The sequence below is a fragment of the Paracoccus angustae genome (assembly GCF_042648745.1).
GTDB classification, from domain to species: Bacteria; Pseudomonadota; Alphaproteobacteria; order Rhodobacterales; family Rhodobacteraceae; genus Paracoccus; species Paracoccus angustae.
This window is the reverse complement of the sequence record NZ_JBHRXY010000003.1, coordinates 111,719-310,841: the sequence shown is the minus strand read 5'-3', so window position 1 is coordinate 310,841 and position 199,123 is coordinate 111,719. Positions and strand designations below refer to the sequence as shown.

Annotated in this window: 200 protein-coding genes, 1 tRNA gene and 4 pseudogenes (1 of these 205 only partly in view); 123 read left to right on the top strand and 82 right to left on the bottom strand. The window is 68.4% G+C overall.

Annotated features, from left to right (window positions below):
* Positions 1 to 55 precede the first annotated feature (55 nt).
* From ACFOM8_RS07090 to ACFOM8_RS07040, 11 genes and pseudogenes are all read left to right on the top strand, one after another.
* Positions 56 to 646, top strand: a pseudogene (locus ACFOM8_RS07090) (aminotransferase class III-fold pyridoxal phosphate-dependent enzyme); the annotation flags it as partial.
* Between the two features lie 296 nt (positions 647 to 942).
* Positions 943 to 1,524: an NADPH-dependent FMN reductase gene (locus ACFOM8_RS07085; RefSeq protein WP_377760602.1), complete on the top strand. Its 582-nt coding sequence runs from the start codon at positions 943 to 945 to the stop codon at positions 1,522 to 1,524.
* A gap of 11 nt (positions 1,525 to 1,535) precedes the next feature.
* Entirely contained in the window at positions 1,536 to 2,477 is a 942-nt protein-coding gene (locus ACFOM8_RS07080; protein ID WP_377760601.1) for an ABC transporter ATP-binding protein, read from the top strand.
* A gap of 5 nt (positions 2,478 to 2,482) precedes the next feature.
* Positions 2,483 to 3,244: an ABC transporter permease gene (locus ACFOM8_RS07075; RefSeq protein ID WP_377760628.1), complete on the top strand. Its 762-nt coding sequence runs from the start codon at positions 2,483 to 2,485 to the stop codon at positions 3,242 to 3,244.
* A 559-nt stretch (positions 3,245 to 3,803) separates the two neighbouring features.
* Positions 3,804 to 5,168, top strand: coding sequence for a 30S ribosomal protein S12 methylthiotransferase RimO (rimO, locus tag ACFOM8_RS07070; protein ID WP_377760599.1), 1,365 nt, complete (start codon positions 3,804 to 3,806; stop codon positions 5,166 to 5,168).
* Between the two features lie 84 nt (positions 5,169 to 5,252).
* Positions 5,253 to 5,765 carry a BglII/BstYI family type II restriction endonuclease gene (locus ACFOM8_RS07065; RefSeq protein ID WP_377760597.1) on the top strand — a complete coding sequence of 171 codons (513 nt, stop codon included), beginning with the start codon at positions 5,253 to 5,255 and terminating at the stop codon, positions 5,763 to 5,765.
* On the top strand, positions 5,749 to 6,384 hold the full coding sequence (locus ACFOM8_RS07060; RefSeq protein ID WP_377760595.1) for an MT-A70 family methyltransferase: 636 nt from the start codon (positions 5,749 to 5,751) through the stop codon (positions 6,382 to 6,384). Before ACFOM8_RS07065 ends, ACFOM8_RS07060 begins: the two co-directional genes overlap by 17 nt.
* On the top strand, positions 6,381 to 7,235 hold the full coding sequence (locus ACFOM8_RS07055) for a sulfotransferase family protein (RefSeq protein ID WP_377760593.1): 855 nt from the start codon (positions 6,381 to 6,383) through the stop codon (positions 7,233 to 7,235). The genes ACFOM8_RS07060 and ACFOM8_RS07055 overlap by 4 nt, the downstream gene beginning before the upstream one ends.
* 124 nt (positions 7,236 to 7,359) lie before the next feature.
* Entirely contained in the window at positions 7,360 to 7,566 is a 207-nt protein-coding gene (locus tag ACFOM8_RS07050) for a hypothetical protein (protein ID WP_377760591.1), read from the top strand.
* Positions 7,567 to 7,594: 28 nt separating this feature from the next.
* Positions 7,595 to 9,250 (top strand): energy-dependent translational throttle protein EttA, encoded by a 1,656-nt coding sequence (ettA, locus tag ACFOM8_RS07045; protein WP_377760589.1) that lies wholly within the window; start codon positions 7,595 to 7,597, stop codon positions 9,248 to 9,250.
* 12 nt (positions 9,251 to 9,262) lie between these two features.
* Positions 9,263 to 10,237, top strand: coding sequence for a hypothetical protein (locus ACFOM8_RS07040; protein ID WP_377760587.1), 975 nt, complete (start codon positions 9,263 to 9,265; stop codon positions 10,235 to 10,237).
* An 84-nt stretch (positions 10,238 to 10,321) separates the two neighbouring features.
* On the opposite strand, the gene ACFOM8_RS07035 is transcribed toward ACFOM8_RS07040, so the two are convergent.
* The 5 genes from ACFOM8_RS07035 to lysM all read right to left on the bottom strand — a co-directional run bounded on the left by ACFOM8_RS07035 (position 10,322) and on the right by lysM (position 15,189).
* Complete coding sequence (locus tag ACFOM8_RS07035) at positions 10,322 to 10,471, bottom strand: hypothetical protein (RefSeq protein WP_377760585.1); 150 nt, start codon at positions 10,469 to 10,471, stop codon at positions 10,322 to 10,324.
* A 117-nt stretch (positions 10,472 to 10,588) separates the two neighbouring features.
* On the bottom strand, positions 10,589 to 11,437 hold the full coding sequence (locus ACFOM8_RS07030; protein WP_377760583.1) for a glycosyltransferase: 849 nt from the start codon (positions 11,435 to 11,437) through the stop codon (positions 10,589 to 10,591).
* A gap of 24 nt (positions 11,438 to 11,461) precedes the next feature.
* Entirely contained in the window at positions 11,462 to 12,544 is a 1,083-nt protein-coding gene (locus ACFOM8_RS07025; RefSeq protein WP_377760582.1) for a glycosyltransferase family 61 protein, read from the bottom strand.
* A 108-nt stretch (positions 12,545 to 12,652) separates the two neighbouring features.
* Complete coding sequence (locus tag ACFOM8_RS07020) at positions 12,653 to 14,536, bottom strand: acyl-CoA synthetase (RefSeq protein ID WP_377760580.1); 1,884 nt, start codon at positions 14,534 to 14,536, stop codon at positions 12,653 to 12,655.
* Positions 14,537 to 14,673: 137 nt separating this feature from the next.
* Positions 14,674 to 15,189, bottom strand: a complete 516-nt coding sequence (lysM, locus tag ACFOM8_RS07015) for a peptidoglycan-binding protein LysM (protein ID WP_377760578.1) — start codon at positions 15,187 to 15,189, stop codon at positions 14,674 to 14,676.
* Positions 15,190 to 15,356: 167 nt separating this feature from the next.
* On the opposite strand from lysM, the gene ACFOM8_RS07010 reads away from it, so the two are divergent.
* Positions 15,357 to 15,902, top strand: a complete 546-nt coding sequence (locus ACFOM8_RS07010) for a CAP domain-containing protein (RefSeq protein WP_377760576.1) — start codon at positions 15,357 to 15,359, stop codon at positions 15,900 to 15,902.
* Here ACFOM8_RS07010 and ACFOM8_RS07005 read toward each other — a convergent pair whose 3' ends face one another.
* Both ACFOM8_RS07005 and ACFOM8_RS07000 read right to left on the bottom strand, forming a co-directional pair.
* A complete protein-coding gene (locus ACFOM8_RS07005) occupies positions 15,903 to 17,699 on the bottom strand; it encodes an ABC transporter transmembrane domain-containing protein (RefSeq protein ID WP_377760574.1) in 1,797 nt (598 codons plus the stop codon).
* Between the two features lie 51 nt (positions 17,700 to 17,750).
* Positions 17,751 to 18,398 carry a 5'-methylthioadenosine/S-adenosylhomocysteine nucleosidase gene (locus ACFOM8_RS07000; protein ID WP_377760572.1) on the bottom strand — a complete coding sequence of 216 codons (648 nt, stop codon included), beginning with the start codon at positions 18,396 to 18,398 and terminating at the stop codon, positions 17,751 to 17,753.
* 100 nt (positions 18,399 to 18,498) lie between these two features.
* Between ACFOM8_RS07000 and zapE the strand changes: the two genes are divergently transcribed.
* The gene (zapE, locus tag ACFOM8_RS06995; RefSeq protein ID WP_377760570.1) at positions 18,499 to 19,602 is read left to right on the top strand and encodes a cell division protein ZapE; all 1,104 of its coding nucleotides are present in this window, start codon (positions 18,499 to 18,501) and stop codon (positions 19,600 to 19,602) included.
* 276 nt (positions 19,603 to 19,878) lie between these two features.
* Here zapE and ACFOM8_RS06990 read toward each other — a convergent pair whose 3' ends face one another.
* Positions 19,879 to 21,150, bottom strand: a complete 1,272-nt coding sequence (locus ACFOM8_RS06990; protein WP_377760568.1) for a bifunctional folylpolyglutamate synthase/dihydrofolate synthase — start codon at positions 21,148 to 21,150, stop codon at positions 19,879 to 19,881.
* A gap of 58 nt (positions 21,151 to 21,208) precedes the next feature.
* Positions 21,209 to 22,129 (bottom strand): acetyl-CoA carboxylase, carboxyltransferase subunit beta, encoded by a 921-nt coding sequence (gene accD / locus ACFOM8_RS06985; protein ID WP_377760566.1) that lies wholly within the window; start codon positions 22,127 to 22,129, stop codon positions 21,209 to 21,211.
* Between the two features lie 112 nt (positions 22,130 to 22,241).
* Between accD and cls the strand changes: the two genes are divergently transcribed.
* The 8 genes from cls to ACFOM8_RS06945 all read left to right on the top strand — a co-directional run bounded on the left by cls (position 22,242) and on the right by ACFOM8_RS06945 (position 31,210).
* On the top strand, positions 22,242 to 23,648 hold the full coding sequence (gene cls / locus ACFOM8_RS06980; protein WP_377760565.1) for a cardiolipin synthase: 1,407 nt from the start codon (positions 22,242 to 22,244) through the stop codon (positions 23,646 to 23,648).
* A 12-nt stretch (positions 23,649 to 23,660) separates the two neighbouring features.
* The gene (locus ACFOM8_RS06975; RefSeq protein WP_377760564.1) at positions 23,661 to 23,939 is read left to right on the top strand and encodes a 4a-hydroxytetrahydrobiopterin dehydratase; all 279 of its coding nucleotides are present in this window, start codon (positions 23,661 to 23,663) and stop codon (positions 23,937 to 23,939) included.
* Between the two features lie 58 nt (positions 23,940 to 23,997).
* On the top strand, positions 23,998 to 24,771 hold the full coding sequence (locus tag ACFOM8_RS06970) for a DUF6478 family protein (protein WP_377760563.1): 774 nt from the start codon (positions 23,998 to 24,000) through the stop codon (positions 24,769 to 24,771).
* An 11-nt stretch (positions 24,772 to 24,782) separates the two neighbouring features.
* Positions 24,783 to 25,148, top strand: a complete 366-nt coding sequence (locus ACFOM8_RS06965; protein WP_377760561.1) for a hypothetical protein — start codon at positions 24,783 to 24,785, stop codon at positions 25,146 to 25,148.
* A gap of 92 nt (positions 25,149 to 25,240) precedes the next feature.
* Positions 25,241 to 26,341, top strand: coding sequence for a carboxynorspermidine decarboxylase (locus ACFOM8_RS06960; protein WP_377760559.1), 1,101 nt, complete (start codon positions 25,241 to 25,243; stop codon positions 26,339 to 26,341).
* 35 nt (positions 26,342 to 26,376) lie between these two features.
* Positions 26,377 to 27,603: a saccharopine dehydrogenase family protein gene (locus tag ACFOM8_RS06955; protein WP_377760557.1), complete on the top strand. Its 1,227-nt coding sequence runs from the start codon at positions 26,377 to 26,379 to the stop codon at positions 27,601 to 27,603.
* Positions 27,604 to 27,686: 83 nt separating this feature from the next.
* Positions 27,687 to 28,925 (top strand): AI-2E family transporter, encoded by a 1,239-nt coding sequence (locus tag ACFOM8_RS06950; RefSeq protein WP_377760555.1) that lies wholly within the window; start codon positions 27,687 to 27,689, stop codon positions 28,923 to 28,925.
* Between the two features lie 122 nt (positions 28,926 to 29,047).
* The gene (locus ACFOM8_RS06945) at positions 29,048 to 31,210 is read left to right on the top strand and encodes a malate synthase G (RefSeq protein WP_377760554.1); all 2,163 of its coding nucleotides are present in this window, start codon (positions 29,048 to 29,050) and stop codon (positions 31,208 to 31,210) included.
* Between the two features lie 335 nt (positions 31,211 to 31,545).
* Here the strand turns inward: ACFOM8_RS06945 and ACFOM8_RS06940 are convergent, their stop codons facing one another.
* Positions 31,546 to 32,859: an MFS transporter gene (locus tag ACFOM8_RS06940; RefSeq protein ID WP_377760552.1), complete on the bottom strand. Its 1,314-nt coding sequence runs from the start codon at positions 32,857 to 32,859 to the stop codon at positions 31,546 to 31,548.
* A gap of 239 nt (positions 32,860 to 33,098) precedes the next feature.
* On the opposite strand from ACFOM8_RS06940, the gene cyoA reads away from it, so the two are divergent.
* From cyoA to ACFOM8_RS06855, 17 genes and pseudogenes are all read left to right on the top strand, one after another.
* Positions 33,099 to 34,277, top strand: a complete 1,179-nt coding sequence (cyoA, locus tag ACFOM8_RS06935) for a ubiquinol oxidase subunit II (protein WP_377760550.1) — start codon at positions 33,099 to 33,101, stop codon at positions 34,275 to 34,277.
* 12 nt (positions 34,278 to 34,289) lie between these two features.
* The gene (cyoB, locus tag ACFOM8_RS06930) at positions 34,290 to 36,296 is read left to right on the top strand and encodes a cytochrome o ubiquinol oxidase subunit I (protein WP_377760548.1); all 2,007 of its coding nucleotides are present in this window, start codon (positions 34,290 to 34,292) and stop codon (positions 36,294 to 36,296) included.
* A 3-nt stretch (positions 36,297 to 36,299) separates the two neighbouring features.
* Complete coding sequence (gene cyoC, locus ACFOM8_RS06925; RefSeq protein WP_377760546.1) at positions 36,300 to 36,917, top strand: cytochrome o ubiquinol oxidase subunit III; 618 nt, start codon at positions 36,300 to 36,302, stop codon at positions 36,915 to 36,917.
* Positions 36,917 to 37,333 carry a cytochrome o ubiquinol oxidase subunit IV gene (gene cyoD, locus ACFOM8_RS06920; protein WP_377760544.1) on the top strand — a complete coding sequence of 139 codons (417 nt, stop codon included), beginning with the start codon at positions 36,917 to 36,919 and terminating at the stop codon, positions 37,331 to 37,333. The genes cyoC and cyoD overlap by 1 nt, the downstream gene beginning before the upstream one ends.
* The gene (locus tag ACFOM8_RS06915; protein WP_377760542.1) at positions 37,330 to 38,013 is read left to right on the top strand and encodes an SURF1 family protein; all 684 of its coding nucleotides are present in this window, start codon (positions 37,330 to 37,332) and stop codon (positions 38,011 to 38,013) included. Before cyoD ends, ACFOM8_RS06915 begins: the two co-directional genes overlap by 4 nt.
* 269 nt (positions 38,014 to 38,282) lie before the next feature.
* Entirely contained in the window at positions 38,283 to 39,254 is a 972-nt protein-coding gene (locus ACFOM8_RS06910) for an AAA family ATPase (protein WP_377760541.1), read from the top strand.
* On the top strand, positions 39,248 to 40,105 hold the full coding sequence (locus ACFOM8_RS06905; RefSeq protein ID WP_377760540.1) for a DUF58 domain-containing protein: 858 nt from the start codon (positions 39,248 to 39,250) through the stop codon (positions 40,103 to 40,105). Before ACFOM8_RS06910 ends, ACFOM8_RS06905 begins: the two co-directional genes overlap by 7 nt.
* Entirely contained in the window at positions 40,102 to 40,437 is a 336-nt protein-coding gene (locus tag ACFOM8_RS06900; protein WP_377760539.1) for a hypothetical protein, read from the top strand. The genes ACFOM8_RS06905 and ACFOM8_RS06900 overlap by 4 nt, the downstream gene beginning before the upstream one ends.
* Positions 40,434 to 41,381 carry a VWA domain-containing protein gene (locus ACFOM8_RS06895; RefSeq protein ID WP_377760537.1) on the top strand — a complete coding sequence of 316 codons (948 nt, stop codon included), beginning with the start codon at positions 40,434 to 40,436 and terminating at the stop codon, positions 41,379 to 41,381. Before ACFOM8_RS06900 ends, ACFOM8_RS06895 begins: the two co-directional genes overlap by 4 nt.
* Positions 41,369 to 42,268: a VWA domain-containing protein gene (locus ACFOM8_RS06890; RefSeq protein WP_377760535.1), complete on the top strand. Its 900-nt coding sequence runs from the start codon at positions 41,369 to 41,371 to the stop codon at positions 42,266 to 42,268. The genes ACFOM8_RS06895 and ACFOM8_RS06890 overlap by 13 nt, the downstream gene beginning before the upstream one ends.
* On the top strand, positions 42,265 to 42,879 hold the full coding sequence (locus ACFOM8_RS06885) for a hypothetical protein (RefSeq protein WP_377760533.1): 615 nt from the start codon (positions 42,265 to 42,267) through the stop codon (positions 42,877 to 42,879). The genes ACFOM8_RS06890 and ACFOM8_RS06885 overlap by 4 nt, the downstream gene beginning before the upstream one ends.
* The gene (locus tag ACFOM8_RS06880; RefSeq protein ID WP_377760531.1) at positions 42,873 to 44,033 is read left to right on the top strand and encodes a hypothetical protein; all 1,161 of its coding nucleotides are present in this window, start codon (positions 42,873 to 42,875) and stop codon (positions 44,031 to 44,033) included. Before ACFOM8_RS06885 ends, ACFOM8_RS06880 begins: the two co-directional genes overlap by 7 nt.
* Positions 43,957 to 45,720: pseudogene (locus tag ACFOM8_RS06875) on the top strand (ABC transporter substrate-binding protein). The gene ACFOM8_RS06880 and the pseudogene ACFOM8_RS06875 overlap by 77 nt, the downstream one beginning before the upstream one ends.
* A 90-nt stretch (positions 45,721 to 45,810) precedes the next feature.
* Positions 45,811 to 46,803, top strand: a complete 993-nt coding sequence (locus ACFOM8_RS06870) for an ABC transporter permease (protein WP_377760626.1) — start codon at positions 45,811 to 45,813, stop codon at positions 46,801 to 46,803.
* On the top strand, positions 46,800 to 47,705 hold the full coding sequence (nikC, locus tag ACFOM8_RS06865; RefSeq protein ID WP_377760529.1) for a nickel transporter permease: 906 nt from the start codon (positions 46,800 to 46,802) through the stop codon (positions 47,703 to 47,705). The genes ACFOM8_RS06870 and nikC overlap by 4 nt, the downstream gene beginning before the upstream one ends.
* Complete coding sequence (locus tag ACFOM8_RS06860; RefSeq protein ID WP_377760527.1) at positions 47,702 to 48,580, top strand: ABC transporter ATP-binding protein; 879 nt, start codon at positions 47,702 to 47,704, stop codon at positions 48,578 to 48,580. Before nikC ends, ACFOM8_RS06860 begins: the two co-directional genes overlap by 4 nt.
* A gap of 48 nt (positions 48,581 to 48,628) precedes the next feature.
* Positions 48,629 to 49,381, top strand: a complete 753-nt coding sequence (locus ACFOM8_RS06855) for an ABC transporter ATP-binding protein (protein WP_377760525.1) — start codon at positions 48,629 to 48,631, stop codon at positions 49,379 to 49,381.
* On the opposite strand, the gene ACFOM8_RS06850 is transcribed toward ACFOM8_RS06855, so the two are convergent.
* Positions 49,382 to 49,798, bottom strand: coding sequence for a DUF1801 domain-containing protein (locus ACFOM8_RS06850; RefSeq protein WP_377760523.1), 417 nt, complete (start codon positions 49,796 to 49,798; stop codon positions 49,382 to 49,384).
* 109 nt (positions 49,799 to 49,907) lie between these two features.
* On the opposite strand from ACFOM8_RS06850, the gene ACFOM8_RS06845 reads away from it, so the two are divergent.
* The 6 genes from ACFOM8_RS06845 to ACFOM8_RS06820 all read left to right on the top strand — a co-directional run bounded on the left by ACFOM8_RS06845 (position 49,908) and on the right by ACFOM8_RS06820 (position 55,400).
* Positions 49,908 to 50,966, top strand: coding sequence for an aldo/keto reductase (locus ACFOM8_RS06845; RefSeq protein ID WP_377760521.1), 1,059 nt, complete (start codon positions 49,908 to 49,910; stop codon positions 50,964 to 50,966).
* A gap of 56 nt (positions 50,967 to 51,022) precedes the next feature.
* On the top strand, positions 51,023 to 51,949 hold the full coding sequence (locus ACFOM8_RS06840) for a DnaJ C-terminal domain-containing protein (RefSeq protein WP_377760519.1): 927 nt from the start codon (positions 51,023 to 51,025) through the stop codon (positions 51,947 to 51,949).
* Between the two features lie 4 nt (positions 51,950 to 51,953).
* Positions 51,954 to 52,307, top strand: a complete 354-nt coding sequence (locus ACFOM8_RS06835) for a hypothetical protein (RefSeq protein WP_377760518.1) — start codon at positions 51,954 to 51,956, stop codon at positions 52,305 to 52,307.
* Between the two features lie 362 nt (positions 52,308 to 52,669).
* A complete protein-coding gene (locus ACFOM8_RS06830) occupies positions 52,670 to 54,040 on the top strand; it encodes an MATE family efflux transporter (RefSeq protein WP_377760516.1) in 1,371 nt (456 codons plus the stop codon).
* Between the two features lie 29 nt (positions 54,041 to 54,069).
* Positions 54,070 to 54,306 (top strand): Lrp/AsnC ligand binding domain-containing protein, encoded by a 237-nt coding sequence (locus ACFOM8_RS06825; RefSeq protein WP_207102089.1) that lies wholly within the window; start codon positions 54,070 to 54,072, stop codon positions 54,304 to 54,306.
* Entirely contained in the window at positions 54,306 to 55,400 is a 1,095-nt protein-coding gene (locus ACFOM8_RS06820) for a pyridoxal phosphate-dependent aminotransferase (protein ID WP_377760514.1), read from the top strand. Before ACFOM8_RS06825 ends, ACFOM8_RS06820 begins: the two co-directional genes overlap by 1 nt.
* 73 nt (positions 55,401 to 55,473) lie before the next feature.
* On the opposite strand, the gene ACFOM8_RS06815 is transcribed toward ACFOM8_RS06820, so the two are convergent.
* From ACFOM8_RS06815 to ACFOM8_RS06795, 5 genes are all read right to left on the bottom strand, one after another.
* A complete protein-coding gene (locus ACFOM8_RS06815) occupies positions 55,474 to 58,563 on the bottom strand; it encodes a valine--tRNA ligase (RefSeq protein ID WP_377760513.1) in 3,090 nt (1,029 codons plus the stop codon).
* A 111-nt stretch (positions 58,564 to 58,674) separates the two neighbouring features.
* Entirely contained in the window at positions 58,675 to 59,022 is a 348-nt protein-coding gene (locus tag ACFOM8_RS06810) for a hypothetical protein (protein WP_377760511.1), read from the bottom strand.
* Positions 59,019 to 59,660 (bottom strand): glutathione S-transferase family protein, encoded by a 642-nt coding sequence (locus tag ACFOM8_RS06805; RefSeq protein ID WP_377760509.1) that lies wholly within the window; start codon positions 59,658 to 59,660, stop codon positions 59,019 to 59,021. Before ACFOM8_RS06805 ends, ACFOM8_RS06810 begins: the two co-directional genes overlap by 4 nt.
* Entirely contained in the window at positions 59,657 to 60,445 is a 789-nt protein-coding gene (locus ACFOM8_RS06800) for a VOC family protein (RefSeq protein WP_377760508.1), read from the bottom strand. Before ACFOM8_RS06800 ends, ACFOM8_RS06805 begins: the two co-directional genes overlap by 4 nt.
* 9 nt (positions 60,446 to 60,454) lie before the next feature.
* On the bottom strand, positions 60,455 to 61,177 hold the full coding sequence (locus ACFOM8_RS06795; RefSeq protein WP_377760506.1) for a DUF1428 domain-containing protein: 723 nt from the start codon (positions 61,175 to 61,177) through the stop codon (positions 60,455 to 60,457).
* Between the two features lie 75 nt (positions 61,178 to 61,252).
* Here ACFOM8_RS06795 and ACFOM8_RS06790 point away from each other — a divergent pair, with 75 nt between their 5' ends.
* Positions 61,253 to 61,891 (top strand): winged helix-turn-helix transcriptional regulator, encoded by a 639-nt coding sequence (locus ACFOM8_RS06790; protein ID WP_377760504.1) that lies wholly within the window; start codon positions 61,253 to 61,255, stop codon positions 61,889 to 61,891.
* A gap of 13 nt (positions 61,892 to 61,904) precedes the next feature.
* Here ACFOM8_RS06790 and ACFOM8_RS06785 read toward each other — a convergent pair.
* Positions 61,905 to 62,333 (bottom strand): annotated as a pseudogene (locus ACFOM8_RS06785) (Lrp/AsnC family transcriptional regulator); the annotation flags it as partial.
* Between the two features lie 154 nt (positions 62,334 to 62,487).
* Here ACFOM8_RS06785 and ACFOM8_RS06780 point away from each other — a divergent pair.
* A complete protein-coding gene (locus tag ACFOM8_RS06780) occupies positions 62,488 to 63,642 on the top strand; it encodes a type III PLP-dependent enzyme (protein WP_377760503.1) in 1,155 nt (384 codons plus the stop codon).
* A 57-nt stretch (positions 63,643 to 63,699) separates the two neighbouring features.
* Here ACFOM8_RS06780 and metF read toward each other — a convergent pair whose 3' ends face one another.
* Positions 63,700 to 64,572 (bottom strand): methylenetetrahydrofolate reductase [NAD(P)H], encoded by an 873-nt coding sequence (gene metF / locus ACFOM8_RS06775; protein WP_377760501.1) that lies wholly within the window; start codon positions 64,570 to 64,572, stop codon positions 63,700 to 63,702.
* 90 nt (positions 64,573 to 64,662) lie between these two features.
* Here metF and ACFOM8_RS06770 point away from each other — a divergent pair, with 90 nt between their 5' ends.
* The 3 genes from ACFOM8_RS06770 (at position 64,663) to ACFOM8_RS06760 (ending at position 67,584) form a co-directional block, all read left to right on the top strand.
* Positions 64,663 to 65,577 carry a LysR family transcriptional regulator gene (locus ACFOM8_RS06770; RefSeq protein WP_377760499.1) on the top strand — a complete coding sequence of 305 codons (915 nt, stop codon included), beginning with the start codon at positions 64,663 to 64,665 and terminating at the stop codon, positions 65,575 to 65,577.
* Positions 65,578 to 65,762: 185 nt separating this feature from the next.
* Positions 65,763 to 66,551, top strand: coding sequence for an inositol monophosphatase family protein (locus ACFOM8_RS06765; protein ID WP_377760497.1), 789 nt, complete (start codon positions 65,763 to 65,765; stop codon positions 66,549 to 66,551).
* 79 nt (positions 66,552 to 66,630) lie between these two features.
* Positions 66,631 to 67,584 carry a DMT family transporter gene (locus ACFOM8_RS06760; RefSeq protein ID WP_377760496.1) on the top strand — a complete coding sequence of 318 codons (954 nt, stop codon included), beginning with the start codon at positions 66,631 to 66,633 and terminating at the stop codon, positions 67,582 to 67,584.
* 30 nt (positions 67,585 to 67,614) lie between these two features.
* On the opposite strand, the gene ACFOM8_RS06755 is transcribed toward ACFOM8_RS06760, so the two are convergent.
* On the bottom strand, positions 67,615 to 68,115 hold the full coding sequence (locus ACFOM8_RS06755; RefSeq protein ID WP_377760494.1) for a GNAT family N-acetyltransferase: 501 nt from the start codon (positions 68,113 to 68,115) through the stop codon (positions 67,615 to 67,617).
* 60 nt (positions 68,116 to 68,175) lie between these two features.
* Positions 68,176 to 70,239, bottom strand: coding sequence for a lytic transglycosylase domain-containing protein (locus ACFOM8_RS06750; RefSeq protein ID WP_377760492.1), 2,064 nt, complete (start codon positions 70,237 to 70,239; stop codon positions 68,176 to 68,178).
* A gap of 111 nt (positions 70,240 to 70,350) precedes the next feature.
* Here ACFOM8_RS06750 and dapA point away from each other — a divergent pair, with 111 nt between their 5' ends.
* Positions 70,351 to 71,226 carry a 4-hydroxy-tetrahydrodipicolinate synthase gene (dapA, locus tag ACFOM8_RS06745; protein WP_377760490.1) on the top strand — a complete coding sequence of 292 codons (876 nt, stop codon included), beginning with the start codon at positions 70,351 to 70,353 and terminating at the stop codon, positions 71,224 to 71,226.
* Between the two features lie 112 nt (positions 71,227 to 71,338).
* The gene (locus tag ACFOM8_RS06740; protein ID WP_377760489.1) at positions 71,339 to 71,512 is read left to right on the top strand and encodes a hypothetical protein; all 174 of its coding nucleotides are present in this window, start codon (positions 71,339 to 71,341) and stop codon (positions 71,510 to 71,512) included.
* 5 nt (positions 71,513 to 71,517) lie between these two features.
* Here the strand turns inward: ACFOM8_RS06740 and ACFOM8_RS06735 are convergent, their stop codons facing one another.
* Positions 71,518 to 72,117, bottom strand: a complete 600-nt coding sequence (locus ACFOM8_RS06735; RefSeq protein ID WP_377760487.1) for an HNH endonuclease — start codon at positions 72,115 to 72,117, stop codon at positions 71,518 to 71,520.
* Between the two features lie 187 nt (positions 72,118 to 72,304).
* On the opposite strand from ACFOM8_RS06735, the gene ACFOM8_RS06730 reads away from it, so the two are divergent.
* A complete protein-coding gene (locus tag ACFOM8_RS06730; RefSeq protein ID WP_377760485.1) occupies positions 72,305 to 72,730 on the top strand; it encodes a VOC family protein in 426 nt (141 codons plus the stop codon).
* Positions 72,731 to 72,782: 52 nt separating this feature from the next.
* On the opposite strand, the gene ACFOM8_RS06725 is transcribed toward ACFOM8_RS06730, so the two are convergent.
* Genes ACFOM8_RS06725 through ACFOM8_RS06715 form a run of 3 tightly spaced genes read right to left on the bottom strand, consistent with a single transcriptional unit; the run spans position 72,783 to position 74,687 of the window.
* Positions 72,783 to 73,436, bottom strand: coding sequence for an alpha/beta hydrolase (locus tag ACFOM8_RS06725; RefSeq protein ID WP_377760483.1), 654 nt, complete (start codon positions 73,434 to 73,436; stop codon positions 72,783 to 72,785).
* On the bottom strand, positions 73,433 to 74,068 hold the full coding sequence (locus ACFOM8_RS06720) for a DNA-3-methyladenine glycosylase family protein (RefSeq protein ID WP_377760481.1): 636 nt from the start codon (positions 74,066 to 74,068) through the stop codon (positions 73,433 to 73,435). The genes ACFOM8_RS06725 and ACFOM8_RS06720 overlap by 4 nt, the downstream gene beginning before the upstream one ends.
* On the bottom strand, positions 74,061 to 74,687 hold the full coding sequence (locus ACFOM8_RS06715) for a GntR family transcriptional regulator (protein ID WP_377760479.1): 627 nt from the start codon (positions 74,685 to 74,687) through the stop codon (positions 74,061 to 74,063). Before ACFOM8_RS06715 ends, ACFOM8_RS06720 begins: the two co-directional genes overlap by 8 nt.
* A gap of 66 nt (positions 74,688 to 74,753) precedes the next feature.
* Here ACFOM8_RS06715 and ACFOM8_RS06710 point away from each other — a divergent pair, with 66 nt between their 5' ends.
* The 6 genes from ACFOM8_RS06710 to ilvD all read left to right on the top strand — a co-directional run bounded on the left by ACFOM8_RS06710 (position 74,754) and on the right by ilvD (position 79,933).
* The gene (locus ACFOM8_RS06710) at positions 74,754 to 75,446 is read left to right on the top strand and encodes a pyrimidine 5'-nucleotidase (protein ID WP_377760477.1); all 693 of its coding nucleotides are present in this window, start codon (positions 74,754 to 74,756) and stop codon (positions 75,444 to 75,446) included.
* Positions 75,447 to 75,492: 46 nt separating this feature from the next.
* The gene (locus ACFOM8_RS06705; protein WP_377760476.1) at positions 75,493 to 75,678 is read left to right on the top strand and encodes a hypothetical protein; all 186 of its coding nucleotides are present in this window, start codon (positions 75,493 to 75,495) and stop codon (positions 75,676 to 75,678) included.
* Positions 75,679 to 75,688: 10 nt separating this feature from the next.
* Positions 75,689 to 76,888 carry a UbiH/UbiF family hydroxylase gene (locus ACFOM8_RS06700; RefSeq protein WP_377760474.1) on the top strand — a complete coding sequence of 400 codons (1,200 nt, stop codon included), beginning with the start codon at positions 75,689 to 75,691 and terminating at the stop codon, positions 76,886 to 76,888.
* Positions 76,889 to 77,109: 221 nt separating this feature from the next.
* Positions 77,110 to 77,595, top strand: coding sequence for a pyridoxamine 5'-phosphate oxidase family protein (locus ACFOM8_RS06695; RefSeq protein ID WP_377760473.1), 486 nt, complete (start codon positions 77,110 to 77,112; stop codon positions 77,593 to 77,595).
* A gap of 92 nt (positions 77,596 to 77,687) precedes the next feature.
* On the top strand, positions 77,688 to 78,002 hold the full coding sequence (locus ACFOM8_RS06690; RefSeq protein ID WP_377760471.1) for a DMT family transporter: 315 nt from the start codon (positions 77,688 to 77,690) through the stop codon (positions 78,000 to 78,002).
* 92 nt (positions 78,003 to 78,094) lie between these two features.
* Positions 78,095 to 79,933, top strand: coding sequence for a dihydroxy-acid dehydratase (gene ilvD, locus ACFOM8_RS06685; protein ID WP_377760469.1), 1,839 nt, complete (start codon positions 78,095 to 78,097; stop codon positions 79,931 to 79,933).
* Here ilvD and nagA read toward each other — a convergent pair.
* Genes nagA through ACFOM8_RS06665 form a run of 4 tightly spaced genes read right to left on the bottom strand, consistent with a single transcriptional unit; the run spans position 79,920 to position 84,322 of the window.
* Complete coding sequence (nagA, locus tag ACFOM8_RS06680) at positions 79,920 to 81,044, bottom strand: N-acetylglucosamine-6-phosphate deacetylase (RefSeq protein WP_377760467.1); 1,125 nt, start codon at positions 81,042 to 81,044, stop codon at positions 79,920 to 79,922. The genes ilvD and nagA overlap by 14 nt on opposite strands.
* Entirely contained in the window at positions 81,041 to 81,877 is an 837-nt protein-coding gene (locus ACFOM8_RS06675) for a BadF/BadG/BcrA/BcrD ATPase family protein (protein ID WP_377760465.1), read from the bottom strand. The genes nagA and ACFOM8_RS06675 overlap by 4 nt, the downstream gene beginning before the upstream one ends.
* A gap of 25 nt (positions 81,878 to 81,902) precedes the next feature.
* Positions 81,903 to 82,958, bottom strand: a complete 1,056-nt coding sequence (locus ACFOM8_RS06670) for a YcjF family protein (protein WP_377760463.1) — start codon at positions 82,956 to 82,958, stop codon at positions 81,903 to 81,905.
* Positions 82,955 to 84,322, bottom strand: coding sequence for a YcjX family GTP-binding protein (locus ACFOM8_RS06665; RefSeq protein WP_377760461.1), 1,368 nt, complete (start codon positions 84,320 to 84,322; stop codon positions 82,955 to 82,957). Before ACFOM8_RS06665 ends, ACFOM8_RS06670 begins: the two co-directional genes overlap by 4 nt.
* A gap of 111 nt (positions 84,323 to 84,433) precedes the next feature.
* Here ACFOM8_RS06665 and hrpB point away from each other — a divergent pair, with 111 nt between their 5' ends.
* Complete coding sequence (hrpB, locus tag ACFOM8_RS06660; RefSeq protein ID WP_377760459.1) at positions 84,434 to 86,893, top strand: ATP-dependent helicase HrpB; 2,460 nt, start codon at positions 84,434 to 84,436, stop codon at positions 86,891 to 86,893.
* A gap of 10 nt (positions 86,894 to 86,903) precedes the next feature.
* On the opposite strand, the gene ACFOM8_RS06655 is transcribed toward hrpB, so the two are convergent.
* The 4 genes from ACFOM8_RS06655 to ACFOM8_RS06640 all read right to left on the bottom strand — a co-directional run bounded on the left by ACFOM8_RS06655 (position 86,904) and on the right by ACFOM8_RS06640 (position 88,707).
* Positions 86,904 to 87,236, bottom strand: a complete 333-nt coding sequence (locus tag ACFOM8_RS06655; RefSeq protein ID WP_377760624.1) for a DUF2794 domain-containing protein — start codon at positions 87,234 to 87,236, stop codon at positions 86,904 to 86,906.
* A 65-nt stretch (positions 87,237 to 87,301) separates the two neighbouring features.
* Entirely contained in the window at positions 87,302 to 87,586 is a 285-nt protein-coding gene (locus ACFOM8_RS06650; RefSeq protein WP_377760457.1) for an I78 family peptidase inhibitor, read from the bottom strand.
* 5 nt (positions 87,587 to 87,591) lie between these two features.
* Entirely contained in the window at positions 87,592 to 87,954 is a 363-nt protein-coding gene (locus ACFOM8_RS06645) for a hypothetical protein (RefSeq protein WP_377760456.1), read from the bottom strand.
* 102 nt (positions 87,955 to 88,056) lie between these two features.
* Entirely contained in the window at positions 88,057 to 88,707 is a 651-nt protein-coding gene (locus tag ACFOM8_RS06640) for a TetR/AcrR family transcriptional regulator (RefSeq protein WP_377760454.1), read from the bottom strand.
* 228 nt (positions 88,708 to 88,935) lie between these two features.
* Here ACFOM8_RS06640 and ACFOM8_RS06635 point away from each other — a divergent pair, with 228 nt between their 5' ends.
* Entirely contained in the window at positions 88,936 to 90,363 is a 1,428-nt protein-coding gene (locus ACFOM8_RS06635) for a Glu/Leu/Phe/Val family dehydrogenase (protein ID WP_377760452.1), read from the top strand.
* On the opposite strand, the gene ACFOM8_RS06630 is transcribed toward ACFOM8_RS06635, so the two are convergent.
* Positions 90,342 to 91,379 (bottom strand): L-threonylcarbamoyladenylate synthase, encoded by a 1,038-nt coding sequence (locus ACFOM8_RS06630; RefSeq protein ID WP_377760451.1) that lies wholly within the window; start codon positions 91,377 to 91,379, stop codon positions 90,342 to 90,344. The two genes, ACFOM8_RS06635 and ACFOM8_RS06630, sit on opposite strands and share 22 nt — an antisense overlap.
* Positions 91,380 to 91,491: 112 nt before the next feature.
* Between ACFOM8_RS06630 and ACFOM8_RS06625 the strand changes: the two genes are divergently transcribed.
* The 4 genes from ACFOM8_RS06625 to ACFOM8_RS06610 are packed head-to-tail and all read left to right on the top strand — an operon-like array spanning position 91,492 to position 95,059.
* Entirely contained in the window at positions 91,492 to 93,189 is a 1,698-nt protein-coding gene (locus ACFOM8_RS06625; protein WP_377760449.1) for an acyl-CoA dehydrogenase, read from the top strand.
* A complete protein-coding gene (locus tag ACFOM8_RS06620; protein ID WP_377760447.1) occupies positions 93,186 to 94,208 on the top strand; it encodes an MBL fold metallo-hydrolase in 1,023 nt (340 codons plus the stop codon). The genes ACFOM8_RS06625 and ACFOM8_RS06620 overlap by 4 nt, the downstream gene beginning before the upstream one ends.
* Before the next feature lie 55 nt (positions 94,209 to 94,263).
* On the top strand, positions 94,264 to 94,419 hold the full coding sequence (locus tag ACFOM8_RS06615; RefSeq protein ID WP_377760446.1) for an aa3-type cytochrome c oxidase subunit IV: 156 nt from the start codon (positions 94,264 to 94,266) through the stop codon (positions 94,417 to 94,419).
* A gap of 19 nt (positions 94,420 to 94,438) precedes the next feature.
* Positions 94,439 to 95,059: a hypothetical protein gene (locus ACFOM8_RS06610; RefSeq protein WP_377760444.1), complete on the top strand. Its 621-nt coding sequence runs from the start codon at positions 94,439 to 94,441 to the stop codon at positions 95,057 to 95,059.
* On the opposite strand, the gene ACFOM8_RS06605 is transcribed toward ACFOM8_RS06610, so the two are convergent.
* Both ACFOM8_RS06605 and ACFOM8_RS06600 read right to left on the bottom strand, forming a co-directional pair.
* Positions 95,047 to 95,379, bottom strand: coding sequence for an AzlD domain-containing protein (locus ACFOM8_RS06605; RefSeq protein WP_377760442.1), 333 nt, complete (start codon positions 95,377 to 95,379; stop codon positions 95,047 to 95,049). The genes ACFOM8_RS06610 and ACFOM8_RS06605 overlap by 13 nt on opposite strands.
* Positions 95,376 to 96,143, bottom strand: a complete 768-nt coding sequence (locus tag ACFOM8_RS06600) for an AzlC family ABC transporter permease (protein WP_377760441.1) — start codon at positions 96,141 to 96,143, stop codon at positions 95,376 to 95,378. The genes ACFOM8_RS06605 and ACFOM8_RS06600 overlap by 4 nt, the downstream gene beginning before the upstream one ends.
* 68 nt (positions 96,144 to 96,211) lie before the next feature.
* Between ACFOM8_RS06600 and ACFOM8_RS06595 the strand changes: the two genes are divergently transcribed.
* Complete coding sequence (locus ACFOM8_RS06595; RefSeq protein ID WP_377760439.1) at positions 96,212 to 96,694, top strand: GNAT family N-acetyltransferase; 483 nt, start codon at positions 96,212 to 96,214, stop codon at positions 96,692 to 96,694.
* 14 nt (positions 96,695 to 96,708) lie between these two features.
* Here the strand turns inward: ACFOM8_RS06595 and ACFOM8_RS06590 are convergent, their stop codons facing one another.
* Both ACFOM8_RS06590 and greA read right to left on the bottom strand, forming a co-directional pair.
* Positions 96,709 to 97,617 carry a hypothetical protein gene (locus tag ACFOM8_RS06590; protein WP_377760437.1) on the bottom strand — a complete coding sequence of 303 codons (909 nt, stop codon included), beginning with the start codon at positions 97,615 to 97,617 and terminating at the stop codon, positions 96,709 to 96,711.
* 4 nt (positions 97,618 to 97,621) lie between these two features.
* On the bottom strand, positions 97,622 to 98,092 hold the full coding sequence (greA, locus tag ACFOM8_RS06585) for a transcription elongation factor GreA (protein ID WP_377760436.1): 471 nt from the start codon (positions 98,090 to 98,092) through the stop codon (positions 97,622 to 97,624).
* A gap of 231 nt (positions 98,093 to 98,323) precedes the next feature.
* Between greA and ACFOM8_RS06580 the strand changes: the two genes are divergently transcribed.
* The 12 genes from ACFOM8_RS06580 (at position 98,324) to recO (ending at position 108,909) form a co-directional block, all read left to right on the top strand.
* A complete protein-coding gene (locus ACFOM8_RS06580; RefSeq protein ID WP_377760434.1) occupies positions 98,324 to 99,979 on the top strand; it encodes an electron transfer flavoprotein-ubiquinone oxidoreductase in 1,656 nt (551 codons plus the stop codon).
* Between the two features lie 87 nt (positions 99,980 to 100,066).
* Positions 100,067 to 101,890 (top strand): tetratricopeptide repeat protein, encoded by a 1,824-nt coding sequence (locus tag ACFOM8_RS06575; RefSeq protein WP_377760432.1) that lies wholly within the window; start codon positions 100,067 to 100,069, stop codon positions 101,888 to 101,890.
* Between the two features lie 3 nt (positions 101,891 to 101,893).
* On the top strand, positions 101,894 to 102,718 hold the full coding sequence (locus ACFOM8_RS06570) for a 4-(cytidine 5'-diphospho)-2-C-methyl-D-erythritol kinase (protein WP_377760430.1): 825 nt from the start codon (positions 101,894 to 101,896) through the stop codon (positions 102,716 to 102,718).
* Positions 102,719 to 102,747: 29 nt separating this feature from the next.
* Entirely contained in the window at positions 102,748 to 103,485 is a 738-nt protein-coding gene (locus ACFOM8_RS06565; RefSeq protein ID WP_377760428.1) for a pyridoxine 5'-phosphate synthase, read from the top strand.
* 46 nt (positions 103,486 to 103,531) lie between these two features.
* Positions 103,532 to 103,942 carry a holo-ACP synthase gene (acpS, locus tag ACFOM8_RS06560; protein ID WP_377760426.1) on the top strand — a complete coding sequence of 137 codons (411 nt, stop codon included), beginning with the start codon at positions 103,532 to 103,534 and terminating at the stop codon, positions 103,940 to 103,942.
* 86 nt (positions 103,943 to 104,028) lie between these two features.
* Positions 104,029 to 104,811 carry a signal peptidase I gene (lepB, locus tag ACFOM8_RS06555; protein WP_377760622.1) on the top strand — a complete coding sequence of 261 codons (783 nt, stop codon included), beginning with the start codon at positions 104,029 to 104,031 and terminating at the stop codon, positions 104,809 to 104,811.
* Complete coding sequence (rnc, locus tag ACFOM8_RS06550) at positions 104,808 to 105,497, top strand: ribonuclease III (RefSeq protein ID WP_377760424.1); 690 nt, start codon at positions 104,808 to 104,810, stop codon at positions 105,495 to 105,497. Before lepB ends, rnc begins: the two co-directional genes overlap by 4 nt.
* Complete coding sequence (era, locus tag ACFOM8_RS06545; RefSeq protein WP_377760422.1) at positions 105,494 to 106,414, top strand: GTPase Era; 921 nt, start codon at positions 105,494 to 105,496, stop codon at positions 106,412 to 106,414. Before rnc ends, era begins: the two co-directional genes overlap by 4 nt.
* Positions 106,407 to 106,742 carry a DUF1491 family protein gene (locus tag ACFOM8_RS06540; protein ID WP_377760420.1) on the top strand — a complete coding sequence of 112 codons (336 nt, stop codon included), beginning with the start codon at positions 106,407 to 106,409 and terminating at the stop codon, positions 106,740 to 106,742. Before era ends, ACFOM8_RS06540 begins: the two co-directional genes overlap by 8 nt.
* 27 nt (positions 106,743 to 106,769) lie before the next feature.
* On the top strand, positions 106,770 to 107,681 hold the full coding sequence (rarD, locus tag ACFOM8_RS06535; RefSeq protein WP_377760418.1) for an EamA family transporter RarD: 912 nt from the start codon (positions 106,770 to 106,772) through the stop codon (positions 107,679 to 107,681).
* A 58-nt stretch (positions 107,682 to 107,739) separates the two neighbouring features.
* Positions 107,740 to 108,171 carry a VOC family protein gene (locus ACFOM8_RS06530; protein ID WP_377760620.1) on the top strand — a complete coding sequence of 144 codons (432 nt, stop codon included), beginning with the start codon at positions 107,740 to 107,742 and terminating at the stop codon, positions 108,169 to 108,171.
* Positions 108,172 to 108,909 carry a DNA repair protein RecO gene (recO, locus tag ACFOM8_RS06525; protein WP_377760417.1) on the top strand — a complete coding sequence of 246 codons (738 nt, stop codon included), beginning with the start codon at positions 108,172 to 108,174 and terminating at the stop codon, positions 108,907 to 108,909.
* Here the strand turns inward: recO and ACFOM8_RS06520 are convergent.
* Together ACFOM8_RS06520 and ACFOM8_RS06515 are read right to left on the bottom strand one after the other, a co-directional pair.
* Complete coding sequence (locus ACFOM8_RS06520) at positions 108,903 to 109,376, bottom strand: META domain-containing protein (protein ID WP_377760415.1); 474 nt, start codon at positions 109,374 to 109,376, stop codon at positions 108,903 to 108,905. The two genes, recO and ACFOM8_RS06520, sit on opposite strands and share 7 nt — an antisense overlap.
* 80 nt (positions 109,377 to 109,456) lie before the next feature.
* Positions 109,457 to 111,064 carry an acyl-CoA dehydrogenase family protein gene (locus ACFOM8_RS06515; RefSeq protein WP_377760413.1) on the bottom strand — a complete coding sequence of 536 codons (1,608 nt, stop codon included), beginning with the start codon at positions 111,062 to 111,064 and terminating at the stop codon, positions 109,457 to 109,459.
* 145 nt (positions 111,065 to 111,209) lie between these two features.
* On the opposite strand from ACFOM8_RS06515, the gene ACFOM8_RS06510 reads away from it, so the two are divergent.
* From ACFOM8_RS06510 to rnr, 4 genes are read left to right on the top strand one after another with little or no spacing between them, the layout of a single operon-like run.
* Entirely contained in the window at positions 111,210 to 111,974 is a 765-nt protein-coding gene (locus ACFOM8_RS06510; RefSeq protein WP_377760411.1) for a sulfite exporter TauE/SafE family protein, read from the top strand.
* A gap of 1 nt (position 111,975) precedes the next feature.
* Positions 111,976 to 113,112: a succinyl-diaminopimelate desuccinylase gene (gene dapE / locus ACFOM8_RS06505; protein WP_377760409.1), complete on the top strand. Its 1,137-nt coding sequence runs from the start codon at positions 111,976 to 111,978 to the stop codon at positions 113,110 to 113,112.
* Entirely contained in the window at positions 113,109 to 113,525 is a 417-nt protein-coding gene (locus tag ACFOM8_RS06500; protein WP_377760407.1) for a GNAT family N-acetyltransferase, read from the top strand. The genes dapE and ACFOM8_RS06500 overlap by 4 nt, the downstream gene beginning before the upstream one ends.
* 12 nt (positions 113,526 to 113,537) lie before the next feature.
* A complete protein-coding gene (rnr, locus tag ACFOM8_RS06495) occupies positions 113,538 to 115,781 on the top strand; it encodes a ribonuclease R (protein ID WP_377760405.1) in 2,244 nt (747 codons plus the stop codon).
* A gap of 72 nt (positions 115,782 to 115,853) precedes the next feature.
* Here rnr and ACFOM8_RS06490 read toward each other — a convergent pair whose 3' ends face one another.
* Both ACFOM8_RS06490 and ACFOM8_RS06485 read right to left on the bottom strand, forming a co-directional pair.
* Complete coding sequence (locus ACFOM8_RS06490) at positions 115,854 to 117,359, bottom strand: HlyD family type I secretion periplasmic adaptor subunit (protein ID WP_377760404.1); 1,506 nt, start codon at positions 117,357 to 117,359, stop codon at positions 115,854 to 115,856.
* Positions 117,356 to 119,107 carry a type I secretion system permease/ATPase gene (locus ACFOM8_RS06485; protein ID WP_377760402.1) on the bottom strand — a complete coding sequence of 584 codons (1,752 nt, stop codon included), beginning with the start codon at positions 119,105 to 119,107 and terminating at the stop codon, positions 117,356 to 117,358. The genes ACFOM8_RS06490 and ACFOM8_RS06485 overlap by 4 nt, the downstream gene beginning before the upstream one ends.
* A 142-nt stretch (positions 119,108 to 119,249) precedes the next feature.
* On the opposite strand from ACFOM8_RS06485, the gene ACFOM8_RS06480 reads away from it, so the two are divergent.
* Positions 119,250 to 120,020, top strand: coding sequence for an MlaA family lipoprotein (locus tag ACFOM8_RS06480; RefSeq protein ID WP_377760400.1), 771 nt, complete (start codon positions 119,250 to 119,252; stop codon positions 120,018 to 120,020).
* Positions 120,010 to 120,612, top strand: coding sequence for an MlaC/ttg2D family ABC transporter substrate-binding protein (locus tag ACFOM8_RS06475; RefSeq protein WP_377760398.1), 603 nt, complete (start codon positions 120,010 to 120,012; stop codon positions 120,610 to 120,612). The genes ACFOM8_RS06480 and ACFOM8_RS06475 overlap by 11 nt, the downstream gene beginning before the upstream one ends.
* A gap of 82 nt (positions 120,613 to 120,694) precedes the next feature.
* Here the strand turns inward: ACFOM8_RS06475 and ACFOM8_RS06470 are convergent, their stop codons facing one another.
* From ACFOM8_RS06470 to ACFOM8_RS06455, 4 genes are all read right to left on the bottom strand, one after another.
* The gene (locus tag ACFOM8_RS06470; RefSeq protein ID WP_377760396.1) at positions 120,695 to 121,474 is read right to left on the bottom strand and encodes an ATP-grasp domain-containing protein; all 780 of its coding nucleotides are present in this window, start codon (positions 121,472 to 121,474) and stop codon (positions 120,695 to 120,697) included.
* 106 nt (positions 121,475 to 121,580) lie between these two features.
* A complete protein-coding gene (locus tag ACFOM8_RS06465) occupies positions 121,581 to 123,830 on the bottom strand; it encodes a transglycosylase domain-containing protein (protein WP_377760395.1) in 2,250 nt (749 codons plus the stop codon).
* A gap of 156 nt (positions 123,831 to 123,986) precedes the next feature.
* Positions 123,987 to 125,390: an ammonium transporter gene (locus tag ACFOM8_RS06460; protein WP_377760393.1), complete on the bottom strand. Its 1,404-nt coding sequence runs from the start codon at positions 125,388 to 125,390 to the stop codon at positions 123,987 to 123,989.
* 336 nt (positions 125,391 to 125,726) lie between these two features.
* A complete protein-coding gene (locus tag ACFOM8_RS06455; protein WP_377760391.1) occupies positions 125,727 to 126,728 on the bottom strand; it encodes a polyprenyl synthetase family protein in 1,002 nt (333 codons plus the stop codon).
* Positions 126,729 to 126,805: 77 nt separating this feature from the next.
* Between ACFOM8_RS06455 and ACFOM8_RS06450 the strand changes: the two genes are divergently transcribed.
* From ACFOM8_RS06450 to ACFOM8_RS06440, 3 genes are all read left to right on the top strand, one after another.
* Positions 126,806 to 127,015 (top strand): putative signal transducing protein, encoded by a 210-nt coding sequence (locus ACFOM8_RS06450; RefSeq protein WP_154765863.1) that lies wholly within the window; start codon positions 126,806 to 126,808, stop codon positions 127,013 to 127,015.
* A complete protein-coding gene (locus ACFOM8_RS06445; RefSeq protein ID WP_377760389.1) occupies positions 127,008 to 127,763 on the top strand; it encodes a tRNA1(Val) (adenine(37)-N6)-methyltransferase in 756 nt (251 codons plus the stop codon). The genes ACFOM8_RS06450 and ACFOM8_RS06445 overlap by 8 nt, the downstream gene beginning before the upstream one ends.
* 63 nt (positions 127,764 to 127,826) lie before the next feature.
* The gene (locus tag ACFOM8_RS06440) at positions 127,827 to 127,991 is read left to right on the top strand and encodes a YdcH family protein (protein WP_377760388.1); all 165 of its coding nucleotides are present in this window, start codon (positions 127,827 to 127,829) and stop codon (positions 127,989 to 127,991) included.
* 72 nt (positions 127,992 to 128,063) lie between these two features.
* On the opposite strand, the gene phbB is transcribed toward ACFOM8_RS06440, so the two are convergent.
* The 3 genes from phbB to ACFOM8_RS06425 all read right to left on the bottom strand — a co-directional run bounded on the left by phbB (position 128,064) and on the right by ACFOM8_RS06425 (position 130,978).
* A complete protein-coding gene (phbB, locus tag ACFOM8_RS06435) occupies positions 128,064 to 128,789 on the bottom strand; it encodes a beta-ketoacyl-ACP reductase (protein WP_377760386.1) in 726 nt (241 codons plus the stop codon).
* Positions 128,790 to 128,875: 86 nt separating this feature from the next.
* Positions 128,876 to 130,048: an acetyl-CoA C-acetyltransferase gene (locus ACFOM8_RS06430; protein ID WP_377760384.1), complete on the bottom strand. Its 1,173-nt coding sequence runs from the start codon at positions 130,046 to 130,048 to the stop codon at positions 128,876 to 128,878.
* A 99-nt stretch (positions 130,049 to 130,147) separates the two neighbouring features.
* Positions 130,148 to 130,978 (bottom strand): EAL domain-containing protein, encoded by an 831-nt coding sequence (locus ACFOM8_RS06425; RefSeq protein WP_377760382.1) that lies wholly within the window; start codon positions 130,976 to 130,978, stop codon positions 130,148 to 130,150.
* A gap of 88 nt (positions 130,979 to 131,066) precedes the next feature.
* Here ACFOM8_RS06425 and ACFOM8_RS06420 point away from each other — a divergent pair, with 88 nt between their 5' ends.
* Complete coding sequence (locus ACFOM8_RS06420) at positions 131,067 to 131,645, top strand: DNA-3-methyladenine glycosylase I (protein WP_377760381.1); 579 nt, start codon at positions 131,067 to 131,069, stop codon at positions 131,643 to 131,645.
* Here the strand turns inward: ACFOM8_RS06420 and ACFOM8_RS06415 are convergent.
* The gene (locus ACFOM8_RS06415) at positions 131,620 to 132,168 is read right to left on the bottom strand and encodes a TlpA family protein disulfide reductase (RefSeq protein ID WP_377760379.1); all 549 of its coding nucleotides are present in this window, start codon (positions 132,166 to 132,168) and stop codon (positions 131,620 to 131,622) included. The two genes, ACFOM8_RS06420 and ACFOM8_RS06415, sit on opposite strands and share 26 nt — an antisense overlap.
* A gap of 23 nt (positions 132,169 to 132,191) precedes the next feature.
* On the opposite strand from ACFOM8_RS06415, the gene argH reads away from it, so the two are divergent.
* The 4 genes from argH to ACFOM8_RS06395 are packed head-to-tail and all read left to right on the top strand — an operon-like array spanning position 132,192 to position 137,540.
* Positions 132,192 to 133,595, top strand: coding sequence for an argininosuccinate lyase (gene argH / locus ACFOM8_RS06410; protein WP_377760377.1), 1,404 nt, complete (start codon positions 132,192 to 132,194; stop codon positions 133,593 to 133,595).
* Positions 133,592 to 133,741 (top strand): hypothetical protein, encoded by a 150-nt coding sequence (locus ACFOM8_RS06405; RefSeq protein WP_377760375.1) that lies wholly within the window; start codon positions 133,592 to 133,594, stop codon positions 133,739 to 133,741. Before argH ends, ACFOM8_RS06405 begins: the two co-directional genes overlap by 4 nt.
* Positions 133,741 to 135,006: a diaminopimelate decarboxylase gene (gene lysA, locus ACFOM8_RS06400; RefSeq protein WP_377760373.1), complete on the top strand. Its 1,266-nt coding sequence runs from the start codon at positions 133,741 to 133,743 to the stop codon at positions 135,004 to 135,006. Before ACFOM8_RS06405 ends, lysA begins: the two co-directional genes overlap by 1 nt.
* The gene (locus ACFOM8_RS06395) at positions 134,997 to 137,540 is read left to right on the top strand and encodes a DUF4175 domain-containing protein (RefSeq protein ID WP_377760371.1); all 2,544 of its coding nucleotides are present in this window, start codon (positions 134,997 to 134,999) and stop codon (positions 137,538 to 137,540) included. The genes lysA and ACFOM8_RS06395 overlap by 10 nt, the downstream gene beginning before the upstream one ends.
* Here ACFOM8_RS06395 and ACFOM8_RS06390 read toward each other — a convergent pair whose 3' ends face one another.
* Positions 137,541 to 138,320: a zinc-ribbon domain-containing protein gene (locus ACFOM8_RS06390; RefSeq protein WP_377760369.1), complete on the bottom strand. Its 780-nt coding sequence runs from the start codon at positions 138,318 to 138,320 to the stop codon at positions 137,541 to 137,543.
* A 106-nt stretch (positions 138,321 to 138,426) separates the two neighbouring features.
* On the opposite strand from ACFOM8_RS06390, the gene ACFOM8_RS06385 reads away from it, so the two are divergent.
* Genes ACFOM8_RS06385 through ACFOM8_RS06375 form a run of 3 tightly spaced genes read left to right on the top strand, consistent with a single transcriptional unit; the run spans position 138,427 to position 140,818 of the window.
* On the top strand, positions 138,427 to 139,098 hold the full coding sequence (locus ACFOM8_RS06385; RefSeq protein ID WP_377760367.1) for a cell division ATP-binding protein FtsE: 672 nt from the start codon (positions 138,427 to 138,429) through the stop codon (positions 139,096 to 139,098).
* Positions 139,098 to 140,021, top strand: coding sequence for a cell division protein FtsX (locus ACFOM8_RS06380; RefSeq protein WP_377760366.1), 924 nt, complete (start codon positions 139,098 to 139,100; stop codon positions 140,019 to 140,021). Before ACFOM8_RS06385 ends, ACFOM8_RS06380 begins: the two co-directional genes overlap by 1 nt.
* The gene (locus ACFOM8_RS06375) at positions 140,018 to 140,818 is read left to right on the top strand and encodes a lysophospholipid acyltransferase family protein (protein WP_377760364.1); all 801 of its coding nucleotides are present in this window, start codon (positions 140,018 to 140,020) and stop codon (positions 140,816 to 140,818) included. The genes ACFOM8_RS06380 and ACFOM8_RS06375 overlap by 4 nt, the downstream gene beginning before the upstream one ends.
* A gap of 7 nt (positions 140,819 to 140,825) precedes the next feature.
* Here the strand turns inward: ACFOM8_RS06375 and ACFOM8_RS06370 are convergent, their stop codons facing one another.
* The 3 genes from ACFOM8_RS06370 to ACFOM8_RS06360 form a co-directional block, all read right to left on the bottom strand.
* The gene (locus tag ACFOM8_RS06370) at positions 140,826 to 141,788 is read right to left on the bottom strand and encodes an acetyl-CoA carboxylase carboxyltransferase subunit alpha (RefSeq protein ID WP_377760362.1); all 963 of its coding nucleotides are present in this window, start codon (positions 141,786 to 141,788) and stop codon (positions 140,826 to 140,828) included.
* Positions 141,789 to 141,917: 129 nt separating this feature from the next.
* A complete protein-coding gene (locus ACFOM8_RS06365; protein ID WP_377760360.1) occupies positions 141,918 to 142,457 on the bottom strand; it encodes a L,D-transpeptidase family protein in 540 nt (179 codons plus the stop codon).
* Entirely contained in the window at positions 142,454 to 143,635 is a 1,182-nt protein-coding gene (locus ACFOM8_RS06360) for a MalY/PatB family protein (protein WP_377760358.1), read from the bottom strand. The genes ACFOM8_RS06365 and ACFOM8_RS06360 overlap by 4 nt, the downstream gene beginning before the upstream one ends.
* A gap of 75 nt (positions 143,636 to 143,710) precedes the next feature.
* On the opposite strand from ACFOM8_RS06360, the gene def (ACFOM8_RS06355) reads away from it, so the two are divergent.
* From def (ACFOM8_RS06355) to fmt, 3 genes are all read left to right on the top strand, one after another.
* Complete coding sequence (gene def, locus ACFOM8_RS06355) at positions 143,711 to 144,235, top strand: peptide deformylase (RefSeq protein WP_377760356.1); 525 nt, start codon at positions 143,711 to 143,713, stop codon at positions 144,233 to 144,235.
* Positions 144,232 to 144,732: a peptide deformylase gene (gene def / locus ACFOM8_RS06350; RefSeq protein ID WP_377760355.1), complete on the top strand. Its 501-nt coding sequence runs from the start codon at positions 144,232 to 144,234 to the stop codon at positions 144,730 to 144,732. Before def (ACFOM8_RS06355) ends, def (ACFOM8_RS06350) begins: the two co-directional genes overlap by 4 nt.
* A gap of 66 nt (positions 144,733 to 144,798) precedes the next feature.
* Positions 144,799 to 145,692: a methionyl-tRNA formyltransferase gene (gene fmt, locus ACFOM8_RS06345; RefSeq protein WP_377760353.1), complete on the top strand. Its 894-nt coding sequence runs from the start codon at positions 144,799 to 144,801 to the stop codon at positions 145,690 to 145,692.
* Positions 145,693 to 145,749: 57 nt separating this feature from the next.
* On the opposite strand, the gene secA is transcribed toward fmt, so the two are convergent.
* Entirely contained in the window at positions 145,750 to 148,467 is a 2,718-nt protein-coding gene (gene secA, locus ACFOM8_RS06340) for a preprotein translocase subunit SecA (RefSeq protein WP_377760351.1), read from the bottom strand.
* Positions 148,468 to 148,665: 198 nt separating this feature from the next.
* On the opposite strand from secA, the gene ACFOM8_RS06335 reads away from it, so the two are divergent.
* The 4 genes from ACFOM8_RS06335 to ACFOM8_RS06320 all read left to right on the top strand — a co-directional run bounded on the left by ACFOM8_RS06335 (position 148,666) and on the right by ACFOM8_RS06320 (position 151,403).
* Positions 148,666 to 149,505 (top strand): peptidylprolyl isomerase, encoded by an 840-nt coding sequence (locus ACFOM8_RS06335; protein ID WP_377760349.1) that lies wholly within the window; start codon positions 148,666 to 148,668, stop codon positions 149,503 to 149,505.
* Positions 149,505 to 150,758, top strand: a complete 1,254-nt coding sequence (gene argJ / locus ACFOM8_RS06330) for a bifunctional glutamate N-acetyltransferase/amino-acid acetyltransferase ArgJ (RefSeq protein WP_377760348.1) — start codon at positions 149,505 to 149,507, stop codon at positions 150,756 to 150,758. Before ACFOM8_RS06335 ends, argJ begins: the two co-directional genes overlap by 1 nt.
* Complete coding sequence (mutT, locus tag ACFOM8_RS06325; protein WP_377760346.1) at positions 150,755 to 151,153, top strand: 8-oxo-dGTP diphosphatase MutT; 399 nt, start codon at positions 150,755 to 150,757, stop codon at positions 151,151 to 151,153. The genes argJ and mutT overlap by 4 nt, the downstream gene beginning before the upstream one ends.
* A gap of 121 nt (positions 151,154 to 151,274) precedes the next feature.
* Positions 151,275 to 151,403 (top strand): hypothetical protein, encoded by a 129-nt coding sequence (locus tag ACFOM8_RS06320; RefSeq protein ID WP_268866570.1) that lies wholly within the window; start codon positions 151,275 to 151,277, stop codon positions 151,401 to 151,403.
* Between the two features lie 86 nt (positions 151,404 to 151,489).
* On the opposite strand, the gene infB is transcribed toward ACFOM8_RS06320, so the two are convergent.
* The 5 genes from infB to pip form a co-directional block, all read right to left on the bottom strand.
* Positions 151,490 to 154,078: a translation initiation factor IF-2 gene (gene infB, locus ACFOM8_RS06315; protein ID WP_377760344.1), complete on the bottom strand. Its 2,589-nt coding sequence runs from the start codon at positions 154,076 to 154,078 to the stop codon at positions 151,490 to 151,492.
* An 8-nt stretch (positions 154,079 to 154,086) separates the two neighbouring features.
* Complete coding sequence (locus ACFOM8_RS06310; RefSeq protein ID WP_377760342.1) at positions 154,087 to 154,707, bottom strand: RNA-binding protein; 621 nt, start codon at positions 154,705 to 154,707, stop codon at positions 154,087 to 154,089.
* An 18-nt stretch (positions 154,708 to 154,725) separates the two neighbouring features.
* The gene (gene nusA / locus ACFOM8_RS06305; protein WP_377760341.1) at positions 154,726 to 156,342 is read right to left on the bottom strand and encodes a transcription termination factor NusA; all 1,617 of its coding nucleotides are present in this window, start codon (positions 156,340 to 156,342) and stop codon (positions 154,726 to 154,728) included.
* A 3-nt stretch (positions 156,343 to 156,345) separates the two neighbouring features.
* Positions 156,346 to 156,960, bottom strand: coding sequence for a ribosome maturation factor RimP (rimP, locus tag ACFOM8_RS06300; protein WP_377760339.1), 615 nt, complete (start codon positions 156,958 to 156,960; stop codon positions 156,346 to 156,348).
* A gap of 124 nt (positions 156,961 to 157,084) precedes the next feature.
* Entirely contained in the window at positions 157,085 to 158,071 is a 987-nt protein-coding gene (pip, locus tag ACFOM8_RS06295; RefSeq protein WP_377760337.1) for a prolyl aminopeptidase, read from the bottom strand.
* Positions 158,072 to 158,119: 48 nt separating this feature from the next.
* Here pip and ubiG point away from each other — a divergent pair, with 48 nt between their 5' ends.
* Positions 158,120 to 158,866, top strand: coding sequence for a bifunctional 2-polyprenyl-6-hydroxyphenol methylase/3-demethylubiquinol 3-O-methyltransferase UbiG (ubiG, locus tag ACFOM8_RS06290; RefSeq protein WP_377760335.1), 747 nt, complete (start codon positions 158,120 to 158,122; stop codon positions 158,864 to 158,866).
* A 195-nt stretch (positions 158,867 to 159,061) separates the two neighbouring features.
* Here the strand turns inward: ubiG and ACFOM8_RS06285 are convergent, their stop codons facing one another.
* The 3 genes from ACFOM8_RS06285 to ACFOM8_RS06275 form a co-directional block, all read right to left on the bottom strand.
* Positions 159,062 to 159,520, bottom strand: a complete 459-nt coding sequence (locus ACFOM8_RS06285; RefSeq protein WP_377760333.1) for a MarR family winged helix-turn-helix transcriptional regulator — start codon at positions 159,518 to 159,520, stop codon at positions 159,062 to 159,064.
* 126 nt (positions 159,521 to 159,646) lie between these two features.
* Positions 159,647 to 159,919: a glutaredoxin 3 gene (gene grxC / locus ACFOM8_RS06280; RefSeq protein ID WP_377760331.1), complete on the bottom strand. Its 273-nt coding sequence runs from the start codon at positions 159,917 to 159,919 to the stop codon at positions 159,647 to 159,649.
* A 29-nt stretch (positions 159,920 to 159,948) separates the two neighbouring features.
* Entirely contained in the window at positions 159,949 to 160,680 is a 732-nt protein-coding gene (locus ACFOM8_RS06275; RefSeq protein WP_377760330.1) for a double zinc ribbon domain-containing protein, read from the bottom strand.
* A gap of 31 nt (positions 160,681 to 160,711) precedes the next feature.
* Here ACFOM8_RS06275 and ACFOM8_RS06270 point away from each other — a divergent pair, with 31 nt between their 5' ends.
* On the top strand, positions 160,712 to 161,551 hold the full coding sequence (locus ACFOM8_RS06270; RefSeq protein WP_377760328.1) for an SAM-dependent methyltransferase: 840 nt from the start codon (positions 160,712 to 160,714) through the stop codon (positions 161,549 to 161,551).
* Positions 161,548 to 162,576 carry a ferrochelatase gene (gene hemH / locus ACFOM8_RS06265; RefSeq protein ID WP_377760326.1) on the top strand — a complete coding sequence of 343 codons (1,029 nt, stop codon included), beginning with the start codon at positions 161,548 to 161,550 and terminating at the stop codon, positions 162,574 to 162,576. The genes ACFOM8_RS06270 and hemH overlap by 4 nt, the downstream gene beginning before the upstream one ends.
* A 43-nt stretch (positions 162,577 to 162,619) precedes the next feature.
* Here hemH and ACFOM8_RS06260 read toward each other — a convergent pair whose 3' ends face one another.
* Both ACFOM8_RS06260 and ACFOM8_RS06255 read right to left on the bottom strand, forming a co-directional pair.
* The gene (locus tag ACFOM8_RS06260) at positions 162,620 to 162,901 is read right to left on the bottom strand and encodes a hypothetical protein (protein WP_377760325.1); all 282 of its coding nucleotides are present in this window, start codon (positions 162,899 to 162,901) and stop codon (positions 162,620 to 162,622) included.
* Between the two features lie 25 nt (positions 162,902 to 162,926).
* The gene (locus tag ACFOM8_RS06255; RefSeq protein ID WP_377760323.1) at positions 162,927 to 163,589 is read right to left on the bottom strand and encodes a L,D-transpeptidase; all 663 of its coding nucleotides are present in this window, start codon (positions 163,587 to 163,589) and stop codon (positions 162,927 to 162,929) included.
* Between the two features lie 220 nt (positions 163,590 to 163,809).
* On the opposite strand from ACFOM8_RS06255, the gene ACFOM8_RS06250 reads away from it, so the two are divergent.
* Complete coding sequence (locus ACFOM8_RS06250; RefSeq protein ID WP_377760321.1) at positions 163,810 to 164,322, top strand: CAP domain-containing protein; 513 nt, start codon at positions 163,810 to 163,812, stop codon at positions 164,320 to 164,322.
* Positions 164,323 to 164,371: 49 nt separating this feature from the next.
* Here the strand turns inward: ACFOM8_RS06250 and ACFOM8_RS06245 are convergent, their stop codons facing one another.
* The 6 genes from ACFOM8_RS06245 to hslO form a co-directional block, all read right to left on the bottom strand.
* On the bottom strand, positions 164,372 to 164,887 hold the full coding sequence (locus tag ACFOM8_RS06245) for a L,D-transpeptidase family protein (RefSeq protein ID WP_377760320.1): 516 nt from the start codon (positions 164,885 to 164,887) through the stop codon (positions 164,372 to 164,374).
* Positions 164,888 to 164,948: 61 nt separating this feature from the next.
* Positions 164,949 to 166,187, bottom strand: a complete 1,239-nt coding sequence (locus ACFOM8_RS06240; protein ID WP_377760318.1) for a class I SAM-dependent RNA methyltransferase — start codon at positions 166,185 to 166,187, stop codon at positions 164,949 to 164,951.
* Entirely contained in the window at positions 166,184 to 168,028 is a 1,845-nt protein-coding gene (locus tag ACFOM8_RS06235) for an ABC transporter ATP-binding protein (RefSeq protein ID WP_377760316.1), read from the bottom strand. Before ACFOM8_RS06235 ends, ACFOM8_RS06240 begins: the two co-directional genes overlap by 4 nt.
* Complete coding sequence (locus ACFOM8_RS06230) at positions 168,025 to 169,158, bottom strand: CCA tRNA nucleotidyltransferase (RefSeq protein WP_377760314.1); 1,134 nt, start codon at positions 169,156 to 169,158, stop codon at positions 168,025 to 168,027. Before ACFOM8_RS06230 ends, ACFOM8_RS06235 begins: the two co-directional genes overlap by 4 nt.
* A complete protein-coding gene (locus ACFOM8_RS06225; protein WP_377760313.1) occupies positions 169,155 to 169,748 on the bottom strand; it encodes an NUDIX hydrolase in 594 nt (197 codons plus the stop codon). Before ACFOM8_RS06225 ends, ACFOM8_RS06230 begins: the two co-directional genes overlap by 4 nt.
* Positions 169,745 to 170,758: an Hsp33 family molecular chaperone HslO gene (gene hslO / locus ACFOM8_RS06220; RefSeq protein ID WP_377760311.1), complete on the bottom strand. Its 1,014-nt coding sequence runs from the start codon at positions 170,756 to 170,758 to the stop codon at positions 169,745 to 169,747. Before hslO ends, ACFOM8_RS06225 begins: the two co-directional genes overlap by 4 nt.
* A 144-nt stretch (positions 170,759 to 170,902) precedes the next feature.
* Between hslO and ACFOM8_RS06215 the strand changes: the two genes are divergently transcribed.
* Entirely contained in the window at positions 170,903 to 171,346 is a 444-nt protein-coding gene (locus ACFOM8_RS06215; RefSeq protein WP_377760310.1) for an NUDIX domain-containing protein, read from the top strand.
* A gap of 108 nt (positions 171,347 to 171,454) precedes the next feature.
* Here the strand turns inward: ACFOM8_RS06215 and ACFOM8_RS06210 are convergent, their stop codons facing one another.
* From ACFOM8_RS06210 to ACFOM8_RS06200, 3 genes are read right to left on the bottom strand one after another with little or no spacing between them, the layout of a single operon-like run.
* Positions 171,455 to 172,756 carry a PP2C family protein-serine/threonine phosphatase gene (locus ACFOM8_RS06210; RefSeq protein ID WP_377760308.1) on the bottom strand — a complete coding sequence of 434 codons (1,302 nt, stop codon included), beginning with the start codon at positions 172,754 to 172,756 and terminating at the stop codon, positions 171,455 to 171,457.
* 49 nt (positions 172,757 to 172,805) lie between these two features.
* Positions 172,806 to 174,065, bottom strand: coding sequence for a threonine ammonia-lyase IlvA (gene ilvA / locus ACFOM8_RS06205; RefSeq protein WP_377760306.1), 1,260 nt, complete (start codon positions 174,063 to 174,065; stop codon positions 172,806 to 172,808).
* 39 nt (positions 174,066 to 174,104) lie between these two features.
* Positions 174,105 to 174,839: a hypothetical protein gene (locus ACFOM8_RS06200; protein WP_377760304.1), complete on the bottom strand. Its 735-nt coding sequence runs from the start codon at positions 174,837 to 174,839 to the stop codon at positions 174,105 to 174,107.
* 104 nt (positions 174,840 to 174,943) lie between these two features.
* On the opposite strand from ACFOM8_RS06200, the gene ACFOM8_RS06195 reads away from it, so the two are divergent.
* From ACFOM8_RS06195 to ACFOM8_RS06185, 3 genes are all read left to right on the top strand, one after another.
* Complete coding sequence (locus tag ACFOM8_RS06195; protein ID WP_377760302.1) at positions 174,944 to 176,170, top strand: argininosuccinate synthase; 1,227 nt, start codon at positions 174,944 to 174,946, stop codon at positions 176,168 to 176,170.
* Positions 176,171 to 176,272: 102 nt separating this feature from the next.
* Positions 176,273 to 176,806 (top strand): molybdopterin adenylyltransferase, encoded by a 534-nt coding sequence (mog, locus tag ACFOM8_RS06190; protein ID WP_377760301.1) that lies wholly within the window; start codon positions 176,273 to 176,275, stop codon positions 176,804 to 176,806.
* A gap of 56 nt (positions 176,807 to 176,862) precedes the next feature.
* Positions 176,863 to 177,519 carry an HNH endonuclease gene (locus tag ACFOM8_RS06185; RefSeq protein ID WP_377760299.1) on the top strand — a complete coding sequence of 219 codons (657 nt, stop codon included), beginning with the start codon at positions 176,863 to 176,865 and terminating at the stop codon, positions 177,517 to 177,519.
* 173 nt (positions 177,520 to 177,692) lie between these two features.
* On the opposite strand, the gene ACFOM8_RS06180 is transcribed toward ACFOM8_RS06185, so the two are convergent.
* Both ACFOM8_RS06180 and ACFOM8_RS06175 read right to left on the bottom strand, forming a co-directional pair.
* On the bottom strand, positions 177,693 to 178,412 hold the full coding sequence (locus ACFOM8_RS06180) for an LrgB family protein (RefSeq protein WP_377760297.1): 720 nt from the start codon (positions 178,410 to 178,412) through the stop codon (positions 177,693 to 177,695).
* Positions 178,405 to 178,785 carry a CidA/LrgA family protein gene (locus ACFOM8_RS06175; protein ID WP_377760295.1) on the bottom strand — a complete coding sequence of 127 codons (381 nt, stop codon included), beginning with the start codon at positions 178,783 to 178,785 and terminating at the stop codon, positions 178,405 to 178,407. The genes ACFOM8_RS06180 and ACFOM8_RS06175 overlap by 8 nt, the downstream gene beginning before the upstream one ends.
* Before the next feature lie 142 nt (positions 178,786 to 178,927).
* Between ACFOM8_RS06175 and ACFOM8_RS06170 the strand changes: the two genes are divergently transcribed.
* The 4 genes from ACFOM8_RS06170 (at position 178,928) to ACFOM8_RS06155 (ending at position 184,962) form a co-directional block, all read left to right on the top strand.
* Complete coding sequence (locus tag ACFOM8_RS06170; RefSeq protein WP_377760293.1) at positions 178,928 to 182,380, top strand: chromosome segregation SMC family protein; 3,453 nt, start codon at positions 178,928 to 178,930, stop codon at positions 182,378 to 182,380.
* Positions 182,381 to 182,444: 64 nt separating this feature from the next.
* A complete protein-coding gene (locus ACFOM8_RS06165; protein WP_377760291.1) occupies positions 182,445 to 182,900 on the top strand; it encodes a RidA family protein in 456 nt (151 codons plus the stop codon).
* Positions 182,900 to 183,652: a glycerophosphodiester phosphodiesterase family protein gene (locus tag ACFOM8_RS06160; RefSeq protein WP_377760289.1), complete on the top strand. Its 753-nt coding sequence runs from the start codon at positions 182,900 to 182,902 to the stop codon at positions 183,650 to 183,652. The genes ACFOM8_RS06165 and ACFOM8_RS06160 overlap by 1 nt, the downstream gene beginning before the upstream one ends.
* Positions 183,653 to 183,831: 179 nt before the next feature.
* Positions 183,832 to 184,962: a GNAT family N-acetyltransferase gene (locus tag ACFOM8_RS06155; RefSeq protein ID WP_377760287.1), complete on the top strand. Its 1,131-nt coding sequence runs from the start codon at positions 183,832 to 183,834 to the stop codon at positions 184,960 to 184,962.
* A gap of 27 nt (positions 184,963 to 184,989) precedes the next feature.
* Here the strand turns inward: ACFOM8_RS06155 and ACFOM8_RS06150 are convergent, their stop codons facing one another.
* Positions 184,990 to 185,475, bottom strand: a complete 486-nt coding sequence (locus tag ACFOM8_RS06150; protein WP_377760285.1) for a peroxiredoxin — start codon at positions 185,473 to 185,475, stop codon at positions 184,990 to 184,992.
* Positions 185,476 to 185,565: 90 nt separating this feature from the next.
* Here ACFOM8_RS06150 and ACFOM8_RS06145 point away from each other — a divergent pair, with 90 nt between their 5' ends.
* The 3 genes from ACFOM8_RS06145 (at position 185,566) to copM (ending at position 187,883) form a co-directional block, all read left to right on the top strand.
* Complete coding sequence (locus ACFOM8_RS06145; RefSeq protein WP_377760283.1) at positions 185,566 to 186,792, top strand: NAD(P)/FAD-dependent oxidoreductase; 1,227 nt, start codon at positions 185,566 to 185,568, stop codon at positions 186,790 to 186,792.
* Between the two features lie 70 nt (positions 186,793 to 186,862).
* Positions 186,863 to 187,429, top strand: a complete 567-nt coding sequence (rsmD, locus tag ACFOM8_RS06140) for a 16S rRNA (guanine(966)-N(2))-methyltransferase RsmD (RefSeq protein WP_377760281.1) — start codon at positions 186,863 to 186,865, stop codon at positions 187,427 to 187,429.
* Positions 187,430 to 187,520: 91 nt separating this feature from the next.
* The gene (gene copM / locus ACFOM8_RS06135; protein ID WP_377760279.1) at positions 187,521 to 187,883 is read left to right on the top strand and encodes a CopM family metallochaperone; all 363 of its coding nucleotides are present in this window, start codon (positions 187,521 to 187,523) and stop codon (positions 187,881 to 187,883) included.
* A 303-nt stretch (positions 187,884 to 188,186) separates the two neighbouring features.
* On the opposite strand, the gene ACFOM8_RS06130 is transcribed toward copM, so the two are convergent.
* Entirely contained in the window at positions 188,187 to 189,359 is a 1,173-nt protein-coding gene (locus tag ACFOM8_RS06130) for a pyridoxal-phosphate-dependent aminotransferase family protein (protein WP_377760278.1), read from the bottom strand.
* 221 nt (positions 189,360 to 189,580) lie between these two features.
* On the opposite strand from ACFOM8_RS06130, the gene ACFOM8_RS06125 reads away from it, so the two are divergent.
* Positions 189,581 to 191,248: an ABC transporter ATP-binding protein gene (locus tag ACFOM8_RS06125; protein ID WP_377760618.1), complete on the top strand. Its 1,668-nt coding sequence runs from the start codon at positions 189,581 to 189,583 to the stop codon at positions 191,246 to 191,248.
* On the top strand, positions 191,245 to 191,964 hold the full coding sequence (ygfZ, locus tag ACFOM8_RS06120) for a CAF17-like 4Fe-4S cluster assembly/insertion protein YgfZ (RefSeq protein WP_377760276.1): 720 nt from the start codon (positions 191,245 to 191,247) through the stop codon (positions 191,962 to 191,964). The genes ACFOM8_RS06125 and ygfZ overlap by 4 nt, the downstream gene beginning before the upstream one ends.
* 41 nt (positions 191,965 to 192,005) lie before the next feature.
* Here ygfZ and ACFOM8_RS06115 read toward each other — a convergent pair whose 3' ends face one another.
* Both ACFOM8_RS06115 and efp read right to left on the bottom strand, forming a co-directional pair.
* Positions 192,006 to 192,566, bottom strand: coding sequence for a hypothetical protein (locus tag ACFOM8_RS06115; RefSeq protein WP_377760274.1), 561 nt, complete (start codon positions 192,564 to 192,566; stop codon positions 192,006 to 192,008).
* 68 nt (positions 192,567 to 192,634) lie between these two features.
* Positions 192,635 to 193,198 carry an elongation factor P gene (gene efp / locus ACFOM8_RS06110; protein ID WP_347139476.1) on the bottom strand — a complete coding sequence of 188 codons (564 nt, stop codon included), beginning with the start codon at positions 193,196 to 193,198 and terminating at the stop codon, positions 192,635 to 192,637.
* A 362-nt stretch (positions 193,199 to 193,560) separates the two neighbouring features.
* On the opposite strand from efp, the gene ACFOM8_RS06105 reads away from it, so the two are divergent.
* Positions 193,561 to 193,887: a DUF6280 family protein gene (locus ACFOM8_RS06105; protein ID WP_042251710.1), complete on the top strand. Its 327-nt coding sequence runs from the start codon at positions 193,561 to 193,563 to the stop codon at positions 193,885 to 193,887.
* 53 nt (positions 193,888 to 193,940) lie between these two features.
* Here the strand turns inward: ACFOM8_RS06105 and ACFOM8_RS06100 are convergent, their stop codons facing one another.
* Complete coding sequence (locus ACFOM8_RS06100; RefSeq protein ID WP_377760273.1) at positions 193,941 to 194,894, bottom strand: 1-phosphofructokinase family hexose kinase; 954 nt, start codon at positions 194,892 to 194,894, stop codon at positions 193,941 to 193,943.
* Positions 194,891 to 195,298 carry a metallopeptidase family protein gene (locus tag ACFOM8_RS06095; RefSeq protein WP_377760271.1) on the bottom strand — a complete coding sequence of 136 codons (408 nt, stop codon included), beginning with the start codon at positions 195,296 to 195,298 and terminating at the stop codon, positions 194,891 to 194,893. The genes ACFOM8_RS06100 and ACFOM8_RS06095 overlap by 4 nt, the downstream gene beginning before the upstream one ends.
* Before the next feature lie 78 nt (positions 195,299 to 195,376).
* Here ACFOM8_RS06095 and gltX point away from each other — a divergent pair, with 78 nt between their 5' ends.
* The 3 genes from gltX to ACFOM8_RS06080 all read left to right on the top strand — a co-directional run bounded on the left by gltX (position 195,377) and on the right by ACFOM8_RS06080 (position 197,335).
* On the top strand, positions 195,377 to 196,702 hold the full coding sequence (gene gltX / locus ACFOM8_RS06090; protein WP_377760269.1) for a glutamate--tRNA ligase: 1,326 nt from the start codon (positions 195,377 to 195,379) through the stop codon (positions 196,700 to 196,702).
* 114 nt (positions 196,703 to 196,816) lie between these two features.
* Positions 196,817 to 196,893, top strand: a tRNA-Met gene (locus ACFOM8_RS06085).
* Positions 196,894 to 197,101: 208 nt separating this feature from the next.
* A complete protein-coding gene (locus tag ACFOM8_RS06080; protein ID WP_377760267.1) occupies positions 197,102 to 197,335 on the top strand; it encodes a hypothetical protein in 234 nt (77 codons plus the stop codon).
* A 45-nt stretch (positions 197,336 to 197,380) separates the two neighbouring features.
* Here ACFOM8_RS06080 and ACFOM8_RS06075 read toward each other — a convergent pair.
* Positions 197,381 to 198,436, bottom strand: a pseudogene (locus tag ACFOM8_RS06075) (recombinase family protein); the annotation flags it as partial.
* A 458-nt stretch (positions 198,437 to 198,894) separates the two neighbouring features.
* Between ACFOM8_RS06075 and hsdR the strand changes: the two are divergent.
* Positions 198,895 to 199,123, top strand: partial view of an EcoAI/FtnUII family type I restriction enzme subunit R gene (gene hsdR, locus ACFOM8_RS06070; protein WP_377760265.1) — the start only. It continues 2,150 nt past the right edge of the window; only the first 229 of its 2,379 coding nucleotides appear in the window; the start codon lies at positions 198,895 to 198,897; its stop codon lies off the right edge, out of view.

Sequence of the window (199,123 nt, the reverse complement as noted above, 5' to 3'; positions counted from 1 at the left end):
GTCCTTGCCAACGCCCTGATCCGGGACGACCGAAAATGGGCACAAACCGCCCCTTGACCAAGACGGATATCTTCTGATCGCGGACGAGGTGCAGACCGGCTTCGCCCGCACCGGCAAGCTGTTCGCGATGGAGCATCACGGCGTCGCCGCCGACCTGGTGACAATGGCCAAGGGGCTGGGCGGCGGCTTGCCGATCAGCGCCGTCACGGGCCGGGCCGACGTGATGGACAGCCCCAACCCCGGCGGGTTGGGCGGTACCTACGCGGGCAACCCCCTGGGCGTCGCCGCCGCCCATGCCGTCTTGGACGTGATCGAGGAGGAAGGGTTGTGCGACCGCGCCACCGGCCTGGGCCAGCGCCTGAAGCAGCGGCTGGCCGCGGCGCGCGACCACATCCCTCAGATCGCCGACATCCGCGGCCCCGGCTTCATGAACGCGGTCGAGTTCACCCTGCCCGGGACCGACAGCCCCAACCCCGACTTCACCAACCGCGTCCGCGAGGAGGCCCTGAAACGCGGCCTGATCCTGCTGACCTGCGGCGTTTACGGCAACGTGGTCCGGTTCCTCGCGCCGCTGACCATCCCCGACACGGTGTTCGCCGAGGCGCTGGACATCCTGGACGAAAGTTTGCTGGCCGCGCGGGGGTAGGGCAGGGAACGTCGGCCTGCTGGGCCGGGCGGGATCGGCTTTCCTCAAGGACGGTGCCGCCCACGCCCCGGCGGGCGCCGGCCGGGCCTTTGCGGACCGGCGGTGTTGATGGCACCCGCAGCGCGTGGCGAAGGCGGTGGCCTGCGCCGGTCTGCGGGCCTGCAAATCCTCCACGGCGCCCTTGCTGGCCCGGCAGGGCCGATTACATGCAGGGGGCCGATGGATTTTCGCCTTGTTCTTGACCAAGGACGATTGTCATTAGGGGCGCAGCCCGATCAGGAACGCAAGGAACGACCATGGCGGAACGCAAGTGCATCGGGGTGATCCTGGGGTCGATCCGGGAAGGCCGGATCAACGACCGGGTCGCCTTCTGGGTCATCCGCCAGTTGGAAGGCCACGGCTTCGCCACGCGCACCATCGACCCGGCCGACCCCGACCTGATGCCCGTGCAGATGGGCGACGCTGCGGCCATCAAGACGCTGCGGCAGCGGATGGCGGACCTCGACGGCTTTGTCATCGTGACGCCGGAATACAACCACGCCGAACCGGGGCACCTGAAGACGCTGATCGACAACGTAACAGCCGAATGGTGGGCGCGGCCCGTGGGGCTGATCGGCTATGGCGGCATCTCGGGCGGGTTGCGCGCGCTGGAAGCCCTCCGCATCATCCTGGCCGAACTGCACACCGTCACGCTGCGCGACACCGTCAGCTTCGTCTCGCCCTGGCGCAAGTTCGACGAGGTGGGCCACCTGACCGACCCCCATGACGCGGCGGCGGCCGAGGCGGCGATGGCGGTCTTCGCGCACCGGCTGGACTGGTGGGTCGAGGCCCTGGCCCATGCCCGCCACGCCCGCCCTTATCACCCCGAGAACGAGTGAAAGGACAAGCCATGACCGCGATCATCCAGATCGAGAACCTGTCCAAGCAATACGACAGCGGCACCCGCGCGCTGAGCGAGGTGACCCTGGACATCCACGAAGGCGAGATCATCGCCCTGCTGGGTCCGAACGGGGCGGGCAAGACGACGCTCATTTCCATCATCTGCGGGCTGGTGGTGCCCACCGGCGGCACGGTCCGCGTGGGCGGCCACGACATCCGCACCGACTGGCGCGCGGCCCGCAAGCTGATCGGCCTGGTGCCGCAGGAAATCGCGCTGGAGCCTTTCGAAACGGTGATCAGCAGCGTCCGCTTCACCCGCGGCCTTTACGGCGAAGGCCCGGACGACGCCTATATAGAGCAGGTGCTGCGCAGCCTGGCCTTGTGGGACAAGCGCGACGCCATGACGCGCGAGCTCTCGGGCGGGATGAAGCGGCGCGTGCTGATCGCCAAGGCCCTGGCCCACCGCCCAAAGGTTCTGTTTCTGGACGAGCCCACGGCGGGCGTGGACGTGGCCCTGCGCCGCGAGATGTGGGAGGTCGTGGACGGGCTGCGCCGGGACGGCGTGACGATCATCCTGACCACCCATTACCTGGAGGAAGCCGAGGAAATGGCCGACCGGATCGGCGTGATCAACAAGGGCCGGCTGCTGCTGGTCCGGCCGACCGCCGAGCTGATGGGCGAATTCGGCAAGAAGACCCTGACCGTCGAACTGATCGAGCCGCTGACGGCGATCCCCGACGAGTTGGGGGGCCGGGGCCTGCGCCTGTCGCCCGACGGGCGCGCGCTGACCTATGACTACGACACCCGCGCCGACCGGACCGGCATCGCGCATCTGCTGGGCGATCTGGCGCGGCAGGGGATCATGGTGCGCGACGTGTCCACCCGGCAGTCCAGCCTTGAGGAGGTGTTCATGACGCTTGTCGCCGAACCGCGCCAGGAGGTGACGGCATGAGCGCGATCAACTGGCCCGGCGTGGGGGCGATCTTTCGCCACGAGATGATGCGGTTCTTCCGCACCGTTATGCAGTCGCTGCTGTCGCCGGTTCTGTCCACGGTGCTGTATTTCGTGGTTTTCGGCGCCGCCATCGGCGGGCGCATCCAGTCGGTCGAGGGCGTGGAATACGGCGCCTTCATCGTGCCGGGCCTGATGATGCTGACGATCCTTCAGCAATCGGTCAGCAACGCCAGCTTCGGCATCTATTTCCCTAAGTTCAGCGGCACGATCTATGAATACCTAGTCTCCCCCGTGGGCTGGATCGAGGTCACGCTGGGCTTTGTGGGCGCCGCCGCGGCCAAGGCCGTGCTGATCGCCCTGGTGATCCTGCTGACCAGCTTCTTCTTCGTGGGGGTCCATGTCCTGCACCCGTTCTGGATGCTGGCCTTTCTGGTGCTGACCGCCACGGGCTTCAGCCTGCTGGGCTTCATCATCGGCCTATGGGCGAAAAGCTTCGAGCAGTTGCAGATCGTTCCGATGATGGTCATCACGCCCTTGGTGTTTCTGGGCGGCGCGTTCTATTCGGCGGACATGCTGCCGCCATTCTGGGAAGGCGTCGCCAAGCTGAACCCGGTCCTTTACCTCGTGTCGGGCTTTCGCTGGTCGTTTTTCGGCCTTGCGGACGTGCCGGTCGGCGTGTCGCTGGTCGCGGTCGGGCTGATGATCGCGGTCTGCTGCGCGAGCATCCGCTGGATTTTCGCGACGGGCTGGCGGCTGCGCGAGTGAGGACTGCCGCGGCGGGGGGCAGATGCGGGCCTGGGGGTCCATGCGCACGTATTGCCGGGCGGTGATCACCTGCATCTCCAGCGAGCGGTTCCAGCCGCCGAACCAGCGGTCCCGGATGCCGCCGCGGTAATAGTTGCCCATGATCTGATCGACAAGGGGCGGGATGATCCGCGTGTTGGGAATCCGGGGGGCATGAAAGCCGATCCGCGCCTTGCCGCCGATGCAGGCATTGGGCAGCGTCGTCAGGATCGTGCAGGCCGACCGGCAATAGCCGCGGATCCGCACCGTCTTGCCCGACCGGGCCAGCCGTTCGCGCAACTGCACCATTTGCAGCACATTGCCGCCGCGATGGTTTTGCACGTCGATGAAGCGCCCACGTTCCACGATGTCGGCGTGGCCTGCGGCGGGAACCGCGGCCGTCAGAACGGCGGCAAGGGTCAGGATCAGGCGAAACCGGGTCATGCCGCCATCTTGCCGATCGGAACGGGCGAAGGAAATCACGTTCCAGAGAAGCCGCATCCCCCTTTTCCGGCGCGCCCGAATCACCTATTTGCGGCGGATGCACACAAACCCGCCCGATCTGCGCCCCGATCTCGCGCGCGCCCAAATCCCGGATGTCCGCCGCGACGGCCAGCCGACCATCGGCATGGTCAGCCTCGGCTGCCCCAAGGCGCTTGTGGACAGCGAACGCATCCTGACCCGCCTGCGGGCCGAGGGTTACGCGATCAGCCCCGACTACAAGGGCGCGGACGCGGTGATCGTGAACACCTGCGGCTTTTTGGATTCGGCCAAGGCCGAATCGCTGGACGCGATCGGCGAGGCGCTGCGCGAGAACGGCAAGGTTCTGGTCACGGGCTGCCTTGGGGCGGAGCCCGAATACATCACCGGTGCCCACCCGAAGGTGCTGGCCGTCACCGGGCCGCATCAGTACGAGGCGGTGCTGGACGCCGTTCACGCCGCCGTGCCGCCGCAGCCCGACCCCTTCATCGACCTGCTGCCCGCCTCCGGCGTCAGCCTGACGCCGCGCCATTACAGCTATTTGAAGATTTCCGAGGGCTGCAACCACAAGTGCAGGTTCTGCATCATCCCCGACATGCGCGGGAAGCTGGTCAGCCGTCCCGCCCATGCCGTGGTCCGCGAGGCCGAGAAGCTGGTGCAGGCAGGGGTCAGGGAACTGCTGGTGATCAGCCAGGACACCTCGGCCTATGGCCTCGACCGCAGGTTCGAAACCGAACGGGGCCACCGCGCCCATATCACCGACCTGGCCCGCGACCTGGGATCCTTGGGGGCCTGGGTGCGGCTGCACTACGTTTATCCCTATCCGCATGTGCGCGACCTGATCCCGCTGATGGCCGAGGGGCTGGTGCTGCCCTATCTGGACATCCCCTTCCAGCACGCCCACCCGGACGTTTTGCGCCGCATGGCCCGGCCCGCCGCCGCCGCCCGCACCCTGGACGAGATCGCCGCCTGGCGCGCGATCTGCCCCGAGATCACGCTGCGCTCGACCTTCATCGTGGGCTACCCCGGCGAGACCGAGGCCGAGTTCCAGACCCTTCTGGACTGGCTGGACGAGGCGCGGCTGGACCGCGTGGGGGCGTTCCAATACGAGAACGTCAAGGGTGCGCGAGCCAATGATCTGCCCGACCATGTGCCCCCCGAGGTGAAGCAGGACCGCTTCGACCGCTTCATGGAAAAGGCCCAGGCCATTTCCGAAGCCAAGCTGGCCGCCAAGGTCGGCCAGCTGATCGAGGTGATCGTGGACAGCGTGGACGAAGACGGCGCCACCTGCCGCACCAAGGCCGACGCTCCCGAAATCGACGGCAACCTGTTCCTCGACAAGGGCTTCGAGACCCTGACCCCCGGCGACATCGTGACGGTGACGGTGGACGAGGCGGGCGAATACGACCTTTGGGGCCGCATGTGAGCCACGGCAACCGGCTGCGCGCCGTCACTGCCGACCGCCACGAAGTCCATGAAGCGCCATCCTGGCCCACGACTTTCCCGTCCGGTGCGCGACATCATCGACGTGCTGACCTCGTTCCGGCTCAAGCGCGAGCGGATAGAGGTCGCGGGCGGCAACAAGTCGCGCGGCTCGGCCTTCATTGGCGGGTTCCTTGCCACACGCGGCTGGCGCGCGCGGCGGTTCCGCACCGCCATCGCGGTCGATGACCTGAGAAAGGAAAGCCCCACCCGCAAGGCCGATTGCTTCAAGCACGGCATCGGGCCGGAGATCGAGTGGAGCAACAAGGGCCCGTTCTATGACCGCGATCTCGAGAACTTCCGGCTGCTGATCGACCTGGGCGCGCTGTCCGCGGGCGTGATCGCGATCCGCGCGGACGAACTCGGGCAGAGCTTCCGCCTGCTGTGGCGCGGCTGGTCCCATGACGAACCCGCAACATCCATGCCGAAGCTTCTGCCGCGAATTGCAGGTGGCGGCGGGGCGGGGTGTCCGCTATCGGTGTTCGGGATCACCAAGGCCCTTTGCCTGGATACCGGAGGCCCCGTTGAGCAGCGCGTCTGACGATCTTCTGGCCACCGCGTACGGCGTCAGGTTCGGCACCATCCTGGCCGACCCGCCCTGGCAGTTCCAGAACCGCACCGGCAAGATGGCCCCCGAACACAAGCGCCTGTCGCGATACCCGACGATGGGCCTGGACGAGATCTGCGACCTGCCGGTCGAGGCCGTCGCCGACGCCCGGTCGCACCTGTATCTTTGGGTGCCGAACGCCCTTCTGCCCGAAGGGCTGAAGGTCATGGAGCATTGGGGCTTCAAGTACAAGTCGAACCTGATCTGGTACAAGGTCCGCAAGGACGGCGGTCCCGACCGGCGCGGCGTGGGCTTCTACTTCCGCAACGTGACCGAGATCCTGCTGTTCGGCGTGCGCGGCCGCGACGTGCGCACCCTGGACCCGGGACGGTCCCAGGAAAACGTCATCGCCACGCAGAAACGCGAACACTCGCGCAAGCCCGATGAACAGTATGACCTGATCGAGGCGTGCAGCTGGGGACCGCGGCTGGAAATGTTCGCGCGCGGCCCGCGCAAGGGCTGGACCGTCTGGGGCAACCAGGCCGACGATTACCGGCCCGACTGGCCCACCTATTCCAACCACTCGCAAAGCAATGTGGTGAAGCTGCGTTGAGCAGCCTGGACCCGGCGGGCCAGCCGCGAAAGCCCGCGGCCTTGTGCATCGGCGCGCAGAAGGCGGGCACAAGCTGGCTGGCGCAGATGCTGGGCCAGCACCCGCAGGTCTGGATCCCTCCGTTCAAGGAGGTGCAGTATTTCAACCACCTGTTCATTCCCGGACACCGGAAATGGATCGGCTGGCATTACCGCCAGAAACCCCAGGAAATCCGCGACCGCCACGCCCGGCGCGGCCTGCCCATGCCGCCCGACCTGGACGCCTATCTGGACGGCATCACGCGCGGCAAGATGTTCCACAACCAGTGGTACAAGCGCGTCTTCGCCCCTGCGCCCGCCGGGGCGATGCCGATGGATTTCACGCCCGAATATTCGACCCTGCCGGACGAGGGCGTCGATTACGTCGCGAAGTTCCTGCCCCGGGCCAAGGTCATCTACCTGATCCGCCACCCGGTCGATCGCGCCGTGTCGCAACTGCGCATGAACCTGGCCCGCGAGAAACGCCGCCCCGGGACGCTGGCCGACTGGATGGCGGAGATCGGCAACCCGGTCCTTTACGACCGGGGCGACTATGCGGCCTACCTGCCGCGCTGGCAGGCGCGATACCCCGACATGCTGGTGCTGCCCTTCGGCCGCGTCAGTCGCGATCCGCGGGCGGTGATGGATCAGGTCGAGGCGCATCTGGGCATCGGGTCATGGACCTATGCCGCCATGACGGAAAAGGTCTTCGCCAACCGCGATGCCTTGGCCATCCCGCCGCAGGCTATCGCCGCGCTGGAAACGCGCATGGCCCCGCAACTGGATTTCCTGGCCCGGCACCTCGGCCCCGATTTCTTGAAAGAGACTCGATGAACGTTTGGACACTGGCTCAGGCTTTCAGCGTCGCCTGTGTCCTGGTCATGCTGTCGGGGGCACTGGTGGCACGCTTTCTTTACTGGGATGACAGCTATCGGTGGGCTGTTACTGGACGGACGCGATGTTCGTCTTTGTTGAATGCGGGCCGGATGCTTTTCCGGGATCTCTCCGCGGCTTGGGGCACGACCTTTACTTGGTCACCCTGCTGGGCATCGCGTTCCTGACGGGGCCGCTTCGTCCTCTTTCTGCCGTTTCTCTTGCTGCTGACGACCGTTCTTGGTGTCGTGACGATCTTGCGCTTCTTTCTATCGCGCTTGCTTTCCCCTAAATAGCTCCAAACTTTGCAGGAGATTCCGATGGCGTCCTATCAGTTCGTGTATCACATGGACGGCGTGTCCAAGACCTATCCCGGCGGCAAGAAGGTGTTCGAGAACATCCACCTGAACTTCCTTCCGGGCGTCAAGATCGGTGTCGTCGGCGTGAACGGCGCAGGGAAATCCACCCTTCTCAAGGTGATGGCGGGCATCGACAAGGATTTCCAGGGCGAGGCCTGGGCCGCCAAGGGCGCCCGCGTCGGCTATCTGTCGCAGGAACCCTGGCTGGATCCGCAATTGAACGTGCGCGGCAACGTCATGGAGGGCGTCAAGGCCAAGCAGGCCAAGCTGGACCGCTACAACGAACTGGCGATGAACTATTCCGACGAGACCGCCGACGAGATGGCGCGCCTCCAGGACGAGATCGACGCCGAGAACCTGTGGGATCTGGACAACCAGGTCGACATCGCGATGGAGGCGCTGCGCTGCCCGCCGGACGATGCCGACGTGGAAACCCTGTCGGGCGGGGAACGCCGCCGCGTGGCGCTGTGCAAGCTGCTGCTGGAAGCGCCGGACATGCTGCTGCTGGACGAGCCGACCAACCACCTGGACGCGGAAACCATCGCCTGGCTGCAAAAGCACCTAATCGAATACAAGGGCACGATCCTGACCGTGACCCACGACCGCTATTTCCTGGACGACATCACCAGCTGGATCCTGGAGCTGGAGCGCGGCCGCGGTATCCCGCATGAAGGCAACTACTCGTCCTGGCTGGAAGCCAAGGCCAAGCGCGTGGCCCAAGAAGCGCGCGAGGACAAGGCCAAGCAGAAGGCCATGGAAAAGGAACTGGAATGGATCCGCGCCGGCGCCAAGGCCCGCCAGGCGAAATCCAAGGCCCGGATTTCCGCCTACAACAAGATGGCCGACGAATCGATCAAGGAACTGGTCGGCAAGGCGCAGATCGTGATCCCCCACGGCCCGCGCCTCGGCGGCAAGGTGCTGGAGGTCGAGGGCCTGAAAAAGCACATGGGCGACAAGCTTCTGATCGAGGATCTGTCCTTCAGCCTGCCGCCCGGCGGCATCATCGGCGTGATCGGCCCCAACGGCGCGGGCAAGTCCACGCTGTTCAAGATGATCACCGGCCAGGAGGCCCCCGACGAGGGCACCATCACTCTGGGCGACACGGTGAAGATGTCCTATGTGGACCAGTCCCGCGACAGCCTGGATCCCGACAAGACCGTGTGGGAGGAAATCTCGGGCGGGGCCGAGGTGATCGAACTGGGCGACGCGCAGGTCAACAGCCGCAATTATGTGGGCTCGTTCAACTTCAAGGGCGGCGACCAGCAGAAAAAGGTGGGCCTGCTGTCGGGCGGCGAACGCAACCGCGTCCACATGGCCAAGCTGCTGAAATCGGGCGGCAACCTGCTGCTGCTGGACGAACCGACCAACGACCTGGACGTGGAGACGCTGCAAGCCCTCGAGGCGGCGATTGAAAACTTCGCTGGCTGTGCGATCATCATCTCGCACGACCGCTTCTTTCTCGACCGGCTGTGCACCCACATCCTGGCCTTCGAGGGGGATGCCCATGTGGAGTTCTTCGAGGGCAACTTCGAGGATTACGAGAAGGACAAGGTGCGGCGGTTGGGACCGGACAGCATCGAGCCGAAGCGGGTGAAGTACAAGAAATTCACGAGGTGACAGGAGGGCGGAGTGAGCGTCAGGGAATATCTGAGAACCCACGATTTTGCCAGGAACTTCTTTACCAAGCTCAGCAACAACGAAGTGCTGTTCCTTGGTCTCCTGCTCACTCTGCCGGGAATATCCCTCGCGATCGCGGTGGATTCGCCGAAGCTGATAACGAAGCTCATCATCGCGTTCATCACCGAAATGGGCTTCGCCTTCATCATTGCCTGGGTGATAATATGCACCGTCGACGAAAGAGAGAAAAAGAAGCACAACGAGCAGGTGGAGCTGGACAAAAGACGCATGGCTTCACGTCTTTACTTGAACACGGTTCTTGATCTTGATTTGCCGTCTTCGGTGACGGAAGAGCTGCAAATGTATATCGCCGGCTCGAAGCTACTGAAGAAATATCAGAAAGTCATATTGATCCTCGAGAAGTGCGGAAGTTATTGCAAGATGACCCAGATATTCGAGGTCGTCTACGTGAACGTAGGACGGGCAACGGTGCAATGGTGCCCGACCTTCGACAGCTACGACAACAGGGTGTCGGAAATCGAGGAAAAGAACCCCGGCCATCCCTGGGGCTTCAACGAAGTGAAGATCGAAAAGCGGAAATCTGGAACCGACATCTGGGTCGACATCTCGCCAGAGGACATCAACAAGTTGGCGCCCGAGGCGGAAATAAAGCTGTCGAGGGAAGTAGACATCGGTCCCCAGGACGAGATCCGCGTGTTCATCGAGCAGACATGTTCGAAATTCGCTTCCGACAACGAACTGTTCACCAACAAGGCGCTGACGGATTCCTTGAGCCTTGAGGTTTCATACGACCGATCCGAATTCGAAGTGTCCTACAGAGCGGTTCACCCGCGTGAGGATTTTTCGGAACTGAAGCGGTCCGGAGGCTCGGACAGGATCCAGTTCAGCCATCCGTTTCTGCCCAGTCACGGATTTGTCGTCTGGTGGAGACCGAAACATTCAGATGGCAAGGCGGAAAGCAGGTAAGCTGCCGTTCCGCTTGTCCTGCTTGGCCGTCCGGCAGCCTCGTTTCCGGAAAAATGCGCAACGCCCAGGGGCGTTGCGCGGGCTTCAGGCATTCACCGGCGGCTTGCCGGGGCAATTCGCCACGATCAGCGTGGGCGTCGGGCCTGCCGAGTCCGCCGCGGCCGGGGCTTGGGACGCCATAACCGGGGCGGCCAGCAGGCAGGCGGCAAGGGTGGCAAGGGAAAGTCGGGTCATGAAAGCTCCTGTCTCCTGTTGCGATGCTCCAGCGTGACCCGAATCAGGCGGGTCGCCCAAGACACAGGCGCGTTACCGGACCCATGATGCCCGGCGGGCGGGGCGGATCGTCGCTGGTCAGGCCGCCGCCAGGATGCGGTCGAAGCTGCAAAGCTCCATTCCTTCGGCCGTCAGATAATCGAAATGCCGCTCGATCGCGCGCCGCACGTCGTCCCGGCTGGCCGGGCGCATCCCGCGCTTGCGCAGGATCTCGGGGGCATGGCGGGGGGTGTCGTTGTCGCCGCGATGCGTCACGATGTTGGGAAAATGCGGATCCGTGACCGCGACCAGGCGCGTGGGGATCGCGTAATGGCCGTAATCGAAGATGGTGCGCGACGAATGGCGGATCGCCGCGCCCGCACTGAAGAAGGGGCTGTACCAGTCATAGATCCCTTCGGTCGGGCCGTCCGTGATGCAATAAAAGATCGACGGAAAGCTGACGGCAAAATGGGCGTTGCGCCACATGCTGGCCGCATGGCGGCGCAGGCGGCGGATATAGTCCCTGGACACGCAATCGTCGTCGTCCAGGCGGAACTGGACCGTGTCGGGAAGATCCAGCCCGGCTTCGGGCGCGATCTGCTGGATCGCATCCGAGATGTGGGTCGGGGGAAGAAAGCGCAGAATGACCTGTTCGACGTCCCCGCAGATGGTTTCCAGACGCTTCCGGTACGTGTCGGGCATCTGGTCCGACGAGGCGACCAGCAGGCGGAAATCCCCGTCCGACTGGTTCGCCAGCGACCGCAGCGTCAGATGTTCGAACGTGGCCAGGCGGGCTTCGAGGCGTTCCGGCGCGAACAGATCCTGCGCCTGCTTCAGATAGATCGCCTCCAGCGCCTCGTCCGGCTGGTTGCGATAGGCCTTCCAGTCGCCCCGGCCCAGCATGGAAAAGCGGCAGACGCCCAGGATCCTGATGTCGCGGTCATTCATGAAGCGTTCCCATATTCGGGCGGATCAACCGGCGACCGCGACCCGGACCAGACTGTTGTCGTGTTTCGATTGAACCCGGGCCAGGCTGTCGGACATGTCCTGCCGGTCCGGGCCGTGCCAGGGGATGTTCTTGTCGATGAAGCCGTTCCGGGCCAACTGCCTTCCCAGGATCTCGAAATCGAGTTCGCCCCAGCTCAGGTGGTTGGAAGCGGCTGCCTCTTTCTCCATCCAGTTCGCGACCAGCGCATCGATGACGATCGGATCCCGGCCCGTCATGCCCCTGATCTGGGCGGCGATGGATTCGTGGGCATTGTTGTCGCGGCGCAGGATAAAGCCGATGCGCTTGCCGGGGTCGGCGACCATCCCGGCGATATGAAAGGCGGAGCTGTCGATCCCCAGGATATGCGTGGCCGACTTGTAGAAGCGCAGCTGATCCGGCAGCTCCATCTTCTCGGGATGCATGATCGTGTAGCCTTGGGCGATCATGTTCCGTTCGATCGCCTTTTCGGCCAGAACGCCGCCGCGGCCGTTGAACTTCGTCCGCGAGATGTAGATCCTGCGGGCCGGGTCGGTGGGAACCCGCGCGGCCAGCCTGCGCATGGCCGCATGAAACTCGGGGGTGCCCTCGGCGATCCTGCCCAGGCCGAAGCCCTGCCCGGGAACCAGCAGTTCCTCGACCACCAGCGGCTCGCGCAGGATCCGTTCCGGCGCGGTTATGCCCAGCAGGGTCCAGAAATGGGACTGGTATTTCTGAAATTCCGAAAGCTTCTCGTGCTTGGGCATGAACAGCACGCTTTCCACGCCATCCCGATCGAAGGCCCAGCAGCGGGCCATGGTTTCGGTCATGAAATGGCCGAAATGGCCATAGTAGAGGCCGCCCCAGACATGGCGGCCTTGCAGGAAACGCCCGGGCTTTTCGGCGCCGGCGACCTTGCGGGTCATGCGGATGCCCCCGCGCCAGGTCGAGGCGTGCAGGCAATCCTGCCCTTCCGCCGTCACGACCCCGCAGCAAGGACGGCCCGTCATGGCCGCGGGCGGAAAGATCCAGGCGTTCCTGAGGGACACGATCTCGCGTGACCAGCCTGCCTCCGGGAGTGGTTCGCCCATCGCTCGATCCTTGTCTGCGGCCGGAAACCGCTTTCGCCTTGGACGGTATTAATCAAAGCGCGGCCACACTTAAAGCGCGATCCTGATGAACGGCGCCCTGCCGGGGTTCTATTCCCATTCCCACGGGCGGGTGAACTCTCCCAGCTTGGCCGCCACCGCCGCCTCGTCCACCGTGCCGTCGCGCGCAAGGCGGGCGACCAGGCCGCGCTTGTTGTCCTCGAACACCTCGGACACGCGGGCGCCGGTGCCGGCCAGCGCCTTGTCATAGACGCGCTTGATCGCCAGGCGGCGCAGGTCGGGCTTGAAGATCTTGCCGACGGCGGTCTTGGGCAGCTCGGGCAGGATCTCGACATGCTTGGGAATGGCGGCGCGCTCGTGGATATGGGCCTTGGCATGGGCCAGAAGCTCGGCTTCGGTGGCCTGGGCGCCGGCGACCAGTTCCACGTAGACGCAGGGCAGTTCGCCCGCGAAGCTGTCGGGCTGGCCGATGGCGCCGGCAAAGGCCACGGCGGGGTGGGACAGCATCGCCTCCTCGATCTCGGCGGGGTCGATGTTGTGGCCGCCGCGGATGATCAGATCCTTGGCGCGGCCCGTGATCCACAGGTATCCGTCCGCGTCCAGCCGCCCCAGGTCGCCGGTGCGCAGATAGATGTCGTCGGCGAACAGCCTGTGGTTCTTGTCGGCCTCGGTATAGGTCGAGCCGGGAAAGACGCCGGGATTGGCCAGGCAGATTTCGCCCACCGTGTCGGTGGGGCATTCATGGGCACGTCCCGCATCGTCGTGGTTCAGGATGCGGACATGAGTGTAGGGCAGGGGAATGCCCACGGATCCGACCTTCTTCACGCCGTCCACAGGGTTGCAGCTGACCAGGCAGGTGGCCTCGGTCAAGCCGTATCCTTCGGCGATCTCGACCCCGGTGGCGGACTTGAAGCGGTTGTAAAGCTCGATCGGCAGCGGGGCCGAACCCGAGATCGCGGTTTTCAGGGATGACACATCGGCATTCACGGGCCGCTGCATCAGCGCGGAAATGGCGGTCGGCACGGTGATCAGGAAGGTCGCCTGCCAGCGTTCGATCAGCTTCCAGAAATTGTCGAACACGCCTTCGCCCCGGTATCCGGCGGGGGTGGGCATGACGACATGGGCGCCGGACGCGATGCAGGACATCAGCACCGGATAGGCGGCAAAGACGTGGAACATCGGCAGCGGGCACATCAGCACGTCGGTTTCGTCAAACAGCAGCGTGCCGCCCAGCCAGCCGTTGTAGATCATGCCGGAATACTTGTGCTGCGCGACCTTGGGCGTGCCGGTTGTGCCGCCCGTGTGGAAATAGGCCGCGACCCGGTCCTGCCGCACGTCCTCGAAGTCCAGGCGGGTGTGGCGCTGCCCGCTGGTCGCGGCTTCGAAATTCAGCACCTTGGCCTTGCCGCGGCGTTTCACGCGCGGGCGGATCAGCGGCACGATGAAACGCTTGAGCCCGCGCAGGTGGCGGTTCAGGTCCACCTCGACCACATGGGTGACGCCGGGGGCCAGGGCCACCGCCTCGGCGGCCTTCTGGGCCACGTCGGTTTTCGGGAAGGCGCGCAGCGTGACCAGCACCTTGGCGCGGGTTTCGCGCAGGATGCCCGCGATCTGCTGGGCGTCCAGCAGGGGATTGATCGGGTTCACGATCCCCGCCGTCGCGCCCGCCAGCAGCACCACGGGCGTTTCGATGCTGTTGGGCAGCAGATAGGCCACGGTGTCGGCGGGGCCGACGCCCAGCTTGCGGAACAGGTTGGCGGTTTCCGTGACGCGTTCCAGAAGATCCTGCCAGGTCAGGGTGGCCGCATGGCTTTTGGGATCGGACAGAAGCTGGAAGCTGATCGCGGGCCGGTCGGGGAACCGTTCGGCCGTGCGGGCCAGAAAGCCGTAAAGCGTGACCGGAAGATCGCGCGCCTCGTAGGGCATCTCGGCTTCCAGGGCGTTGCGGTCATCGTAGCTGATGAAGCGGTTCATCCATCCTCCCACGGGACCATCCTCCTGATCCCTTTCGGGAAACACAATGGGCCATTGGCGGGAAGGGGGGCAAGGGGCTTGGCGGCGCGCCCGGGCGGGGACGCGGCGTCAGGTCGCGCGGACGCCGCGTCGGCCGGTCACGCCTGCGGGATGCGCAGGGTCTGGCCGGGATAGATCTTGTCGGGATCGGACAGCATCGGGCGGTTCGCCTCGAAGATGGCGTTGTATTTGCCGGCGCTGCCCAGATAGGCCTTGGCGATGGCCGACAGCGTCTCGCCCTTCTTCACGGTATGGAAGACCGGGGCCTTGCCGCCCTCGGCTCCGGCTCCGGTTTCGGGCAGGTCGGCCTCGACCTTGGCGATGCCTTCGATGTTGCCCAGGGCCAGGATCAGCTTTTCCAGCGTTTCGCGGTCGGCGCCCTTGCTGTCGACCTTGACCGTGTCGCCGCGCAGCGTCAGATGGACATCGTCCTTGTCCAGGTTCAGCGCCTTGAGTTCCGCCTTGAGCGCCGCGACCTTTCGGGCGGTGTCGGGGTCTTGGGCGGGTTTTGCCGCCGCCGGGGCCGCCTGGGCTTGCGGCTTGGCGGGTTCCGCAGCCTCGGCCTTGCCGAAAACCGACTTGCCGGCGTCCTTCACGAAATCCCAGATGGCCATGATGCCTCCTTTCGGCTGTGTTTCCGGGTGATTTGATGAAAAACGCGGGGTTGAAGCAAGCGTTCCCTCTGGTTACTGCACGTTTCCCGGCCCACATGACAATCGTGCATTGTTCATTCATTCATTCTTTCACCCGTAGGATGCACTTGGCTTCGAAAGGTGAAACCATGACACATCGCAGGCGACTGCCGGCCGCCGCTGTTCTTCTTTGCGCCCTTCTGGCGGGCTGCGCCCAGATCGCGCCGGATCCCGGGGTCCGAAGGGATGATCCCAACGACATGCAGCTGATGGCTGCGGGCAGGGCCACCTGCCTGGCCACCAGCGCCAGCCAGAACGGCCAGGGCGCGGCGGCCACCAATGCCGTGCGCCGCGATGCGGGCCTGCCGCCCGTGCGGCCCGATCCGGTGCTGGCCCGGGTCGCGGCGCAGCATGCCTGCGACATGGCGAACCGCGGGCGCATGACCCATGCCGGCAGCAAAACCAGCGGCCCCGGCCCGCGCGTGAAGGCCGCAGGCTATGCGCCCGCCGTTACGGCGGAAAACATCGCCGCCGGGCCGTTCTCGCAAGAGCGGGTTCTGGCGGAATGGAACGCCTCGGGCGGGCACCGGGCCAACATGCTAATCCCGCAGCTGCGCGATTACGGCATCGGCCAGGCGATCGGGCCGGACGGCAAGACGCGGTTCTGGGCGGCGGTTTATGCCGCGCCGAAATGATCAGGCGGGTTCGGGCAGCGGCGGCATGTCGGTGAACTGCATCCGCGCCAGCCGGGCGTAAAGCCCGCCCTCGGCGACCAGGGCATCATGCGTGCCCTGGGCGACGATGCGGCCCGCGTCGAAAACGACGATCCGGTCGGCCTTCTTCACCGTCGCCAGGCGGTGGGCGACCACAACCGTGGTGCGGCCTTCGGAAAGGCGCTGCACCGCCGCCTGGACCAGGGATTCGGATTCCGCGTCCAGCGCGCTTGTCGCCTCGTCCAGCAGCAGAACGGGGGCGTCGCGCAGGATCGCGCGGGCGATGGCGATGCGCTGGCGCTGGCCGCCCGACAGCATCACCCCGCGTTCCCCCAGTGGGGTGTCGTAACCCTGCGGCAGCCCCGAGATGAAGTCATGGGCGTGGGCGGCGCGGGCGGCCGCCTCGACCTCGGAGGCCGGGGCATCGGGGCGGCCCAGGCGGATGTTGTCCAGCGCCGTCGCCGCGAAGATCACCGGATCCTGCGGCACCAGCGCCATGGCCTGCCGGAAATCGGCCCGCGCCATGTCGCGCAGGTCGATGCCGTCCAGCATGACCCGGCCCCCCGCCGGATCCCAGAACCGCTCGATCAGCTGGATCACCGTGGTCTTGCCCGCGCCCGAAGGACCGACCAGGGCCACCGTCTCGCCCGGCCGGATCGTCAGGCTGACGCCTTCCAGCGCCGAGACATCGGGCCGGGTGGGGTAATGGAAGCTCACGTCGCGCAGCTCGATATGGCCGCGCACCGGGCGAGGCAGGGGAACGGGCCGGGCGGGGTCGGTCAGCGCGTCCTCGGCCGCCAGCAATTCGCCCAGGCGTTCGGTGGCGCCCGCCGCGCGCTGCAACTCGCCCCAGATTTCCGACAGCGCGCCGGTCGATCCCGCAACCAGGATCGCATAGATCACGAACTGCACCAGCTGGCCCGCCGTCATCACGCCCGTGCGCACGTCCCGCGCGCCGATCCACAAGACGCCGATCACGCCCGCGAAGATCAGGAAGATCACGATGGCCGTCATCAGCGCCCGCGTGCGGATGCGCGCCAGGGCCACGTCGAAGGACCGCTCGGTCACCTCGTCGAAGCGGGCGATGCTGCGGGTCTCGTGGGTGTAGGCCTGCACCGTCTGCGCGGCCAGCAGCGTTTCCGACGCCGTCCCGGACGATGCCGCGATCCAGTCCTGGTTGGCGCGCGACAGTCCCCTCAGCCTGCGGCCCAGAACGATGATCGGCACCAGGATCACCGGGATGATCAGCAGAACCAGCCCCATCAGCTTCAGGGACGTGAAGGCCAGCATCGCCAGCCCGCCCGCCAGGATGATCATGTTGCGCAAGGCGATGGACAGCGACGAGCCGATCACCGACTGGATCAGCGTCGTGTCCGTGGTGATGCGCGACAGGATTTCCCCGGTCATCACGCGTTCGAAAAAGGCGGGGGACAGGGTGACGACGCGGGCGAAGACCGCCTTGCGGATGTCGGCCACGACCCGTTCTCCCAGGCGGGTGACGAAGAAATAGCGCGCCGCCGTGCCCAGGGCCAGAAGCGTTACGATGATCAGCGCGGCGCCGAAATATTCGTCCAGCAGGCCCGCGCCGTCGTCGAAATTGTCCACCACCCGGCGCGCGGCCAGGGGCAGGACCAGGCTGATGGCCGATGTCGCGGCCAGCGCGATCAGCGCCAGCACGACCTGCCCGCGATAAGGCCGCAGGAACGGTCCCAACGCGCGCAGCGCGCCCACGCGCCTGCTGGTGGGCCGGTCGGAGATGATCGTCGTGCCGCGTGCCATGTCTGCCTTGTCCGGTCGATATGCCCCAGGGGGTTTAGGGGCTGGCGTCCCTCAGGACAAGCGCGGGACGCCGGGGATCAGCCTTCCGTCGGCAAGCTGCTCCGCGATCCCGTCCACGGCCCATGCCAGCTTTTCGTCGATGATGTGCAGATACTGCGTCCAGTCCGACAAGTGCTGCAAGTCCGCCGCGCCGTCCGAGATGCCGCGAAGCCCGATCAGCGGAACGCCGAAATGCTGGGCCGCGCGCAGATGGGCGAAGGTTTCCATGTCCACCATGTCCTCGGCGATCGCGGCATAGGCCGGGCCGCTGACGATGTCGGCCCCGGTGGAAAGCGTCGCCTCGGGGATCCCTTCGACCCGGTGGGGCAGATCGACCCGCACGGGCAGGTCCAAAAGCGGCGTGCGCCCTTTTTCGAAGCCCAGGGCCGAGGCGTCCATGTCGCGATAGGCCACCGCCGCGACCTGATACACCTCGGCCTGTTCCAGCCGCGCGGACCCGGCCGATCCCAGCGAAACGATCAGGCGCGGAAGCCCGGGCATTCCGGCAAGGGCGGCGGTCAGCTGCACCGCGCCCTCGACCGGGCCGATGCCGGTGATCAGCGGGTCGATGCGGGCGCGCAGGGCGGGGCCGTATTCGGCTTCGGCCGCCATGACGAACAGGACGGGAATGTCCGCGATGAGGGTGGGGGACTTGGGCATGGAACCTCGCGCGTTGCCGCGGCAGGGGTCGCACGGGGCGGGGCCGCGGGTCAAGCATTGGCCCTTGCGGGGCGCGCGGCATCCGTGGCAAGGGCGCGCCATGGGCAAGGTCAGCGATCTTTATCGGCAGCGCGTGGCGGACGGGCGGATCCGGCCTGATGACGCGCAGCAATCCGTGCTGCCGCATCTGGACCGCGTGCTGGACGACATCGCCGCCGCCCCGGCACCGGAAAAGCGGTCGGCCTGGCGCGCCTTTCTGGGCGTGGGCAGCCCGCCGCCCCCTGCGCCCGCGGCCAAGGGGCTTTACCTTTGGGGCGGGGTCGGGCGCGGCAAGTCCATGCTGATGGACCTGCTGGCCGAGGCCGCCACCGTTCCGGTGCGCCGCGTCCATTTCCACGAATTCATGCAGGAAATCCAGGCCGGGCTGAACCGCGCCCGGCAGCGGGGCGATCAGGACACCGTGCGGCCCGTGGCGCTGGAGGTCGCGGCCCGGGTCCGCCTGCTGTGCTTCGACGAGATGCAGATCACCGACATCGCCGACGCGATGATCGTGGGGCGGCTGTTCCAGGTCTTGCTGGAACAGGGGGTGGTGATCGTCACCACCTCGAACCGGGTGCCCGAGGATTTGTACAAGCACGGCCTGAACCGGCAACTGTTCCTGCCTTTCATCGACCTGATCCGCCGGCGGCTGGAGGTCGTGTGCCTGGACAGCGCCGTCGATCACCGGCAGGGGCGGGCGACGGGCGGCCCCGTATGGTTCTGCCCGGCGGATGCGGCGGCCAAGGCGGCGATGGATGGGATCTGGGACGATCTGACGGCGGGTGCCGAGGGCGAGCCGCGCCGGATCGAAGTGGGCGGGCGCCATTTCGATCTGCCGCAGTTTGCGGATGGCGTGGGCCGGTCGGGATTCTGGGATCTCTGCGGCAAGCCCCTGGGTCCGGCGGATTACCTGGCCTTGTCGCGCGCGGTCGAGGTGCTGATGATCGACGGCATCCCCAGGCTTTCGGCTTCGAACTACAACGAGGCCAAGCGGTTCGTGACCCTGATCGACGCGCTTTACGAGGCCAAGGTGCGGCTGATCGCCAGCGGGGCGGACCAGCCGGAACAGCTCTACAACGAAGGCGAAGGCAGCTTCGAATTCGAGCGCACCGCCAGCCGCCTGCGCGAGATGCAGGACGCGGATTGGGGGCGAGCGGCGGATTGAGGAAATTTGCCGGATTTGTCCCGCGACAAGTCCGGTCTCGCCTGTCCGGTCGCGCCTGTCTGCCCCTTGGCAAGCGCGACACCGCGCGCGCCCGGGCAGCCGTGACCGGATTGCCCGCTCGAATTGCCAGGGTCGGATTGCCAGGGTCGGATTGCCCGGCCGGATTGCCAGGGTCGGAATGGATGGCGCTTCTTTATCCTCTTTGCCCTGCGTTTTCGTGGGGCCGGTCCGGGCATCCGTGCGCCGGACGGCTGCCTGCCGGATTTCCGGCACCGTTCAGCCGTTCTCGCGCAGAACCCGCCCCGCCAGATACAGCGACCCGCAGATCAGGATCCGCGCCTTGGCATCCCGCTCCACGATCCCCGCGACGGCCGCCGCCGCGTCCGGCGCGGTGGTTGCGGTCATGCCCACGCCGCTTGCGGCCCCCGCCGTGGTCTCGGCGGGCAGGGTGTTCGCCTCGCCCGGAATGTCGATGGCGGTCAGGGACCGGGCCTGCGCCACCAGCGGCCGCAGATAACCCGCGATGTCCTTGGTGTTCAGCATCCCGCAGACCAGATGCGTGGGGCGCGGCGGCAGGGCGGCCAGCGTCGCGGCCACGGCCTCGCCCCCTGCCGGGTTGTGGCCGCCGTCCAGCCACAACTCGGCCTGCGGTCCGGCCAGATCGACCAGGGGACCGTAGCGCAGGCGCTGCATCCGGGCGGGCCATTCGGCCTGCGTCACCGCCGCGCGGGCCTGGGCCTCGGTGGCGCCAAGGTGGCGCAGGGCGGCAAGCGCGGTTCCCGCGTTCCGGATCTGGTGCGGGCCGAGAAGGTTCGGCAGCGGCAGATCCCACAAGCCGTGGTCGTCCTGGTAGACCATGCCGCCCCGGTCGCGCGCGATCATCCAGTGCTGGCCATGGGCGAAGACCGGCGCGGTCAGCCCCGAGGCCCTGGCTTCGATCACGCGCAGGGCTTCGTCGTCCTGCGGGCCGACGATCACCGGCACGCCGCGCTTGATGATCCCGGCCTTTTCAGCGGCGATCAGGGGAAGGGTCTCGCCCAGATATTGCGTGTGGTCGATGCTGACCGGGGTTATGACGGTCAGGCGCGGGTTGTCGATCACGTTGGTCGCGTCCAGCCTGCCGCCCAAGCCGACCTCCAGCAAGGTGTAGTCGGCAGGGGTGCGCGAAAAGGCCAGGAACGCCGCCGCCGTGGTGATCTCGAAAAAGGTGATGGGCTGGCCGGCGTTGGCGGCCTCGCATTCCTCCAGCGTCGCCGCCAGGTCGGCTTCCGCGATCAGATCGCCCGCCAGCCGGATGCGTTCGTGGAAGCGCGCCAAATGGGGCGAGGTATAGGCATGGACGCGCGCGCCCCCCGCCTGCAAGCCCGCGCGGATCATCGCCTGGGTGCTGCCCTTGCCGTTGGTGCCCGCGATGTGGATCGCCGGAGGGATGCGGCGTTCGGGGTTGCCAAGCGCGGCCAGCAGACGGCGCATCCGGTCCAGCGACAGGTCGATGACCTTTGGATGCAGCGACATCAAGCGGTCGAGAACAGCGTCAGAGTGGCTCATGCCTTCACCGCCGGGGGCCAGCCCCCGGACCCCCGGGGTATTTCGACAAAGAAGAAATCTAGTCCGCCTGCGCGGGTTCGGGCTGGACGGGTTCAACGGCGGGCGCGGGCAGGTCGGCGCGGGTGGGCGCGGACAGCCCGCCCATCATGCGCAGGATCGAGACCAGTTCGTCGCGCAGCCGCTTGCGGTGCGTCACGCGGTCCAGCATGCCGTGTTCCAGCAGGTATTCGGCGCGCTGGAAGCCTTCGGGCAGCTTCTCGCGGATGGTCTGCTCGATGACACGGGGACCGGCGAAGCAGATCAGGGCGTTGGGTTCGGCGATCTGGATGTCGCCCAGCATGGCATAGCTGGCGGTGACGCCGCCCGTGGTGGGATGGGTCAGAACGACGACATAGGGCAGGCCGGCCTCGCGCAGCATTTCCACGGCGACGGTGGTGCGGGGCATCTGCATCAGCGACAGGATGCCTTCCTGCATCCGCGCGCCGCCCGCGGCGGAAAACAGCACCAGCGGGCGCTTCGTCCTGACCGCGCGCTCGGCGGCGGCGATGACGGCGTTGCCCACATACATGCCCATCGACCCGCCCATGAAGCTGAAGTCCTGGGCGGCGGCGATCACGGGGGTGCGGCCGATCTCGCCCTCGGCCACCAGCATCGCCTCCTTCTCGCCGGTGGCCTTTTGCGCGGCCTTCATGCGGTCGGGGTATTTCTTCTGGTCGCGGAAGCCCAGGGGGTCGGCGATGGGTTCGGGCACCTTCACCTCGACAAAGGCGCCGCCGTCGAACAGCGCGGCGAAACGGTCGCGGGGGCTGATCGCCAGGTGGTGGTCGCAGTTCGTGCAGACGTTCAGGTTGTCCGACAGTTCGCGGTGAAACAGCATCGTGCCGCATTCGGGGCATTTGGTCCACAGGTTCTCGGGCACCTCGCGGCGCGAGAACAGCGAATTGATGCGCGGACGGACGTAGTTGGTGATCCAGTTCATTCGCGGGCGGCCCCTGCTGTTTTCAAGCCCCCGAGATAGGCCGCGACGGGGGGAATTGCAATTGCCGCGGCGGGCGGGAATGATGCGCGCCATGTGGGCCTCATTCCTCGTCATGCTGCATACGGCGGTCACGCTGGCCCTGATCGCGCGCGTTCTGATCCGGCCGCGGCTGGACCCTTCCGTCCGGCTGGCCTGGATCATGGTGATCGAGGCGCTGCCGCTGGTGGGCATCCTGGCCTATGTCCTGTTCGGCGAGGTGCGGCTGAACCAGGCCGAGGTGCAGCGCATGGCGGACGTGCGCGACCGGCTGACCAACCTGCGCGTCCCGAACCCGGGCGTGATCGCCGAACCCCCGCATTACACGCTGCCGGTGGTGGCGGCCAACGCGGCGGTGGGCGGCATGCCCGCGCTGTCCGGGAACCGCATCCGCCTGCTTGAGGAAGGCGACGAGGCCATCGACCGCATGATCGACGCCATCGACGCCGCACGGGATCACGTCCATGTCCTGTTCTATATCTGGCTGGCCGACCGGTCCGGCCAGAAGGTGGCCGAGGCCGTGGCCCGCGCCGCCAGCCGGGGCGTCGAATGCCGGGTGATCGTCGATGCCCTGGGATCGCGCGGGCTGGTGCGCTCGGCGCTGTGGACGCACATGCAGGAGGCGGGGGCCGAATGCGTCACGGCGTTCCCCTGGGGCCTGCCCTTTATCAGCGTCCTGTTCCGCAGGCTGGATCTGCGCAACCACCGCAAGATCCTGGTTGTGGACAACCGCGTGGCCTTTTCCGGCAGCCGCAACTGCGCCGACATGGCCTTTGCCATCAAGCCGCGCTTCGCCCCCTGGGTGGACATCCTGATGTCGGTCGAAGGCCCGGTGGTGCGGCAGTTCCAGTCGGTCTTCCTGGGCGACTGGATGAGCTATACGGGCAAGGATCTGGGCGACATGCTGCAACCCGTGGCCCCCGTCGCCGACCCGGGCGAGATCGCGCAGGTCATTCCCACCGGACCCGACCGGCGGCAGGGCTCGATCTCGGACTGCCTGGCGGGGATGCTGCATGCGGCGCGCGACCGGGTGGCGATCACCACCCCCTATTACGTGCCCGACACCGCGCTGGACGCCGCCGTGCGCGCCGCCGCCCGGCGCGGGGTCGAGGTGACGATGATCCTGCCCGCCCGCAACGATTCCCTTGTGGTGGGCGCGACCAGTCAGGGCTTCTATTACGGGCTTTTGTCGGCGGGGGCGCGGATCCTGCTGTTCGAGGACGGTCTTCTGCATTCCAAGATCATGACCGTGGACGGCCGGATGGGCATGGTCGGCAGCGCCAACCTGGACCGCCGCAGCTTCGAACTGAACTACGAGGTCAACATGGCGGTCTTCGACCATGAATTCGTGGCCGAACTGGACGCACGCCAGGACAGCTATGCCGAGCGGTCGCGCGAGATCACGCTGGAGGAGGTCCGCGGCTGGTCCATCCTGCGCCGGCTGCGCAACAACCTGCTGGCGCTGGCCTCGCCGCTGTTGTGAGGGAGAAAGGACATGGAAGCCACCGAGATAGAAGCCCGGCTGGAAGCCCTGGACGGCTGGCGGCTATCGCCGGACGGCCAAGCGATCACCCGCCGCTTCGCCTTCAAGGGCTTTGCCAGGGCGGTCGAGATGGCGAACCTGGCGGCCTGGCTGGGCAACCGGCGGAACCATCATCCCGATGTGCGCTTTGGCTGGGGCTATTGCGAGGTGTCCTTCACCACCCATGACGCGGGCGGCCTGACGGATGCGGATTTCGCCTGTGCCGCCCGTTTGAACGACCTGGTCGCGTGACGCTTGTCCGCGTCAGGGCCGCCGTCTATCCAGACAAGGAACGCACAAGGCTTCTTGAATGGTCAAGACTATGCTGCAATTCTTGGGGTTGGGTCGGGACCGCGCCGATTGGGCCCGCCTGGCCGACAAGCAGGAGCGCAACCCCCGACCCGTCGATCCCGGGCTGCGGGAACGGGCGCAAATCCTGCATCGCCAGCTGTCGCGGTTCCTGCAAGCCTCGGATCCCTGGATGCTGCGCAAGAACGGGGTGTCCGATGCCGACCTGCCGCCCGGGACGGACTGGCATTGGCGCCCGCATCTGCTTGCGGGGCGGATCAGCCCGCAGGCCATCGCCTCGCCCGGGAACGGACAGCGGCTGGGCGAGGATGCGGCCTTGTGGCACGACTGCCCGCACCGGGCGCTGATCCTGCGCCAGTCGATCCGGCCGCAGCCGGGGCGGGGCGCAAGCTACGGCCTGCGGATCGAGATGCTGGGAACCACGTGCAGCTTTCTGTCGCTGACGCTGGACTTGCCGGGCGGTGCGCTGGACGGCCTGGGTTCCGACCGGGTGCTGCTGCTGGACACGGTGATGGACGCGGAACGCCCGATCACGATCTATGCCCGCGTCAACCTGGTGCAGGGGCCGAACACCGAAACCATGCTGCGCCAGCTTGGCCATCCGGTCGAAGGGCAGGGCGCCGCGCGCCGGGTCGAATTCGACCTGGCCTATGCCGATCTGGCGAACCGCCCGGTCGAAATGGCCTGGCTGGATCTGATCTTCGAATCGCCGCGCATGAACGCGGTCAGCATCAACGACGCGGTGGTGTCGCACCATCCGCGCGCGCAGACATGAAGGGGGCCGCGATGAGGTTCGAAAGCCACGGCGTCGTGGCCGGCTGCTGGACCGGCGCGCTGCAAGGGACCGGCACGCTGCCCGAACTGTCGGTGGTCCATCGCGGCCAGGTTGTCGCAAAGGCGGCCTTGCGCGATGCGGGGCCGGGCGTCTGGTCGGTCACGGCCGATCTTCCCGCCACGGTCATCGGCAGCGGGGTGAATGGCCTGGTGCTGGTGGCGGGCGATCCCGACAGCGCCGGGTCGCGGGTTCTGGGCAGCCTGACCCTTGTCGCAGGAACGGTCGCGGGCGACGACCTGCTGGCCGAGGTCGCGCAACTGCGCGCCGAGCTGGAACTGGTGAAGCGCGAGTTCCGCCGTTTCGCCGCGGGCGGCTGAGCCGCTGTCATTCGCCCGTCACGCTTTCTTGCGAAAAGCCTGGGCCGTGGCTATATCGGCCCTTTCGCTTTGACCCCCCACAAAGGTTTCGCATGGCCGCGATGCAGACGCCCTTCTATCTGATCGACAAGCCGGCGCTGCGGCGCAACATGGAACAGGTCGCCCGCCTGCGCCGGGCCTCGGGCGCCAAGGCGCTGCTGGCGCTGAAATGCTTTGCCACCTGGTCGGTTTTCGATCTGATGCGCGACTGCATGGACGGCACCACCTCGTCCTCGCTGTTCGAGCTGCGGCTTGGGCACGAGGAGTTCGGCAAGGAAACCCACGCTTATTCCGTCGCCTGGGCCGATCACGAGATCGACGAGGCGGTGGGTTATGCCGACAAGATCATCTTCAACAGCCTGTCGCAGCTTGACCGCTTCGGCGACAAGGCGGCGGGGATCGCGCGCGGATTGCGCCTGAACCCGCGCTTTTCCACCAGCGGCTTCGATCTGGCCGACCCCGCGCGGCCTTTCAGCCGCCTGGGCGAATGGGACATGTCGCGCCTGGACGCCGCGATGGACCGGATCAGCGGCGTGATGATCCATTACAACTGCGAGAACCGCGACTTCGACCTGTTCGACAGCCAGCTGACCCGGATCGAGACCGAGTTCGGCGACATCCTGAAGCGCCTGGACTGGGTGTCGCTGGGCGGCGGCATCCATTTCACGGGCGAGGGCTATCCGCTGGACCGCCTGGCCGACCGGCTGAAGGCCTTCCAGGACCGCTGGGGCGTCCAGGCCTATCTGGAACCGGGCGAGGCCAGCATCACCGGCGCCGCCACGCTGGAGGTCAGCGTGCTGGACATCATCGACAACGGCAGGCGGATCGCCGTGGTGGACAGCAGCACCGAGGCGCATATGCTGGACCTGCTGATCTATCGCGAAACGGCCAAGCTGCCGCGGGCGGGCGATCACGAATATCAGATCGCGGGCAAGACCTGCCTTGCGGGCGACATCTTCGGGGACGCGCGGTTTGCGCAGCCCCTGGCGGTGGGCGACCGGATCAGCATCGCGGATGCGGCGGGCTATACCATGGTCAAGAAGAACTGGTTCAACGGCGTGGCCATGCCCGCCATCGCCATCCGGGAAGACGACGGGACCATTCGCACCGTCCGCAGCTTCCCTTATGAAGACTACAAGTCCAGCCTTTCGTAAGGCGCCCTCTCCCCAACCCCGGAAAGGATCCGTAATTGGCCAAGAAGAACGTCCTCATCATCGGCGCGGGTGGCGTCGCGCAAGTCGTGGCGCACAAGGCGGCGCAATGGGCCGCGGAATTCGGCGATCTGCACATCGCCAACCGCACGCAGGCACGGGCGGACGCGATCATCCAGACCCTGCGCGACAAGGGCCACGACATGCCCTTCGCCAGCCACGCCCTGGACGCGATGAACCCCGATGAGGTCGAGGCGCTGATCCGCAAGGTCGGTGCGGGCATCGTGATCAACGTGGGCACCGCCTTTATCAACATGACGGTGCTGGAAGGCTGCATCCGCGCGGGCGCCGCCTATATCGACACGGCCATCCACGAGGATCCGGCGAAGATCTGCGAAACGCCGCCCTGGTACGGCAACTACGAATGGAAGCGGCGCGAGGACGTGGCGGCCGCAGGCATCACCGCGATCCTGGGCGCGGGCTTCGATCCGGGCGTGGTCAACGCTTATGCCCGCCTGGCCGAGGACGAGTATTTCGACACCATCGACAGCATCGACATCGTGGACATCAACGCCGGGTCGCATGGCCGGTATTTCGCCACGAACTTCGACCCCGAGATCAACTTCCGCGAATTCACCGGCGTGGTTTATTCCTGGCAGGGCGGCGAGTGGAAAACGAACAAGATGTTCGAGGTGGGCCGCGAATGGGACCTGCCCGTCGTGGGCAAGCAGAAGGCCTATCTGTCCGGCCATGACGAGGTTCACAGCCTGTCCGCCCGCTACAAGAACGCCGACGTGCGCTTCTGGATGGGCTTTGGCGATCACTACATCAACGTCTTCACGGTGTTGCAGAACCTGGGCCTTTTGTCCGAACAGCCCGTGAAAACCGCCGAAGGGCAGGAGGTCGTGCCTTTGAAGGTCGTCAAGGCGGTGCTGCCGGATCCTGCCAGCCTCGCGCCCGATTACCAGGGCAAGACCTGCATCGGCGATCTGGTCAAGGGCAGCCGGGACGGCAAGCCCGGCGAGGTCTTCATCTACAACGTCGCCGACCACAAGGAAGCCTTTAACGAGGTCGGCAGCCAGGGCATCAGCTACACGGCGGGCGTGCCCCCGGTCGCGGCGGCGATCCTGATCGCCCGCGGCACCTGGGACGTGCGGAAGATGGCCAATGTCGAGGATCTGCCCGCCCGGCCCTTTCTGGAACTGCTGGGACAGATGGGCCTGCCCACCCGCGTGATCGACAGCGCGGGCGATCACCCGATCTGACGCGGCCCGGCCCGGCCCGGAACGACCGGGCCGCCCTTCGCGTTCGGACCCCGGGGCAGTGACGCAGGAAGGGCGCGAAGGCCGTGGCCGACAAGCAATTCAGCTTTCCGCGTTTCCGCCCGGACGGCAGCGGCGCCAGCGGGCGCGCCGCCAACTGGGCCATTGTCGGCATCTTCCTGATCATGGCCTTTGCGGCCATTGCCGCCGGGCGCGACTTCCTGATGCCGGTGACGCTGGCGGTGCTGCTGTTCTTCGTCTTCACGCCCCTGCGCCGTCTGGCCCGCCGCCGCGGCATCCCCGACGGGATGACCGCCACCGCCGTGACCATGGGACTGGTGGTGGCGGTGGCGCTGATCGGCCTGGGCGCCAGCGGCCCGGTCAACCAGGCGACCCGGAACCTGCCCACGATCAAGGTCCGGCTGGAACAGAAGTTCGGCGAGCTGCGCGAGTCCTTCAAGGAATTGCAGCAGGCCGCCCAGCAGATCGAGGACGTCCAGAACACCGGCGTCCCCGGCGAGGCCGCCCCCACCCTCAGGGTCGAGGAGGTGGGCGAAAGTCCCCTGACCGCGCTGATGAAGTTCACCCCCGCCATCGCGGGCCAGGTGGTCTTCACGCTGATCCTGCTGTTCTTCATGCTGGCCTCGGGCGATCTTCTGTATCTCAAGATCGTGCAAAGCTTCGATTCCCTGCAAAAAAAGCGCAGCGCCTATCTGGCCCTGCGCCAGATCGAGGATTCGCTGGGCAATTACCTGGGCGCGATCACGATCATCAACGCGGGGCTTGGCCTGGCCATCGGGCTTGCGATGTTCGCCTGGGGCATGCCGGGGGCGCTCCTGTTCGGCCTGGGCGCCTTTGTGCTGAACTACATCCCCTATCTGGGCGCGATCACGGGCGTGGCTGTGTCGGGCACGGTGGCGCTGGTGGTCATGCCGGGCGTCTTCTGGCCGATGATGGTGGCGGGCACCTATATGATGCTGACCGCGCTGGAAGGGCAGGTGATCACGCCCTATTTCGTGTCGCGGCGGTTGCAGATGAACACCGTCGTGGTGTTTCTGGCCGTCGCGCTGTGGGCCTGGCTGTGGTCGGTGATCGGCATGATCATCGCCGTGCCGGTGCTGGTCGTGCTGCGTGTCCTGGCCGATTATGTCCCCGGATGGGAAAAGTTCGGCAACTTCCTGGCGGGCGAGGAACCCCCCGCCATCGAGGACGAGGACGAGGAGGAAGCCCGCGAGATCGTCGAGGCCGGCTCCGGGGCCGAGGATCAAAGCGCCGCGCGGCGGGTCACGGCGGCGGTGGTGACCGAGGAAAAGGCCGGGGATTAGGTATCTTTTCCAGGTGGCAGAAAAACTTTTCATCCCCGGCTTGGAAAGGCGCGAACCGTGACGTAAGGCATGCCAAAGTGCGCAATGGTATACCGCCGCCCGAATCGCAAAGGAGCAGCACCATGACCCCCACCCGTTACACCCAGCGGCATGGCCTGGACGTGGCCGAGGAACTGGCGGCCTTCGTGGAAGGCCAGGTGCTGCCCGGCACCGGCGTCGACGCGGACCGCTTCTGGTCGGGCTATGCCGAACTGCTGACCGGCTTTGCCGCCGAGAACCGCGCCCTGCTGGACCGCCGCGCGGCGTTGCAGGACCGCATCGACGCCTGGCACAAGGCGCGCGGCAACCAGCCTTGGGACGTGTCGGCCTATCGCGCCTTTCTGGCCGAGATCGGCTATCTCGTGCCCGAACCCGCCCCCTTCGCCATCGACAACGGCCGCATCGACCCCGAGATCGCCCTTGTCGCCGGGCCGCAGCTGGTGGTGCCGGTCAGCAATGCCCGCTTCGCGCTGAACGCCGCCAATGCCCGCTGGGGCTCGCTCTACGATGCGCTCTACGGGTCCGACGTGATGGGCCCGCCGCCCGCCGGGGGCGGCATCGACCCCGCGCGCCGGGACGTCGTTGTCGCCCGCGCCGCGCAATTCCTGGACGAGACCTTTCCGCTGGCCCAGGGCAGCCATGCCGCCGTGGCGGGCTACCGGGCCGATGCGGACGGGCTGATGGCGACCCTGGACGGGGCCGAGGTGCCGCTGCGCGATCCCTCGGCCTTTGTCGGCACGCATGTCTCGGGCCAGGACACCGGCTATGTCCTGCGCCACAACGGCCTGCATGTCGAACTGGTCGTCAACCCCGGCCATCCGATCGGCGCGGCTTTTCTGTCGGGGTTGCGCGACGTGGTTCTGGAAGCCGCGCTGACCGCCATCCAGGATTGCGAGGACAGCGTCGCGGCGGTGGATGCCGCCGACAAGGTCGGCGTTTACGCCAACTGGCTGGGCCTGATGAAGGGCGACCTGACGGACAGCTTCGAAAAGAACGGCAAGCCCATGACCCGCCGCCTGGCCGCCGACCGCACGGTGACGCGCCCCGACGGCGGCACGATCACCCTGCCGGGCCGCGCGCTGCTGCTGGTGCGCAACGTGGGCCTGCTGATGACCACCGACGCCGTGCGCCTGAACGGGCAGGACACGCCCGAGGGGCTGATGGACGCAATGGTCACGACCGCCTGCGCCATCCACGACCTGAAGAAGGCCGAAGGCCCCCGCAACAGCCGCGTGGGCGCGATCTATGTCGTGAAACCCAAGATGCACGGCCCCGACGAGGCCGGTTTCGCCGACCGCACCTTCGCAAAGGTCGAGCAGATCCTGGGCCTGCCCGCCAACACCGTCAAGCTGGGCCTGATGGACGAGGAGCGCCGCACCAGCGCCAACCTGGCCGCCACGATCCACGCGCTGCGCAACCGCGTGTTCTTTATCAACACGGGCTTTCTGGACCGCACCGGGGACGAGATCCACACGTCCATGCAGGCGGGGGCCTTTGCCGGGCGCGACGCCACGCGCCGCTCGGACTGGCTCAAGGCCTACGAGGACCGCAACGTGCTGATCGGCCTGGTTTGCGGGCTGCGCGGCAAGGCGCAGATCGGCAAGGGCATGTGGGCGAAACCCGATGCCCTGGCGGAAATGCTGCAAGCCAAGATCGCCCATCCGCGATCGGGCGCGAACACCGCCTGGGTGCCCAGTCCGACGGCCGCGACGCTTCACGCGCTGCATTATCACATGGTCGATGTCGCCGCGCGCCAGGACGAACTGGCGGGCCAGCCGATCCCCGACCTGGACGCCCTGCTGACCCCCGCGCTGATGGGCGACGCGCCCTTGCCGCAGGACGAGATCCTGCGCGAGGTGGACAACAGCGCGCAGGGGATCCTCGGCTATGTGGTCCGCTGGGTGGACCAGGGGGTCGGCTGTTCGAAGGTGCCCGACATCGACGACGTGCCGATGATGGAGGACCGCGCCACCTGCCGCATCAGCGCGCAGATTCTGGCGAACTGGCTGGAACAGCGGCTGATCACCCGCGAGCAGGTCGAGGACGCGCTGCGCCGCATGGCGGCAAAGGTGGACCAGCAGAACGCGGGCGATCCGAACTACATCCCGATGGCGCCCGGCTTCGACGGTCCCGCCTTCGAGGCGGCGCGCGATCTGGTGCTGACGGGAACGGCGCAGCCCTCGGGCTATACGGAACCGGTGCTGCACGCGCGGCGGCGCGAGGCCAAGGCGCTGCGGCGCGGATAGGATCGTCCGCGTATCCTGTTCCGTCCCGTTCTGCTAGCCTCGCGCCAGGCAACCCCCCGGATGCAGGTGGTGGCGGAACGCGCCTTCGATGAACACCAGATGGGCACCTCTGCCCCCGGGGGGGGGGCTGACATGCACCAGATCCACCGGCAGGCCGATTTCGCGGCGATACCGGCCGCCGGACATATCCCGTCGCCGGGTCGGTCCGCAGCGGCCGGTCCGCCCGCCGCGAAAGCTGCCCGCCCACCGCCCCGGCGTGCCAGCAGCGTGGACATGCCAAGGCCGGCTCGCCCCCGAAAGCTTTCCCAGCAGGCCGGCGGTGGGCCGGCGGCGGCTCAGCCCTGCTTCTGGAACTCCATCTGCCGCACCAGCCACAATGCGATCGCCGTCGCGACCGCCCCCGACAGAAGGTACAGGCCCGCCGCGAACAGGCCCAGGGTCGTGGACAGGAACAACGCCGTCAGCGGTGCCAGCCCCGCCCCGAACAGCCAGGCAAGGGCCGAGGCAAAGGCGGAATCGGTGTAACGGTTGCGGCTGTTGAACATCGAGGCGACCGCGCCCGACGACAAGCCGAAGCTGATCCCCAGGATCAGGAAGCCCCCGATCATGTATGCGGACACGCCGGTCTTGCCGCCTTGCAGCAGCAAGGGCGCCAGCAGGCTGAAGGCGCCGATGGCAAGCGCGCCCCACAGCAGCACGCGGCGGCGTCCGAACCAGTCCGACAGCCAGCCCGACAGCAGCACCGAGGCCAGGCCGAAAGCCGCGCTGACCGCCGTCAGGTTCAGGAAGAAGGTCAGCGGCTCGCTGGTGTAAAGATAAACCCAGGACAGCGGGAACACCGTGACCATGTGAAACATCGCAAAGCTGGCCAGCGGCACGAACGAGGCCAGCCAGATGGCCCGCCAGTCCGACCGGAAGGCGGTGCGGATGCGGGTGGGCTGCAACTCGCGCGTCTCGAAGGCCTCCTGGAACTCGGGCGAGGCGATGATGCGCAGCCGCGCGAACAACGCCACCACGTTGACCGAGAAGGCCACAAAGAACGGATAACGCCAGCCCCAGTCCAGAAAGTCCTGTTCGGACATGCTGGACACGAGAAAGGAAAACAGCAGCGCCGCCACGATCAGCCCGATGGGCGCGCCAAGCTGCGGCACCATCGCGTAGAAGCCGCGCTTCTTCCTGGGCGCGCTCAGCGCCAGAAGCGAGGCAAGCCCGTCCCAGCTGCCGCCGATGGCCAGGCCCTGGCCGATCCGCAGGGCCGCCATAACCACGATCGCCCATTCGCCCAGCACCGCATAGGACGGCACCAGACCCATCGCCACCGTCGAGGTGCCCAGCAGGAACAGCGCCAGCGTCAGCTTGGCGACGCGCCCGTGCTTGCGGTCGATGCGCATGAAGATCGCGGTGCCCACGGGCCGCGCGACAAAGGCCAGCAGCACCAGCAGAAAGGACAAAAGCGTCCCCTGCAAGGGATCCGCGAAGGGAAACAGCCGCGCCGGGAACACGATCACCGAGGCGATGGCGAAGACGAAGAAGTCGAAGAATTCCGAGGTGCGCCCGATCACCACGCCGACCGCGATGTCGGACGGCGAAACGTGGATGTCGTCGGCATCCTTGCCGGGGCTTCGGGAGGTTTCGGCAGATGTCGCCATTGCGTGGACCGCTCCGGGTTGGGCCAGAAGGCTTGAAGGGCAGATCGGGCGACATCCCGGGGGATTCGCGCAGTTCCGGCAATCCATGCACCAGAACGGCGCGGATGGATACGCGACAAATTGTCTTCTGTTTGACTTGGGTCATGGCGTTTATCTGAGCCGCAATCTCAGGGCGTCGTCGTCTGAACAGCCGCGCGATTCGCGCGGTCAAAGGGGTCATCACCGACATGACACATCTCTTGAAACGTCTTTTCTGGCTTGCGCCCCTTGTGTTGCTGGCGGCGTGCAAGCCCGTGGTGCTGTCGCCCTCGGGCGACATCGCGGCGCGGCAGGCGGAGCTGCTGGTGCAATCGACCCTGCTGATGCTGATCATCATCGTTCCGGTGATGGCGCTGACCGTGTTCTTCGCCTGGCGCTATCGCGCGGCCAACAGCAAGGCCAGCTATGATCCCGACTGGGACCATTCCACCAAGCTGGAACTGGTGATCTGGGCGATCCCGCTGCTGATCGTTGTGTCCCTGGGCGCGCTGACCTGGGTCGGCACGCATCTGCTGGACCCGTATCGTCCGCTGGACCGGATCAGCGCCGAAAAGCCGGTCGAGGAAGCGCCGTTGCAGGTCCAGGTCGTGGCCCTGGACTGGAAATGGCTGTTCATCTATCCCGAACAGGGCATGGCCAGCGTCAACCGGCTTGCCGTGCCGGTGGACCGGCCGGTGCAGTTCACGCTGACCTCGACCTCGGTCATGAACGCCTTCTACATCCCGGCCATGGCGGGGATGATCTATGCCATGCCGGGGATGCAGACGACGCTGCACGGCGTCTTCAACGAGGCGGGCGAATACCAGGGGCTTGCCTCTCACTATTCGGGGGCGGGCTTCTCGGGGATGCGCTTCAAGGCCCTGGCGCTGGACGCCGCGGGCTTCGACGGCTGGGTCGCGCAGGTCAAGGCCGGCGGCGGGACGCTGGACCGCGCCCGCTTTCTGGAGCTGGAAAAGCCCAGCGAGAACGTGCCGCCCATGGCCTTCGCCGCCGTCGATCCGCAGCTGTTCGGCCGGGTCGTGAACATGTGCGTCGAGGAAGGCCGGATGTGCATGGCCGAGATGATGGCCCTGGACGCGCAGGGCGGGATGGGCCTGCCCGGCATCGCCAACGTGGCGGCCCTGGCCGATGCCGAGGCCCCCGGCATCGCGCGCCCCGTGCTGGGCCTGCCGCCCTTCCAGGTCAGCGGCATCTGTTCGATCGAGGAGCAGGCCGCGATGCTGGCCGGCGCCGCGCCTTCGGACGCCGACGGACCCCGCGACCTGACGCCCCTGCGCGGGCGGGGACTGAACGCGCCCCAGGCCATCCTGGGCCTGCGCCTGAACCCCAACCGCCTGACCCAGTCCCTGCCGCAGGACGGCGCGGACCAGAACCTGTAAGCGGACCCGAGAATGGCCATTCCTTCCGAAATCCCGACCACCTTCCTGCTGGGCCGCCTGGACTGGAACGCGATCCCGCAGGACCCGATCGTCTGGGCGACCTTTGTCGTTGTCGCCATCGGCGGCCTTGGCCTGCTGTGGATGCTGCACAAGTACCGGCTGTGGTCGTACCTGTGGACCGAATGGTTCACGTCCGTCGATCACAAGAAGATTGGCATCATGTATGTCGTGCTGGCGCTGGTGATGTTCGTGCGCGGCTTTGCCGACGCGATCATGATGCGGCTCCAGCAGGCCATCGCCTTCAACGGGTCCGAGGGCTATCTGAACGCCCACCACTACGACCAGGTGTTTTCCGCCCATGGCGTGATCATGATCTTCTTCGTGGCGATGCCCTTCGTCACGGGACTGATGAACTATGTCGTGCCCTTGCAGATCGGCGCGCGGGACGTGTCCTTCCCGTTCCTGAACAACTTCTCGTTCTGGATGACGGTCGGCGGCGCGGTTCTGACCATGATGTCGCTGTTCGTGGGCGAGTTCGCGCAAACCGGCTGGCTGGCCTTTCCGCCGCTGTCGGGCATCGGCTACAGCCCCTATGTCGGCGTGGACTACTACATCTGGGGTCTTCAGGTCGCGGGGGTCGGCACCACGCTGTCGGGCATCAACCTGCTGGTCACGATCATCAAGATGCGCGCGCCCGGCATGACCATGATGCGGATGCCGATCTTCACCTGGACGGCGCTTTGCACCAACATCCTGATCGTGGCCTCGTTCCCGGTGCTGACCGCGACGCTGGTTCTGCTGACGCTTGACCGCTATGTCGGCACCAACTTCTTCACCAACGATCTTGGCGGCAACGCCATGATGTACGTGAACCTGATCTGGATCTGGGGCCACCCCGAGGTTTATATCCTGATCCTGCCCCTGTTCGGCGTCTATTCCGAGGTGGTGGCGACCTTCACCGGCAAGCGGCTGTTCGGCTATACGTCCATGGTCTATGCGACGGTCTGCATCACCATCCTGTCCTATCTGGTCTGGCTGCACCACTTCTTCACGATGGGGTCGGGCGCCTCGGTGAACTCGTTCTTCGGGATCACCACCATGATCATCTCGGTGCCCACGGGGGCCAAGATCTTCAACTGGCTGTTCACCATGTACCGCAGCCGCATCCGCTTCGAACTGCCGATGATGTGGACCATCGCCTTCATGCTGACCTTCGTGATCGGCGGCATGACGGGCGTTCTGCTGGCCGTGCCGCCCGCCGACTTCGTGCTGCACAACTCGCTGTTCCTGGTGGCGCATTTCCACAACGTCATTATCGGCGGCGTGCTGTTCGGCTTGTTCGCGGCCATCAACTACTGGTGGCCCAAGGCCTTCGGCTTCCGGCTGGACCCGTGGTGGGGCAAGGTGTCGTTCTGGTTCTGGGTTGTGGGCTTCTGGACCGCCTTCGCGCCGCTCTACATCCTGGGCCTGATGGGCGTGACGCGGCGGATGCGGGTCTTCGACGACCCCAGCCTGCAAATCTGGTTCGTCATCGCGGCCTTTGGCGCCGTGCTGATCGCCATCGGCATCGCCGCGATGTTCGTGCAGTTCGGCGTCTCGGTCATGCGCCGCGACCGGCTGCGCGACGAGACCGGCGATCCCTGGGACGGGCGCACGCTGGAATGGGCGACCTCCTCGCCGCCGCCGGCCTATAACTTCGCCTTCACGCCGGTCAGCCACGGGCTGGACGCCTGGTGGGACATGAAGCGGTTCGGCCAGACCCGGCCCCGGGCGGAGTATCTGCCGATCCACATGCCCAAAAACACCGGGGCAGGGGTGATCATCGCCGCTTTCGCGACCGTCTGCGGCTTTGCGCTGGTCTGGTACATCTGGTGGCTGGCCGCCCTGTCCTTCGCGGGCGTGGTGATCGCATCCATCCTCCATACCTTCAACTACGGGCGCGACTATCACATCCCGGCCGCCGAGGTCCGCGCCACCGAAGACGCGCGCGACCGCCAGCTGGCAAGCATGAGGGCCTGATCCATGAGCACCGTTTCCGACCAGGCCCCCGGCGATTTCTGGGAGGTCGAGCCGCACCACCATCACGAAGGCGCGTCCACCTCCATCGGCTTCTGGGTCTATCTGATGAGCGACTGCCTGATGTTCGCGATCCTTTTCGCGACATTCGGGGTGCTGGGGGGCAGCTTTGCCGCCGGACCAGGGCCGAAGGATCTGTTCGACCTGGAACTGGTGGCGCTGAACACGGCCTTTCTGCTGCTGTCGTCGATCACCTACGGCTTTGCCATGCTGGCCATGGCCAAGGGCAACAAGAACGGCACGCTGGGCTGGCTGGCCGTCACGCTGGTCTTCGGCTTGGCCTTCCTGGGGGTGGAGCTTTACGAGTTCAACCACCTGATCCACCTGGGCGCCGGGCCGCAGCGGTCGGCCTTCCTGTCGTCCTTCTTCGCGCTGGTCGGCACGCATGGCCTGCATGTGGCCTTTGGCTGCCTGTGGCTGGTCACGCTGATGATCCAGGTCGGCCAGCGCGGGCTGATCCCGGCCAACCGCCGCCGCCTGTCCTGCCTGTCCATGTTCTGGCACTTCCTGGACGTGGTCTGGATCGGCGTGTTCACCTTTGTCTATCTGCTGGGAATGATCTGATGCCCTCTATCCAGGCCGAAGGCGACAAGCACCACGCGGAACGCCGCGCCGAGGCGCATGGCGACCATCACGACGACGGCCACGACCACGGCAGCGTCCGGTCCTACGTGACCGGCTTCGTGCTGTCGGTGATCCTGACGGCGATCCCCTTTGCCGTGGTCATGGGCGGCGGCTTCGAAAGCCGGCTGCTGACGGCGGCGGTCGTGGTCGGGCTGGCGGTGGTGCAGATCCTGGTCCACATGGTCTTTTTCCTGCACATGAACACCCGCAGCGACGAAGGCTGGACCATGATGGCCCTGATCTTCACGGTTGTGATCCTGGTTATCGTGCTGTCCGGGTCGCTGTGGGTCATGTACAACATGAACACCAACATGATGCCGCAGATGGACCACGAGGCCCTGGGCCTGGGATCGTGACCGCCCGCCGCCGCCCCCTTGCGCTGCTGGCGGCGGTGGGGGCCGTTTTCCTGGTGCTGATGGCGCTTGGCATCTGGCAGGTCCAGCGCCTGGCCTGGAAGACCGACCTGATCGCCCGCACCGAGGCCCGCCTGGCCGCCGACCCGGTGCCCGCGCCGGGCCCTGCGGAATGGGCGGGGCTGACCGGGGAAGGCGCCGAATACCGCCGCGTCACGGCGACGGGCCGGTATGTGCCCGACAGCGACGTGCTGGTGCAGGCGGTGACGGAACGCGGAGCAGGCTTCTGGGTGATGACGCCCTTGGCCACGGACGAGGGCTGGACGGTGCTGGTCAACCGGGGCTTCGTGGCCTCGGGCCGCCGCGACGACCGGCCCTTGCCCGAGGGTTCGCAGACCGTCAGCGGCCTGTTGCGCATGTCCCAGCCGGACGGCGCCTTTCTGCGCGCCAACGATCCCGCCGCGGGCCGCTGGTATTCCCGCGACACGCGGGCCATCGCGGCAACGCTGGGCCTGCCCGAGGTCGCCCCCTATTTCATCGACGCCGACCGCGCGGCAGCGGGCCAGCCGATCGGCGGCCTGACCGTGGTCGCTTTCCGCAACAGCCACCTGTCCTATGCGCTGACCTGGTTCGCCATGGCGGGCGGGCTGGCCGTGCTGACGGTCTACGCGCTGCGCCGCTAGGCTGGCGAAGGTCCGGCGCCTCGGCCGCGTCGCGGCCGGCCAGCCGCACGCGCCGGGCGTCTCGTGGTCGCCGGACGGGGCTGTCTTCGACGGCGCCGCCGCAGGCGGGCGGGGCCACGCGGGCGTTGCCGTTCCCGCCCTTTCATGGGCGGCTTTCCCGCGCCCGCACGGGAATTTCCGACCAAAGTGGCAGGCGGAATCGCCGTTTAACGCTGGATCGCCCTCTTGCGCGGTTGCACACTGGGCATGTTCAACGCGAGGAGGAAGCGATGGACGATCACAGCGAACAGGCCACAGAACAGGCCCATGCCGTCCGCCGCCTGGGGGCCGAGATCGGCGCGACGCTGATCGGCCATGACGCGCTGGTCGAACGGTTGCTGATCGCCCTTCTGGCGGGCGGCCACGTCCTGATCGAAGGCCCGCCCGGGATCGCCAAGACCCGCGCCGTCAAGGCGCTGGCCGCGCATCTGCCGGGCAGCCATGCCCGCATCCAGTGCACGCCCGACCTGCTGCCCTCGGATCTGACGGGCACGCAGGTGTTCCGCCCCGAGACCGGGGGCTTCGACTTCATCCCCGGCCCGATCTTCCACAGCCTGGTGCTGGTGGACGAGATCAACCGCGCGCCCCCCAAGGTGCAGTCCGCGCTGCTGGAGGCCATGGCCGAAGGGCAGGTCACCACGGGCGGCACAACGCGGCCCTTGCCCGATCCCTTCATGGTCGTGGCGACCCAGAACCCCATCGAGCACGAGGGCACCTTTCCCTTGCCCGAGGCGCAGCTCGACCGCTTCCTTTTGCACCTGCGGCTGGATCTGCCGGGGGCCGAGGCCGAACGGGCGATCCTGGATCTGGTCGAGGCCGAGACGGTCGCCCCCCCGCCGCTGCGCGGCACGGCGGTGTCCGCCGCCGATCTGACCCGCGCCCGGGCCGAGGTGGCGCGGATCCACCTGGCCCCCGCGCTCAAGGACTTCATCGTCCGGCTGGTCATGGCGACCCGGTCCGGCGGGGCGGTGGCGCAATGGGTGGAACATCCCGTATCCCCGCGCGGCACGCTGGCCCTGGCGGCGGGGGTGCGGGCGCGGGCCTGGCTGCACGGCCGCGATCACGGCCTGCCCGAGGATGCCGAGGCGCTGGCCGCCGACGCCCTGTCGCACCGCCTGATCCCCGCCTGGTCGGCCAGCGGCGAAGGGCGCACGGGCCGCAGCCTGGTTGCCGACATCCTGGCCCAGGTGCGCCCGTGGTAGCCCTGCCCGCCGGCCTGCCGCCCGGTTTGCCGCCCGGTTTGCCGGACGCTCCCGGCATCCGCCTGACCGCCGCCGAGCTGCTGGCCCTGCGCGACGGGACGGCGGGCAAGGCGCGCCACCGGCCCCTGACCCGCCGGGCGGGGGCGGTTCCCGCGCGCACGCCCGGCGCGGGCATGGACCTGCGCGAAATCCGCGCCTATGTCGCGGGCGACGATCCCCGGCGGCTGGATCCGGCGGCGACGGCGCGCACCGGCCATCCCCATATCCGCAGCCTGCACGAGGACCGCGACGACACGATCCTGCTGCTGGCCGATTTCCGCGCGCCGATGCTGTGGGGCACCGGCGCGGCGCTGCGGTCCGTCCGCGCGGCCCGGCACCTGGCCGAGGCGGGCTGGCGGGTGGCGCTGCGGGGCGGATCGGTGGCGGCGCTGGTGGCGGCGGGCCCGCGTCCGGCCGAGATCGCGGTCGGCAGCGGCGACGGGCAGATGGCGGCGGTCTGCCAAGCCTTCGCCCGCCAGCACGACCAGGCCTTGTCGGCCCCCGGCCAGGCCCCCCTGGCCGAGGCGCTGGCGCGGGCCATGCGCCTGTCGCCCGGGGGCGGGCGGGTGCTGGTCGCGACCTGCCTCGACGGGGTGCGGGGGGCGGAGGACGCGCTGGCGATGCTGGCGCGGCGGCGCTCGCTCGCCCTGGCGCTGATGCTGGACGAGGCCGAGCTGCATCCCCCGCGCGGACCTCTGGGCGTCAGCGACGGACGGCACAGCCGCATCGCCCGGCTGTCGGCCCCCGACATGTCTGCCGACCTGACCCGGCTCCGCGCCCTTGGCGCCACGGTGACCGAGGTGCGCCCGTGACCCCCGACGAGCTTCTGGCCCAACTGGCCCCGCCCCGCCTTCCGCCGGAGATCGGCGCGCTTGGCTGGCGCGAGATCCTGGCCCTGGCCGGGATCGGCCTGCTTTTGGGGCTGCTGGCCGCGCTGGTGCTGCGCCCCTTGACGACACGCAAGCCGTCGCGCCGCGCGCTGGTGCGGGCCACGCGCGGAATGCCGCCCGAGGTGCGGATCCTCGCCATCGCGCGGATCCTGGGCCGCCTGCCGGACCCCTTGCGGCCCGCCGCCTACGGCGCGGCACCCGCCCCCGACGATGCCGCCATCGAACGCATCGCGCTGAAAGGCCGCCAGGGATGAGCCTCGCCTGGCCCTGGCTGCTGGCCTTGCTGCCCTTGCCCTTGCTGCTGCGCCGCCTGCTGCCGCCCCTGGCCGTGCCCCGGCCCGCGCTGATCCTGCCCGGGCATCTGCTGCGGGCCGCCCGGCCGGCCGGCGCCGCGCGCGGACAAGGGCCGTGGCTGGCGGCGCTGGCCTGGGCGGCCCTGGTCCTGGCGCTGGCCGGGCCGCGGATCGAGGTCGCCAGCGACGTGATCCCGGCCTCGGGCCGCGACATCGTGCTGGTGATGGATCTGTCGGGCAGCATGTTGAAGGAGGACTTCTTCCTGGACAACCAGCCCGTCACGCGGCTGGAGGCGGTAAAGCGCACCGCCGGAGCCTTTGTGGCGGCCCGCCGGGGCGACCGGATCGGCCTGGTGATCTTTGGCGAACGCGCCTATTTCGCCGCCCCCCTGACCTTCGACGTCGAGGCCGTGGCCCGCGCCGTGGGCGAAGCCCAGATCGGCATATCCGGGCGCGGCACCGCGATCTCGGACGGGCTTGGCCTTGCCGCCAAGCGGCTGTCGCGCAGCGACGCGCCCACGCGGGTGATCGTGCTGATGTCGGACGGCGTCGACACCTCGGGCACCGTGCCCGCCATCGAGGCCGCGCGCCTGGCCCATGACCACGGCATCCGCGTCCATTCCATCGCCCTTGGCCCCGAGGATCTGGAAAACCAGCCCCGATCGCGCGACGCGGTGGACGTGGCGACCCTGCGCGCCGTGGCCGAGGTGTCGAACGGCGAAAGCTTCCGCGTGCGCGACACCGCCGACCTGCAAGCGGTGGCGCAGAGCCTGGACCGGCTGGAGCCGAACCCCTCGGCCCGCCCGCCGATGCGGTTGTGGCAGCCGCTCTGGGTCTGGCCCGCCGGCGTGGCCGCCTTGTGCCTGTTCCTGATCGCCGGGCGGAGGCGCGGATGGACGGGCTGATCCTGCTGCGCCCCTTGTGGCTCTTGGCGCTGCTGCCGCTGGCGGGGCTGGTCGGGTTGCGCCTGACGCGGCTTCCCGACGCCGGGGGATGGGAACGGGTGATGGGTCGCGACATGCTGCGGGCGATGGCGGCGCTCGGGGCCTTGGGCGGGCGGCGGCCGCTGTGGATGCGGCTGCTGGCGCCCGTGGCGCTGGCGCTGCTGATCGCGGGCTTGGCGGGGCCTGCCCTGCCGCGCAGGGACGCGCCGGTGCTGGCGCAGGCCGATGCGGTGGTGCTGGCGGTGGATCTGTCGCCCTCGGTCGCGAAGGGGCCGGGACTGGATCAGGCGAAGCTCGCGGCGGCGGGGCTGGCGCAGGCCCTGTCCGGGCGCCCGGTCGGCCTGATCCTTTACGGGGGCGAGGCCTTCACCGCCTCGGCCCCGACGCTGGACATCGCCACCTTGCAGACCCAGGTCGGGGTGCTGGACGCGGACACGATGCCGGGCAAGGGTTCGCGTCCCGCCGCCGCCATCGGCATGGCCGCGCAGATGCTGGCCGGGCTGCCGCGCGCCGATCTGGTGCTGATCTCGGACGGGGGCGGGGTGGACCGGCAGGCCCTGGCCGAGGCCGACCGGCTGGAGGCGCGCGGCGCGCGGATTTCCGCGCTGCGGCTGGACGGGCGCGCGCCCGGCGCCCCCGCCGCGCCCGGCGATGCGCTGGACCGGCTGGTGCGCGGCGGGGCGGCGATGGCCTGGGACGACATGGACGCGCTGGCCGCCCGGCTGGCCCGCAGCGGCGGATCGGCCCGCGATCCCGTGCTGCGGGCGCTGCAATACCGCGACCTTGGTCCTTGGCTTGCGATGCTGGCGCTGCCGCCCCTGCTGGTCATGCTGCGGAGGCAGGAATGAGGCCCGCGCTGATCGCTCTGGCGGGCCTTGCCGCCCTGGCCGTCGCGGGCGCCGAGGCGCTTGGCCGGCTGGCCCTGCACGCGGGGCTGGACCGCGCGGCGGCGGCGCTGCTGGACGATCCGGCGGCGCGGGGCGTGGCGCTGTACCGGCTGGGCGACTTTCCCGCCGCCGACGCGGCCTTCGCCAGGGCGGGCCGGTCGCAAACCTACAACCGGGGCCTGTCGCTGGCCGCCACGGGGGATTACCCGCTGTCGGTCGCCTATTTCGACGCGATGCTGTTCGCCAATCCCGCCGACGAGCAGGCGCGCCGCAACCGCGACCTGGTGGCGTCGATGTATCCGCCGGAACGCGGCGACTCCACCGCGCCGGGCCGCATCAAGGGGGCGGGCGGGATGGAGGCGGGGGACGTGCCGATCTCGGAGCTGCTGGCCAATGCCTCGGGGCCGGAATGGGAACGGCGGCTGGACGCCAAGGGGCTGGCCGCGACCGATCAATGGCTGGACACCATTATCGACGACCCGGGCGAGTTCCTGAAGCTGCGCATCCGCGCCGAGTTCGACCGCCGCGCCCAGATGGGCCTGATCCGCCCCGAGGAGGGCGACCCATGGTGATCCGCGCGCTTCTGGCTTGGCTGCTGATGGCGGGCGCGGTTCTGGCGCAGGGCGACACGCGGCTGATGGTGCTGCACGACCACGGCAATCCGGTCGTGTCGGAAATGGTCAAGCTGACCATCCGCGGCGAATACGACCTGACCGTCTCGCTGGAGGACATGCAGTTCCCGAACTCGCCCGATTACGACTGGATCCAGATCGCGCGGGACGACTGGCGCAAGGAGCGCGTGCAGGGGCGGCTTTTGCAGATCTTCGAACGCAAGATCGCGCTGTTTCCGCGCCGTCCCGGCCCGCTGACGGTCGGTCCCGTCAGCCACAAGCTCACCTATGTCCAGGACAACGGCCAGCGGGCGGAAACCACCGTCGTCGCCGCGCCCATCGCCCTGGCGGTCAAGCCCTTTCCCGCCGATGCGCCCCCCTTGTCGGCCAGCCGGCTGATCCTGACGGACGAGCTGTCCGCCGAACCGGGCCGCCTGAAGAAGAACGAGATCCTGACCCGCCGCGTCACGGTCGAGGCGCTTGGCGCGCTGGCCCATCACCTGCCCGCCCGGCCCGACCTGTCCGAACCCTGGCTGATCCTGTTCAGCCAGCCCGAACACCGCGAAACCGTGCTGACCGAAGCGGGGCCGGTGGCGCGCGTGGTCTGGGAATGGCAGCTGCGCCCCCGGACCGGCGAACCCGCGATCCTGCACGCCGAGGCCTTTTCCTGGTTCGACACCGACAGCCGCCAGGTCGAGGTGGCGCCCTTGAAGCCCATCCCCTTCGGCTTTGCGGGCTTCGGGTCGAACTTCGGCGCGCCGGACCAGGCGGGCTGGCGCAACTGGCCGCTTGCCGCCCTGGCCTTGGGCGGGGGCATGGCGGTTTCGCTTGCGGGGATGCTGCGGGGGCAGGGGCTGCTGCCCGCAGGGGCGCTGCGGCACCGCCTGCGCCGCATGCGGCCCGGCCCCCATGCCCGGGCCATGCGCCGGGCCGCCGCGGCAGGGGACCTGCCCGCCTTGCGCGACGCCGCCGACCGGCACCTGCGCTGGCGGGGCCAGCCCGCGCCCGCCCTGATGGCCGACCTGGACCGCCAGCTTTATGCCGCGTCGCCCCCGCCGGACTTCGATGCGCCCCGCTGGCTGGCCGCCTTCCGCCGGACGTTGCGGCAGGGCTGATTTTCAAGGGCTTGTCACATCGCCCGCCTTGGGCCACCCTTTCCCTATCCAACCCCGCCCGGACGCGGGGACGACACAGGGAACCACCATGAAACACCTTTTGACCTCGCGCGCGATCCTGCTGGCATCGGCCCTTGCCATTGCGCCCGCGGCCTGGGCCGAAACGCCCGCCGACACGCTGGTCGTGGCCCACACGATCGACGACATCATCAGCCTGGACCCGGCGCAGAGCTTCGAGTTCTCGGGCAACGACGTGAACCAGAACACCTATGACCGCCTGGTCGATTTCGACCCGCTGGACATGGAGGCGGGCTTCAAGCCCTCGCTCGCCGAAAGCTGGCAGGTGGCCCCGGACGGCATGTCCATCACCTTCACCATGCGCGACGGCGTCGCCTTCCATTCCGGCAACCCCGTCCGGGCCGAGGATGCGGCCTGGTCCTTGCAGCGCGCGGTGATCCTGAACAAGACCCCCGCCTTTATCCTGACGCAGTTCGGCTTCACCCCCGAGAACGTCGAGGAAAAGATCGCCTTCGACGACTAGACCCTGACGCTGCACCTGGACAAGCCCTATGCGCCGACATTCGTGCTGAACTGCCTGACCGCCAGCGTGGCCAGCGTGGTGGACAAGGAAACCGTGATGGCCAATGTCCAGGGCGAGGATCTGGGCAACGCCTGGCTGACCACCAACGCAGCCGGATCCGGCCCCTATACCCTAGCCGCCTGGCGCCCGAACGAGGCCGTGCAGCTGGCCGCCTTCGAGGAATACTGGCAAGGCGCCCCCGCGATGAAGCGCGTGATCGTGCGCAACGTCGCCGAATCCAGCGCCCAGCGTCTGCTGCTGGAACAGGGCGACATCGACGTGGCCCGCAACCTGACGCCGACCGACGTGGAGGCCGTCCGCTCGGTCGAAGGCATCACCGTGCAGGACGAGCCGCGCGGCCGGATCCTCTACATGGGCCTGAACCAGAAGGATCCGGTGCTGTCGAACCCCGCCGTGGTCGAGGCGATGAAGCATCTGGTCGATTACGACGGCATCGCGGACAGCTTCCTCAAAGGCATGTTCGTGCCCCATCAGGCCTTCCTGCCCTCGGGCTATCTGGGCGCGCTGGACGAAAACCCCTGGACCTATGACGTGGCCAAGGCCAAGGCGCTGATCGACGAGGCGGGGATGTCCGGCAAGACCATCACCACCAAGGTCCGCGACCTGCGCGAATACGTGGACGTGGCGCAGGCCTTGCAGGCGTCGATGGCCGAGGCCGGGCTGACCCTGGAAATCCAGCAGATGACCGGCGCGCAGGTGCTGGACGCTTATCGCGCCCGCGACGTGCCGATCTTTCTGGGCGAATGGGGGCCGGATTATTCGGACCCGAACACCAACGCCGCGACCTTCGCCTATAACCCCGACAACAGCGACGAGGCGCAGGCGACCGGCCTTCTGGCCTGGCGCAACGCTTATGCCGTTCCGCAGGCGATGAACGAGGCGACGGTCGCGGCCACGCTGGAACAGGATGCCGACAAGCGCGCGCAGATGTATCTCGACCTCCAGAAGCAATACCAGGCCGAGGCGCCGATCGTGCCGCTGTTCCAGCGGATCGAGCCGACGGGGCTGCGCGACACCGTGGGCAACTGGAACTCGGGCCGGGCGGTCACCTCGGTCATGTACCGGCAGGTGACGAAGGGCCAATAGGCCGTGTCCGCGACCGATGCCGCAAGGCCGGGGGCGGCACCGCCCCCCGGTCCCAAGGCCCCTTCCGCCGCCCGCCGCCGCGCCCGCAGCATCGCGGGCACGGTCCTGTCTCTGGGCCTGACCCTGCTGGGCCTGCTGCTGGTCACCTTTGTCATCGGCCGGGTGATGCCCATCGACCCGGTGCTGAAGGTGGTGGGCGACCGCGCCACGCAGGCCCAATACGACGCGGCCTATGTCGCGATGGGGCTGGACCGGCCGCTTTACGTCCAGTTCGCGCGCTATCTGGGGGACGTGCTGACCGGCGATTTCGGGCGGTCCATCTCGACCGGGCAGCTGGTGGTGGACGACATCAAGCGCGTCTTCCCCGCCACGTTCGAACTGGCGACGCTGGGCACCCTGATCGGCGTGCTGATCGGCGTGCCGCTGGGCGTGATCGCCGCGGCGCGCCGGGGCGGGATCATCGACCAGGCGGCCCGCGTGGTGGCCCTGGTCGGCTATTCCATGCCGATCTTCTGGCTTGGGCTGATGGGGCTGCTGGTGTTCTACGGCATCCTCGGCTGGGTCGGGGGGCCGGGGCGGCAGGGGATCATCTATGACGGCATGGTGCCCGCCGTGACCGGGCTGATCCTGGTCGATTCCCTGATCGCGGGGGACTGGGGCGCCTTCAAGGACGCCTTTTCCCACATCATCCTGCCGGCGTCGCTGCTGGGCTATTTCAGCCTCGCCTATATCAGCCGCATGACCCGCAGCTTCATGCTGGAGCAGCTGTCCGCCGAATACATCACCACCGCCCGCGTCAAGGGCCTGTCCGAACGCGCGGTGATCTGGCGCCACGCCTTCCGCAACATCCAGATCCCGCTTGTGACGGTGATCGCCCTGTCCTTCGGATCGCTGCTGGAAGGGTCGGTGCTGACCGAGATCATCTTTTCCTGGCCCGGCCTCGGCCAGTACATCACCAAGGCGCTGTTGGCGGGCGACATGAACGCGGTCCTGGGCGGCACCGTGGTTGTCGGCGTCTGCTTCGTGGCGTTGAACCTGCTCAGCGACATCCTGTATCGCGTGCTGGACCCGAGGGCGACATGAACCCGTCCCGCCGCGAATGGCTGCTGTCGGACGCTCCGCAGACCCGCGGACAGGCGAGGCTTGGCGCGCTTTATCAGGGCTGGCTGACCTTTCGGGGCAACAAGCTGGCGATGCTGGGGCTGATCGTCCTGGTTCTGCTGATCGGCATGGCGGTCTTCGCGCCATGGCTTTCTCCGCAAAGCCCCTTCGCCCAGGATCTGGCCGGACGGCTGCAACCGCCATCGGCGGAACATTGGCTGGGCACCGACGCGCTTGGCCGGGACATCCTGTCGCGGCTGATCCACGGCTCGCGCGTCACGCTGTTCATCGTGGGCACCGTGGCCCTGATCGCCCCGGTGATCGGGCTGTTCATCGGCACGGTGGCGGGCTTCGCCGGTGGCTGGGCGGATCAGGTGCTGATGCGCGTCACCGACATCTTCCTGGCCTTTCCCAAGCTGATCCTGGCCCTGGCCTTCGTGGCGGCCCTGGGCGCCAGCATCGGCAACGCGGTGCTGGCGCTGGCCCTGACCGCCTGGCCGCCTTATGCCCGCCTGGCCCGGGCGGAAACGCTGACGATCCGCAACGCCGACTTCATCGCCGCCGCCCGCCTGCAAGGCGCGGGGCCGCTGCGGCTGCTGGTCCGGCACATCTGGCCGCTTTGCGTCAGTTCGCTGATCGTGCGCGTGGCGCTGGACATGGCGGGGATCATCCTGTCGGCGGCGGGCCTGGGCTTTCTGGGCCTCGGGGCGCAGCCGCCGATGCCCGAATGGGGGGCGATGATCTCGGACGGGCGGACCTATATCCTGGACTTCTGGTGGGTCGCAGCCATGCCGGGGATCGCGATCTTCGTTGTCTCGATGGCCTTCAACCTGCTGGGCGACGGGTTGCGCGACGTGTTGGATCCGAAGGGGGCCAAGGAATGACCCTGCTGTCCGTCCGCAACCTGCGCGTCGCCTTTCCGACCCGCCAGGGCAGCTTCGAGGCCGTGCGCGGCGTCAGCTTCGACCTGGGCCGGGAACGGCTGGGCGTGGTGGGCGAATCCGGGTCTGGCAAGTCGATGACCGGCCGCGCGATCCTGGGGCTTGTCCGCCCGCCCGGCCTTGTCACCGCCGACCGGATGGAGCTTGAGGGCCAGTCGATCCTGAACCTGTCCGAACGCCGGATGCGCAAAATCCGCGGCAGGCGGATCAGCATGGTCATGCAGGATCCCAAGTTCAGCCTGAACCCGGTGATGACGGTCGGCGATCAGATCGTCGAGGCCTACCGCCTCCACGCCGGGGGCGCGAAAGCCGCCGCCCGGCAAAAGGCGCTCGCCATGCTGGCCGCCGTGCAGATCCGCGACCCGGAGCGGGTGATGGGCGCCTATCCGCACGAGGTCTCGGGCGGCATGGGCCAGCGCATCATGATCGCCATGATGCTGGCCCCCGATCCCGGGATCCTGATCGCCGACGAACCCACCTCGGCGCTCGACGTGTCGGTCCGGACCGAGGTTCTGAACATCATGGACCGGCTGGTCCGCGACCGGGGCATGGGCCTGATCTTCATCAGCCACGACCTGAACCTTGTGGCGCAGTTCTGCGACCGGGTGCTGATCATGTATGCGGGCCGCATCGTGGAAACGCTGCCCGCGCGCGACCTGCACAAGGCGCGCCACCCCTACACGCAAGGGCTGCTGAACAGCCTGCCGCGCCTCGACGCGCCGGTGGACCGCCTGCCGGTGCTGGAACGCCAGGACGCCTGGCGCGAGGACGGCGCGGTCACCCACGGCCTGGAAACCGAATTTCCGGGGGGGCTGTGACATGCCGCTTCTTCTTTGTCCAAATACCCATTTCCGACGGTGCCGCCCATGCTGACGGTTGACCGTCTGAACGTCTGGTTCGGCCATCCCCCCGACCGCGTGGACGCCGTGAAGAACGCCGGCTTCGCCGTGGCCCAAGGCGAAAGCTTCGGCCTTGTGGGCGAATCCGGGTCCGGCAAGTCCACCATCCTGCGCGCCGTCGCCGGGCTGATCGACACCTGGTCGGGCTCCATCCAGGTCGCGGGCCGGCCCCTGACCGCCAGCCGCCGCGACCGGGCCTTCTACAAGGCCGTGCAGATGGTGTTCCAGGATCCCTACGCCAGCCTGCATCCCCGCCATTCGGTCGATGCGGTGCTGTCGGAAACCCTGCGCCTGCAAGGCATGGACGACATCGACCGGCGCATCGCCCGGCTGCTGGACGACGTGGGCCTGGGCCGAGGCTTCCGCTTCCGCTATCCGCACCAGCTTTCCGGCGGGCAGCGGCAGCGGGTCGCCATCGCGCGCGCCCTGGCGGCGGAACCGCGTCTTCTGCTGCTGGACGAACCGACCAGCGCGCTGGATGTCAGCGTGCAGGCCGAAATCCTGAACCTGCTGTCGGACCTGCGCGCCGAACACGGGCTGACCTATGTGATGGTCAGCCACGACCTGGCCGTGGTGGGCCACATGTGCGACCGGCTGGCCGTCATGCAGGCGGGCCGCATCGTCGAGGTGATGGATGTCGATGCCCTGCGCCAGGGCGCCGCGCGGCAGGACTATACCCGCCGGCTCATCGCGGCCTCGGCCGGGTATGCCCGCGCGTGATCACATCGTCTCGCCCGGCAGGCGGCTGGCCTGCCGCACCCAGTCGGCGAAGCGGCCTTCGTCGAACGCCCCGTCCTGGGCGATGTGCAGATAGCGGACCAGGGGCTGCTTCGATCCGACCGGGGGGACCGGCCGCAACTCGGCCCCGCGGAAGAAGGCGACCTTGATGTATCCGGTCATGCAGTGGAAGGACAGGAACCAGCGGCCCTCCTCGACCCCGTAAAGCGGCGAGTTCCACTTGACCGCCTTCCGCACCCCCGGCACGGCGGCCGCGACCAGATCGTCCAGCCGCCGTCCCACGCCCTGTTTCCAGCCGGGCATCGCGGCGATGTAATCCTGCACCGGGCCGTCGCCCGTGCCCTTGGCGATCTGCGGATTGCCGCCCGCCAGCAATACGGGTTTCCCGTTGTCCTGCATGTCTCCGCCTTCCCCCTGCCGTCCGCCCGCCAGTCTGCCACAGCCGGCGCGGCCTTGCACCCCGGCGCGCTATCGCTAACCTGCGCGCGAACGGACGAAAGGAACCACCATGAAGCGCGTCATCCTGGGCGGCGGCGATGTCGAGGTCAGCGGGATCTGCCTGGGCACCATGACCTTCGGCAACCAGACGTCCCCGGCCGAGGGCCATGCCCAGATCGACCGCGCGCTCGACGCGGGCATCACCTTCCTCGACACGGCCGAGATGTATCCCGTGAACCCCGTCCGGCGCGAAACCATCGGCCTGACCGAAACCATCGTCGGCAACTGGCTGGCCCGCGGCGGCAAGCGCGACCGGGTCGAGATCGCGACCAAGATCACCGGCCCCAGCCAGATGGTCCGCGACGGCGCGCCTTATGACGGCGCCATCGTCGCGGCGGCCATCGACGGGTCGCTGAAGCGGCTGCAAACCGACCGCATCGACCTTTATCAACTGCACTGGCCGGTGCGGGGCAGCTATGCCTTCCGGCAGAACTGGACATATGACCCTTCGAAGCAGTCGAAGGGGCAGACCTTGGACCACATGGCCGACGTTCTGGGCGCGCTGTCGGATGCGCAAAAGGCGGGCAAGATCCGCGCGGTGGGCCTGTCCAACGAATCCGCCTGGGGGCTGACGCGCTGGTGCGATGTGGCCGACCGGCTGGACGCCCCGCGCATGGCCACGATCCAGAACGAATATTCGCTGCTTCATCGCCTTTACGACACCGACGGGGCCGAGGCGGCGGTCAATGAAGACGTGACGCTGCTGTCCTATTCCCCCCTGGCGGCGGGGCTGCTGTCGGGCAAGTATTCGGACGGCGCCCTGCCCGAGGGCAGCCGGGCGGCGGTGGACAAGGCCAGCGGAGGCCTGGGCAACCTGGGCGGACGCAGGACCCCGCAAGCCGTCGCCGCGACGGAGGCCTATCGCAAGCTTGCCGCGGATCATGGCTGGGACGCCATTCACATGGCGATCGCCTGGCAGCTGACGCGGCCCTTCAAGGTCGTGCCCATCATCGGCGCCACGCGGATAAACCAGCTGGACCACCTGATCGCAGGCCTTGGAAAGCCCTTGCCCGACGATCTGCGCAAGGCGCTCGACCGGCTGCACAAGCAGCATCCGCTGCCCTATTGATGAAACGCGGTCAGCCCCTATCTGATTGTTCGTAAGGATGAAATAAGGAGCAGGTCATGGCGGGCGATCCCTATGCAGCCTTGGGACTGACGAAATCGGCCAGCGATGCCGAGATCAAGAAGGCCTATCGCAAAATCGCCAAGTCGGACCATCCCGACCTGAACCCCGACCCGGCGGCGACGGCGCGCTTCAAGGCGGCCTCGGCGGCCTACGACCTGCTGAAGGATCCCGAACAGCGCCGCCGCTTCGATGCCGGGGAAATCGACGCCCAGGGCCAGGAACGCCCGCAGCGCCGCGCCTGGCGCGACCATGCCGAGGCGGCGGGCAACCCGTACGCGCGCAGCTACGGCTTTGACGGCGATCCCGACCTGTCGGATGTCTTCTCGGATCTGTTCGGGCGGCGCGGCGGCTTTGGCGGCTTCGGTCGCAGCCCCGAGGATCCGCGCGACTTCCACGTGCGCGGTCAGGATTACCGCTTTTCCTTGCAGGTCGATTTCCTGACCGCCGCGCGTGGCGGCAAGACCCGCATCACCCTGCCCGAGGGCGGAGACCTGGAGGTCACGATCCCCAAGGGCGTGCGCGACGGCCAGACCATCCGGCTGAAGGGCAAGGGCGGGCGGGGCCTGGGCCAGGGCGGTCCCGGCGACGCCTATCTGACGGTCAGCATCGCCCCCCATCCCGATTTCCGGCGCGAGGGCGACGACATCCTGCTGACCCTGCCCATCACCCTGGACGAGGCCGTCCTGGGCGGCAAGGTCGCCGTTCCCACCATCGACGGCCCGGTCAGCCTGACGATCCCCAAGGGCGCCACCACGGGGCAAAAGCTGCGCCTGCGCGGGCGCGGCATCAACGGCGGCGACCAGCAGGTGGAACTGAAGATCGTCATGCCGCCCCGCGTGGATGAGGACCTGGTCCGGTTCTTCGAGGAGTGGCGCAAGGATCACCGCTATGATCCGCGCGCGGGAATGAAAGCGGGAGGATAAGGGAATGGCCCGTCATTATTCCGAAACCGAGGTCGTGGCGATCCTGGAGGATCTGGATCCCGCGCGCCTGCACGCCTTTGTCGCCGCCCATGTGGTGACGCCCGTTGTCACCTCCCAGGGCCATGCCTTCACCGAGGCCGACGTGGCCCGGCTGCAACTGCTCTGCGACCTGTCCGACATTTATGGCCTGCCGACGGATGCGCTGCCCATGGTGATGTCGCTGATCGACCAGCTGAACACCGCCCGCGGCGACATGCGCGCGCTGATCCAGGCCGTCGCCAGCGAGCCCGACGACGTGCGCGGCCGGATCCGACGATCGGTGCGCCAGTTGCGGATCGTGACGCTGGGCCAGGGCTGAGAAACCCAGGCTCAGAACCCAGGCTGAGAACCCAGGGCTGATCGGCAGGCATGACCGCGCCGGGTCCGACAAGGACCGTCGGCTTCGCCACGCGATGCCATGTCCACCTGCGCCGCGTCCACCCGCGCCGCCGGGCCTTGCAGGCCCCGCCCCAGACCGGACACCGGCTTTCCGGAACCCGCGTGGGGAACCGTTTCTGACGGACCCCTGCCGCCCAGGCATGGAAACCTGTGCGTTTTCCTGTCCTGTCCGCCCCTGGCCGCCGCATGTCGATCCGCTTTGGGCGGCTTTCAAGCGGGCCGAAAGACTGCCTTCCAGACTTGCAGATTGTGAAAGCCCGGGCCGCGCGCTAAGGCGGAACCATGACCCGTTACCTTCCCCATATCGCCGCGACCCTGTCGCTGGGACTGCCGCTGATCGGCAGTCACCTGGCGCGCATGGCGATCGGGGTGGCCGACACCGTGATGATCGGCTGGTATGGGGTGGAAACGCTGGCCGGGTTGGTCATCGCCACCTCGTTCTTTCATATCCTGTTCTTTTTGGGCATGGGCTTCGGGACCGGCGTTCTGGGCCTGATCGCCACAGCCATCGTGCGCGGCGACGAACCCGAGGTTCGCCGCGCCGCCCGCATGGCGTTGTGGCTGTCCCTGGGCTTCGGCCTGGCCGCCATGCCGCTGATGTGGTTCGCCGACCCGATCCTGCGCGGGATCGGCCAGACCCCGGCGGTCGCGGCCCATGCGCAGGACTATCTGCGCATTGCCGGGTGGGGATTGGCGGTGGTGCTGGCGCAACTGACGCTCAATTCCTATCTGGCCGCGATGGAACGGACGCAGGTCGTCATGTGGGTGACGCTGGCGGGCCTGCCCCTGAACGTGGCGCTGAACTGGGTGCTGATCTTTGGCAACGGGGGCGCGCCGGAACTGGGCGTGCGGGGCGCGGCCATCGCCAGCCTGACGGTGCAGGTCGTCCAGCTTGCCCTGCTGGTGGCCTATGCCCGCTGGCTGCCCGCGACGCGCAAGTACCGCCTGTTCCAGCGGTTCTGGAAACCCGACCATGCCGCAATGCGCCAGGTGTTCCGCCTGGGCTGGCCCATCGGCCTGACCATGGTGGCGGAAGGCGGGCTGTTCGTCGGATCGAACGTGATGATGGGCTGGATCGGCACGCAGGAACTGGCCGCCCACGGGATCGCGCTGCAAATCTGCTCGATCACCTTCATGGTCCATCTGGGCCTGTCGAACGCCGCGACCGTGCGCGTGGGCCAGGCCAAGGGGCGCGGCGACGCCCCGGGGATGCGCGACGCGGCGGTGACGGTTATCGCCATGTCGCTGCTCTTCGCCGCGATCGCCATCGCCGTCTATCTGCTGGCGGGCGAGGGGCTGGTTCGGCTGTATCTGGACCCCGCCGATCCGCGCGGACCTGCCATCGTGGCGCTTGGCGCGGCGCTGCTGGTTTATGCGGCGCTGTTCCAGCTGACCGACGCCTTCCAGGTGATCGCGCTCGGCTTTCTGCGCGGGGTGCATGACACGCGCGTGCCGATGTGGATCGCCGGTTTCAGCTATTGGGTGGTGGGAATGCCCGTCGCCTGGGGGCTGGCCTTCCCGGGGGGCTTCGGTCCCGCCGGGCTGTGGCTGGGCCTGTGCGTCGGGCTGACGGTCGCCGCCGCGCTGCTGATGATGCGCTTCTGGCGGGGACACGCGCAGGGGGTCTGGACCCGTCCCGCCGTGGCGGTCTAACGTGGCCGCGACCAGTGAAGGAGGCTTTCATGCGACCCGTCTTTGTCCAGTTCCGCTGCGAGCCCGGCAAGACCTATCAGGTCGCCGAGGCCATCTATGACCGGGAGGTGGTCAGCGAGCTTTACTCGACCTCGGGCGATTACGACCTGATCGCCAAGGTCTATATCCCGGAAGACGAGGATGTCGGCCGTTATCTTTCCGAACGCCTGTTCGACATCCCCCATATCAGCCGCACGCTGACCACCATGACCTTCCGCGCCTTCTGATGATCCGCCTTGCCCCGATCCCGGCGGGCCTGCCCGCGACGGTGCCCTTTGTCGGCCCCGAAACGCTGGAACGCCAGGCGGGCCGCCCCTTTGCCGCGCGCCTTGGCGCCAACGAGAACGGTTTCGGCCCAAGCCCGCGCGCGGTGGCCGCGATGCAGGCCGCGGCGGGCGAGGTCTGGAAATACGGCGATCCGACCAGCCACGACCTGACCCATGCCCTTGCCGCGCATCACCGCGTCCGCCCCGAAAACATCATCCTGGGCGAGGGGATCGACGGCTTGCTGGGCCTGCTGGTGCGCCTGACGGTCGCGCCGGGCGATGTCGTGGTCACGTCCGAGGGGGCCTATCCGACCTTCAACTTCCATGTCGCGGGCTTTGGCGGCGTTCTGGACAAGGTGCCCTACCGCGACAACGCCGAGGATCCCCGCGCCCTGCTGGACCGCGCAAGGGACGCCGGGGCACGGCTGGTTTATCTCGCCAATCCCGACAATCCGATGGGCAGCTGGCACAACGGCGCGGTGATCGAGGCGATGCTGGACCGGCTTCCCGAAAACGCGCTGCTGGTTCTGGACGAGGCTTACGCCGAATTCGCCCCCGCGGGCGCCATCCCGGCCATCGCCGCCGACGATCCCCGCGTGATCAGGATGCGGACCTTCTCCAAGGCCTACGGCATGGCGGGCGCGCGCGTGGGCTACGCCATCGGGCACCCGGACCTGATCGCGGCCTTTGACCGGGTGCGCAACCACTTCGGCATGAACCGCGTCAGCCAGATCGGCGCGCTTGCCGCGTTGCAGGATCGGGACTGGCTGGCCCATGTGGTGGCGCGGGTGGATGCGGCGCGGCGGCGCATCGCCTCCATCGGCGCGGAAAGCCGGCTGACCGCCCTGCCGTCCGCCACGAACTTCGTGGCGCTCGACACGCATCGCGACGGCGCCTTCGCCCGCCGCCTGGTCGATGCCCTGGCGGCCGAGAGAGTCTTCGTCCGCATGCCCGGCGTGGCGCCGCTCGACCGTTGCATCCGCGTCAGCTGCGGTCCCGACCCGGAACTGGACATCCTGGCCCAGGCCCTGCCGCACGCGCTTTCCAGGCTGTAAGCGGCTTCTTCATTGCCCAAATACCCCCGCCGGAGGCACCTGCGCCCGCCACAGGCGCCCCCGCGGCAAAGGCTTACATCGCCGCCAGCTGCGCCAGCGCCGCCTTCAGCCGGGCCAGGTCGTCATCAAGCGCGGCCAGCTTTTCGCGCGTTTCCTCGATCACCTCGGCTTCGGCGTTCTCGACGAAGCGGGGGTTGTTCAAGCGCTTGCGCAGCCCATCCGCGTCCTTTTCGGACTTCGCAACCGCCTTTCGCAGCCGCGCCGTTTCCGCGCCTGCGTCGATCACGTTGCCGATGGGCAGCGCGAAGCTTGCCCCCGGCGCCGCCACCGTGATGGTGCCCTTGCCCGCCACGCCGTCCGCCGGCGCGTTGACGCGCGCCAGCCGCTCGATCAGCGGGCCGTTGGCGGCCAGCGCGGCGCGGGCCGCCCCGTCCGCCTCGGTCACGATCAGGTCCAGCCTGGCGCCTGCCGGAACGCCCATCTGCGCGCGGGCCGACCGCACCGCCTCGATCAGCGAAATCACCCAGTTCATCTGGCGGTCCGCCTCGGCGTCGATCAGGTCCGCGCCACAGGTCGGCCAGTCGCCATGCACCAGCATCTTCTGCCGCTCGCCCGTCAGCGACCACAGCTCCTCGGTCACGAAGGGCATGATCGGGTGCAGCAGCAGATAGCACTGGTCCAGAACCCACCCCATGGTGGCGCGGGTCTCGTCCGCATGGCCGCCGTCGAACAGGGGCTTGGCGAATTCGACATACCAGTCGCAGACCTTGCCCCAGACAAAGGCATAAAGCCCGTTCGCCGCGTCGTTGAAGCGATAGGAGGCCAGCGCCTCGTCGGTGGCGATGCGGATCCGCGCCACCTCGCCGATGATCCAGCGGTTCACGGTGTGAGACGGCTGCGGCATGGCCCCGCCGCCGCGCACGCCGTTCATTTCGGCAAAGCGGGTGGCGTTCCAGATCTTGGTCACGAAGTTGCGCGCGCCCTCGACATGCTTCGGCCCCAACTTGGGATCGCGGCCCATGGCGGCCATGCCGGTCAGCGTCATGCGCAGCGCGTCGGCGCCGAAATCGTCGATTAGGGTTAGCGGGTCGATGACGTTGCCTTTCGACTTCGACATCTTCGCGCCCTTTTCGTCGCGCACGAGGCCGTGGACATAAACCGTGCGGAACGGCACGTCGCCCACCACCTCGAGCTGCATCATCATCATCCGGGCGACCCAGAAGAAGATGATGTCGAAGCCCGTGACCAGCACGTCGGTCGGGAAATACTTGCGCAACGCTTCGGTCTGCTCGGGCCAGCCCAGCGTGCCGATGGGCCACAGACCGCTGCTGAACCAGGTGTCCAGCACGTCCGGGTCGCGCCAGACCGGATAAACCAGCCGGGTCGGATCCTGGGTCAGGTTGTAATCGGCCAGGCCGCGCGCAAAGGCGTCGATGGCGGCCTCGCGGTCGGCGCATTCGACGATGCGGGCGATTTCCAGGGGCTGCGGCAGCCCGGCGATCGAATCGCGGAACTGCTCGGCCACCTCGGCGAAGCTGGCGGCGGCATGGTGGATCTCGTCGCGGTGAACCAGGCCTTCCTCCAGCAGCGCGAAGATTTCCACGTCGTCCAGTTCGCCGTCGCCGTCATTGTCGACATGGCCTTCCAGCGACAGGTCAAGGCCATACCAGACGGGGATCTGGTGGCCCCACCACAGCTGGCGGCTGATGGTCCAGGGCTCGATGTTCTCTAGCCAGTTGAAATACACCTTCTTGTGCTGTTCGGGCAGGATTTCCGTCCGGCCCGAGCGCACGGCCTCCAGCGCGGGGCCGACGATGCGGGCCGTATCGACGAACCACTGGTCGGTCAGCATCGGCTCGATCACCACGCCGGAGCGGTCGCCGAAGGGCTGCATGATCGGCTTGCTGTCCACGACGGGGCGGCGTTCCAGATGCTCGGCCCCGGTATCCGCGTCGATTTCCTTGTGCAGATAGGTGACCGCCAGTCCTTCGGCGTTGATCTGCGCCACGACGCGGCGGCGCGCCTCGAGGCGGTCGAGGCCGCGCAGATCCTCGGGGACCAGGTTCACGTTCGACACGTCGCCCACGTCCTCGCCGCGCGCCGCGCGGGTGGCGATGGCGGCGCTTTCGGCATAGGAAAGGCCGTCCTGGCGCATCGCGCCCTTGCTGTCCATCAGCGCATAAAGCGGGATGTTGTTGCGCGTCGCCACGCCATAATCGTTGAAGTCATGCGCGCCGGTGATCTTGACCGCGCCGCTGCCGAAATCCGGGTCGGGATATTCGTCGGTGATGATCGGGATCAGGCGGCGGTGTTCCTTGGGTCCGACGGGGATCTCGCACAGCTTGCCGACGATGGGGGCATAGCGCGCGTCGTCTGGGTGGACCGCCACCGCGCCGTCGCCCAGCATGGTTTCGGGGCGCGTGGTGGCGATGGAGATGTAGTCGCGCGTTTCGCGCAGGGTGACGTTGCCGTCGGCGTCGCGTTCCACGTATTCATAGGTCTCGCCGCCCGCCAGCGGATACTTGAAGTGCCACATGTGGCCGGGAACCTCGCGGTTCTCGACCTCCAGGTCGCTGATCGCGGTTTCGAAATGCGGGTCCCAGTTCACCAGCCGCTTGCCGCGGTAGATGATGCCCTTGTTGTAGAGATCCACGAACACCCGGATCACGGCGTCGTGGAAATTGCCCTCCTCGCCCGCGGGGGCGCCCGGCGCCCCCGACATGGTGAAGGCGTTGCGCGACCAGTCGCAGGACGCGCCGAGGCGCTTCAGCTGGTTGATGATCGTGCCGCCGGATTCCTGTTTCCAGGCCCAGATCTTTTCCACAAAGGCGTCGCGGCCGATCTCGCGGCGGTTCGGCTCCTGCCGTTCGGCCATGCGGCGTTCCACGACCATCTGGGTGGCGATCCCTGCATGGTCCTGGCCCGGCTGCCACAGCGTGTCGAAGCCCCGCATCCGGTGCCAGCGGACCAGGATGTCTTGCAGCGTGTTGTTGAAGGCGTGGCCGATGTGCAGGCTGCCGGTGACGTTCGGCGGCGGGATCATCACGGCGAAGGTCTCGGCGCGCGAGGCGTTGGCCCCGGCGGCGAAGGCGTTGGCCCGTTCCCATTCGGCGCTGATCCGGGCCTCGGCGGCCTTTGCGTCAAAGCTCTTGTCCATGCTCATCGTGGCAGATCCCCTTGCTTGGGGACGGGCTTAGCGAAAGCGGGGGCAAAGGCCAAGAGATGCGATAAGGCCACAACCGCGCCGTCAGGATGCCGGCAGGGCGCGGGGGGGTCAGGTTTCGCCGTCCCGGGGCCGGCGGACCAGCAGAACGGTGCCCGCGGGATCGGATGTCCAGTGGCCCGTCACCCCGTCCAGCGGTTCAAGTTCATCGCGCCGCGGGCTGCCGAGCCTCGTCAAGGCCGCATCGGGATCGTCGCTGAACAGTTCCAGCCAGACATCTGTCTGCGATTGATGCGGCACCCGGTCGATCCACAGCGTGAAGCCGTTGAAGTCGAAACCGACGCTGGTGTCCAGCACCTGCACGACTTCAAGGCCGATCTTGTCGCGATAAAAGGCGACCATCTCGTCCCATTTGTGCGGGGGCACCTTGATCGCGATGTTGCGGCCGGGGCCGATCATGCCGCGCCGCGCCGCGCGTCCGCCGCGCGCCAATGGGCCATCTGGTCGGCCAAGGCCTTGCGGAAGGCCGGGCGGTCGGTGGCGCGTTCGGCATAGGCGGCAAGCGCGTGCAGGTCGTCCAGAAACCCGTTCTGGGCCGGGATGCGCAGGATGTCGGCCATCAGCAGGTCGGCCACGGTGAAGCTGTCGCCCATCAGCCAGGTCTTGTCGCCCAGGGCCGCCTGCACCTGTTCCAGCCGCTGCCGCATCAGGGGTTCGCGCTTGGCGGCCCCTGCCTCGTCCTTGTCGAAGAACTTGGGGACGATCCAGGCCATGACGAAGGGCTCGACGCTGTTCAGCGCCGCGATCAGCCATTGCTGGACCTGCGGGCGCTGCGCCGGGGGCATCAGGGCCGTGCCCTCGGCCAGGTGCAGCAGGATCGCGCCCGATTCGAACAACGTCAGGCCGCCGTCCCGGATAAAGGGCACCTGCGCGAAGGGCTGCTGCGCGACGTGATCGGCCGATTTTTCCCGCAGCGGCACGGTTTCGATCCGATAGGGCCGCCCCAGTTCCTCGAGCAGCCAGCGGACGCGGATGTCGCGCACGAAGCCGCGCGGGAAATCCGGCACCCAGTCGTAGGTGTTCAGGATCAGGGTCATGGCGTTTCCTCCAGCGGGCCGACCAAGGCGAACCGGGCACCCTGCGGATCGGCGGCAATGGCGACATGGGCGCCGCCGGGAACCGGCGTCGGGCCGTGCTGGACGGTGCCGCCCGCGTCCCGGACGCGCCGGATGGCGGGGTTCACGCCGTTGGCGCCGAAGTAGGCCAGCCAGAAGGGCTGCTGCCCTTGGCCGGTCCCCATCATGCCGCCGATGTCGGCGCCGTCGTGGCGGAACAGTCGGTAGGTGCCCGTCCCGCCCATGTCGATGGCCTGCCCCGCGGTCCAGCCGAACAGGCTGGCGTAAAATGCGAAGCCCGCGGCCGGGTCGGCGGTCATCAGTTCCGTCCAGTTTCCATGCCCGGCCTTTTGCTGGTCGAAGGCATGGCCGCCCGCGTCCCCCCGCATCGGCAGGGGCGCAAGGATGCCGAACGGCGCGCCTTGCGGATCGGACACGACGGCAAAGCGCCCGGTGCCGGGAATGTCGGCCGGTTCGCGGAACACCCGGCCGCCCGCGGCCCTGACGTCGGCAGCGGTCCTGTCGGCATCGGCCACGCCGAAATAGATCGTCCAGCGGGGCGGCATGTTTGCGGCATCGTCCGGCATCTCCATCAGGCCGGCCACCATGTCGCCGTCGGATGCGGCGAGATGATAGCGGAACCCCTCGATCCCGCTGTCGCCGATCCGGCAGCCGATCGCCTTGCGATAAAAGTCGCCTGCCGCGTCCAGAAGGCCCTTGCCGGTCGCAAGCTCGAACCACAGGGGGCGTCCGTGAACCCTGGTCATGGCCGCCCCTTACGCCGTCCTGCTGTCGAAGACCGGCGTGAAGCCGCCCCAGAACATGCGCATCCCGTCAAAGGGCATCTCGGGCATCTCCGTCCCCTCCATCTCGGCTTCCATCTTCCTGGCAGCCTCGTCGCAGGTGGCGCGGTCGGGCCATTCGATCCAGGAAAACAGCGGCACTTCGCCGTCCTTCGCGTCGGTGGCGCGATAGAAATCGGTCTGCTTGCCATGGGGCACGTCCACGCCCCAGCATTCGGCCTGATAGGTCGCGCCCATGCGCCGGAACATGTCCGTCGCGCCGTTGGCCATGTCGATATAGGCCTGCTTCCTGCCTTCGGGCGCGGCCAGCACGAAGCCCTGGACATAGCGGCCGGGGGCGCTTTCGCCCACCTGGACGATGGGGTCGAAACCGCCCCAGAACATGCGCATTCCGTCAAAGGGCATCTCGGGCATCGGGGGCAGGTCCGGGTCGCTGTCCATGCTGGCCCAGGCCGCGTCGGCCGTGGCGCGGTCCGGCCATTCGACCCAGGAAAACAGCGGCACCTCGCCGTCCTTGGCCTGGGTCGCGCGATAGAAATCCGTCTGCCTGCCGTGCTGCACGTCCGTGCCCAGGCATTCGACCATGCGCAGCGCGCCGCGCTTCTGGAACCAGGGCCATCCGGCCCTGGCATGGGCGATGAACGCATCCTTGTTGGCCGCTGGCACGGCGGCAACGAAACCGGAAACATAGGTCATGAGATTCCCTCCTCCTGGATCGGCAAGGGAAAGGGTGCCCGTTGCAGTATGAAAAAGCAACTGATACCCTGGGCCATGACACAAACCCGCCACAATCCGCGCATCCGCTATGACGAGGGATGCCTTGCCGCCCATGCCCTGAACACCATTGGCGACCGCTGGGCGCTGCTGGTGGTGCGGGAACTGATGCTGGCGCCCAAGCGGTTCCAGGCGATCCGCCACGGGCTGCCGGGCGTCACGGCGGCGGTGCTGACGCAGCGGCTGACGCAGCTGGCGCAGGCGGGCGTGCTGGTGCATGAGGGCGGGCGATACGCGCTGACGGATTCGGGACGGGGGCTGCTGCCGGTCTTGCAGGCGATGTGCCGCTGGGGGGCGCTGCACCCGGGCCATGATCCGCGCCGCTTCATCAGCCCGACGGCGCTGGTGATCTCGATGACGGCCATGATCGCCGGGGCCGAGGGGCGGCGGGCCGTCGCCGCGCTGCGGACGGCGGCCGAAGCCTTTGTGCTGGTTCTGGCGGACGACGGCATCCTGCGCCCCCGGGCGGGCACCGATCCGGCGGCGCAGTTCACGCTGTCGGGGGACGGCAACGGCCTGGCGCGGGCGGTGTATGGCCCGGCGCCGCTGTCCGTTCTGGCGGGCTCCGGGACGATCGGACTGGCGGGCGATGCCGAGGCGGCGCAGGATTTCGTGGATCTGTTCCGGCTGCGCTAGACGGTTCCCGTGAGACGGCCCGGTCCAGCTTGGTCGCCAGGTGGATCAGGCTTTCGGACGACCGCACGCCCTCGATGGCGCCGATGCGGTCCAGGGTTTCGTCCAGTTCGGCGGTCGATCCGCTGACGATCTGGACCAGCAGGTCGATGCGCCCGCTGGTGGTGTGGATGCGTTCGACCTGCGGCATGGCCTTGAGGCGCGGCAGGATGGCAGGCTGGCTGCGCGGCTCGATCGACAGCATGACGCTGGCGCGGATGCGGCCCTGCCGTGCCGCCTCGCCCAGGCGGAGGGTGTATCCGGCAATCGCGCCGGACGATTCCAGCCGTTCCAGCCGCGCTTGCAGCGTGGACCGCGCGACCTTCAGGCGTCGGGCCAGCACCGCGACGGAGGTCCGGGCATCCTGCGACAGCAGGGCGACGATGTTGCGGTCCAGGTCGTCCAAGCGGCCCCCTCGGTTCGGCGGAATGCCGGAAATGTCGTCATGATAACCGGCGGGGTCGGCGAATCTATCCATTTCATCGGTGAAACCGTCATCCGAAGGCGCCATTCTGGCGGCACAGACCTTCAACACCGACCACGCGAAAGGAGTCCGGCCGATGGGGACAGGAAAGACCGTTTGGGACGATCCGGCGGACCTGATCCGCCATCTTCAGCCCGACCATCCGGTGATGGCCTTCGCGCCCACGGTGTTGCAGGACCGCGCGCGGCAGTTCCTGACGGGCTTTCCGGGCCTTGTCACCTATGCCGTGAAATCGAACCCCGACGAGGCGGTGATCCAGAACCTCGTCGCCGCCGGACTTCAGGGCTTTGACGTGGCCTCCCCTTGGGAGATCGACCTGATCGGCCGCCTGGCCCCCCGCGCCGCGCGCCATTACCACAACCCGGTCCGTTCGCGCCGGGAAATCGCCCATGGCGTGCGTGAAGGAATCCTCGCCTGGTCGGTGGACAGCCGCAGCGAACTGGAGAAGCTGTTCGAACAGGTGCCTGTTTCGGTGATAGGGCAGCGGGTCGAGATCTCGCCGCGCTTCAAGCTGCCGGTGCTGGGCGCGGCCTATGACTTCGGCTCGAAATTCGGGGCCACGCCGGATCTGGCGGCGGATCTGCTGCGGCTGGTGGCGGACCGGGGCTACGTCGCCTCGCTGACCTTCCATCCCGGCACGCAATGCACCGAGCCGACCGCCTGGGAAAGCTATATCCGCACGGCGCGAGAGATCTGCGACGCGGCGGGCATCAGGGCGCATCGCCTGAACCTGGGCGGCGGCTTTCCCTCGCACCGGGCGGCGGGGGTGGCCCCCGACCTGGACGCCATCTTCGCCAAGATCGGCAAGACGGTGGCGGAATGCTTCGGCGGCGACGCTCCCGCCCTTGTCTGCGAACCTGGCCGGGGCCTTTGCGCCGACGCCTATGCGCTGATCGCCCGCGTCAAAGGCCTGCGCCACGGGACCGACGTGTTCTTGAACGACGGCGTTTATGGCGCGCTGGCCGAACTGCCGGTCATCGGCAACCTGGACCGCATCGAGGTGCTGACCCCGCAGGGCACGCCCCGCACCGGCGCGCGATCAGGTCGCGTGATCTTCGGCCCCACCTGCGATTCGGTGGACCGCCTGCCGGGAGAACTGGCCCTGCCGGATGACGTGGCCGAGGACGATTACATCGTCTTTCACGGCGCGGGCGCCTATTCGCTTGTGATCAATACCCGCTTCAACGGCTTCGGCGCCGTGACCCGCGCGACGGTGATGGGCTTCGGCTGACGCCTTTCACCTTTGCATAAATATCCCGCGGGGGTCCGGGGGCGCGAAGCCCCCGGCTCAGGCCACCGCGCCCAGATCGCGCACCGGCTCGACTCCAAGCGCCCCGCACACCGCCAGCGTCAGATCCGGCCGATTCAGCGTATAGAAATGCAGCCGGTCCACCCCGCCCTCCAGCAGGTCGCGGCACAACTTGACGCAGACCCGTTCGGACAGCGCGCGTTCCGCCGCCGGACCCTCGGCCGCGGCCTTCGAGAACGCGTCCTCGGCCCAACCCGGCACGTTGGTCCCGCAGGTGGCGGCGAACCGCTTGGCGCCCGCCCAACCCTGGATCGGCAGAATGCCGGGGATGATCGGCGCCTCGATCCCCGCTGCGGCGCATTTGTCGCGAAAGCGGAAAAAGGTGTCGGCGTCGAAGAAGAACTGTGTGATCGCGCTGGTCGCGCCCGCGTCGATCTTGCGCTTCAGCCAGGCCACGTCGGCATCCGTGCCGCCGCTGTCGGGGTGCGGCTCGGGGTAGGCGCCGACGCGGATTGTCATGTCGCCGCGCGCGGCGATCGCCTCGATCAGTTCGACCGTGTTGGCGAATCCCTCGGGATGGGGGGTGAAACGGTCCTGGCCCTTGGGCGCGTCGCCGCGCAGGGCCACGATCTCGCGGATCCCGGCATCGGCATAGGCCTGCACGATCTCCATCGTCTCGGCGCGCGTGGCCTCGACGCAGGTCAGGTGGGCGGCGACGGGGATGCCGTAATGGCGGTGGATGGTTGTCACCGCCTCGTGCGTCAGCTTGCGGGTGGTGCCGCCCGCGCCATAGGTGACGGACACGAAGCCAGGGTCCAGCGGCGCCAGCGCCCGCGCGGTTTCCCACAGCCGGAAGGACGCGTCCAGCGTCTTCGGCGGAAAGAACTCGAAGCTGATGGTGGGGCGGGACATAAGCGATTCCTTTGCTTTGGGCGCTTGTGCCATGCGCGGCGGCGTGAGACAAATTCATAATCCTCAAGATCAACATGAGACCGCCTCACCATGCACCTGGAACTGCGCCACCTGCGCACCGTCCGCGCGATCCACGAACAGGGCGGCCTGGCCCGCGCGGCCGAGGTTCTGAACATCACGCAATCGGCCCTGTCCCACCAGGTCAAGGCGCTGGAGGAGCAGGCGGGCGTCGATCTGTTCGTGCGCCGCGCCAAGCCCATGCGGCTGTCGCCCGCGGGCATGCGCCTGCTGCGGCTGGCCGAACAGGTGCTGCCCATGGTCGCCGCCACCGAGGCCGAGTTCAAGGGCGTGGAAGCGGGCCGCATCGGCCGGCTGCACATCGCCATGGAATGCCACGCCTGCTTCGACTGGCTTTTGCCGGTCCTCGACATCTTCCGCCGCGCCTGGCCCGAGGTGGACCTGGACATCCGCCAGCGTCTGGCCTTCGGCGCGCTGCCCGCGCTGGCGCGGCAGGACGTCGATCTGGTGATCTCCTCAGACCCCGAGGAGATGGCGGGCATCGTTTTCCAGCCGCTGTTCGACTATTCCCCCACGCTGGTGGTGCCCGCCGAACACCCCCTGGTCGCCAAGGGCCATGCCGACCCGCAGGATCTCGCGGGGGAAACGCTGATCACCTATCCCATGGACCGGGCGCGGCTGGACGTGTTCAGCCAGTTCCTGACGCCTGCGGGGGTGGAGCCCGCCCGGCAGCGCACGGTGGAGCTGACCGCCGTGGCGCTGATGCTGGTCGCCTCGGGGCGCGGCGTGGCGGTGATGCCCGACTGGGTTCTGCGCCGCGAATCCGCCAATGCGGAAATCGCCATGCTGCCGCTGACGCGCGGCGGGATCATCCGGCGCCTTTACGCGGCGGTGCGGGCCGAGGATCTGGGCCAGCCCTACATGGCCCATGTCCTGCGCCTGTCGCGGACGGAACCCCTGCGGATGCTGCGGGGCGCGGCGGCCTAGAAGGCCCCGGGCCCGTCGGCCGGGGGCGGGGCCGACGCTGACCTGTCCCCAGCGGTCCGGCGGCACGCGGGGCACCTGCACCGCGTAGCGAAGGCGCTGGCCGTCGCCGGTCAAAGGCCGCGCCTGCTTCACATTCCCCCCGCTTGCCCCTATGACGCCCCCGACCCCCATTCCCGGAGCATTCCATGGCAAGCGCCAACCTGAACGTCATGATCAAGGCCGCCCGCAAGGCCGGGCGCAGCCTCGTCAAGGATTTTCGCGAGGTCGAGAACCTTCAGGTCAGCGTCAAGGGCGCGGGCGACTTCGTTTCCAAGGCCGACCAGGAGGCCGAGCGGATCATCAAGGAGGAACTGCGTGGCGCCCGCCCGAACTATGGCTGGCTGGGCGAGGAAACCGGCGAGGAGGCGGGCGAGGATCCGACCCGCCGCTGGATCGTCGATCCGCTTGACGGCACCACCAACTTCCTGCACGGGCTGCCCCATTGGGCCGTCAGCATCGCGCTGGAACACAAAAAGGAAATCGTCGCCGCGGTGATCTTCGACGCCGCCAAGGACGAGCTGTTCGTGGCCGAAAAGGGCGCCGGGGCGTTCATGAACGACCAGCGGCTGCGCGTCTCGGGGCGGCGGCGGCTGGACGAATCGCTGTTCGCGACCGGCATTCCCTTTGCGGGCCGCGGCCCGCTGCCCGCCGTCTTGCAGGATCTGGCCCGGCTGATGCCGCTGACGGCCGGGGTCCGCAGGCTGGGTTCGGCGGCCCTTGATCTCGCCTATGTCGCGGCGGGGCGGTATGACGGATACTGGGAACGCGGCAACAAGCCCTGGGACGTGGCGGCGGGCATTCTGATGGTGCGCGAAGCGGGCGGCTTTGTCGAAGGCATCCGCGACGGCGACGATCCGCTGGAATCGGGCCGCCTGATCGCCGCGAACGCGCAGATCTTCGAACCCTTGGCCAAGGTCATCCGCACCCGGGACTGATTTGCGCGATGCGCAAGGCAGGCTTGCCTTGACCTTGCGGCAGGACGGGCGCAAGGCGGAGGGGTCCAGGGACCGCGCCATGCCGAAAGATCAGAACGACCAGCCTTACGCCGCCTCGGCGGCCACCGCCTCCGCTCCGCCTCCGGTGCCGCCCAGGACCGGCGCGGGAACGGACCGCACGGGGCTTGCGATTCTGCTGATGTGCGTGACCAGCTTCATCTTCGCGATGCAGGACGCGTTTTCGCGGATGCTGGGGTCGGAATACCCGCCGGTGCTGGTGGTCATGCTGCGGTACTGGGTTTTCGCGCTGTTCGTGATCGCCATGGTCTCGCGCCAGCCGGGCGGGTTGCGCCGGGCCATCCGCACCAGGCGCCCCAAGACGCAGATCCTGCGCGGCGCGATCCTGGTGGTCGAGACGACCCTGATGGTCGAGGCCTTCGTGCGCCTTGGCCTGGTCGGCACCCATGCGGTGTTCACCGCCTATCCGCTGCTGGTCGCGGCGCTGTCCGGGCCGATCCTGGGCGAAAAGGTCGGCTGGCGGCGCTGGATTGCGATCGGCGTGGGCTTTGTCGGCATCCTGATCATCCTCGATCCCGGCGGCGCCGCGCTGAACCTGGGCGCGGGGCTGGCCTTCGTCTGCGCGCTGCTGTTCGCGGTCTATGGCCTGCTGACGCGGCATGTGTCGCGCGACGATCCGGCGCAGGTCAGCTTCTTCTGGACCGGGATCGCGGGGGCCGTCACCGTGACCGTGCTGGGCATCGGCCAATGGGAATGGCTGGCGCCCGCCGACTGGATCTGGATGGGGCTGCTTTGCATTTGCGGGCTTTTGTCGCACTGGCTGCTGATCCGCGCCTATGAACTGGCCGAGGCCTCGGCCCTGCAACCCTTCGCCTATACGCAACTTGCCTGGGTCAGCGTCATCGGCGTGCTGGTCTTCGGCGAGGTGCTGCACATGAACGTGGTCATCGGCACGGTCATCGTGGTCGCGGCGGGGCTGTTCACCTTGTGGCGGGCGCGGGTGAAAAAGGGGTGAGGGTTTTCGCTTCGAGCCCTTTGCGGACGATCAGGCGAAGTGCCTGTAGACGAGGTCGGTTGGATCGGGGCGCGGGGCATTTCCGTCAAGAGTTGCCCCCAGCCGTTCCGCCAGCCTGCGCGAACGGTCATTCTGCGGATCGACATAGCTGACCAGCGTTTGCAACCGCCTCACGTTCTTCGCCCAATGCAGCAAAGCGAAGGCGGCTTCAAACGCGTATCCGCGCCCTTCGGCTTCTGGAAAAACAAGCCAGCCTATCTCCTGTTCGGGAAACAGTGGCCCAGAGTTGATACCTACTTGGCCAAGAAGGATGCCGTTATTCCGTTCTTCAAGCATCAATGCTCCGGCACCGAACAGATCCCATTGTGCATGATCCGCGCAGAACATGCCCCAAGCCGCCCTCACTGAAAATGGTCCGCCCATGTATCGGGCGCGTTCGGATAGCATCAGCGCAGAATAAGGCTCCCAATCATCGACCGACATCGGGCGGAGCAACAGGCGCTTGGTGATAAGCGTGGGGATCGCGGTCATTCCCGGGCCGTCCGAGTGTAAATCAATAGGGTCTGACCGTCCGCTTCGTCCGCAGGGCCGTCATTCCCCCGCGACCGACGCCGATGCCTCGACCGCCACGGGCGCCCATCCTTCCGGCAGCACCGGCCCGATGAACGGCTTTGCCGCCGGACGCCGCGACAGGGCCAGGGTCAGCCGCGCCTCGGGGGGCGGCATCAGCCCGCCGCCGGTCAGATCCCAGGTCGGCACAAGAGGGGCGGGTTTCCCGTGGAGGCGGGCGCGGTAGATGGGCATCGCCTCGGTCACGCGCATGACATAGTTGCGGGTTTCGTCAAAGGGGATCAGCTCGACCCAGTCCACCGGATCCGCGTCCCGGCGCAGGTCGCCGTGGTCGCGCAGCCAGCGCACCGGGCGCCCCGGTCCGGCGTTGTAGCCCGCGGCCGTCAGCGCCGTGGACGCGCCAAAGCGGTCGCGCAAGCCGGCCAGATAGGCCGCGCCAAGCCGGGCGTTGTAGGCCCCGTCCGTGGTCAGCCGCGCCAGGTCGAAGGGTTCGCGGATCTCGCGGGCCATCTGCCGGGCGGTCTCGGGCATCACCTGCATCAGCCCGCGCGCGCCCACCGGGCTGCGGGCGGCGGGGTTGAATTCGGACTCCTGGCGGGCGATGGACAGCACCAGTTCGGGCGGCACCTCCAGGTCGGCATCCCGAAGCTCCGTCAGCGGGAAATGCGCGGCGGGGTGGATCACGCCCTTGTCGGCGGCGCGTTTCGACAGGCGCAGGGCGTGCCAGGGCATGTCCGCCTCGGCCATCAGGCGGGCCATGCGCAGGGTGTCCTGCGGGTCGGCGGTTTCAGACAGGTGCAGAAAGAACCGCTGCGCCTCGTCCGGCCGTCCCGTCGCCAGCAGCCACAGCCCTGCCTGGAAGACGCCGCTGCCGCCCAGGGGCGCGCCGCGCCAGTCGGGCAGGGGGCCGGGGGCGGCGTAATCGGCGGGCATCGGGGCGCCGACCTGTTCGGCGGCAAGCTGGCCGTAATAGGTGCCGGGCATCAGCGCCGCCTGCGCATAGGCCGCGTCCGCCGCCTGCCGGTCGCCAAGCGCCCGATGCGCGCGCCCTTGCCAATAAAAGGCGCGGGATTTGCTGATCTGGCTGCCCACCACGGTTTCCAGATGCCGGAAATGCGCCAGCGCCCGGTCCGCCGCGTCCCGTTTCAATGCGGCAAAGCCCGCCAGCCATTCCAGATCCGCGTAATGGCGGTTCTTGGGCGGCAGGAAGTGCGGCCGCGCCAGCGCCTCGGCTTGCGCCCAATCGCCACGGCGCATCGCCATGCGCGCGTAATCCACCCGCATGGGCGCCCAGACAGCCGGGTCGCGCAGCCTGCGGGCATCGGTTGAGGCCTCGAGCATCAGGGCCTGCGCGCCCTCGTGCTGCTTGGCGCGGACCCGCCACAGGAAGCGGTCCATGGTCAGGCCGGGATCGGTGCGCACGGCGGGCGGCAGGGCCAGGATCAGGTCGTCCACCCCTGTCCGCCCGGCTTGCAGGGCGATCCGCGCGGCCAGCAGCGGGCGGTCGGGTTCCGGCAGGCGGGGCAGCAGCCGTTCGGCCTGCGCCCATTCCTGGCGGTCCAGCATCGCCACGGCCCGCGCGGTCATCAGGGGCGCCAGCTCGGGGCCGTGGGCTTGAAGAAAGGCCGCTTCCTCGGGCGCGGTCAGGGGAACGGTTGTCCAGAACCGCGCGCGTTCGGCCTTGGCGGCGGCGGGATCAAGCGCGGCCAGAAAGGCGGTCTCGCCCGCCAGCGTGTCGGGCAGGCGGTCCCCGAACCAGCCGCGGATGTCCTGCGGGGGCAGGTCGGGCCGCAGCTTCGCGTCCCCGCGTTCGCGCAGCAGCGCAAGCCCCGGCCAGTCGCCATGGGCGCGCGCGAAGCCGATGTAATCGCCGATGGCGCCGTGGCCCGCCCGCAGGGCCTGCCAGCCGACCAGGGCCTCGGCCAAGGGGCCAGACCGGCGGGCGGCATCGCGGGCCGTGACCCAATCGCGCGCATCCGCCGCCGACAGGGCCAGCGCCATGGCGCCCGGATCCTCGGCCCGGGCGGGGGCAAGGGTCGCAAGGGCCAGCAGCCCGGCGGCCAGCATGTCGCGCAGAAGTCGCATCACCACCCTGTGTCGCCGCCAAGGCCATGGGACGCAATTCACAACCTTGGCAAGTTCCGCTTGCCCCGTTAATCAGGCGCGCAATCCATACCACCTGCAAGGAAGCGTGTCATGTTCAAGGGATCCCTGCCCGCACTGGTCACGCCGTTCACCCCGGACGGCGAGCTGGACCTGGACACGCTGAAAAAGCTGGTCGACTGGCATATCGACCAGGGCAGCCACGGCCTGGTGCCCGTCGGCACCACCGGCGAAAGCCCGACGCTGACCCATGACGAACACCGCCTGGTGATCGAGGAGGTCGTGCGCGCCGTCGATGGCCGAATCCCGGTGATCGCGGGCGCGGGATCGAACTCGACCCGCGAAGGCATCGGCCTGATCCGCCACGCGGCCGAGGTGGGCGCCGACGCCGCCCTGGTGGTGACGCCCTATTACAACAAGCCCACGCAGGCGGGCCTGATCGCCCATTACGCCGCCCTGGCCGAGGCCTCGGACCTGCCGATCATCATCTACAACATCCCCGGCCGCTCGGTCGTGGACATGACGCCCGAAACGATGGGCGAACTGGCCAGGCTGCCCACGATCATCGGCGTCAAGGACGCCACCGGCAAGCTGGAGCGGGTGAGCCAGCAGCGCATCGCCTGCGGAGCGGATTTCGTGCAGCTGTCGGGCGAGGACGCCACCGCGCTCGGCTTCAACGCCCATGGCGGCGTGGGCTGCATCAGCGTCACGGCGAACGTGGCCCCGAGGCTGTGCGCCGAATTCCAGCAGGCTACGCTGGCGGGCGATTACGCGCGCGCGCTGCAATACCAGGACCGGCTGATGCCCCTGCATGTCGCGATTTTTGTCGAGCCGGGGCTGGTCGGCGCGAAATACGCGATGTCCCGTCTGGGGCTTTGCGACGAACGCGTCCGCCTGCCCCTGGTGCCGCTGACCGAACCCACCCGCCGCCTGATCGACGCGGCGCTGGAGCATGCCGGGCTGATCTGACGGCTTTTTCCTGACGATGGCGTGAATGCGCGGGATTCTCGCGCGCATTTTTCGCATCTTCTTTTCAAAGCGGTTTCTTCCTCCCATATTGAACGAGAGGAGACGCCCTGCCATGCCCTTGCCGCATTTTCTGGTTCTGATCGCCGCAGTCATCCTTGTCGCCGCGCTGACGCTGTGGGCGGCCTTTTCCGCCGGTGCGCCCGTGGCGGTGCTGGCGATGGTCACGCTGTCGGCCGCCGCGGCCCTGCACCTGTCCCAGGGCGACCGGCACGACCACGACGCCTGAGCCCCTCAGCTTTCCAGTTCGGCGTCCCAGTAAAGGTAATCCATCCAGCTGTCATGGAGGTGATTCGGCGGGAAACGCCGGCCCGCCGCGTGCATTTCCTCGGGGGACGGCTGACGGGGCTTGCGGCGCAGGCTCATCCCCGAATGGCGCAGGCTGCGGTTGGCCTTGCGCAGGTTGCAGGGCGAACAGGCGGCCACCACGTTGTCCCAGCTCGTGACGCCGCCGCGCGACCGGGGCACGACATGATCAAAGGTCAGATCGCCCTTGGCCCCGCAATACTGGCAGCAGAATTCGTCCCGCAGGAAAAGATTGAAGCGCGTGAAGGCCACGCGCTTCTGGGGTTTCACATAGTCTTTCAAAACAACGACCGAGGGCAGCCTGAACGCCTGGCGCTGACTTCGGACGACCTCGTCATATTGGGCGATGATGTCCACCCGGTCCAGAAAGGCCGCCTTGATCGCCTCTTGCCATGGCCAAAGCGACAGCGGGTAATAGCTGAGCGGCCGATAGTCCGCGTTCAGCACCAGCGCGGGATAATGGCGCAGGCTTGCGGGCTCGCGCACGAACTGGGTCCGAAAATCCGCCTGATGTCGCTCGTCCAGCATGCCACCTTCCCGCCTGCCCCCATGGGGTTCACCGGGGGCGCCCGTCAGATCCGTGGCCATGACTATATATCGTGTCCGGCGTCTGGCAAGCCCCCGGATCTATCCGGTTTCCCTGCCGGGATAATCCTGACCGGTAACAGCGCCATGACGGTTGCGGGATGCCGGCCCGCATGGCAGGCTGCGGGCCATGGCCGAAACACCCCTTGCCGTGCTTGGCACATTGGAATCCGCGCTTTACGCCGAGGATCTGGACGCCGCCACGATCTTCTGGCGCGACGTGATGGGATTGCAGCCGTTCCAGACCGTGTCGGGCCGGCATGTGTTCTTTCGCGTCACGGCGTCGCAGGTGTTGCTGGTCTTCAACCCTTCCGCCACCGAACAGCCGCCAAGGCCCGACGCAAGGCTGCCCGTTCCTCCGCATGGCGCGCGGGGACCCGGGCATTTCTGCCTGGCCGTCGCGCCCGACCGGCTGGACGCCTGGCGCGCCCACCTGACCGCGCGGGGCATCGCCATCGAGGCCGATTTCCATTGGCCGAACGGCGCGCGGTCGATCTATCTGCGCGATCCGGCGGGCAATTCGATCGAACTGGCCGATCCGGCGATCTGGACCTGACACCTTTTCATCTTTGTCCAAATATCCCGGGGGTCCGGGGGCTGGCCCCCGGCTATTTCCCCAGGCGGTCCTTCACGAAGCTCAGCGCTGCCGACAGCCCGTCCGGCGATATTCCATGCCCGGCGCCCTTCATCACGTGGCCGTAAACCGTGAAGCCCGCGGCCTCCAAAGCCTCGCCGGCAAGCTGCATGTCCTGGAAGGGCACCATGGGATCCTGGTCGCCGTGCAGCAGCAGCACGGGCGGCTTGACCTTCGCCTCGGCCGCCAGCAGTTCCGGGGCCAGCAACCGGCCCGAAAATCCGACGATCCCCGCCACCGGCTCGTCGCGGCGGGGCAGCACATGCAGCGCCATCATCGTGCCCTGGGAAAAGCCCACCACGACCATCCGGTCCGCCGTCAGCCCCTCGTCGGCCAGCACCCGGTCCAGCCAGGCGTTCAGCAGCCCGACGGAATGCCCCATGGCTTCCCTCGCCTGCGCCTCGGTCGAGCCGTCCAGCCAGGGGATCGGAAACCACTGGTATCCGAAGGGGTTGTTGACGCTGCGTTCCGGGGCGTCTGGGGCGTGGAAGGCCACGCCCGGCAGATGCGGCGCCAGGGGATCGGCCAGGCCCAGCAGGTCGGCGCCGTCCGCGCCATAGCCATGCAGGAAGACCACGACCGCATCGGCCTTGGACGGGCCCTTGCGGGCGGATTTCAGAACGGTCATCGGATTCCCTCGCGGCCTTTGGCCCGCAGGTAATAGGCCCACAGCCCTCGGGCCGCAACCGCGCGCCAGGGCCGCCAGGGTTCGGCCATCCGGCGCAGAACGGCGGCGGTGGGGCGGCCGGAAAGGCCGTACATCAATCGCGCCGCCTCTTGCAGCGCCAGGTCGCCCGCCGCGAAGACGTCTGCGCGGCCAAGCGCCATCTTCAGATAGATTTCCGCCGTCCAAGACCCAATGCCGGGCAGGGCGGTCAGCGTGGCCGCGGCCTGATCGTCGGGCAGGGCGCGCAAACCGTCCCAGTCCAGCCCGGCCGCGGCGATGCCCTTCAGCCAGCGCGCCTTGGACCGGGGCAGGCCCATCGCGCGCAGCGCCTCCTCGGGCGCCGCGGCCATGGCTTCGGGCGTCATCAGTCCCGCCGCGGTCAGCCGGCCCGAAATGGTGGCCGCGGCCCCGGTCGAGATGAGCTGCCCCACCACCGCATCGGCCAGGGCCGCAAAGCCGTCGGGGCGGCGCAGCAGGGGCAGCGGGCCAAGGTCGGGCGCCACGCGCGCCCAGACCGGGCAGACGGCTGTCAGATGCGCCAGGCCTTCGGCCAGGTCGGCGTCCGACTGGACCAGGCGCGGCGTGTCAGTCACGGTCCACCGCCGCCTCCAGCTTCAGCCGCGTTTCCCAGGCCATCGAGATATGCTGGCGCAGCGCCTTGTCCGCCGCCGCCCCGTCCCCCGCCGCGATGGCGTCCACGATGCGCTTGTGTTCGGCCAGGGCCGTCTCGCCCCGCCCCTCGGCGGCAAGCGAGGTCTTGGCCATCAGCGCCATGGTCCGATGCACCAGGTCAAGCTGCTGGACCAGATAGCGGTTGTGGGACGCCAGGTGGATCTGGTGGTGGAACCGCTTGTTCGCGCGGGCCAGCGCCTCGGGGTCGCGGACGGCGCGCTGGTCGTCGGCGACCATCTGGGCCAGGACGCGCACCTCCTCGGGCGTGGCGTGGCGGGCGGCCAGGCGGGCGGCCAGGGCCTCGAGTTCGGCCCGGACGGTGTAAAGCTCGGCCAGCTGGTTGTGATCCAGGGATGCGACGATCAGGCTGCGCCCGTCGCGGACCAGCATGGCCTGGGTTTCCAGCCGCTGCAACGCTTCCCGGACCGGGGTGCGGCTGACGCCGAAGCGTTCGGCCAGTTCCGATTCGACCAGCCGGTCGCCGGGGCGATAGGTGCCGGCTTCGATCGCGGCGAGGATCAGGGAATATGCGTCCTTCATGGGCAGCACGATTGGCCGGCCCTTGGGCGATTGCAAGCTTGCTGTTGAAGGGCTAGGCAGGCGGGCATGGATTTCGCGCATGTCGATACCTGGATCTTCGATCTGGACAACACGCTTTACCCGCCCGAAATGGCGCTGTTTCCGCAGATCGAGGCGCGGATGACGGACTATGTCATGCGCACGCTGGCGATCGAACGCGACGCCGCCGACCAGATGCGGCGCGACTGGTGGGCGCGGCACGGCACCACCCTGGCTGGGCTGATGGCCGAACATGCCATCGACCCCGTGGCCTATCTGGACGATGTTCACGACATCGACCTGGCCCCCCTGCTGCCCGCCCCCGACCTGGCCGCCGCCATCGCCGCGCTGCCCGGACGCAAGCTGGTCCATACCAATGCCGATGCCGCCTATGCGGCCAAGGTGCTGCGGGCGCGGGGCATCGGCACCGTTGACGACGACGTGCCCGCCCCCGTCTTCGAGGCGATCTACGGCATCGCCGAAACCCGGTTCCACCCCAAGCCCCGGCCCGAGGCGTTCCGCATCGTGATCGGGACGGCCGGCATCGACCCGACCCGCGCCGCCTTTTTCGAGGACGATCCCCGCAACCTGGCGGTTCCGCACGACCTGGGGATGCGCACGATCCTGGTTGGGCCGGGGCGGCACGGACCGGACGCGATGACGGGCGCGGTGCCCGCCCATGTCGATCATCATGTCCATGATCTGACTGCGTTCCTTCGCCGCATTGCGGGCCAGGGCTGATTGCGCCACAATGCCGCCGGACGCGCATCCATCCCATAGGTTTGCCATGACCCATACCGCCGACAAAAGCGGAAACCGCCAGACCGTCCGGGCCGTTGCCCTGCTGCTGGCCGTTCTTGCCATTGCCGTTCTGGCCGTTGTCCAGTTCGGCCTGCCCGTGCTGGGCCTGCTGGGCCTGGCGCTGACGGTGGCGGTTTTCGCGGCAATGCTGCTGTTCACAGCCGGAAACTAGGCCGCGGCACATGATCGCAGGCGACATCCAGCGGACCGACATCCTGGTCTCGGGCGGCGGCATCGCCGGGCTGATCACGGCGGCGGCCTTTGGCGTGCAGGGTTTTTCGACCCTTTGCGTCGATCCCGCCCCGCCCGTCACCGCCGAAGAGGCCGAAGGCGCCGACCTGCGCACCACCGCCTTTCTGACGCCTTCGGTTTCGCTGCTGCGGCGGATCGGCCTGTGGGACCGCCTGCTGCCCCATGCCACGCCCTTGCAGGTCATGCGCATCGTCGATGCGGGCGGCGCGCGGCCCGTGGCGCGGCTGGTCCGCGACTTCGACGCGTCCGAGATCGGCGACCAGCCCTTCGGCTGGAACCTGCCCAACTGGCTTCTGCGGCGCGAGATTTCGGCCCGGCTGGCCGGGATGGAGAATGTCCGCTTCCAGCCCGGCACCGGCACGGCGGGCGTCCTGGCGCGTGATGAAGGCGCCTTTGTCACGCTGACCGACGGGCGCCGCGTCCGGGCGCGGCTGCTGGTCGGCGCGGACGGGCGCGATTCGCCGGTGCGCCAAGCGCTCGGCATCGGCGTGCGGACCTTCCGCTATGGCCAGAAGGCGCTGGCATTCGCCGTCACGCATGACGTGCCGCACGGCAACGTCTCGACCGAGATCCACCGCTCTGGCGGGCCGTTCACGCTGGTGCCTTTGCCCGACCGGGACGGAAAGCCCTGCTCGGCGGTGGTCTGGATGGAGAATGGCCGCGAGGCCGCCCGCCTCGCCGCCCTGCCGCCCGATGCCTTCGGGGCGGAACTAAACGCCCGCTCCGCAGGCGTCCTGGGCCGCCTGACGCTTGCCACGCGCCTGACGCAATGGCCGATCATCAGCCAGATCGCCGACCGCTTCGCCGGACCCCGCACGGCCCTGATCGCCGAGGCCGCCCATGTCGTTCCGCCCATCGGTGCGCAGGGCCTGAACATGAGCCTGGCCGATCTGTCCGCGCTGATCGACCTGTCGGGCGACGAGCCGGGCGATGCGGCGGGCCTTGCCGCCTATGACCGCGCCCGCCGCCCCGAGGCTTATGCCCGCCTGCTGGGCATCGACGCGCTGAACCGCGCAAGCCAGGCATCCCTGCGCCCCCTGCGCGACCTGCGCGCGGCGGCGCTTGGCGGGCTGTACGGCATCGCGCCGGTGCGGCGTCTGATGATGCGGGCCGGGTTGGGGATGCGATAACGTCGATCGGCAAGGGCCATCGCCTTTGCCGCGCGACCTCATGGCCGCCCCGCGGCCGGCCACCGGCCTGTTGATGGGGCCGCGCCGGTTCCCCTTGGCGCGGGCGCGCATGGGGAAAACAGCGGGAAAAACACATGCGTTTCCCGGTCGGGTCCGGGCCTGCCCCGGAACATCGCCCGCGCCTTGTGCGTTCGTCCGTTATCGCAGACCGGAGGCTCCCCATGCCCGACCCCGATGTCATAGACCGCATCTGGACCCTCGCGGACAAGCTGGATCCCTGCATGTTCGTGACACGCGACGGGAACGGCCAGCGGGTCCGCCCCGTCTACGCCCGCGTCCGCCGGGACGAGGGCGCGATCTTCATCCTGTCCGACACCAAGGGCTGCAAGCTGGACCAGATCGCTGCCAACCCCCACGTTTCGCTGGCCTTTTCCGACGAGCGCGCCAACGATTACGTTGTCATCAACGGCACGGCCCAGGCCAGCCACGATCCCGCCAAGGCGCGCGATGTCTGGCGCCTGTCTGACGAGACCTTTTTCAAGTCTCCCGACAATCCCGACCTGCGGGTGATCACCGTCCGGCCCCTTTCGGCCGAGTTGTGGGACGGCAGCAACCTGCTTGTCAGTGGCGCGAAGATGCTGGCCGAACGCCTGCTGGGCGCCAAAACCGAACTGGTCGAGAATGCCAAGGTGGATCGCCTTGAATAGCGCGGCGCGCAGCCGTATCTAGGGAGGCCAGAGGACGACCTCCCCAACATGGGCAACTGCGCCGGGACGGCCCGGAAACACGAGAGGTTGTCATGGCCTGGTTCTATCTTGTCCTCGCCGGTCTTCTGGAAATCGTCTGGGCGACGGCAATGAAGCAATCCGCGGGCTTTACCCGCATCCTTCCCACGGCCGTCATGGCCGTGGGCATGGTGGCGTCGTTCTGGCTGCTGGCCGTGGCGATGCGGGCCCTGCCGCTGGGCACGGCCTACACCGTCTGGGTCGGCATCGGGGCCGTGGGCGCGTTCCTGGTGGGCATCGCGCTGTTCGGCGAACCCGTCACGCCCGCGCGTCTGCTGGCGGCCGGGCTGATCGTTGCAGGCATTGTCATGATGAAATTGGCGTCGTGACGGCTTAAACGAACCCAAAACGCACGCATTCGGCAATTTCCTTCCGCCGCCAACGGTGGTAAACCGCCCGCCAGCCACAGGAGACTCAAGCCATGCCCGCGTATCGTTCCCGCACCACCACCCACGGCCGCAACATGGCGGGCGCGCGCGGCCTGTGGCGGGCGACCGGGGTGAAGGACAGCGATTTCGGCAAGCCGATCATCGCGGTCGTCAACAGCTTCACCCAGTTCGTGCCCGGCCATGTCCATCTGAAGGATCTGGGCCAGCTTGTCGCCCGCGAGGTCGAGGCGGCGGGCGGCATCGCCAAGGAATTCAACACCATCGCGGTCGATGACGGCATCGCCATGGGCCATGACGGAATGCTGTATTCGCTGCCCTCGCGAGAGATCATCGCGGATTCGGTGGAATACATGGTCAACGCCCATTGCGCCGACGCGATGGTCTGCATTTCCAACTGCGACAAGATCACGCCGGGGATGCTGATGGCCGCGCTGCGGCTGAACATTCCGGTCGTCTTCGTGTCCGGCGGCCCGATGGAGGCCGGCAAGGTCGTGCTGGAAAGCGGCAAGGTCAAGGCGCTGGATCTGGTGGACGCCATGGTCGCCGCCGCCGACGACACCGTGTCGGACGCCGATGTGGAAACCATCGAGCGGTCCGCTTGCCCGACCTGCGGATCCTGCTCGGGCATGTTCACCGCCAACTCCATGAACTGCCTGACCGAGGCGTTGGGCCTTGCGCTGCCCGGCAACGGATCGACGCTGGCCACCCATGCCGACCGCAAGCGCCTGTTCGTCGAGGCGGGCCACCTGATCGTCGATCTGGCGCGCCGTTTCTATGAAGGCGACGACGCCTCGGTGCTGCCGCGCTCCATTGCCAGTTTCGAGGCCTTCGAGAACGCGATGACCCTGGACATCGCCATGGGCGGGTCCACCAACACGGTGCTGCACCTGCTGGCCGCCGCGCACGAGGGCGGCGTCGATTTCACCATGTCCGACATCGACCGCCTGTCGCGGCGCGTGCCGGTCCTGTGCAAGGTCGCCCCCGCCAAGGACGACGTGCATATGGAGGATGTCCACCGCGCGGGCGGCATCATGGGCATCCTGGGCGAACTGGACCGCGCCGGTCTGCTGCACACCGGTGTCGGCAGCGTCCATGCGGGTTCCCTGGCCGAGGCGCTGGACCGCTGGGACGTGATGCGCACCGACGCGGCCTCGGTCCACGACTTTTATCGCGCCGCGCCGGGCGGGGTGCCCACGCAGGTCGCGTTTTCGCAGGACCGGCGCTACGATTCGGTGGATACGGACCGGAAGGGCGGCGTGATCCGCACCGCGGAACACGCGTTTTCGCGGGACGGCGGGCTGGCGGTGCTGTATGGCAACCTGGCCGAGGATGGCTGCATCGTGAAAACGGCGGGGGTGGACGAATCCATCCTGACCTTCACCGGCAGCGCGCATATCTTTGAAAGCCAGGACGACGCCGTGTCCGCGATCCTGACCGGCAAGGTCGTGCCGGGCGAAATCGTGCTGATCCGTTACGAAGGCCCGCGGGGCGGTCCGGGGATGCAGGAAATGCTGTATCCAACCAGCTACCTGAAGTCGAAGGGCCTGGGCAAGGCCTGCGCGCTGGTGACGGACGGGCGCTTCTCGGGCGGCTCGTCCGGGCTGTCGATCGGCCATGTCTCGCCCGAGGCGGCGGAAGGCGGCACCATCGGCCTGGTGGAACAGGGCGACCGGATCGTGATCGACATCCCGAACCGGGTGATCCACCTGGACGTGGACGATGCGACCCTGGCCGCCCGCCGGGCGCAGCGCGAGGCCCAGGGCTGGAAGCCCGCCAAGCCCCGCCAGCGCCAGGTGTCTACCGCGCTGCGCGCCTATGCCGCGCTGACCACCAGCGCCGCGCGCGGCGCGGTGCGCGTCATCCCGGAATGACCGGCTGCCCTGCGGTCCAGACGGACCGCAGGCGCCACGCATCGTCCAGAAGCACCAGATCGGCGCGCCTGCCTTCCCGCAGCGCGCCGTATCCGTCGGACAGCCCGGCGGCGCGGGCCGGTTCCGACGTGGCCATCGCAAGCGCGCGTTCCGGTGCAATGCCGACCTGTTCCACCAGCACCCCGATTGCCTGATCCATGCGCAGGTCCGCCCCGGCCAGCGTTCCGTCGGCCAGCGTCAGCCGACCTTCGCGGCGGCGGATGGTGCGGCCCGCCAACGTCATGGCGGTCAGGTCGGTGCCCGCAAACGCCATGCAGTCCGTGACCAGGAAGATGCCTTCGCGCCGCGCCGCCAGGGCCGCGCGCAGGACTGCCGGATGCACGTGGATCCCGTCCGCGATCAGCCCGGCATGGGCGTTTCCCGCCAGCACCGCGCCGACCAGGCCGGGCGCGCGGTGGCCCATGGGGCTCATGGCGTTGAACAGATGCGTGGCCAGCCGCGCGCCCGCCGCGAAGGCCGTGCGGGCGGTGTCGTAGTCGCAATCGGTATGGCCCAAGCTGACGATGACGCCCGCGCGGGACAGCGTGGCGATCTGGTCCGGCGCGGCGGCTTCAGGCGCCAGCGTCACCATCAGCACCGGCAAGCCGCGGGCGGCGTCGCAGAGGCGCGCTAGGTCGTCAGCCTCCATGGGCCGGATCAGCGACGGGTCGTGGGCGCCGTGGCGGCGGGGGTCGAGATGCGGGCCTTCCAGATGCAGGCCCAGGAAGCCGGGCGTGTTCACCGCGCGGAGACCCGCGGCGATAACCGCTGCGGTCGCTTGGGGCGTGTCGGTGATCAGCGTCGGCAGCACCCCCGCGCAGCCAAGCCGCAGATGAGCGGCGCAGATCTGGCGCAGCGCCGCCGCGTCCGTGTCGCCGCCCACCATCAGCCCGTTTCCGCCGTTCACCTGCAAGTCGATGAAGCCGGGGGCCAGCGTGCCCTCCAGCCGCGCGACCGGCCCGGCCTCGGCTGTCGGCAGGATCGCCGCGATGCGGTCGCCCTTGATCGCCACGGCATGATCGGTCAGGAACCGCTGGCCATCGAAGATGCGCGTCGGGGCAAGAACGGTCATGCCGCCCCGGCCATCTGCCGCGCCATCAGCAGGGCACCGTCCGTCCCCGAGCCCATCGCGGGCCGCTGGGGCCAGTCCGTCAGCCGCGCCGCATAGGCCGGGCCAAGCCCGCCCACGAAGACCACCGGCAAGGGTTCGTCGCCTTGCAGCACGGTCAGGATGTGGCGGACTTCGGCCACCGCCAAATCAAAGACCTGCCGCGCCGCCGGATCCTCGCCCGAGACGATGCGCGGGGCAAAGGCCGCGAAATCGGCGGGGCGGGCGCTGTTGCCAAAGCGGATGATCCCCTCGATGCCGCCCGATTCCTCGAGGATCTGTTGCAGCAGCGGGGTCATGTCGGCGAACCCGTCCTCGGCCCGCATCGCCAAGGCCAGCAGCGCCCGGCCCAGCACCGCGCCCGACCCCTCGTCGCCCATCAGGAAGCCGCGCCCGCCGACCTGGCGCAGGACGCCGCCGCGCTGCACGGCGAAGACCGACCCGGTGCCCATCGCGGCAAGGATCCCGTCCCGGGTTCCAAGCGCCCCGCGCGCCGCCGTAACCGCGTCGTTGACGATCCGCATCCGCGCAAAGGGCAGCAGCAAGGCCAGCCGTTCGGTTGCCGCCGTTATCGTGCCGCCCGCAAGGCCCAGCGTGGCGATCAGATCGCGGGGATCGGCGCCGGTGCCTTCCAGGGCCTCGGCGGTGGCGGCCAGGATGTTGGCCGCCGCGCCCTCGACATCGGTGTTGATATTGGCGGGCCCGCCCCGGCCCTGACCCATGATCCGGCCGTCGGCATCGGCCAGCGCCGCGCGGCATCCGGTGCCGCCGCCGTCGATTCCCAGAAAGAACGCCATCCGCTGAACCCCTTTCGGGACGGTTCTAGCCGCGTTCGTCCGATCCGAACAGCCCGCGAAGCCCGCGGGTGACAAGGTTGCCGACCTTGGGACGGGGTTGGGCGATAAAGGGCAGGGGGCGGCAGACCTCCATCGCGGCGATGCCGACGCGGGCGGTCAGGGCGCCGTTCACCACGCCCTCGCCGAAGCGGCGCGAGACCTTCGACAGGATCCCGCCCCCGGCCACCGTTTCGATCAGGTCGTCGCCCGCCGCCACCGCGCCGGTGGCGACCAGATGGGTGATGACCGTGCGCGCCAGCCGCCAGCCGCCGACAGCGCCCGCGCGGCCGCCATAGATCTCGGCCATGCGGCGGATCATCCGCAGGTTCGCGGCAAGGGCCGCGGCGACATCGGCCAGGGCCATGGGGATCAGCGCGGTGGCGGCGGCCACGGTGCGGGCGGCGGCCTCGATCTCGCGGCGCGCCTGCTGGTCAAGCTGCGCCAGCAGTTCGGTTTCCGCCATGGTCAGCAGGGTGCGGGCGTCAAACACGTCGCCCCGGTTGTCGGCCAGCCGCTTGCGCGGCCATTGCAGTTCCGGGCGGTCGCGATAAAGCGCCAGCAGGCCGTCGGTCACGGCGCGGGCCTGGTCCATGCTGTCGCCGGTCAGCGCCGCGCCCGCCTGCCGCTGGATCGCGTCGATGCGCGCGAACCGCGCCCAGGCCCGATATTCGCGCCAGGCCATGCCCAGGGCCGCCAGCGTGAACAGCGCAAACAGCGCGACGCCGATCCAGCCCAGGACCGGATAGCGGGTCAGCAGGTCGTTGATGAAGTTCAGCGCGGCGATGGACAGCAGAAAGGTGAACAGCGCCACGCCCGAATTGACGAAGAAGCGCGTCAGCCTCGACGGCGGTCGGCCGACAAGGCGCGTCACCATCTCCATCGTGCGGGGGCGGGGCAGATGGGGATCGGCCGCGTCGATGGGCGGGGCGTCCGCGGGGTTCGGCGTGTCGTCCCGCGGCCCAGAGGCAGGGCCGGGGCGCGGGGCGGCGGCGGGCGCGTCCAGTTCGATCAGCACGGGGCCGCGGCGGGGAGCGTCGCTCATAGCCGGTCTCCGATCAGGAATTCGGCGGCGCGGTCCAGGCGGATATGCGGCGGGCCGTCGCCGGAACGGGCGGTCATGGGCGCGGGGGCGAAGTTCATGATGGCGTAGTCGCCGTCCAGCCAGGCGGGCGCCCCGTCGCGGGCGGGATGCAGCAGCGCGGCGGGATCGGCGGGCAGCTCGCCCGGGTAGAACGCCGCCTGCCGTCCGTCCAGCAGCCTGCCGCGCACGGCGGGCAGTTCCTGGCCGTCCTGGCGGATCGTGTCCTCGGTCGTGGCGCGCAGGGCGGCGATCGACATGGCCTCGGTCCGCGCACCGCTGAAATCGGCGCGGTCGCGCGCTTCTCGCAGCATGGCGGACAGGATCGCGGTCAGGCGGTTGTGCTGGATGTGGTGCAGGTGGTCGGCCTTGGTGGCGGCGAACAGGATGCGTTCCACCCGCCGCGTGCCCAGAAGCTGGGCCAGCCAGCCCGCGCGCCCGGGGCGGAAGGCGGTCAGCACGTCGGCCATGGCGCGGCGCATGTCCTCGACCGCCCTTGGCCCCTGGTGGATCGCGCCCAGCACATCGACAAGCACAACCTGCCGGTCGATGCGGGCGAAATGGTTGCGGAAGAACGGCTTGACGACCCGCGACTTGTAGGCGTCAAAGCGGCGGCGGAATTCCTTGTGCAGCCGGCCTGCGGCAAAGGACGCGGGCAGGGGGGCGAAGGTCAGGGCGGGGGATCCCTCCATCTCTCCGGGGATCAGGAAGCGGCCGGGGGTGCAGTCGGACCAGCCCGCCTCGCGGGCGGCGTGGAGATGGGCGGTATAGGTCCGGGCCAGGGACTGCGCGGTGGGCTCGTCGAAGCGGTCGGGGTTCAGGCCGTTCAGCGCCGTTTGGTAATCGTCCGCCCCGGGGCGGCCTGCCATGCGGTCCAGAACCTCGGCCGACCATTCGGAAAAGTCCTTTTCCATCAGGCGCAGGTCCAGCAGCCATTCGCCGGGATAATCAACAATGTCCAGATGCACGGTGCGCGGCCCGGTCAGCCCGCCCAGCAGCCCCTTGGGGTCCAGGCGCAGCGACAGGCGCAGCTGGCTGACATGGCGCGTCCCTTCGGGCCACTGGGGCGCGGGGCCGGTCAGGGCGGCCAGGTGGCGTTCGAAATCGAAGCGCGGGATGGTGTCGTCGGGCTGCGGTTGCAGCCAGGCCGCCTTGATCGAGCCGTCGGCCGCGGCGCGCAGGGCGTGCATCCGGCCCCGGTCCATCAGGTTCGCCACGAGCGAGGTGATGAACACCGTCTTGCCCGCGCGGGACAGGCCCGTGACCCCCAGCCGGATCACCGGATCGCCCAGGCCGATGCCTGCCATCATGCTGCTGCCGATACCCATTCCGCCTGCCGTTTTCTGCCGTCTTTGCCGAAAGATAAGGGTGGGCCGCGGCTTTGCATAGGGCGGCGGGCCGGGGTTCCGCTTGGCCCGCCGTTGCGACATAACGCGGGGATGATGGATCGGTTGCCTGTCGACGATGTTTTGCCCGCGCTGCGCGACGCCCTGGCCGCGCACGGCCGGGCGGTGCTGGTCGCGCCCCCGGGTGCGGGCAAGACCACGCGGGTGCCGCTGGCTTTGCTGGATCAGGTGGCGGGAAAGATCGTGATGCTGGAGCCTCGGCGGCTGGCCGCCCGCGCGGCGGCGGAGCGGCTGGCCGAGCAGGTGGGCGAAGGCTTGGGCGCGCGGGTCGGATACCGGATGCGCGGCGAATCGGTCGCGGGCAGCCGGATCGAGGTCGTGACCGAGGGCATCCTGACGCGGATGATCCAGTCCGATCCCGCGCTGGAAGGCGTCGGCTGCGTGATCTTCGACGAATTCCACGAACGCAGCCTGAACGCCGACCTGGGCCTGGCCCTGGTCTGGGAGGCCAGAGGGGCGCTGCGCGAGGATCTGGCGGTGCTGGTGATGTCGGCCACGCTGGACGCCGAACCCGTGGCGGCCTTGCTGGACGGCGCGCCGGTGATCCGGTCCGAGGGCCGGGCCTTTCCGGTCGAGACGCGCTGGCTGCCTCGGCCCCTGCCGCCCGGCTCGCGCCTGGCCGATGAGGCCGCGCGGCTGATCGCCCTGGCCGAACTTGAAACCCGCGACGCCGGCGGCACGGTTCTGGCCTTTCTGCCGGGCGAGGGCGAGATCCGGCGGGTGATGGCGCAACTGGGCGGCGGGTGCGAGGTGCTGCCGCTGTATGGCGCGCTGAAGCCCGCGGACCAGCGGGCGGCGCTGTCGCCCCCCGGCGCGCGGCGGCGGATCGTGCTGGCGACGGCGATCGCCGAAACCTCGCTGACCATTCCGGCGGTGCGGGTGGTGGTCGATGCGGGGCGGGCGCGGCGGGCGCGGTTCGATCCGGGTTCGGGCATGTCGCGGCTGGTCACGGAACGCGTCAGCCGGGCCGAGGCCGATCAGCGCCGCGGCAGGGCGGGCCGCGTGGCGCCGGGCATCTGCTATCGCATGTGGGCGCGCGCCGAGGAGGGCGCGCTGCCCGCCTTTGCCCCGCCCGAGATCGCCGTGGCCGATCTGGCCGGGCTGGCGCTGGAACTGGCGGCCTGGGGGGCCGAGCCGGGGGATCTCGCCTTTCTGACGCCCCCGCCCGAGGCGGCCTTGTCCGAGGCGCGCGCCCTGCTGCGAGGGCTGGAGGGCCTGGATGGGGGCGGCCGCATCACCGATCACGGGCGCGCCCTGGCGCGGCTGCCGCTGCATCCCCGGCTGGCGCATATGCTGCTGCGCGCGGGGCCGGACGCGGCGGATGTCGCGGCGCTGCTGTCGAACCGCGATCCCCTGCGCGGCGCGCCCGCCGATCTGGCGCTGCGGCTGGCGGCGGTGCGCGACCCCAAGGGATTTGCCGCGCGCTTTCCCCATGAGGCCGACCGGGCCGTGATCCAGCAGATCCGGGACGAGGCCGCCCGACTGCGGCGTCTTGTTGCGTCCCGCGACGGCGGGGGGCCTTCCGCCCCCCGCACCCCCCGAGGATATTTGGGCAAAGATGAAACGGGGGGCATGGTCTCGCTGGCCTATCCCGACCGGATCGGGCTGCGCCGCAAGGGGGACGAGCCGCGATATGTCCTGTCGGGCGGCAAGGGCGCGGTTCTGGACGGGGGCGATCCGATGGCGTCGCAACGCCTGATCGCGGCCGCCGATCTGGACGGGGATGCGCGCGAGGCGCGGATCCGCATGGCCGCCCGGCTGTCCGAGGCCGATCTGCGCGCGCTGCATGGCGACCGGATCGAGACGGTCGAGATATGCGAATGGTCGCGGCGCGAAGGGCGGGTTCTGGCGCGGGTGCAGGACCGGCTGGGAGCCTTGGTTTTGTCGGATCGGGCCTGGCCGGATGCGCCGGAAGGGGCCATCGCGCAAGCCGCCCTGGAGGGGCTGCGGCTGGACGGCCTGCCTTGGACCCCCGCCGCGGCCAGGCTGCGGGCGCGCATTGCCCTGCTGCCGGATCTGGGTCCGGTCGAGGATGCGGCCTTGCTGGCGGATGGGGCCTGGCTGCTGCCCTGGCTGGGGCGCGTCAGGACGCTGGCCGATCTGCGCGGGCTGGATCTGACGGAACCGCTGAAGGCCCGGATCGGCTGGAACGGCCAGCAGCGGCTGGACCGGGAGGTCCCGGCGCATTTCGTGACCCCCCTGGGCCGCAAGGTGCCGATCGACTATGACCACGAGCAGCCCTCGGTCGAACTGCGCTTGCAGGAGCTGTTCGGCGTGACGCGTCATCCGGTCGTGGGCGGGCGGCCCCTGCGCATCAGCCTGCTGTCGCCGGGCGGCAAGCCGGTGCAGGTGACGACCGATCTGCCGGGGTTCTGGGCGTCCTCCTATGCCGATGTGAGAAAGGACATGCGCGGGCGCTATCCTCGCCATCCCTGGCCCGAGGATCCGCGCGAGGCCGATCCCACCACGCGGGCCAGGCCGCGCGGCACCTAGTCGCCCGGATCTAATCCACCGCGCGGATCAGCGCCTTGTCGAAGACCCGCAGCACCTGGGCCAGGTCATGCCCGCGCTTGAGGATGCGCCCGTCCATGGCGATCACCGCATAGGCGCCCTGGGCCGCGCGCAGCCGGGGGCGTTTCTCGATGCGGTAAAGGGGGTGTTCCGCCGCGCGGCGGAAGACGCTGAACACGGCGGCGTCGCGCAGAAAGGACATCGCGTAATCGCGCCATTCCCCCGCTGCAACGAAGCGGCCGTAAACGGACAGGATCAGCGACAGTTCCGCCCGGTCGAAGACGACGCGGTCCGGGTCGGCGTGAAACGGCGGGCTGGCGTTCATCATGAAGGCGATGGTGACAGTCCGCCGCCCGCATGGCAATGCCGAAAACGGGCGGCGGCCCCGGATCAGTAGCAGCCGACCTTCTCGATCCGTCCGGTGCGGCCGTATTCGATGTTCAGCCGCTCGGGCCGGAAATCGGATGTCACGGGGTCGTCGGGGCCGATCTGGCGGGTGCCGATCGGAAAGGTCATGGCGCCCAGAACCGCGACCGGCTGGCCCACCAGCCCCTGATAGGCCGAGGCGCGGCAGGTGTCCGGCGCGGCATCGGGCAGGGGTTCGGCCGGCATCGGCTCGCAACCGGCAAGGGCTGCCGCGGCGGCCAGTCCAAGAACAAGGGATCGGGTGTTCATGATGATCATCCGCAATCGACGTTGGTGATGACGCCCGCCGCGTCCAGGCGGAAGACGATCCGGTTGGGGTCGTATTCCTGCGGCTCGATCCCGCGGTATTCCACGACCCGGTATTCCTTGGTGATGCCCAGGGTCGGGATCACGCTGCCGGGCTGGCCCACGGCCGAGGCATGGTTCTTGGTGGCGCCGCACAGGTCTGGCTTGCGCTCGGTCAGGCCGGCAACGCCGGCCACGGGCTCCGGCGCGGGCGGGACATAGGCCACGGGCGCGGGCTCCGGCACGGGCGCGGGCATGGGCGCCGGGGCCATGCAGCCCGACGCGAGGGCCGTGGCGGCAAGCAGGGGCAGCAGAAGCTTGATGGTTGTCATGATCGTTCTTCCCTCGGGCGGCGCCCGTCTGTCGCGGGCTCGGGTGCCGATGATACAGGCCGCGCAGGGGCTTGAGAAGGCGCGCCGATTTTCACGTTTGCATCAGCACGTCCCGCCGCCGCGCCGCCGGTCCTGCCGCGGGACCGGCGCATAGGCGCGCAGAAACAGCGCGGCGGCGTCCCGCGCGGAGGACCGGGCAAGCTCGGCCGAGGCGGCCTGCGGCGTGCCCAGCAACTGGAGCGAGCAATGCGCCCCCGCCAGGCCGACCAGCTGCCCGGCCGCGAGGTCGGTGTCGTCGATCGCCAGAAGCCCTGCCCCGGCCCATCGGTCCAGATGCGCCCGGACCGGATCGCGCAGCAGCCGCGACAGGCTGTCCTGAAACAGCGCGGCGACATCGGCAAACCGCGGCGCCTCGGCCAGAAGGGCGCGGCACAGGCTGACCCGGTGCGGATCGGCCATCCATTCCGCGGCCCGCGCGGCGATGCGCGGCACGGCCTGGTCGGGCGGCAGGTCCGGGTCGATGTCCAGGGTGAAGCTGCCCTCCAGGCGCGCGATCTCGGACCGCATGGCCTCCCGGAACATCAGCGCCTTGTCGGGAAAATAGCTGTAGATCGTCGCCTTGGACACCTGCGCGGCCCGGGCGATGTCGTCCACGCTGGCCCCGGCAAAGCCGTCGCGCAGGAAAACGGCGCCGGCGCCGCTGACCACCTGCCCGAATTTGCGGCCTTGAATAACCGATTGAGTTCGCATCATCTTCAAGTCCAAATCAGGCATTGCTAGCAGCTTGTCCGTTAGGTTCAATCCCCGATTGCACGGCCATGCCGGCGCACAAGGGCCGATCGTGGCGCAACGGCATCACGGCACGGGAACCAGCAAAACGAAAATGCCTCGTTTTTGTTCAGTTCGGGGTTGGCACCCGCGGTCCGGCTGGCATAGCTTCCCCGTCGTCACCCAACCGGCGACGTTGTTCAGGAGCTGCCGATGACGATCCCCCACACATCCTTCCGCGATTCGGTCGAACGGATGTTCACCCATGCGGCCGGTCTGATGGACCTGCAACCGGGCCTCGAGGAAAAGATCCGGGTCTGCAACTCGACCTATACCGTGCGCTTCGGGGTGCGTCTGCGCGGGCAGATCCACACCTTCACCGGCTATCGCTCGGTCCATTCCGAACACATGGAGCCGGTCAAGGGCGGCATCCGCTATTCGCCCGACGTGACCCAGGACGAGGTCGAGGCCCTGGCCGCGCTGATGACCTACAAATGCGCCCTGGTCGAGGTGCCCTTCGGCGGGTCCAAGGGGGGGCTGTGCATCGACCCGCGCGCCTGGAACGAGGACGAGCTGGAACGCATCACCCGGCGCTTCACCTACGAGCTGTCGCGGCGGAACCTGATTTCCCCGTCGCAGAACGTGCCGGCGCCCGACATGGGGACCGGGGAACGCGAGATGGCCTGGATGGCCGATGCCTACAAGCGGCTGCATCCCGACGACATCAACGCCAAGGCCTGCGTCACCGGCAAGCCGCGCCATGCGGGCGGCATCGAGGGCCGCGTCGAGGCCACCGGGCGGGGCGTGCAATACGCGCTGCGCGAGTTCTTCCGCCACGCGGACGTGATGAAGAGGGCCGGGCTGGAAGGGGGTCTCGCGGGCAAGCGGGTGATCGTGCAGGGCCTGGGCAACGTGGGCTATCACGCGGCGCAGTTCCTGTCGGTCGAGGACAAGGCCCTGATCACCTGCGTGATCGAGCGCGACGGGGCGATCACGAACCCGCAGGGCATCAACATCGACTCGCTGCGCGGCCATATCCGCGCGACCGGCGGCATCAAGGGCTTTGCCGGCGGCGAATACCGCGAGAACGGCCTGGCCGCGCTGGAGGACGACTGCGACATCCTGATCCCGGCGGCGGTGGAAAGCGTGATCCACGACGGCAATGCCGACCGCATCCGCGCCAGGCTGATCATCGAGGCCGCGAACGGTCCCGTCACCGCCGACGCGGACGAGATCCTCAAGCGCAAGGGCGTGGTCATCATCCCCGACATGTATGCCAACGCGGGCGGCGTCACGGTCAGCTATTTCGAATGGGTCAAGAACCTGTCGCAGATCAGCCTGGGCCGCCTGGAGCGCCGCCACGAGGAAGCCCGCGCCCGGATGCTGGTCGAGGAGCTGGAGAGGATCTCGGCCGACACGGGCACGAATTTCGAACTGGCGCGCGGCTTCAAGGAAGCCTTCCTGCATGGCGCGGACGAACTGGACCTGGTCCGGTCGGGCCTGGACGACACCATGCGCGAAGCCTTCAAGAAGATGAAGGACGTGTGGATGTCGAACCCGAAGGTCGATGACATGCGCACCGCGGGCTATGTCGTGGCGATCCGGCGGATCGCCAATGTCTACGGCTCGCTGGGGTTGTGAGGGGGGCGGGGGGGCGCCGCCCCCCGTCCTTCGGACTCCCCCCGGGGTATTTCGGCAACGGAGAAAACCCGGTGCCGGGGCGCGGCGGCGCGGCGCAGGCGGTCGTTGATGGCGGCGCCGAGGCCGTGGTCCGGGACCGGCGCCACCGCGATGGGGCGGCCCTCGCGGTCGGCGCGGCGCAGGATGTCGAACAGGCGGGCGGCGGCCTGGGTCAGGTCGCCGGTTTCCGACAGCGTGAAGGGACCGGGGGCGGCAAAGGCGACATGGGTTTCGCCCGGGGCGGGGTCGGCGGCGTTCAGGCGCAGCGGGGCATTCGGGGCATAGTGGCTGGTCAGTTGCCCCGGCGCGTTCGGGGCGGCGGGGTCGGCCTTGTGCGAGTCCAGCGGCTGGCCCAGGGCATCGGCGATCGCCTCGGCCGGGATGCCGCCGGGGCGCAGCAGCGTGGCGCGGCCCTGGGGCCAGCCGACGATGGTGGATTCCAGGCCCACCGGGCAGGGTCCGGCGTCCAGAACGGCGCTGATGCGTCCCTCCAGTCCGCCGTCGGGGTCCAGCACATGCGCGGCACTGGTCGGGCTGATCCGGCCCGAGGCGTTGGCCGAGGGCGCGGCCAGCGGGCCGGTCAGGCGCAGCAGGGCCTGGGCTACCGGATGGGCGGGCAGGCGGATGGCGATGGTGGGCAGTCCCGCCGTGACCAGCGAGGCGATGCCCGCATCCGGGCGCAGCGGCAGCACCAGGGTCAGGGCGCCGGGCCAGAAGGCGGCGGCCAGCGCCTCGGCCTCGGGCGGAAGATCGGCGATGGTCCGTGCGGTGTCCAGGTCGGGGACATGCACGATCAGCGGGTTGAAGGAAGGCCGCCCCTTGGCCTGGTAGATCCGCGCGACCGCCCGCCCGTTGCGCGCATCCCCCGCCAGGCCATAGACCGTCTCGGTTGGGATCGCCACGACCTCGCCCGCCGCCAGCAGGATGGCGGCGCGGGCCATGCCCATCTGGTCTGGCAACAGCTGTTCGGTCCGCATCCGTGACGCCGGGTTTCGGTTGAGCCTTGTCCGAACCCCCCTAAGATGGCCGGAACACCAGTCTGAATAGTCGCGCCCGGCCCGATTGCCAAGGCGCCAATGGGGGGATCAGATGAGCTACAAGGCGCCTGTCGCGCAGATCGACTTCATCCTGAACCATGTCGTGCCCTTTGCCGACCTGTCCCGGACCGGCCGCTTCGCCGAGGCCACGGCCGATACCGCGTCCGCCATCCTGGCCGAGGCGGGAAAGCTGGCGACCAACGTCCTGGCGCCGCTGAACCGCAGGGGCGACGAACATCCGGCGGTGCTGGAGAACGGGCGCGTCCGATCCTCGCCCGGCTACGCCGAGGGGTTCCGCGCCATTGCCGAAGGCGGCTGGATCGGGCTGGCCGCCGATCCCGAACACGGCGGCATGGGCCTGCCCCAGGCCCTGAACATGGCCGTGGCCGAGATGATGTCGGGGGCCTGCCTGGCCCTGCAACTGAACCCCCTGCTGACCCAGGGCCAGATCGAGGCGCTGGAGCATCACGCCGGCGACGACCTGAAGGCGCTGTATCTGCCCAAGCTGATTTCCGGCGAATGGTCGGGAACGATGAACCTTACGGAACCCGGCGCGGGCAGCGACGTGGGGGCGCTTGCGACCAAGGCCGAACCGCAGGACGACGGCACCTATCGGATCACCGGACAGAAGATCTTCATCACCTGGGGCGACAGCGACGTGACCGAAAACGTCTGCCACCTGGTGCTGGCGCGCCTGCCCGACGCGCCCAGGGGCACCAAGGGCATCAGCCTGTTCATGGTGCCGAAGTTCATCCCCGACGACCGGGGCGAGCCGGGCGTGGCAAACAGCCTCAAGGTCGTCAGCCTCGAGGAAAAGCTGGGCATTCACGGCAGCCCCACCTGCGTGATGAGCTTCGAGGGCGCGACCGGCTGGCTGGTGGGCGGCCCGCACAAGGGCATGGCCGCGATGTTCACCATGATGAACGTGGCCCGGCTGGGCGTGGGGATGCAGGGCGTCGGCGTGGCCGAGGCGGCGTTGCAGCAGGCGGTGGCCTATGCGGCGGACCGCAACCAGATGGGGCCGATCATCGGCCATCCCGACGTGCGCCGGATGCTGGCCACCGCCCGGGCCGAGGTGTTCGCCGCCCGCGCCATCGCCCTGGCCTGCGCGACCGCCATCGACCTGGAGCGCGCGACGGGCGATGCGGTCCACGCCGCCCGCGCGGCCTTTCTGACGCCCATCGCCAAGGCCTACGGGACCGATGTCGGCTGCCGCGTGGCCGACATGGGCGTGCAGATCCATGGCGGCATGGGCTATGTCGAGGAAACCGGCGCCGCCCAGTATCTGCGCGACGTGCGCATCACGCCGATCTACGAAGGCACCAACGGCATCCAGGCCATGGATCTTGTCGGCCGCAAGCTGTCGGACGGGGGCGACGCCGCCTTGCGCCTTTTGGACGAGATCGCGGACGGCGCCAAGCTTGCGCAGGCCGGTCATCCGCAATGGGCGAACCAGCTGTGGCAGGCCTCGGAGACCCTGCGCGAGGCGACCCATGCGCTGCTGGAACGCGACCTGCCGGTGCGCTTCGCGGGGGCGGTGCCCTATCTGACGGCCTTTGCGCGCGTGCTGGGCGGGCTTTACCATCTGCGCGCGGCGCAGGCCGGGGGCGAATCGCACGCGGCGCTGGCCCGCGTCTTCATGGCCCGCGTGCTGCCGCGCCATGCGTCCGACCTGGCCGAGGCCGTGGCGGGTCTGGACGACCTGACGGGCGTCAGCGACGCGGCCCTTGCCGGCGATGTCGCCGCGTGATCGCCCATGCCTTCGATGTGCCGCCCGCCCCCGGCGAGGCGGTGACGGTCGCGCCCGGCGTGTTGTGGATGCGCCTGCCCCTGCCGATGGCGCTGGATCACGTCAATGTCTACGCGCTGGAGGAGGAAGACGGCTGGACGCTGGTTGATACCGGATTCGACACGCCCGCGGCGCGCGAAACCTGGCAGGCGCTGCGGACCGGACCGCTGGCGGGCAGGCCGGTCCGGCGCGTGATCGGCACGCATCACCACCCCGACCATATCGGCCTGGCGGGATGGTTCATGGCGCGCGACACCGCCGAGCTGCTGATGAGCCGCACGGCCTGGCTGACCGCGCGGATGCTGGTTCTGGACCGTCAGGACCGGGCCACGGCGGAACAGCTGGCCTTCTGGCGGCGCGCCGGGATGCCGCCTGACCTGCTGGAACAGCGCGCCGCCGAAAGGCCCTTCAACTTCGCCGACGTGGTTCATCCGCTGCCGCTGGGCTTCACCCGCCTGACCGACGGCCAGCAGGTCGCGTTCGGCAACCGCCGCTGGCGCGTCGCCATGGGCCACGGCCATGCGCCCTGCCATGCGACCTTCTGGTCGCTGGACGACGATCTGGTGATCGGGGGCGACCAGCTTCTGCCCTCGATCTCGCCGAACCTGGGGGTTTATCCGACCGAACCCGAGGCCGACCCGGTGGGCGAGTGGCTGGAAAGCTGCGAACGGATGCTGGACCTGGCCCAAGCGCGGCATCTGGTCCTGCCCGGCCACAAGCTGCCCTTCACGGGGCTGCCCACCCGGCTGCGGCAGCTGATCGACAACCATCGCAATGCCCTGGACCGGATGGCCGCGGCGCTGCGGGAGGAACCGCGCACGGCGGTCGGCTGCTTCGAGATCCTGTTCAAGCGCCGCATCGGCGCCGCAGAGTTCGGCCTGGCCCTGGTCGAGGCGGTGGCCCATGTGAACCACCTGCGCCGCCTGGGGGCCGTGACCGTCATGGGACACAAGGGCGGCGCGGTGCTGTGGGGGGCGTGACAGGGCAGCCGCTTTCGGCTATCGCAAGGGCGAACCGGACAGGAGAAACGGGCACATGGCCACGCATCACCACGAGATCACCGAACACAAGATCGGCACCATGGACATCACCGAACAGAAGAAGACCTTTGCGGGCTTCATCAAGTTCGCCACCTGGACCGCGATCCTGTCGATCCTGGTTCTGATCTTCATGGCCCTGGTCAACAGCTGATCCGGCGGATGGAACTTTCATGAAAAGACGGATCTTCCTGGCGGCGATGCTGCCCGCCGCCCTTGCCGCATGCGCCCAAAAGGTCTGGGATTCGGACGAGGAGGTGCGCGCCGCGCGTTTCGTGTCAAGCGAACCGCCCTCGATCACGCTGCTGACGGTGATCGGCATCCCGCGCGGCGAAGGCGGGCATTCGGGGCTGATGGTCAACGGCAGCCAGCGCGTCATCTATGACCCGGCCGGAAGCTGGGAACATCCGCGCATCCCCGAACGCAACGACGTGCTTTACGGCATCACCGACAATTTCAAGAACTTCTACATCGACTACCACGCCCGCCGCACCTATTGGGTGGCCGAGGATACCGTTTTCGTCAGCCGCGAGGTGGCAGACGCCGCGATCCGCGCGGTCGAATCGCAGGGCGCCTCGCCCAAAAGCTATTGCGCGGTGAACACCGGCAGGGCGCTGAGCCGCGTGCCGGGGTTCGAGAACGCGCCGACCGGCTTCAGCCCGATCAGGCTGCGCAACTGGTTCCTGACGCTGCCGGGGGTGCAGTCCAAGCGCCACATGGACGGCGATCCGGCCAACAACCACGACGTGCTGCTGCGCCAGAAGGACGGAAGGATCGTCGGCTACAACATGTAAAGCAGGCCGAACAGCGTGACCGCGCCCGCCCCGATGGCCCCGATCATGTTCTTCGTCCACAGGCCGACCGCCACCGTGACCGTGGCGGCGGCCATCCGCGCCGGATCGGGCTGGCCCCCGGTCGCGGCGGGCCAGACCACCAGCGGCGCGACCAGCGCGGGCAGCACCGCCACCGGCGTATAGCGCAGCATCCGCAGCACCCATCCCGGCAGTTCCCGTTCGCCCAGAGTGCCCAGGAAGGACCAGCGGATCAGAAAGGTGCCGATCCCCAGCACCACGATCACGAACCAGATGGTCAGGTCGGACGTGCCGTTGCTCATGCCCTTGCCCTCCGTCCCGACCACACCTCGACCGCGGCGCCGGCCGCCATGCCCAGGGGCGCCGCGATCAGCAGCCCCAGGCCCGAGGGCAGGCCCGCGAAGGCCAGCGATCCCGACACGGCCACAAAGCAGGCGGCTAGATGCGCGGGCGTGCGCAGCATCGGCGCGATCATCGCCAGAAAGGTGATCGGCATGGCGAAATCCAGCGCGATGTCGTCGGGAATGGCCCGGCCCACCGTTGCGCCGACCCAGGAAAAGATCATCCAGGGCAGGCAGACCACCACCACCACGCCCGCGAAAAAGGCCAGCCGCTGCGGCAGGGCCATGCGGGGATTGGCCTCGTATTCCTGAATGGACAGGGCATAGCTTTGATCAACCAGCGCATAGGCGACCCAGGCCTTTTGTGGGGCCGAGGCGTCGCGCAGCCAGGGCACCAGGGACGCCGAATACATCGCCATGCGCAGGTTCACCGCCAGGCAGGACAGGATCACCACGATCACCGGGGCGTTGTCGGACAGAAGCTGCACGGCCGTGAACTGCGAGGCGCCCGCCAGCACCAGCACGGAAAAGCCCAGCACCTGGGCCACGTCCATCCCCGCTTCCAGCGCGACCACGCCGAACAGCAGCGCAAAGGGGATCATCACGATCAGGAAGGGCAGGGACTTCACCGCGCCGCGGCGGAACATCGCGCGGCTGGTGGGCATCGCGCCGCCATCGGCAAGGGGCTGCCGGGCGTCGGGGCGGGGATGAGGTGTCGGCGACATGGGGGTTTCGCTTGGGATCGGAACGCGGCACCTTCGTTGCACGACGCGCAAGGGTAAGGCAAGGCCGGGTGCAGATCTCAAGTCCCATTCCCGACCGGCACCTGGGCGAGGCCGCGCGGCTGTGGTGGGGGGCCTTCGCCCCCCTGGCCGGGGGCCGGGCGCCCGCCATCCGCGCCTGTCACGGCATCGCCGCGATCGGACCGGACGGCCGCGTGGCGGGCGTGGCGGGCTTTCGCGACCACGAGGGCGGCTTTCTGGCCGACACGCCGACGCTGGCCCGGCTGCTGTTCAGGGCCGCGCCCGAAACCCCGGATCTGGTGATCGACGGGCTGGTGGTGGACCGCCTGCGCCGCGGCACCGGCCGCGCGCTTCTGGCCGCCGCCGCCGGGATCGCCTGCCGCGTCGGCCGCCCCGGCCTGCGGGCCGAGGTCGAGCTGCGAAACCGTTCGGCCATGCTGTTCTACGGCGCCACCGGCTTTGCCGAGATCGGCCGGGGCCGCTTTGGCTGGCCCTGGTCGGGTCCGGTGGCGATCCTGCGCCGACCCCTTTGATCGCGGCGGTCCGATCAGCCGAAGACCCCGGCGATCCGGCCCAGCAGCATAAAGGCGCGCGCCGACCGCGTTTCGGCCAGCACCGCGATCTGCGCATCGTCCATGTCCGGCAGGTGGCGCGTCAGCATGGCGTCGAAATGGCGCAGGAAATGATGCGCCGTGTCGCGGAAGATCTCGTCGCGCTCCAGCAGGGCGGCGGCGATGTCCAGCGCCGCCCCATCGCGGATGCCGCCAAGCGCCGCCACGGCGCTGCCCCGCGCGCCTTCGGCAAAGCGCCGCCACACGGCGGGCGGGGCGGGATCGGGCGGCAGGTCGTCCATGTACAGATCCTGCCCGGCCAGCAGCGTCACCACGTCCTGCGCGGCGCGTAGCACGCGGGCATGGTTTCCGTCCTGCAACGCGCGGCGCAGCGCGGCGATGGCCAGCGAGTCGTCGGGCCCGTCGGGAAAGTTCAGCGCCCGGATCAGGGTGTCGGCATCGACGGGGTCCGGCGCGGGGCCTTCGGCGCGCGGGGCGGCGGGACGGCTTTCGGCCACGGGACGGGGCGCGGGACGGGCCGCCACGGGGGCGGGGGCGCGCGGCTGCCGCTCGGGCTCGGGCAGCGGTCCCGGTTCCGCCGCCGGGCGGGGCGGGGGCGCGGCCATGTCGCGCAGCTGGGCAAGGCGCTGGCGCAGGTCGGCGGCCTCGGCCCGCAGCAGGGCGATGGCGCGGGCCGTTCTGACCGCCAGCCAGATCAGCGCCAGGGGCAGGATGGTTCCCACCACGACCGCAAGGCGCGCGATGCCGCCCGGCGCGCCCTCGTCCCCCGGCGCCAGCAGCCAGAACAGCGCAACCAGAAACAGCCAGACACCGCTGAGAACGATGCCCGTGGCGGTGATGGCGTCCCGCTGCGCCACCGTGGCGATCCGTGCAACCAGCGACATCGGCTTATTCGTACCGGATCGCGAGGATCTCGTAGCTGCGCTGGCCGCCGGGCGTCGTGACCTCGACGCTGTCGCCCACGTCCTTGCCGATCAGCGCCCGGGCCAGCGGCGAGCGGATGTTCAGCAGCCCGCGTTCGATGTCGGCCTCGGCCTCGCCCACGATCTGATAGGTGCGCTCCTCGTCGGTGTCCTCGTCCACCAGGTTGACGATGGCGCCGAACTTGACGGAACCCGACAGCTTCGACGTGTCGATCTGCTCGGCCCGCGACAGGATCGATTCCAGTTCCTTGATGCGGCCCTCGATGAAGCCCTGCTTTTCGCGGGCGGCATGGTATTCGGCGTTTTCCGACAGGTCGCCATGCTCGCGCGCCTCGGCGATCTGCCGGATGATGGCGGGGCGTTCCCTGGATTTCAGTTCGCCCAGTTCGCGTTCCAGCGCGGCGAAGCCGCCGCGGGTCATCGGAATCTTGTCCATCGCTGCCCTGTCCTTTGCGGGATGCGGTTATCGTCAACGGCTAAGGCAACGCCCCTGCCATTCGGATGGCAGGGGCGCAGGCCTTGTTGTCGGCAACGTGCCCCGGAATGCCGCGTCTTTGCAAGCCCGCGCGCGGCGCGGCTGGCAGTTTTTGGCCGTCGCGTCAGGATTGCCGCGATGCGGCAAAGTGATTACATCGGCAGGAAGCCAAGCAAGGGGGGAGGCCCAGCCATGACCGACACGCCAGCGATCGACCGCGAGTCGATGGAATACGACGTCGTGATCGTGGGGGCGGGCCCAAGCGGCTTGTCGGCGGCGATCCGATGCAAGCAGATCGACCCGGACCTGTCGGTGGTGGTGCTGGAAAAGGGGTCCGAGGTCGGCGCGCATATCCTCTCGGGCGCGGTGCTGGACCCGATCGGGCTGGACCGGCTGATCCCCGACTGGAAGGAACGCGGCGCCCCGGTTCGCACGGAAGTCACCGACGACAACTTCTATGTCCTGGGCGAGGCGGGGCAGGTGCGGGTGCCGAACTGGCCGATGCCGCGGCTGATGAACAACCACGGCAATTATATCGTCAGCATGGGCAGCGTCTGCCGCTGGCTGGCCGAACAGGCCGAGGAACTGGGCGTCGAGATCTTCCCCGGCATGGCGGCGAGCCAGGTCGTGTGGGACGGCGAGCGCGTCAAGGGCGTGGTCGCGGGCGAGATGGGGCTGCAATCTGACGGCACGCCGGGGCCGAACTACGAGCCCGGCATGGAGCTGCACGGCAAGTACGTCTTCATCGGCGAAGGCGTGCGCGGCAGCCTTGCCAAGGAGATCATCGACCGCCTGAAGCTGTCGGACGGCCACGAGCCGCAGAAATACGGGTTGGGCATGAAGGAGATCTGGGAGGTCGATCCCTCGAAGTTCCAGAAGGGCCGGGTGGTCCACACGATGGGCTGGCCCCTGGGCAAGAACGCCGGGGGCGGCAGCTTCATCTATCATTACGAGGACAATCTGGTGATGGTGGGCTTCGTGGTGCACCTCAACTACGAGAACCCGTATCTTTACCCCTACATGGAGTTCCAGCGCTTCAAGCACCACCCGATGGTGGCCGAGCTGCTGGAAGGGGGCAAGCGCATCTCCTATGGGGCGCGCGCGATCAGCGAAGGGGGCTGGCAGTCGCTGCCGGAGCTGTCCTTCGACGGCGGAGTTCTGCTGGGCTGCTCGGCCGGCATGGTCAACGTACCGCGCATCAAGGGCAACCACAACGCCATGATCTCGGGGATCGAGGCGGCGGAAGCGGCGGCCAAGGCCATCGCGGCGGGTCGCGAGGGCGACCGGCTGACGGATTACGACACCGCCGTGCGCGGCGGCGCCATCGGCCAGGACCTGAAAAAAGTCCGCAACGTCAAGCCCGCCTGGTCGCGCTACGGGCTCTGGCCCTCGCTGGTCCTGGGCGGCATGGACATGTGGGGGGCGGGGCTGACGGGCCGCAACATCCTGCGCACCTGGAAGCACGGCAAGACGGATGCCGAGGCCACCGGCAAGGCCGCGGACTTCCAGCCCATCGTGTATCCAAAACCCGACGGCAAGCTGAGCTTCGACCGGCTGACCAACGTGGCCTTTTCCTTCACCAACCACGAGGAAAGCCAGCCCTGCCACCTGAAGCTGAAGGATCCCACGGTCCCGATCCGGGTGAACCTGCCGGAATACGCCGAGCCCGCGCAGCGCTACTGCCCGGCCGGCGTCTATGAGGTGGTGGAGGACGCAAGCGGTCCGCGCTTCGTGATCAACTTCCAGAACTGCGTGCACTGCAAGACCTGCGACATCAAGGACCCCTCCCAGAACATCGTCTGGACCACCCCGCAAGGCGGAGACGGGCCGAACTACCCGAATATGTGATCGGGGGGGCGGGTGCAGGCGTTGCCCCGGCTTTTTCCCCGCGCTAGGGTCGGGTGCAACATTTTCGTGATTTCCGGGATCGACGCCTTGACCCTGACCTGCCCGAAACTGGCCCTGACCGCCGCCCTGGTGGCGGCGCTGTCGCTGCCTGCCACCGCCCAGGACCGGCCCGCGCCGCGCCCCGAAGGGGATGCCGCCGCCGCCGCGCCCCAGGCCGAGGCGCCGGAACCCGGTCCCGCGCCGCTGACCTTCGGCCTGGCCGGGCCGTTCCTCGCCGCGCGCATGGCGACGGTGGAAAACGATTTCCAGGCCGCCGCGCGCTTTTTCGTGCAGGCCGTGGCCCATGATCCGCAAGACCGCTTCCTCCAGGACAGCGCCCTGGTCGCGCTTGTCTCGGCCGGGGAAATCGACCGGGCGGTTCAGCTTGCCAACCGCATCGGCGGCGACGGCGAACCGACCGAACTGTCGCGCCTGATCCAGCGCGCCGATCTGGTTCATGCGGGCGATTGGGACGGAGTGCTGGCCGATGTCGGAACGCCTTCGGACGTGGATTCCGAAGCCGACCTTCTGGCCGGAATGCTGCGGGGGTGGGGCCTGCTGGGCGCGGGCAAGGCAAAGGAAGCCTTGGCCGAGTTCGATCGCTTGTCCCGGCTGCAAGGCGTTGCGCCGATGGTGAACTATCACCTCGCGCTGGCCCGCGCCCTTGTGGGCGATTACGAAGGGGCCGAGGCGCTGCTGGCCGATGAAACCACCGGCGCGCATATCCTGGGCTTTGCCGCCCGCGCGCAGATCCTCGCCCAGCTTGAACGCCGCGACGAAGCCGTCGCCATGATCGAGGCGATCCCCGGCGTCGAGGCCGAGCCGCAGCTTCTGGCGCTGCGCGACCGTCTGAAATCCGGCCAGCCGGTGGCGTTCGACGTGGTCAGGACGCCCGCCGACGGCATTGCGCAGGTGTTTCTGACCTTCGCCTCGGCCCTGGCCTCCAGCGCCGATCCCGAGCCCTTGTCGCTGATCCACGCCCGGCTGGCCGCCTGGCTGTCGCCCGACACGGCCGAGGCGCGGCTGATGGTCGCCCAGATCCTCCAGGAGCGCCAGCAGTTCGACCTGGCCGAACCCGAATTCGACGCGCTGCGCCGCATGGGGCAGATGCGTCCCGCCGCCGAACTGGCGCGGATCGACAGTCTGTCGGGCGCGGGCCGCGCGGACGAGGCGGGCAAGGCGGCCCTGTCGCTGACCGCCGCATATCCCGACCTGCCGCAGGCCTGGATCGCCCTTGGCGACCTTTTGCGCCAGCAGGAGAAATTCGCCCAGGCCGTGCCCGCCTATGACAAGGCCCTGGCCCTGCTGGAGGATGCGCCCGCCGACGCCCGCTGGTTCCCGCTTTACGCCCGCGCCATCGCCCTGGAACGGTCCGGGCAGTTCGACCGGGCCGAGGCCGATTTCCTGGCCGCCATCGAGATCCGCCCCGAACAGGCCAGCCTGCTGAACTATCTGGGCTATAGCTGGATCGACCGGAACGAGAACCTGGACCGCGCCCTGGCGCTGATCCAGAAGGCGGTCGAACTGTCGCCCGAGGACGGCTATATTCTTGATTCGCTGGCCTGGGCCTATTACCGGCTGGGCCGCTACCAAGAGGCGGTGGCGCCGATGGAGGCCGCCATCCTGACCATGTCCCAGGATCCGCTGGTCAACGACCATCTGGGCGACATCTACTGGAAGGTCGGCCGCCACCGCGAGGCCGAGATCCAGTGGCGCCGCGCCCTGTCGCTGGAGCCGACCGAGACCGACGATGTCGATCCCGACCGGATCCGCGCCAAGCTTGACCGGGGCCTTGACGCCGTGCTGGCCGAGGAAGCGGCGGCGGGCGCGTCCGAGACCCCCGCGCCCACCCCGCAGGCCGCCGCGAACTAGGCGATGCCCGCCGTCACCGAAGCCGCGCCAGCCAAGCTGAACCTTGCGCTGCATGTCACCGGACGCCGCGCCGACGGCTATCACCTGCTGGACTCGCTGGTGGCCTTTGCCGGGGTGGGGGACGTGGTGACGCTTGAACCGGGGCCTTTGTCGCTGCGGATCGAAGGGCCTTTCGCGGCGGGGCTGTCCTGCGACGACAACCTGTGCCTGCGCGCGGCAAGGCTGGCGGGGGCCGATGCGGCGATCACGCTGACGAAAAACCTGCCCGTGGCGTCCGGCATCGGCGGCGGCTCGGCCGATGCGGCGGCGGTGCTGCGCGGGCTGTCCCGCATGGGGCACCCGCTGCCTGCGCGCGCGGAAAGGCTGGGCGCGGATGTGCCGGTCTGCCTTGCCTCGAACCCCGCCCGGATGCAGGGCGCGGGCGAGATCCTCACGCCTTTGCCGCCTCTGCCCGCCATTCCGCTGGTGCTGGTCAATCCGGGCGTGGCGGTGCCCACGCCCCGGGTCTTCGCCGCCATGGACCGGCGCGACAACCCGGCCCTGCCGCCCATCCCGCGCTTTGCCGGACCGGCCGACCTGACCGCCTGGCTGGCGGGCACGCGCAACGACCTGGAGCCTGCCGCGCTGACCATCGCCCCGGTGATCGGACAGGTGCTGGACGCCTTGCGCGCGACCGGGGCGGCTTTCGCGCGCATGTCGGGGTCGGGGGCCACCTGCTTCGGGTTCTACGACAGCCCGGACCGCGCCCGCATTGCCGCCGCGGCGTTGAAACAGCATGGCTGGTGGGCGGTCTCGAGGGAACTGGCACCCTTGCCTGCGCCCCGCTAGAGTGCCGCGAAACTGTTCCGGGGGATTTCATGCTGCGTCTTGGCGTCAACATCGATCATGTCGCAACCATCCGCAACGCGCGCGGCACCCCTTGGCCCGATCCCCTGCGCGCCGCCCGCATCGCGGAAGACGCGGGCGCCGACGGCATCACCGCCCATCTGCGCGAAGACCGCCGCCATATCAGCGACGCCGACATCGACGCGCTGATGGCGAACCTGACGCTGCCCCTGAACCTGGAAATGGCCGCCACCGCGGAAATGCAGGCCATCGCCCTGCGCCACCGCCCCCACGCCGTCTGCATCGTCCCCGAAAAGCGCGAGGAACGCACCACCGAGGGCGGCCTCGACGTGGCCGGAAACGAGGCGATGCTGGCCCGCTTCATCGCCCCCCTGCGCGATGCGGGCAGCCGCGTGTCGCTGTTCGTCGGCCACGACCCGGCGCAGATAAGGGCCGCCGCCCGCATCGGCGCGGCGGTGGTGGAACTGCACACCGGCGCCTATTGCGACCTCGACACCGAGGGCCGCCACGCCGACCGCGACGCCGAACTGGCGGGCCTGACCCACGGCGCGGCCCTGGCCGACAGCCTGGGGCTGGAGGTCCACGCCGGCCACGGCCTGACCTTCGGCACCGTCGGCCCCATCGCCGCCATTCCGCAGGTCAAGGAATTGAACATCGGCCATTTCCTGATCGCCGAATCGGTCTTCACCGGCCTGGGCGAGGCCATCCGCGAGATGCGCCGCAAGATGGACGAGGCGCGGGCGCGATGATCTTCTTCTTTGCCCAAATACCCACGGCGACGGGGCAGCCGGGCGCATGATCCTGGGCATCGGCACCGACCTTGCGAACATCGACCGCATCGCGGGCACGCTGGACCGCTTCGGCGACCGCTTCCGCCACCGGGTCTTCACGCCGGTCGAACTCGCCAAGGCCGCGCGCCGCAAGGACGAGGCGGGCACGCTGGCGAAACGCTGGGCGGCGAAGGAGGCCTGCTCCAAGGCGCTCGGCACCGGGCTGGCGATGGGCATCAGCTGGCGCGACATGGCGGTCAGCAACCTGCCGTCGGGCCAGCCCGTGATGCATCTTACCGGCTGGGCCGCCGACCGGCTGGCGCGGATGACGCCGCCCGGCCACACGGCCATCGTTCACGTCACCTTGACCGACGATCACCCCTGGGCGCAGGCTTTCGTGGTGATCGAGGCGCGGCCCGACGCCCCGCAATCTTGACTTTGCGCCACGTCGGTGGCCAAGAACGCGGCGACGCGGCCATTCGCCCGCACCTGATCACGAAGGACGACACCATGGCCGACAGCATGGCGGGCAAGAAAAAGGAAGGCCTGTGGGAAACGGTGAAGACCGTCTTCTGGGCCCTGGTCATCGCGGGCATCTTCCGCACGCTGTTCTTTCAGCCCTTCTGGATCCCGTCCGGGTCGATGAAGGACACGCTGCTGATCGGCGACTTCCTGTTCGTCAACAAGATGGCCTACGGCTATTCGCAGTATTCCTGCCCCTTCGCGATGTGCCCGATCTCGGGCCGGATCCTGGGGTCGGAACCCGAACGCGGCGACGTGGTGGTGTTCCGCCACCCCACGCGCGGCGTCGATTTCATCAAGCGGCTGATCGGCCTGCCGGGCGACACGGTCCAGATGCGCGGCGGCAGGCTGTGGATCAACGGCCAGGAAGTGCCGATCGCCCCGGCGGGCGAGTTCGTCGAGGTCAAGGAACAGCAGGGTCCGCAGGGCCTGATCCCGCGCTGCGTGAACGACCCGGTTCCCGAGGGCGCCGCCTGCGTCAGCGAGCGGTTCACCGAAACGCTGCCGAACGGGCGCAGCCACAGCATCCTGAACATCCAGGACGGCGCCTTCGCCGACGACACGCCCACCTTTACCGTGCCCGAGGGCCAGTATTTCTTCATGGGCGACAACCGCGACAATTCCGAGGACTCGCGCTTCCCGCAGGAAATCGGCGGCCTGGGCTTTGTTCCGGCCGAATACCTGATCGGACGGGCGGACCGGATCATGTTCTCCTCCGCCGGACGCTCGCTTCTGTATTTCTGGACCTGGCGGGCCGACCGCTTCTTCAAGGCCGTGGAGTGAAGCCCGGCGCCGACATCCGCGCCTTTATGGCCCGCCTGGGACACGACTTCGCGCGCCCCGAACTTCTGGTGCGCGCGCTGACCCACGGCTCCATCGCCTCGTCCACGCGTCCCGACAATCAGCGGCTGGAATTCCTGGGCGACCGCGTCCTGGGCCTGGTCATGGCCGAGGCGCTGTTCGACGCCGACCAGTCCGCCAGCGAAGGCCAGCTTGCCCCCCGCTACAACGCGCTGGTGCGCGGCGAGACCTGCGCGGCCATCGCCCGCGAGATCGGCCTGGGCGATGTCCTGAAGCTGGGCCGGTCCGAGATGATGTCGGGCGGCCGCCGCAAGGAGGCGCTTCTGGCCGACGCGATGGAGGCCGTGCTGGCCGCCGTTTATCTGGACGGGGGGTTTGACGCCGCGCGCCGGATCGTGCTGCGGCTGTGGGCGGACCGCCTGGCCAGCCTTGAGGACGACCCCCGCGACGCCAAGACCGCGCTTCAGGAATGGGCGCAGGCCAACGGAATGCCGCCCCCCATCTATGAGCAGACCGAACGCAGCGGCCCGGACCACGCGCCGGTGTTCCTGATCACCGCGCGGCTGGCTGACGGGCGCGAAGCCCGGGCCAGGGGCGCGGGCACCAAACGCAGCATCGAACAGGCCGCCGCGCAGGCGTTGCTGGACCGGCTGGAGGGCCGCGCATGACCGACACCACATCCACCCGCGCGGGCTTTGTCGCCCTGATCGGCGAACCCAATGCCGGCAAATCCACGCTGCTGAACCAGATGGTCGGCGCCAAGGTCAGCATTGTCACCCACAAGGTCCAGACCACCCGCGCCCGCATCCGCGGCATCGCCATGCACGGCGCGGCGCAGATCGTCTTTGTGGACACGCCCGGCATCTTCCGCCCGCGCCGCCGCCTGGACCGCAGCATGGTCGCCGCCGCCTGGGGCGGGGCCTCGGACGCGGACATCATTCTGCTGCTGGTCGAGGCGCATCGCGGCCTGACCGACGGCGTGGCGGCGATCATCGATTCGCTCAAGGCCCTGGACGGCAAGACGCCCGTCGCCCTTGTCATCAACAAGATCGACCGCGTGAAGGCCGAAACCCTGCTGGCGCTGTCGGCCGAACTGAACGCGGCCCATCCCTTCGCGAACACCTTCATGATCAGCGCCGAAAAGGGCTATGGCTGCGACGATCTGCGCGCCTGGCTGGCGGACACGCTGCCGGAAAGCCCCTGGCTTTACCCCGAGGACCAGATCGCCGACCTGCCGATGCGCATGATCGCCGCCGAGATCACCCGCGAAAAGCTGACCCTGCGCCTGCACGAGGAAATCCCCTATCAGCTGACGGTCGAGACCGAGGCCTGGGAGGAACGCAAGGACGGCTCCGCCCGCGTGGATCAGATCGTCTATGTCGCGCGGCCCGGCCACAAGGGCATCGTGCTGGGCAAGGGCGGCGAAACGATCAAGGCCGTGGGCCAGGCCGCCCGCGCCGAGCTTGAGGAGTTCATGGGCCGGCGCGTCCATCTGTTCCTCCAGGTGAAGGTGCGCGAGAACTGGCTGGACGAGGCCGAGCGTTACAACGAAATGGGCCTCGATTACCGCGACGGCGATGCCTGAACCCCGGCTTGCGACCGGCATCTGGGTCGCCGCCTATCTGGCCCGCCTGGGGCTGGCGAACATCCCGGCCTATGTGACGGCGCGGGGGGACGACACGGCGGGCGCGGTGCTGGTGAAATGCGCGCATCTGGACGGCACGGCGCGGCTTTACGGGCGCGAATGGGACTGCGACACCGACAGCCGCCCTTGGCAGGTTCTGGCCGTGGGCCTCGAACTCGAGATCGACCAGGCCATCGCCCGGCAGCGCGGCTTCGATCCCGACCTGTGGGTGATCGAGATCGAGAGCCGAGACGGCCGCACGCTGCTGGACGAACCGGGGCTGGCGTGATTCCCTTTTGCAGCCTATGCAACGGGCATGAGCAACACGCCCCAATCCGGTGATTCCCTGCGCGGCCTGGTTCTGGCCACCACCACCTATGTCCTGTGGGGGTTCCTGCCGCTGTTCATGAAGCAGCTGGCCCATGTCCCTCCGACCGAGGTGATCGCCCACCGCGTGTTGTGGTCGCTGCCCATCGCGCTGGCCGTCCTGCTGTTGCAGCGCCGCTGGGCCGAAGTCGGCGCGGCCCTGCGCCAGCCCCGTCTGCTGGCGATGGCGGTGGTGACGGCGGCGCTGATTTCGATCAACTGGATGATCTATGTCTGGGCGGTGGGCAACAACCACGCGCTGGATGCGGCGCTTGGCTACTATATCAATCCGCTGTTCAGCGTGTTCATGGGCGCGACGCTGCTGCGCGAACGCCTCGGCCGGGCGCAGGTCGCGGCCATCGCCCTGGCCGCGCTGGCTGTCGTGGTGCTGACGGTGCAGTTAGGCCGCCTGCCCTTGGTGGCGGTCGGGCTGACGCTGACCTGGGGCCTTTACGCGTATTGCAAGAAAAGCCTGCCGCTGGGGCCGACTCAGGGCTTCACGCTGGAGGTGCTGCTGCTGACGCCCCCCGCCCTGGCCTATGTCGTCTGGTTGACGGCCGGCGGGCAGTCGCATTTCGCGGCGGGCAGCGGGTGGGACACGATCCTGCTGATCGGCTGCGGTCCCGTGACCGCCGTGCCGCTGATCTGCTATGCCACGGCGGCCAAGCAGTTGCGCCTGTCCACCATCGGCATCCTGCAATACATCGCGCCCACGATGATCTTCCTGACCGCCGTGCTGATCTTCGGCGAGCCGTTCGGGACGGCGCAGATGATCGCCTTTCCGATGATCTGGGCGGCGCTTCTGATCTATACGCTGTCCATGCTGCGCGGGGCGGGGGCGCGGCGGCGGGCCATCACCTGACTTGGCAGGCCCCTTGCCGCGTGCCAAGCTGGCCCGACCAGCCGGAGGTCGCATGTCATTGTCCCGCCAGCGCATCACGCTTGTCACGCTTGCCGTGGCCGACATGGCCCGGGCCCGGGCTTTCTATGAAGGGTGGGGGTGGACGCCCCACAGCCGTCCGCAGCCCGGCGTCACCTTTTACCAGATGAACGGCGCGGTGTTGGCCCTGTTCGGGCGCGCCGACCTTGCCGCCGACCAGGGCCGGCCGGACGCGACCCTGGGCACCGGCGCGGTCACGCTGGCGCAGAACTGCGCGGACGACGCGGAAACCGACGCGGTGTTTCAGGCGGCGGTGGACGCGGGCGCCACGGTCCTGAAGCGCCCCGAAAAGGTGTTCTGGGGCGGCTATTCCGGCTATTTCGCCGATCCCGACGGCCATGTCTGGGAAATCGCCACCAACCCGTTTTGGCCGCTTTCCCCCGACGGGTCGCTGACCCTGCCCCCCGCCTGAATGGAGTGGCAGGCCGAGGGCACCGTTCTGGCCCGCCGCCCGCATGGCGAGACGGCGGTGATCCTGGACGTGCTGACCGATGGGCACGGCCGCCATTCCGGGCTGGTGCCGGGCGGCCTGTCGCAAAAACGGGCGGCGATGCTGCAACCGGGATCGCGGCTGGATCTGCGCTGGCGGGCGCGGCGGGACGACCAGCTGGGCACCTTCGCGGTGGAGCCGGTGCGCCTGCGGTCCGGCCTGATGGCCGATCCCCTGGCGCTTGCCGGGCTGAACGCGGTGTGTTCGCTGCTGGTCTTCGCGCTGCCCGAACGCGACCCGCACCCGGTTCTGGCGCGCGACACCGAACGCCTTCTGGACCTGATGGAAACCGCCGCCGATTGGGGCGCCGAATACCTGCGTTGGGAAATGCGCCTGCTGGAGGAGATGGGCTTCGGCCTGGACCTGTCCTCCTGCGCCGTGACGGGCGCGCAGGACGGGCTGGCTTATGTCAGCCCCAGATCGGGCCGCGCCGTCAGCCGCGAAGGGGCGGGGGAATGGGCCGACCGGCTGCTGCCCTTGCCGGGCATCCTGGGCGGGGCCGGGAACAATCGCGGGGGGGGCCTGGCCGAGGGGCTGGCGATCACCGGCCACTTCCTGACCGCGCGGATCGCCGGGGAACTGGTGGGCCGCCCGGTTCCGGCCGCCCGCCAGCGTCTTGTGGACCGGCTGGCCCGCGGCCAGCCCAAGGCCGGCTACTGACCGGCGCGCGCCTGATCCAGCGCCGTGACCTGGTCCTGCGTCCCCGTCACGCCGCGTTCGAAGATCAGCCAGGTTTGGGGCGATTTCACCTTCAGCACGCCGCCGTAGTATTCCATCTCGGTGGCGGATTGCAGAACCTGGAAGAAGCGGTTCTCGATGGTGGCGTTCTTGCCGCAGGGGACGTTGGTGGTTTGCAGCGGCGACAGCTGGACCAGCGGCAGCTCCGCGTTGTTCTTGGCCCCATAGCCGTTGCAGGGGCCGCGGCCTGATACGGTGGTTTCGGCAATGGTCAGCGTCATGTTGCGCAGCGGCACGGTCGCGCCGTCCATGCCGACAAGGGCGTAATCGCCGCCCGGGATGAAGCCGCGGTCGTCGGGCGAGGGGGGCGGTGTCTGCTCGCAGGCGGCCAGGGCAAGGGTGGCGGCGGTCAGCGCGCCGAATGTGCCGAAACGGGCAAGGCGGGACATGGTGAAAGCTCCTTGGGGCGATCGTCGAATGGGGAATGCGGCAAAACCGCTTTGGTTGCAGCACCCTAGACGAATTGCGATCAGCCTAACAGCCGCCGGGCGATCACTTGGGCCTGAATTTCGGCCGCCCCTTCAAAAATATTCAGGATGCGTGCATCGCACAACACCCGGCTGATCGGGTATTCCAGCGCGAAGCCGTTGCCGCCGTGGATTTGCAGCGCATTGTCGGCGCTGGCCCAGGCCACGCGCGCGCCCAAGAGCTTGGCCATCCCGGCCTCGAGGTCGCAGCGCCGGCCGTGGTCCTTTTCCCATGCGCTGAAATAGGTCAGTTGCCGCGCAATGGCGATCTCGACCGCCATCATCGCCAGCTTGTCGGCGACACGGGGAAAGGCGATCAGCGGCTTGCCGAACTGCTTGCGGTCCAGAGCGTATCGCAGGCCCAGTTCCAGCGCGTTCTGCGCAACCCCGATGGCCCGGGCGGCGGTCTGGATGCGCGCGGATTCGAAGGTCTGCATCAGCTGCTTGAACCCCTGGCCGGTGGCGCCGCCCAGCAGGTTCTGGTTCTTGACCTGGAAGCCGTCGAAGCCAAGCTCGTATTCCTTCATGCCGCGATAGCCCAGCACCTCGATTTCCCCGCCGGTCATGCCGGGGGTGGGGAAAGGGTCGGCGTCGGTGCCGGGCGTCTTCTCGGCCAGGAACATCGACAGGCCGCGATAGTCGGCGGTGTCGGGATCGGTGCGGGCCAGCAGCGTCATCACATGGGTGCGCGCGGCATGGGTGATCCAGGTCTTGCTGCCGGTGATGGTCCAGCTGTCGCCGTTCCGGACCGCGCGGGTCCGCAGGCTGCCCAGGTCGCTGCCGGTGTTGGGTTCGGTAAACACCGCCGTGGGCAGGATCTCGCCGCTTGCCAGGCGCGGCAGCCAATGGGCCTTCTGCGCGTCGGTCCCCCCGGTCAGGATCAGTTCGGCGGCGATTTCCGACCGCGTGCCCAACGACCCGACGCCGATATAGCCGCGCGACAGTTCCTCGCTGACCACCACCATGGCGGCCTTGGACAGGCCCAGGCCGCCGAACTCCTCGGGGATGGTCAGTCCGAAGACGCCAAGCCCGGCCAGTTCCGCGATGATGTCCAGGGGGATCAGCTCGTCCCGCAGGTGCCAGCCATGGGCATGGGGCACCACCTTGTCGTCGGTCCAGCGGCGGAACTGGTCGCGGATCATCTCCAGATCCTCGTCGAGGCCCGTCGCGCCAAAGGTCGCGCTGCCCTGGGCGTCCGCCATCAGCGCGGCCAGCCGGGCGCGGGCCTCGGGCGTGTTGCCCGCCATCAGCGCGCGCGCGGCGTCCGAAGGCCGCCAGTCCAGGCCCAGGTCGGACAGGCGGGCGAATTCGGTCTGGCTCATCGGAATGCCGCCGGCGATCTGGGTCAGGTATTCGCCGAAACCGATCTGCGCGATCAGGCCCTCGATCTCTCCGCCCACGCGGCCCGACCAGGCGGCAAGCTGGCGCAGCGATTGGGCATAGGTCGCCAGCCAGGACAGCGCATGGGCCGCGTGCTGGTGGCGCTCCAGCGCCTCGGGGTCGATCTTGCCTCCGGCCGAGACCACGGCGCGCAGGGACTGGGTGGCGCGGGCCTGCAACTCGGCCAGTTCGGACAGAACGGTGTCAAGCTGGTGCGGCATGTCTTTCATGATCGGCTCCGTTGCGGCATTGCGGCATGGGTAGCGCCTTCGCAACCGCAGCGCAACAATTTTGCGCGGCAAGGATCATTCCGGCACGAAAATGTCCGTCCGATCCGGCATTCCCATTCCGTGTCCGCCCCGCTAGCTTGCCCGCATGTTTGGACTGGATCCCTGGCAATTCTGGACGATCTTCGCCGTGACGGCCTTTGCGGGCTTCGTGAAGGGCGCCATCGGATTCGCCATGCCGCTGATCATGGCCTCGGCCTTCGCATCCGTCCTGCCGCCGCAGACGGCCCTTGCGGCGCTGATCCTGCCGGTGCTGACCACGAACGTCCACCAGGCGCTGCGGCAAGGCCCGGCGGAGGCGGTTCGGTCGATCCGCAACTTCCGCTGGCACATCGCCATGGTGCTGGTCTTTCTGACGCTGTCGGCCGGATTGGCGCGCCAGATCCCGCAAGGGCTGATGTATGCGCTGCTGGGCCTGCCGATCCTGGGCTTTGCCTTGTGGCAACTGGCGGGGCGCCCGCTGGCGCTGCCCATCCACCATCGCCGCCGGGCCGAGATCGCCACGGGCGTCATCGGCGGGCTTTACGGCGGCATTTCCGGCATCTGGGGGCCGCCGCTGGTGGTGCTGCTGCTGTCGCTGGGGGTGCCCAAGCAGGAACAGGTCCGGGTGCAGGGCGTCGTCTTCCTGCTGGGGGCGGCGGGGCTGACGGCGGCGCATCTGGCCTCGGGCATCCTGAACGCGCAAACGATCCCCCTGTCGGCGGCGTTGTGCGTTCCGGCCTTTGGCGGGATGCTGGCGGGCTTTGCCTTGCAGGACCGCATGGATGTCGCGCAATTCCGCCGCTGGACCCTGATCCTGCTGGTGATCACCGGCCTGAACCTTGCCCGCCGCGCCCTTTCCGATTGGATATGACATGATCGACGCCGCCGACCTGACCGCCCGCCTGATCCGCTGCCCTTCCGTCACGCCCCAGGAAGCGGGCGCCCTGGTTCTGCTGGGCGACCTGCTGACGGATGCCGGTTTCGAGGTCCGCCGCGTCGACCGCAACGGCACCCCCAACCTGTTCGCCCGCTGGGGCGCCAAGGGCGCGCGAACCCTGGGCTTCAACGGCCACACCGATGTCGTGCCGCCCGGCGACGGAGCATCCTGGACCCATCCCCCCTTCAGCGGGCATGTGGAAGACGGCATCATCTGGGGCAGGGGCGCCACCGACATGAAATCGGGCGTCGCGGCCTTTGTCGCGGCCGCCATCGACTTCGTGCGCGAAACGCCCCCGGACGGCGCGGTGATCCTGACCATCACCGGGGACGAGGAAGGCCCGTCCCGCGACGGCACCGCCGCGATCCTCGACTGGATGGAGGCAAACGGCGAACGCATGGACGCCTGCATCGTGGGCGAGCCGTCCAACCCCGAGATCATGGGCGAGATGATGAAGATCGGCCGGCGCGGGTCGGCGACCTTTACCGTCACCGCCAAGGGGGTGCAAGGCCATGCCGCCTATCCGCACAAGGCCAGAAACCCGCTGCACGCGCTGACGACCTATCTGAACGACCTGATCGCCGTTCCGCTGGACCAGGGGACCGACCACTTCGACCCGACCGGCTTGCAGATCACCTCCATCGACTGCGGCAATCCGGCCTCCAACGTGATCCCGGAGGCGGCGCGGGCGGTGGTCAACATCCGCTTCAACGACCTGCACACGGCGGCCAGCCTGCAAGCCGACTTGACCGCCCGCGCGGCCCGCGTGACCCAGGCGACCGGTGTGGCGCTGACCATCCAGACCCAAGTCACGGGCGAGGCGTTCCTGACCCAACCCGGCCCCTTTGTCGATCTGGTCCGCAGCGTGGTCGCGCTTGAAACCAACCGTCAGCCGGCGCTGTCCACCACCGGCGGCACCTCGGACGCGCGCTTCATCAAGAACCACTGCCCGGTGGTCGAATTCGGCCTGGTCGGGGCCTATATGCACCAGGTGGACGAACGCGTGCCGGTCGCGCAGGTCCGGCAGCTCAAGACCATCTATCAGCGGATCCTGGAAAGATATTTCGAATGAAGATCGAACGCACCACCGACCTTGCCGCCTGCCACGCCCTGCGCCGCGCCGTGTTCATCGAGGAACAGGGCGTGTCCGAGTTCGAGGAGCTGGACGACAAGGACGATCAGGCGATCCATCTTCTGGCCTGGCAGAACGACAGGCCGGTGGGCAGCGCGCGCATCCTGCTTTTGGGCGATACCGGCAAGATCGGCCGCGTCTGCGTTCTGCCTCAGGCGCGCGGCACGGGTCTTGGCGCGGCGCTGATCCGTGCGGCGCTTGACGTGCTGCGCGGCCAGCCGGGGATCGTCCGGGCCAAGTTGGGCGCGCAGACCCATGCCTTGGGCTTTTACGAAAAGCTGGGCTTTGCCGCATATGGCCCCGTTTACGACGATGCGGGGATCCCCCATCGTGACATGACCCGCGACCTTTGAAGGATCCGCACGATGGCCCGGCTTCCCAGCAAGGAACAGATCATGGAATGGGTCGCGGAGCATCCCGACGCCAATTCCAAGCGCGACATCGCCAAGGCTTTCGGCATCAAGGGCGCCGAACGGATCGAGCTGAAGCGCCTGCTGAAGGAGCTTGAGGGCGAGGGGCATCTGGAACGCCGCCGCCGCCATTACCTGGACGCCGAACGCCTGCCGCCGGTGACGGTGCTGGAACTGCTGCCGCCGGACGGCTCGGGCGACCTGTGGGCGCGTCCGCTGGAATGGCACGGCGACGGCCCCCGGCCGCGCATCCTTTATGCGCCCCGCGACAGCGACCCCGCGCTTGGCCGGGGCGATCGCTTCCTGGGCCGCCTGGTCGAGGTTCATGGCGAGGAACACCAGTATCAGGCCCGCCTGATCCGCCGCATCACCGCAGCAGCCCACCGCATCACCGGCATCTTCCGCAAGGAGGCCGAGGGCGGGCGCATCGTTCCCATCGACAAGGGCCAGGACAAGGAATGGCGCGTCCGCCCGGATGCGACCCAGGGCGCGCAGAACGGCGAACTGGTGCAGGCCGAACAGATCGGACCCAAGGGCCGCATGGGCCTGCCCATGGCGCGGATCATCGACCGGCTGGGCGATCCTTCGGCCCCGCGCGCGGTCAGCCTGATCGCCATCCATCAGCACGGCATTCCCGACGACTTTCCCGATGCCGTGATCGCCGAGGCCGAAGCCGCCAAGCCCGCCACCATCAAGGGCCGCGAGGACCTGCGCGACCTGCCGCTGGTCACCATCGACCCTTCGGACGCGCGCGACCACGACGACGCGGTGGCCGCCCATGTCGAGGAGGACGGCGGCGCCACCATCTGGGTCGCCATCGCCGATGTCGCGCATTACGTCACCCCCGGTTCGGCCCTGGATCGCGAGGCCTGGCTGCGCGGCAACTCCACCTATTTTCCCGACCGCGTGGTTCCCATGCTGCCCGAGGCGCTGTCGGCGGACCTGTGTTCGCTGCACGAAGGCGTGGACCGCCCGGTGATCGCGGTGCGGATGCGGCTGGACGCGCAGGGCAACAAGATCAGCCACAACTTCCATCGCGGCATCATGCACAGCCGCGCGTCCCTGGCCTATGAACAGGCCCAGGCGGCGGCGGACGGCAAGCCGGACGCCCGGACGGAACCGCTGATGGACAGCGTGATCCGGCCCCTGTGGCACGCCTACGGGCTGCTCAAGGAAGCCCGCGCCCGCCGTCAGCCGCTGGACCTGGACCTGCCGGAACGCCGGATCGAGCTGACCCCGGACGGCCGCGTCAAGTCGGTCAACTTCCGCGAACGTTTCGACGCCCATCGCCTGATCGAGGAGTTCATGGTTCTGGCCAATGTCGCCGCGGCCGAGGAACTGACCCGCCGCCAGCGCCCGCTGCTGTTCCGCGTCCACGAGGAACCGAGCCTCGCCAAAATCGACGCGCTGCGCGAAGTGGCCCAGGCCTCGGGCTTCACGTTGGCCAAGGGGCAGGTGCTGCACACCAGCCACCTGAACCGCCTGCTCGCGCAGTCCGAGGGCACCGATTTCGACGAGCTGATCAACATCAGCACCCTGCGGTCCATGACCCAGGCCTATTACCATCCCGAGAATTTCGGCCATTTCGGGCTGGCGCTGAAAAGCTATGCGCATTTCACCTCGCCCATCCGGCGCTATTCCGACCTGATCGTGCATCGCGCGCTGATCACCGGGCATGGTTGGGGCAAGGACGGGCTGTCGCCGCAGGACATGGAGCGGCTGTCCGAAACCGCGGCCCATATCAGCGAAACCGAACGCCGCAGCATGGCCGCCGAACGCGACACGACCGACCGTTACCTCGCGGCCTTCCTTTCCGAGCGCGTGGGAACCGAGATGACAGGCCGCATCAGCGGCGTCCAGAAATTCGGCGCCTTTGTGAAACTGGACGAAACCGGGGCCGACGGGCTTCTGCCGATCCGCGCCATCGGGCAGGAATACTTCCACTTCGATCCCGACGCGCAGATGCTGATCGGCAGCGACACCGGGCTCGAGATCGGCCTGGGCCAGCGCGTCACCGTCAGGCTGGCCGAGGCGATCCCGATGACCGGCGGGCTGACGCTGGATCTGCTGGAACTGGACGGCCAGCCCCTGCCGCGCGGCCCGCAAAAAGGCCGGCGCGGCCGCAGCCCCCGGCCGATGTCCACCAAGTCGCGCCTGGCCGAGATCAAGCGCGCGACCACGCGCCGCCGCAGGAAATGACCCCGCTGCCTTCACCTTTGTCCAAATATCCTCTGGGGGTGCGGGGGGCGAAGCGCCCCCGCCGGCCCACACTCAGCTTTCCCGGAACGCCCGGTTGAAGTAATCCGCCATGGGCTTCAGCAGATAGGCCATCGGGCTGCGCTCGCCCGTCTGGATGAACACCTCGACCGGCATGCCGGGGATCAGGGCCAGGTCGCCCAGCTTGGCAAGCTGGTCGGCGGGGATCGTCACCTCGGCCCGGTAATAAGGCATCTGCGTCGCCTCGTCCATCAGCGCGTCCGCCGACACCCGGCCAAGCATCCCGTCGATCTCCGGCGTCGTGCGCGACGAAAAGGCCGAGAAGCGCAGCACCACAGGCTGGCCCACCTGAACCTCGTCCACATTGATCGTCGCCAGTCGCGCGCTGACAACCAGCGGGCGGTCCTGGGGGATCACGTACAGTACCGGGTCGGCGGGCCGGATGACCGAGCGGGGCGTCGTCACCTGCATGTTGTAGATGACCCCCGCCGCGGGCGCGCGGATGTCCAGGCGGTTGATCTGCTCCGTCAGGCCCCGGCGGCGTTCGGCCAGTTCCAGTTCGCGATAGCCCAGGTCGCGCAGTTCCGTTTCGGCCTCTTCGCGCCGTTCGGCGCCAAGGCGCAGGCGCTGGATGTCCAGTTCGGTCTGGCGCGTCTCGGCCGCCGCCCGGCTGGCCTTCAACTCGCCCAACTGCCCGTCCAGGCTGGCGGCTTCCCGCCGCAAGGCCAGCACGCGGGATGCCTGCGCAAGCCCCCGGTCCAGCAGGGATTGCTGGTCCTCCAGTTCCTCGCCGATCAGCTCGCGCTGGCGGTCGAGGGCGACGATCTGCGCGTCGATGCCCTCGACCTGCTGGCGGACCTGTTCGGACTGCTTTTCCAGCTGCTCGATCGACTGGCGCAGCGTGTCGCGGCGGGTTTCGAACAGGCTGCGCTGGCCTTCGATCAGGGCTTGCAGGTCGGCATTGCCTTCCGCCGCCGCCAGCAGCTCGTCCGGGAACCGCATCGTCTCGGCATCGCCGCGCTCGGCTTCCAGCCTGCCGCGGCGGGCGAGGATCTCGAAATACTGCCCTTCGACGATGGCATGTTCGGTGCGCAAAAGGTTGCCGTCCAGCCGGATCAGGGGCTGGCCCGCCTCGACCGTCTGGCCGTCCTTGACCAGGATCTCCTCGACCACGCCGCCGTCGGGGTGCTGGACGACCTGGCGCTGCTGCTCGACCTCGACCTGGCCCGAGGCGACCACCGCGCCCGCGATCCGGCTTTGCATGGCCCAGAGGGTGGAGCCCCCCAGCAGCACGGCAATGGCGACCAGCCCCGTCGCCAGGGTGCCGCGCACCGACCAGCGGCGCGGATCGGGCGGCGCGATCGGCCGGGGCGGCGCGGGCGGCTGGACCGGAGGCAACGGCTGGGCCGGAGCCGCGGCCACCGCGGGACGCGGGGCCGGACCGGGGATCGGCCCCTCGACCGGGGCGCCGATGCGGCTGGACAGGATCCCCGCCTGGATGCCGGACGGACCCGGCGCAGGGTTCTGCCCGTCCTCGGGCTTTTTCATTTCGTCGCTCATGACACGCCCCCCGCGCGGCCGGCTTCCTGCGATTTCAGGATCTGTTGGGAATTCTGAACCATCTCTTGCAGCACCTTGTCACGCGGCCCGAAGGCGCGGCGGATGCCCTGTTCCATCACCAGCAGCAGCTCGCATTCGTTGATGGCCGCGGGCCTGTGCGCCATGATGATCACGCAGCCGTTCTGCGCCTTGACCCGCCGGATCGCCGCGTTCAGCGCCATCGAACCCTCGTTGTCGAGGTTCGAGTTCGGCTCGTCCAGAACCAGCAGCACCGGGTCGGGATAAAGCGCGCGGGCCAGCCCGATCCGCTGGATCTGCCCGCCCGACAGCCGTCCGGCCGCCTGGCTGATGCGGGTGTCGTAACCCTGCGGCAGGTCCAGGATCATCTGATGCGCCGCCGCCGCCTGCGCCGCGCGCACCACGCGGGCCGGGTCGGGTTCGGGCGCGAGCCGGGCGATGTTCTCGGCGATGGTGCCGTCGAACAGCGTCACCTGCTGGGGCAGATAGCCGATCAGGTTGCCCAGCACATCCGGGTCATACTGGTCCAGCGTCGCGCCCCCCAGGCGGATCGAGCCCGCGCCGACCGGCCAGGCCCCGATCAGCGCGCGGGCCAGCGTGGACTTGCCCGCCCCCGAAGGGCCGATCACGCCAAGCGCCTGCCCCGGCGCCACCGCAAAGGACACGCCGCGCACCGTCGCCACGTTCTGTCCCGGAGGGGCGACGGACAGCTGGCGCACCTCGAGCGCGGCCTCGGGGCGGGGCAGGGGGGTGTGGCTCACCTGCGCGGGCTGGCGCGACAAGAGCCGGGCCAGCCGGTCCCAGGCATCCTGGGCGGCCTGCACCGCCGGCCAGCCGCTCACCAGCTGTTCGACCGGCGCCAGGGCCCGCCCCATCATGATCGAACTGGCGATCATCGCGCCCGGCGTCACCTCCTGTTGCAGCACCAGCCAGGCGCCGGCGGCCAGCATCGCGCTTTGCAGGAACAGCCGGAAGCTCTTGGAAAAGACGGTGAAGCCCGACGACAGGTCGGCGCCGCGCACCGCCTGTTCCTGCGCCTCGGCCCTGGCCTTGCGCCAGCGGGCATAGGTCGCGCTGCGCATTCCCAGGGCGCCGATCACCTCGCCCTCGTCGCGATACAGATCGGCCATGCGCTGCGCCTGCGCCGAGGCGACATTCGACTGTTGCAGCGGCGTCTTGGTCAGCCAGCGGTTGGCCATCGTTGTCAGGACAAGGATCGCCCCGCCGACCGTCGCCACAACCCCCAGCAGCGGATGGAAGATATAAACACCCGCCAGGAACAGCGGCGCCCAGGGCAGATCGAACACCGCCAGCAGCACGGGCGAGGCGATCAGCCGCTGCACCGCGTCCAGATCGCGCATTCCGCTGGCCGCGGCAGCCGATTCGTCGCCCGAAATGGCGCCTTCGCGCAGGGCGGCGGTGAAGACCCGCCCCTCCATCCGGTCCTGGAAGCGGGCGGCGATGCGCGCCATCACGCGGCTGCGGATCAGGTCGACGAAGCCCATCAGCAGGAACAGGAACACCACCAGCACGAACAGCGCCGTCAGCGTCTCGACCGAGCGCGAGGCCAGCACGCGGTCGTAAACCTGCAACATGAACAGCGGCCCGGTCAGCATCAGCAGGTTCACCACGGCGGAAAACAGCGCAACCGCCGCGAACAGCGGCAGCCCCGTGGCGCGTGCCTTGCGCAATTCCTTTGCCCCATCCTGGAATACAGGCGGTTTGCTCATCTATCACATTCCTCGTTCTCTGCCCGGTGGCCTTGCTGCCGGGCCTGAGCGCCAGTATGCGGAACCCGGATGCCGCGGTCGAATCCTGATCGGTTCCTATACCCGCTCTATGCCAAAAAGGTTAGAAGATCCTTTGCGCCTCTTGTCCCTTGCCGCCCCCCTGGCTTTTTTTCTGGTTCTGGCGGGCTGCGCGTCCAAGCCTGCGATGCAGAACGGCATCCCCGTCAACGACCCCTTCGAGACGCAGAACCGCCGCGTCCATGCCTTCAACAAGGCCCTGGACGCCCGGGTGATCGGCCCGGCCGCCAGGCTGGCCTCGGGCAGGGAGGACAGGGGGCCGGACGGGCCGGGGGCGATGGATCCGGTGATCAATGCAGGCGCGAACCTGTCGCTGCCCGGCAAGGTGGCGAACAGCCTGCTGCAAGGCCGTCCCGAACCCGCGATCAAGAATTTTTTCCGCTTTGCCGTCAACACCACGCTGGGCATCGGCGGCCTGTTCGACCCGGCCGGCCGCGACTTCGGCCTGCCCGAGCAGGACACCGACTTCGGCGAGACCCTGGCCGTCTGGGGCGTCCCCGAGGGCGCCTATCTGGAATTGCCGGTTCTTGGCCCCTCGACGCAGCGGGACGCGGTGGGCAAGGTCGTCGATCTGGTGATCGACCCGCTCCATCACCTGCTGCACCGCGACGCGGCCTGGGCGGCCCTTGGCTTGCGCGCGGCCTCAAAAGCCGGTGATCGGGCGCGATTCGGCGACACGGTGGATAGCGTCATGCAGGACAGTGCGGATAGCTATGCGCAGCTGCGGCTGATCTATCTGATGCACCGCCGATACGAACTGAACGAGGGGGGAACCGAAATTGACCCATATGCCGAGGCCGCCGCGGTTGACGCCATCGACCCTTATGCCGAATGACCGGCGCAGCGTCCTGGCGCTGCTGGGGGGGGCCGCGGCGCTGACGCTGGCGCCCCTGCGCGGGGCCTGGGCGCTGGACGCCCGGCAGGCCGGCGTGCTGATCAGCACCGCCCTGGACGAGGTGTATCAGGTCATCAACTCGGGCCAGCCGCCGGAGCGGATGTATCGCGATTTCGAATCGATCTTTGTGCGCTATGCCGATGTGGACGTGATCGCCCGGTCCGCGCTCGGCCCCGCCGCGCGGCTGGCGGACCCGGCGGCGCTGGCGGGCTATACCCGGGCTTTCCAGGGCTATATCGGCCGCAAATACGGCAAGCGGTTCCGCGAGTTCATCGGTTCGAAGATCGAGGTGACGGGCGCGCGCCCGCTGAAAAGCTTCTACGCCGTGACCTCGGTCGCCTACCTGAATGGCCGCGCCCCGATGGAGGTCGAATGGCACGTGTCGGACAAGTCTGGCCGGGACAAGTTCTTCAACATCATCATCGAGGGCGTGAACATGCTGGCCAGCGAACGCGCCGAGATCGCCGCCATGCTGACAGCGCGGCGCGGCGATCTGGCGGCGCTGACGGCGGATTTGCAGGCGGCGGGGTAGGAGCGTCACCTTACGCCTTGGTAAAAGTGCTGTTCGTAAACCTTTATGTCGCTTTTGCGGGACGAAGCTGCCGCTCGCAGTGTCAGGCCATCCCGTCTATCGTTGCCGCAAGCTTCGCAAGGTCAGCCGCATAAAATCCTGCGGCATTGATGCAGTTCGTCTCCACCAACCGCAGCCCTTCTTCGGTGCGGCAGATGTCCATGACATAGGCAGGCGAATAGCCTTTGTTCAGTCCAGCCAGGGTCTGGGCGAACTCCAGGGCATCCTCGTCGATCTCATGGCGGTATGTTACCCGCGCTCCTTCTTTGTAGAGTGAATAGGTGACGACATTCCCGTTTACGATCCAGATGCGCCACTCCTTGAGGATCCGGGCAGGCCGGGTCAGCATCATCAGCGTGTCAGGGCGCAATGAGCCATTGGGGATTTCGTCCGGGTCCAGCGCCATGACCTTGCGGGCTGTCTCGCGAATATCCGCAGCGGTCTTGACGTTTCCGGCCTGCTCCTTGCTGTCGGCGACCGGCCGAATGAACCAGTGGCGACCATCGTCAGGTAGTTTTGCCTCGATCTCGCTGACATGAAGAAATGCCGCATCCGGACCGTTGAGCATGAAGGATTGCCACGGCTTCTCATGGACGAACGGCGCTATCCGGAAAACACCTGGATGGAAGCGCTTGGCTTCCGCGTATCGCCACAGCGTGTAGGAACCGAACATCACCACAGCCAGCGGGTCGCGCACGTCAGGCTCGGGCACAAGCTCGCCGATGAACGGAACAACCTTGTGCCACGAGTAATGGATGCCCAGTCGGTCAAGCGCATCCGCAAGCTTCTGCGTGTCCTCGAACTGCTGAAGAATCCACTGCATTTCGTATTACTTCCCATATCGCGAGATTGAGCTTGAGAGCATACAAGAGTCCCAGAGCCAATGACCGCAATGGGCTCAAACCGACACTTGCTTAGCTGACGCAATCTCAATTCCCTCCCAGGATCCCGTTCAGGGCCCGGCTCAAGGCATCGTCCGAACTGGCCGTGCTGCTGCTGCCCGGCGTTTGCGGGGCCGTCGCCTGGGTCGGCACCCCCGGTGCCGGATTGGCCGAATTGACGGCACCGGCCAAAGCCGCCGCCAGCGGATCGTCCGCCGAGCCCGAGGTCACGACCTTCGGCGCGCCCTCGTTCGACAACAGGATCCCGCTGCCGTCCGGCGAGACGGTGGACAGCCGCAGCTCCGGCAGCCCGTCGTGGATGTCGGACATCACCGCCTGCCAGATCTCGGCGGGCAGGCCGCCGCCGGTGACGCCCTTCAGCGGCGTGTTGTCGTCATAGCCCATCCAGACGCCGACGACATACTGTTCGGAAAAGCCCACGAACCAGGCGTCGCGATAGCTGCTGGTGGTTCCGGTCTTGCCCGCCACGGGGCGCGAGCCCATCTTGGCGCGCCCGCCGGTGCCGCTGTCGATCACCTGTTGCATCATGTAGATCAGCTGGCCCGCCGCGCGCTGGCTGATCACCCGCGCGCCCATGCCGCCCGACTGGCCCATCAGCGGCTCGTCGTCGCCCGCGATGCGCAGTTCCACCAGACCATAGGGCGCGACCGAGGTGCCGCCGTTGCGGATGCCCGCATAGGCGCCGGTCAGCTCCATCAGGGTGGCCTCGGACGCGCCAAGGCCCAGGGACGGGCTGGTGGTCAGGTTGCTGACGATGCCGAAATCATGGGCGATGCGGCGCACGGCGTCGCGACCCACGGTTTCCTGCAAGCGGATCGTGGCGGTGTTCAGCGACTGTTTCAGCGCCGTGGTCAGCGTCACGTTGCCGTAATAGCGGCGGGTGTAGTTCTGCGGCGACCAGGGCTTGCCGCCGGGAATGCGGATGGTCAGCGGCCCGTCCTCGACCCGGTCGCCGGGACCAAAGCCCGCTTCCAGGGCGGCGGCATAGACAAAGGGCTTGAAGGAGGAGCCGGTCTGGCGCTTGGCCTGGACGGCGCGGTTGAAGGCGCCGTTCACGGTGGTGTCGCGCCCGCCGATGATGGCGCGCACGGCGCCGTCGGCGGACATCACGACCACCGCGGCCTCGGCCTTGCTGTTGTCGCTGACCTTTTCGTCGAAGATCCGCTTCAGCGCCCGTTCCGCCGCCGTCTGGATGCGGGGGTCGAAGGTGGTGCGGATCGTCACGTCCTCGGTCGTTTCGCTGGTCAGGAAGCCGGGGCCGGATTCCATCACCCAGTCGGCGAAGTAGCCGCCCGCGCGCGCTTCGGCGGCCTGGGACAGGCGCGCGGGGGCGGCGCGGGCCCGGGCGACCTGCTCATCCGTCAGATATCCTTCCTCGGCCATCAGGCCCAGAACGACGTTGGCGCGTTCCTGGGCGCGCTTGAGGTTCGCGGTCGGCGCGAAATAGCTGGGCGCCTGCAACAGGCCCGCCAGCATCGCGGCCTCGGAGGCGTTCACGTCGGAGGCGGGCTTGTTGAAATACCGCTGGCTCGCGGCCTCGAAGCCCCGCGCGCCGCCGCCCATGTAGGAGCGGTTCATGTAGATGTTGAGGATGTCGTCCTTGGAATACTTGGCCTCCAGGGCGAAGGAATAGGGAACTTCCTTGATCTTGCGCCACAGCGACGTGACGCGGCAGTCCTGTTCGAACTCGGCCTCGTTCTTCCAGCGGATCGGGTCGAAGGTATCGCCCAGGCACAGCAGTTTCGCGACCTGCTGGGTGATGGTCGATCCGCCATGCCCTTCCAGCGGGCCGCGCCCTTCGGCCAGGTTGATCTTGATGGCGCTGGCGATGCCGACCGGATCGACGCCCAGGTGCCAGTTGAAGCGCCGATCCTCGGTCGCCATCACGGCCTGCTTGAGAACCGGGGCGATCTTGTCGCTGGTCACGGCGCCATAGGTTTCGCCCCGCCAGGCGAAGACCTTGCCGTTTGTGTCCAGCATCGTGACCGATCCGCGCGCGCGCGCGTCGAACAGCGCCTCGGGTTCGGGCAGAGAGGCGTAGAAATAGGCGGTGGCGCCGCCGACGATCAGGAACAGGACCATGGCCAGGCGCCAGGCCGATCCCCACAGGATGCGCCAGATCAGGCCGACGGTGCCCGCGACGGTGCGCATGACCACGTTGCCCCGCCGGGGCTGCTTGTGGCGGCGGACCTGCGGCTTGGGGTCGGCCGGGAGAGTGCGCTTGTCGGCAACAGGGCTGCGGCCCGTGCGCTTCGGGGTGCCGGTCGGTCGTTTCATGCGTCGGATGCCTGCGTATCTGCCCGGCCGTTCAGCGGCCAAATTATGCCGCACCCTACACCAAGAATCGCCTGGGGGGAATTGCCCTGACCGATCCGTGATTTGCGCAGGAAAAAGGCCCGGCTGGCGCCGGGCCTTCGGCGATCGGCGGTTGCTTCAGTTATAGGCGTTTTCGCCGTGGGTGGTGATGTCCAGGCCCTGCCGCTCGTCGGTATCGGCCACGCGCAGCCCGATCAGCGCCTTGACGATGTGGATGGCGACAAAGGACACCGCGCCGGACCACAGGATCGCGATCGCCACGCCAAGGGTCTGGTTGTAAACCTGACCGCCCATCGAGAATTCGGCCACGGCATTGGCGCCGTAGTCGAAAACGCCCGTGCCGCCCAGCGAGGGTGCCGCGAAGACCCCCGTCAGGATCGCGCCGACAATGCCGCCGATGCCGTGGATGCCGAACACGTCCAGGCTGTCGTCGATGCCCATGCGCGGCTTCACGCTGATCACGAACCACATGCACAGAAGACCCGCGATCAGGCCGATGGCGATGGCGCCCATGGGGCCGACGAAGCCCGCCGCCGGGGTGATGCCCACCAGTCCCGCGATGGCGCCCGAGATCCCGCCCAGCAGGCTGGGATGGCCGCGGAACGCCCATTCGCCGAAGGACCAGGCCAGCACGCCCGCGGCGGTGGCGACGGCGGTGTTGACCATCGCCAGCGCGGTCAGGCCGTTCGCTTCCAGGTTCGAGCCGGCGTTGAAGCCGAACCAGCCGATCCACAGCAGGCAGCCGCCGACCAGGGTAAAGGACAGGTTGTGGGGAGCCAGCAGTTCCTTGCGATAGCCGATGCGGGGACCGGCGACCATGGCGGCAACCAAGCCCGCCACGCCCGCGTTGATGTGGATCACCGTGCCGCCCGCGAAATCCAGCGCGCCATGGCTGAACAGCAGCCCCGAAGGCGCGTCATAGGCGGAAGGCCCGCCCCACCACCAGACCATGTGGGCCATCGGGATATAGGAAAAGAAGAACCAGATCACGATGAACAGCAGGATCGCGCTGAACTTCAGCCGCTCCGCCGTGGCGCCCACGATCAGGGCCGAGGCGATGCAGGCAAAGGCCATCTGGAAGATCACAAAGGACAGTTCGGGGATGACCACCCCCGCCGAGAAGCCTTCCACGTTGGACGCGGTGGTCACGCCTCCCAGGAACATCTTGGACAACCCGCCGACAAAGGGGGTGAAGACCGTCGCGTCGGCGGCCGTGCCCGCGCCGGTGAAGGCCAGCGAATATCCGAAGGCCACCCACAGGATCGCCGTCAGGCTGAACACCGTCAGCACCTGCATCAGCACCGACAGCATGTTCTTGGCCCGCACCAGCCCGCCATAGAACAGCGCCAGGCCCGGCAGCGTCATCATCATCACCAGGATGGCCGAGATCAGCATCCAGGTCGTGTCGCCCTTGTCCGGGACCGGAGCGGCAGCCTGAACCGCGACGGCGGCATCCTGCGCGAATACGGGCGCCGCGAGCAGCATCGCGGCAGCGGCAACAAAGGGAGCAGCCCTTTTCATCATCGAATCCCCTTCAACGCGGCACCGGACGCGCCGCCGATGCCTTCTGATGGGGGGCTTTGCGGCGCTTGCACAGGCATCTGACAAGCTGGGGAAAGGGCCAGACAAGGATTGCCCGGTTTCTGGGCTTCGCAAGCGGCCGCCGCGCGAAATACAGGCAAGCCCTGTCTGAACGCGCCCGCCCGCCATGCGTGGGCCATGCGTGGGCCGTGCATGGGGCCGTGCATGACTTGCCCCGAAACCCTTGGAATGGCGCAGAAAGGCCCTGGGCGTTCCACGGCCTTGTCCCGGTAGGGGGCAGGTCCGCGTGGCGGCCTTCCCCTGCGGGACAGGGGATCACGCGACCCGGCTGACCACGAAATCGGCCATGTCCGACAGCATGTCCCGGATCGGATGCGCGGGCAGCCTGGCCAGCGCCGCCTTGGCCGTGGCGGACCAGCGCAGGGCGTCGGCGCGCGCGGCCTCCATCGCGCCGTGGCGGGCCAGCAGGAACAGGGCGTGGTCCAGATCGCCGTTCTGCTGGTCGCCCGTTTCGATGGTGCGCGACCAGAAGGCGCGTTCCTCGGGCGTGGCGCGGGCGACGGCCTTGATGACCGGCAGGGTCAGCTTGCGTTCGCGGAAATCGTCGCCCACGTTCTTGCCGGTCGTCTCGGTCGCGCCGCCGTAGTCCAGCAGGTCGTCGACGATCTGAAAGGCGATGCCAAGCGCGTCCCCGTAATCGAACAGCGCCCGCACCTGATCCGGGCCGGCGCCCGCGATGACGCCGCCCACCTCGGTCGCGGCGGAAAACAGCGCGGCGGTCTTGCCGCGCACGACCTTCAGGTAGACCCCCTCGTCCGTGCGCAGATCCTGGGCGGCGGTCAGTTGCAGAACCTCGCCTTCGGCGATGGTGGCGGCGGCATTGGACAGGATCTCCAGCGTGCGCAGGTTGGCGGGTTCCACCATCAGCTGGAAACTGCGCGCGAACAGGTAGTCGCCCACCAGAACGCTGGACTTGTTGTCCCAAAGCAGGTTCGCGGTGGGCCGCCCGCGCCGCTGGCGGCTTTCATCGACCACGTCGTCGTGCAGCAGCGTCGCGGTGTGGATGAATTCCACCGTTGCCGCCAGATGGATGTGAAAAGGCCCCGCGTAGCCCATGATCCGCGCGGCGGCCAGCGTCAGCATGGGCCGCAGCCGCTTGCCGCCGGCCTCGATCAGATGGGCCGTCACCTCGGGGATGCGGGGGGCGTGTTCGCTGGACATCCGGTCGCGGATCAGGGCGTTGACCGCCTCCATCTCGGCGTTCAGCGCCTCGGACAGCCGATCCAGCGGTTTCTGGACGCTTTCCTGCACACCCATGACCTTAACCCCCGTTGCCGCGCCCGTCCCTTGCCATGCCCTCGACAATTGCGCAACCGCCGCCTAGCGTTTCGGCCATGAAAGAACTGTTCCGCAGCAACGATCCCGTCCGCATGTCCCGCGCCTTGACCCTGCTGGAGGACGAAGGCATTCCCGCCTTTCCCATGGACCAGCACATGAGCGTGCTGGAAGGATCGCTGGGCATCCTGCCGCAGCGGCTGATGGTGGCGGACCGCGACGAGTTCATGGCCCGCGCCATCCTGCGCGACGCCGGCCTGGATGAGTGACCTGTCGGATGACGGCTTCCTGGACGGGCGCCTGCGGGTCGCGCAGCCCCGGCGCGGCTTCCGGTCGGGCGCCGATGCGGTGATGCTGGCGGCGGCCTGCCCGGCCGTCGCGGGCCAGGCGGTGCTGGAACTGGGCTGCGGGGCAGGGGTCGCCAGCCTTTGCCTGGGCTGGCGTGTGCCCGGCCTGCACCTGGTGGGGCTGGAAGCCCAGGCCGATTATGCCGGCTTGGCGCAGCGGAACGCCCTGGCGAACGGCATGACGATGCAGGTGCTGACCGGCGATGTGGCGCGCGCGCCGGACCGATTGCGGACGATGGTCTTTGATCATGTCATCGCCAATCCCCCTTATTTCCTGGGCGGCACGGCGGCGCCCGACGGCGGACGCGCCCTGGCCCGGCGCGAGGACGCGCCCCTGGCCGCCTGGATCGACGCGGGCCTGCGCCGGTTGCGGCCCCGCGGCATGGTGACGCTGATCCAGCGGGCCGACCGGCTGGATGCGGTCCTGGCCGCGTTGGCGGGGCGGGCCGGATCGGTCGCGATCCTGCCCGTGGCGGGCCGCGCGGGCCGCGCGGCGGGGCGGGTGATCGTCCAGGCGCAAAAGGGCGCACGGGGCTCGCTGCGGCTGCTGGCGCCTTTCGTCATGCACCGCGAACCGGCCCATGCTGGGGATCGGGAAGACCTGACCGACGCGGCCTCGGCGGTTCTGCGCGAGGGTTCGCCGCTGGTCCCGCTTTTTACAAAACTCTAGTGACAGAATCGAAAGCCTGTGCTGCAATCCCTCTGTTCGACTCAACCTATACAGGAGGACGCGATGTCGGTTGCTTCCCACGTCGAGGAACTGCGCAAGAAACACCAGGTGCTTTCCGATGCCGTTGAAAAAGAACAAAGAAGCCCTGGGTCCAGCGACATGCAGATCAAAGCCATGAAGCGCGAGAAACTTCGTCTCAAGGAAGAGATTTCCCGACTGTCCCACTGACCCGTTGAACGGTGACCCATTTGAAGCGGCCCGCGCGATCAGCGCGGGCCGTGGTCTTTTGCCGCAGCCCCGTCAGGCGAAATACTGCCCGCCATTGGCGGTGATGGTGGACCCGGTGATGAAGCCCGCCTCGTCGGAGGCCAGGAACACCACGGTGCGCGCGATCTCCTCGGGCTCGCCCAGGCGGCCGACGGGGATCTGCGGGATGATGCGTTCGTTCAGCACCTTTTCGTCGATGGCCTTGACCATCTCGGTCGCGATATAGCCGGGGCAGATCGCGTTCACGGTGATGCCCGCCCGCGCGCCTTCTTGGGCCAGCGCCTTGGTGAAGCCCAGGTCGCCCGCCTTGGCCGCGCTGTAATTCGCCTGGCCCGCCTGGCCCTTTTGCCCGTTGATCGAACTGATGTTGATGATCCGCCCGAACTTGCGGTCGCGCATCCCCGACCAGACCGGATGGGTCATGTTGAAGACGCCGGTCAGGTTGGTGTCGATCACCTCTTTCCACTGCTGGGGCGTCATCTTGTGGAACATCGCGTCCCGCGTGATGCCCGCGTTGTTGACCAGAACGGCGATGGGGCCCAGATCCTCCTCGATCCGCCCGATGCCTGCCGCGCAGGCGTCGTAATCGGCCACCGACCACTTGTAGGTCTTGATCCCGGTTTCCTCGGTAAAGGCCTTCGCGGCATCGTCGTTGCCCGCGTAGGTGGCGGCGACGGTATAGCCGGCCTTTTGAAGCGCCCTGGAGATCGCCGCGCCGATGCCGCGCGACCCGCCGGTGACAAGTGCAACCTTGGACATTGGTCCCCCTCCGTTTTAATGATTGGTCCTGAAATATTGCTACAAGGCAAGAGGGTGGCGCGCAACATCATTGCGCGCCATTTCGCCTACCGCTCGACGCAAAGGGCGACGCCCATGCCGCCGCCGATGCACAGCGTGGCCAAGCCCTTTTTCGCGTCGCGGCGCTTCATCTCGAACAGCAGCGTGTTTAGCACCCGGCAGCCCGAGGCGCCGATGGGATGGCCGATGGCGATGGCGCCGCCGTTCACGTTCACGATGTCCGGGTTCCAGCCCATGTCCTTGTTCACGGCACAGGCCTGGGCGGCAAAAGCCTCGTTGGCCTCGACCAGATCCAGATCCCCGACGGACCAGCCCGCCTTTTCCAGCGCCTTGCGGCTGGCCGGGATCGGGCCGGTGCCCATGATCGCCGGATCAAGCCCCGCTGTGGCCCAGGAGGCGATGCGCGCCAGGGGCGTCAAGCCGCGCCGGTTCGCCTCCTCCTCGGTCATCACCATCACCGCGGCCGCGCCGTCGTTCAGGCCGGACGCGTTGCCCGCCGTGACCGAGCCGTCCTTGGAAAACGCGGGCCGCAGCTTCTGCATCGCGTCGATGGTCGCGCCGTGGCGGATGTATTCGTCCTTGTCCACCACCGTGTCGCCCTTGCGGGTCTTGACCGTGAAGGCCACGATCTCGTCGTCGAAGCGGCCCGCCTTCTGCGCGGCCTCGGCCTTGTTCTGCGAGGCCAGCGCGAATTCGTCCTGCTGGTCGCGGCTGATCTGCCACTTCTGCGCCACGTTTTCCGCCGTGGTGCCCATGTGATAGTTGTTGAACGCGTCCCACAACCCGTCGCGGATCATGGTATCGACCATTTGCATGTCGCCCATCTTCTGCCCCGCGCGCAGATAGGTCGCGTGCATGGACATCGACATGCTTTCTTGGCCGCCCGCCAGCACGACCCTGGAGTCGCCCAGGATCACGTGCTGGGCCGCCAGGGCCACCGCGCGCAGGCCCGACCCGCAGACCTGGTTGATCCCCCAGGCCGCCGATTCCTGCGGCAGCCCTGCCTTGACATGCGCCTGGCGGGCCGGGTTCTGGCCCTGGCCCGCGGTCAGCACCTGACCAAGGATGGTCTCGTCGACCTCGGCGGGATCGATCCCGGCGCGGGCCACGACCTCGGACAGGACGGCAGCGCCCAGGTCATGCGCCGGAATGTTGGCGAACGATCCCATGAAGCTGCCGACGGGGGTTCGGGCGGCGGAAACGATAACGGCTTTGGTCATGATAGTTCCTTCCCTGAAGCCAGATTGCTGGCGAATCGAGGACAGGATGCGGGTTCGTGCCGTCGCGTCAAGCAGATCGGCCGAAAGTCGGGCAGACCGTCACCGCAGCGCGACCGAGGGCGGGGACTTCCACGGCGGCGCGATGGTCGGCGCCCCGAAGTAGTAGCCTTGCAGGCAGTCGATGCCGCTGCCGATCAGGAAGCTGGCGTCGTCGGCGGTTTCCACCATCTCGGCCACGGTGAACATGTCGAAGTGCTGGGCGATCGACATCAGCGCCTGCGTCAGCACCTGATTGTCGGGATGGGTCGAGATTTCGCGGATGAACTGCCCGTCGATCTTGATCATGTCGAAGCAGAAGTCGCGCAGATAGCGGAACGAGGTGTAGCCCGCCCCGAAATCGTCCAGCGCCAGGCTGATGCCGTATCGCTGCACCTCGCGCATGAAGGCCTTGACCTCGTCCGGCAGGCCCATGGCCGAGCTTTCGGTGATTTCCAGGATCAGCCGTTCCGCGGCCTGGGGATCGCTGGCCACGCCTTCGCGCAGGACATGCATCCAGGCGGGATAGCCGATGGACCGCGCCGACATGTTGACCGACAGCCGAAGCGACGGCTCCTCGGACAGGGCCCTGAGCCCCAGCGACAGCGACAGGCAGTCGATCTGCCGCCCGAGTTCGGTGGTTTCGGCCGCCGGCATGAAGTCGCGCAAGGGCACCATGCGGCCCGAATCGTCGATGATGCGGATCAGCCCTTCGTAAAAGGCCGGCCGGTTGGTCCGCTGCGCCTGCACGACGGGCTGGAAGGCCAGCACGCCATTGCCTTTTTCCACCGCAAGCCGGACCGCTGGCAGGGTCAGCCGGCTTTGCTGGTCCATCGCATAATCCAGCGGAGAGCCCTTGGCGGGCGGGTTCGCGTCGGTCACGTCTGCCCTCATTACGCAGGTCAATCACAGGCCGTTATGGCGATCATCGCCTAATTCGCGGTAAACGTGCAGGGATTTCTGGATAAAGGTTTAACGCTTCATGACCGACCGTTGCCCCTGGTGCGGGACCGATCCCCTGTATGTCGCCTATCACGACGCCGAATGGGGCGTGCCGGAGCGCGACGGGCGGGCGTTGTGGGAAAAGTTGGTGCTGGACGGGTTCCAGGCCGGCCTGTCCTGGATCACCATCCTGCGCAAGCGCGAGGCGTTCCGCGCGGAATTCGACGGCTTCGACCCCGAACGGGTGGCCGGATGGGACATGGCGCGGATCGACCGCGCCCTGCGAAACCCCGGCATCGTCCGCCACCGCGGCAAGATCGAATCGGCCGTGCGCGGCGCGCGGCTGTTCCTTGAGATCGAATCGCGGAACGGTTTCGCGCCCTTTCTGTGGTCCTTCGTGGGCGGTCAGCCGATCCAGAACCGCTTCGCCGCGATGGCGCAGGTGCCGACCGCGACCCCCGAATCGGCGGCCATGTCCAGGGCGCTGAAACAGCGCGGCTTCAATTTCTGCGGGCCGGTGATCACCTATGCCTTCATGCAGGCGACGGGCATGGTGAACGATCACATCGTCGGCTGCCACCGCCACGCCGCGCTCAGTCGGCCACAAGCTGCCGGATGACGGCCTTCGCGGGTTCGCTGGTCCAGTCGGCCTCGCCCAGCAGGCGCGCGACCTCGTTGCCGTCGCGGTCGATCAGCACCGTGACGGGCAGGCCGACCACGCCCATGGCCCGGGCCAGCTGCTGGCGCGGGTCCAGCAGGACGGGCAGGTTGCGCAACTTGGTTTCCGTGTAGAACTTGTCGATCTTCTCGGGCGCGTTGCGGCCCGTGGCGATGGGAACGACCGTGAAATCCTCGCCGCCCAATTCGGATTGGAGGGCGTCCAGCGAAGGCATTTCCTCGCGGCAGGGGGCGCACCAGGTGGCCCAGAAGTTCAGCAGCACGACCTTGCCCTTGTAGTCGGCAAGAGCATGGGTGCCGCCTTCGGGGTCGGTGAATTCGATGGCCGGGACGGGCGCTGGTTCCCCGGCGGGAACCAGCTTGGCCAGCCCCGCGTCCCTGGCGGCCTGCCAGTCCACGGGGCCTGCGAAGGCGGCGTTTGCACCGAAAAGCAGTGCCGTATAAAGCAGGGCGGAACGCAGCATGAAGACCTCCGAAGGACGCGCGAATGACCGACCGGCCGCACCAGGATTCCGCCAACAGCATGTGGGGCGGGCGCTTCGCCGCCGGGCCGGACGCCATCATGGAGGCGATCAACGCCTCCATCGGCTTCGACCGGCGGCTTTACGCCCAGGACATCCGTGGCAGCCGGGCCCACGCGGCGATGCTGGCAGCAGCGGGCATCATCAGCGATAGCGATGCGCAGGCGATCAGGGAAGGCCTGCTCACCGTCTTGTCAGAGATCGAGGCGGGCCAGTTCCCCTTCCGCACCGAGCTGGAGGACATCCACATGAACGTCGAGGCGCGGCTAAAGGAGATCATCGGGGAACCGGCGGGCCGCCTGCACACGGGCCGGTCCAGGAACGACCAGGTGGCGACGGACTTCCGCCTGTGGGTGCGCGACCAGTGCGACGCGGCGATCGACGCCTTGCAGGCGCTGATCCGCGCCGCCTTGGGCCAGGCCGAAGCGGGGGCGGATTGGGTGATGCCGGGCTTTACCCATCTGCAAACCGCCCAGCCGGTGACCTGGGGTCATCACATGATGGCCTATGTGGAAATGTTCGGGCGCGACCTGTCGCGCTTTCGGGACGCGCGCAAGCGGATGAACGAATCGCCCCTGGGCGCGGCGGCGCTGGCGGGGACGGGCTATCCCATCGACCGCCACGCCACAGCCGAGGCTCTTGGCTTCGACGCGCCCATGGCCAACAGCCTGGACGCGGTATCAGACCGCGACTTCGCGCTGGAATTCCTGTCGGCGTCCTCGATCTGCGCCGTCCACCTGTCGCGGCTGGCGGAGGAACTGGTGATCTGGTCGTCCGCGCAGTTCCGCTTTGTGTCGATGTCGGACAAGTGGTCCACCGGCTCCTCGATCATGCCGCAGAAGCGCAACCCCGACGCCGCCGAACTGATCCGCGCCAAGATCGGCCGCATCCTGGGGGCCACGGTGGCGCTGTTCACGGTGATGAAGGGCCTGCCCTTGGCCTATTCCAAGGACATGCAGGAGGACAAGGAACAGGTCTTCGACGCCGCCGACAGCCTGATGCTGGCCCTGGCGGCGATGACCGGGATGCTGTCCGACCTGACCGCCAACCGCGACAGGATGGAGGCTGCGGCCTCGGCAGGCTTTTCCACGGCGACGGATCTGGCCGACTGGCTGGTGCGAGAGCTTGGCCTGCCGTTCCGCGATGCCCATCACGTCACCGGATCGCTGGTGGCCCTGGCCGAGCGGAAGGGCTGCGACCTGCCCGACCTGACGCTTGCGGACATGCAGGCGGTCCATGCGGGAATCACCGATGAAGTCTTCGGCGTCTTGGGCGTTCACAACTCGGTCGCCTCGAGGCAAAGCTATGGCGGCACGGCACCCGACCAGGTGCGTGCGCAGATCACCCGCTGGAAAGGGAAACTGGCATGAAACGGATCGCGATCCTGGCGGTTTTGGCCGTGGCGGCCTGCGGCGTCGATGGCCCGCCCGAGCGGCCCGTGGCGCCCAAGACGGCGCCGAAATCCAACGTCTCGATTTCCGGCCACGCCACAATGGGCGTGATCACGGAGCTTTGATGGACCATTTCAACTATCACGACGGAGAGTTGTGCGCCGAGGACGTGCCCTTGTCGCGCATCGCGGCCCAGGTCGGCACGCCGGTCTATGTCTATTCCGCCGCGACCCTGACGCGCCATTTCGGCCTGTTCCGGCAGGCGCTGGATTGGACGGACCACCTGGTCTGCTTCGCCGTCAAGGCCAACAGCAACCTGGCGGTGCTGAAGCTGCTGGGCGATCTGGGCGCGGGAATGGACGTGGTGTCCGGCGGCGAATACGCCCGCGCCAGGGCGGCGGGCGTTCCCGGCGACCGGATCGTCTTTTCCGGCGTGGGCAAGACGGCGGCCGAGATGCGCCAGGCCATCGAGGGCGGCGTCCGCCAAGTCAACCTGGAAAGCGAGCCTGAAATGCGCGCCTTGTCGGCGCTGGCGGCCGGCATGGGCGCCGTGGTGCCGGTGGCGGTCCGGGTGAACCCCGACGTGGATGCGAAAACCCACGAGAAGATCGCGACCGGCAAGTCGGAAAACAAGTTCGGCATCCCCATCGCGCGGGCGCGCGAGGTTTATGCCGAGGCGGCAAGCCTGCCCGGATTGCAGGTCGTCGGCGTGGACGTGCATATCGGCAGCCAGCTGACCGATCTGGATCCCTATCGCGCGGCCTATGCCAAGGTGGCCGACCTGACCCGCGCGCTGCGCGCGGACGGCCACGCGATCACCCGCCTGGATCTGGGCGGCGGTCTGGGCATCCCTTACCGCCGCGACAACAACGCGCCGCCCCTGCCCATCGAGTACGGCCAGGTGATCCGCGAAACGGTGGGCGATCTGGGCTGCGAGATCGAGATCGAGCCGGGCCGCAACATCGTCGGCAATGCCGGGGTGCTGCTGGCGCAGGTGATCTACGTGAAGAAGGGCGAGGGCCGCGATTTTCTGATCGTCGACGCGGCGATGAACGACCTGCTGCGCCCCGCCATGTATGGCGCGCATCACGACATCGTTCCCGTGGCCGAGCCCGAGGTGGGCGCTCCGGTGCGGCCCTTCGACGTGGTGGGGCCGGTCTGCGAATCGGGCGACACCTTCCAGAAGGGCGCCCATCTGCCCGGCATGGCGGCAGGCGACCTGATCGCCTTCCGTTCGGCAGGGGCTTACGGGGCGGTGATGGCCTCGGAATACAATTCCCGGCCCCTGGTGCCCGAGGTTCTGGTCAGCGGCGATCACTTCGCCGTCATCAGGGCGCGACCGACGTTTGAGGAAATGCTGGCCCGGGATAGCATCCCGGAATGGCTTTGACGCGGCGCCCCGACGTGACGTTGCAGCCGGGGGTCTCGGACCCCCGGACCCCCGAGGATATTTCCGCGAAGATGAATGGCCGCGTCGCCCGCGCCCTGCGCCTGACCCGCTGGGGAATGGTGTGGGAACAAGCGGCGCGCGCCTTTTGGCCGCTGGCTACCGTGCTGGCCCTGGTCTTTGCGGCCCTTGCGCTTGGGGCCGTGGCGTCGGTGCCCGGGCCGGTGCTGCCCTGGCTGGCGGGGGCCGTGCTTGTGCTGCTGGTCGGCGTGGCGATCCGGGGCGGCATGCGCTTTCGCCGGGTGCGCATGGCGGATGCGATGGATCGGCTGGACCGCACCCTGCCGGGGCGTCCTTTGGCGGCGCTGTCGGACCGCGCGGCCATCGGCGGCGAAGGGGCCTTGTGGCGGGCGCATCGGATGCAGATGCAGGCGCGCGCGGCCTTTGCGCGGGCGGTCAGGCCGGATGCGGGGCTGACGCGGCGCGATCCCTTTGCCTTGCGCCTGGCGGGGCTGGTGGCTCTTGTCATGGCGTTGGTGTTTGGCGGCGCGGCCCAGATGGGGCAGGGGATCGAGGCCCTGGCGGCGACGGTGTCCCGCCCGATGACCGGCGATGCGGTGCCGGTCGGGCCAAGCTGGGAAGGCTGGGCCGAACCCCCGGCCTATACCCGCCGCCCGACGATCTATCTCAACGCGCTTGCCGAAGGGCAGGGCCTCGAGTTGCCCGAGGGCAGCGCCGTGACGTTCCGGCTGTACGGCAACGGCGCCACGGTCACGCAGGACATCGGCCCGGAAACGGGCGAGGATCCGCAGGCCCCCGGCTTCCGGGCCGAGCAGTCGGGCGCGATCGAGGTCGCCGGGCGGCGCTTCGACGTGACGGTGCTGCCCGACAACGCCCCGGCGATCCGCGCGGGGGCCGCGCCGGTGCGCCGCGCGGACGGCCGGATGGTCCAGGATTTCGAGGCCTCGGACGACCACGGCGTCATGGCGGGTCAGGCGGTGATCGCGCTGGATCTGGCCGCCGTGGACCGACGCTTCGGCCTTTCCATCGACCCCGAGCCGCGCCAGCCCGTGGAACTTGCCTTGCCCCTGCCGCGGGGCGACCGCCACCTGGTCAAGGGCCAGCTGACCGAGGATCTGTCCCGCCACCCCTGGGCCAACCTGCCGGTCAGCGTGTCCCTGCGCGCCGTGGACGGAATCGAGCAGGTGGGCGAGGCCGCGCCCATGCGCACGGTTCTGCCGGGCCGCCGCTTTTTCGATCCCCTGGCCGCCGCGCTGATCGAACTGCGGCGCGACCTGCTGTGGTCGCGCGACAATGCCGGGCGCAGCGCGGAAATCCTGCGCGCCGTGACGTGGCAGCCCCGGGGCTTTGTCGAGCAGCCGCTTTATCTGCAACTGCGCGGCGCCGTGACCCTGCTGGAAGGCGACAGGCTGACGGACAAGGCCCGCGACGATCTGGCCGAGGCGCTGTGGCAGGCCGCGATCCAGCTTGAGGATGGCGGGCTTTCGGATGCGCTGGAGCGGATGCGCCAGGCCCAGCAGAAGCTGTCCGAGGCGATCCGCAACGGCGCCAGCCCCGACGAGATCCAGCGCCTGATGGATGAGCTGAAGGAGGCGACGGACGCCTATACCCGGATGCTGGCGGAGCAAGGGCAGCAGGATCCGGCGGAACGCTTCGCCCAGAACCAGCAGGGCCAGCAGATCACCGGCGACCAGATCCAGCAGATGATGGACGAGATCCAGCGCCTGATGAACGAGGGCCGCATGGCCGAGGCGCAGGAACTGCTGGAGCAGTTCAACCGGATGATGGAGAACCTGCAAGTCAGGCAGGGCCAGGGCGGCGAGGGGCAGGAGGGCAGCAGCGGCAACCAGCCGATGAACCGGCTGGCCGAGACGCTGCGCGAACAGCAGCGCCTGTCGGACGAGGCGTTCCAGGACATGCAGGACCAGTTCGGCCAGGGCCAGATGGGTCAGCCCTCGCCCAATGCCGAAGGCCTGGCCGGGCGTCAGCGCCAGTTGCGCAATGAACTGGGCCAGCAGCAGGGCCTGCTGCCGGGCCAGGGCTCGCCCGGCGGCGACGAGGCGCGGCGGCGGCTGGACGAGGCGGGCCGGGCCATGGAGGACGCCGAACAGGCCCTGCGCGAGGGCGACACGGGCAGCGCCCTTCAGCGTCAGGCGGACGCCATCGAGTCGATGCGCGAGGGGATGCGGGCGCTTGGCGACATGCTGAACCAGCAAAGCCGCGGCCAGCAGGGGCAGCAGGGCCAGCAGCAGGGACAGGAAGGCCGTCAGCCCGGCGGCGGCGACCGCGCCGGTGCCCAGGGACAGGCCTATGACCAGCGGCCCGCGCTGGATCCCCTGGGCCGTCAGCGCGACGGCAACGGCAATGTGATCGCCGGGGGCGACCCGCTGGCCGAGGGCGTCGATCCCGCCCGCCGGGCCCGCGACCTGCTGGACGAAATCCGCCGCCGCAGCGGCCAGCCCGAACGCCCCGATGCGGAACGGGATTATCTGGGCCGGTTGCTGGACCGCTTCTGATCAGCGGATCGGCCCGGCCACGCGGTTCTGCAACCACAGCCGCGCCTCGTCCGCCTGTCCGCGCAACTGCATCAGCCCCTCGCCCAAGGCGCCTTGGCCGGACAAGGCGGGCGCCAGCAGATAAAGCGCCACGCAGGCCGCCGCCAGCAGCGCCGCCAGCCCGAAGCCCGCCGCATAGCCCCCGCGGGCAGGCCGGGATACGGGCGCCGGGGCGGGCGCCGGCGGCGCGGGCTGTTCGGATGCCGCCGCGGGCTTCTCCGGCAGCGGGCTTTCGGCCCGCGGCAGGGGCTTTGCCGGTTGCGCCCCGACAGGCTGAATGGGCTGCACGGGCTGCGCCGGTGCGGCCTGGGAACGGACCGGCGCCCCCTGCGGCCGTGGCAAGGGGGCGGGGTGCCTGATCAGGCCTGCATCTGCATCGACATGGGGTGTGATGGCCGTGGTGACGGTTGTGGCGGGCCATTCGGGATCCGCGGCGCGCGGCGGCGCGGGGGGTGGCGCGGGGGGCAGGGGTGCCCCGCCCTCGGCCGCGCGGGCGCGGCGCTCGTGCTCGACCTCGTCGCGCAGGATGTCCAGCACGGTGTCGGGCAGGCGCCGGCTCAGCCGCGGCGGCTCGTCGCCGGGGGCGGCGGAGGCCGGCGGCTGGCCGGCGGGCCGGGCCGTGGCATACCAGACATTGCCGCAGGCGCTGCATTCGACCTCGCGCCCCTCGGGCGGGATGGCCGTTTCGGGCAGGCGGTATTCCGCGGCGCAACCCGGACAGATCAACCGTATTTCCGCCATCCCGACCCCTCGCATTCGCCTTGTGGCTGTTCTATCAAGCGCGGGACCGGCTTCCAAGCCGGCAGGGCCGGAAAGCAGGCAGGCCCGGTGAACGAGGGGGTGGCGCTTGATCGAGATGCGGGATGTCGGCTTCGGCTATGGGGGGACCGAGCTGTTGTCGGATATGACGCTGACGTTGCAGTCCGGCATGTTCCACTTCCTGACCGGGCCGTCGGGATCGGGCAAGACCACGCTTCTGCGGCTGTGCTATGCCGATCTGCTGCCCACCTCGGGGCAGATGACCGCCTTTGGCGAGGATGTGCGGCAGCTGTCGCGCGACGGCATCGCCGACCTGCGGCGCCGTGTGGGGGTCGTGCATCAGGACACGAAGTTCCTGGACCATCTGCCGGTGGCCGAGAACCTGGCCCTGCCGCTGACGATCTCGGGGCAGGAGGTGGACATGGAGGCGCTGCGCGACCTGCTGGGATGGGTCGGCCTGTCGCAGCACGCCCGCGCCCTGCCGCCGTCCCTGTCCGGGGGCGAGCGGCAGCGCGCGGCCCTGGCGCGCGCGGTGATCCTGTCGCCCGACCTGATCCTGGCGGACGAGCCCACGGGCAACCTGGACTGGGACATGTCCATGCGCCTGATGCAGCTGCTGGTCGAGCTGAACAAGTCGGGCAAGACCGTGCTGGTGGCGACGCATGACCTGAACCTGATCCGTGCCACCAAGGCGCAGGTCGCGGCGCGCGTGCTGCGCATCGCGAACGGGACGTTGCAACTGGCGGGGGCTGATCTGTGATGGCGGCTGATTTTCGGGGACTGAACCTGCGGGCGCTGTGGCAGGGCCTGATCCGCGACGGCGGGCCGGGCGACCGGATCGTGCCGCCCACGGGCTTTACCGCGCAGCTCACGCTGTTCTCGGCCGGCGCCATGGCGTTCCTGGCCGTTTTCGCCCTGGCGCTGGCGCTGGCGACCGGGCGGCTGGCCGAACGCTGGTCCGGCGAGCTGGCGGGGTCGGTGACGGTCCGCGTCAGCGCGCCGGCGGACCAGCAGGCCGCGCAAACCCAGGCCACCATGCAGGTGCTGTCCACGACGCCCGGGGCAGGCCAGCCGCGCCTGCTGCCGCCCGAGGAGGTGGCCGGGCTGCTGACCCCCTGGTTCGGCCCCGACATGCCGGTCGATGCGCTGCCCGTGCCCGCCCTGATCGAGCTTCCGATCGCGGGCGACGACTTCGACGCCGAAGGGTTGCGCCTGCGCCTGGAGGCCGAGGCGCCGGGCGCGGTGCTGGACGATCACACCCAATGGCGCCGTCCGCTGGTAACGGCCGCGAACCGGTTGCGGGTGCTTGGCATCGTGTCGCTGCTGCTGATCGCGGCGGCCTCGGCATCCATGATCACGCTGGCGGCCAAGGCGGCCCTGGCGGCGAACGGGCAGGTGATCCGCGTGCTGCGGCTGATCGGGGCGCGCGACATCACCATCGCCACGGCCTTTGTGCGCCGCTTCACCAAGCGCGCGGCCGTGGGCGCGGCGGTCGGCACGCTGTTCGGCATGGCGGGCATCGCCATGCTGCCGGGCATGGATGCGGCGGGCGGGTTCCTGACGGGGCTTGGCTTTCAGGGTTGGGGCTGGCTGCTGCCGCTGCTGATCCCGGTTGTCGCGGCGGCGGTCGGGTTCTTCGCCACCCGCTGGGCGGCGCTGAAGATGCTGGGGGCCGTGCGATGAGCGACCGGGCGGAAACCGGACGGGCGGCATCGCCCGTGCCCGGCCCGCTGACGCCGTGGCAATATGTCCAGAACGCGCTGTATTACCTGCATGTCGCGCTGGCGACGGTGGTTCTGGGGCTGCTGGGCATCCCCGCCCTGCTGCGGCACGGGCGCGAAGGCGCCAACCGGGTCGCGACGCGCTGGATCGGCTACATGCTCTGGGCCGCGCGCCTGCATCTGGGCGTCACCTGCGAGATCCGCGGCACCCCCCCCACCGAAGACTGCATCGTCGCCGCCAAGCATCAGTGTTTCCTGGACATCCTGGTCATCGCCCATGCGCTCCCCCGCCGCGCCTTCATCATGAAGCGCGAGGTGATGCGCGTGCCGATCATGGGCTGGTATGCCTGGAAGGTCGGCTGCATCCCCATCGACCGCGCCAAGGGCCGAGACGCCATGCGCGCCATCTCGGGCGAGATCAACCGCCGCCTGGCGGGCGAGGGCCTGGGCCAGTTGATCATCTATCCCGAGGGCACCCGCACGAAGCCGGGCGAGCGGCGCCCCTACAAGCACGGTGTCAGCACCATCCGCGCGGGCACCGGCCTGCCGGTGGTGCCGGTCGCGGTGAACACCGGCCTGTTCTGGCCGCGCAAGGGATGGGGCATCCGCCCGGGCCGCGCCGTGGTCGAGTTCCTGCCGGTCGTTCCCGCCGAGGTTCCGCAGGAAGGGTTCATCCCCCGGCTGGAAGCCGAGGTCGAGACCCATTCCGACCGGCTGATGGCCGAGGCGGGGTTCCGCCAGCCGATCTTGGCCGCCTGACCGCCCCTCAGGCGACCAGGCTTTTCGATCCCATGTCCAGGAACTTCTGGCGGCGGTCCCTGATCAGGTCGTCGGGTTTCCTGCCGCTCAGGTCGGCCAGCATGGCGGCGATTTCCTCGCCCACGGCCTTGATCGCGGCGGCGGGGTCGCGCTGCGCGCCGCCCACGGGTTCGGCGATGATGCGGTCGATCACGCCCAGCTTCTTCAGATCCTGCGCGGTCAGGCGCAGCGCCTCGGCGGCCTCGCGCATCCGTTCGGCGTCCTTCCACAGGATCGAGGCGCAGCCTTCGGGCGAGATCACCGAATAGATCGAATGTTCCAGCATGGCGATGCGGTTGGCCGTGGCGAAGGCCACCGCGCCGCCCGAGCCGCCCTCGCCGATGATGACGCTGACCAGGGGCACGCCGATCTCCAGGCATTTCTGGGTGCAGCGGGCGATGGCCTCGGATTGGCCGCGTTCCTCGGCCCCCTTGCCGGGATAGGCGCCGGGGGTGTCCACCAGGGTGATCACCGGCAGCCCGAAGCGGTGCGCCAGATCCATCAGCCGAATCGCCTTGCGGTATCCTTCGGGCCGCGCCATGCCGAAATTGTGGTGGATGCGGGTCTTGGTGTCGTTGCCCTTTTCATGCCCGATCACCACGCAGGGCGCGTCGTTGAAACGGGCAAGGCCGCCCATCACCGCATGGTCGTCGCCAAAAGCCCGGTCGCCCGCCAGGGAGGTGTATTCGGTGAACAGCGTCTCGATGTAGTCGCGGCAATGCGGGCGGTCGGGATGGCGCGCCACCTGCGTCTTGCGCCAGGGATCCAGCGACTTGTAAAGGTCCCGCAGCAGGTCGGCGGATTTGCGGTCCAGCGCCGCCGCCTCTTTCTCCACATCCACGGTGTTTTCGGATTTGCGGCCCAGGGCGCGAAGCTCCTCGGCCTTGCCCTCGATGTCGGCAAGCGGCTTTTCGAAATCCAGATAGACCATGCGGGGTGTGCCTTCGGGTGTGTTCGGGTTTGCGCCCCTATATGATCGCAGGGGCACGGGATTGCAACGGAGGCCGGGGGCGCTTCGCCCCCCGGACCCCCCGAGGGTATTTGAGCAAAGGTGAATGCGCTAGGGCAGGATCTCGACTGTCGTGCCGATGCGGGCGGCGGCGTAGAGTTCGCGGATGTCGCCGTTTGAAACGGCGATGCAGCCCGCGGTCCAGTCGCCCGGCAGGGTTTCGCCATCGGGGCGCAGGTTCGGCTGGCCGTGGATGAAGATGTCGCCTCCGGGATCGACCCCCAGGGCGGCCGCGCGGGCGCGGTCCTGCGGGCGCGGATAGTCCAGCCCAAGGGACAGGTGATAGGCGCTGTCCGGGTTGACCCGGTCGATGGTGAAGCGGCCCTCGGGCGTCTTGCCGTCGCCCTGCCGGCGCTTGTCGCCGGCGGGGGCGAAGCCGAGCGCGATGGGATAGGTCTTCAGCGGCCGGCCATCGCGGAAGGCGGTCATGCTGCGGGCGGATTTGCGGATCACGACATGATCCACCGGGCCGGTCAGCCGCACGGTCGGCGGCGGGACCGGCGTGGGGCGCGGGGGCGCGAGCATGATCCAGGCCGCCGCCAGCAGGCACAGCGCCGTCACGGCGGAGAAAATGCGGGCCAGGCCCTTCATTGCAGGTCGGCGAAGGCGTCTTGCAGGCGGCGGACCGCCTCGGCCACGCGGGCGCGGGGGGTGGCGATGTTGAAGCGCAGGAAGCTTTCGCCCCCGGTGCCGAAGGTCGCGCCGTGGTTTGCGGCGATGCGGGCGGTCTGTTCCACGCGGGCGGTGAATTCGGCGGGCGCCATGCCGGTGGCCGAGAAATCGACCCAGGAAAGATAGGTGGCCTGCAAGGGCATGGACCGCAGCCCGGGAATGGCGCTGATGCCTTTGTCGAACAGCCGCCGGTTGCCGTCGAGATAGTCCGTCAGGGCATCCACCCAAGCCGCGCCTTCGGGCGAATAGGCAGCCGTCACCATGTCCATCCCGAACAGGCCCGGAGAGATGCCGCGCGCCGTCAGCGCGCCCTTGAAGCGGCTCCGCAAGCCTTCGTCGGCGATGATCGCGTTGCCGATATGGGCGCCCGCGATGTTGAAGGTCTTGGTGGCCGCCGTCAGCGTGACCAACCGGTCGGCGATGTCGGGGCAGGCGGCGGCGGTGACGCTGTGGCGGTGGCCGGGCATCACCAGGTCGCAGTGGATCTCGTCCGACACCAGGATCAGGTCGCGGCGGATGCAGACATCGGCGACCTGGCGCAGTTCCTCGGGCGACCAGACGCGGCCGCCGGGATTGTGCGGTGAACAAAGGATCAGCAGTTTCTCGCGCCCGGTCAGGCGGCTTTCCCAGGCCGGCCAGTCCATCCGGTAAAGCCCGTCCTGCTGCGCCAAGGGCAGTTCCACAAGCGCGCGTCCCGATGCGCGGATGACGCGGGCAAAGGCGTGATAAACGGGCGACATCACGATCACCCCGTCGCCGGCTTCGGTATAGGCGTCAAGCGCCATGGCCACGCCGTTGACCAGCCCCGCGCAGGTCAGGATCCAGCCGGGCTGGATGGACCAGCCGTGGCGGTGTTCCATCCACCAGCGGATCGCGTCCAGGTAGGGCCGGTTCGCGCCGGGATAGCCGTAGACGCCATGGGCGGCCAAGGCCTCGACCGCGCGCCGGACGGCGGCGGGAGGGCGGAAGTCCATGTCCGCGACCCACATCGCCAAACCGCCGTCTTGGGGCGACACGCCATAGGTCGCCTGCATGTCGTCCCATTTGGAACACCGGGTGCCCACGCGGTCGATGATCTCGTCGAAGTCAGGGGTCATGTTGCGGCCTGTCGTTGTTTGGTCCTGCATACGCGGCTTGTTGCTTATGGTGAAGCCTTGCCCTACATCGCGGACATGAGCAGCCCGCGCCCCATCCTGATCCATCCCGATCCGCGCCTGAAGAAGGTCTGCGACCCCGTGGCCCGCATCACGCCCGAGGTGGAAACGCTGGCGGCCGATATGCTGGCCACCATGTACGACGCGCCGGGGGTGGGTCTGGCCGCGCCGCAGGTGGGCGTCCTGTCCCGCGTCTTCGTGATGGACGCGACCCGCGACCCCGAGGCCGAGCGCCGTCCCATGGTGCTGGTGAACCCGGAGGTGACCTGGACCTCCGAGGAGTTGAACACCTATGAGGAAGGCTGCCTGTCGATCCCCGACCAATATGCCGACGTGACCCGGCCCAAGCAGGTGCGTCTGCGCTGGCTGGGGCTGGACGGCAAGACGCACGAGCAAGATTTCGACGAGCTGTGGGCCACCTGCGCGCAGCACGAGCTGGACCACCTGAACGGCGTTCTGTTCATCGACCATCTGTCGGCGATCAAGCGGCAGATGATCACCCGCCGCATGGTCAAGCTGAAGCGGGAAAAGGGCCGCGCGTGACAGTCCGCGCCTTTCTGCCCTATTCCGACCGCCGCCTGCACATCCCGGCCGAGCCCGTGGAAGCGGTGACCGAAACCGTTCGCATGATCTGGGACGACATGGTCGACACGATGGAGGCCATGCCCGGCGTGGGCCTGGCCGCGCCGCAGATCGGCATCATGCTGCGGCTGGCGGTGGTTGATGCCTCGGACAGGCGCGGGCAGGCGGTCAGGATGGCGAATCCGCAAGTGCTGCACGCCAGCGTCCAGTTCCGCAGCCACGAGGAAGCCAGCCCCAACCTGCCCGGCGTGTCCGCCCCCGTCAGCCGCCCCAGGGCGGTGACGGTGCGGTTCCTGAACGAGGCCGGCGAGGTGGAGGAGCGCGATTTCGTGGGCCTGTGGGCGACCAGCGTGCAGCATCAGATCGACCATCTGGACGGCCGCATGTATGTCGATCGTCTGTCGCCCCTGCGGCGCAAGATGCTGGTCGCGAAATCGGCCAAGGCAGCGCGGCGGTGAGAGCGCCGGGGGCTGTCTGCCCCCGGACCCCCGAGGATATTTGGGGCAAAGATGAAAGGGCCGCCAATGCGCGTGATCTTCATGGGAACGCCTGATTTTTCCGTTCCCGCCCTGCGGGCCGTCGCCTCCCGGCACGATGTGGTTGCGGTTTATTCGCAGCCGCCTCGGGCTGCGGGGCGGGGGCAGAAGCCCAGGCCTTCGGCGGTTCATGCGGCGGCGGATGAGTTGGGGATCGCCGTGCGCACGCCCCTGCGGCTGCGCGGCGAGGATGAGCAGGCGGCGTTCGCGACGTTGCGGGCCGATGTGGCTGTGGTCGTGGCTTACGGCCTGATCCTGCCGCAGCCGGTGCTGGATGCGCCGCGGTTGGGGTGCTTGAACATCCACGCCTCGCTGCTGCCGCGCTGGCGGGGGGCGGCGCCGATCCATCGCGCGATCATGGCGGGGGACGCCGAAACCGGCGTCTCCATCATGCAGATGGAGGCGGGGCTGGATACCGGGCCGGTGCTGGCCGAGGCGCGGACGGGGATCGGAGCCGAGGAGACGACCGCCGATCTGCATGACCGGCTGTCGGAGATGGGGGCGGATCTGATCGTCGATGTGCTGGCGCGGCTGCCCTTGCCTGCCGTGCCGCAGGCGGAGGATGGCGTGACCTATGCCGCCAAGATCGACAAGGCCGAGGCGCGGGTGGATTGGACGCGTCCCGCCGCCGGGGTGGACCGGCTGATCCGCGGGCTGTCGCCCTTTCCCGGCGCCTGGTGCGAGATCGCGGGCGAGCGGGTGAAGCTATTGCGCAGCCGCGTTGCCGCGGGCCAGGGGACGCCGGGGCAGGTTTTGTCGGGATTCACCATCGCCTGCGGCGACGGCGCGGTCGAGGTGCTGGAAGCGCAGCGGTCAGGCAAGAAGCCGATGGCCGCCGAGGAACTGCTGCGCGGGTGGCCGCTTCCCCCGCGGTTGGGATAGGGGTTCGGCAGGGTGGAACCCCCACCCTGCGCAGGTTTTCGCAAAGGGCGCCGCGCGTCAGATCGCGCCGTGGCAATGCTTGAACTTCTTGCCCGATCCGCAGGGGCAGGGGTCGTTGCGCGACGGGCTGCCCCAGGTGGCGGGGTTTCCTTCGTCGAAGCCCGCGACCAGCGGCTGGGGCTTGGACGCGTCGTCGTCCGATTGCCGGTCCGCTCCGTGTTCCATCGTCAGGTGTTCCTGCGCGGCCTTCTGCTGTTCGGCCATCTGGCGCAGCATTTCTTCGCGCTCCGCCTCGGTCAGGGGGCGGATTTGGGCCAGACGCTGCGTCACGTCGAAGCGCAGGCCGTCGAGCATGGTTTCGAACAGCTGGAAGGCCTCGGTCTTGTATTCGGACAGGGGATCGCGCTGCGCATAGCCGCGGAAGCCCACGACCGAGCGCAGGTGTTCCAGCGTCAGCAGGTGGTCGCGCCATTTCTGGTCGATCATCTGCAACAGCACCTGCTTTTCGATCTGGCGCATGTTTTCCGCGCCGAAGGCGGCGGCCTTGTCCGCCTGATAGGTGTCGGTCGCCTGCTCGATGCGTTCGCGCATGGCGTCCTGGTCCACGCCTTCCTCGGCCGCCCAGTCGGCAATGGGCAGGTTCATGTTCAGCCGCTCGCGGACGGCGGTTTTGAGCCCCTCCAGATCCCATTGTTCGGGATAGGATTTCGGCGGCATGTGTTCGTCGATCAGATCGTCGATCACCTGATGACGCATGTCGGCGGTGATTTCTCCGACCTCGGTGCTGTCCATGATCTCGCGGCGCTGGCTGAAGATGGCCTTGCGCTGGTCGTTCATCACGTCGTCGAATTTCAGCAACTGCTTGCGGATGTCGAAGTTGCGGCCCTCGACCTTGGCCTGGGCGCGTTCCAGCGACTTGTTGACCCAGGGATGAACGATGGCCTCGCCTTCCTTCATGCCCAGGGTGGACAGCACCTTGTCCAGCCGTTCGGACCCGAAGATCCGCATCAGGTCGTCGTTCAGCGACAGGAAGAACAAGGACCGGCCCGGATCGCCCTGCCGGCCCGAACGGCCGCGCAGCTGGTTGTCAATGCGGCGGCTTTCGTGGCGTTCGGTGCCCAGAACGAACAGGCCTCCGGCGTCCAGAACCCGTTGCCTGTCGGCGGCGTGTTCGGACTCGATCCGGGCGCGGACCTCGTCGGGATTGGCCTCGGGGTCGGCCTTGAGGGCCTCGAGAACCTTCATCTCCACGTTGCCGCCCAACTGGATGTCGGTGCCGCGTCCCGCCATGTTGGTGGCGATTGTGACGGCGCCGGGCTTGCCCGCATCGGCCACGATCTGCGCCTCGGCCTCGTGCTGGCGGGCGTTCAGCACGTTGTGGGGGATGCCTTCCTTTTGCAGCATCGCCGACAGCATCTCGGACTTCTCGATACTGGTGGTGCCGACCAGGGTCGGCTGGCCCTTGGCATGGGCTTCCTTGATCGCCTCGATCACGGCGGCGTATTTCTCGGCCGCGGTGCGGTACACGCGGTCGTGTTCGTCCACGCGCGCGATGCCGCGGTTGGTGGGAACCTCGACCACGCCCAGCTTGTAGATCTCGGCGAATTCCTCGGCCTCGGTCGCCGCCGTGCCGGTCATGCCCGCCAGCTTGGCGTAAAGCCGGAAGTAGTTCTGGAAGGTCACGGATGCCAGCGTCACGTTTTCGGGCTGGATGGTCACGCCTTCCTTGGCCTCGATGGCCTGGTGCAGGCCGTCGGACAGGCGGCGGCCCTTCATCATGCGGCCGGTGAATTCGTCGATCAGCATCACCTCGCCGTCGCGGACCATGTAGTGCTGGTCCTTGTTGAACAGCTTCCAGGCGCGCAGGGCCTGGTTGGCGTGGTGGACGATGGTTGTCGATTCCGGGTCGTACAGGGTCTGGCCTTCGGGCAGGATGCCGTCGGCTTGCAAGCGCCGTTCCAGGAATTCGTTGCCTTCCTCGGTAAAGGTCGCGTTGCGAGCCTTTTCGTCCAACTTGAAGTGTTCTTCGGTCAGCAGCGGGATGTACTGGTTCAGCGTCACATACAGCTCGCTGCGGTCCTGCGAGGGACCGGAAATGATCAGCGGCGTCCGCGCCTCGTCGATCAGGATCGAGTCCACCTCGTCCACGATGGCGAAGTTGTGGCCGCGCTGGACCATTTCCTCGACGCTGCCCTTCATGTTGTCGCGCAGGTAGTCGAAGCCCAGTTCGTTGTTGGTGGCATAGGTCACGTCGGCGGCATAGGCCGCGCGCTTTTCCGGTTCCGGCTGGAAGGGATAAACCACGCCCGTGCTCAGGCCAAGCTGGCGGAACACCTTGCCCATCCACTCGGCATCGCGTTTCGCCAGGTAATCGTTGACGGTGACGATGTGGACGCCCTTGCCGGTCAAGGCGTTCAGATAGGCGGGAAAGGTCGCGACCAGGGTCTTGCCCTCGCCCGTCTTCATCTCGGCGATGTTGCCCTGATGCAGGAAGATGCCGCCCATCAGCTGCACGTCGAAGGCCCTGAGGCCCAGGGCGCGGCGCGCGCCCTCGCGGCAGTTGGCGAAGGCCTCGGGCAGGATGTCGTCCAGGCTTTCGCCCGCCGCCACGCGGGTCTGGAACTCGCGGGTCTTGTCGATCAGGCCCTGATCCGACAACGGGCGGAACTGATCCTCCAGCGCGTTAATGCGGGCCACCAGCCCGCGCGTTCCCTTGACCTTGCGGTCGTTGGGGCTTCCAAAGACCTTTTTCGCCAGATTACCGATGCCGAGCATGCAAACCTTCGCAATCACGTTGTTGGGAAAGGCGATCCCAGCCGGGCCACTTGCCCGGACCAACCGCATTGCCGTATCAGGGGCCTGAACGAAAGCGGCGGCGGCGCCTTCCACGGAGTTGGACCGGGATCTATGCCTCGCCCGCCCCACTGTCAACGCTGGCCCCGAGGCGCGGGCTGAACAAGCGAAGGAATCCCCATGCTGAAATCGTCGATTCTGGCCGCCCTTCTGGCCACGGCCCTGCCGCTTGCGGCCCTGGCCCAGGACAAGGGCGCCGACACGGTCGTGGCCACCGTCAACGGCACGCCCATCACCCTGGGCGAGATGATCGTGATGAAAGAGGCCGCGTCCCAGGATCCGCAAATGGCCTCCATGGGCGAGGAGGCGCTGTACGAGATCATGCTGGACCAACTGATCCAGCAGACCGCCGTGGCGGGCGCGGGCAAGGAAAACGCGGGCGTGCGCGCGCAGCTGGAAATCCAGCGCCGCAACACCCTGGCCGCCGCCGCCATCGCCGAGGTGACGAAGGCCCAGCCGACGGACCAGGACATCCAGGCGGCCTATGACAAGCTGTTCGCGTCGGCCGAACCCGCGACCGAATACTCCGCCGCCCACATTCTGGTCGATACCGAGGAAAAGGCCAAGGAGATCAAGTCCGAACTGGACGGCGGGGCGGATTTCGGAACCTTGGCCGAACAGAACTCGACCGGGCCCAGCGGACCGAACAAGGGCGATCTGGGCTGGTTCAGCGCCGACCAGATGGTCAAGCCCTTTGCCGATGCCGTGGCCGGAATGGAAAAGGGCCAGATCTCGGAGCCGGTGCAGACCGAATTCGGCTGGCACCTCATCAAGCTGAACGACACCCGCATGCGCGAAGCCCCCAAGCTTGACGAGGTGCGCGACCAGATCAGCCAGATGGTGCTGCGCGACAAGGTCCAGGCGGAGATCGAGCGCCTGACCGGCGCGGCCGCCGTTGAAAAGGTCGAGGGCATCGATCCCGCGCTGCTGAACAAGACCGAGCTTCTGGAGGCCGAGTGATGGGCAAGGCCGGGCTTCCCGTGTCCCCCCTGGCGCCCGCCCGTTTCCCCGACCTGCCGGTCGTCGCGGGCGTCGAATTCGCCAGCGGCGCCGCAGGCGTGAAGTATCAGGGCCGCACGGACGTGACGCTGATCCGCATCGCGCCGGGGTCCAGCCTGGCCGGCGCCTTCACCAGATCGTCGACGCGCGCGGCCTGCATCCTGGACAACCAGGCCAAGCTGGCGGCGGGCGGAGACGCGCCCGAAGGCGCGGCGATCATCGTCAATTCCGGCAATGCCAACGCCTTCACCGGCGCGCGGGGGCAGGAGTCGGTCGATGCGGTCACGACGGCCGTGGCGCGGGCCGCGGGCGTGCCGGCCGGGCGGGTGTTCTCGTCCTCGACCGGCGTGATCGGAGAGCCGCTGCCCCATGACCGGATCGTCGCCATCGTGGATGACCTGGCGGCCTCGCTGGACGCGGGCGGCATCGCCGGGGCGGCGCGGGCGATCATGACGACCGACACCTTCCCCAAAGGGGCCTCCGCCGTCGTCGCGGGCGAGGGCGGAGAGATCCGCATCGCGGGCATCGCCAAGGGATCGGGCATGATCGCGCCCGACATGGCGACGATGCTGGTCTATGTCTTCACCGATGCGGCCATCCCCGCGCCGCTGTTGCAGCAGGCGCTGAGCAGCGGTCTGGACACCACCTTCAACGCCATCACCGTGGACAGCGACACCTCGACCTCGGACGCGCTGATCCTGGCGGCGACGGGCCGCAGCCCTGCGGCGCCGATCACGTCGCTTGACGGCGGCGCGGGCGCGGCCTTCGTGACCGCGCTGCACGGCGTCATGCGCGATCTGGCGCAACTCGTCGTGCGCGACGGAGAGGGCGCGACGAAATTCGTCGAGGTGCGGGTGACGGGCGCGGCAAGCGAGGCTGACGCGCACAAGGTCGCCATGGCCATCGCCAATTCCCCGCTGGTCAAGACCGCCATCGCGGGCGAGGACGCGAACTGGGGCCGCATCGTCGCCGCCGTCGGAAAGTCGGGGGCCGAGGCCGACCGCGACCGGCTGCGGATCCGCTTCGGCGACATGGTCCTGGCGGAAAACGGCTGGCGCTCGCCGTCCTATGACGAGAGCAAGGCCAGCGCCTACATGAAGCGGCAGGATCTGGTGATCGCCGTCGATCTGGGCCTGGGGCAGGGGGCGCGGACCGTGTGGACCTGCGACCTGACCCACGGCTATATCGACATAAACGCCGATTACCGGTCGTGAAAACCGTTCTTGTCGCCGCCGTCGCCCTGATCGACGCCGACGGGCGCGTGCTTCTGGCGCAGCGTCCCGAAGGCAAGCCCATGGCGGGCCTGTGGGAGTTTCCCGGCGGCAAGGTCGAGCCGGGCGAAACGCCCGAGGCCGCCCTGATCCGCGAACTGCACGAGGAACTGGGCATCGACACCTGGACCTCGTGCCTGGCGCCGTTGACCTTCGCAAGCCACGGCTATCCCGATTTCCATCTGCTGATGCCGGTCTTCGCCTGCCGCCGCTGGCAGGGAATCGCCCATCCCCGGGAAGGGCAACGGCTGGCCTGGGTGCGGGCGACGGATTTGCGCGATTACCCCATGCCGCCGGCGGATGTGCCCCTGATCCCGATGTTGCAAATGTGGCTTTGAAGTCGCAGATCAGCCCAGTTTTTCGCGAACTGCCCGCAAAATGTCGTAGATCGCCGTTTCGTTAAACCCTGGGTAACGATTTCATGGCAATATGGTTCCCGAGGGAACAAGAGGGCTTGACATGATTCGCACGATTTCGATTGGCAGTCACATTCTCGTCCAGGGGCTTTTCGAATGTCTGGCCCCGAACGGGAACATGGTGGTTCGCATCGGCACGCGGACCTTTGAAGGAAAGCCGGTCACGCGCTGACCCGGCAGGCACCGCGGCAATGACAAAAGGGGCGGCCACCGTGGCCGCCCCTTTTGCGTGGTTTGCGTGTCGGGACAAGCGCCGCCTTACAGCGTGCGCTCGACCTCCTCGCGCTCGAAAATCTCGATGACGTCGCCGGGGCGGATGTCGTCGTAGTTCTCGAAGGCCATGCCGCATTCCTGGCCGGACTGGACTTCCCTGACCTCGTCCTTGAAGCGTTTCAGCGTCTTCAGCGTGCCCTCGTGGATCACCACGTTGTCGCGCAGCAGGCGCACGCCCGCAGACCGGCGGGCCACGCCTTCGGTGACCAGGCAGCCCGCGACCTTGCCGACGCCCGTGACCTTGAAGACCTCGCGGATCTCGGCATAGCCGATGAAGTTCTCGCGCACCTCGTTGGACAAGAGGCCAGAAGCCGCCGCCTTGATGTCGTCCACCAGGTCGTAGATGATCGAGTAATAGCGGATCTCGACACCCTTCTGGTTGGCCGAATTGCGGGCCGGGGCATTGGCGCGGACGTTGAAGCCGATCACCGGGGCCTTGCTGGCCTCGGCCAGGCCGATGTCGGATTCGGTGATCGCGCCGACGCCGTAATGCAGCACGCGGACGCGCACCTCCTCGTTGCCGATCTTTTCCAGCGCCTGCACGATCGCCTCGGCCGAGCCCTGCACGTCGGCCTTCACCACCACCGGCAGTTCGGCCACGTTCTCGTCGGCCTTGGCCTTGGCCATCAGCTGCTCCAGCGTGGTCGCGGCACCGGCGGCGGCGCGCTTGTCCTTGGCGGCCTGGCTGCGGTAATCCGCGATCTCGCGGGCCTGCGCCTCGGTTTCGACCACGTTCAGCACGTCGCCCGCCTCGGGCGTGCCGTTGAGGCCCAGCACCTCGACCGGGACCGAGGGTCCGGCTTCGTCCACGCGCTCGCCCTTGTCGTTGATCAGGGCGCGCACCTTGCCCCACTGCTCGCCCACGACAAAGATGTCGCCGCGCTTCAGCGTGCCGTTCTGCACCAGGACGGTGGCCACGGGGCCGCGGCCCACGTCCAGCTGCGCCTCGATCACGGCGCCCTGGGCGGCACGGTTGGGGTTCGCCTCCAGCTCCAGGATCTCGGCCTGAAGGGCGATGGCTTCCAGCAGGTTGTCCAGGCCCTGGCCGGTCTTGGCCGACACCTCGACATCCTGCACGTCGCCCGACATTTCCTCGACCACCACCTCGTGCTGCAACAGCGCGGTGCGGACCCTGTTCGGATCGGCCGAGGGCTTGTCGATCTTGTTGATCGCCACGATCATCGGCACGCCTGCGGCCTTGGCGTGGTTGATCGCCTCGACCGTCTGCGGCATCACCGCGTCATCGGCGGCCACCACCAGCACAACGATGTCGGTCACCTGGGCGCCGCGCGCCCGCATCGAGGTGAAGGCCGCGTGGCCCGGCGTGTCCAGGAAGGTCAGCACCGCCCCCGAGTCGGTCTTCACCTGATAGGCGCCGATGTGCTGGGTGATCCCGCCCGCCTCGCCCGAAACGACGTTGGCCTTGCGGATCGCGTCCAGAAGCGAGGTCTTGCCGTGGTCCACGTGGCCCATGATCGTGATGATCGGCGGGCGCGGCTGCAAGTCCTCGGGCCGGTCTTTGACCGTGTCGATGACCTGTTCCACGTCGGCGTCCGACACGCGGACGGCGCGGTGGCCGAATTCCTCGATCACCAGCTCGGCGGTGTCGGCGTCGATCGCCTGGTTCATGGACACCATCATGCCCATCTTCATCAGCGACTTGACCACGTCGGCGGCGCGTTCCGCCATGCGGTTGGCCAGTTCCGACACCACGATGGTTTCGGGCAGCTGCACCTCGCGCACCTGCTTTTCGGCGCGCACGCTGCCCATGGCCTTCTGCCGGGCGCGGTCCTGCTTGCGCTTCATCGCGGCCAGCGAACGCTGCCGCCCGCCCTCGCCGTCCAGGGCCTGGGTCAGCGACAGGCGGCCGGTGCGGCGGCTGTCCTCGGCCTTGGCCTTGGCCTTGGCGTCGCTGTCGCCGCCGGCATCGCGGCGGTCGCGGTCGGGGCGGCGCGCGCCTGCCGCAATGCCGGGCTTTTCGGCGCGGGACGCCGCAGCCTCGATCGCGGCGCGGTCGGGGGTGGCAGGGCGCGAACCGGCGGGCCGGGCGCCGGCGGACTTGGCGTCGGCGGCGCGCGCGGGACGTTCCGCCGATTTGGGCTCTTCCTTGCGCTTGGCGCGCTCTTCGGCCTCGCGGGCGCGGCGGGCGTCTTCCTCGGCCTTCAGGCGCAGGGCTTCCTCGCGCTCGCGTTCCTCGCGCTCCTTGGCCTCGATCTCGGCCCGGCGGCGCTCGCGTTCCTCCTCGCGCGCCTTTTCATCGGCGATGCGCTGCGCAGCTTCCTCGACCTCGCGCGCCTTGGCGGCGGCAAGGGCCTTGAGGCGGCGCTCCATTTCGGCGTCCGAAATACCGGCGGGGCGCTTGGAAGGATCGCTGGCGACCTTGGCGGTCAGCGGGTTCTTGGCCTTGTCGGCCACGCTCATGGCTGCGGCACCGGGTTTCGGCACCACGACGCGCTTGCGCTTGGTTTCCACGACGACGCTTTTGGTGCGACCGTGGCTGAAGCTTTGCTTGACCTGGCCCGAACGGCCGCTGCCGCCGAGTCCCAAGGTCGATTTTCCGTCTTTGTCGCTCATCTGCGTCTTCATTCCTTCCCGGCCGCCGTATTGCTGCCGTCATGCCCGCGCAGACCCGTCAGTCTGCCGGCTTCCAAGATCACCTTGTCCGTCAGGCCACCCGCCGCAAGCGCGCCGTGTATGACATGATCGCGCCCAAAGGACAAACCCAATTCTGATGCGGAAAGGCAGCCGAACCAGCGCCCGCCGGTGGGCGTCCACAGCTTGCCCTTGCCGCGCTCGGACCCGTCGCTGGCCTGCAAAAGCACCTTTGCGCGCCCTTCGGCCAGCCAGCCCTTCACCTTCTCGAATCCGGCAACGGCGATGCCGGACTTGCGCGCAAGCGACACAAGTTCGATCACCCGCCGCGCCAGCGCCGCCTCGACCAGATCGCCCAGGCCTTCGGGCGCCTTGACCGGGGCCTTGGCGGCGCGGGAAAACAGCCCCTTCGCCGCCGCCTTGTCGATGGCGGCGCGGTCGGCCGCGACCCAGATGCCGCGGCCCGGCAGCTTTTCCGCCAGGTCGGGCACGACCGAGCCGTCCGGCCCGGCGACGAAACGGATCAGCCCGCGCTTGGGCTGAACTTCTCCGGTGACGATGCAGCGCCGTTCAGGCTCGTCCCGGTCCTTGATGAGACCACCGCGGCTCAAGCCGGAAAACCCGGGGCATCACGCCCCGGCCTCCTTGTCGTCGGAAGTCTCGGTTTCCTCGGCATCGCCTTCCAGTTCGGTCGGATCGACCCAACCCAGCTGCACGCGGGCGGTCATCACCAGGGTTTGTGCTTCTTCCAGGGACACGTCGAAAGGCTCCAGAAGCCCCTCGTCCTTGACGCGCTGGCCGTTCACCGTGGTCCAGCCGCCCGCCAGTTCCCAGTCGGCGCAGGTGGCGAAATCCTCCAGCGTCTTCACGCCGTCCTTGGCCAATGCCTCCACCATCTGGGGGGTCAGCCCCTCGAATTCAATAAGGCTGTCCTCGGCGCCGAGCGCGCGGGCGTTTTCAAGCGCGGCCTTGGTCCGGGCCTCCAGAACGTCGCGGGCGCGGGCCTGCAATTCCTGGGCCGTGCCTTCGTCCACCCCTTCGATGGACAGAAGCTCGTCCAGATCGACGTATGCCACTTCCTCCAGGTCGGTAAAGCCCTCGGCCACCAGAAGCTGGGCGAAGAACTCGTCCAGGTCCAGCGCCTCCATGAACAGCCCGGTGCGGGCGTTGAACTCGGCCTGGCGGCGCTTGGATTCCTCTTCCTCGGTCAGGATGTCGATGTCCATGCCGGTCAGCTGGCTGGCCAGCCGCACGTTCTGGCCGCGACGGCCGATAGCCAGGGACAGCTGCTCGTCGGGAACCACCACCTCGATCTTGTTAGCTTCCTCGTCGAACACGACCTTGCTGACCTCGGCCGGTTGCAGGGCGTTCACCAGGAAGGTGGCCTGATCCTCGTTCCAGGGGATGATGTCGATCTTTTCGCCCTGAAGCTCGCCCACCACGGCCTGCACGCGGCTGCCGCGCATCCCGACGCAGGCGCCCACCGGGTCGATCGAGTTGTCGTAGGAGATCACGGCGATCTTGGCGCGGCTGCCCGGATCGCGGGCCACGGCCTTGATCTCGATGATGCCGTCATAGATTTCGGGCACCTCCATCTTGAACAGCTCGGCCATGAACTGCGGGTCGGTGCGCGACAGGAAGATCTGCGGCCCCCGCGATTCGCGGCGCACGTCCTTGACATAGGCGCGGATGCGGTCGTTCGGGCGATAGCTTTCGCGGCCGATCTTCTCGTTGCGGCGCAGGATCGCCTCGCCCCGGCCGACATCGACGATGATGTTGCCGTATTCCTCGCGCTTGACGACGCCGTTGATGATGGTGCCGGCGCGATCCTTGAATTCCTCGTATTGGCGGTCGCGCTCGGCCTCGCGGACGCGTTGCAGGATCACCTGCTTGGCCGACTGCGCGGCGATGCGGCCCAGTTCGACGGGCGGCACCTGGTCCACGATCACGTCGCCCACCTTGGGGTCGTCCAGATAGGGGCGGGCCTGATCCACGGTCAGCTGCGCCTGATAGTTTTCGACCGCGTCGTCCTCGACCACGGTGCGGACGCGGGTAAAGGTCGCGTTGCCGGTCTTGCGGTCGATCTTGACGCGGATGTCCATTTCCGCGCCGTAGCGCGACTTGGCGGCGCGGGCGAGGCTGTCCTCCATCGCCTCGATGACCAGCTCGGGCTCGATCATCTTCTCGCGCGCGACGGCTTCGGCGGTTTGCAGCAGTTCAAGCTGGTTGGCAGAGGTGATTGCCATCACTCACTCCTTGGCATGGGCGTTCTCGCCGGCGTTGTCTTCGGTTTCGATCTCGTCGAAGGCGCTTGGGTCCAGGTTCTCGATCTGGACGCCGGCTTCCTTCTTCTGGCGCAGCATTTCGCGGATCAGCTCGTCGGTCAGGACCAGCTTGGCATCCGACAGCCAGTCGAACTGCAACCCGATGGTGTGGACCTCGCCCGCTTCCTCGATGTTCAGCAGAACCTCGCCGCCCTCGACCCCCGCCAGCACGCCCTTGAAGCGCTTGCGCCCGTCGATGGGCTGGTTGGTTTCCAGCCGCGCCTCGTAGCCCTCGAAGGTCTCGAAATCCTTTATCCGGGTCAGGGGCCGGTCGATGCCGGGGCTGGAGACCTCCAGGTGATAGGCGTCCTCCAGCGGATCCTCGACATCCAGGGCGGCGCTGACCGCGACCGAGATGTCGCCGCAGTCGTCCACGTTGATGCCGCCCTCGGGGCGGTCGGCCATGATCTGAAGCGTGGCGGTCTTGCCGCCTTGCAGGCGCACGCGCACCAGTTCGAACCCCAGATCCTCGATCACCGGGGCGATGATCTCGGCCAAACGCCGGTCGATGGCGGTCTTGGCGATCAGATCGTTCGACATGAGATCCTTTCGGATGTGAAAAAGGGCCCGTAGCGGGCCCATGCGGAAATCTCCGGTGGGCAGGGGGTGGAAGCCTGCGCCGCTGTTGAGGCGGTATTTAGCACGAAAAACGCGACATTCAAGTTCAAAGTGCTTTTGCCCGGTCCTCGTCGCGGATCGCATCCATCACCTTGACCAGTTCCGCCGAGATCCGCGGCTCCGACAGCGCATGTCCCGAGGCGGGGATCAGCCGCAAGTCGCATCCCGGCCAGCCTTCGGCCAGACGCCAGGCGCCCAGCGGCGGGCAGACCATGTCGTACCGGCCCTGGACGATCACGGCGGGCAGATGCTCGATCCGGTGGCGGTCGCGCAGAAGCTGGCCTTCGTCCAGGAAGCAGCGGTTCATGAAGTAGTGATTCTCGAGCCGGGCGAAGGCCCGGGCGTAATCGGGCGGCGCGTGGCTGACGGCGGCCGATTGCAGCCCCGCCAGGGCGTTTTCCCACATCAGCCAGGGCTGCGCAAAGCGGCCTTGCCGCCCGACATCGGTCGAGAACAGGCGCTTGTGATAGGCCGCGATCAGGTCGCCCCGCTCGGCCTCGGGGATGGGTTCGCAGAACTGCGCCCAAAGGTCGGGAAAGAACCGCCCCGCGCCGCCGCCGTAGAACCAGTCGAGTTCCCCCTGCGTGCCCAGAAACACGCCCCGCAGCACCAGCCCGGTCACGTGGCCGGGATGCGCCTGCGCGTAGGCCAGCGCCAGGGTCGCGCCCCAGCTGCCGCCGAACAGCAGCACCGATTCGAGGCCGAGCGTCCGGCGGATCACCTCGATGTCCGCGATCAGGTGCTGCGTGGTGTTGGCATGAACCGAGGCCTGCGGGCGCGAACGGCCGCAGCCCCGCTGGTCGAACAGGACCGCGCGGTAATGGGCCGGGTCGAAGAAGCGGCGCATGAAGGGGCTGCATCCGCCGCCCGGGCCCCCATGCAGCACCAGAACCGGGCGGCCTTGGGGGTCGCCGCTTTCCTCGACATAAACGGAATGGCCGTCGCCGACCTCCAGCAGGTGGCGGGCAAAGGGTTCCGCGGCCATGTGGAGGCGGCCAGCCGATGCGGCGTTTTGTCCTGCCAATCGATCCATCGCCTTATTATAAGCGCAGACGAAGCCGCCCGCCAGAAGGACCACGCCATGAGCAGCCCCATCACCAGCATCGACCCCGCCGAGATCGCCAAGTTCGAGGCGATGGCCGCAGAATGGTGGGATCCCCGGGGCAAGTTCCGGCCGCTGCACCTGATGAATCCGGTGCGGCTGGATTACATCGCCACCCAGATCGCCGGCGAGTTCGGCCGCGACCGGCGCGACCTGCGGCCCTTCGGGGGGCTGCGGGTGCTGGACATCGGCTGCGGCGGCGGGCTGGTGGCGGAACCCGTGGCCCGGCTTGGCGCGGATGTCGTGGGCGCGGACGCGGCGGAAGGCAACATCGCGGTGGCGCGGCTTCATGCGGAAGGGCAGGGGCTGGCCATCGACTATCGCGCCACGACGGCCGAGGCGCTGGCCGCCGGGGGCGAGCGTTTCGACGTGGTGCTGGCGCTGGAGATCGTCGAGCATGTGGCCGATCCCACGGTCTTCATCGCCACCTGCCGCGAACTGGTCAGGCCGGGCGGGCTGGTGATCCTGTCCACGCTGAACCGCACGGCCCGCAGTTTCGGGGCGGCGATCGTCGGGGCCGAATGGATCCTGCGCTGGCTGCCGCGCGGCACGCATGACTGGAGCCGCTTCATCACCCCCGACGAGTTGGCGGGAATGGCCGAAGGCGCCGGGCTGGCGGTGGCAGACCGGCGGGGGATGGTCTTCAACCCCCTCGGCTTCGGCTGGTCGCTGTCCGACCGGGATCTGTCGGTGAACTACATCCTGACCGCCCGGCGCGAGGCATAAGGGCGGACCGGCGCGGATGACGCCCGCGCGGCCGGGATTGGAAAACGCGTTCTACTCCCGCGCGAGCGGACCTGGCCAGAGAACGGCGCCCGCCGGGGGGCGGAGGCCGGACCGTCAAGGCCCGGCGGCATGGATGGCCGTGAGGCCGCGCGGCGCGGGCTACCCCCTTCGCCCGGTCAAGGCGCGTCGATCCTGCTAATCCTCGTCCCCTTCCAGCCGGATGCGCAATTCGCGCAGCACCGGCAGGGCGGTGCGGACGCGGTCGGCGCCGATGTCGCGCACGACCTCGGCGATCAGGGGCATGAAGGCCGCAAGCGCCGCGTCGCGCGCCGCCCGTCCGGCGGGGCTGATGGACACGAACTTGCGCCGGGCGTCGTCCCAATCGGGGCGGATATGGACATGCCCCGCCCATTCCAGCCGCGACAAGGTGTTGGTCATCGCCCCGCGCGTGACGTGAAAGGCCTGGGCCAGTTGCGCGGGGGTCCGTTCCTCGTTCACGTGGGCTAGAAGGTTCAGAACCGAGAAATGCGAGATCTGCATTCCCCGGGGCAGGGCCTTGCTGATCAGGTTGCGCGACAGCTGCTCCGCGATCAGAACCTCGGCAAAGAGGCTTGCGGCAAGCCGGTCATTGGCCTGGGGACGGTCGGTGGTCACGGATGCGGGCATTTTTCCCCAAGGGGCGGAATAGGTGGTCGCAAGGCAGGGCGAAGCCGGAACCGTGCCCCGCCGGTTCGCCGCGGTCAAGCCCGACCTTGGCCGGACCCTGCGTCAACGCCGTGGTCAGGCAGCATCGCCCGCCAGAAGCGCATCCAGCTTGCCCCGGCGGTCCAGGTCGAACAGGTCGTCGCAGCCGCCCACATGCCGGTCGCCGATGAAGATCTGCGGGACCGTGCGGCGGCCGCCCGCGCGCTGCGTCATCCGGGCGCGCACCGACGGGTCGGCGCCCACGTCGATTTCGTCGTAGCGCGCGTTCTTTTCCCGCAACAGGCCCTTGGCGCGGATGCAGAAGGGGCAGGTGCGGGTGGTGTAGATGGTGATCGAAGGCTGGGTCATGGGGGCTGTTCCTTTGCTGTGACCCATACCTAGTCATCCTTGACCGCCCTTGCCAGAACCGCGACCGAAACAGGCCCGGATCCCGCCGCCAGCAATGCGTCTGCCGCCGCCGCCAGGGTTGCGCCCGAGGCCATCACGTCGTCGACCAGCAGCACCGGCCGCCCGGCGGCCTGGCTTTTGCGCCGGGGGTTCACCGCCAGCGCCCCTGCGATGTTGGCGAAACGGTCGCCGACGCCGCGATGGTCCTGGCCCGGCGTGTGCCTGCGCCGGACAAGCAGGTCGGGCAGATGCGCCGCCCCATGCGCCCGCGCCACCCGCCCCGAGATCAGCGCCGCCTGGTTGTAGCGCCGCTTGAGCAGCCGTCGCAGATGCAGCGGCACCGGCGCCACGATGGTGTCGGGCCGGATCAGCGGGCCCGCCGCCCGCGCCAGCCAGGCCGCCAGGGCAGGGGCCAGGTCCGGCCGGTCGCCATGCTTCAGCGCCAGAACCAGCCGCCGTCCCGCCCCGGAATAAACGACCGCCGCCCGCCCGTGCTGCCAGGGCCGCGCGATGGACAAGCAGTCGTCGCAGGTCAGCGCCGGATCGCCGGCGCCCGTTCCGTCGTCGGGCAGCGGCACCCCGCAGCGGGTGCAGGCCGCGCCGGTGATGAAGCGCGTTTCGGAAAAGCAGGCCGGACACAGCTGGCCCGGTCCCTCGCCCGCCACGGGCGCGCCGCAGGACACGCATTGCGGTGGATAAAGCAGGCGCAACGCGCCTTTCATCGCCCCTTGAAGCACCCTATGTTCCACCCCCATGACCATGCCCCCGCCAGACCGCCCCGCCTTGACCGACCGTTCCGCGCTGCTGCGCCAGCGGAGCCGCGCGATCCGCCAGGGCTTCGCCGATGTGCTGCACCGCCTTGCCGCCGACGAGGTCCAGGATAGGCTGTCCGAGATTAACAGAAGGTTTACCGCCCCTGCCGTGGTGACGGGTTTCCCCCACCTTTGGGCCGAAGCCTTTCGCGACGCCCGCATCGTTCCCGACCATCCCGTGCTGGATCTGGAACCGGGCGCGCATGACCTGGTGATCCACGCCATGGCGCTGCACTGGGCCGACGATCCGGTAGGCCAGATCGTCCAATGCGCCCGCGCCCTGCGCGAGGACGGGCTGTTTATCGCCGTCTGCTTCGGCGGCCAGACCCTGCACGAACTTCGCGCCGCCCTGGCCCAGGCCGAAGCCGAGGCGACGGGCGGCCTGTCCCCCCGCATCCTGCCCATGGGAGAGATCCGCGACATGGGCCAGCTTCTGGGCCGCGCGGGCCTGGCCCTGCCGGTGGCGGATGTGGTGACGCAGAAGGCCAGCTACCGCGACCTGTTCCACCTGGCCCGCGACCTGCGCGCCATGGGCGAAGGGAACGCCATGGCCGCCCGCCTGCGCCGTCCGACGCGGGCGGCGGTCTTTGCGCGCGCCGCCGCCATCATGGCCGGCCACCACCCCGACCGCGACGATCCGTCCCGTGTCGCCGTCACCTTTGATCTGGTCTTTCTGACCGGATGGTCGCCCTCGGACACGCAGCCCAAACCGCTGCGGCCGGGATCGGCCAAGACCCGACTTGAAGACGCGCTGAACGAACTCAGGACCAAGAAGACATGACGCCAGCCCATGCGCCCGCCAACCACCCTTCGATCCCGCCGAAGAAGACCGGGATCCTGATCGCCAACCTGGGCACGCCGGACGGTTACGATTACTGGTCGATGCGCCGCTATCTGAACGAATTCCTGTCCGACAGGCGGGTGATCGACTATCCGGCCTGGAAATGGCAGCCGCTGCTGCAAGGCATCATCCTGACCAAGCGGCCCTTCACGTCCGGCAAGAACTACAAGCTGATCTGGAACGAGGACAAGAACGAAAGCCCGCTGATGACCATCACGCGCGCGCAGGCCGAGGCGCTGCGCGCCCGCGCCGCCGCCGAATGGGGCGATCAGGTGATGGTCGATTTCTGCATGCGCTACGGCAACCCGTCCACGCGCGACGTGCTGGACCGGATGGTCAGGGCGGGCTGCCAGCGGATCGTGTTCCTGCCGCTGTATCCGCAATACGCGGGCGCGACGGCGGCCACGGCGAACGACCAGCTGTTCCGGGCGCTGATGGCGCAGAAATGGCAACCGGCGGTCCGCACCTGCGAGCCTTACTTCGACCGGCCCGACTATGTCGCAGCCCTGGCCGCGTCGGTCCGCCGCGCCCTTGGCGACAAGGTTCCGGCCAAGCTGGTCGCCAGCTATCACGGGATGCCGAAACGCTACCTTCTGGAAGGCGATCCCTATCATTGCCAATGCCAAAAAACATCCCGCCTGCTGAAAGAGGCCCTTGGCTGGCCCGACGGCGTGATCGACACCACCTTCCAGTCCGTCTTCGGGACCGAGGAATGGCTGCGCCCCTATACCGTCGAGCATGTGGCCGAACTGGCGAAACAGGGCATCACCGACATCGCGGTCATCTCGCCCGCCTTTGCCGCCGACTGCATCGAGACGCTGGAGGAGATCAACGGCGAGATCCGCGAAAGCTTCGAACACGCGGGCGGCAAGGACTTCACCTATATCCCCTGCCTGAACGACGACCCCGCGCATGTCGAGGTGATGCTGAACGTGGTGCGCGACAACATCGGCGGGTGGGTGTGACCGCCGGCCGAGGCCGTGCGCCCAGAGCGTCCGTCGGTTTCGCTCAAAGGATGCCGACGGCCCCCTGCGCCCACAGGATCAGGATGGCCAGGCAGATCAGGACGGCGACCAGCAGCCGCCGTGACCTGCCGCGGTTGCGCGACAGCGCCTCGTAAAGCAGGTTGCCGCCGGCCAGCAGCAGCGCGGCTAGCACGAAGTCGCCCGGACCCCAGTTCACCTGATCGCTGAAGCGCATCCCCGCCAATGGCGCCAGCAGCAGCGCCAGGATCGCGCCCCAGCGGAAGGCGCGCCAGCGACCGCGATGGGGACGCGTGATGCCGTTCATGCGCGTTGCCCCGGGCAGGCCGGCATCAGATCACCAGAACCTGCGTGCCGATCTTGGTCAGGCCGAACAGTTCCTTGATGTGTTCGTTGTAAAGCCCGATGCAGCCGTTCGACGACTTGCGCCCGATCTTGCGCGTGTCGTGGGTGCCGTGGATGCGGTAATACTGCCAAGACAGCCACAGGGCATGGGTGCCCAGGGGATTGTCGGGGCCGGGGCCAACGAAGTCGGGCCATTCCGGGTTGCGGGCCTTCATATCCGGCGTGGGTGACCAGCTTGGGCCTTCGACCTTCTTGATGATCTCGGTGCGGCCGGTGCGGGTCAGATCCTCGCTGACCGGGATCGAGGACGGATAAACCCGATAGGTGCCGCCGTCCTCGGACCAGAAATGCACGGCGCGCGAGGTCAGGTCGCACAGGATCGCGCCATTGGTCAGGGTCTCGAAATGCGGCTGCCAGCTTTGCGCCGAGAAGGACGAGATGTTGTGGCGGCTGTCGGCGTTCGGGTCGTATTGCACCTGCCCCGCGTCGGGGGCGGCGCCCGGAACGGCGCCGGGCGCCCCGCCATGGATCGGCTGGCCCGTGTAGGGGTCGTATTGCTGGGCCAGCGACGGCATGGCCAGGCCCGCGGCGCCCAATGCCGCGGCCGAACCCAGAAAGGCCCGGCGGTTGATTGCGGATGATCTGCTCATCGTCACATGTCCTTTGACGGATGGCCGTTCTTGGGACGGCCTTGACCACTCTGCCTCATGCGGCAGTGAAGTTCACTACGCCCGGCCGGCGATTCCGGCAACTCGAAGTGATGGCAGCGGCCAACATGCCACAGACCCCGCGCCTCACGGATTCTTGGGTTTGATCGGCCAGGCGTCCTTCGGTAAATCTGGGCCCAACAAAACGAGGGATGGCGAAAACATGCCGAATTACAAGGTGATTGCGGCGTTGTCGCTGGTGGCGCTGGCCGCCTGCCAGCCGCGCAGCCTGCCGCCGGTGGCGCCCGGCGGGCAGGACATGCCGGTCGCGCACCAGATCAGCGCCGCCGAGCAGCAGCAGATTCCGATCCGGGTGTTGCAGCAGATCAACACCCTGCGCGGAAACATCGCGGCCCCGCCCTTGACGCTGAACCCGCAGCTGTCGGCGGCGGCCCTGGCCCATTCGCGCGACATGTCGGCGCAGAACCGGGCCTGGCACTGGGGGTCGGACGGATCCTCGCCGCTGGACCGGGCGCGCCGGGCGGGCTATTTCGGCACCGTGGTGGGCGAGAACATCTCGGAATCCTACGAGAACGACATGCAGACGCTGAGCGCCTGGATGGGCACGCGGGACACGCGGGACGTGATCATGGATCCGGCGGCGACGAACCTGGGCTTTGCCTGGTATCAGGAACCCTCGGGCAAGGTCTGGTGGACGCTGCTGACCGGCAGCTAGGCACCGCCGGCAAGGGCCCCGGAGATCCGGGGCCTTGCCCGGTCGGGAATCAGGGATTGATGACGATCGGCACGCCGGGCCGAAGCATCGCGTAGACCTCCTCGATCTCCTCGTCCTTGATGGCGATGCAGCCTGCGGTCCAGTCCCGGTTCTTGGGGGCGAAGCGGTTGCCTTCCGGGCCGCGGCCATGGATGAAGATGTCGCCGCCCGCCTGCCGGCCCAAAGCGGCGGCCAGCGCGGCGTCTTGCTCGTTCGGATAGGACACGCCCACCGACAGGTGATAGCGGCTGCGCGGGTTGAAGCGGTCGATGTAATAAACCCCTTCGGGCGTCTTGCCGTCGCCTTCGAACTGCTTATGGCCCACCGGCACGTTGCCCAGGCCCACGTCATAGGATTTCAGCACGGTCGTGCCGTGCAGAAGATACAACTTCCGCGCGCCCTTGTTCACGACCACCTGGGTCACGGCGGGGCCGTTGTAGGCCTTGAACTTGCTTTCCGGTTTGCCGCAAGCCGCCACAAAGGCGAGCATCGAGAATGCGACGGCGCGGCGCGTTGGCTTGAACATCACTGCCTCTGACGTTTTTGGTTTTTATGGGCGCTGAATACCACATTGCGCCCTGATTTGGCTAGGTTCTGGCGAAGTCCGCGACGATTTCGACATGCGGCGACCACCGGAACTGATCAACCACCCGCAGCCGCTTCAGCGCAAAGCCGCCGTCAGCAAGAAGCCGCGCATCCCTTGAGAAAGTCACCGGGTCGCAGGCCACGAAGGCGACCCTTTCGGCTTTCGAGGCCGCGATCTCGCGGGCCTGCGCCTCGGCCCCGGCGCGCGGCGGGTCAATCACGATTGCGTCAAATCCGTTCAACTCATCCGCGAGAAGGGGACGGCGGGCGAGATCGCGATTCTGGGTCGTGACCCGGTTCAGCCCGGGCGCCGCGCGCCAGCCCGCGTCCAAGGCCGCAAGGGGCGCGGCCAGCCCTTCGACCGCATGAACGGCAGCGGTTTCCGCCAAGGGCAGGGAAAAGGTGCCGCAGCCGGAAAACAGGTCAACGATCCGCGCGGCGCCCCCGGTGAAGTCGCGGACCGCCGCGACCAGGGCCGCCTCGCCCTCGGCTGTCGCTTGCAGAAAGCCGCCGGGCGGGGGCACGACCCTGGCGCGGCCCATCGGCAGGGCGGGCGCCCGGCGGGTGATCGGCTGCCCGTCCCCGTTGTGGTCCTGCCAGGTCAGCCGCGCCAGGTCGCCTTCTTCGGCAAGACCGGCCAGGGTCTGGAACAGCGCGGGGTCCATCGGCTTGCCGCCGGCGACGGTCAGATCCAGCCCGGCGGGACCATGGATCACGGTCATCGACAGCTCGCCCCCGCGCGAGGCGCCCGCCACGGCGATCCGCCGCAGCAAGGGCAGGGCGGCGGTGATGGCGGGACGCATGACGTGGCAATCGGCCAGATCCGCGATCACGCCGGACGCGCGGGCGTGAAAGCCCACCAGCGCGCCCTTTTTCGTCCGCCTGCCCGACAGCACCGCCCGCCGCCGCGACCGGGGCGGCGAGACATGCACCCCCTCGATGGGCGCGGCCAACCCGCGCGCCGCCAGCGCCGCCTCGACCACCTGCCGCTTCCAGGCGGTCGTGAAGCCGTCCGAGGCATGCATCAGCGAACAGCCCCCGCAGGCGCGGTAATGCGCGCAAAGCGGCCGCACCCGGTCGGGCGAGGGCGTCACGATGCGCGGCGCGGCGAGGCGTCCGTCCAGGGCCTCGCCCTCGATCTCCTCGCCCGGGAGCGTCAGAGGGGCAAGGGCGCGGCCGGCCGGACCCAGGGCCACGCCGTCGCCGCGACGGCCCAGGCGTTCGACGCGCCACAGGCTCATTCCGCCGCCTCCTCGGTTCCCAGAAAGCCGCCCGACTGCCGGTTCCAATACCGCGCGTAAAGCCCGCCGCGCGCCAGCAGCTGGTCGTGGCTGCCCTGTTCCACGATCCGCCCGTCGTCCATGACGATGATCCGGTCCAGTTCGGCAATGGTGGACAGGCGGTGCGCGATGGCCAGAACCGTCTTGCCTTTCATGGCGCGCGCCAGGGCGTCCTGGATCTGCGCCTCGACCTCGCTATCCAGCGCGCTTGTCGCCTCGTCCAGCACCAGGATCGGCGCATCCTTCAGAAAGGCGCGGGCCAGGGCGATCCGCTGGCGCTGCCCGCCCGAAAGCTTGACCCCCCGTTCGCCCAGATGCGCGTCATAGCCCTTGCGGCCCTGGTGGTCCTGCAAGGTCAGGATAAAGTCATGCGCCTCGGCGGCCCTTGCCGCAGCCTCGATGTCCGCCTGCGAGGCGCCGGGGCGGCCATACAGGATATTGTCGCGGGCGGATCGGTTGAACATCGCGGTTTCCTGCGTGACCATGCCGATCTGGCGGCGCAGGCTTTCCTGGGTGACATGGCGCAAATCCTGCCCGTCGATGCGGATCGCGCCCTTTTCCACGTCGTAAAGCCGCAACAGCAGGGCCACCAGCGTGGACTTGCCCGCACCCGACGCGCCGACGATGCCGACCTTTTCGCCCGGCCGGATATGCAGGTCCACCTCGGCAAGGCCGCCTTCGTCCCGGCCATAGGCAAAGCCTACGCGGTCGAAGTCGATGCGCCCCGCGACCCGGTCCAGCGCCACCGCATCGGGCGCATCGGTCAGCCCGTGGGCGGGCGAAAGGGTCTTCATGCCGTCCTCGACCTCGCCCACGCTGCCCCAGATGCCCATCAGCGCCATGCTGACCCAGCCGGTCATCTGGCTCAGCCGCATGGCGATGGCGCCTGCGGCCGCCACGTCGCCGGGGGTCGCGGCGCCCTGGCGCCACAGCATGATGGATCCGCCGACCAGGATCACCGGCAGAACGCCCGCGATCACCATCAGCGACATGCGGAAGGTGCTGCTGACCACGCCGAAATCCAGGGCGCGGTCGCGGAATCCCGCCATGGCGCCCAAGGCCGCGCGGTCCTCGTGTTCGGCATGGGCGAACAGCTTCACGGTCTTGATGTTGGTGATGGTGTCGACGACCTGGCCGGTGATCATCGCGCGGGCCGATGCCCGGGCGCCGGATTTCGCCCGGATGCGCGGCAGAAAGAACCGGATCAGCGCCAGATAGGACAGCATCCACAAGATCAGCGCCACCGCGCCCCAGGTATCGACCGACACCAGGAACGCCGCCGACCCCAGAACCGAGGCCAAGGCGAAGGCCACCACGTTCACCATCTCGGACGCGACATCGGTGACGGCGCGGGCGGTCTGCATCTGCTTTTGCGCCAGCCGCCCGGCGAAATCGTTGTCGAAAAAGGCCACCGAATGGCCCATGGTCCAGCGGTGGATCCGCGACAGCACCAAGGGCAGCACGTTTGGCCCGATGATCACGCTGCTGGTTGCGGTGGAAAGGCCGAAGATCAGCGGCCGCAAGAGCAGGAAAAATCCCGCGAAGGCGGCGATCAGCAACCCGTTCTGGCCCCAGAAGGCGCCCGGATCGCCGGTGGCGATGGCATCAACGACCCAACCCAGCAGCACAGCCGCCACCACGTCCGCGACCCCGCCCAGGGCCGAGGCGACGGCTGCCAGCGTCAGCCCGCCCCAGGCCCCCGACAGGCACCAGCGGAAAAAGGCCAGAAGCGTGGCGGGCGGCGGCCCGTCCGCCGGGCGGAAGGCGTCGATCAGACGGCCGAGGCGATGGTGGAATGTCATGGGGCCTCCGCAGCCAGAATGGCGATGTCGATCAAGGCGGGCGCGGGCATGGCAAAGCCGGAGTCGATCCAGGCATCCTCGGCCGCCTTCAATCCCCGGCCCAACGCCGGGCCGTGCAGGGGCGGTTGCAGGTCGGCGGCGGAAATCGGCAAGGGACGGGCGACGGCTCGCGCACGGATCCAGCCGTCGCGCGGACCCGAGGTCTGAACCAGAGCCGCGGCGGCATCGGCCAGATCGCCGCGCAGGCGATAGGCGATGCGGTTGAAGGACCAGTTCTCGGCCAGGGCGGTGACCAGCGTGCGGTGATCACGCGCTTCGGACCGCGACAAGCGCAGGGCACCGGTCAGGTCGGCCTGCGACAGCGCGGCCAGACGGGCCAGCCAGGGGGCGGGGGACCGCAGCGCAGAAAGGCGGTCGGGCGTGGCCCCGGGCAGCACCTTGTCCAGCACGCCCGCATCCTGCATCAGCCGGACGGCGGGCACCGGATCGGGCGCCATCAGCAGCTTGCGCATTTCCTGGCCGATGCGTTCACGGGAAATTCCGTCCAACCCGTCGCGCAGCGCGGCGCAGGCCGACACCGCATCGGGATCGGCGTCGCGGCCATACCAGGCCAGAAAGCGGAAGAAGCGCAGGATGCGCAGGTAATCCTCGGCGATGCGCTGCCCGGGATCGCCCACGAAGCGGATGCGGCGGGCGCGCAGGTCGTCCAGCCCGCCGACCAGGTCGATCACGGCGCCGCCGCGGTCGGCATAAAGCGCGTTCATCGTGAAGTCCCGGCGGCGCGCGTCCTGGGCCAGGTCGTCCGAAAAGGCCACAACCGCGCGGCGTCCGTCGGTTTCGACGTCGCGGCGCAGGGTCGTCACCTCGAACCCCCGTCCGCCGACCACGACCGTGACCGTGCCGTGGTCGATGCCCGTGGGCACGGGCTTCAGCCCCGCCGCCCGGGCCAGCCGGACGACCCCGTCCGGCAGGGCATCGGTCGCCAGATCCACATCCTCGACCGGCATTTCCAGAAGCGCGTTCCTGACCGCGCCGCCGACCAGCCAAGCGCGGTGACCCCCGGCCTCGATCGCGTCAAGGACCGATCGCAGGGCCGGATCCTGCAACAGCCAAGGCGGAAGCTGCGTCACGCCTGCATCCTTCTGGCCAGACCCAGCAGGATCCGCGCCGTCGCGCCCCACAGGTAATAGGGGCCGAAGGGGGCCGCGTGATAGCTGCGCCAGCCTTCGCGCCAGCGGCGGCGCTCCACGCGATAGCGGGACGGGTCGGCGACATGGGCGAAGGGCAGGGCAAAGGCCTCCTCGACCTCGCCGGGTTCGGCGCGGGGCTGGAAGGGGCCGCGGATGACGCCGATCACCGGGGTCACCGCAAAGCCCGTGACGGTGCGATGCGGGGGCAGGGTGCCCAGCAGATCGACCTGGGCGGGGTCCAGGCCGACTTCCTCGCGCGCCTCGCGCAGGGCGGCGGCGACGGCATCCGCGTCGGCGGCATCGACCTTGCCGCCGGGCAGGGCGATCTGGCCCGGATGGTGGCGCAGCCCCGAGGCGCGCTTGGTCAGGACCAGCCGCCCGTCATCCGCGTGAAAGGCCGCCAGCACGCCCGCCGCCCGGAGACTGCCCCCAGGCGGGGCGACATCCGGGTTCAGGTCGTAATCCGATGTCGGCCCCGCCGCGACGGACAGGGCCTGGCGCAGACGGTCTTCGGACCAGTCGAGGATCACTCGGCCGCCCTGCCGTTCAGCGGCTGGCCGTCGGCGCCAACGGTTGCCTCGAAACCCAAGCTTTGCGGGTCGAATTCGTAATGCGCGCCGCAGAACTGGCAGTCGGCGGTGACGATGCCCGCATCCGTGGTCATGTGCGCGATGTCCTTGGCCGAATAGATCGAAAGCGTGTCGCGCACCCGGTCCTCGGTGCAGGAACAGCCGAATTCCACCCGCTGCGTATCGAAGACACGGGGGGTTTCCTCGTGGAACAGCCGCAGAAGCAGGTCGGTCGGGCCGACCGAGGGACCGATCAGCTCCAGCGTCTCGACGGTGTCCAGCAGCAGGTTGGCGCGGTTCCAATCCTCGGATTCGATCCCTTGCAGGATGTCGGCGGCTTCGATCAGCCCGCCCTCGCCGCTGCCGCCTTCGCCTTGCATGGGCGTGGCGGGCAGGGTTTGCAGCATCACGCCGCCCGCGCGCCAATGGCCGCTCTCGCCAGACAGGCGCGAATGGCCGCTGGCCAGCTGGAACCGCGTCGGCAACTGCTCGGACTGCGCGAAATAGGTCTGCGCGCAGGCGGACAGCGACCCCCCCGCCAAGGGCGTGATCCCCTGATAAGGCAGCGTGCCCTCGCCCTGGTCGATCAGCAGGGCGAAATACCCTTCGCCGATCTGGGAAAAGGGCGGGCGGCCGTCCAGGCGGTCGGGATCGAAGCTGGCCCAGGCCCGGACGCGGGCCGGCGCGCCGTCGCGTTCGGGGGCGTAGTAATCGGCGGCCAGCGTGCGGATCGCGCCATTGCCGCGGACCTGGAGGCTGAGCTTCCAGCGCAGCTTGACGGTGGGGCCGATCAGCGCGACCAGCAGCGCCAGTTCCGCCACCATGGCGCTGACGGGCGCCGGATAGTCGTGGCGCGACAGGATGTGATCCAGCACCCCGTCCAGCCGGACGACGCGTCCGCGGATGTCCGAACGGTCCAGCTGGAACGGCAATACCGTGTCGTCCCACGCAATCTGGTTGATCTTGCTCATGCGATATTCCTGAAATCCGGGGCAGGCCCGCGCAGGGGGCCAGGTCGGGTCCAATATAGGGCTTTCGCGAGCAATCCCAAGGGGCCGCTTCCGCAGCGGCGGGCCGCGCGCTAAGGCTGCGCGGCAACAAGCACCGGAGGCACCATGATCCGCCGATACGGCAATCCCCCGCGGCCGGGGCAGCGTCACGGGCTGCGGCCGGGCGCCTATGCCCTGCTGGCCCGCGACGGGCGCCTGCTGCTGACCCGACAGTCCGAACCCGAGCCGGAGTTCCAGTTGCCCGGCGGCGGCATCGACAAGGGCGAGAGCGGCTTGCGCGCGCTGCACCGCGAGGTGTTCGAGGAAACCGGCTGGACCATCGGCAAGGCCCGCTGGCTGGGCAGCTATCGCCGCTTTGCCATTATGCCGGACCATGGCCGGTTCGCGGAAAAGCTGTGCCACGTCTGGATCGCGCGCCCGGTTCTGCGCCTGTCCGGCCCGACCGAGCCGCATCACAGCGCCCATTGGGCAAGCCCGCTGGCGGCCTTGGACCTGCTGGCCGATCCGGGCGCGCGGGCCTTTCTGGCGCGCTTTCGGGACCTGGTCTAGCAGGCGGGCAGGAGATCGTTCCGGCCCGGGCGGGTTTCCACCTGCGCCGCGCCTCGGATCTGATGACGGCCGATCCGGCCTGGGGCAGGAACGAAACACCGTGTCGGCCTAGCGGCCGGGCAGGGACACCATCTCGGCCGGGGCGAGGTGTTCGATCAGCACGGCCGACATGTCGTCCTGCCGTTCGCCCCGGCAGTATTCCGACACCGACCAAGCCATGCTTTCCAGAAAGATATGCCCGCCCAGAAAGGCGTTGGTGCGCAGGATCGCCTCGACCCCGTCGTCGCCCAGAAGGCGGCCCGCGGGGTTCGCCGCCTCGGTGATGCCGTCCGAGCAGATCAGCAGCCGGTCGCCAGGTTCCATCACCAGTTCGATCTCGTCGAAGACCGGTCTTTCGAAGACGCCGATCGGCATGCCGCCGTTGCCCAGCGGCCTGACCGAGCCGTCGGCCCGTTGCAGGACCGGATGGGGATGGCCCGCCTGCACCATGCGCAACCGACCGGTCGTGTGGTTCAGTTCGGCATAGATCATCGTGTAATACGTGTCGGTCGCCATCTCCTCCAGCATCATGTTGTTGAAGAAATGCGCCAAATCCGCCGGGCTGACCGCGTCCGTGCCGGTCTGGGCCGCGCGCAGCGCCACGTTCTGGTCGGCCGATCCCGACAGATGCACCGACAGCTGCGCCGTCAGCAGCGCCGCCGTGACCCCGTGGCCCGACACGTCCAGCGCATAGATGCCGATCCGGTCGTCGCCGATGGGAAAGAAGCCCACCAGATCGCCGCCGATATGGCCCGCGGGGCGCAGCAGCAGCGACAACTGGATCGGGCCGAACCGGCCCGAGCGCTGCTTGACGAGGCCCTGTTGCAGCTTGCGGGCCTCGGCCAGGTCGCGGTCGATGGCGGCCTGGGTGTCGCGCAGCCGGTCCAGCGCCGACCGAAGCTGGGCGTTGCTGGCGCGCAGGTCATCCTCGACCCGCAGGATGCGTTCGCCCGCGGCAAGGCGCACCAGCAAGTCCTGACGGCTGACGGGCGTTGTCAGGAAATCGTCCGCCCCCGCCTCCAGCGCCCGGGCGATGTCGTCCTCGTCCTGGGCCGAGGTGAGCAGCACGAAATAGCCGTAGTTGCGCCGTTCCCCGATGCGGAAGGCGCGGCACAGATCCAGCCCGGATTCCGTGCCCGCCTGGCCGGGAATGGCCCAGTCGGACAGCACGATGTCGGGCTCGTTGCGCTGGCACAGTTGCAGGGCGTCCGCGACCGAGGCAGCCTCCAGCACCTCGTAACGGGCCCGGTGCAGATGGGCCGCCAGAAGGCGCCGTTGCGCGTTGTCGGGGCTGACCAGCAGCACGCGCCGAACCAGGCGTGTGGCGGCGGGCTTTTCAGGGGCAGGGGTTTGGCGATTCGCGCGTCTCATGCAGGGGTGATACCCTCCCGCCGGTAAAGGCGCGGTAAACGCGGAAAGATCAGACCAGCAGTTCGGACAGGATCTCGTCGTTGGTGATGTCGCGGTAAACGAAGCCTGCGCCGTCCAGCCGGGTCTTGAGCAGGGTCAGGTTCTGCGGCGCCGAGGTCTCGATCCCGATCAGGATCGAGCCGAAGTTGCGCGCCGATTTCTTGAGGTATTCGAACCGCGCCACGTCGTCGTCGGGCCCCAGCAGGTCCAGGAAGTCGCGCAGCGCGCCGGGACGCTGCGGCAGGCGCAGGACGAAGTATTTCTTCACGCCCGCGAATCGTTGCGCGCGTTCCTTGACCTCGGGCAGGCGCTCGAAGTCGAAGTTGCCGCCCGAGCAGACGCAGACCACGCGCTTGCCCGTCAGGTCGCCCAGATCCCCCAGCACGTCGATGGCCAGCGCGCCCGCCGGCTCCAGCACCACGCCTTCGTGGTTCAGCATCTCCAGCATGGTGGTGCAGATGCGGTCCTCGGGCGCCAGATGCACGTCGCCGGGGGAAAAGCCGCGCAGCGCCTCGAAGGGCAGGGCGCCGATGCGGGCCACGGCGGCGCCGTCCACGAAGTTGTCCACGGCGGGCAGGGCGACGGGGGCGCCCTGTTGCAGGGCGGCCTGGAGGCTGGCCCCGCCCAGGGGTTCGGCAAAGGCGAACCGGGTGCCGGGCGCCGTTTCCGCGAAATAGCGCGTCACCCCCGCCGACAGGCCGCCGCCGCCCACCGGCAGCACCACCAGGTCGGGCGCCTCGCCCAGTTGCTCCAGCATTTCCAGCGCCACGGTCGCCTGGCCCTCGATCACGTCGGCCGAATCGAAGGGGGCCAGGAACTGCGCGCCGTGTTCGGCGGCAAAGGTTTGGGACGCCGCCAGGGTCTGGTCGAAATAGTCGCCGGTCAGGATGATCTGGATCGCGTCGCCGCCGAAGACCTTGGTCTTGTCGATCTTCTGCCTGGGCGTCGTCACCGGCATGAAGATCGTGCCCCTGGCCCCGAAATGGCGGCAGGCATAGGCCACCCCCTGCGCATGGTTGCCCGCGCTGGCGCAGACGAAATGCGCGTTCGTCGCCTGTCCCGGCGCGACCCGCTTGCGCATGGCGTTGAAGGCGCCCCGCAGCTTGTAGGAGCGCACGGGCGTCAGATCCTCGCGCTTGAGCCAGATCTCGGCCCCGAACCTGGCCGACAGGTGGTCGTTGCGCTGGAGGGGCGTCGGCTCGAACAGGTCGCGGATCGCGGTTTCGGCGTTGCGGACCAGGGCGGCGAAGGTGGGTGCGGCGTTTTCCATGCGCCTGCGCATGACGCGAAAGGGGGCGTTTGGCAAGGGTCAGCGCAAGGGTCGGCCTTCGACATAATGGCCCCAGAGGGTGGTCAGGACGGACAGGCTGAAAAGCACGGAAAGCCAGAAATAGCAGACCATCGCGATCACCTTGGCAAGATCCGGCCATCGACTGCTTGCCGTGGCTTCCATGATCGCCTCGACAACCTCGTTGCCGATGAATGCTGTCAGCGACAGCACAAGCAACGTCCCGCCTGCAGGCTTCATCTTTTCCCAAGCCGTGCGGATCGGACTGGGTGCCCCGACGGCCGCGCCCGCAAGCGCGGCTCCCAGGATCAGCAGCAAGCCGAAGAACAACAGGTTCATGACAACCATAACGACGATTGTAAGAATCCCGCTGCCGACTTCAGAGACGACGAAAAGCGCCGCCAGCATCGCGAGGATCGCAGGGACGATGATTACGATGCTCCGCAGCAATGCCCCGATATAGCGCCAAAAAGGCGTGCGCGACGGCGGCGCAAGCAGATGCTTGTGTTCGTCAAGCAGGATGAAGCGATGCCAGCGCACGGCAAGCCAGGCCATGAGCAGAACATAGGACAAAAGGGCTGTCACCAGGCCGCCCCCGCCTATGCCCGGCGGCTTGGCCCAGTATCGCGCAACCGCGATCAGTCCGGCGCCCATGCACAGACCGACCGCCAACGGCACCGCCGACAGCGCGATCGCCTGCTTCAAGTTTCCGAGAACCTGTCGCAGCGCGTGCAGCAGAATGCGGACTGCCTTCATCGAAATGCCCCTGATCAAAGCCGTTCCTTTATCCCGCCCCAGACTCTTGTGACAACGCCGCTTCTGCCTTATTGCCCCGGAAACTTTGCCGAAGGGTTAACCGCATGTCCGACGCGCCGAAAAAAGTGGTCCTTGCCTATTCGGGCGGGCTCGACACCTCGATCATCCTGAAATGGCTGCAAACCGAATACGGCTGCGAGGTCGTCACCTTCACCGCCGACCTGGGTCAGGGCGAGGAGCTGGAACCCGCGCGCAAGAAGGCGGAACTGCTGGGCATCGCGCCGGAAAACATCCACATCGAGGATCTGCGCGAGGAGTTCGTGCGCGACTTCGTGTTCCCGATGTTCCGGGCCAACGCGCTGTATGAAGGGCTGTATCTGCTGGGCACCTCCATCGCGCGCCCGCTGATCTCGAAGCGGCTGGTGGAACTGGCGCACCAGCACGGCGCGGATGCGGTGGCGCATGGCGCGACGGGCAAGGGCAACGACCAGGTGCGGTTCGAACTGTCGGCCTATGCGCTGGACCCGTCGATCAAGGTCATCGCGCCCTGGCGGCTGTGGGACCTGACCAGCCGCACGAAGCTGATCGAGTTTGCCGAGCAGAACCAGATCCCCATCGCCAAGGACAAGCGCGGCGAGGCGCCCTTCAGCGTGGACGCGAACCTGCTGCACACGTCGTCGGAAGGCAAGGCGCTGGAGAACCCGGCCGAGGCCGCGCCGGAATACGTCTATCAGCGCACCGTGAACCCCGAGGATGCGCCGGACACGCCCGAGTTCATCGAGGTCACCTTCGAACGCGGCGACGCGGTGGCCATCGACGGGCAGGCGCTGTCGCCCGCCACGATCCTGACGCGGCTGAACGAGTTGGGCGGCAAGCACGGTATCGGGCGTCTGGACTTTGTGGAAAACCGCTTCGTCGGCATGAAGTCGCGCGGCATCTATGAAACCCCCGGCGGCACGATCCTGCTGGAAGCCCATCGCGGGATCGAGCAGATCACGCTGGACAGCGGGTCCGGGCACCTCAAGGACAGCCTGATGCCGCGCTATGCGGAACTGATCTACAACGGCTTCTGGTTCAGCCCCGAACGCGAGATGCTGCAGGCCCTGATCGACAAGTCGCAGGAACACGTGTCAGGCACCGTGCGGCTGAAGCTGTATAAAGGCCTTGCCACCTGCGTCGGCCGCTGGTCGGACCGGTCGCTGTACAGCGAGGCGCATGTGACCTTCGAGGACGACGCGGGCGCCTATGACCAGAAGGACGCGGCAGGCTTTATCAAGCTGAATGCGCTGCGGTTGAAGCTGGTGGCGAACCGGAACGCCCGGGCGAAGTGAATAAGGAAGCACTTACTTGCCGAAAGGCCGCGGCATCCCCGCGGCCTTTTCTTTTGCGCTTCTCTGACCCACAGTGGCTTTGACCAGCAAAAGGCCCGCCTCATGACCGACCGCCCCGCCCGCATCAGCATCCTCACCGTCAGCGACCGCGCCGCGCGGGGCGAATACGAGGACAAGGGCGGCCCCGGCGCCGAGGCCTGGCTGCGCGACGTGGTGGTTTCCCCCATGGAGATCACCCGCACCATCATCCCGGACGGGCGTGAAGGCGTGGCCGCGACCCTGCGCGAACTGGTCGAGGGCGGAGCGGACCTGATCCTGGTGACCGGCGGCACCGGCCCCGCCCCGCGCGACCAGACGCCCGAGGCAGTTTTCGATGTCGCGGAAAAGGAACTGCCCGGCTTCGGCGAGGAGATGCGCCGCGCGTCGCTGCTGGAGGTGCCGACCGCGATCCTGTCGCGCCAGACGGCGGTGATAAGGGATGCGACGCTGATCATCACCCTGCCGGGCAAGCCTGCGGCGATCGCGACGTGCCTGAATGCGGTGTTCGCGGCGGTTCCCTATTGCCTGGACCTGATCGGGGCGGCGCGGGTGGAGACGGACGCAGGGAAGGTGAAGGCGTTTAGGCCGGGCAGCTAGTAGTTCGATAGTAAGGTATATCAAGACTGTAACCTTAAGAGGGAGCGTAGAAGAAAATGCCTATCGAAGAACATGGAGTAACATTTGCGATTGTCGAAGGTGCGCTCATGCATATTCGTGCAGGCTTCCTGCCAAAAAGTTATAATCGAGCATCAACAACAACATACATAATGTGGGAGGGCGAGCTGTGGGATTTAAAGCCAGTCGTTGCAAAAGCGTTTGAATTAGCTAATAGCGATATGGCGGAAGATAGTGATTGGAATACTACAAAGTATCGAGATGATTTGGTTCGGATTGGCTTTCCGGTTGTGGTATTTAGGGAGAAACGTCATCGCAAACTTGGAATAAGCGGTTTTTCGGCCGACGAACTCGACGACGATCACTGTGTGCTGTTTCCTCCTGACATGCGTCGAGAAGATAATGTATTGCGATCTTTCGAAGACATTGATGAGGGGGCGCCTCAGCGTTTAGCAGGGATATCCTATTTCATTAGGGATCCAGAAATCCGGCGCCAATGCTTGAAGTCTGCAAAGGGAATTTGTCAAAGTTGCGGGAAAACTGCTTTCAAAACGCGTTATGATGAATGGTTTTTGGAAGTTCATCATAAGAAGTGGTTGAGGGAAGGTGGGGCAGACGCACTTGAAAACGTCATCGCCCTTTGTCCCAACTGCCATCGGCAAGAACACTATGGGGCAAATCGGAAATACTATTGAACTGTACGGCTTCGGAAACGGCCACCGCACACAATCGGTGCACCTCCTGTGTACGCCCTGTGCACCCGCGCTGCACCCCCTGCACAGCCAAAAACCCAGTGTTTACCGGCGCTTCCGCCTCTCACCCCACACCCGTTGCACAAAGCAGCGCCCGCAGCCGTTGCGCGCGCGCCTCACCCGCCGAACCACCCCACCACCACCGGCGCGATCACCGCCGTCAGCACCGCGTTCAATCCCATGCCGATGCCCGAGAACGCGCCCGCCGTCTCGTTCACCTGGAACGCCCGCGCCGTGCCGATCCCATGCGCCGCCACCCCCACGGCAAAGCCCCTCGCGCGCCAGTCCCGGACCCGCAGCGCATTCAGCAGGGGCGTCACAACGATGGCCCCGAAGATGCCGGTCAGCAGCACAAGGGCGGCGGTCAGGGTGGGCTGGCCTCCGATCCGCTCGGCGATGCCGATGGCGACGGGGGCGGTGGTGGACTTGGGCGCCAGCGAGGCCAGCACCGGGCCGGAGATCCCGAAGGCCCGCGCGATCCCCAGGGCCGAGACCACCGCCACGCCCGACCCCACGACCAGACCCGCCAGCATCGGCGCCGCGGCGCGGCGGACGCGGGGCAAGTTGTCGTAAAGGGGCAGCGCCAGGCAGACCGTCGCGGGGCCGAGCATGAAGTGGACGAACTGCGCGCCCTCGAAATAGGTGGCGTAATCGGTGCCCGTGGCGCCCAGCAGCAGGGCCAGCCCGATCACCGCGATCAGCACCGGGTTGGCCCAGCTTTGCCGCCCCGCGGCGCGGAACAGGGCGTCGCCGATCACATAGGCCACCAGCGTCGCCGTCAGCCACAGCAACGGGCCTTGCGCCAGATAGGACCAGATCAGCGCGGGGTCAGTCATTCTTGTCCTCCTTCAAGGCGGACGGATCGACGGATCGGGTCCAGCGCGCCACCGCCTGGAAGGTCATAGCCCCTGCCGCGATGGCCAGCACGGTCGATCCCGTGATGGCCACCGCCAGCCCGATGCCCTGGTCTCGCAGGGTGGGCCAATGGGCCACGACGCCCACGCCCGCCGGAACGAAGAACAGCGACAGATGCGCCAGCAGGCCCTGCGCCGTGGACCGCAGCCGGTCCGCCAGCGCGGGCCGCAGCACGCAAGCGGCGACCAGCAGGCACAGGCCCACGACCGGGCCGGGCAGGGGCAGATCCAGCGCGCGGGACAGGATCTCTCCGACAAGCTGAAAAGCCAGAATCAGGGACAGGGCGATGATCATGGCGCCGATGGTAGCTGAAATCGGCCCGCCGACCATGCGCATCTTGTGGAAACTGTTACTCCGCTTGCCAGATATAGCGCGGAACGGTTGACTTGGACCCCCGCAATGCGACAATCCCCGGTGGAAAGAAAGGGAACCCCGCTTGCGCTTCGACCGGCTGCGACTGAACGGCTTCAAGAGCTTCGTGGACCCGACCGACCTGGTCATCCGCGAGGGACTGACCGGCATCGTCGGCCCGAACGGCTGCGGCAAGTCGAACCTGCTCGAGGCGCTCCGCTGGGTCATGGGCGAGAACCGCCCCACCGCCATGCGCGGCGAGGGGATGGAGGACGTGATCTTCGCGGGCACCGCCCGCCGCGCGGCCCGCGCCCATGCCGAGGTGGTGCTGACCGTGGACAACCGCGACCGGCTGGCGCCCGCGGGCTTCAACGACGATGACGGCTTCGACATCGTGCGCCGGATCGCGCGGGACGCGGGGTCCGTCTACAAGATCGGCGGCAAGGACGTGCGGGCGCGCGACGTGCAGATGCTGTTCGCGGACGCCTCGACCGGGGCGCACAGCCCGGCGTTGGTTCGCCAGGGCCAGATTAGCGAGCTGATCAGCGCCAAGCCCCGTTCGCGCCGCCGGATCCTGGAGGAGGCGGCGGGGATCAGCGGGCTTTACCAGCGCCGCCACGAGGCAGAGCTGAAGCTGAACGCGGCCGAGGCGAACCTGACGCGGGTCGAGGACACGCTGGACCAGCTGTCCACGCAGGTGGTGTCGCTGACCCGCCAGGCCCGCACCGCCGCGCGCTATCGCGAGATCGGCGCGGCGCTGCGCCTGGCCGAGGGCGCGCTGCTGTATCGCCGCTGGTCCGAGGCCGAAGCCGCGCGGCTGGCCGCCGTCGAGGCGCTGGCGGGGGCGATCCGCGACGCCGGCGCAACCGCAGCCGCCTCGCACGAGGCAGCCGCCCGGCGCGAGGCGGCTGATGCCGCGCTGCCCGCCTTGCGCGAGGAAGAACAGATCGCCGCCGCCGTCCTGTCGCGGATCGTGATCGAACGCGACGCCCTGGACGAGGCCGATGCCCGTGCCAGCCAGGCCATCGCCAGCCTGCAAGCGCGCGTCGGTCAGCTTGCCCGCGACCTTGACCGCGAGGAGGCCCTGAACCGCGACGCGGGCGAGGTGGTCGCTCGGCTGGCCTGGGAAAAGGCCGAACTGGACAAGGCGGGCAAGGGCCATGACGCGCGGCTGGACACCGCCGCCCGTGCCGCCGACGAGGCCGCCGAGGCGCTGCGCGAGGTCGAGGCGCGGTTGGCGGAACTGACCGACGAGGCCGCGCGCCTGGCGGCACGGCACCAGTCCGCGGAACGGCTGGCGGCGGATCTGCGCGCGATGCTGGACCGGTCGGAACGCGCGAGCGCCCAGGCCCAGGCCGCGGTTGACCGCGCAGCCGAAGCGGGGGCCGCCGCCGCCGCCGCGCTTGCCGCCGCCGAGCAGGCTCGGCAAGCCGCCGCCGAGCGCGCCGAGGCCGCCGAGGACGCGCTTGGCACGGCCGAAGCCGCCCGGGCCGAGGCCGAGGCCGTCGAGACCGGCGCCCGCATCGCCCGGGCCGAGGCCGAGGGCGAATCCGGCGCCCTGGCCGCCGAGATGGCCGCCTTGCGCAGGCTGGTGGAACGCGGCGGCTCCGGGGGGCGGGCGATCCTTGATCAGGTGACGGTCGCCAAGGGCCATGAGGCGGCCTTTGGCGCTGCTTTCGGCGACGATCTGCGGGCGGGGCTGGCGGCGGACGGCGAAAGCGGCTGGCACCTGATGGCCCCTTGGGACGATCCGCAGCCCTTGCCGGATGGCGCGGCACCCCTGGCGCCGCATGTCGCGGGCCCGGCAGCCCTGGCGCGCAGGCTGTCGCAGGTCGGGCTGGCCGCCGATGCGGCGGCCGGGGCCGCGATGCAGGCCGCCCTGAGGCCGGGCCAGCGGCTGGTCACGCCTGCGGGCGATCTGTTCCGCTGGGACGGGATGCGGACGATGGCGGGAGAGGCTTCCTCGGCCGCCGCCTTGCACCTGCAAAAGGTCAACCGGCTGGCCGAACTGGCGGACCAGACCGCCGGAGCGGAAGCCCGGGCGGCGTATGCGGCCGAAACCCACGAGGAAGCGCGCGCCGCCCTGGCGGACGCCACCGCGACCGAGAAATCCGCCCGCGATGCCCGGCGCGATGCGGAACGGCAGCTGTCCGAGGCCGCGCGCACCCTGACGCGGGCCGAATCCGACCTGTCGATGGCACGCAGCCGCGCCGAGGCCGCAGGGGCGGAACTGGCGCGGCACCGCGCCGACGCCGGGGACGCGCGCGGGCGCCTGGCGCAGGCGGAAGCCGCGCTGGCCGGGCTGCCGGACCGGGCCGACGCCGCCACGGCGCTGGACCATGCCCGCACCGGGGTCGAGGCCGCGCGCATCGCCACCATGACCCGCCGCGCCGCCCTGGACGAGCTGAAGCGCGAGGCCAACGCCCGCACAAGGCGCCTGCAAGAGATCGCCAAGGAGGAATCGGGCTGGAGGCTGCGCCTGCAACAGGCTGGCACGCGCGCGTCCGAACTGGAGGCGCGGCGCGACGCCGCCCTGGCCGAACTGTCCGATGCCGAGGCGCAGCCGGCCGTTCTGGCCGACCGCCGCGCCAGCCTGCGGATGCGCGAAGCGCAGGCCGACGCGCGCCTGGCCGCCGCCCGCGACGCGCTGGCGGTGGCCGAGGACGCCGCCCGCAGCGCCGCCCATGCCGAGCGCGAGGCCGAGCGCGCCGCATCCGAAGCCCGCGAAACCCGCGCCACCCGCGAGGCCCGCGCCGAGGCCGCGCGGGACGCCGAGGCCGCCGCCCGGGCGCGCATCCTCGAGGAAACCGACGCGGCTCCGCAGGCCCTTCTGGCCTCGCTGGGGGGAACGCCGCCCGACACGCCCGCCGCCGCGCTGGAGGACCGGATCGCCCGGTTGCGCGCGCAGCGCGACGGGCTTGGCGCCGTCAACCTGCGCGCCGACGAGGACAAGCGCGCGCTCGAGGCCGAGCGCGACCGCCTTGCCGCCGAAAAGGCCGACCTCGAGGAAGCAATCCGCAAGCTGCGCGCCGGGATCGCCGGCCTGAACCGCGAAGGGCGCGAACGGCTGCTGGCGGCCTTTGACACGGTGAACGCCAATTTCACCGCGCTGTTCACCACGCTCTTCGGCGGCGGCGAGGCGCGGCTGGTGCTGGTCGAATCCGACGATCCGCTGGACGCGGGGCTGGAAATCATGTGCCAGCCGCCGGGCAAGAAGCTGTCCACGCTGTCGCTGCTGTCCGGCGGGGAACAAACCCTGACCGCGATGGCGCTGATCTTTGCGGTGTTTCTGGCCAATCCCGCGCCGATCTGCGTCCTGGACGAGGTGGACGCGCCCTTGGACGACGCCAATGTCAGCCGCTTCTGCGACCTGCTGGACGCCATGACGCGGCGCACCGACACGCGTTTCCTGATCATCACCCATCACGCCGTCACCATGTCGCGCATGGACCGGCTGTTCGGCGTCACCATGGTCGAGCAGGGCGTCAGCCAGCTTGTCAGCGTGGACCTGAAGCGCGCCGAGGCTCTGGTCGCCTGACGCCCGCCTTGCTAGGCTGCCGCCCGAATCCAGACCGTCTTATCCAAGCCACACGAGGGACATCATGAGCATCGAAGCCACCCTGGCCGACAAGGGCATCACCCTTCCCGCGGCGCCCGCGCCCGCGGCGAACTATGTGCCCTTTGTGCAAACCGGCAACCTGGTCTTCGTGTCGGGCCAGATCAGCCAGGACGACAAGGGCCTGATCAAGGGCCGCCTGGGCGACGGCATGTCGGTGGACGAAGGCGCCGCCGCCGCCCGCCGCTGCGGGCTGTCGCTGATCGCGCAGCTCAAGGCCGCCGTGGGCGACCTGGACCGGGTGCGCCGCGTGGTCAAGCTGACCGGCTTCGTGAACTCGACACCCGATTTCACCGACCAGCCCAAGGTCGTCAACGGCTGTTCCGACCTGATGGTCGAGGTTTTCGGCGATGCCGGCCGCCACGCCCGCGCCGCCGTGTCGGCCCCCGCGCTGCCCCTGGGCGTCGCGGTCGAGATCGAAGCCATCTTCGAGGTCGCGTGATGGCCCTGCCGCAGGCCTTTCTGACCGCGCCCATCGCCCATCGCGGCCTGCACGGCCCCGGCGTGCCGGAAAACAGCCTGGCCGCCGCGCGGGCCGCCATCGACGCGGGCTACGGGATCGAACTGGACATCCAGCCCGCCCGCGACGGCAGGCCGATGGTGTTCCACGACTACGACCTGGCGCGGCTGACGGGCGTGCAGGGCGTCGTCACGGATTTGGACCCCGACGCTTTGGCGGTCCAGCGGCTGCTGGGCACGGACCAGACGGTTCCGACCCTGCGGCAGTTCCTGGATCTGGTCGCGGGCCGCGTGCCCCTGCTGATCGAGATCAAGGATCAGGACATGTCGCTTGGCCCCGACATCGGCCTTCTGCACAAGGCGGTGGCCGATGCGCTGCAAGGCTATGGCGGACCGGTTGCGGTGATGTCCTTCAACCCGCACGTGGTCGCGGGCTTTCATGCCCTGGCCCCCGATGTGCCGGTGGGGCTGACGACTTGCGGCTACGACGAACGGGACTGGCCCGGCATCCCCGAGAAAACCCGCAGCCATCTGGCCGGGATCAACGATTTCGACGAATCCGGCGCCTGCTTCGTGTCCCATGACAAGCGCGATCTGGACAATCCGCGCCTTGACGCGCTCAAGGCGCAAGGCGTGCCGATCCTGTGCTGGACCATCCGCAGCGCCGAGGAGGAAGCCCTGGCCCGCCGCGTGGCCGACAACATCACCTTTGAAGGCTATCGGCCAGCGGCCTAGCCGGGGGACTTCACGTCCCCCATCCGCCCAGACGGGGCGTTCGCCGCCGCAGCAGGTCCGCTGGACTTTCCGGCCGGCGCGGCCCACCCCTGCGGGATGTGCGGGCAAGCTGATGGTTCTTCGCGAATGTGAGCGGGGGACCGCTGACAAATCCCTTTCAAGGCCCTAGCTTCGGCGACATGAACGCGCTGACCCTGTCCACCCATCCCGGCATCGCCGCAATCTCCGCCGACACCTGGGACGCGCTTGGCGACGGCAATCCCTTCACCACCCACCGCTTCCTGCTGGCGCTCGAGGAATCCGGCTCGGTCGGGCGGGGAACCGGCTGGCAGCCCCTGCATGTCACGCTGGAGGAGGGCGGCGCCGTGGTTGCCGCAGCGCCTCTTTACGCCAAGTCGCACAGCCAGGGCGAATACATCTTCGATCATGCCTGGGCCGAGGCCTATGGGCGGGCGGGCGGGCGCTATTACCCGAAATTGCAGGCGGCGGTGCCCTTCACCCCCGTGACCGGCGCGCGGCTGCTGACCCGCGATCCGGCCATGCGCCAGCCGCTGCTGGCGGGACTGACGCGGGTCGCGGAACGGGGCGGGGCCTCGGGCGTGCACGTCACCTTCTGCACGGAGGCCGAAGCCGAAGCCGGGGCCGCCGTCGGCTTTCTGCCCCGCGTCACGCAGCAGTTCCACTGGCTGAACCGGGGCTATGCCGGCTATGACGATTTCCTGGGCGCGCTGTCCTCGCGCAAGCGCAAGGATCTGCGCAAGGAACGTGGCAGGGCGCAGGCGTTCGGCGGCGCGATCCGGCACCTGACGGGCGACGATCTGCGGCCCTGTCACTGGGACGCCTTCTGGGCCTTCTACCAGGACACCGGCAGCCGAAAATGGGGACGGCCCTATCTGACGCGGGCCTTTTTCGACCACCTGCACCAGACCATGCGCGACGACATCCTGCTGATCCTGGCCGAACGCGACGGGCGGCCGGTCGCGGGCGCCCTGAACTTCATCGGCCCCGACGCGATCTATGGCCGCTATTGGGGCTGTGTCGAGGACCACCCCTTTCTGCATTTCGAACTGTGCTACCACCAGGCCATCGACGTGGCGATCGCGCGCGGCCTGTCCCGCGTCGAGGCGGGCGCGCAGGGCGAACACAAGCTGGCGCGCGGATACGAACCCGTCGCCACCCATTCGCTGCACTGGGTCGGCGACACGGGCTTCCGGCGCGCCCTGGCCGATTACCTGGACCGCGAACGCGAGGCCATGGGCGAGGAGATCGAGGCCTTGGCGGATTTCACCCCTTTCCGCAAGGAAGGCTGACCGGCGGTCGTCCGCCGGCCGCCGGGATCAGACCTTTTCCAGCAGCGCCTCGCCCGCGCTGACGCTGCACTGGCCGGGGCTGTCCTCGACCTCGAACGATTCGAAGACGCCGTCCTTCAGCAGCGCGGCGAAACGCTTGCAGCGCCCTTGCAGTCCGGCGGCGGGGGCGTCGAAGTCCAGGCCGAGCGCGCGGGTCAGGCTGCCGTCGGCATCGGCCAGAACCTCGATCCCCGCCGCGTCGGCGCCGGTGGACTTGGCCCAGGCATCGGCCACGAAGGGATCGTTCACGGTGATGCAGACGATCCGGTCCACGCCCTTGCCGCGGAAGGCGTCGGCGTTGCGCACGAAGCTGGGCATGTGGGCATTGGTGCAGGTGCCGGTGAATGCGCCGGGTACGCCGAACAGGGCGACGCGGCCCCGGGCCAGGTCGGCGCTGTCCACGGCCTCGGGGCCGCTTGCCCCCACGCGCAGCAGCTTGGCCGCGGGCAGCTTGTCTCCGACGGTGATGGTCATCCTGTCCTCCTTGGAATTGCAACGGATTCGCGGCGACTATAGGGTGCGGCCCGGTGACAGGCCAGCGGGCCGCAGGGGGCAGGAACGGCCATGAAGATCGTGATCGTGGGGGCGGGACAGGCGGCGGCATCCCTGGCGGCGCGTTTGCGCGCCAAGGGCCACGGGGGCGAGATCGTCCTGATCGGCGCCGAGCCGGTGCCCCCTTATCAGCGCCCGCCGCTGTCCAAGGCCTATCTGCTGGGGCAGATGGGGCTGGACCGCCTGGTTCTGCGGGGGGCCGACTGGTGGGACGACCAGCGCATTGCCCTGCGTCTGGGCGAAACCGCGCTCATCGTCGATCCGGTGCGGCGGGTGGTCGTGACAGACAAGGGCGAGGTCGCCTATGACGCCCTGGCCCTGACCGCCGGCGCCCAGGCCCGCCGCTTGCCCGCCGCCATGGGCGGGGATCTGCCGGGCGTGCACGTGATCCGCACCCTGGCCGATGTGGACGCGCTTGCCCCCGCGATGCAGCCGGGCCGTCCCCTGATCGTGATCGGCGGCGGCTATATCGGGCTCGAGGCCGCGGCCGTCGCCCGCAAGCTGGACATGGCGGTGACGCTGATCGAGGCCGCGCCGCGCATCCTGGGCCGGGTGGCCGCGGCCCAGACCGCGGACATGATCCGCGCCCTGCACCGCGCGCATGGGGTGGAAATCCTGGAAGGCACCGGCATTTCGCACATCGCCGGCACGGACCGCGCGACCGGCGTGGCGCTGAACGACGGGCGCGAACTGCCCGCCGACCTGATCGTCACCGGCATCGGCGTTCTGCCGGAAACGGCCTTGGCGCAGACCGCAGGCCTGGCGCTGGACAACGGCATCGCCACGGACGCCCTGGGCCGGACCTCTGACCCGGCGATCTGGGCGGCGGGGGACTGCGCCAGCTTCCCCTGGGCCGGCCCCGGGGCCGACCCCTGCGCCGACGGACGGCTGCGGCTGGAAAGCGTGGGCAACGCCATCGACATGGCCGAGGCGGTGGCCGACAACATCCTGGGCGCGGACAAGCCCTATCGCCCGAAACCCTGGTTCTGGTCGGACCAGTTCGATGCCAAGCTGCAAATCGCGGGCCTGGGCATCGGCCATGACCGGATCGCGACGCGGCCGGGCGACGGACAGCACGGCGGATCGGTCTGGTATTTCCGCGACGGCCGCCTGATCGCCGTCGATGCGCTGAACGACGCCCGCGCCTTTATGATCGGCAAGCGCCTGATCGAGGCGGGCCGCAGCCCCGATCCCGCCGCCATTTCCACCACGACCGACCTCAAGGCGCTGCTCGCATGACCCTTCTTCTTTGTCCAAATACCCCGGGGGGTTCGGGGGGCAGGGCCCCCCGCCATCGCGGGACGCAAGCATGAGGATCGTCGGCGGCACCCTGCGCGGGCTGAAGCTGGCCGATGTCGGTGCGGGCGACGCCACGGCCCATCTGCGCCCCACGACCGACCGCGTGCGCGAGGCGGTCTTCAACCTGCTGGTCAACGGCACCCACGGCAACCCCCTTCCCGGTGCGCGGGTGCTGGACCTGTTCGCGGGCACCGGCGCTCTGGGGCTCGAGGCGCTGTCGCGCGGCGCGGGCCATGCGACCTTTGTCGACAACGGCGCCAAGGCGCAGGCGCTGATCCGCGGCAACGTCGCCAAGGCCCGGGCCGAGGGCGCGACCGCCCTGCTGCGCCAGGACGCGACGCGGCTGGCCGCCAACCGCGACGCTCCGTTCGGTCTGGTGTTTGTTGACCCGCCCTATGCGCTCGGCCTGGGCGAACGGGCCGTCGCCTCGGCGCTGCAAGGCGGCTGGCTTGCCCCCGGCGCGGTGCTGGTCTGGGAGGAAAGCCGCCAGCCGCTGGTGCCCGCGCCCTTTGTTCTCCTTGACCGGCGCCGCTATGGCGACACGCTGGTGACGCTGGCGCGCTTGTCCCAGGCATAACGCCGCAGTGTCGCGGATGTGATCTCCATCGGCTTCCCTCGCCCGGGGAATTGCGCAAGCCTGCCGCTTGCAAACTGCAAAGGAGGTTTCGATGACCGCATCCATCCGCCGGGGCCTTGGCCTTTCCCCGATCCTGTTCGCCGTGGCCTTCGGCGCCTATGCCCAGGACGATCACGCGGGCCATGGGGCAGGGGGCGATGCCGCTGCGGCCTATCAGTCCGTGGTGGAAAAGATGCACGCCGACATGCCGATGGAATCCAGCGGCGATGCGGATGTGGATTTCGCCCGCGGCATGATCCCGCATCACCAGGGGGCCATCGACATGGCCCGGGTTGCCCTGGAACACGGCGACGATCCCGAGATCCGCAAGCTGGCCGAGGAGGTCATCGCGGCGCAGGAGGCCGAGATCCAGACCATGCGCGACTGGCTGAAGAAACAGGGCCAGGCGGAGTAAGGCCCTGCCTGGGCAAGGTTGAACACCTCGGCCCGTGACCGGCGAAGCCGCCGCCTTCGCCGCAGGGCGCCTTTGCCACCGATGCCGCCGGGCCTTCAAGGCCCGGCAAGCGCCCGCTCATCCCTGGGGCTTCGCCCCCGGGGAAAGGCTGCCGGACCGCTTTCCGGGCGCTTCTCGTCCGCTCCAACCAATGGGCGCAGGCCTTGCGCGGCCGCGGGCGTCGCCCGCTCGCTCGGGGGACTCGCAGGGATTTCCCTGATGCCGTCCCGCGACCGATCACGCTGCCGCGCGGACAGGCCGCCCTTAAGCCGGTTCCGCCAGCACCCGCGCCGCCGCGTCCAGGCCCCCCGGCCCGTGCGGGATGCCAAGCGCCGCCATGCCCGCCTGCATCGCGCCAAGCGCCGCCAGGATCATGGCGGCGTTGGCATGGCCCATATGGGCGACCCGCAGCGCGTTTTCGGGCTGTTCGGCCCCCAGGCCCACGCCCAGCGTCACGCCGCAATGCCCGGCCGTCCAGGCCCGCAGCGCGTCCGCCCCCGGCAGCGCCATGGCCGTCACCGAGGCCGCCCGCGCCGTCGGATCCTCGACCAGCAGGCGGATGCCCGTGCCGCCCTCGCCCCAGGCTTCCGCCGCCGCCCAGACGGCACGCGCCAGCGCCGCATGGCGCGCCCAGACGGCGAACAGGCCTTCCTCGTCCAGAATCATCCGCAGCGCCTCGTCCAGGGCGAAGATCTGCTGGACCGGCGGCGTGCCGCCCCAAAAGCGCCACAGCGCCTCGGCGCCCGCGCGGGCGTGCCAGTCCCAATAGGGGGTGGTCAGCTGCGTCCGCCCGCGCGCCGCGGCGCGTTCGGAATACCACACGAAGCAGGTGCCGGGCAGGCACATCATCCCCTTCTGGCTGGCCGAGATCAGCACATCGACGCCCCAGTCGTCCATCATCATCGGCGCGCAGCCCAACGAGGCGATGGCGTCCACCACCAGCAGCGCCGGGTGATCGCCCATGGCGTCGCGCAGCGCCGGAATGTCGGACATCACGCCCGTGGCCGTGTCGATCTGGCAGACCATCACCGCCTTGATCGCCCCCGCCTTGTCTTCGGCCAGGCGGCGGGCCAGCATCTCGGGATCGGCGGGCAGGCTGCCGAAATCCAGCCGCTCCACCGCCACGCCCATCTGTTCCATCTGCTGCGCCCAGGACCGCCCGAAATGGCCCGAGGTCAGCGCCAGCGCCCGGTCGCCGGAATTGAAGATGTTGGCGCCCGCGGCCTCCCACGCGGCATGGCCGTTGCCGATATAGGGCGCCAGATGCGCCTGCGTGCCCGCCAGCCGCTTCAATTGCGCCATCACGGCCCCGTTCAGATCCGCCAGTTCCTCGCCATAGATGTCGGGCGAGGCGCGATGCGCCGCAACAAGCACCCGGTCCGGCACGGGCGAGGGTCCGGGAATGGCGATGACGGGGCGACCTGCGGCAAGGCTCATGGCGTGTCTTTATCCTTCACATCCTGCAAGGATCGCTAGTGCCCGCGGCGGCCGAGGTCAACGCCCCGCCGCCTTGCCGCGGCCCGCCCCCTCGGGCTAAGGCTGTCGCAAGCGCGACCAAAGGAAAGACGCAGCCGCCCGTGACAGACAGCCATCATCCCGCCGCCTCGACCCTGCTGCGCCGGTTCTGGACGGATTACCTGCGCGTCCATCGGGGGGCGATGGCGGGGGCCTTTTTGCTGATGACGGCCGAGGGATCGACGCTGGCGCTGATCTCGTGGATGCTGAAGCCGCTGTTCGACCGCGTTTTCGTGGGAAAGGAGGCGGGCGCGATCTGGTGGGTCGGCGGCGCGATCATGGCGATCTTTCTGCTGCGCGCCGCCACGCTGGTGGCCAGCCGCTCGCTTTTGTCGCGCATCTCGCTGGGCATCTCGACCGCGATGCAGCGCGACCTTCTGGCCCATATCATGACGCTGGACGGGCGGTTCTTTCAGCAGAACCCCCCCGGCGCGATGATCGAGCGGATCCAGGGCGACACCATCGCCGTGCAGGGGGTCTGGGCCAATCTGATCACCAGCGCCACGCGGGACGCGATCAGCCTGGTGATGCTGTTCGCGGTGGCGGTCAGCATCGACCCGCAATGGACGCTGGCCGCGCTGATCGGCGCGCCGATCCTGATCCTGCCCGCGGCCCTTGTGCAGCGCTACATCCGGCGCAAGGTGCGCCAGAACCGCGCCAATGCCAGCGCCCGCGCCACCCGCCTGGACGAGGTGATGCACGGCATCGCCTCGATCAAGCTGAACCGGGCCGAGGCCGTCCAGATCCGCCGCTTCGCCGCCATCGTGGCCCGCATCCGCCAGGCCGAGGTCAAGGTCGCCGCCATGGGCAGCCTGGTTCCTGCGCTTACCGATGTCGTGACCGGCCTCGGCTTCGTGGCCGTTCTGGCCCTTGGCGGGCGAGAGGTGATGGAGGGCACGCGCAGCGTGGGCGACTTCATGTCCTTTTTCACCGCGCTTGCGCTGGCCTTCCAGCCGATGCGGCGGCTTGGCGGGCTGGCGGGCACCTGGCAGACGGCGGCGGCCAGCCTCGAGCGGATCTATCAGGTGATCGACACCAAGCCGCGCATCACCTCGGGCACGCGGACCCGGCCGCCCGCCGAAACCTCGATCCGGCTCGAGGATGTCTGGCTGTCCTATGACGGCAAGCCGGTGCTGCAAGGCCTGAGCTTTTCCGCCGAGGCGGGCCGGACCACCGCCCTGGTGGGACCGTCGGGGGCGGGCAAGTCCACGGTTTTCGGCCTGCTGACGCGCATGGTCGATCCCGACCGGGGGCGCGTCACGCTGGGGGGCATCCCGGTGCAGGACTTCGACCTAGGGGTGCTGCGCGACCAGTTCTCGACCGTGGCGCAGGATTCGGCGCTGTTTGACGAAACCCTGCGCGACAACATCCTGATGGGGCGGCCCGACGCCGATGACGCCGCCTTGCGGCGCGCGATGGAGGCGGCCCATGTCAGCGATTTCGTGTCGTCGATGCCCAAGGGGCTGGACAGCGCGGCGGGCCCGCGCGGATCGGCGCTGTCGGGCGGCCAGCGCCAGCGCATCGGCATCGCCCGCGCCGTGCTGCGCGACGCCCCCGTCCTGCTGCTGGACGAGGCGACAAGCGCCCTGGACACCGCCAGCGAACGGCTGGTGCAGGCGGCGCTGGAACGCCTGTCGCAAGGGCGCACCACGCTGGTGATCGCGCACCGGCTGTCCACCATCCGCAACGCCGACAAGATCGTCGTCATCGAGGGGGGCCGGGTTGTCGAGGAAGGCAGCCATGCCCAGTTGATGGCCCAGGGCGGCGCCTATGCCCGCCTTGTCGCCCTGCAATTCGGAGAAAGCCAATGACCCGCCAGATCATCCGCATCACCGGCGACGACCGCGTGGAGTTTCTGCAAGGGCTGGTCAGCAACGACGTGAAGCGCGCCCCCTGCTGGGCCGCCCTGCTGACGCCGCAAGGAAAGTATCTGGCCGATTTCCTGATCGTCGGCGATGACGGGGCGCTGCTGATCGACGTGGACGCGCGGCTGGCAGACGACCTGGTGCGGCGGCTGACGATGTACAAGCTGCGCTCCAGGGTCGCCATCGAGCCCACCGGCATGACCGTGGCGCGCGGCACCGGACCCGCGCCCGACGGGGCGATCGCCGATCCCCGGCATCCGGCGCTCGGCTGGCGGCTTTACGGCGGAACGGGCGAGGACGGCACCGATTTCGACGCGATCCGGGTCCAGAACGTGATCCCCGAAACGCTGGTCGAACTGATCCCGAACGAGACCTTCATCCTGGAGGCCGGGTTCGAGCGCCTCCACGGCGTCGATTTCCGCAAGGGCTGTTATGTGGGTCAGGAGGTGACGGCCCGCATGAAGCACAAGACCGACCTGCGCAAGGGCCTGACCCGGCTGCGGATCGAGGGCGAGGCGCCGGTGGGCACCCCGATCACCGCCGATGGCAAGGAGGTCGGCACCCTGTTCACGCAGTCGGGCGGCCATGCCCTGGCGCATGTGCGGTTCGACCGGATCGGGCCGGACATGCAGGCAGGCGCGGCGCGGCTTTCGGCGGAATAGGCGGATCGGACCGTCCCGACCGAGCCGCCGCCGGTCTTGCGCTAGCCCAGCTTGCGGATCGGGTCGCCCAGGGCGACCTGTCCATCCGCCTCGATCGAACACAGGATGCCGCGCAGGCGCAGTTCCGGGTGGCCGGGCGCCACGATCCAGTCCTTGGCGGGCTTGCCGTAGCGGACCTTCCACTTGACGCAGCCGTCGTTGAAGACATCCGACACCCGCAGCACCGCCGTGCCCGCCTGCAAAAGCGTGCCGACCGGCAGGTTCGCATGGCTGGTGTCCAGGTCGCAGACGATGGTGTCGCCGGGATGGGGCGTGTTCTCGCGGTCCAGCCAGACGGCGTCCATCACCCGGCGCGGCAGGATCGAGACCTGGATGCGCGGATCGGGCGACCCGTCGGCCAGCTTCAGCCAGGGCGCGACCATCCAGCGTTCGCCGGGAACGCCCTGATCGCGCGTCAGCGTCAGCCGGTCGGGAAAGGTCCGCCGGTTGAAGCCGGGCCGGAAGCACAGGCAATCCACCGCGGCGCCGTTCTTGGGCGCGGCCAGGACATGGGGCAGGGCGCGGGCCAGATCCTCGGGCGTGGCATGGGTCGGGCTGGTCATGGGCGAAACCCCTGTCTTGCATGGAAACGCCCCGGGCAGGCCGGGGCGCCCGAGAACGAGGCGGGCGGTCAGGCCCGCTCACTGTACTCGAACAGCTCGGTGTTGACGACGATCTTCTCGCCCTCGCCCACGAAGGGCGGGATCATGATGCGCACGCCGTTGTCCAGGATCGCGGGCTTGTAGCTGTTGGCGGCGGTCTGGCCCTTCACCACCGGCTCGGTTTCCGAAACGGTGCAGGTGACCTTTTGCGGGATCGAGACCGACAGCGCCTCCTCGCCGTAATACTCGATGGTGGCGGTCATGCCGTCCTGCAAGAAGGGGCGGCGGTCGCCCAGAAGGTCCGCGTCAAGCTCGGTCTGCTCAAAGGTCTCGCTGTCCATGAAGACCAGCTTGCCGTCGGATTCGTACAGGAACTGCTGGTCCTTCTGTTCCAGGCGGACCTGTTCCACCTTGTCTTCGCTGCGGAACCGCTCGTTCAGCTTGCGGCCGTCGCGGAGGTTCTTGAGTTCCACCTGCGCGAAGGCGCCGCCCTTGCCGGGCTTGACATGGCTGACCTTCACGGCGGCCCACAGGCCTCCGTCATGCTCCAGCACGTTGCCGGGGCGGATTTCGTTGCCGTTGATCTTGGGCATGGGAAACCTTTTGGGGTTCTTCGGGTTCTGGGGATAACTGCTGTTCGTCGTTGAACGGCGCTGTGGCGCCCCTATATCGGGGCCTTGTGACCGAGGCAACCAAAAGGGTTTTGCGGTGTTGTCAAGGCGCAGACCGGCGCCCGGGCATGTGAAAAGCAAGGTGTTATGAAAGATTTCACCTGTTTTTTACGCGTCATGCGTGGACTGCATGGGTGATATGCAGTCTGGGGAATAACGAATCGGCGTGCTTCTGGGCTAAGCAGCAGCACCGTCAGAGAAACGGAAACAATAACGATGGGTTGGCGTGACGCCTTCCCACAAGGCCGCTTTTACTTCGCGGCCCAAGAAGATGGACGAATGGTATGCGCGATTTTGTCGACGGATCGGCTTTCAACTTCGAACAAGGCCAGCGGGCCCGCAAGCTTTTTGCGGCGGTTGTTCTGGCCGCGCTGGATGACGCGATTGCAGATGACAAGAAATACGGCAACGGCCCCGAGCAGATCGCCCGCTGGGCGCGCTCGCGCGACGGGCGCGAGGTGCTGTCCTGCGCCGGCATCGACCCCAACGAACGCGTGGTGAAGGGCCTGATGGAATTCGTGTCCAAGGGCGTGCGCACCTCGGTCGCGCTGTCGCGCGAGGAAAGCGAGCGCCGCATGGCCGCCGAGGCCGAGGAAGCGGAAGCCGCCTGACCGCGCGGTCCCGGCATCGCAAAGCCGCCCTTTTGGGCGGCTTTTTCATTTGGCTACAGCTTCGAGATGATCCGTCCGGCGTAGAAGCGTTCCACGTCCTCGGCCCGGCACAGATCGGTCGCTGGCGTCATCACGGCCGCCGAGGCCGCCGCGGCGCCCATGGCCAGCGCCTCCTCGACCGGCCGGTTCCGCGCCATGGCCAGAACGAAGCCCGCAACGAAGCTGTCGCCCGCGCCGACCGCGCTGACCACCTTGACCCGCGCCGCCGCCGCGTGCCAGGCGCCGTCCGGCCCGGCGATGACCGACCCGTCGGCCCCGCGCGCCACGATCACCGACCGCGCCGCCCCGTCCTTGACCAGCCCCGCCGCGAAAGCCGCGCTGTCCTCGCGCAAGGGCAGGGGGCGGCCGGCCAGCTCCTCGGCCTCGTGGCTGTCCATGCGCAGGACATCGACGGGGGTCGAGGATCCGGCCAGCACGCGCAGCGCCTCGCCCGAGGTGTCAACCAGCAGTTTCGCGCCGCTGTTCTTCAGCCGCACGGTCAGCATCTGCTCGAACCCGGCAGGCACGCCGGGCGGGTTCGATCCCGACACGACCACCCAGCCACCGGCGCGGGCGGCCTCGGCGATGGCCTGGGTCATGTCGGCCACATGGGCCTTGTGCCATTCGGGACCGGGCAGGACGAAGCGGTACTGCCCGCCGGTCGAACGATCCGTGACGGCCAGCGATTGCCGCGTTTCCCCGGGGGCGGTCAGGCGGACCACCGACAGCCCGTCGGATTTCAGCATGTCCGCGATGCGCGTCCCCGTGGCCCCGCCAAGCGCGACCATGGCGGTCGATTGCCCGCCCATGTGCTTGATCGCGCGGCTGACATTGATGCCGCCGCCGCCGGGATCGACCTCGGGCTTGTCGCAGCGCAGCTTCAGTTCGGGCCGCACCTCGTCCGTGGCGGTGGAGAGATCCAGCGCGGGGTTCAGCGTGACCGTCAGGATCGGCGCTTGCCGGGTCATTCCCACCACCGGTCGATGCTGGCGATGTCGTCGTCGGACCAGCCGAAGTGATGCGCCATCTCGTGCGTGACGACGTGACCCACCAGTTCGCCCAGGCTGACGTTCCCGCGCGCGGCCCATTCGTCCAGCAGGGGGCGGCGATACAGCCAGATGATGTCCGGCTGGCCGGGCTGGTCGGACACCGACTTCTCGGTCAGGGGCACGCCGTCGTAGATGCCGGTCAGATCGAAGGGATCGTCGATCTGCAATTCGTCCAGCACCTCCTCGGGGGCGAACTCGGCGACGCGGATGGCGATGCCTTGGGCATGACCCGCGAATTCGTGAGGCAGGGCCGCCACGGCGTCGCGCGCCATCGCCTCGATCCGGGCCGCGTCGGGGGCGGTCAGGTTCTTCCAGTCGGTCATCGGCTTCTCCTGCATGTCCGCCCTGATATGGACAAGAATCGTTGTCTGTGAAAGAGCAAGGCGAACAGGAGACCTGCCATGACCACCACCCGCTTCGCCCCCTCGCCCACGGGCCACATCCATGTCGGCAACCTGCGGACCGCGCTGTTCAACTATCTAATCGCGCGCAAGGCCGGGGGGACGTTCATCCTGCGGCTGGACGACACGGACCAGGAACGCTCCAAGGAGGAATACGCCGACGGCATCAAGCGCGACCTCGAATGGCTGGGCCTGCATTGGGACCGGGTGGAACGCCAGTCGCTGCGCCTGGACCGCTATGCCGAGGCGGCGGACCGCTTGCGCGCGGGCGGCCGCCTGTACGAGGTGTTCGAGACCCCGACCGAGCTGGACCTGAAGCGCAAGAAGCAGCTGAACATGGGCAAGCCGCCGGTCTATGACCGCGCGGGGCTGGCCCTGTCGGACGCCGACCGCGAACGCCTGCGGGCCGAGGGGCGCGAGGGCTACTGGCGCTTCCGTCTGGACCAGGAACGGATCGAATGGACCGACGGCATCCTGGGCGACATTTCCGTCGACGCGGCCTCGGTCAGCGACCCGGTGCTGATCCGCGCCGACGGCCAGGTGCTGTACACCTTTGCCAGCAGCGTCGATGACACCGACATGGCGGTGACCCATATCGTGCGCGGCGCCGACCACGTGACGAACACCGCCACCCAGATCCAGATCATCCGCGCGCTTGGCGGCACCCCCCCGGCCTTCGCCCATCACAGCCTGCTGACCGGCGCGGGGGGCGAGGAACTGTCCAAGCGCATCGGCGCCCTGTCCATCCGCGACCTGCGCGAGGCGGGCGTCGCGCCCGAGGCGCTGCTGTCGATGATGGCCCGCCTGGGATCCAGCCAGCCGGTCGAATTGAGGATGACCCTTGACGATCTGGCCGAAGGGTTCGACCTGTCGCAGTTCGGCGCCTCGCCCACCAAATTCGACGCCGCCGATCTGTGGCCGCTGACCCGCGAACGCAATCAGGCGCTGCCCTTCGAGGCCGTGCGCGACCGGATCGCGGCGCTTGGCGTGCCGGACCATCTGGCGGAACGCTTTTGGCACGTGGCCTCGCAGAACATCACCAGGCTGGACGACCTGGCCGACTGGTGGACGATCTTTTCCCAGGGCGCCGAGCCGCAGATCGACCCCGAGGATGCCGACTTCATCGCCCAAGCCATGCCCCTGCTGCCGCCGCCGCCCTATACGGACGCGACCTGGGGCGAATGGACGGCCGCCGTGAAGGACGCCACCGGCCGCAAGGGCAAGGGGTTGTTCATGCCGCTGCGCAAGGCCGTCACCGGCCAGGCCCACGGCCCCGACATGGCGCAGGTCATGCCCTTGTTGCAGGTGGTCAAGGCGCGCGGATGATCCTGTCTTCGGCCCGAAAAACAAGCGCCGCCCTGTCCCGGGCGGCGTTTTCATGTCGTTGAACGAAAACCGCTTGACGCCCCCCACGCCAGCCCGTAAATCGCCCCCACCCGTGGCGGAGTAGCTCAGCTGGTTAGAGCAGAGGAATCATAATCCTTGTGTCGGGGGTTCAAATCCCTCCTCCGCTACCACCGAAACCCTCGGTTTCCCCCCCAACAATGGCGTGACGGTCCCGATGATCTCGCAATCGATATGGTTGTCTTCGCGGTCGTGGATTACGATGCGCTTTATAAGCGAGCGGAAGGCATCGAACATCGCGCGGTCTTCCCGGGGGTTGAGGTCGGGCAGGTGTTCGGCCAGCACTGACAGCAGCTCCGTCATCTCTGCCATGGCGGACGGGTGCAGGGTGACGACCTGGGCGGATGGCGCCCGGTCCAGAAGTTCCCTGGCAGCCTGAACGTCGGCCCGGATCGGACCTACCTGGCGGTCAAAAAAAGAGGCATCGATGCGTCCATCGACCAGGTTCATCTGCAGCCGGTCCAGCTTGCCTTGCGCCGCAGCCAGCGCCCGTTCAGCCTTGGTCCGGGCCTTCGAGGCATCGCGTGCCTCGGCCTGCACCGTTTCCAGCCATGACCTGACGGCGTCCGGTTCTCGAAGCCGTGCGACAACGGCATCGACAACGGCTCGCTCAATCTTGTCCAACCGGTAGCGCCGCCGGTTGTCGCACGAGCCGCTTTCCTTCGCCGTGGAACACGTGACCCGGATCGCCCCGCCGCGACGATCGTGCATGGTCAGGCCGCCGCCACACCGGCTGCACTTCACCAGCCCGGTCAGCAGCCGGCGCGATCGCGGGTCTGAATGCTTGGCCTTGCGCACGATAATTCGTCCTTGCTTGCGGGCTTGCACAGCCTCCCAAAGCTCAGGATCGACAATTCGCAATTCCGGGGCCTCGGAGCGGCGCCATTCCGAGGGCGGGTTCGGGCGGCTGACGCGCTTGCCGGTGTCGGGATCCCGGACCATGCGCACCCGGTTCCAGACGATCTCGCCGGCATAGATCGGATTTGTCAGGATGCCATGGCCGCGGCCTTCGTTGCCGTTCAGAGTGCTGGCGTTCCACCTAACGCCCCGCGGGGCAGGGACGCTGTCGTCATTCAGCGCGCGGGCGATGTCGCGTGGGGACGTGCCGTCCGCATACGCCCGGAAAATCCTCTGGACGACCTGCGCCTCGTCGAGGTTGATCTCCGGCTCGCCCGGCTGGCCCGGCACCGGGCGATAGCCATAGGCCTTGCCGCCCGCAATGCGCCCGTCCGCTACCACGCCCGTCATGCCGCGCCGGATCTTGTGCTTCAGGTCGGTCAGGAACAGGGTCGAAACCAGGCCCCGGATCCCCACCTGGATCGCATCCGCGCGTCCGTCATGCACGGCCACGATGTCGATGCCGGCGAAGGTCAGGCGCTTGTGGATGCCCGCCAAGTCCTCTTGGTCGCGGCTCAGTCGGTCGAGCGCCTCGACGACGACCGTGTCGAAGCGCCCGGCGCGGGCGTCGTCCAGAAGACTCCATAGCCCGTCGCGTCCGTGGACAGTTGCGCCGGACCGGGCGCGGTCGCTGTATCGAGCGACGATGTCGAGGCCCTGCTTGCTCGCGAATTCCTGGCAGAGGGCGATCTGGTCATCGACGGATCGGTCGCTTTGCAGGTCAGTCGAGAAGCGAGCATAGAGCGCGGCGCGCGGCATTCGGTGTCCTTCTCATGTTGAGCGGCCTGCCTGGCCTTGCATTGTGCGACATAAGCCTGGACTACTTCCCAAAATCCACGGCCAATCGTGCTGCAGTCCTTGCCTGTGTCCAGGACTTGCGAATAGGCCTTTGGGGCAGTCTGATGATTGACGCCGACGATGTTGGCGACTTCTTGCGCGAGATATGCGATGTGTTCTGTCATCCATAGGATAGCGGACCGTTGCAGCTAGAGCGGTGATAAAAAGCTGTGGATAACGTCGACGACCTCTGTTGTGACCTTGTCAGTCCAAAGCCGAAGAGAACTTGCGAGATACATTGGCCAAGCTGTAGCATTGCGAAGCCATCTTGGCGTACAAGGGGTCGCCGAAAATGAGAATTGTGCGTTGAACTGACCCCAATTCTTGACAAGCCCATTTCTGCCGGATGGCACGTCGAAGCTAGGCTTAGTGGATTCCGCATGAACGAAGCCGATACCTGCAGGATGTTTGTCGTTCCGAAGTTGCAGGCAGCAGGCTGGGATGATCGCCCGCACACGATCAACGAGCAAAGAACCTTCACCGACGGCCGTGTTGTCTTCGTTGGCGGCAAGGCGCGCCGAGGGAAGCAGAAGCGCTCGGACTACCTGCTTCGATACAACCCGGATTTCCCGATCGCCGTCGTCGAGGCCAAATCCCGCTACCGGCATG

Coding starts and splice junctions, on each gene's coding strand:
- ACFOM8_RS06115 (WP_377760274.1), bottom strand. CDS start 192,566: ATGACCAGCCCGACCCATGCCACGCCCGAGGATCTGGCCCGCGCCCTG.
- ilvA (WP_377760306.1), bottom strand. CDS start 174,065: ATGGAAAACGCCGCACCCACCTTCGCCGCCCTGGTCCGCAACGCCGAA.
- ACFOM8_RS06420 (WP_377760381.1), top strand. CDS start 131,067: ATGACCGACCGTTGCCCCTGGTGCGGGACCGATCCCCTGTATGTCGCC.
- ACFOM8_RS07020 (WP_377760580.1), bottom strand. CDS start 14,536: ATGAACCGCTTCATCAGCTACGATGACCGCAACGCCCTGGAAGCCGAG.
- infB (WP_377760344.1), bottom strand. CDS start 154,078: ATGAGCGACAAAGACGGAAAATCGACCTTGGGACTCGGCGGCAGCGGC.
- ACFOM8_RS06180 (WP_377760297.1), bottom strand. CDS start 178,412: ATGACTGACCCCGCGCTGATCTGGTCCTATCTGGCGCAAGGCCCGTTG.
- ACFOM8_RS06465 (WP_377760395.1), bottom strand. CDS start 123,830: ATGAAACGACCGACCGGCACCCCGAAGCGCACGGGCCGCAGCCCTGTT.
- cyoD (WP_377760544.1), top strand. CDS start 36,917: ATGCCCTCTATCCAGGCCGAAGGCGACAAGCACCACGCGGAACGCCGC.
- ACFOM8_RS06730 (WP_377760485.1), top strand. CDS start 72,305: ATGGCCGAAACACCCCTTGCCGTGCTTGGCACATTGGAATCCGCGCTT.
- ACFOM8_RS06945 (WP_377760554.1), top strand. CDS start 29,048: ATGACCCCCACCCGTTACACCCAGCGGCATGGCCTGGACGTGGCCGAG.
- ACFOM8_RS06510 (WP_377760411.1), top strand. CDS start 111,210: ATGTTTGGACTGGATCCCTGGCAATTCTGGACGATCTTCGCCGTGACG.
- ACFOM8_RS06485 (WP_377760402.1), bottom strand. CDS start 119,107: ATGAGCAAACCGCCTGTATTCCAGGATGGGGCAAAGGAATTGCGCAAG.
- ACFOM8_RS06705 (WP_377760476.1), top strand. CDS start 75,493: ATGACCCATACCGCCGACAAAAGCGGAAACCGCCAGACCGTCCGGGCC.
- ACFOM8_RS06095 (WP_377760271.1), bottom strand. CDS start 195,298: ATGACCGACTGGAAGAACCTGACCGCCCCCGACGCGGCCCGGATCGAG.
- ACFOM8_RS06855 (WP_377760525.1), top strand. CDS start 48,629: ATGCTGACGGTTGACCGTCTGAACGTCTGGTTCGGCCATCCCCCCGAC.
- ACFOM8_RS06780 (WP_377760503.1), top strand. CDS start 62,488: ATGGGGACAGGAAAGACCGTTTGGGACGATCCGGCGGACCTGATCCGC.
- rnr (WP_377760405.1), top strand. CDS start 113,538: ATGGCCCGGCTTCCCAGCAAGGAACAGATCATGGAATGGGTCGCGGAG.
- hrpB (WP_377760459.1), top strand. CDS start 84,434: ATGATGGATCGGTTGCCTGTCGACGATGTTTTGCCCGCGCTGCGCGAC.
- ACFOM8_RS06645 (WP_377760456.1), bottom strand. CDS start 87,954: ATGACAACCATCAAGCTTCTGCTGCCCCTGCTTGCCGCCACGGCCCTC.
- recO (WP_377760417.1), top strand. CDS start 108,172: ATGGAGTGGCAGGCCGAGGGCACCGTTCTGGCCCGCCGCCCGCATGGC.
- ACFOM8_RS06710 (WP_377760477.1), top strand. CDS start 74,754: ATGGATTTCGCGCATGTCGATACCTGGATCTTCGATCTGGACAACACG.
- ACFOM8_RS06770 (WP_377760499.1), top strand. CDS start 64,663: ATGCACCTGGAACTGCGCCACCTGCGCACCGTCCGCGCGATCCACGAA.
- ACFOM8_RS06640 (WP_377760454.1), bottom strand. CDS start 88,707: ATGATGCGAACTCAATCGGTTATTCAAGGCCGCAAATTCGGGCAGGTG.
- nikC (WP_377760529.1), top strand. CDS start 46,800: ATGAACCCGTCCCGCCGCGAATGGCTGCTGTCGGACGCTCCGCAGACC.
- ACFOM8_RS06670 (WP_377760463.1), bottom strand. CDS start 82,958: ATGAGCGACGCTCCCCGCCGCGGCCCCGTGCTGATCGAACTGGACGCG.
- lysA (WP_377760373.1), top strand. CDS start 133,741: ATGGACCATTTCAACTATCACGACGGAGAGTTGTGCGCCGAGGACGTG.
- ubiG (WP_377760335.1), top strand. CDS start 158,120: ATGAGCAGCCCCATCACCAGCATCGACCCCGCCGAGATCGCCAAGTTC.
- ACFOM8_RS06125 (WP_377760618.1), top strand. CDS start 189,581: ATGGCGGGGGCCTTTTTGCTGATGACGGCCGAGGGATCGACGCTGGCG.
- ACFOM8_RS07025 (WP_377760582.1), bottom strand. CDS start 12,544: ATGGGCGAACCACTCCCGGAGGCAGGCTGGTCACGCGAGATCGTGTCC.
- ACFOM8_RS06370 (WP_377760362.1), bottom strand. CDS start 141,788: ATGGTCTATCTGGATTTCGAAAAGCCGCTTGCCGACATCGAGGGCAAG.
- ACFOM8_RS06145 (WP_377760283.1), top strand. CDS start 185,566: ATGAAGATCGTGATCGTGGGGGCGGGACAGGCGGCGGCATCCCTGGCG.
- ACFOM8_RS06450 (WP_154765863.1), top strand. CDS start 126,806: ATGAAAGAACTGTTCCGCAGCAACGATCCCGTCCGCATGTCCCGCGCC.
- ACFOM8_RS06960 (WP_377760559.1), top strand. CDS start 25,241: ATGGCCGCGATGCAGACGCCCTTCTATCTGATCGACAAGCCGGCGCTG.
- ACFOM8_RS06415 (WP_377760379.1), bottom strand. CDS start 132,168: ATGCTGCGTTCCGCCCTGCTTTATACGGCACTGCTTTTCGGTGCAAAC.
- ACFOM8_RS06695 (WP_377760473.1), top strand. CDS start 77,110: ATGCCCGACCCCGATGTCATAGACCGCATCTGGACCCTCGCGGACAAG.
- ACFOM8_RS06100 (WP_377760273.1), bottom strand. CDS start 194,894: ATGACCCGGCAAGCGCCGATCCTGACGGTCACGCTGAACCCCGCGCTG.
- ilvD (WP_377760469.1), top strand. CDS start 78,095: ATGCCCGCGTATCGTTCCCGCACCACCACCCACGGCCGCAACATGGCG.
- ACFOM8_RS06390 (WP_377760369.1), bottom strand. CDS start 138,320: ATGGCGGAAATACGGTTGATCTGTCCGGGTTGCGCCGCGGAATACCGC.
- ACFOM8_RS06375 (WP_377760364.1), top strand. CDS start 140,018: ATGAGCGACCGGGCGGAAACCGGACGGGCGGCATCGCCCGTGCCCGGC.
- nusA (WP_377760341.1), bottom strand. CDS start 156,342: ATGGCAATCACCTCTGCCAACCAGCTTGAACTGCTGCAAACCGCCGAA.
- ACFOM8_RS06805 (WP_377760509.1), bottom strand. CDS start 59,660: ATGACCCTGATCCTGAACACCTACGACTGGGTGCCGGATTTCCCGCGC.
- ACFOM8_RS06815 (WP_377760513.1), bottom strand. CDS start 58,563: ATGAGCATGGACAAGAGCTTTGACGCAAAGGCCGCCGAGGCCCGGATC.
- ACFOM8_RS06460 (WP_377760393.1), bottom strand. CDS start 125,390: ATGAAAAGGGCTGCTCCCTTTGTTGCCGCTGCCGCGATGCTGCTCGCG.
- ACFOM8_RS06570 (WP_377760430.1), top strand. CDS start 101,894: ATGCCCGCCGTCACCGAAGCCGCGCCAGCCAAGCTGAACCTTGCGCTG.
- ACFOM8_RS06275 (WP_377760330.1), bottom strand. CDS start 160,680: ATGAAAGGCGCGTTGCGCCTGCTTTATCCACCGCAATGCGTGTCCTGC.
- ACFOM8_RS06750 (WP_377760492.1), bottom strand. CDS start 70,239: ATGCGACTTCTGCGCGACATGCTGGCCGCCGGGCTGCTGGCCCTTGCG.
- ACFOM8_RS06270 (WP_377760328.1), top strand. CDS start 160,712: ATGACCATGCCCCCGCCAGACCGCCCCGCCTTGACCGACCGTTCCGCG.
- era (WP_377760422.1), top strand. CDS start 105,494: ATGACCGACACCACATCCACCCGCGCGGGCTTTGTCGCCCTGATCGGC.
- ACFOM8_RS06405 (WP_377760375.1), top strand. CDS start 133,592: ATGAAACGGATCGCGATCCTGGCGGTTTTGGCCGTGGCGGCCTGCGGC.
- ACFOM8_RS06895 (WP_377760537.1), top strand. CDS start 40,434: ATGAGCCTCGCCTGGCCCTGGCTGCTGGCCTTGCTGCCCTTGCCCTTG.
- ACFOM8_RS06850 (WP_377760523.1), bottom strand. CDS start 49,798: ATGCAGGACAACGGGAAACCCGTATTGCTGGCGGGCGGCAATCCGCAG.
- mog (WP_377760301.1), top strand. CDS start 176,273: ATGACCGACCGCCCCGCCCGCATCAGCATCCTCACCGTCAGCGACCGC.
- ACFOM8_RS06470 (WP_377760396.1), bottom strand. CDS start 121,474: ATGCAGTGGATTCTTCAGCAGTTCGAGGACACGCAGAAGCTTGCGGAT.
- ACFOM8_RS06840 (WP_377760519.1), top strand. CDS start 51,023: ATGGCGGGCGATCCCTATGCAGCCTTGGGACTGACGAAATCGGCCAGC.
- ACFOM8_RS06860 (WP_377760527.1), top strand. CDS start 47,702: ATGACCCTGCTGTCCGTCCGCAACCTGCGCGTCGCCTTTCCGACCCGC.
- ACFOM8_RS06395 (WP_377760371.1), top strand. CDS start 134,997: ATGGCTTTGACGCGGCGCCCCGACGTGACGTTGCAGCCGGGGGTCTCG.
- ACFOM8_RS06625 (WP_377760449.1), top strand. CDS start 91,492: ATGAGCTACAAGGCGCCTGTCGCGCAGATCGACTTCATCCTGAACCAT.
- ACFOM8_RS07030 (WP_377760583.1), bottom strand. CDS start 11,437: ATGAATGACCGCGACATCAGGATCCTGGGCGTCTGCCGCTTTTCCATG.
- acpS (WP_377760426.1), top strand. CDS start 103,532: ATGATCCTGGGCATCGGCACCGACCTTGCGAACATCGACCGCATCGCG.
- nagA (WP_377760467.1), bottom strand. CDS start 81,044: ATGACCGTTCTTGCCCCGACGCGCATCTTCGATGGCCAGCGGTTCCTG.
- ACFOM8_RS06320 (WP_268866570.1), top strand. CDS start 151,275: ATGATTCGCACGATTTCGATTGGCAGTCACATTCTCGTCCAGGGGCTT.
- secA (WP_377760351.1), bottom strand. CDS start 148,467: ATGCTCGGCATCGGTAATCTGGCGAAAAAGGTCTTTGGAAGCCCCAAC.
- ACFOM8_RS06635 (WP_377760452.1), top strand. CDS start 88,936: ATGACGATCCCCCACACATCCTTCCGCGATTCGGTCGAACGGATGTTC.
- ACFOM8_RS06735 (WP_377760487.1), bottom strand. CDS start 72,117: ATGCTGGACGAGCGACATCAGGCGGATTTTCGGACCCAGTTCGTGCGC.
- accD (WP_377760566.1), bottom strand. CDS start 22,129: ATGAACTGGATCACCAACTACGTCCGTCCGCGCATCAATTCGCTGTTC.
- hslO (WP_377760311.1), bottom strand. CDS start 170,758: ATGAGCAAGATCAACCAGATTGCGTGGGACGACACGGTATTGCCGTTC.
- ACFOM8_RS06580 (WP_377760434.1), top strand. CDS start 98,324: ATGACCGACACGCCAGCGATCGACCGCGAGTCGATGGAATACGACGTC.
- ACFOM8_RS06150 (WP_377760285.1), bottom strand. CDS start 185,475: ATGACCATCACCGTCGGAGACAAGCTGCCCGCGGCCAAGCTGCTGCGC.
- ACFOM8_RS06260 (WP_377760325.1), bottom strand. CDS start 162,901: ATGAACGGCATCACGCGTCCCCATCGCGGTCGCTGGCGCGCCTTCCGC.
- pip (WP_377760337.1), bottom strand. CDS start 158,071: ATGGATCGATTGGCAGGACAAAACGCCGCATCGGCTGGCCGCCTCCAC.
- ACFOM8_RS06630 (WP_377760451.1), bottom strand. CDS start 91,379: ATGCGGACCGAACAGCTGTTGCCAGACCAGATGGGCATGGCCCGCGCC.
- efp (WP_347139476.1), bottom strand. CDS start 193,198: ATGCCCAAGATCAACGGCAACGAAATCCGCCCCGGCAACGTGCTGGAG.
- ACFOM8_RS06195 (WP_377760302.1), top strand. CDS start 174,944: ATGTCCGACGCGCCGAAAAAAGTGGTCCTTGCCTATTCGGGCGGGCTC.
- ACFOM8_RS06990 (WP_377760568.1), bottom strand. CDS start 21,150: ATGAGCCACTCTGACGCTGTTCTCGACCGCTTGATGTCGCTGCATCCA.
- ACFOM8_RS06185 (WP_377760299.1), top strand. CDS start 176,863: ATGCCTATCGAAGAACATGGAGTAACATTTGCGATTGTCGAAGGTGCG.
- ACFOM8_RS06740 (WP_377760489.1), top strand. CDS start 71,339: ATGCCCTTGCCGCATTTTCTGGTTCTGATCGCCGCAGTCATCCTTGTC.
- ACFOM8_RS06380 (WP_377760366.1), top strand. CDS start 139,098: ATGGCGGCTGATTTTCGGGGACTGAACCTGCGGGCGCTGTGGCAGGGC.
- ACFOM8_RS06590 (WP_377760437.1), bottom strand. CDS start 97,617: ATGTCGCTGGTTGCACGGATCGCCACGGTGGCGCAGCGGGACGCCATC.
- ACFOM8_RS07050 (WP_377760591.1), top strand. CDS start 7,360: ATGTTCGTCTTTGTTGAATGCGGGCCGGATGCTTTTCCGGGATCTCTC.
- ACFOM8_RS06845 (WP_377760521.1), top strand. CDS start 49,908: ATGAAGCGCGTCATCCTGGGCGGCGGCGATGTCGAGGTCAGCGGGATC.
- ACFOM8_RS06160 (WP_377760289.1), top strand. CDS start 182,900: ATGGCCCTGCCGCAGGCCTTTCTGACCGCGCCCATCGCCCATCGCGGC.
- copM (WP_377760279.1), top strand. CDS start 187,521: ATGACCGCATCCATCCGCCGGGGCCTTGGCCTTTCCCCGATCCTGTTC.
- ACFOM8_RS06245 (WP_377760320.1), bottom strand. CDS start 164,887: ATGTTCAAGCCAACGCGCCGCGCCGTCGCATTCTCGATGCTCGCCTTT.
- ACFOM8_RS06445 (WP_377760389.1), top strand. CDS start 127,008: ATGAGTGACCTGTCGGATGACGGCTTCCTGGACGGGCGCCTGCGGGTC.
- lysM (WP_377760578.1), bottom strand. CDS start 15,189: ATGGCCATCTGGGATTTCGTGAAGGACGCCGGCAAGTCGGTTTTCGGC.
- ACFOM8_RS06455 (WP_377760391.1), bottom strand. CDS start 126,728: ATGGGTGTGCAGGAAAGCGTCCAGAAACCGCTGGATCGGCTGTCCGAG.
- ACFOM8_RS06820 (WP_377760514.1), top strand. CDS start 54,306: ATGATCCGCCTTGCCCCGATCCCGGCGGGCCTGCCCGCGACGGTGCCC.
- ACFOM8_RS06690 (WP_377760471.1), top strand. CDS start 77,688: ATGGCCTGGTTCTATCTTGTCCTCGCCGGTCTTCTGGAAATCGTCTGG.
- rimP (WP_377760339.1), bottom strand. CDS start 156,960: ATGTCGAACGATCTGATCGCCAAGACCGCCATCGACCGGCGTTTGGCC.
- ACFOM8_RS07035 (WP_377760585.1), bottom strand. CDS start 10,471: ATGACCCGACTTTCCCTTGCCACCCTTGCCGCCTGCCTGCTGGCCGCC.
- ACFOM8_RS06215 (WP_377760310.1), top strand. CDS start 170,903: ATGATCCGCCGATACGGCAATCCCCCGCGGCCGGGGCAGCGTCACGGG.
- ACFOM8_RS06600 (WP_377760441.1), bottom strand. CDS start 96,143: ATGTCGCCGACACCTCATCCCCGCCCCGACGCCCGGCAGCCCCTTGCC.
- argH (WP_377760377.1), top strand. CDS start 132,192: ATGACCGACCGGCCGCACCAGGATTCCGCCAACAGCATGTGGGGCGGG.
- ACFOM8_RS06425 (WP_377760382.1), bottom strand. CDS start 130,978: ATGAGGGCAGACGTGACCGACGCGAACCCGCCCGCCAAGGGCTCTCCG.
- ACFOM8_RS06715 (WP_377760479.1), bottom strand. CDS start 74,687: ATGAAGGACGCATATTCCCTGATCCTCGCCGCGATCGAAGCCGGCACC.
- ACFOM8_RS06440 (WP_377760388.1), top strand. CDS start 127,827: ATGTCGGTTGCTTCCCACGTCGAGGAACTGCGCAAGAAACACCAGGTG.
- cyoC (WP_377760546.1), top strand. CDS start 36,300: ATGAGCACCGTTTCCGACCAGGCCCCCGGCGATTTCTGGGAGGTCGAG.
- ACFOM8_RS06360 (WP_377760358.1), bottom strand. CDS start 143,635: ATGACCCCTGACTTCGACGAGATCATCGACCGCGTGGGCACCCGGTGT.
- ACFOM8_RS06175 (WP_377760295.1), bottom strand. CDS start 178,785: ATGATCATCGCCCTGTCCCTGATTCTGGCTTTTCAGCTTGTCGGAGAG.
- ACFOM8_RS07080 (WP_377760601.1), top strand. CDS start 1,536: ATGACCGCGATCATCCAGATCGAGAACCTGTCCAAGCAATACGACAGC.
- rarD (WP_377760418.1), top strand. CDS start 106,770: ATGAGCAACACGCCCCAATCCGGTGATTCCCTGCGCGGCCTGGTTCTG.
- ACFOM8_RS06605 (WP_377760442.1), bottom strand. CDS start 95,379: ATGAGCAACGGCACGTCCGACCTGACCATCTGGTTCGTGATCGTGGTG.
- greA (WP_377760436.1), bottom strand. CDS start 98,092: ATGGACAAGATTCCGATGACCCGCGGCGGCTTCGCCGCGCTGGAACGC.
- ACFOM8_RS06795 (WP_377760506.1), bottom strand. CDS start 61,177: ATGACCTATGTTTCCGGTTTCGTTGCCGCCGTGCCAGCGGCCAACAAG.
- argJ (WP_377760348.1), top strand. CDS start 149,505: ATGGGCAAGGCCGGGCTTCCCGTGTCCCCCCTGGCGCCCGCCCGTTTC.
- ACFOM8_RS06975 (WP_377760564.1), top strand. CDS start 23,661: ATGGAAGCCACCGAGATAGAAGCCCGGCTGGAAGCCCTGGACGGCTGG.
- ygfZ (WP_377760276.1), top strand. CDS start 191,245: ATGACCCGCCAGATCATCCGCATCACCGGCGACGACCGCGTGGAGTTT.
- ACFOM8_RS06700 (WP_377760474.1), top strand. CDS start 75,689: ATGATCGCAGGCGACATCCAGCGGACCGACATCCTGGTCTCGGGCGGC.
- hemH (WP_377760326.1), top strand. CDS start 161,548: ATGACGCCAGCCCATGCGCCCGCCAACCACCCTTCGATCCCGCCGAAG.
- ACFOM8_RS06790 (WP_377760504.1), top strand. CDS start 61,253: ATGACACAAACCCGCCACAATCCGCGCATCCGCTATGACGAGGGATGC.
- ACFOM8_RS06565 (WP_377760428.1), top strand. CDS start 102,748: ATGCTGCGTCTTGGCGTCAACATCGATCATGTCGCAACCATCCGCAAC.
- dapE (WP_377760409.1), top strand. CDS start 111,976: ATGATCGACGCCGCCGACCTGACCGCCCGCCTGATCCGCTGCCCTTCC.
- cls (WP_377760565.1), top strand. CDS start 22,242: ATGCTGCATACGGCGGTCACGCTGGCCCTGATCGCGCGCGTTCTGATC.
- ACFOM8_RS06520 (WP_377760415.1), bottom strand. CDS start 109,376: ATGTCCCGCCTTGCCCGTTTCGGCACATTCGGCGCGCTGACCGCCGCC.
- ACFOM8_RS06130 (WP_377760278.1), bottom strand. CDS start 189,359: ATGAGCCTTGCCGCAGGTCGCCCCGTCATCGCCATTCCCGGACCCTCG.
- def (WP_377760356.1), top strand. CDS start 143,711: ATGAGCAGCCCGCGCCCCATCCTGATCCATCCCGATCCGCGCCTGAAG.
- ACFOM8_RS06335 (WP_377760349.1), top strand. CDS start 148,666: ATGCTGAAATCGTCGATTCTGGCCGCCCTTCTGGCCACGGCCCTGCCG.
- ACFOM8_RS06430 (WP_377760384.1), bottom strand. CDS start 130,048: ATGACCAAAGCCGTTATCGTTTCCGCCGCCCGAACCCCCGTCGGCAGC.
- ACFOM8_RS06890 (WP_377760535.1), top strand. CDS start 41,369: ATGGACGGGCTGATCCTGCTGCGCCCCTTGTGGCTCTTGGCGCTGCTG.
- gltX (WP_377760269.1), top strand. CDS start 195,377: ATGACCACCACCCGCTTCGCCCCCTCGCCCACGGGCCACATCCATGTC.
- rsmD (WP_377760281.1), top strand. CDS start 186,863: ATGAGGATCGTCGGCGGCACCCTGCGCGGGCTGAAGCTGGCCGATGTC.
- zapE (WP_377760570.1), top strand. CDS start 18,499: ATGGGCAAGGTCAGCGATCTTTATCGGCAGCGCGTGGCGGACGGGCGG.
- ACFOM8_RS06490 (WP_377760404.1), bottom strand. CDS start 117,359: ATGAGCGACGAAATGAAAAAGCCCGAGGACGGGCAGAACCCTGCGCCG.
- lepB (WP_377760622.1), top strand. CDS start 104,029: ATGGCGGGCAAGAAAAAGGAAGGCCTGTGGGAAACGGTGAAGACCGTC.
- ACFOM8_RS06210 (WP_377760308.1), bottom strand. CDS start 172,756: ATGAGACGCGCGAATCGCCAAACCCCTGCCCCTGAAAAGCCCGCCGCC.
- ACFOM8_RS06240 (WP_377760318.1), bottom strand. CDS start 166,187: ATGAGCCTGTGGCGCGTCGAACGCCTGGGCCGTCGCGGCGACGGCGTG.
- ACFOM8_RS06255 (WP_377760323.1), bottom strand. CDS start 163,589: ATGAGCAGATCATCCGCAATCAACCGCCGGGCCTTTCTGGGTTCGGCC.
- ACFOM8_RS06835 (WP_377760518.1), top strand. CDS start 51,954: ATGGCCCGTCATTATTCCGAAACCGAGGTCGTGGCGATCCTGGAGGAT.
- ACFOM8_RS07085 (WP_377760602.1), top strand. CDS start 943: ATGGCGGAACGCAAGTGCATCGGGGTGATCCTGGGGTCGATCCGGGAA.
- ACFOM8_RS06250 (WP_377760321.1), top strand. CDS start 163,810: ATGCCGAATTACAAGGTGATTGCGGCGTTGTCGCTGGTGGCGCTGGCC.
- ACFOM8_RS06970 (WP_377760563.1), top strand. CDS start 23,998: ATGGTCAAGACTATGCTGCAATTCTTGGGGTTGGGTCGGGACCGCGCC.
- cyoB (WP_377760548.1), top strand. CDS start 34,290: ATGGCCATTCCTTCCGAAATCCCGACCACCTTCCTGCTGGGCCGCCTG.
- ACFOM8_RS06765 (WP_377760497.1), top strand. CDS start 65,763: ATGGCAAGCGCCAACCTGAACGTCATGATCAAGGCCGCCCGCAAGGCC.
- ACFOM8_RS06665 (WP_377760461.1), bottom strand. CDS start 84,322: ATGGGTATCGGCAGCAGCATGATGGCAGGCATCGGCCTGGGCGATCCG.
- ACFOM8_RS06910 (WP_377760541.1), top strand. CDS start 38,283: ATGGACGATCACAGCGAACAGGCCACAGAACAGGCCCATGCCGTCCGC.
- metF (WP_377760501.1), bottom strand. CDS start 64,572: ATGTCCCGCCCCACCATCAGCTTCGAGTTCTTTCCGCCGAAGACGCTG.
- ACFOM8_RS06515 (WP_377760413.1), bottom strand. CDS start 111,064: ATGAAAGACATGCCGCACCAGCTTGACACCGTTCTGTCCGAACTGGCC.
- ACFOM8_RS06200 (WP_377760304.1), bottom strand. CDS start 174,839: ATGAAGGCAGTCCGCATTCTGCTGCACGCGCTGCGACAGGTTCTCGGA.
- ACFOM8_RS06235 (WP_377760316.1), bottom strand. CDS start 168,028: ATGACATTCCACCATCGCCTCGGCCGTCTGATCGACGCCTTCCGCCCG.
- ACFOM8_RS07010 (WP_377760576.1), top strand. CDS start 15,357: ATGACACATCGCAGGCGACTGCCGGCCGCCGCTGTTCTTCTTTGCGCC.
- rimO (WP_377760599.1), top strand. CDS start 3,804: ATGCACACAAACCCGCCCGATCTGCGCCCCGATCTCGCGCGCGCCCAA.
- ACFOM8_RS06365 (WP_377760360.1), bottom strand. CDS start 142,457: ATGAAGGGCCTGGCCCGCATTTTCTCCGCCGTGACGGCGCTGTGCCTG.
- ACFOM8_RS06965 (WP_377760561.1), top strand. CDS start 24,783: ATGAGGTTCGAAAGCCACGGCGTCGTGGCCGGCTGCTGGACCGGCGCG.
- ACFOM8_RS06540 (WP_377760420.1), top strand. CDS start 106,407: ATGCCTGAACCCCGGCTTGCGACCGGCATCTGGGTCGCCGCCTATCTG.
- ACFOM8_RS07000 (WP_377760572.1), bottom strand. CDS start 18,398: ATGCCCAAGTCCCCCACCCTCATCGCGGACATTCCCGTCCTGTTCGTC.
- ACFOM8_RS06610 (WP_377760444.1), top strand. CDS start 94,439: ATGAAAAGACGGATCTTCCTGGCGGCGATGCTGCCCGCCGCCCTTGCC.
- ACFOM8_RS06655 (WP_377760624.1), bottom strand. CDS start 87,236: ATGAACGCCAGCCCGCCGTTTCACGCCGACCCGGACCGCGTCGTCTTC.
- ACFOM8_RS06825 (WP_207102089.1), top strand. CDS start 54,070: ATGCGACCCGTCTTTGTCCAGTTCCGCTGCGAGCCCGGCAAGACCTAT.
- ettA (WP_377760589.1), top strand. CDS start 7,595: ATGGCGTCCTATCAGTTCGTGTATCACATGGACGGCGTGTCCAAGACC.
- ACFOM8_RS06725 (WP_377760483.1), bottom strand. CDS start 73,436: ATGACCGTTCTGAAATCCGCCCGCAAGGGCCCGTCCAAGGCCGATGCG.
- ACFOM8_RS06500 (WP_377760407.1), top strand. CDS start 113,109: ATGAAGATCGAACGCACCACCGACCTTGCCGCCTGCCACGCCCTGCGC.
- ACFOM8_RS06615 (WP_377760446.1), top strand. CDS start 94,264: ATGGCCACGCATCACCACGAGATCACCGAACACAAGATCGGCACCATG.
- ACFOM8_RS06755 (WP_377760494.1), bottom strand. CDS start 68,115: ATGACCGCGATCCCCACGCTTATCACCAAGCGCCTGTTGCTCCGCCCG.
- ACFOM8_RS06800 (WP_377760508.1), bottom strand. CDS start 60,445: ATGACCAGGGTTCACGGACGCCCCCTGTGGTTCGAGCTTGCGACCGGC.
- ACFOM8_RS06165 (WP_377760291.1), top strand. CDS start 182,445: ATGAGCATCGAAGCCACCCTGGCCGACAAGGGCATCACCCTTCCCGCG.
- ACFOM8_RS06155 (WP_377760287.1), top strand. CDS start 183,832: ATGAACGCGCTGACCCTGTCCACCCATCCCGGCATCGCCGCAATCTCC.
- grxC (WP_377760331.1), bottom strand. CDS start 159,919: ATGACCCAGCCTTCGATCACCATCTACACCACCCGCACCTGCCCCTTC.
- ACFOM8_RS07005 (WP_377760574.1), bottom strand. CDS start 17,699: ATGGCACGCGGCACGACGATCATCTCCGACCGGCCCACCAGCAGGCGC.
- ACFOM8_RS06475 (WP_377760398.1), top strand. CDS start 120,010: ATGCCGAATGACCGGCGCAGCGTCCTGGCGCTGCTGGGGGGGGCCGCG.
- phbB (WP_377760386.1), bottom strand. CDS start 128,789: ATGTCCAAGGTTGCACTTGTCACCGGCGGGTCGCGCGGCATCGGCGCG.
- ACFOM8_RS06650 (WP_377760457.1), bottom strand. CDS start 87,586: ATGAACACCCGATCCCTTGTTCTTGGACTGGCCGCCGCGGCAGCCCTT.
- ACFOM8_RS06880 (WP_377760531.1), top strand. CDS start 42,873: ATGGTGATCCGCGCGCTTCTGGCTTGGCTGCTGATGGCGGGCGCGGTT.
- ACFOM8_RS06760 (WP_377760496.1), top strand. CDS start 66,631: ATGCCGAAAGATCAGAACGACCAGCCTTACGCCGCCTCGGCGGCCACC.
- fmt (WP_377760353.1), top strand. CDS start 144,799: ATGCGCGTGATCTTCATGGGAACGCCTGATTTTTCCGTTCCCGCCCTG.
- ACFOM8_RS06885 (WP_377760533.1), top strand. CDS start 42,265: ATGAGGCCCGCGCTGATCGCTCTGGCGGGCCTTGCCGCCCTGGCCGTC.
- ACFOM8_RS06940 (WP_377760552.1), bottom strand. CDS start 32,859: ATGGCGACATCTGCCGAAACCTCCCGAAGCCCCGGCAAGGATGCCGAC.
- ACFOM8_RS06105 (WP_042251710.1), top strand. CDS start 193,561: ATGCGCGATTTTGTCGACGGATCGGCTTTCAACTTCGAACAAGGCCAG.
- ACFOM8_RS06830 (WP_377760516.1), top strand. CDS start 52,670: ATGACCCGTTACCTTCCCCATATCGCCGCGACCCTGTCGCTGGGACTG.
- ACFOM8_RS06675 (WP_377760465.1), bottom strand. CDS start 81,877: ATGGCGTTCTTTCTGGGAATCGACGGCGGCGGCACCGGATGCCGCGCG.
- dapA (WP_377760490.1), top strand. CDS start 70,351: ATGTTCAAGGGATCCCTGCCCGCACTGGTCACGCCGTTCACCCCGGAC.
- ACFOM8_RS06810 (WP_377760511.1), bottom strand. CDS start 59,022: ATGATCGGCCCCGGCCGCAACATCGCGATCAAGGTGCCCCCGCACAAA.